We start from the raw sequence: 227,625 nt of genomic DNA on the forward strand, positions 1-227,625 counted from the left end.
TCGCAGGACGGCTTCGAGGGCGCGTTCCGCGCGAACTGGAGCGACGGCAGCCTGCAGTGGATGGAAGACTGCCACGGCGACAGCTATGACGTCGCGCCCGTCGGCGACGCGATCTACGTGGTCGGACACCCGCACTACTGCGGCAACGTGAACGGCTTCCCCGAGACGAACCCGCGCTCCTACAAGCACTCGCTCGCCTTCTCGAAGGCCGCGAGCGGAAAGCTGATCACCAACGACACGCAGGGCTACCGGAACTTCGCCGGCCAGCCCTCGGGCGATCTGCTGCAGTGGTACCCGGAGTACGTGCCAGGAACCTACACCGGCCAGTCCCAGGGACCGTGGCAGGTGAGCTCCTCCGGTGACTACCTGCTCGTGGGTGGCGAGTTCCTCAAGGTGAACGGCGCATCCCAGCAGGGCATCGTCCGCTTCGCCAAGAAGAACGTCGCACCGAACAAGCAGGGACCGCAGGTCCAGGGCGGCGCGTGGACGCTCAGCGCCACGTCGTTCCAGACCGGCGTGAACCGGCTCTCCTGGAACGCGAACTACGACCGCGACAACCAGAGCCTGCACTACCAGGTCTTCCGTCAGGACAAGGGCATGACGACGCCCCTGTACGAGACCGATCAGCTCTCGAACTTCTGGACCAGGCCCGCGATGTCGTACCGCGACTCCACGGCGGTTCCCGGAACCACGTACAACTACCGCGTCAAGGTCATCGACGCATACGGCAACAGCACGCAGGGCGACTGGACGCCGGTGACGACTGCCGCGGCAGGCGTGTCGACCGCGTACGACGAGGCCGTCCTCGCCAGTGGAGCCGTGGACTACTGGCCCCTGAACGAGTCCACGGGCACCGCCGCGTACGACTGGGCAGGCGGCAGCGACCTCGCAGTCGCCAACGGCACCCGTGGCGCGGCCGGTCCGGTGACGCCCGGCTCGGCGACCACCTTCAGCGGCAGCACCGGCTCGTCGGCCGGCACCACCACCGCGACGGCGGGCCCGCAGACCTTCACGGTCGAGGCCTGGTTCAAGACGAACAGCACCCGCGGCGGCAAGATCGTCGGCTTCGGCTCCAACGCGACCGGCAACTCCGGCAGCTACGACCGTCAGGTGTACCTCGACAACTCGGGGCGCGTCACCTTCGGCGTGTACCCCGGTGCGACCCGCACTGTCACGAGCGGCACCGGCTTCAACGACAACCAGTGGCACCACGTGGTGGCGTCGCTGAGCTCGAAGGGCCAGGTCCTCTGGGTCGACGGCGTCAAGATCGGTGAGCGCACCGACACGACCTCCGCACAGGACTACATGGGGTACTGGCGCATCGGCGGCGACAACCTCGGCTCCTGGCCGAACGCCGGCACGAGCTCCTACCTGAGCGGTTCGATCGCGAACGTCGCCCTCTACGACCGGGCGCTGACCCGCAACGAGATCGACGCGCACCGCATCGCCAGCGGCCGCACCAGCGCGCTGCCGCCGGCACCTGCCGACAACTACGGCAAGTCGGTCTTCGCCCTCGACCCGACGCTGTTCTGGCGTCTGAACGAGACCGGCACCGGCACGTCCGCTGCGGACTCCGGCATGAACAACTCCACCGGTACGTACACGGGCAGCACGAGCGTGCTGGTCAAGAACCAGACCGGTGCGATCTCCGGCGTCACCAACAAGGCGATCCGCTGGGCGCCGACCACGAGCTCGACCACCGTCCGGCTCGCCGGCACGAAGCAGTATGTGGCTCCGCAGGTCTTCTCGGTGGAGGCCTGGTTCAAGACCACCTCCACGGCAGGCGGCAAGATCGTCGGGTTCGGCGACAGCAACAGCGGACTGAGCAGCAGCAACGATCGTCACATCTACATGACGACCGACGGCAAGCTCAACTTCGGCGTCTGGAACAACGCGCAGTTCAACCTCACGACCACGGGTGCGGTGAACGACGGTCAGTGGCACCATGCCGTGGGTTCGCTCTCGGGTGACGGCATGGCGTTCTACGTCGACGGAGCACTGGTGGGGACGAACACCAACACCGTTGCGCAGGACTACAGCGGGTACTGGCGAGTCGGCAACGACAGCGGCTGGGCCGGTGCGACGACGTTCAGCGGCACGATCGACGAGGTCGCGGTCTACGGCGCAGCACTCTCTGCGACGCAGGTGAGCGAGCACTACCAGCTCGGCGCCTTCGGCTCGGTGAACCAGGTTCCGACCGCCGCATTCAGCAGCGTGCCGACCGATCTCGCCGTGGCCTTCGACGCCTCGACCTCGGTCGACACGGACGGAGCGATCGCCTCGTACAAGTGGACCTTCGGCGACGGAGCCACCTCGACCGACGGCCCGACGGCTGCGCACACCTACGCGACCGGCGGCACCTACGACGTGAAGCTCACGGTGACGGATGACCGCGGCGCGACCGCCACGATCACGCAGCCGATCACGGTGCAGGCGGCGAACGTGCTGCCGACCGCCGCATTCGACGCAGTGGCGACGCACATGAGCGTCGCGGTGGATGCCTCGGCATCCACCGACTCCGACGGCACGCTCGCGACCTACTCGTGGTCGTTCGGCGACGGGGCACTCGCCACCGGCAAGACCGCGACCCACGCGTACACGACGCCGGGCGAGTACACCGTGACGTTGACGGTGACCGACGACCGCGGTGGCAGCGCGACCACGACCCAGCAGGTGACTGCGGCGCTCGCGCCGAACGTCCTGCCGACCGCGGCGCTGACTGCGACGATCGCCAACCTGACGGCCTCGCTGGATGCCTCGGCATCCGCTGACTCCGACGGTCAGATCGTCTCCTACGCCTGGAACTTCGGCGACACCGTCACGACGACGACGACCACGCCCACCACGACCCATGACTACGCGGCGGGCGGTGCATACACCGTCACGGTGACCGTCACCGACAACCGCGGTGGCACGGCGACGGCGACGAAGCAGGTCACTGCGGTCGAGCCGCCGAAGTTCACGGTGCTCGCGAACGACAAGTTCCAGCGCACGGTGGCCTCCGGATGGGGCACCGCCGATCAGGGCGGAGCGTGGACCACGTCCGGAGGAGCCGCGAGCTTCTCGGCCAACGGGACGTCGGGCCAGATCGTCACCAACATCTACGACACCCGTGGTGCGATGCTGAACTCGGTCTCGTCGAAGAACACCGACACCGTGGCCAAGTTCACCGTCGACCGGACCGGTGCAGGGTACTCCTGGACGATGTTCGGCCGTCAGGTCGGCGCCGACAACTACTCGGCTCGGGTGCGGTTCGAGGCAGGCAACACGATGCGGGTCTACATCCTGCGTGGCGAGACCGCGATCGGTGCCTCGTACGTGCTGCCCGGCACCTACACCGCCGGTACCGAGCTCTCGGTCCGCCTGCAGGTCACCGGCACCTCGCCGACGACCATCCGGGCGAAGGTCTGGCGCTCCGCTGACGCGGAGCCGACTGCATGGCAGCTGTCGGGCACCGACACCACTGCCGCGCTGCAGGCCGCCGGTTCCGTCGGTCTGACCGCGTACCTCGGTGGCACCTCCGCCACGCCGACGGCGACGATGAACCTGCGTTCCTTCACCGTCGTGGATCCGACGGCACCGACGGCGGCCAACCAGCTTCCGACGGCGGCCTTCACGCCCACGGCTGCAGGTCTCAAGGTCTCGGTCGACGGATCGGCATCCACCGATCCCGACGGCACGATCCAGTCCTACGCGTGGACCTTCGGCGACGGGGGAACCGCGACCGGCGCGACGGCATCGCACACCTACGCGGCGGCGGGCACCTACTCGGTGAAGCTCACCGTGACGGATGACCGCGGCGGGGTGGCGACGAAGACGTCTTCGGTCACGGTCGCCCCGGCGCCGAACCAGGCACCGGTCGCGGCGTTCACGCCGACGGCCACCGGGCTCTCGGTGTCGGTCGACGGATCGGCATCCACCGATCCCGACGGCACGATCCAGTCCTACGCCTGGACCTTCGGCGACGGAGGCACTGCGACCGGCGCGACAGCGACGCACGCCTACACGGCGGCCGGCACGTTCGACGTCATCCTCACGGTGACCGACAACACCGGTGCGACCACGTCGCTCACGAAGCAGGTCACGGTCACGGCGCCTCCGGTCGCCACCGCGCTGGCAGCCGACGCGTTCGCGCGGACGGCAGCGGCCGGCAGCTGGGGCTCCGCCGACATCGGCGGTGCGTGGACGCTCCAGAACGGTGCGGCGGCGTACAGCGTGGCTGACGGCAAGGGCATCGCGACCCTCACACCCTCCGCCACCAGGATCGCGCGGTTGGGCGTGACGGCGACCGACGCACTCGTGCGGGTCTCCATCTCGACCGATGCCTCCGTGGCCGGTGGCGCCGCGACGGCGACCGTGATCGGTCGCCAGGTCGGCGCGTCGAACTACTCGACCCGCGTACGGTTCGAGGTCGGCGGCGGCGTGCGGCTCTACCTGCTGCGCGACGAGGTGGCACTGGGCTCGTACCTGATGCCAGGGTTCACCTACACGCCGGGAACCGTGCTGAACGTGGCGCTCTCGGTCACCGGTACGAACCCGACGACCCTCGGCGCCAAGGTCTGGGTGGCGACGGATGCCGAGCCGGCGAACTGGCAGGTCACCGCGACCGACACCACGGCGGCCATGCAGGCCACCGGAACAGTCGGCCTGATGAACACGGTGTCCTCTGCCTCGACGCTTCCCTCGACGGTCTTCCGCTGGGATGACCTGAACGTCACCAAGCCCTGAGGCTGATCGACCAGACACGGCAACGCCGGGAGTCCGCAGATGCGGGCTCCCGGCTTCGTCGTTCCCAGGACAGCCGTCGTCCCCGGCCCAACCCGCCGTTCGGGGATGCTCGGAGTCAGCGCGTCACCGGGTCAGCAGGTCAGCGTGCGAAGCTCACGAACTCCGGGTTGGAGATGGCGGAGGCATCCTTGCGGGTCCGCGGCACCATGGCGAGTGCGACTCCCAGCACGAGCGTCGAGATCGACGTGGAGAAGAACGGTGCGAACAGGGAATCCCAGAAGACCTGGATCGCGAGGAAGATCATCAGTCCGCTCGCCGCCCGCTTCGCGACCTGTCCTGCCGTGCCGAGCGTGATGATCACGAGCGCGACGATGAGCATCGCGGCCCCGAAGAGCCCGAAGCGGATCCACAGGTCGCCGAGCATCGAGTGCACTTCGAAGCCGTTGCCGAACATGTACTTCTCGACGTAGCCGTTGTTCGGGTCGTAGTTGAGGCGTGCCATGCCGGTCTTGGCGATGAGCAGATCGACGCCGTTCGCGAGTGTGCCGGAGCCGAGGCCGAACGGGTTCGCAGCGATGAGCTCGGTGGATGCGCCGAGCTCAGGACGACCGCCGAGCAGGAGCGAGCCGGACTGCGCGATCTGCGCCTCGGAGCGCACCGCTGCTGCCTTGCCGAACCACCCCTCGAGGATGAACGCCTGCAGTGCGGCGTAGCCGATCACGGCAGTGAACCCGAAGACGGCGAGCGTCCGCACGGTCGTCGAGCTCTTCGCCAGTCTCGAGCCGAGGGACTGCCAGACCACGAGCGCTGCCGCAACCAGGAGCATGGAGCCGGCTGAGCGGGAGTCGTTCAGTGCGGAGACCACGGCGAGGAGCAGCAGGGCGATCATCTCGACCCAGGGGCGGCGGCTCATCATGCACAGGGCGAGGACGATCACCGTCGCAGGAACCGACAGGTCGAACTTCCACACGTTGTCCATGTCGAGACCGTGGAAGACGACTCCCACCATCAGTCCGACGCCGTACCAGAGCGCGGTCGCGGCATTGCCGAGCAGACTGCGCACCCACACCACGACGCCGATTCCGCCGATCACGCTGATGAGCGAGAACGTGTTCTGCTGCATCATCGACTCGCTGGTCGGATGATCGCCGGCGAAGAAGTCCGTCAGCACGAGTCCGCTGACGATGGCGAGACCGCCGAGCGTCACGATCGCCGATCCGCCGCGGTGGCGCCAGAGCGTCACCACCCAGACCGGCAGCAACAGGATGCTGATCAGGATGCCGGCCGTCACGCCCTGGAGCAGCGTGATCCTGGCGGCCAGGATCACGCAGACGACTGCGGCGAGGACTCTCACGTCGCGCCGTCTTCAGGACCTGGCGACGCACCCATGAGGCGATCGCGGTGGCGCGCGATGTAGATCGCGAACGGCACGACCTGGAAGACGAGCACGGATGCCGCGTTCGCGAGCACCGGGCCTCCGGCGCCGAGCGACGGAGTGATCAGCAGCGCGAGCACGATCGTGGAGATCGTCATCAGGGCGACCGGGATCATCTGGAAGCGGATGCCGGCCTCATCCATCAGGAACATCCCGAGCGGATAGAGCGCGGCCTGGCAGACGACCATGAGTCCGAACGCGATCACGGTGGCGCTCGAGACCTCGAGCGAGTCGTTGGTGATGAACCCGAACAACCAGGGGGAGACCGCCCAGACGATGGCGCAGATCACTGCGGCGCCTGCGGCGAAGAGCGCGGCGATCGCGTACGGACCTCGGGTCAGCGTGCCGCGGGCGCGGGAACGGGTGAACAGCGGCCACAGGGCGAGTCCGCCGGCTGCGACGACGCCGTTGATCGCGAAGAACACCTGGCCGACCGCGCCGTACTCCGCGACCTCGTGCGTCGTGCCCGACTGGGCGAGGATGTACCGCAGCAGCGCGACCGAGAGCGGCGCCGAGATCAGCTGGACGAGCATCGGCCAGCCGATGTGCATGACCCGCACACCCGGCACGCTGCGCACCCTGGGGATGTCGCGCATCGCGCGGCGGAGCAGTGGCGAGAGTGCGCCGAGCGCGAAGCCGAATCCGGCGGCGGCGATCGCGAATCCGGACACCATCGACGACAGCGCGAGGAAGGTCCCCGCCGACGGCGGCGCGAACGACACGAGCAGCCAGACCAGCAGCAGGTTGAGCGGCCCCTGAGCCGCCTGGATGAGGATGATCCAGTGGTTCTTGTGCAGGCCGAGCAGCACTCGCTGCCAGATGCCCAGCGGGATGCCGAGGCAGAAGACGGTCAGCGAGACGAAGGCGGCGAGATCAGCACCGGGGATCGTGCCGGCATCGCCGAGGATCGCCCGCCACGCACCGGTGAGGTAGAGGATCGCGTTGAGGACCATGCCGGAGCCGGCGAAGCCGACCATGATGCGGCCGACGGTGGTGAGCTGCGCCCGGATCACACGGTCTTCACGAGGGGTGTCGCTCACCGCGATGCTGTTCACCAGCACCGCGCCCGACCCGAGGTCGGAGAAGGCGATGAGACCGGGCAGTGATGCGACCAGGGTGTACAGCGCGTAGTACTCGACGCCGGCGCCGCCGATGATGAGGCGGACGGTCAGGACGCCGCAGACGAGCGAGATGGCCATCGAGATGGCCCTCGCTGCGAGTGCGAGCAGGACGCTCATGCGCCGTGCGCGGCGTCGTCGCCCGGTTTTCCTTCAGCGCTCGCGTTCGCCTGCTTGGCCGCGCGAGACCACCGCCGCGGCGGTGCCTCCGGCACGTAGTACGGGCCGCGATCGTTGCGCTTGACCGCATTGAGCACGATGCCGATGACGTCCTTGTGCGTGGACTTGAGTGCTGAGAGCACTGCGCTGACCTGCTTGCGGCGCGTCTTGCCGGAGCGAGCGACGACGAGGACGCCGTCGGACAGGTCTGCGAGCCACAGCGCATCCGACACCACGAGGGCGGGAGCACTGTCGATGATCACGTACTCGTAGCGCTCGCGAGCGACTGCAACGAGCTCGCGCAGTCGGTGCGAGGTGATCAGCTGGCCAGGGTTCGGCGCCGGCGACCCGCCTGCGATGATGTCGATGTTCATCGACTGGGCGTGCTGCACTGCCTCGTCGAACGTCGCATCGCCGACGAGGATCGACGTGACGCCGACCGAGCCCTCGAGCTGCAGCTGCGTGGCGACGGAGGAGCGTCGCAGATCCGCATCGATGACCAGCACGTCGTGGTTCGATTCGGCGAGTGCGGCGGCCAGACCGATGCTGACCGAGGACTTCCCCTCGTGCGGTGCCGATGACGTCATCATGACGACCTGCAGCTCGCGGTCGACGGCGACGTACTTGAGATTCGCCGCGAGGGCGCGGAACGACTCGGCTGCGCGGCTGTCGCGACTGCGGAGCATGGTCGACAGGACCGTGTAGTTGCGGCGCCAGGCCACGATCTCGCCGATGACCGGAGCATCCGTCACCGAGGCGATGTCACCCCGCTCGGCGATCCTGGTGCCCAGTGCGCGTCGGATGAGCGCGTAGGCGACGCTGAGCGCGAGTCCGAGCGCCGCGCCGATGAGGGTGATGAGGCGGGTGTTGGGGCCGATCGGCGCCTGCGGCATGCGGGCGGGGGCGATCGTCTCCAGACGAACTGCCGGCTGGCCGTTCGCATCGCTCGGGGACACATCGGCGACGGCGGAGACGAGGGAGTCCGTGATGGCGGCGGTGATCTCCTGCGCCCGCTCCTTGTCGCTGTCGGTGACCGAGATCTCGACCACGACCGTATTGAGCGTGTTCACCACCGACACGCGCTTCGCGAGCTGGGTGGCCGTCTCGTCGAGCCCGAGGTCATCGATGACCGGGGTGAGGACCAGTGGAGAGGAAGCCAGCACGGCGTAGGTCTGCACCAGGCTCTGCACGTAGCTCGAGCCCTGCACGAGCTCGTTCGTGCTGTCGCCGCGCTGCGGGATCACCATGACGGCCGCGGTCGAGCTGTACTCAGGAGGCAGGGTCCTCGAATAGCCGAACGCCGCACCGGCGCCGATGATCGTGAGCGCGATGATGACGATCCACTGTCGACGCAGGGCGTCGAGGTAGTCCTGCAGTGACATGTTGTTCCTCCCCAGTGTTCGAGCGTCCGGCTTCAGAGTGCCGGGTGCTCGCCCACTGACTATTCTCCCCTGTGCACGGCCGTCAATCCGCCGTGAACTCCGAGTGTGTCACTCCGACGGAGCTCTCCACGGTTTTCGTCACGATCCGCCGATATCCTGCGACCGAATGGCGCTCGGCTGCGGCGGCTGCGGCGGCAGCCGTGTGCAGGACCACATCCGCCCAGGTGTCCATGAGCTCCTGGATCGCATCGGCCACAGCGACGGGGTCCCCGGGGGGAACGACCCGCGACGTCGGATACTCCGCCACCGCCTCGCGCAGCCCGGTGAGATCGCTGACGATCACGGGGCGTTCGGCGAGGATCGACTCGACCGCGGTGTTGCCGAACGACTCGTCTGTGCGGGACGGGACGATCATGACGTCGCAGGCAGCGACGTGCGGCCAGATGTCGGCGGCGTAGCCGTGCGAGGTCACCGTGTCGTTCAGCCCCTCGGCTGTGATCTGCGCCGCGAGCTCGGCGGCGTACCACTCGTACCCGCGGAAGACATCGCCGACGATCTCGAGCCGGGCATCCCGTCCGCGATCGCGGAGCACGGCGATCGCACTGATGACCACGTCGGGCGCCTTGCGCGGCGACAGGCGGCCCACATAGCCGATGCGGATGGGGTCGAGATGCTCGCGCGGCGGCGAGACCGACGGCGGACCGGGGACCGGGTTGAGCACGACCGTGATCTTCCTGCGGAGCCCCGGCAGAGTGCGACGCATGAGGTTCGCCGTGAAGCGGCTGTTGGCGATCACGGTGTGCGCCCAGAGCTGGGGGCTGTAGAGGAAGGCGCGCATCGCCCAGGGCGAGCCGGCCTCTGCCTCGTGCACGTGGGTGATGGTCCGGACGCGCCTCGCGCGCAGCAGCATCGGCCAGTGCGGGAGGACGACGGTGCTCACGTACGCGGCATCCGGACGGTATCGGGAGACCAGCCGCCAGGAGTCGACGAAGCCGCCGACGGCCGAGGCGAGCAGCTTCGGCCAGTTGCGCGGCCGCAGCAGCTGCTTGCGGAGCACGAACATCCGCTGCACCACGACGCGCACGCCGTGGGACTCGAGGGCTGCCACGAGCGGCCCGTGTTCAGGAAGTGCGGCGACCACATCGTGGCCGGCCGCGGCGAGACCGGCCGCGGACTCGAGCGTCACGCGGTCGGCACCGTACAGTTCAGCGCCGGGGTGGACGATGAGGACGAGCAAGAGGTTCCCCGTTCCGTTCGTGTCGAGGCCCCGCCGGAAGCCGATCGGCGGCAGATAGGATCATTCTTACCGTGTCGACGCGGCTGAGGGGAAACCCTCGAAGCCCGCGCCCGCACCGATCAGTGCGGGGGAGGGGAATCGGGATGACTGGACGGGTGCTCTTCGTCTGCGCGCAGAACATCTGCCGTTCGCCGCTCATGGCTGCCGCGTTCGAAGACGAGCTCGGCGCCGATGCGAGCCAGTGGGTCGTCGGGTCAGCCGGCACGGAGGCTTCGCCTGGACGGCGCGCCTGCCGGTACTCGGTGGAGGTCGTCGTCACGGCGCTCGGCCATCTCTCCACGCCGTTGACCATGGCGGACCTCGACGCGGCAGACCTGGTGATCGCGGCGTCTCTCGCGGAGCGATCGCTGATCGTGCGGAAGAGCCCGAACGCTCGCTCTCGCACCTTCACGCTCCGCGAAGCCCTGCTGCTCGGGGAGCAGGACGTCGCGGCCGCATCCCTCGCCGAGTATGCGGCCGTCCTGGACTCCCGTCGAGGCACGCTCGATCTCCCCACGCAGCGTTCGCTGCCGTGGCGACGTGAGACGGGGCACCCCCTCGACGTGGTCGACGTGCACCATCTCGGCATCCGCACGCACAGGAGGGGTCTCCAGAAGGCCGCCACCGACACGCGCACGCTCGCGCGCCGCCTGCAGCAGGGGATCGCTCCGCGGTCCTGACCCGAGGTCTGCGGGCGCTGATCACCATTCCTGGGTGCGCCGCGTGGCCCGCCGCGCGGTGCGGTGGACGCTGACACGCTTCGCGAGCGAGCGAGCGAGTCGTTCGTACTCGTCGGCGACGTCTTCCCAGCGGAATGCGGTGCGAGCGCGCTCCTGTCCTCGGACGCCCAGCTCCCGCGTACGGTCCGGATCAGCCTCCGACTGCTCGAAGGCGGCCGCGACGTCATCCGGCGTCGAGAAGAACCAGCCCTCATCGCCGAGGACCTCGCGATTGAACGCGACGTCGAACGCGATGACCGCCGTCGAGGCGCCCAGCGCACGCAGGAGCGAGGGGTTCGTGCCGCCGACGGAGTGACCGTGGTCATAGGTGAACGCGTGGAAGTAGAGGGCGTCCAGCAGATCCTGGTCGTACACCCCGCCGACGAGACGGATGCGCTCGTCCCCGGCGGCGGCCTGCTGGATCCGCTGCGTGTACTCGCTGCTGTAGGGGGCGGACCCGACGACGACGAGCGGCAGCGTCGCGGCGCTGCGGCGGTAGCCCTCGACGATCTCGAGCACATGGTTCTCCGGCTCGAACCGGGCGACCACGAGGTGATAGCCGGCCGGCGTCAGCCCGAGTTCTTCGATCCGGCCATCCGCGACGGACTCGAGGATCGGAGCTCCGTACCGGATCATCTCGGTCGGCACGTCGAACTGGTGGCGGTAGTAGTCGGCGATGCCCGGAGCATCCGCGATCAGCGCGTCGGCAGTCCGCACGCCGAACTCCTCCGCCCAGCGGTAGTACGCCTTGCCGCGGGGTCCCCATTTGGACCGACGCCATTCGAGTCCGTCCATGTGCAGGGCGACGGGCGCGCGACGGAGGCGGAGCAGCGGCAGGAAGGGGGAGTTCGCGGCGTTGAAGACGAAGGTCGCGTCCGGGCGACGACGGAACATGAGATGCAGGGTCGAGAGACCGGTGTGGCTCAGCGTCTCGATCTGCTTCACCGGGACTGCGGGAAGATGCACGACGCGCATCCCGAGGTACGTCTTCTCGCGGTGTGCGGACCCGCGCGTGTAGACGACGACGTCGTGACCGCGCTCAGCGAGACGGCGACCGACTTCCTCGATCGCCGTCTCGAAGCCGCCATAGGCAGCGGGCACTCCTCGTGTCCCCACCATCGCGATGGTGAGGGGCTGCGAATCGCTCATCCGATCAGTATGCCCCGCTGGGCTGCACCATGACCTTCGCAGTGCGCCACATGATCTGGAGATCGTTCATGACCGACCAGTTCTCGACGTACCGGAGGTCGAGGCGGACGCTCTCGTCCCACGAGAGGTCGCTGCGGCCGGAGACCTGCCACAGGCCGGTGATGCCGGGCTTGATGTAGAGGCGACGGAAGACGGTGCCGTCGTACGCGGTGACCTCGCTCGGCAGCGGCGGACGCGGACCGACGACGCTCATGTCGCCGATCAGGACGTTCCAGAACTGCGGCAGCTCGTCGAGCGACAGCTTGCGCAGAATGCGACCGACGCGGGTGACGCGAGGATCGTTCTTCATCTTGAACAGGAGGCCGGCTCCCTGGTTCTCCGCCTTCAGCGCCGCGAGCTGCTGCTCGGCGTCCGTCTTCATGGAGCGGAACTTCACCATCTTGAAGCGACGGCCATCGCGGCCGACCCGCTCCTGGAAGAAGAAGATGGGGCCGGGGGAATCGAGCTTGATGAACAGCGCGAGCAGCGGCGCGATCAGGCCGATCGGGATCAGCGCCAGCCCGGCGACCACGATGTCGAGAGCGCGCTTCAGCAGGTGCTGGCCGCCCTCGTAGGTCGGGATCTGCACCTGGATGAGGGGGAGACCCTCGACGGGAGCGAACGAGATGCGCGGACCCGCGACATCCGTGAGTCGGCTCGAGAGGACAAGCTCGGCGGCGGTGCCCTCGAGCTGCCAGCTCAGCTGCTTGACGAACTCGGGGTCGCCCTCCGGGCGGCTCGCGACGATGATCGTGTCGGCGCCGAGCTCGGCGGCGACCGTGGAGACGGTGTTGACGTTGCCGAGCACGGGGAAGGTGGCTGCGCCGATCTCGATCTCGCGGGCGTTGCCGTCGAGCAGGGTCGCGCCCACGACCTGGTACCCGGAGGCGCCGATCGGGTGCAGCTTGCTCACCACGTACTCCACGTCGTCCCTGTTGCCGACGACGAGCGTGCGCGATGCGAATCGGCCGTGGCCGCGCTGGGCCTGGAGCCAGTGGCGCCAGACCCAGCGGGTCACGAGGAGAGTGAGCACTCCGAGCGGCAGCCCCAGCAGCAGCGTCAGTTGCATCGACTCCCAGTTCAGGAGCACCGCGACGATCGCGATGATCCCGAACGCGAGACCGCTGGCGTGCACGACGCCGCGATACTCGGTTGCGCTCGCACGGAACAACGCGGCGTCCCGCGTGTGCAGCGCGCTGAGCATGAGGTACCACACGGCGGCGAGGGGGATGCCGCCGCGAAGGACCTCGGCCGGAGCGACGTCGATGATCAGCTGGACAGCGGCAGTCAGACCGACCGCGAACAGGATGACTGCAGCATCCGTGATTCGCAGGCGCATCCGATAGCGGCGTTCCCACTGACGGCGTCGTTCCAACGTTGCGGATGCGCGCGGCGTGACCACGGTGCGCGTCACCGACTTCGTAGCTCTCGGTGCGGCGACCGGCAAGAAACCGGCTCCGGTGCGAGCGATGCTCAGAGCATCCTCGACGGAGGTCATGCCCAGGCCCCGAAAGCCGTTGATGTACGCAGAATTCCCCAGTGCGACATGTGTTCCCCAGATGTTTCCCCAGACCGCGAACAAACGCTCGCGGCGTTCGTCTGCATTCCCGACCCCTCGGGTTTCCGCTGCACCTTCCGTGATCCCACACCACGGATTTGCGATCGCCGTCCCACACGGCTTGCTGACAGCGGACACTGCAGACATCCGACAGCATAGCGGAAGAGACTCGCGGAGGGAAGATAACTTCCGCGAATGGAGCAACGGGTCCTGCGCCGCCGATCCGAGGCCGCGGGACGAGGGCTATCCTGACCCCGTGAACGCCCTCCCAGCGCCCTCGCGCTTCCAGCTCAGCCGCATGCTGCCTCGCGATCCTGCGCAGCCGCACCGGACCGCCAGCACGCTCGAGCTCTTCTTCGACCTCGTGTTCGTGGTCGCGGTGAGCATCGTCTCGGCGCAACTGCATCATGCGCTGAGCCACGGGGACTTCGCGCACGGGATCACCTCGTACCTGATGGTGTTCTTCGCCATCTGGTGGGCGTGGATGAACTTCACGTGGTTCGCGACATCGTTCGACACCGACGACTGGCTCTACCGCATCACGACGATCGTGCAGATGGGCGGGGTGCTGGTCCTGGCGGCCGGCGTGCCGAACGCCTTCGAGCACGGCGACTTCACGGTGCCGGTCCTCGGATACGTGGTGATGCGGGTGGCGATGATCGCGCAGTGGCTGCGCGCATCACGCTCGGCGGGAGCGCTGCGGGCCGCGACACGGCGCTACGCCATCGGGATCGCCGGCGTGCAGGTGCTGTGGATCCTCTTCCTGGTGATTCCGTCCGGACCCGTGCAGCTCGTCGCCTTCGTGGCGTTCGCGCTCATCGAGATCAGCGTCCCGGTGTTCGCCGAGTACCGGCAGCAGACGCCATGGCATCCGCACCACATCACGGAGCGCTACGGCCTGTTCACCCTCATCGTGCTCGGCGAGAGCCTGCTCGCCTCGGCCAACGCGATCATCGACGCCCTCGGCGAGGTCGAGTCGCTCGGGCCGCTGATCGCGATCGCCGTGCTCACGTTGGTGGTGACGGCGTCGCTGTGGTGGATCTACTTCTGGCCGCCGCATCACCGCGCGATCACCAGCTTCGCCAGGTCGCTCCGCTACGGCTACAGCCACTACTTCGTCTTCGCCGCGGCCGCGGCGTTCTCCGCGGGCATCGAGGTCGAGATCGACGTGCTCACCGGCGAGAGCCACCTGTCGAACATCGCCGCATCGTTCACCGTCACCATCCCCATCGCGATCTTCCTGCTCGGCATCTGGTGGATCGCGATCAGGGAGAATGCCGACCGCGTCGTGAACACCGTGGTGCCGGCCGGAGCGCTGCTGGTGCTGCTCGACCCCATCCTGCCGATCCCCGTCACGCTCACCGCGGTGATCCTGGTGGTCGTCGTGGTCGTGCTCGTGCTGCGTCCTCCCGTGCCGCGCGACGCTCAGGCCATGCCGCGCGCTGCGGGTCAGGCTTCATAGGCCGCCCACAGGCGTCGCATACGCTCCTGCTCGATGGGTCGTGAAGAGTCGGGGGACACCCGACGAGAGGAGCCCCTCATGAAGATCCCGCAGCCGACCCCCACCCCGGACGGTCCGACGTATGAGGGGCGTCTGCTCGATCGAGCCGACGAAGAGATCGTCGATCAGGGCGCGGCGTTCGACATCCGCACCGTCATGAGTCGAAGGGGAGTGCTCGGCCTCGCCGGTCTCGGTCTCGGCGCCGTCGTCCTCGCGGCATGCACGCCCGCGGCGTCCGGCGGCGCTGCTGCGACCGTCACGCCGTCCGCCGCACCGTCTGCATCCGCGTCGCCTTCGGCGATCGGGAGCGTGAGCGGCGAGATCCCGGACGAGACCGCAGGCCCCTACCCCGGGGACGGCTCGAACGGGCCGGACGTGCTGACCGACTCCGGCATCGTGCGCTCCGACATCCGGTCGTCGATCGACGGCGGTGCCACGGCAGACGGTGTGCCCCTGTCGTTCGAGCTCCAGATCATCGACATCGCCGACGGCGGCATCCCCTTCGCCGGCGCCGCCGTCTACGCCTGGCACTGCACGGCGCAGGGGGAGTACTCGATGTACTCCCAGGGGCTGGAGGACGTCACGTATCTGCGCGGCGTGCAGGTGGCGGATGCCGAGGGGCGGGTCTCGTTCACCTCGATCTTCCCCGGCTGCTACTCCGGCCGCTGGCCGCACATCCACTTCGAGGTCTTCCCGGACGTCGCGTCGATCACCGATGCGAGCAACGCGATCTCGACGTCGCAGCTGGCGCTCCCCGAGGCGGTCTGCGCGATCGTGTACGCCGAGTCGGGCTACGACGGCTCCACGCGCAACCTGAGCAGCATCACGCTCGCCAGCGACACCGTGTTCGGAGACGACTCCGGTGAGCTCCAGCTCGCCACGGTCACCGGCGACGTCGCGAGCGGCTACACCGCCACGCTCATCGTCGGCGTCGACACCACGACAGTGCCGAGCGCCGGCGCCGCTCCGGGCGGCGGAGCCGGGCCCGACGGTGGCGGCCAGCCTCCCGAGAACTGACGACGGGACAGTTCCCAGGCTCGCCGTCCGAGGCGTCTGTTAGACTGATGCTGCAGCGTGAGTGTTTTGCCCCTCTCGGCCTTCACGTCGCCACTGATCAGGGCCATCACGGACCACGCACATCGATGCGCGCGGCATCCGCCTTCGATCTCACATCTTGCGGAGCGCAGACGCGTGCCCGCCACACAGCAATGAGCACCACCATGAATATCACCACCTTCCCTCCTTCCGATCCGCTGACCTGGAAACAGGCAGACACCGACGTGTACGTCGCCACCCGTGGCGGCGAGTTCGCCGGCTTCGTCGAGTTCGACGGAGCCACCCACCTCGTCCGCGACGAGCGCGGCACCGACCTCGGCTCCTTCGGCTCGCTCGACGACGCCCAGGGGGAGCTCGAGGTCGTCCAGCGCGCCCGTGCGCCCCGTCCGCGCGCGTCCGCGACACGCCGCAGCGCGCCCCGTCGTCACCGCCGTCCAGCCCGCGTCTGAGGGCGTGTCATAGACGCGGCATGAATACTGCTATGTATTCCGTTCCGCGCATGTGGTCAGGGTTACTCTGAATCAAGCGTTGGGCGGCTGCCTTGGGCTTACACAGGCTCAAGGGCTCCGATCGACGGGAGAGCATCATCTCTACTACCCAGCTCGACACGACCAGCGCGACACTCGGACCGGTGCGCCAGACGTACTCCGGCAACGCAGACTTCCCGCCGATGGCGCAGGCCTACAAGCAGGTGTCGCAGGTGGTCAAGGAGACCGGCCTGCTCCGCAGGGCGCAGTGGTTCTACGTCGCTGTCGCCGCCGGCATCGCGGTCGCCCTCGGCGGCCTCATCACCGGCTTCATCCTGCTCGGCGACAGCTGGTTCCAGCTGCTCATCGCTGCAGGACTCGGCATCGTCCTGACGCAGATCGCGTTCCTCGGACACGAGGCCGCGCACCGTCAGATCCTGACCACGGGACCTGCGAACTTCAAGCTCGCCCGCATCGTGATCGCCAGCATCGGCATGAGCTACTCGTGGTGGGACTCGAAGCACACCAAGCACCACGGCAACCCGAACCAGGTCGGCAAGGACCCCGACATCGAGGTCGACACGATCTCGTTCCTCGAAGAGGACGCCGCGAAGGCCAAGGGCCTCATCAAGCTGATCACCCGCAAGCAGGGCTGGCTCTTCTTTCCGCTGCTCACGCTCGAGGGTCTGAACCTCCACTTCCTCGGCCTGAAGTACCTCATGACGACGAAGAACGTCAAGGGACGCTGGATCGAGCTCAGCATCATCGCGCTGCGGTTCGCCCTCATCCTCGTGCCGGTGTTCATGATGCTTCCGCTCGGCATGGCGTTCGCCTTCATGGGCGTGCAGTTCGCCGTCTTCGGCGTCTACATGGGCGCGGCGTTCGCCCCGAACCACAAGGGCATGCCGATCATCGACCCGAGCGCCCGCCTCGACTTCTTCACCAAGCAGGTGCGCACCTCCCGCAACATCAGCGGTGGATGGTGGACGACCTGGCTGATGGGCGGCCTGAACTACCAGGTGGAGCACCACCTGTTCCCGAACATGCCGCGCCCGCACCTGGCAAAGGCGCGAGAGATCGTCCGCGACTACTGCGCGTCGAACAACGTGCCTTACACCGAGACCAGCCTCGGCCGGTCCTACCTGATCGTGATCGAGTACCTGAACCGCGTCGGACTCTCCGCCGGTGCCGATCCCTTCGACTGCCCCGCAGTCGCGCAGTTCGGTCGCGCGTAGTCCGCAGCATCGACGAGATCGCCCCGGTCCTCCATGAGAGGACCGGGGCGATTCGCGTAGCGGGGCTCAGCGCTTGGAGGACTTGCCCGTCTCGACCACGTCGATCGTGATCTTCTCGAGGGGGCTGTCGTCGTCGACGAGTTCGTCGTCGAGCACCTCGTCGCCGAGGAACTCCTCAGCGGGTGCCGCCTCGTCCGCCGGCGTGACAGCGTCGGCTGCTGCTGCGGACTCGGTCGACGTCTCGTGCGTGTAGACGCCGTCGGGGCGGATGAGCTCGCGCACCTCAGACATGAAGCTCGTGAGCTGCTGCTGCTGCCAGCGCAGCTGCCGCGTGCGGTCCTCCGCGTCGCGCACCACGGCCGCGGTGTGGTTGGTGACCGAGTCGACGATCTTCTGGGCCTTCACCCGCGCGCGCTCGAGCGTCTCCCTGGAGCGCACCTGCGCCTCGGCCTCGATCGCCTGGGACTGGCTGCGCATCAGGCGCTCGTAGTCCTCGGCCTTCGCCGAGATCCGCTGCGCATGCTCGAGCGACGCCGTGACCTGCTCGTTCGCGTCGGACGTGATGCGCTCGGCGTGTGCGACGGCCTGGTTGTGCAGCACGAGGAACTCCTGCTGTGCGTCGTCCTGTCGACGCGTGAGCGTCTCCTCGAACTCCAGCACCCTGGCGTTCATGTCGCGCACATCGCGCTCGGCGTCGGCGCGCAGCTGCGTGGTCTCCCTGGTGACGAGTGAGCGCAGCGCTGCCGCGCCCTTCTCGGCCTCGGTACGGATGGCGGATGCCTCCTGTGCGGCCTGGTTCACCTTCTCGGCTGCGTGGCTCGCCTCGCGCTCGAGGTGAGCCTCGTGCGCCGTGTACTCGGTGTCCATCTTGAGGCGCACCTGGTCGGCGTCGCGCTGCGCCTGCGAGGTGATGCGCTCGGCGTCGGCGTTCGCCTCGGCGCGCTGCGCCTCGACCTCTTCGCGGGCGGCGGCCATGAGGCGATCCGCCTGCACCGCCGCGTTCTGGATGAGGACGTTCGCCTGCTCCTCGGCGACTCGAAGGATCGCCTCGAACTGCTGGCGCGACGGCGTCTCCTTGCCGTCGGGTGTCGGTGCGTCGACGAGTTCGGACGTGAGCGTCGCGATCTGCTGCTCGGCGTCGGCGATCTGCGCCTTCGCCGCGACCAGCTCGCTCTCCAGCGCCTCGCGCGAGCTGCGCTCTTCGTCGCGGATGCTCTCGACCGAGCTCGTGTGCTGCTCATCGGCATCGGTGAGCTGGTCGGTGGCCTGCTGGAGTCGCGTCCGGAGCGCTGCGAGCGCGGCGTCGACCTCGGCCTTGTCGTAGCCGCGGAAGCCCACGGTGAATGTGGACGACTCCTGAGGCGTGGTCTCGATCAGCTGGTCGAAGAAATCGGGCGAACGCTGATCGTCGCGATCGGCGGTTCCGGAGGGTTCGCTCATGCTTCATGCCTTTCTGGCGTGGCCACGTCGCGAAGCAGCGGCTCCCTCGCATTGCGGGCGAGGATCACGTGGACCGAGGAGATGTCGTGAAGGGTGGCGCATCATGAGCGCGACCTGCCGGAAGCCTGGTCGCGCGTGATGCGGTCCCAGCCTAGTTGTCGAGCCTGAGAGATGCGCCCCCTGATTCTGCGGGCTCCGACCGGCGGAACGATCCGTCGGCGCAGGGGTCAGACGGGGCTGATCAGGTGGTCGAGCACCAACTCGCCGGAGGCGTTGAGCGCACGCATCATCTCGGCGATGAGCTTCGCATCGACGTGGGGCGGTTCTGCGGCGTCGTATCCGAACTGGAGGGGGATCGCGGGGTGGATCCAGACGGTGGCCCGACGGTCAGGTCCGTCGCCGACCGGGAGCCACGTCATCATGAAGCTCTCCTGGCGGCGCAGCTTCGTCGAGATCACGATCTTGAGATGGGCGAGCGTCCCATCCTCGATGAGGATCGGATCTGAAGTGCCGTCGTAGCGGAGCCTGCCCATGGTCAAAAATCTACACCCGAGCCGCGACCGCGCCCGCGCGTCTGCCCTTTTTCGCGGCGCGGCGCAATCCCCCTCCCTGAGCGAGGTTCCGGGGCTATCGTCGCCGGAACGAGCAGAGATCGACATCCGGGAGTAGCGGAGGAGAACGATGAGCGACGTGGAGGAAACCCAGACGATGGTGCGCACGCAAGTCGCGGTGGACGAGGTCGGCTTCCTTCTTGCGCAGGGGCAGTCCATCGAGGACTTCAAAGACCACGTGGAGCACGCGCTGCACGCAGGTGGAGGGTTCGTGGATTTCATCGCTGTCGGCGACCGCTCCATGAGTGTGCTGATCACTCCTGCGAGTCGAGTGGTCGTCTCCGTCGAGACCGTGCAGCTGGATCCTCGTGACGCAGGCGATGATGCCGCTCCGTACGGTGGCGTGTTCGACATGCTCTGAGCGGTATCGAGTCGGTTGGGCGCGCTGATACGGTGACAGCGGAAGGACGAGTGTCCCTGGGGCCGACCGAGTGAGAGCGAACTCGATACATGCAGCGAACGTCATTGTCTCGACGTGCCCGCTTCGGCGTCGTCGCTGCCGTGCTGGCGGTGCTCGTCGGTGCGCTCGCCCCGACCATGACGTCGGGCGCTCCGGCCGTCGCGGCGACCGACGGGCAGATGATCTACCCCGCGTCGGGCAACATCCAGTCCAAGGTCAATGACGGTTGTCGGGGGAACTTCCGAGCGCACGAGGGCATCGACATCACCGGCCCCGGCGGCACGCCGATCCTGGCCGCCTACGACGGCGTGATCAAGACGCGCACCGCGAACAGCGGCTACGGCAACTACACCGACATCGAGCATCCCGGCGGGTACGTCACGCGCTACGCGCACATGGCATCGACGGGCATCTATGCGCCAGGCACACGGGTCACGCGCGGGCAGCAGATCGGCGTGATCGGAATGACCGGAGCGACCTCCGCGAATCACCTGCATTTCGAGGTCCGTCGAAACGGAGCGGTGTACACCGCCATCAACAACGGCTTCACGTGCCTCGCCAATGTCGTGCGCGGGAACGTCATCCCGATGTCGTTCCCGGGGCTCGGAGCGCCCCGCAACGCCTCCGTGGTCTCCGCCGACTACGACGGCGACGGCAAGGCCGACCTGCTGGTGGTCGCCGAAGACAGCGACCTTCGTCATTACTCGGGAGCAGGAACCGGAAGCTTCTATCCGCCGTCCGTCGTCACATCAGCCTGGGGCCTGTACCGGCACCTCACCCACGCGGACCTCAACGGTGATGGTCTCGGAGACATGCTCGCGGTGCGCAGCGACGGAGCGCTCGAGTTCTACGGGAGCACCGCGAGCGGCGGGTTCGGGGTGCACGAGATCATCGCCTCCGACTGGTACGACAAGCTGCACGTGACATCCGGAGCGGATTACGACGGTGACGGCAAGCAGGACGTGGTGGCCGTCTCGCCGGACGGCGTCCTCACCGTCTTCCGCGGCAACGGAGCCGGAGGGCTCACGGTCCCGAACTCGGTTCGCGGCGGGGGATGGCAGAACATGCGATTCCTGGTCGGGGGCGACTTCAACAACGACGGGCTCGGCGACCTCATGGCCCTCGACAACGGCGGTGTCCTGTACTTCTACCCGGGGCAGGCCGGTGCGTTCGGTGCTCGCCAGGTCGTCGCCGGCGACTGGTCCGGCGTGACGGGGCTCACCGGCGGCGTGGACTACAACGGTGACGGCCTGCCGGATCTGCTCGTCCGGGTGGCCTCGGGCGATCTGTACTTCCATCCAGGAACCGGAGGCCCCGCGTTCAGATCGCGGGTGCTGATCGGAGCCGGCTGGGGGCCCTTCCCGCAGATCGAGTGACAGACTTCGTCACGACGGCGAATGCGGTGAGGGCGACGAGCGTCACTCGAGCCCATCGACACGTGAGTGGTCGTCCTCCCCTGCCTCGACGCGGGTCGCGCGAGCATCGAGCAGGTCTGCCAGCAGTCGGTTCAGCTCGGGTTCGACGCCTGACGCCGCAGTGCGGCGGAAGCCCTCGGCGGCGTCGCGGAGGGCATTGGCCTTCACCTCTCGCAGCTCATCTTCATTCATGCTCTGTACCCGTCCCCAGGTCTCGCCTCCTCGATCACCCACTCTTCGCCGAATGCCGAGGTCCCCACCCCTGATTCGTCCGGTTATCCGCAATCGAACGGTACATCCTGCGCAATTCTTTGCCTAGTGGTTGATGAGCGGTGTCCAGATATGCGACACGCGGACGCGCGGTCCACGACGCCGGAATGAAACCTCAGTGCCATAACGATCCTGAGGTTTCACGCGGGTTCTTCCTAGGCTCACAGCATGCGGATGCCACGGATCGCCCTACTGCTCCTCGCATCGGTCGTCGTGCTCAGCGGCTGCGTGCCGTTCGGCTTCGCCTGCACCACGATCGGGCACGGCAGCGTCATCCACGTGACGCTCGCTCAACCGCGGCCAGGGCTCGATGTCGAGCTCTGCGCCGGTGCAGGCTGCATCCCCGGTCCGCCGGACCAGGGGGTGCAACTCGGAGCGACCGAGGTCCCGGCGTCCACTGGCATCTTCGGCCTCTCCGGCAGCAGCGAGACCGGGTGGACGGCGTCGATCGGAGCCGAACCGAAGCCGTTGCGCTACACCGTGCTCGACGCGACCGGAGCAGTCGTCGCCTCGGGAGAGGCCGACGTCGCGATGATGCGGATCGACGGGACGGAGCAGTGCGGCGGCAACATGGAGGGCATGATCGAGCTGCCCGTCTGAGCCGGCTGGGACACCGACGGGGAATACCGCGCCGCCGATGCGGCTTGGCTCCCACTGTGAGCCTTTACGAATCCGCCGTCTTCGGCGCCCTCCAGCTGTCCAACCGCGTCGTCATGGCACCCCTCACTCGAACGAGGGCCGACGATGACGGCGTCCCGTCCGATGTGATGGTGGAGTACTACCGGCAGCGGTCGGGCCAGGGACTCATCATCAGCGAAGGCACGTGGCCGGCGACCGAGGGGAAGTCCTACCCGGGGCAGCCCGGAATCGTCACTGCTGCGCAGATCGAGGGATGGCGCAGTGTCACCGAGGCGGTGCATGCGAGCGGCGGCACGATCGTGATGCAGCTCATGCACGGCGGCCGGGTGTCGCATCCCGCGATCTCGGGAGAGCCGCGCGTGGTCGCACCGAGCGCGCTCGCCGCGCCCGGCCAGACTCGCACGCCGGAGGGCAAGGCCGATCTGCCGGTGGCGCATGCGCTGACTGCCGAAGAGATCCCCTTCGTGGTCGAGCAGTTCGTCCAGGCCGCGCGGAACGCGATCGAGGCGGGCTTCGACGGGGTCGAGGTGCACGGCGCGAACGGCTACCTCGTGCACGAGTTCCTCTCCCCGGTGTCGAACATCCGCGAGGACCGGTACGGCGGATCTCCCGAGAACCGTGCCCGCTTCGCGGTCGAGGTGACGAGCGCCGTCGCAGCCGCAGTCGGCGCGGAGCGCACCGGCATCCGCCTCTCGCCGCAGCACAACATCCAGGGTGTCCTCGAGGAGGACGACGCAGATGTCCATGCCACCTACACGGCGGTCGCCGAGGGGCTCGCCCCGCTCGGGCTCGCGTTCGTCGACGTGCTGAACGCGTCGCCGGCGGGCGAGCTCGTGCAGCACATCCGCCGCACGCTCGGCGCACCGCTGATCGTGAACTCCGGGTTCGCCACACCGACGAGCCGTGACGAGGCCGAGGCGCTCGTCGCCGACGGCTGGGCGGATGCCGTCGCCGCGGGCCGTCCGGTGATCGCGAACCCCGACCTCGTGGAGCGGTGGCAGTCGGGTGCTGAGCTCAACGAGCCCCGGCCGGAGCTGTTCTACGGTTCGACGGACGAGGGATACACCGACTACCCGTCGCTCGAGTCCGTTCGCGCCTGACCTCTCGCAGCGGCAGGCCGCGGCGGCTCGTCGACGTAGAGCCCGCCGACGTGCTTCGCGGCGAATCGGGTGAGCTGTTCGACCACGCCGCGGATGTCGTCGCGGGCGTAGTGCGTGCGCTCCCAGCCCGCATAGAGCGCGCACTGCATCGGTTCGCCTCGATGGTGCAACGGTCGCGACTCCAGGCCGAATCGTGGCGGCTCGACGACCACGCAGGGGCCGTGACCGGCAGCCGCCCGCGCCTGGATGATCGGCGCATCCGCTCCGAAGCTCGCCATCTCCATCGACCACGCCTCGCTCTCGGCGGCCTGCTGGATCTGCGCCCAGGCCGCCGAGCCCTTTCCCGAGGTCAGGAAGGGGCCGGCGAGGAGATCGGCGAGTTCGACTCTGTCACTCGCCGCGAGCGGGTGCGAGGCGGGCAGCTGGCACAGCAGCGGCAGGGGCAGGATGCGCACGCTGCTCAGTCTCGAGTCCGGAGGACTGGTCGTGACGGCGAGGTCCGCGCCGGTGCGCAGCCGGTCGTACGTCTCGGTGGGAGTCGCGACCACGACATCCGAGATCGGTCCGCCACCGGCGATGAACGGCGCGAGCACGAGCACGCTCGTCATCTCGGGGGCTGCGGCCACGAACGACCGCTCCTCCTGCACGATGCCGGTCATCACCTCACGTGCTCGTCTGCCGCGGCGGACCAGATCCCTGGCCATCGGCTCGAGGCGCTCGCCGGCGTAGGTCGTGACCATCCCGTGCGGCATCCGGCGGAACAGCGATGCGCCCACCTGGCGCTCGAGCGATGCGATCTGCCGCGACACCGAAGGCTGCGTCCTGATCAGCCGTTCTGCGGCCAGACTCACCGAGCCGCTGTCGATGACCGCGACGAACGCTTCCAGCTCCCGCTCCCCATACATACGCAAAGCGTATACCTCTACCCGCTTTTCTCATTGGACGAGTATGGGGTGACCCCGTCAGGATGGGCTGATCCCGAGTCACCTGACAGAGAGGGCCTCCCCGATGGCCGCTTTGCACACTGAGATCACCCCTGCCCGGCAACGTCGTTCGATGGTCGGTGCGTTCGTCGGCACCGCGATCGAGTGGTACGACTTCTACATCTTCGGCACGGCCGCGGCGCTCGTGTTCGGTCGCGTCTTCTACCCCGATGTGGCACCCGGCGCCGCGCTCCTCGCATCGTTCGCGACCTTCTGGGTCGGCTTCCTGATGCGTCCGGTCGGCGGACTCGTCTTCGGGCACTTCGGCGACAAGCTCGGACGCAAGAACGTCCTCGTCATCACGCTGATGATGATGGGCATCGCCACGACCCTCATCGGTCTCCTGCCCACCTACGCCCAGATCGGCATCCTCGCGCCCGTGCTCCTGGTGGTCCTTCGCGGACTGCAGGGCTTCGCGGTCGGTGGCGAATGGGGCGGCGCGGTGCTGCTGTCGACCGAGAACGCCACGGAGAAGAAGAAGGGGCTCGCCGGCGCCTGGGTGCAGCAGGGCTCGCCTGCGGGTTCCATCCTCGCGACCCTCATGTTCCTGCTCGTCGGCCTGCTGCCCGACGAGCAGTTCATCAGCTGGGGCTGGCGCATCCCGTTCCTGATGTCGGCCGTCCTGGTGATCATCGGCCTCGTGATCCGCGTGAAGGTCGAGGAGTCGCCGGACTTCGTCGCCGCGAAGGCGTCGAAGGAGGTCGTGAGCGCTCCGGTGCTCGTCGCATTGCGCACCGCGCCGGTCCTGATCGGTCTCGGCGTGCTCGCCTCGGTGATGGGCATCTCGAACGCCTACTTCTCGAACACCTTCCTGCTCGCCTGGACGACCGGTCCGCTCGGCATCGACCGGCAGCTGATGCTCAACATCCTGCTCGGCATGGCGGTGCTGCAGTTCATCTGGCAGCCGATCGCCGCGAAGATCGCCGAGCGACAGGGCATCGCCAGGGTGATGCTCGCCGGACTTCTGCTCAGCGTGATCCTCATCGTGCCCTACTTCCTGGCGATCCAGGCAGCCGATCCGTTCTGGATCACCGTCACCCTGTACGCCACGATCATCGGCAGCACGGCGTACTACGCCCTGCTCGCGACGCTGCTCGCCTCGGCGTTCCCTGCTCGCATCCGCTACTCGGGCGTCTCGCTCGCCTATCAGCTCTGCGCGACCGTCTTCGGCGGCTCGACGCCGCTGGTCGCGCAGTGGATCCTCAACTCCACCGGCGGCAGCGTGTGGGGAGTCGCGGCGTTCTATGCGGCGATGGTCCTGCTCACGATCGCCGGCGTCTGGGGGCTGCAGCGTCGGATGACGCGGGATCTGGCCGCCGCACGGACCGAAGTCGCAGTCTGACCGCGGCTCGAACGCAGGAGAGAGAACATGCGCGTCGACACGATCTTCACGAACGCCCGCATCCGTACGCTCGACGCCGCACGGCCGAGCGCGCACACCGTCGGAACGCTCAACGGCCGGATCGTCGGCTTCGACGACGACCTGCACGGTGTCGACGCTGATCAGGTCGTCGACCTCGGCGGCCAGCCGGTGCTGCCGGGGTTCCACGATGCCCATCACCACCTGTCGCTCACGGGCTTCCGGCTCGCGTCGCTGAACGTCCGGCCCGGGGCGGTGAACTCGCTCGCCGAGCTGTACGACGCAGTGCGGCAGCACTCGGAAGGACTGGCTCCGGATGCCTGGGTCCGCGGCTCAGGGTACGACCAGAACTTCCTCGAGGGCCATCCGACCGCCGAGGGCCTCGACCGGGTCGCCGGCGGCCGCCCGGTGATCCTCGAGCACGTCTCCGGGCACATGATGGTCGCGAACACCCGGGCCTTCGAGCAGGCGGGATACGCCGGACGTGTGGGCTTCCCGGAGATCGCGGGCGGCGGCATCCCCCGGGACGCTGCGGGGCGGCCGGAGGGCTTGCTGCAGGAGTCGGCGATGGGCCCGATCTTCGCCCTCGTCCGGCCGGTCGACCTCGACGAGGTGCGGCGCAATCTGCAGCTCGCGAGCGACCAGGCGCTCGGGTACGGTCTCACCTCGGTGACCGAGCCGGGGATCGGCGAGATCCGGATGGTCGGCAACAGCCCGCTCGACTATCACGCGTACCAGACCGCCGTCGAGCAGCGGCAGCTGCGGGTTCGCACGACGCTGATGCCGTACATCACCGTCCTGCATCCGTTCACCGATCTTCCGGAGAAGGACGTGCTCGGGCTTGACCTCGGCATCCGCACCGGCCTCGGCGACGACATGCTGCGCGTCGGGCCGGTCAAGATCGTCGCCGACGGCTCGTTCATCGGCCGATCGGCAGCCATGCACGCCTGCTTCCATGGCGAGGCCGACAACTTCGGCGTGCTCCTGCATGAGCCGGAGCAGCTGCACGACTACATCGTCGGCGCGCATCGGGCCGGGTGGACGGTGGCCACGCACGCGATCGGCGACCGGGCGATCACCCATGTGCTCGACGCGGTCGAGGAGGCGCAGCGCATCGCCCCGCGCCCCGACGTGCGGCACCGCATCGAGCACTTCGCCCTCGCGAGTGACGCCGACATCGCCCGAGCGGCGAAGCTCGGAGTCATCCCGGTGCCGCAGGGCGTGTTCGTCTCGGACTTCGGCGACGGCATGGCTGCGGCCGTGGCTGCCGACCGACGCGACGACATCTATCGAGTGAAGTCGCTGGCGGATGCCGGCATCGTGCTGAACGGATCGACGGACTCGCCGATCTCCGACGCGAACCCCCTGGTCTCACTGCGCGACATGGTGCTCCGGCGCACGAGCGGCGGCCACGTGCTGGGGGAGCGCGAGCGCGTGAGCGTCGACGAGGCCGTGCGTGCATACACCTCCGGTTCGGCGTATGCGGTGAGCCAGGAGCATGCCAAGGGCACGCTGCGGGTGGGCATGCTCGCTGACTTCATCGCGCTGAGCGACGACCTGTACCAGATCGAGCCGGAGCGGATCGCGGAGCAGCAGGTCACCGCGACCGTGGTCGGCGGGGAGCTGGTGTTCGGCGAGGGGGCCTGAACCCGCTCAGTCGGCGGTCGGGCCGAGTCGGAGCCGTCCTCGCAGGAACGGCAGCGCCGGTGCCCGGTATCCGAGCGTCGGCGGATGGCCCGGTTCGAGCGTGAACTCGGCCTGGCCGAAGCGCCACATCCGGTTGAAGAGGAACACGCCGATCTCGGTCGCCTCCGTGGACGAGACCTGCCAGGTGCCGAGTCCCCACTGCGCCGGCTGACCGCGTCCTTCGATCACGACGGTCGGACGGATACCGGCGTAGAGCGCGAACCACGGCTTGTGCAGGGTCAGCTCGATGCGTCGGGAAGCTGTGGCGTCGTCGGTCACCGGTGGGTCCTTCTGTGGGCGTGGACTGCCAGCGTATTGGACGGAGCCGGCAGGCTCGATGCCGGACCGTTGATAGCGGGATCCGGGGGAGTCGTCGGTCGACTCGATCCGGGGAGCAGCTTGGCGCCCACCCTTCACCAGGGCAGAGCAAAACCCCCGCCATGTAGAAGCTAGGCGAGGGTTTCTGGGATCACTGTAATGATGATCCGTGTGGCTCCGACGGGCGTCGATCCCGTGACCTCACGATTTTCAGTCGTGCGCTCTACCAACTGAGCTACAGAGCCGTGGTGCGACCGGCGAACCTGTCGCGTCCTAGACGAAGGGCCCTCTCCGAAGAAAGAGCCCGACGAACCGGAGCGACCCTGACGGGACTTGAACCCGCGACCTCCGCCGTGACAGGGCGGCACGCTAACCAACTGCGCTACAGGGCCATACTTGTTTTCAATTATATCGGAAGAGTGACCCCAACGGGATTCGAACCCGTGCTACCGCCGTGAAAGGGCGGCGTCCTAGGCCGCTAAACGATGGGGCCGGAGTCCGTCCCCTGGGGGACTTCCTTGCCGACGCTCAAGCATAAGGGATGTCTCGCGCAAATCGCGAATCGAGGGCGATGCACCGTTCCGCCGGGCGTGTTCCGGGCTGCTGCGGGCAGATGGCGACTGCATGTTCGTTGCAATCCACTCTGTTGCTGATGTGAACGTTGTTGTTAGTGTGGCATTTGTGAAACTGGCGGAAGGGGCCGTGTGAACGACCAGATCACGTCGGATGCAGCTGCAGCGGCATCCGCGGAATGCGGGTGTGCACCGACCCCGACAGAGAGCCGTGCGTTCCAGAAGAGCGGCATCACGCGTCGTGGAGCCCTCGGGCTCGGCGCGCTGAGCGTCGTCGCCCTGAGCGCATTCGGCGTCAGCTCCGGCGTCTCCGCCGCCTATGCGGCCTCGTACCCCAGCTGGGACGACGTGCAGCGGGCGAAGGGCAACGAAGCGGCCAAGGCCGCAGAGGTCACCCGCATCGAGGGCCTCATCCAGTCGCTGACCCAGAAGGTCGCCGAGACCCAGGCAGCGGCCGAGGTCGCCTCCAACGAGTTCTACGAAGCGCAGCAGACGTTCTTCGCAGCCATCGCGCGTGCCGACGACCTGCAGGCCAAGGCCGACGAGCAGGCCGGCCTCGCCACCGAGTCAGCCCGCAAGGCGGGCCAGGTCGCCGCGCAGCTCTATCGCAACGGCGGCGACGACACCTCGCTCGAACTGTTCTTCGCCGGTTCCGCGAACAACGCCGACGAGCTGCTCTCGCGCCTCGGCACGATGGACAAGCTCTTCGAGTACAACCAGTCGGTCTACGACGACGCGGTCGCAGCGCGCAACTCCGCGCAGTCGCTGAGCGATCAGGCCGTCGTCGCACGTGCCGAGCGCGACCGCCTGCAGCAGATCGCCGAGCAGAAGATGGTCGCAGCCCAGCAGGCAGCGGATGCCGCGCAGGCGGCGCTCGACGAGCAGTCGGCGAACCTCGCCACCATGCAGGCACAGCTCGCCGCCCTCAAGGACACCACCGCGACCACCGTCGCCGGCTACCAGGAGGGCGTCCGCGTCGCCGAAGAGGAGCGCAAGCGCCGGGAGGCAGCAGCCGCGGCTGAGGCAGCGCGAGCAGCCGCAGCGGCCGCAGCGGCCAACAACAACGGTGGTGGAGGCGGCGGCGGAGGCGGCGGAGGCGGCGGCGGCGGCTCTGCCGGATCCGACGGCTGGGTGCGCCCGCACGGCGGATCGCGCAGCTCCGGCTACGGCCCCCGCTCGCAGCAGTGCAACTCGAACGGATGCTCGTCGAGCTGGCACTACGGCATCGATCTCGCCAACGGCTGCGGCGCGGCGATCTACGCTGCGCACTCCGGCACGGTGGACGCAGCGTTCTACAACGGCGGCTACGGCAACTACGTCCGCATCCAGCACGGCGGCGGCATCGCAACCGGATACGCGCACATCAAGCAGGGCGGATTCGCCGTGCGCAGCGGCCAGTGGGTCAACGCCGGCCAGGTCATCGCATACGCGGGCAACACCGGCGGATCGTTCGGCTGCCACCTCCACTACGAGGTGTACATCAACGGCCGGTACACGAACCCGGCCGACTTCATGGCCGCGCGCGGCATCTCGATCTGAGCATCCGTCCCTGAGACGAAGAAGACCCCCGGGCCGCTGAGCGGCACCGGGGGTCTTTCGCTTCGACTGGCTCAGCGAGAGGTCAGTGACCCTGCTCGGCTGCGCGGACGATCGCCTCGTCGAGGATGCGCTGCGCCTCGGCGGCGTTGCCCCACTCGTCGACCTTGACCCACTTGTTGGGCTCGAGGTCCTTGTAGTGCTCGAAGAAGTGCGAGATCTCCTTCTTCGTGTACTCGGCGATGTCGTCGATGTCCTGGATGTGGGCCCAGCGCGGGTCCTTCGCCAGCACGGCGACGAGCTTGTCGTCTCCGCCGGCCTCGTCGCTCATCTTCAGCACTGCGACCGGGCGCACCTCGACGACGACGCCGGGGTAGATGGCCTGGTCGAGCAGCACGAGCACGTCGAGCGGGTCGCCGTCCTCGCCGAGCGTGTTGTCGAAGTACCCGTAGTCGGCCGGGTAGCCGAAGGTCGTGTAGAGCACGCGGTCGAGGTGCACTCGTCCGGTCTCGTGGTCGACCTCGTACTTCACGCGGCTGCCGCGCGGGATCTCGATGACGGCGTCGTGTGCGCCCATGCGTGTGCTCCTCAGGAAAAGTTCGGTTGGATGCCGCGGACTAGCCTACTCGGCGGTGCAGCACCCGATTCAGCAGGCGGCTGAGCGGGTCGCTCAGGAGCAGCAGGAACAGGGCCGTGTATCCGTGCGGCGATGCCAGGGCCGCGATCGCGAGTGCGATGAGGAACAGGACGATCGCTGCGAGGTCGCCGATGGCACCGGCGCGCATCGTCTCGGCCGAGGTGGTGGTGAGGTCCGGATGCCGGGACAGGTACAGCCATCCGGCGAGCGTCGTCACCTGCGTCATGATGAGCGTGCCGATGTAGACGACAGGCTGCAGCGCATCGGTGTCCATCTGCCCGATCATCGCCGTGGGCACCGGCAGCCAGACGATCGTCGCCATCCACGCGACGTTGATCCACAGCAGCCACGGGGTGATCCACTCCACGTCGCGGTACTGCCGGTGGTGGCCCATCCAGAAGGTCGCGATGAGCAGGAAGCTGAGCCCGAAGCTCAGCAGCTGGCCCGAGTGCTCGGACAGGAACTCGGCGGTGCTGACCTTGCCGGATGCCGCATCCGACACCGATTCCATCAACGGCAGGATGAGCAGCGTCATCGCGATCGCCACCACCGCGTCGACGAACGCCTTGAATCGTTCGGGTCTGAAGCGCTGGGGACTCATCGGATCTGCCACGGCGCAAGACTAAGGCGCATCGGCGCCCCTGCGCGAGCGGTGCGCGGGAACGCGGCGGGTGTTCTAGCGTGGGACCGTGCCATCGCTCTCACCGTCCATCGCCGAGATCCGCCTCGCCGTGCGCACTGCGCTCGCCGACCTGCCGGAGGGATCGACCGTCGTCGTCGCCCTGTCGGGGGGAGCGGACTCGCTTGCGCTCGCCGCAGCGACGGCGTTCGAGGCCGCCAAGCTGGGACTCGCAGCGGCGTCCCTGACGGTGGACCACGCCCTGCAGGAGGGATCGGATGAGGTTGCCGCGCGAGCTGCCCGTGCCGCGGCGGCGCTCGGTCTCGATGCGCTCGTGGTGCGAGTCGACGTCGACGGAGACGGTGGCCCGGAGGCCGCTGCCAGGGACGCCAGGTACCGGGTGCTCCGTGATGCGGCAGCGGGTGCCGGGGCATCCGCTGTGCTGCTCGGACACACGCTCGACGATCAGGCCGAGACCGTGCTGCTCGGCCTCGCCCGGGGCTCCGGGGCGGCGAGCCTGCAGGGCATGTCGCCGGTCCGCGAGGACGAGGACGGCACCCGCTGGCTGCGACCGCTGCTCGGCGTCCGTCGCGAGACCACGCGGGCGTTCTGCACGGCATCCGATCTCACGCCGTGGGAGGACCCGCACAACCAGGACGACCGCTTCGCACGGGTCCGGGTGCGGAGCACTGTGCTGCCGGTCCTGGAGTCCGAGCTCGGCCCCGGCATCGCCGAGGCGCTGGCGCGCACGGCGGAGCAGCTGCGCGAGGATGCCGAGGCGTTCGACGAGATGATCCACGAGACCATCGAGGACATCGTCGAGCACGCCGAGGCCGGCATCTCGGTCAGTGTCGCCGCGCTCGCAGCGAACCCGGCCGCGCTGCGCAACCGGATCATCCGACTGGTGGTCGACAGCGAGTTCGGAGTCAGCCTCACTCGCACGCAGACGGTGGAGGTCGCGCGCCTCGTCACGGACTGGTCCGGGCAGGGCCCGATCGATCTGCCGGGATGCTCCGCCGTCCGCCGCGGCGGACAGCTGGTGTTCGCGGCGCGCGACTGACCCCGGGCCGCGCGTTCTGCGGCCGAAAACGACTTCTGCGGCCCCTCGAGTGCAAGGAGGCCGCAGAAGTGGAACATGGCCGCCGTCGTGGCGGCCCAGGATGAGCGGTGGCTACTTCTTGCCGCCGAGGAGCCCGCCGAGCAGGCCGCCGAGGTCGATACCGCCGCCCTTGCTGCCGCCGCCGAGGATGCCGCCGAGCACGTCGCCGATCCCGCCACCGCCCGAGCCGCTGCTGTTCCCGCCGCCGAGGATGCCGCCGATCAGGTCGCCGATCCCGCCGGACTCCTGCTTGGCGCCGGCATCCGCCTGCTCGGTCTTGCCCTTGTTCGCGTTCGCGATCAGGCCCATGACGATGGGCGCGAGGATCGGGAGCAGCTTGCCGAAGTCGATGCCGGCCGTCGCCTTCGACTCCGTGAGCGTGGCGGTGACCTCCTTCTCCTTCGCGCCGAGGATGTGGGAGACGATCTTGCCGCCGTCTGCCTGATCGATGTCGTCGACCTTCGCCGCGCCGGCCTTGCCCTCGTGCTTCTTCAACGCGTTCTGGATGGCGGTGGAACCCGACTCGGTCTCCGCGTTCTTGGCGAGTCCGCCCAGCAGCACCGCACCGCCCTGCTCGACCGCAGCCTTGGCGACGTCATGCGAGACGCCGAGCTTCGCTGCGATGTCGTCGATCGGCACCTGCGTGAGGATGTCGTCAAGAGCCATGGTGATTCCTTCCGTCGGTGGGCGCGAGCCCGTGTCACCGCTCAGAGTAGTGCGGATGCCGTGCCGAGGGGAGTGTGCACCCACGCTGGACGCGACCTGGGACGAGGCATCCGATCGCGTCACCTAAAATCGGTCTATGCGCGCCTCGGAAATCCAGGATGACCTTGCCCAGATCCTCGTCACCGAGGAGGAGATCCTCGCCAAGCTCGATGAGCTGGCGACGCAGGTCGCCGCGGACTACGAGGGCAAGGACCTGCTCCTGGTCGGCGTGCTGAAGGGTGCGGTCATGGTGATGGCCGACTTCGCTCGCGCGTTGCCGTTCCACGCGCCGATGGACTGGATGGCGGTGTCGAGCTACGGCGCGAGCACGAAGTCCAGCGGTGTCGTGCAGATCCGCAAGGACCTCGACAGCGACCTGAACGGCAAGCACGTGCTGATCGTCGAGGACATCATCGATTCCGGTCTCACGCTCAGCTGGCTGCTGGAGAACTTCGGCACCCGCGGCGCCGAGTCCGTCGAGGTGCTGGCACTGCTGCGCAAGCCCGAGGCGGCCAAGGTCGAGATCGACTGCCGCTACGTCGGCTTCGACATCCCGACCGACTTCGTGGTCGGCTACGGCCTCGACTACAACGAGCGCTACCGCAACCTGCGCGACGTCGCGGTGCTCGCGCCGCACGTCTACTCCTGACGCGTCGACGGGCTCAGCGCCCCAGGAGCCTCGGACGGGCGCAGACCCAGGAGCGAGGGGTACGCCGTGGGTGAACGCACAGCGACCCCCTAGGGCGCGCGCGATACGCTGATCCGATCATGGATGTGAAGAAGATCACCAGGAACCCCCTGATCTACGTGGCGCTGATCGGACTGCTGCTGTTCGGCGGCTTCCTGCTGATCTCGAACCTCGGTGCCCCGAAGCAGATCACCACGCAAGAGGGTCTGAAGCTGCTCGCCGGCACCACGGTCACCGAGGTCGTCACGACCGACGGTGATCAGCGCGTCGACATGACGCTGTCGAAGGCGTTCGAGGGCTCGGAGAACGTCCAGTTCTACTACGTCGACGCCCGCGCCGACGAGGTCGTCACCGCGATCAACGACGCCGACCCGAAGGACGGTTTCAACGACGCGGTGCCGCGCGCGACCTGGTTCGACGGATTCATCTCGCTGCTGCTCCCGCTCGTGCTGCTCGGCCTCCTGTTCTGGTGGCTGCTGTCGTCGATGCAGGGCGGTGGCGGCAAGGTCATGCAGTTCGGCAAGTCCAAGGCCAAGCTCGTGAACAAGGAGACGCCGACCGTCACCTTCGCGGACGTGGCCGGTGCCGACGAGGCGATCGAGGAGCTCCACGAGATCAAGGAGTTCCTGCAGGACCCGGCGAAGTTCCAGGCCATCGGCGCCCGCATCCCGAAGGGCGTGCTGCTGTACGGCCCTCCGGGAACCGGCAAGACGCTGCTCGCCCGCGCGGTCGCCGGCGAGGCAGGCGCCCCCTTCTACTCGATCTCCGGTTCCGACTTCGTCGAGATGTTCGTCGGTGTCGGCGCGTCGCGTGTTCGCGACCTGTTCAACGTCGCCAAGGAGAACGCACCTGCCATCATCTTCATCGATGAGATCGACGCGGTCGGTCGTCATCGTGGTGCCGGCATGGGCGGCGGCAATGACGAGCGCGAGCAGACCCTGAACCAGATGCTCGTCGAGATGGACGGCTTCGACCCGAACGCGAACGTCATCGTGATCGCGGCCACGAACCGCCCTGACATCCTCGACCCCGCGCTGCTGCGCCCGGGTCGCTTCGACCGTCAGATCGGTGTGGACGCTCCCGACCTCAAGGGCCGCCAGAAGATCCTCGAGGTGCACAGCAAGGGCAAGCCCCTCGCGAAGAGCGTCGACCTCGAGGTCGTCGCTCGCAAGACACCCGGCTTCACGGGCGCCGATCTCGCGAACGTCCTCAACGAGGCTGCGCTGCTCACCGCTCGCTCGAACGCGCAGCTGGTCGACAACCGCGCGCTCGACGAGGCCATCGATCGTGTGATCGCCGGTCCGCAGCGCCGCACCCGCGTCATGAAGGACAAGGAGAAGCTCATCACGGCGTACCACGAGGGCGGACACGCACTCGCGGCAGCGGCGATGAACTACACCGACCCCGTCACGAAGATCACGATCCTGCCCCGCGGCAAGGCCCTCGGCTACACGATGGTGCTCCCGCTGGACGACAAGTACTCCATCACCCGCAACGAGCTGCAGGACCAGCTGACCTACGCGATGGGTGGCCGCGTCGCCGAGGAGATCATCTTCCACGACCCGACCACCGGCGCCTCGAACGACATCGAGAAGGCGACCTCGATCGCGCGCAAGATGGTCATCGAGTACGGCATGACCACGCAGGTCGGTCCGGTCAAGCTCGGCACCGAAGGCGGTGACATGTTCGTGGCCCGCGACATGGGCCGTGGCCGCGAGTACTCCGAGAAGGTCGCCGAACGGGTCGACGCCGAGGTGCGTGCCCTGATCGAGCAGGCCCACAACGAGGCCTACGAGGTGATCAGCGCGAACCGCGACATCCTCGACCGTCTCGCGCTGGCGCTGCTCGAAGAGGAGACCCTCGACCACAACCAGATCGCGGAGATCTTCACCGAGATCAAGAAGCTCCCCGAGCGTCCGCTGTGGCTGTCGAGCGAGGATCGCCCGGTCTCGGAGCGTCCTCCGATCGAGGTGCCGAAGAAGGACGTGTCGCTGGCTGCATCGGTCGAGGCTCCGGCAGCGACCGCGCGGACGCAGACCGGATCGGCGGGTGCCGGTCAGGCGCGACCTGCGACGGCCTGAGCGTGACCGTCGACAGAGCGCGCGTCGAGAGGCTCACGCGTGAGCTGCTCGAGGCGATCGGCGAGGATCCGGATCGGCCGGGGCTGAAGCAGACCCCGACACGGATGGGCGAGCTGTACGCCGAATTCTTCGCGGGAGTCGGGGCGGATGCTGCCGAGCCCCTCGCGCGCACGATCAGCGTGACCAGAGGACCCGCCCCCGACACGCTGCCGTCGGGTGCCGTGCTGCTTCGCGACATCCGTTTCCGTTCGGTGTGCGAGCACCACCTGCTGCCGTTCGCCGGCCGCGCGCACCTCGCGTATCTCCCCGGCGAGCAGGTGGTCGGTCTCGGTGCCCTCGTGAAGGTCGTGGAGATCCTCGCCGCTCGTCCGCAGGTGCAGGAGCGACTGGGGGAGCAGATCGCCGACACGATCGCCGAGCACCTCGACACCCGCGGCGTGCTGGTCGTGCTCGACGCCAGCCACGGCTGCGTCACGATGCGCGGCGGGCGTCAGCCCGAGGCATCCACCCTCACGATCGCCGCCCGTGGTGAGTACACGGATCCGGCGGCGCGCGCTGAGCTGATCACGCTGATCGGCGCTTCGACGGGCTCAGCGACCCAGGGTGCGGGCTCAGCGACCCAGGGTGCGGGCGCAGCGACCCAGGGTGCGGGCGCAGGAGTCCAGGGATGACCGGCATCTGGGGCATCGTCAACGTGACCCCGGACTCGTTCAGCGACGGTGGGCTGTATCTCGACGTCGACAGCGCGGTCGCACGCGGGCGGTGGATGCGCGAAGAGGGCGCGACGGTGATCGATGTCGGCGGCGAATCGACCAGGCCGGGTGCGGAGCGGGTGTCGGCGGCCGTCGAGCAGCAGCGCGTGATCCCCGTGATCGAGCAGCTGGTCGCGGCCGGAGCGCCCGTGAGCATCGACACCCTCAACGCCTCGACGGCGGCGGCAGCGGTTCGGGCTGGGGCGCGCATCGTGAACGACGTGTCCGGGGGGCTCGCGGATCCCGACATGCGCGCGGCTGTTGCGGAGTCCGGGGCGGACTACGTCATCGGACACTGGCGCGGATTCTCCGATGACATGTATGCGCACGCCGAATATCGTCGCGCCGCGCGTGAGGTCGCAGGCGAGTTGCAGGAGCGCCTGGGCGAGGCCGCGGCATCCGGCATCGCGCCATCACGGGTCATCCTCGATCCGGGCATCGGGTTCGCGAAGGCCGGTGCCCAGAACTGGGACGTGCTGCGCGGACTCGATGAGATCGTGGCCCTCGGCCCGCGCGTGCTGATCGGCACCTCTCGCAAGCGGTTCCTCGCGGAGGCGCTCCGGCCCGCACGTGGTTCAGACGGGGTGACGGTGGACCGTCGCGACCTCGCGACCGCGGTCACGAGCGCCCTCGCGCTCCGCGCCGGGGTCTGGGCCGTCCGCGTGCACGACGTCGCCACCACGCGCGACGCGTTGGCGATCGCGCACGCCTGGGACGGGCGCTGAGCGAACAGTCCGGCGCGGACAGGTCGTGCGCCGTACGCTAGGTGGCATGGACACCCTCGACGAGATCGCCCTGACCGGCCTCACCGTGTTCGGGCGCCATGGCGTCTACGACCACGAGCGCGAGAACGGACAGGAGTTCACGATCGATCTGCGGCTGTCGATGTCGCTGGAGCAGGCGGCGTGGTCGGACGACGTCGCCGACACGGTGCACTACGGCGAGCTGGCGGAGAAGGTCGCGGCCGTCGTCGCAGGGGAGCCCGTCGACCTGATCGAGACGCTCGCATCGCGCATCGCCGATGTGGCGCTCGAGGACCAGCGCGTGCAGTTCACCACGGTGACGGTGCACAAGCCGCATGCGCCGATTCCGCTGACCTTCGCCGACGTCGCGGTCACCGTGCGTCGATCGCGCCGCGCCGCCGAACTCGAGGACATCACCGCATGAGCCGCAATCTGGCCAACCCGCCGCACATCCCGCCGTCCCGTCCAGGACGGCCCGAAGCGCTCGCCGTCGTCGCGCTCGGCGCCAATCTCGGCGACCGCGAACAGACGATCCGTGCTGCTGCTGAACGCATCGCACGCCTCCCACTGGTCAGCGACGTGCGGCTCTCCGCACTGTTCGAGACGGTCGCCGTGCGAGTCGACGGTCCGGACCCGGCTGCCCCGGGCTACATGAACGCCGTCGCCCACGTCATCACCCGCCTCGCACCGGAGATCCTCCTCGGCATGCTGCACGCGATCGAGGACGAGAACGGCCGGGAGCGCCACGAGCGCTGGGGTGACCGCACCCTCGACCTCGACCTGATCTCCTACGGCGACGTCGTCTCCGACGATCCCAGGGTGCAGCTGCCGCACCCCCGTGCATCCGAGCGCCTGTTCGTGCTCGAGCCCTGGCTCGACCTCGACCCGGATGCCGAGCTGATCGGTCATGGACGCATCGATGCCCTCGCGGATGAGCTGCGTGCCCGAGGCGAGGCATGAGGCGCACGTCGCTGGGCGTCCTCGTCCTGCTCGTGCTGCTCGGGGCGGGGGTCGGGTATCTGCTCGACCACATGCTCACCGCGGGCGGACGCTCGACGTTCACGCCGTCACTGCTGCTCCCGGTGCTGCTGCTCCTGATCGCCGTCGCAGCACTCGGCGTCGCGTGGCCGGTGCGGCACAGCGTGCGCACCGGCACCAGGATCGACCCGTTCCGGGCTCTGCGGGCTGCGACCCTCGCCCGTGCATCCAGCCTGGTCGGCGCGATCATGGCCGGGTTCGGGGCAGGACTGCTCGTGTTCCTGCTGTCACGTCCGATCGATCCGCCGGTAGGGTCGACAGTGGCCATGCTGGCGTTGATCGCGAGCGCGGTCGTGCTGGTGATCGCCGCACTCATCGCGGAACAGTTCTGCACTCTGCCTAAGGATCCTGATGACTCAGAACCCCGAGACCTCACCCCTGAACCCGGCGGAGGGCACTGATCTCCCAGCCCTCGACCAGGGGACGTACACGGCGCTGCGCACGTCCAAGCGCGAGGGGCGACTGGAGCTCGACGGCGTCTGGCATCAGATCTCGCCGCGCTACGTCGTCTCGCAGTTCGTGCAGAACGCGATCTTCCTCGCCGTGGTCATCGCAGCCGCGGTCGTGCTGAACATCGTGCTCGGGCAGGACTGGGTCTGGATCCCCGCCGGCGTGATCATCCTCATCACGCTCATCACGCTCATCATCCTGCCGCGCCAGGCGAGGGCGCTCGGCTACATGCTCCGCGCCGACGACATCGTGTTCCGCAAGGGCATCCTGTGGCAGCGCATGATCGCCGTGCCGTACGGGCGCATGCAGCTCGTCGACATCACGCAGGGGCCGCTCGACCGGGCCTTCGGCGTCTCGCAGCTGAAGATGGTCACTGCTGCAGCGACGACCGGCGTGCAGATCCCGGGGCTCACGCAGCCCGCTGCCGAGGCACTGCGCGACACCCTCATCGAGGTCGCCGAGAACCGCCGGACCGGCCTGTGAGCGAGCAGCAGTTCCCCGCGACGCCGCATCCTCCCCAGGATCCGGCGCCGCGCGGACAGGACTCGGCATCGCTCGCCGACGGCGAGTGGCATCGGATGCACCCGCTGACGCCGCTCTTCAAGGGCGGCCTGGCGCTGATCGTCATCGCCGGCATCGTGATCGCCAACATGCGCGATCGGGTCATCGCCTGGATGGTCGACATCTTCAGTCCCGAGTCGCACTACGGCGACTACACCGGCGGAGACCCCGTCGACTGGGTGTTCCGGAACAATCTGATCCTCATCGTGCTCGGCGGCGTGCTCGCACTGGTCATCGTGCTGATCCTGATCTTCTGGTTCATCTGGCGATTCCAGCAGTTCCGCATCACCGGCGATCACGTCGAGGTGCGCAAAGGCATCATCTTCCGCTCGCACCGACGTGCACCGCTCGACCGTGTGCAGGGCGTGAACCTCACGCGCCCGTTCCCTGCTCGCATCATCGGACTCGCCAAGCTCGAGGTCGTCGGCGCCGGCAACGACGCGAACGTCGAGCTCGAATACCTCGCGACCGGTCGCGCCGAGTCGGTTCGGTCCTCGATCCTGCGCCTCGCCTCCGGCGCTCGCGCGGCGCGGCAGGGCACCGCGGATCCGGCATCCGCGAACCCGGCCGCTCCGGCATCCGTCCGTGCCCAGCTCGTGGGCTCGATGAACGACGGCGTCACCGGACTGATCGCCGGCGTCGACCTCGAGGACGTCGCTCCGGAGAGCGTCGTCAAGATCCCCGCCGGCCGCCTCGTGGGCTCGCAGGTGATCTCCGGACTCCTCTGGCTGGTGTTCTTCGGTGTGATCTTCGCGATCGCGATCGGCAGCGTGGCCATCGGCGTGCTCTCCGACGGCGATCCGGAGGGCGGCGTGGTCCTGCTCGGGATCGGCCTCGGCATGGGCATCCCGTTCGTGATCGCCGCCGTCGGTATCACCTGGGCGCAGATCTCGAAGTCGCTGCGGTACTCGATCGCGCCGACGCCCGACGGCGTTCGCATCACCTACGGCCTGTTCACGACGGTCACCGAGACGCTCCCGCCCGGACGCATCTTCGCTGTCGAGGTGTCGCAGTCGCTGCTGTGGCGTCCGTTCGGCTGGTGGACCATCAAGATCAACCGCATGAGCGGCAAGAGCATCTCGCAGCAGCAGTCGGGCAGCGCGCAGCAGTTCAACATCGTGCTGCCGGTCGGCAAGCGCGCTGACGTGGAGCGCGTGCTCGGACTGATCCTGCCGGATGTGCCCGCCGGCGAGATCCCCTTCATCTGGGAGCACGGCGTGCTCGGCCCGGTCGAAGGCGATCCGTATCGCACGATGCCGCGTCGCGCCTGGTGGCGCCGACCGCTCTCGTGGAAGCGCCACGGATTCATGCTCACCGACTTCGGGCTGCTGCTGCGTCGCGGCGTCGTGTGGCGCAAGCTCGCGGTGTTCCCGCTCGCGCGTCTGCAGGGCGTCTCGCTCAATCAGGGGCCGATCGATCGGATGCAGCGGGTCTCGGGTGCACAGGTCCACACGGCACCCGGTCCGATCACGGGGATGCTCTCCGGACTCGAGCGTGACGATGCGCTCGCGCTGCTCGACGGCCTCAGTCGTGCTGCTGCTGCCGCCGCGATGCGAGACACGACGCACCGCTGGAGCGAGCACGCTGCGGCTGCGCAGCCGACGGCCCAGCCTGCTCCGCCGACCGGATATCCGGCAGCACCGAACCAGGATGCCCCGGCGTGGCCGACGGCACCTCCCGCCGGTCAGCCCATCTGGCCTGCGCCGCCGGCACCGACCGGCCCGCCTGTGTGGGCTGCGCCGCCTGCGCCTCCCGTGACCCCACCGCCTGCTGCGCCTCCCGTGACCCCACCGCCTGCTGCACCGCCTGCTGCGCCTCCGGCGCCGCCGAGCGTTGCCCCTGCGCCGCCGGCTGCTCCGGTCGCTCCGCCGGCGCCTCCCGCGACGCGTCGATCCTCACGGCCTCCGGCGCCGCCGACCGAGGACTGACCCGGTGGTGCGCGACGGGCGCCTCGGCGTCGGCATCATCGGCGCGGGTCGCGTCGGTCCGGTGATCGGTGCTGCCCTCGGCGGCGCTGGGCATGCGGTCGTCGGGATCACCAGCGGGTCTGATGACGAGCGTGCCTCGGCGGTGCTCCCCGACGTCCCGGTGCTGGACGCGCTCGAGATCGTGCGCCGCGCCGAGCTCGTCGTGCTCGCCGTGCCGCACGCCGAACTGCCGTCGCTCGTGGCGGGGATCGCCGAGGTCGGCGGGTGGCAGGTCGGTCAGCTCGTGCTGCACACCGACCCCGCCTACGGCATCGAGGTGCTGCGACCGGCGGCCGAGCGCGGCGCGATCCCGCTGGCCGTGCACCCGGCGATCACGTTCACCGGAACCTCGATCGATCTCCGGCAGCTGCCGGCCAGCTTCGCCGCGGTGACGGCCCCGGCGGCCGTGCTGCCCATCGCGCAGGCGCTCGCGGTCGAGATGGGCTGCGAGCCGGTGGTCATCGCCGAGCAGGACCGCGCGGTCTATGCCGACGCGATCCAGGCCGCGGCGGACTTCTCCCGGTCGATCATCGGCCAGTCGACGGCGCGGCTCCGCGAGATCGGCGTGGAGAATCCCGGCGGCTACCTCTCGGCGCTGGTGCAGTCCACGGTCGAGCGCGCGCTGCGCGAAGCATCCGATCCGCCGCCCCTGCTCTGAGCCTCGCTCGCGACCTTCGCTCCCGACGCCGCTCGCTCCGCGGAGGTGTCGCACCCGGCCGCATCGCGCCGCCGGTAGCGGCACTGTGCGACACCTGCGAGCGCGATGCACCGAGCGATGCTCGGCGAATGCTGCGGCTCAGCGACCGCCCGAGAAGCCGCCGCCGCCACCGCCGCCGGAGAAGCCGCCGCCGAAGGATCCACCGGCGCTCGACGAGCTGCCGGCCGACGGCGCGGTGTACGTCGCCGCCGCGTGCGATGACACCGCGAAGACGGCGAGCTGCGTCCGCAGGAACGGCGATGTCGGGTCGCCGATCCACCCGGCGCCGCGCTGCTCGTGCGAGTAGACGAATTCGAGCACGCGGCCCCACTCGTCCTCCATGCCGAACAGCATCGCGTAGGGGAGGAGCCGCTCGTACAGCACGATGACGTTCGCGCTGCCGTCCTGGCGGCGCTCGGCGCCGCTGTACGACTGCAGCATCTGCAGCCGGTCGGCCTCGGCGACGCGGATGAACTCCTTCACGCCCAGCAGGTACTCGAGCTCGCGCGCACCTTCGACGGTCAGCACCGTGTGCTTCGAGAAGGTGTAGAAGCTCGAGATCATCACCAGCACAGCTCCGAAGGCAATGGCGACGAGGGCGGGGATCGCCGAGTCGCGTCCGCTGATCACGCCCCAGAACGCGAGCGCGAGGCCGACGACCGTGACACCGATGGCGCACCACTGCAGGATCATCGCGCCACGAGAGCGCGCGGTGGTGGTGAACCCTTGCGACGTCGCCGCCGCGACGCCGCTGCTCACGAGCCCGCCCATGCGGGCAGCGAACGACTCGCTCTCGGCCGGGAGGTCGATCACATCGTCCGAGTCAGCGCCGACGAACAGCGCATCGAGGGCCTGCACGTCGAGCTGGTCGGGGATGGGCGTGCCGGGCAACCGCCGGAGGCGTGGGCGCTCGGTGTCATCGCTCTCCTCGATGCGCAGCGTGCCCCGGACCGCGAGGTGCACGATCTCGGCTGGCACCGGATCCTTCGCACCGGGGATGAGGGCTGCGGCGAGCAGCGGCGGCATCCGGTCCGGCACGTCGTACTGAGCGACGATGATGCCGTCGGCGACCCTGCGACGTCGCGTGAACAGCGAGACCGCGACCCACCCCCCGGCCGAGAGGCCGGCTGCTCCGACCGCGCCGACGACGGGCACGACGTCGGCCAGCGGGTTCGGCTGGCGTGCCGGGGCCGGCGCCGCGGTGCCGGCTTCGAAGCCGATCGCGACCGTGACGCCGTCGCCGGCCGGGCGCTGGCCGGACTCCACACGGAACACCGCCGCGCCGTTCTCCATCTCGGGCCCCTGCAGATCGCACTCGTCGGTCGAACCGGAGGCCCCGGTGTAGCACCGCGCTGATCCGGTGAGCCGATCGCCCATCGCGGCGTCGACCGCGATCGATGCGCGGAAGCGTTCGATCGCCTGCGTGCTGTCGAGGGGGAGGAGGTCCCAATAGAACTCGTCGACGCCGGTGTCGGCTGCGAGCACGACATCGCGCATCGTGTACTCGATCACGTACGTCGTGAGGCCGTGCACGAAGTCGTCGTCGCCGGTCGACAGGTACAGCACGCCGTCGTCGGTCTCGGTCTCGTACGCGACCTCGGCGCCGTTCTCGTCGGTGACCGAGAGGACGGTGGTGTCGATGCGGGCGCCCTCGTAGCCGGTCGGGAGTCCGCGGACGATGCCCCGGTTCTGGTCGAGATCCGGGAAACGGGCGACGAGGGTCTCGGTCACGTGCAGCCGCGAGCGGCCATCGTCATCGAGGCTCAGCTCGTACTGCGCATCCCACGATGCGTACGAGAAGTCGTTCACATCGGCGGAGACAGAGGACTCCACGACCGGCGCCGATGCCGCGGTCGCGGCGGTCGGCATCACGAGTCCGGCGACGGTGAGAGCGACAACGGCGAGCAGGCGGATGATCCGTGTGGAGGCCATGCTTCGAGGCTACCCAGCGGGCGCTCGCTGGCGATCACCCCACCTCGGTAAACTGGGAACGACTTTTCAAGGAGCCCCGCACATGACTGACGCGTCCGCCGCGCCCGAGCAGAACCCGACCGACCCCGCAGCGGTCGGCGACGATGACATCCACGAGCAGAAGGCAGTGCGTCTCGCGAAGCGCGAGCGTCTGATCGAGAAGCGCGCGGATGCCGGTGGCGGCGCATTCCCGGTGAGCGTCCCCGTGACGCATGGGATCCCCGCGCTGCGCGCCGAGTACGGCGAGCTGGAGGCCGGCGCCGAGACCGGCGTGCAGGTCGGCGTCGCCGGTCGTGTGGTGTTCAGCCGCAACACCGGCAAGCTGTGCTTCGCCACGCTCCAGGCCGGCGACGGCTCGCGCATCCAGGCGATGATCTCGCTCGCGAACGTCGGCGAGGAGTCGCTGGCGGACTGGAAGGAATACGTCGACCTGGGCGACCACGTGTTCGTGCACGGCGAGGTGATCTCGAGCCGCCGCGGCGAGCTGTCGATCATGGCCGATGCCTGGGCGATCGCCGCGAAGGCGATCCTTCCGCTGCCGAACGCCTACGCCGAGCTCAGCGAAGAGGGTCGTGTGCGCAGCCGGTATCTCGACTTGATCGTGCGTGAGCAGGCCCGCACCACGGTGCGCGCCCGCGCCGCGGTCAACGCCAGCCTTCGTGCGACGTTCACCTCGCACGACTACCTCGAGGTCGAGACGCCCATGCTGCAGGTGCAGCACGGCGGCGCCTCGGCTCGCCCCTTCGTCACGCACTCGAACGCCTTCGACACCGAGCTCTACCTGCGCATCGCGCCCGAGCTGTACCTGAAGCGCGCCGTGGTCGGCGGCATCGAGCGCGTGTACGAGATCAACCGCAACTTCCGCAACGAGGGCGCCGACTCCACGCACAGCCCCGAGTTCGCGATGCTCGAGGCGTACCAGGCGTACGGCGACTACAACCAGATGGCGGGCCTGACCCAGGAGCTCGTGCAGCAGGCTGCGATCGCGGTCGCCGGCTCCACCACCGTCACCTGGGCCGACGGCACCGAGTACGACCTCGGCGGCGAGTGGGATCGCATCTCGATGTACGAGTCGCTGTCTGCGGCCTCCGGCCGCACCGTCACCCCGCAGGACTCCGTCGAGGATCTCATCGCCTTCGCCGAGGCGAACGGCGTCGATCTCCCTCCGCAGGCCACCCACGGCAAGCTCGTCGAGGAGCTGTGGGAGCACTTCGTGAAGGGCGACCTGGTCCGCCCCACGTTCGTGATGGACTTCCCCGTCGACACCTCGCCTCTTGTGCGCGAGCACCGTTCGATCTCAGGCGTCGTCGAGAAGTGGGACCTGTATATCCGCGGATTCGAGCTGGCGACGGGATACTCCGAGCTCGTCGACCCGGTCATCCAGCGAGAGCGCTTCGTCGAGCAGTCGAAGCTCGCCGCCCGAGGCGATGTCGAGGCCATGCCCGTCGATGAGGAGTTCCTGCGCGCCCTCGAGCACGGCATGCCGCCGTCCGGTGGCATGGGCATGGGCATCGACCGCCTGATCATGGCGATCACCGGGCTGGGCATCCGCGAGACGATCCTCTTCCCGCTGGTCAAGTAGCGGCACCGTCGACGAGCGGGGCGTTCCCTCGGCGGAACGCCCACTCCGGCAGCACCGCCGCGTCGACCATCGTCTGCAGCAGAGCGGCGAGCCCGTACTCCGGGTCGATCTCGCGCACCAGGTCGAGGTAGTGCGCTGCGTGGCTGGAGCGTCCGAGGGCCCACGACAACCATGCCGCCGCAGTGAGCGGACCCGGCCGCGCCGATCGAGGCGCGGCTGCGGCCGCATGACGGACCACCGTGAGCGCGAGCCGCAGCCGGTCCCGGTCTGGCACCGGCCCCATGCCGAGGAACACCGCGCCGAGATCGTCGGTGAGCGCTCGTCCGTAGTGCGCGAAGGCGAGCTGCGCTTCCAGGGTGCGCGCGCCTCCGTGCAGATCGGTGGCCCACTGCGCGATCGCGACGTCACGGAACACCGGTCGCTCCAGGCACCACAGCAGCGCCGCGATCGCGTACGTGGGGTTGGTGTCCGGATGCTCGAGCAGCGCCTCGAAGAAGGCGGGGATGTCGTCGAGCGACACCAGCGCCGCGAGCGCCTGCGGGTTCTCCCGCCCGGTCACCCCGCCACCTGCATCGTGGTCGATCACCTCGGCGATGTCGCGCAGCGCGCTGCCGACCCGCTCCTTGCACGCGAGATCGGCTCTTGGGAGTGCGAGCCCGGTCAGCTGATCGCCGGCGACGTCGCCGACCCCTGGCACCTCGGGCGTCGGGGGCAGCGAATCCAAGGCGCCCAGCTGCGGATCGTCGACCAGATAGCTCGACCAGCCGTCGGGAGTGACGCACAGCGCATCGACGACGCGCAGCCCGGTGTCCTCGGCGCATCCGAGCACCTCGTCGACGGCGACCGCGAAGGGCAGCACCAGACCATCGGGCGTGGCTTCGGGGCGCTCATCGGTGTACACGACCAGCGCCACGGCATCCGTTCCATCCAGGCGAGCGATCAGACCGATCGCGGCATCCGCGTACTGCGCGAGGTTCGTCTCGTCCGCCGGCAGGTCGAGTCGCATCGCACCGTGCGAGCGACTGCCGTGGAACGGGAGGAGGACGATGCTGCGGCGCGGAGTGAAGCCGGCCAGTGCGGGGACGATGCCGAGGAAGTCGGCGGAATCTGAGGCGTGGAGAACCGTGGTCATGCAGCGAGTGTCGTCGTGCCGTGGTGGTGCGGACGCCGAATCGAGTGGCTGTGGACGCGTTCCGCGTCGATCCCTGATTGGGGACGAGAAGTCGAGGGCACAGCGGGCGCGTACGATAGGAGGATGGAGAACTTCTGGCTCGCGGTCGCATGGTCGCTGCTGCCGACCGTCGGGGTCAGCATCGTCTTCTTCATGGTCGTCCGCGGCATCCTCCGCTTCGACCGCACCGAGCGCAAGGTGCACGCGCAGATCGAGGCCGAGGAGCGCGCAGCGCGAGGCCTCCCTCCCCGCTCCTGAGCGACGTCGCAGCCATCGGCTACTGTGTAGCCAACGCGCAGGCGAGGGCGCGGACCCGCGGTGATCGACGCCGCATCAGTGAGGGGACACCATGACGCCGGAGACCTGGGCATGGTGGATCACCGCGTTCCTCCTGGTGCTGGATCTCACCATCCGCATCACGGCCATCATCGTCATCCCCCGCAACCGGCGTCCGACCGCGGCCATGGCGTGGCTGCTCGCGGTCTTCTTCATCCCCTTCGTGGGCGTCTTCCTCTTCCTGTTGATCGGCAACCCGCGGCTCCCGCGGGCGCGTCGTCGCAAGCAGGATCAGATCAACGAGTACATCGCCGAGACCAGCGAGCATCTGCACTTCGGCACGCTGCGTCCGCACGCCCCCGACTGGTTCGGACCGATCGTGCAGATGAACCAGTCGCTGGGTGCGCTTCCGCTCTCGGGTGACAACGGTGCGCACCTCATCTCCGACTACCAGGAGTCGCTCGACGACATGGCTGACGCCATCCGCGCGGCCGAGGAGTACGTGCACGTCGAGTTCTACATCCTGCAGTCGGACCAGTCCACGGACAATTTCTTCCGTGCCCTCGAAGAGGTCTCAGCCAGAGGCGTCGAGGTGCGCGTGCTGCTCGACCACTGGGCGAACCGCTGGAAGCCGCGATACAAGGCGACGATCCGGCGGCTCAACGCCATGAAGGCCGACTGGCACCTGATGCTGCCGGTGCAGCCGCTGAGGGGACGGATGCAGCGTCCCGACCTGCGCAACCACCGCAAGCTCCTCGTGGTCGACGGCAAGATCGCGTACCTCGGCTCGCAGAACGTCACGGATTCGACCTACAACCTGCCGAAGAACATCAAGCGCGGCCTGCACTGGGTCGATCTGATGGTGCGACTCGACGGGCCGGTCGTGCTGAGCGTGAACGCCATCTTCGTGGCCGACTGGTACAGCGAGACCGACACCGTGCTGGAGGGCATCGACATCAGCCATGCCGACATCGGCTCCGGCGACCTCGACTGCCAGGTGGTGCCGTCTGGCCCGGGGTTCGAGGTCGAGAACAACCTGCGCCTGTTCCTCGCGCTGCTCTACTCCGCCAAGAAGCGGATCATGATCGTCAGTCCGTACTTCGTGCCGGACGAGGCACTGCTGCTCGCGGTCACCGCCGCGGTCGACCGTGGCGTGGAGGTCGAGCTCTTCGTGTCCGAGGAGGGCGACCAGGCGATGGTCTACCACGCCCAACGCAGCTACTACGAGGTGCTGCTCAAGTCGGGCGTGCGCATCTGGATGTATCGCAAGCCGTACATCCTGCACACCAAGAGCCTCACGATCGACGACGAGGTCGCAGTGATCGGGTCGAGCAACATGGACATGCGATCCTTCGGTCTGAACCTCGAGGTGTCGATGCTCGTGCGCGGTCAGGAGTTCGTCGCCGAGATGCGCGAGGTGGAGGACAAGTACCGCTCGCTCAGCCGGGAGCTGACGCTCGAGGAGTGGATGCAGCAGCCGTTGCGTTCCACGGTGCTCGACAACCTCGCTCGACTGACCTCGGCGCTGCAGTAGCTCGGAGGTCCGCCGAGTATCGGGATGAATCCGGAATATCGGACGAGTACCCTGTGACCATGGCCACACGCACGCGTCTCGCAGTCGTCTTCTCGTCCCTCGCCGCCGTCCTGCTGGTCGCTGCCGGCTGCACCGCGACCCCTGGTGCCGAGTCGCCGACGAGCTCGCCGGCGCCCAGCTCCGGAGCGAGCGGTGAGGACGTCAACGACGTCGAGGCGACGCTGTTGGACGACGGCCGCATGTTCGCAGTCGTCACCTGGGGCTCGTCGGGCTGCGTGCCGCAGGTCGATGAGGTCTCGGCGGACGGACAGACCGTCACGGTGACGCTGGTGGAGCTCGAGAGCGAGGACGGCGGAGAGAAGGCGTGCACCACCGACTTCGCGCCGCGAGCGAGCGTCGGCGCGCTGCCGGAAGGCGTCGATCCCACGCAGGACATCACACTGCAGGTGACCTATGGCGAGATCGCTGACGACGTCGACCTCGACGGCAGCGCCGACTTCACTGGCACGCCCGGTGGCTCGACCGAGTACCAGCCGACAGCAGGCTGGTTCGACGACGGCAGCCTGGTGCTCCTCACCTGGGGTTCCTCGTCCTGCGCTCCGGTGGTCGAGTCGGTCGAAGGATCCGGCAACGCGGGCACCGTGACCTTCGTCACGGACGAGGACAAGATGTGCACGATGGACATGGCGCCGCGGGCGACGATCATCGCATTCGGCGACGACGCTGTGGAGGACGACGGCTTCATGCTCACGCTCACCGGAGGCGGGCTCGAGGGCACCGTCTCGGTCCAGAACAGCTGACCGCGCTGACGGTGCGCGTCAGAGCGAGTCGACCGGGTGCCCGGCCGGCAGCGCGAGCAGCAGCGCAGACGGGTCGACGCGGCAGGTGATGCGGACTGCCTCGCCGAACTCGTCACCGTCGAGCTCGATCGGCGTCGGCCCGGGGGCTGCGGCTTCCGCGGCGAGACCGCGGAAGTAGTGCACAGAGGCATCCTTGCCCCGGCGTTCGAGCACGCGCCGGCCGGCGCGGGAGCGCCTGAGCACCGAGTTGTCCCACCAGATCTTGCGCCAGACCCCGAGCCAGCCGAGCACCCCGGTCGGCTGGATCACGGCGACGTCGAGCGTGGCATCCGTGACCGAGGCGTCGGGGATCAGCGCGATGCCTGCCGGCAGCGTGCCGCAGTTCGCGAACAGGATGCTGTACACCTTCGTCGAATGCAGGCGGCCCTCATCGACCTGGTGCACGGCCCTGAACGGCTTCGCCGTCGCGAGTGAGCGTGCGGCGCCGTCGACATAGGCGATCCAGCCGACCGACTTCTTGAGATCGGGTCGGGTGTTCGCGATCATGTCGGCATCGAGCCCGATCCCGGCGAGCACCACGAAGGCGTGCTCCGATTCCGTTGCGTCGGCGCGGGTGAGCTTGGCCCAGCCGATGTCGATCGGATGCCGGAAATCGCCGAGCGCGGCACGGATCATCTCGGCAGGGTCGCCCAGCGGAAGCCCGAGGTTGCGCGCGAGCAGGTTGCCGGTTCCGCTCGGAAGGATCGCGAGCGGAACGCCCGTGTTCGCGATCGCCTCCGACACGGCACGCACGGTGCCGTCGCCGCCGGCGACGAGCACGACGTCGACGCCGCGTTCGAGCGCCGCCGCCGTCGCGGCCTGCCCTGCATCCTCGATCGTGGTCGTGTAGAACGCCGGATGCTCCCACCCGGCCTCGCGACTCAGGTCCTTCACGGACGCCCGCAGCCGCTTCTCGTCGACCTTGATCGGGTTGTAGATGAGCGCTGCCTGGCGTCGAAGTGCAGGCGTCGTCATGGCGCTACTCTAAACCCGGCATCCGCCGGTCGAATCCCCCAGCGGAGGATCCACCAGTATGTCGGTGTGTGACCGCGAGGCTCGTGGGGCCCGGTGCTCCGCCGCTAACGTCAGGAGTCATGTCAGAGCAGAGCCACACCCCGAACGAGATCGACGCGCACTTCGCGCAGCAGAAGAAGCGCAGGCGGCTGTGGCTGATCGGCGGCGCAGTCGCTGCGGTCGTCGTGGCGGCCGCGATCGTCATCCCGATCGTGGTGCAGAACTCCGGTCCGGAAGCGGGAGGGGACGGTGATCTGATCCCGCTCACGATCGCCGACACGGCCCAGAGCGACTTCCAGGACGCGATCATCGAGGTCGGACGCGAGAACGGTCTCGACCTCACCTTCGTGAACTTCGACGACCCGTATCTGCCGAACACCGCGCTCGTGGAGGGCGAGGTCGACGGCAACTCGTTCCAGCACGTCGCCTGGCTCAGCCAGTTCAACAAGGAGAACGGCTCCGACATCACGCCGGTCTTCTCGACCGTCATCTCCGCGTGGGGCCTGTTCTCCGACGACCTCGACTCGGCCGACAGCATCCCCGACGGTGCCAAGGTCGCCGTGCCGGACGACCCGGCCAACTTCTCGCGTTCGCTGTTCATCCTGCAGACCGCAGGGGTCATCGAGGTCGACGAGGACGCAGGTGTGTTCCCCACCGAGGAGGACATCACGTCGAACCCCCGCGGGATCGAGCTCGTGCGCATCGCCCACGAGTCGGTGCAGACGAGTTACAGCGATCCGGCGATCTCGGCGGTCGTGATCGCGACCGACGACTTCGACCCTGCGCTCGAGATCACGAGTGACGACGCCCTCGTGCTCGAGGACTCGTCGGCCACGACGTCGAGCCCCTACGTGATCGTGGTCGCGACGACCGCCGACCGCGCCGATGACCCGGCCTGGGCGCTGCTCGAGAAGACGTACCGCGACACGCGCGTGGTCCAGGCCCTCGAAGAGGAGAAGCGCGGCGAGGCAACGATCGTCGAGCTGCCGGTCGACGATCTGCGGGCAGCGCTCGCCGAGCTCGTCGCGCAATAACTGCCGCAGTGCCGGCACGCCGCACGATCAGACCGAGGTTCGAATGACAGAGCGCATCCAGCTGTCCGGGGTGTCGAAGGACTATCCGGCGCGAGGCAAGGGTGAGCCCGTCCGTGTGCTCCGCGACATCGACATCTCGGTTCGGGCAGGCGAGGTCTACGGCCTGATCGGGCGCTCCGGGGCTGGCAAGTCGACGCTGCTGCGCATGATCAACGGGCTCGAGGCGCCGACGGAGGGTCGTGTGCTCGTCGACGGCGTGGACGTGCAGTCGCTTGCTCCCGCCGAGCTGCGCACGCTGCGGCACGGCATCGGCATGGTGTTCCAGCAGTTCAACCTGTGGAACTCGCGCACGGTCTTCAGCAACATCGCCACGCCGCTCACGCTCGCAGGGTGGAAGGACGAGCAGATCTCCCGCCGCGTGGGCGAGCTGCTCGACTTCGTCGGACTCGGCGGCAAGGCGTTTGCGCGTCCGCGGCAGCTCTCCGGCGGTCAGAAGCAGCGCGTCGGCATCGCGAGGGCGATCGCGGCGAAGCCCTCGGTGCTGCTGGCCGACGAGGCGACCAGCGCCCTCGACCCGCAGACCACGACGGAGATCGTCGACCTGCTGCGTTCGGTGAACCAGGAGTTCGGCATCACGATCGTGGTGGTGACGCACGAGATGGATGTGATGAGTCAGCTCGCCGACCGTGTCTCCATCCTCAGCGACGGTGATGTGGTGGAGTCCGGCGACATCCATCAGATCCTCGCCCGTCCACAGCATCCGGTGACGGCGAACCTCGTCGGCTCGTACACGCGGACCTTCCTGAGCGAACGGGATCGCGCCGAGCTCGCCTCGCAGTTCGCTGGCAGACGGATCTCGGTCGCGATGGACGGCGTGATCGCCGAGGGGCCGCTGCTGTCCTCGCTCGCCCGCGCGCACGCGGTCGATTTCTCCATCATCCAGGGCGGTGTCGCTCGCGTGAAGCATCTGCCGTACGGTCAGCTCAGCCTCGCCCTGCACGGAGACGGTGCCGCGATCGATCGGTTCCTCGCAGAGCTCGAGACCAGGACGACGGTGACGACATGGTGACGCTCGCGCTCCTCGACCTCGACGTCGTGATCCCCAAGGTCGCGCGCGCCCTCGGCGAGACGCTGTTCATGGTCACCGTGGCCTTCTTCCTGGCCTCCGTGATCGGACTGATCCTCGGGATCTTCCTGTACGCGACGCGACCCGGCCAGCTGCTGCACAGCCGCGTGGTCCACACGATCCTGAACATCGTCGTGAACACGCTGCGACCGATCCCGTTCATCATCCTGCTCATCGCGCTCACACCGCTCACCCGTGCGCTGATCGGCACGAGCATCGGCCCTGCTGCTGCGATCCTCCCGCTCACGATCGCGGCATCCGTCGGCATCGCACGTGTCGCCGAGTCGAATCTCGTGGCCGTCGATCCAGGCGTCGTGGAAGCGGCGAAGGCGTTCGGCGCCTCGCCGCTGCACATCCTGTTCGGCTTCGTCGTGCGTGAGGCCTTCGGCCCGCTGCTGCTCTCACTGACGTTCATCTTCGTGGCGCTGATCGACGCGACAGCTGTGGCCGGCGTGGTCGGCGGTGGTGGGCTCGGGAACCTGGCGCTCACCTACGGCTATCAGCGCTTCGACTATGCGGTCATGATCCTGATCATCATCGTGCTGATCGCCCTGGTGCAGCTGGTGCAGTTCATCGGCAACCGCATCGCGCGGCACTTCATCGACGGATGACCGGCGCAGGGAGTCCTCGCCGGATCGCCGTCGTCGGTGCCGGCGTCATCGGAGCGTCCATCGCCGCGCGCGTCGCGGGGCGCGGAACCGAGGTCGTGCTGCTGTCGGCCGAGACCGCAGGCAGCACGCCGGTGTCACGAGCGAGCTTCGCCTGGGTCAACTCCCACGCGAAGCGACCGGATGCGTATCGCCGTCTGAACGAGGAAGGCCGCCGCCTCCACGCCGAAGGCTCGGCCGCGCGCGAGACGCCGTGGTTCCACCGGGTCGGCGCCGAGATCGACGGCGTCGAGTATCCGGATGACGGCTACGTCGACACGAGTGCGTTCCTCGCCGCGCAGCTCGACGATCTCGCTGCGGCCGGGGGAGTGCTGCGCGACGACACGGCGGTCGACTCGCTGGAGCACGTGCGCGACCTGCTCGGACCCGTCGATCTGATCGCGGTCGCGGCCGGAGCCGGCACCGCCACCCTGCTCGGCGACAGGACGGAGCCGAGGCTGACGAGTTCGACCGGAGACGACGGCTTCCTCGCGAGGATCGACATGTCCGAGCATCCGATCGACCGCATCCGCTCGATCAGCGGACTGCAGGTGCGCCCCGACGGTCCTGGGCGCTTCGCGGCGCAGAGCCTCGACATCGAGGCCGAGCTGCGTCGCACCGGCGGGACCGCATCCGTCAGCACGGTCTGGCCCGCGCTGCGCGCCGAGCTCGAGCGTGCGCTCGACTGGCGCATCCCGGAAGACGCGGTGGTGCGCGTCGACCACGCGATCCGTCCCCACGCCGCCGACGGTCTGCCGCTCATCGGCCGCGTCGCCGAGGATGTGTATGTCGCGCTCACGCACAGCGGCGTCACGCTCGCCCCGCTGCTCGCCGAGCTGATCGCCCGCGATCTGCACGGTGACGCCGATCCACGACTCGATCCCTTCCGCCCCTGACCCGATCGGACACCCATGACGCACACCGCCCTGACCCCGAGCGCCCTGCTGGCCGGACTCCCCGCCCGCCAGGGCTTCGGCGATGCGACGCTCATCCGGCTCGCGCCCGGATCCGTCGACCTCGGCGGCGGCAACCCTGCCACCGATCTGCTTCCGCTCGACCTTTATCAAGACGCCTTCCGCGAGGTCACCGAGGGCGATGGATTCGGTCCGCTGCTGAAGTACACCCCCGCGCCCGGCCTGGCCTCGCTGCGCGCGGCGATCGCGGCGCGCGACGGCGTCGACGCCGAGCGGGTGCTCATCACGAACGGCGGTGCGCACGGACTCGCGCTCGCCGTCCTCAGCGTGCTCGACCCCGGCGACACGATCGTCGTGGACGACCCGGTGTACCCGCTCTTCCTGCGGGTGCTCGACCTGATCGGCGTGAACGTCGTCCCGGTGCGGGTCGGTGCAGACGGCATCGACACCGAGGAGCTCGAGCAGCGTCTGCGCGACGGCCTCCGCCCGAAGGCGCTGTTCACGGTACCGACGTTCCAGAACCCCTCGGGTGTGACGCTGAGCGCCGAGCGCGAGTCCGCCCTCGTCGCGCTCGCCGAACGGTACGGGTTCGTGGTCATCGCCGATGACCCGTACCGGGCCATCGCGTTCCCCGGAACCACGGTTCCGACGCGGACGGCGTTCCGCGACTCCGACCACGTCCTCGCCGTGAATACCTTCTCGAAGACGCTCGGCCCCGGCCTGCGCCTCGGATGGATCGTGGTGCCGACCGTGCTGACGGAGCGCGTCACCTGGCTGCGCAACCGCCTCGACGGTCAGACCAGCGGCATCCTGCAGGCGGTCGTCGAGCGGATGCTGGCCGACGACCGGCTCGACCCCTCCATCACCGCGGCCGGCGTCGGCTATGCCCGCAAGGCGGGCGTGCTGACCGCGGCGCTGCGCTCGGAGTTCGGCGATGCGGTCGAGGTCGCCGATCCGCAGGGCGGCTTCTTCGCCTGGGCGCGCCTCGATGGCGACATCGACTTCGCGCAGCTGTTCGAGCGCGCGCAGGACCTCGGCGTGACCTATCAGCGCGGGGAGTGGTTCGCGGCATCCGGCGACGCGTTCCGTGGTTTCGCCCGGCTGTCGTTCTCGGAGGTGAGCGAGCACGACCTGGCCGAGGGCGTCGCCCGTCTCGCGCAGGCATGGCGGGGGCTGACCGAGCGGGGATGAGGGTCGGGCGCGCGCTCTAGACTTGGGTCATGATCGACCTCGCACTGCTCCGCGAAGACCCGGAGATCGTCCGCCGTTCACAGGCTGCCCGTGGCAACGACCAGGCAACCGTCGACGTCGCACTCGAGGCCGATCGATCGCGCCGAGCCGCGCTCACCGCGTTCGAGGAGCTGCGGGCCGAGCAGAACGCCTTCGGCAAGCAGGTCGCGAAGGCGCCCAAGGAGGAGAAGGCCGCCCTCGTCGCGCAGGTGAAGGAGCTCGCGGAGCGGGTCAAGCAGGCGCAGCAGGCGGCCGGCGAGGCTTCGGATGCCGCGGCCGCCGCGCTCGCCCGCATCGAGAACGTCGTGATCGACGGCGTCCCCGCCGGTGGCGAGGCGGACTTCGTCGAGCTGCGCCGCGTCGGCGAGGTGCCCGCGTTCGACTTCGAGCCGCGCGATCACCTGGAGATCGGCGAGATCCTCGGCGCGATCGACATGGAGCGTGGAGCGAAGGTCTCCGGCGCACGCTTCTACTTCCTCCGTGGCATCGGCGCCCGCCTCGAGATCGCGTTGATGAACCTCGCGCTCGACAAGGCGCTGCAGAACGACTTCGTGCCGCTGATCACCCCGACGCTCGTGCGGCCCGAGATCATGCAGGGCACCGGCTTCCTCGGCGAGCACGCGGATGAGGTGTACCACCTCGACAAGGACGACGACCTCTACCTCGTCGGCACGAGCGAGGTCGCGCTCGCCGGATACCACAAGGACGAGATCGTCGATCTGTCGCGCGGCGCCCTTCGCTACGCCGGCTGGTCGACCTGCTACCGCCGCGAGGCCGGCTCGCACGGCAAGGACACCCGCGGCATCATCCGCGTGCACCAGTTCAACAAGCTGGAGATGTTCGTCTACACGAACCCCGAGGATGCCGAGGCCGAGCACCTGCGCCTGGTCGCCCTGCAGGAGGAGATGCTGACCTCGCTCGGGCTGTCCTACCGTGTGATCGATGTGGCCGCCGGCGATCTCGGATCGAGCGCCGCCCGCAAGTACGACATCGAGGCCTGGGTGCCGACGCAGGGCGCGTTCCGCGAGCTCACCTCGACCTCGAACTGCACCACCTACCAGGCGCGCCGACTCGATGTGCGGCACCGCCCGGCCGGCGACTCTTCGACAGGCGCAGGGACCCAGGAGAAGAAGACCCAGCACGTCGCGACCCTGAACGGCACGCTCGCCACCACCCGTTGGATCGTCGCGCTGCTCGAGACGCACCAACAGGCGGACGGGTCGGTGCGGGTGCCCGAGGTGCTGCGCCCGTATCTCGGAGGCCTCGAGGTGCTGCGGCCGGAGGGCTGGGTCGCAGAGCCCGCCGAGGAGCAGGAGCCGACCGCATGAGCGCGTGGCTCGTCGGACTCGACGTCGACGGCACGATCCTCCTGCAGGACGAGACCATGAGCCCCGGCGTGCCCGAGGCGGTCGAGCGCGTCCGCGATGCAGGGCACGTCGTGACGATCGCCACCGGCCGCAGTTGGATGGCCACGCGCCGCTACGTGGAGGAGCTCGGCATGACCGCCGAGTACGTCGTGTGCTCCAACGGTGCCGTGACGATGCGTCGCGTCGGCGATGAGTGGGAACGCTGGAACGTCGAGACATTCGACCCCCGCCCCGTGCTCGCGCTGCTGCAGGACCGTCTCCCCGACGCGCGGTACATGGTCGAACTCGCGTCAGGCCAGCGCCTGTACACCGAGCAGCTCGACGATTGGACGCTCGACGGTGGTCGCCGCGTGACCTTCGACGAGCTCGGCGCCGAGCCGGTGTCGCGTGTCGTGGTGGTCTCACCAGGGCATGATGAAGAGGACTTCCACCGACTGGTGGCCGATGCCGGTCTCAACGAGGTCTCCTACGCGATCGGGTGGACCGCCTGGCTCGACATCGCACCGCAGGGCGTCGACAAGGGCACGGCGCTCGAGCAGGTGCGCACGGAGCTCGGGCTCGCCGGCGAGCACGTGTTCGTCGCCGGCGACGGCCGCAACGACATCGGCATGTTCGGCTGGGCGAGCTCGCTCGGCGGACGCGCCGTCGCGATGGGACAGGCACCGGATGTCGTGAAGAATGCCGCGACCGAGGTGACGGCGGATGTCGTCGACGGCGGTCTCGCGCTGGCGCTGAACACGCTTCCAGCACCCGCCCAGGTGCACGCGGGAGAATAGAACTCGGCTAGACTCACGCGTTGTCGGCAGATTCGTCTGTCGGGAGGGTTGTCCGAGCGGCCGATGGAGCTGGTCTTGAAAACCAGTGGGCAGAGATGTCTCGTGGGTTCGAATCCCACACCCTCCGCAGTTTGAGCACGGTGGCCCCGCACCGGATGCTGAATCGAAAGGTCACCGAGTGAGCGAGAAGACCCGACGCCGCACCATCGCGCGCCACGGCCAGCTGCCCACCCCGAGTTCCGTCAGTCAACTGCTGAAGTTCATCGCGATCGGCCTCGCGGTCGTGCTGGTGAGCGGGTTCGGTGTCGCCTCCTACGTCCTGTACGACCTGTCGAGCACGGTCGCCGCCAACGCCGTCGAGCTCGAAGGCCAGGAAGCCGTGCCGCCGGACATCGGCGAGTACAAGGGCGGCTTCAACATGGTGCTCGCTGGCGTCGACACCTGCGAGGAGAAGTACGCCTCGCTGTTCGGCGACCGCTGCAGCGGCAGCGACGCCGAGGGCTCGCTCAACGACGTGAACCTGCTGGTCCACGTCTCCGAGGCACCCCGCCGTATCACCGTGGTCAGCTTCCCGCGCGACCTCATGGTGCCGATCCCTGAGTGCACCGACGAGGACGGCAACGTCCACTCCTCGATGAGCAAGCAGCCGCTCAACGTCGCATACTCCGACGCCGGGCTCAACTGCGTGGTGAAGACGATCTCGGCGATCAGCGGACAGGACATCCAGTTCGCGGCGTCCGTCACCTTCGGTGGCGTGATCGAGATCACGAACGCCATCGGCGGTGTCGACGTGTGCCTCGCGAACCCGATCAAGGACCGCTACACCGGCCTCGACATGGCCGCCGGCACGCACACCGTCGAGGGCCTGCAGGCGCTGCAGTTCCTCCGCACTCGACATGGAGTCGGCGACGGCAGCGACCTCGGCCGTATCGGCAACCAGCAGCAGTACATGTCGAGCCTCGCCCGCAAGCTCATCAGCGGCGAGGTCCTGGGCAACGTCCCGGTCATGCTCAAGCTCGCCAACACGGCGCTGAGCAATCTCGAGGCGAGCACCTCGCTCGCGAACAACCCGATGACGATCGTGCAGATCGCCCTCGCGGTCAAGGAGGTCCCGTTCGAGGACATCGTCTTCGTGCAGTACCCGACGGGCGCGGATTCGGCGAACCCCAACAAGGTGGTGCCGAACACCAGCGCTGCCGAGGCCCTGTGGGACGCGCTCGAGGCCAACGCCCAGCTGCAGATCACGCACGAGAACAACAGCAACGACGGCGTGATCGTCGAGGAGCCGGCTCCGGCCGACCCCGGTACGACCCCGACCGAGGAGGTCGTGCCGGATCCTTCGGCCACCCCCGACAACGTCGTGGCGCTGCCGGACACGATCAAGGGCAACTCCGCCGCCCAGCAGACCTGCTCGAACGGCAACGTCCGCTAGTCGGACGAGCGCTCGGGCGGGGCGGATGGCTGCAGGGCATCGATCAGCGCCTCCATGATGGCCGGCATGTCGACGCTCGGGTCGATCATCCACTGCAGCTGCAGCCCGTCGGATGCGGCCTGGATGATGCGGGCGAGCGTGTCCGGGTCGAGGGACACCGGTCCGAGGCGCCCGGCGCCGAAGCTCTCAGCGAAGGTCTCGCGCAGGCGCTCGCTGCGGTCGAGGAAGTAGCGGTGCGCCGGATGCTCCGGGTCGGCCGCGTCGACCGCGAGACGTGAGAAGAGCGCGACGAGTCCTGGAACCTCGGTGTTGTGGCGGATGACGTCGACGAAACCGGACTTCGCCTCTGCCGCATCGAGGAAGGCCGGGCCCATGCCGTCGTGCTCGTCGCGCTTGCGGAGCACCTCGGTGAACAGCTCCTCCTTCGATCCGAAGTAGTGCAGGAGTGCTGCGGGGGTCACGCCGACGACCTCGGCGATCTCCTTGAGCGAGGCGTTCTGATACCCCTTGCGGCCGATCACGTCGAGCGCGCTCTCGAGGATCTCCTCGCGTCGAGCGACGCCCTTCGCATACGAACCTCGTCGTGCCATGACTCGAGCCTAATCCTGAACAACGTTTGAAATCTAATATTGAAGGACGTATAGTTTTCGCAGGGACACTGCCGTCGCCCACGAAAGGAAGACCATGACCGACATCTCGGCATCCGATCTCACGCTCGAGGAGAAGGCGTCGCTCACCAGCGGCGCGGACTTCTGGACCACCAAGGCCATCGATCGAGCGGGCATCCCGGCGGTGATGATGACCGACGGTCCGCACGGGCTGCGCAAGCAGGCCGGTGGCACCGACCACCTCGGCCTCGCCAGCAGTGTTCCGGCGACCTGCTTCCCGCCGGCGGTCGGCATCGGCTCGTCGTGGGACCCCGAGATCATCGAGCGGGTGGGCGCCGCGATCGGCGTCGAGGCCGCGATCGAAGACGTCGCCGTCGTGCTCGGCCCTGGCATCAACATCAAGCGCTCGCCGCTGTGCGGACGCAACTTCGAGTACTTCTCCGAGGACCCGATCGTCTCGGGCATGCTCGGGATGGCATCGGTGCGCGGCGTGCAGTCGCAGGGCGTCGGCACCTCGCTCAAGCACTTCGCGGCCAACAACCAGGAGTTCGACCGCATGCGGGCGAGCTCCGACGTCGACCCGCGTCCACTGCGTGAGATCTACCTGCGCGGCTTCGAGCGCGTCGTGAAAGAAGCATCGCCGTGGACGGTCATGTGCTCGTACAACAAGCTGAACGGCGTCTGGACCTCTGAGGACCCGTGGCTGCTCACGAGCGTGCTGCGCGATGATTGGGGCTTCGACGGGCTCGTCGTCTCGGACTGGGGCGCGGTGAACGACCGTGTCGCCGGCGTCGCCGCCGGTCTCGATCTCGAGATGCCCGCCTCCGGTGGGCGGACGGATGCGCAGCTGGTCGCCGCAGTGCAGGCCGGCGAACTCGCCGAGAGCGTGCTCGACACCGCTGCATCTCGGGCGATCGACCTCGTGCGCAAGGCGGGGGAGCGCCCCGCAGCGAGCGGTCCGCTCGACGTGGACGCGCATCACGCTCTCGCCCGCGAGGCGGCGGGGCGCTCGATCGTGCTGCTGAAGAACGAGGCCCTTCGACAGGCTCAGGGACCCGATGGGGAGCGGAACGAGGGTGCGCTGCTGCCCCTCGCTGTGGAGCAGAAGGTCGCCGTGATCGGCGCCTTCGCGACCGAGCCGCGCTTCCAGGGTGCCGGTTCCTCGCTGATCAACCCGACGCGCGTCGATACCGCGCTCGACCAGCTGCGCGCGATCGGCGGCGACAACGTGTCGTACGCACCCGGCTTCGCCGTGCCCGGCGGTGCGGTGGCCGCATCCGGGCGTTCGGCTGACGACCTGCGGGCCGAGGCGGTCAAGGCTGCCGCCTCCGCCGATGTCGCCGTCGTGCTGCTCGGCCTTCCGGCCGCAGAGGAGTCCGAAGGCTTCGACCGCGACCACATCGACCTCCCCGCCGAGCAGCTCGCACTGCTCGACGCCGTCATCGAGGCGAACCCTCGCACGGTCGTGGTGCTCTCCAACGGCGGTGTCGTCGCCCTCCCCTTCGCCGACCGCGTGCCGGCGATCGTCGAGAGCTGGCTGCTCGGCCAGGCCGGCGGCGGTGCCGTCGCCGATGTGCTGTACGGGGTCGTGAACCCCTCGGGAAAGCTCACCGAGACGGTGCCGGTGCGCCTGGAGGACAACCCCTCGTTCGGCAACTTCCCCGGCGAGTTCGGGCACGTGCGCTATGGCGAGGGGCTGCTCGTCGGCTACCGCTGGTACGACGCGAAGGGACTCGAGGTCACGTACCCGTTCGGGCACGGGCTCTCGTACACGACCTTCGAGTACGGTACCGCGACGGCAGCGGTACGCGCGGACGGTGACATCGACGTGCAGGTGGAGCTCACGAACACGGGAGACCGCGACGGCCGCGAGATCGTGCAGGTCTACGTCGCCCCGGTGGCATCGAACGTGCAGCGTGCGCCGCGCGAGCTCAAGGCGTTCTCCTCGGTCGCCCTCGCCGCAGGGGAGACCCGCACGGTCGAGCTCGTCGTGCGCCGCGAAGACCTGGCGTACTGGGACGTGCGCGTCGACCGCTGGGTGGTCGAGGGCGGCGAGTACACGATCGACGTCGCAGCCTCCAGCCGCGACATCCGCTCGTCCGTCTCGGTCGGGGTCGCCGGCGACGACGTTCGGATCCCGCTGACCATGAACTCCTCGGTCGGCGATGTGCTCGCGCACCCGGTCGCCGGTCCCATCGTGATGGGTGCGCTCGGCGGCTTCATGGAGGAGCTGAGCGGCGCCGACTCGTCTGCGGCATCCATGGTCCCGAACGATGACGCGATGCAGAAGATGATGGCGTCGTTCCCGATCGGCCGCCTCGTCGGCTTCCCCGGGGTCGACGTGACGTACGACCAGGTCGAGCAGCTCATCGCCGCCGCGAACGCCGGCTGAGCCGCAGTCGCGAATCGTCGCCGTCCGGCCCGCTCATGAGAGCGGGTCGGACGGCTCATCCGGTCGTGGACTGCCGGATCACGAGCTCCGGCGGGAACACGGTCTGCCGCGGGATGCTGTCCGGGTCGGCAGCCTCCTCGAGCACGATGCGCAGTGCCGTGCGACCGATCATGCGGCTGGGCTGCCGGATCGACGACAGCGGCACGGCTGCGGCAGCCGCGAACGGGATGTCGTCGAAGCCGATCAGCGCGATCTCGTCGGGCACCAGCACACGCCCCCCGGACACGAGGGACTGGAGCAGCCCGAGGGCGAGCAGATCGTTCGCTGCGAACAGCGCATCCGGCCATTCCCGTCGTGGCCTGGTCAGGATCCTCGCGCCGGCGGTGGCGCCCTCCTCGACGGTCATCGCTGCAGTCGGCACCACCTCGAGATCGACGTGCACGCCCGCGTTCTCCGCGGCTGCGCGGGCGCCGGCCAGGCGATCGGTGACCTGGCGCATGTCGAACGGTCCTCCGACGAAGGCGATCCGCCGTCGCCCGCCCTGGATGAGGTGCTCCATCGCCAGGCGCCCACCCGCGACGCTGTCGACCGAGACGGAGGAGAAGCCGCTGTCTGCGCTGAACCGGTCGACGAGCACCGTCGCGATACCGCTCGAGCGGAACCGGCGCAGCTGGGTCATGACGTCGCCGTACGGGGCGATCAGCAGTCCTCGCACCTGCTGCTCGCGGAACAGGTCGAGGTAGACCTTCTCCCGTGACGGATCCTCGTCGGTGTTGCCGTACAGGATCGCGATGCCATGGCTCGACGCCTCGTCCTCCGCGCCGCGCACCACGTCGTTGTAGAACGGGTTCTGCCCGTCGAGCACGACGAAGCCGACGGTCGTGCTGATCCCGGCGCGCAGCTTCCTGGCGGCGTCGTTGCGCACGTATCCGAGCTCTTCGATCGCACGGCTGACCCGCTCGACCGATTCGGTCGAAACCTCTTCCGGCCGGTTCAGGACGTTGGAGACGGTACCCACCGAGACGCCGGCTCGAAGCGCCACATCGCGGATGCTGACCGGCATCTGCCGTTCCTCTCGTCGTCGGTCGGATCACGGTTCGACATCAGGGGTTGACCTGAGGTCGGTGTCACATACACTAGCCTGAAACGCACCTGAATCGATTCAGATCCGGTTCACCCCACATCATCCACCTCAACGGAGAGGAAACGCCAGTGGTCGACGCACCCTCTGCCCGAAGCGCTCCCCACGTCGCTCTCGAACTGCATCGAGTCGTGAAATCCTTCGGACCGGTTGTCGCACTCCGCTCCGGCAGCCTGACGCTGCGGCCGAATTCGATCCATGCGCTCATCGGTGAGAACGGCGCGGGCAAGTCCACGCTCGTCAAGATCATGGCCGGCCTGTACCGCCGGGACTCGGGCGATTTCCGGCTGCACGGCGAGGATGTCGACTTCACCAGCACCGCTCAGTCGAAGGCCGCCGGCATCGCGGTCATCTACCAGGAGCCGACGCTGTTCCCAGACCTCTCGGTGACCGAGAACATCTTCATGGGACGGCAACCCGCGAACCGCTTCGGACGCATCGATCGAAAGGCCATGCGCGTCGAGGTGGAGCAGATCTTCCGCCGATTGGGCGTCGCGCTCGACCCGGACCGCATCACGGACGGTCTCTCGATCGCCGACCAGCAGATCATCGAGATCGCCAAGGCCATCTCCCTCGACGCCAGCGTGCTCATCATGGACGAACCGACCGCCGCGCTCAGCGGGGTCGAGGTGGAGCGGCTCTTCGCGGTCGCCAGGAGCCTGCGCGACGAGGGGCGCGCGGTCCTGTTCATCTCGCATCGCTTCGACGAGGTGTTCTCGCTCTGCGACACCGTCACCGTGATGCGCGACGGGGCGTACATCGACACGACACGCATCACCGACACGACTACGGATGAGCTGGTGCGTCAGATGGTCGGCCGCGATGTCACCGAGCTCTTCCCCAAGCAGGAGGCCGCGATCGGCGAACCACTGCTCGAAGTCACGGGGCTCACCAATCCGGGTGTCTTCAACGACATCTCGTTCACCGTGCGCTCCGGCGAGATCGTCGCGCTCGCAGGCCTCGTCGGCGCCGGCCGCAGCGAAGTGGTCAGGGCCGTCTTCGGCGTGGATCCGTATCGCGAGGGGGAGGTGCGGATGCTCGGGGCTGTCGTCCCGCGGCGCAACCCCACCGCTGCGATGCGCGCCGGACTCGCGCTCGTGCCGGAGGACCGGCGGCGGCAGGGACTCGTGATCGACTCGGGGGTCGGCGGGAACATCACGCTCGCGATCCGGCGCCGGCTCTCGAAATGGGGGCTGCTCACGACCGGTATGGAGAATCGGGCTGCCAAGGAATGGGCCTCACGCCTCGAGGTGAAGACCCACGCGCTCGACACGGTCGCGTCGACCCTCTCTGGCGGCAACCAGCAGAAGGTCGTCCTGGCGAAATGGCTCGCCACCGACCCCAAGGTCATCATCGTCGACGAGCCGACGCGCGGCATCGACGTGGGCACGAAGTCCGAGGTGCACAGGCTGCTCTCCGAACTCGCGGGGCGCGGCGTCGGCATCCTCATGATCTCCTCCGAGCTGCCTGAAGTGCTCGGCATGGCCGATCGGGTCCTCGTGATGCGCGAGGGTCGCATCACCGCCGAGATCGGCCGCTCGGAAGCCACCAGCGAGAACGTGATGTTCGCCGCGACCCACGCATCGGAGCTGCACGCATGACCATCACCGCACCCCCGACCCCTGCGGCCGCGAAGAAGGCGTTCGGCGGCGTCGGCCGCGCCCGCGAGTTCGGCATCCTCGCGGCGCTCGTCGTCGTCGTGGTCGCCGCGACCGTGAAGAATCCGAACTTCCTGTTCAGCGTCGACGGCTGGCGCGACCTGCTGCTGACGCCGTCGATCCTGGTGCTGGTCGCGGTGGGTCAGGCGATCGTCATCATCACCAGGAACGTCGACCTGTCCGTCGGCTCGGTCATGGGACTGACCGCGTATCTGACCGGTCGACTGTTCATCGACATCCCCGGCATCCCGATCGTGCTCGTCGTGATCGCCGCCGTGCTCTTCGGCGGGCTGCTCGGTCTGGTGAACGGCGCCCTGGTCGCCTTCGCCAAGGTGCCTGCGATGGTGATCACGCTCGGCACCCTGTATGCCTATCGCGGCATCAACGTGCTGTGGACCGGAAGCGATCAGATCCACGCCTCCGACATGCCGAAGGAGTTCCTCGGCCTCGGTACGCAGCAGTTCGCCACGATCCCGGTGCTGTCGATCATCGCCGTCGCGGTGCTGGCCGTCGCCGCCTGGTACATGCGGAACACGCGGGGCGGCCGCGAGTACTACGCGATCGGATCCGACCCCGCCGCAGCAGAGCTGTACGGACTGCGGGTGACCCGTCGGGTGCTGAGCGCGTTCGTGCTGTCGGGGGCGCTTGCCGGCCTCGCTGGTGTGTTCTACGCGGCCCGCTACGGATCGGTGAGCTCGCAGGTCGGCGCTGGCTGGGAGCTGGATGCCGTCGGCGCAGCCGTCATCGGCGGTATCGCGATCACCGGTGGTGTCGGCTCGGTCTGGGGAGCGGCCATCGGCGCGATGCTCCTGATGACGATCAACCGCGCGCTGCCGATCCTCGGCATCCCCGACTTCTGGCAGCGTGCCGTCGTCGGCGTGCTCATCATCGGCGCGATCGTGCTCGACCGCGTGCTCGCGGTGCGCCAGAAACGCCAGCTCATCGAGGCGAGGGACGAATCATGACCACCGCGACAACGACGACGACGCGCGTCATCCGCGACCACGACCGCCCGCTCTGGCGCCGCGTGCTCGTCACTCGCGAGTTCGCCATCATCGGGCTGCTCGCGCTCGTGCTGATCGTCTCCACGGTGACGATCAGGGGCTTCGCGCAGCCCATCACCTACAACTACCTGCTGCTCGACGTCGCGCCGATCCTGCTCATCGCGCTGCCGATGGCGCTGGTGATGATCACCGGCGAGATCGACCTCTCCGTCGGCTCGATGGTCGGCCTCTCCAGCGTCGTCACGGGTGTGCTCGTGCAGTCCGGAGCACCGTTCGAGGTCGCAGCGATCGCTGCGCTGCTCGTCGGCGTGGTCGGCGGTGCGTTCAACGGCTTCCTGGTCACGATCGTCGGCCTGCCGTCGCTCGCGGTCACGATCGGCACGCTCGCCCTCTATCGCGGCCTCGCCGTCGGCTTGCTCGGCACCACAGCCGTCACCGACTTCCCCGACTTCTGGAAGGCGCTTGCGAAGGCCAAGATCGCCGGGACGCAGATCCCCTACATCGTCGTGCCGTTCCTCGTGCTGCTGGTGGTCTTCGTCGTCATCCTGCACTTCACCGCCTTCGGCCGAGGCATCTTCGCGATCGGGCTCTCGAAGGATGCCGCCCGTTTCTCGGGTGTGAACGTGGAGCGGACGAAGTTCATCCTCTTCGTGCTCTCCGGGGTCGTCGCCGCATTCGCTGGCATCTTCTACACGCTCCGATTCGGCAGCGCCCGAGGTGACAACGCCACCGGGCTCGAACTGCAGGTGATCGCCGCGGTCGTGCTCGGCGGAGTCTCGGTGTTCGGTGGGCGAGGGCAGCTGCACGGCGTCGTCGCCGCCGTGCTCCTCATCGGGGTGCTGTCCAGCGCGCTGCGTCTCGCCGGCGTGACCTCCGACGTCATCAACATCATCACGGGCGGTCTGCTCATCTTCTCCGTCATCGCTGCCAGCGTCCTCGCATGGGTCCAGCGAATCCGGGCGAAGGCGGGACCACCCCTCCGCGTCGCAGCCTCCTCCGCACCATGAGGCAGCCTCTCGCCGTCGGCATCCGTCAGCGGCGACCATCACGAAAGGAAGAACAATGAAGTTTGCACGCAAGCGCGTCACGGCCCTCGCGGCTGTGGCGGTGGCCGCGGCACTCGTGCTCACGGGCTGCGCCGACACCGGCGGGAGCACCGGCGGCGACGGCGGTTCCGAAGGCGGGTCCGACAACCTGACCATCACGTTCCTGCCGAAGAACCTCGGCAACCCGTACTTCGACACGTCCAGCGTCGGCGGCAAGGCCGCGGTCGATGCACTCGGCGGCACCTTCGCCGAGGTCGGACCCGCGGAGGCGACGCCCGAGGCGCAGGTCAGCTACATCAACACCGCCACCCAGCAGGGTGTCGGCGCGCTCGTGGTCTCGGCGAATGACCCGCAGGCGATCTGCGATGCGCTCAACGAGGCGCGCGATGCCGGCGTCAAGGTCGTCACCTTCGATTCCGACACGAACGCCGACTGCCGCGACCTGTTCATCAACCAGGCAGACGCGGAGGGCATCGCCAAGGTCCAGGTCGACCTGGTCGCCGACCAGATCGGCGGAGCCGGCGAGATCGCGGTGCTCTCGGCATCCGCCAACGCCACCAACCAGAACGCCTGGATCGACCTGATGAAGGAGTACCTCGCGAGCGACTACCCGGACATCACGCTGGTCGAGACGGTCTACGGCGATGACGACGACCAGACGTCCTTCGACAAGACGGCAGCGCTGCTGCAGACGCACCCGAACCTGAAGGGCATCATCTCGCCCACCACGGTCGGCATCGCCGCAGCGGCACGCTACCTCTCCACCTCGGACTACAAGGGCAAGGTCGCGCTGACCGGTCTCGGCACGCCGAACCAGCTGCGCGAGTACGTCGAGGACGGCACGATCACCGCGTTCGCGCTGTGGAACCCGGAAGACCTGGGTTCCCTCGCCGCGTACGCTGCAGCGGCGCTCATCCAGGGCGACATCACGGGCGAAGAAGGGGACACCTTCGAAGCCGGCGACCTCGGTGAGTTCACGGTCGGTGCCGACGGCGTCGTCCTGCTGGGCGACCCGTTCGAGTTCAACGCAGACAACATCGGCGACTTCGACTTCTGAGTCCCGACGCACAGCGCAGGTGCCCGGTCGCTCACGCGGCCGGGCACCTGCGCTGTGTCTGTGGCGGCTGCGGTCAGCGCGGGTCGAAGCGCACCGGTACGTGGCTCGCCGCGACGAGCGCGCGGAGGCCTTCGAGCGTCTCGGGCGCTGCGCCCAGCGCGCGGGCCTGCACCAGCACGTTGCCGAGCGCGGTGGCCTCCACGGGGCCGGCGAGCACCGGCAGCCCGGCGCGGTCGGCCGTGGCCTGGCACAGCAGCACGTTCTGGGAGCCGCCTCCGACGAGGTGGATGCTGTCGAGTTCGCGGCCGGACAGCGTCGCGGCCGTCTGCACGGCGTCCGCGAACGCCACCGCGATCGACTCGACGATGCTGCGGGCGAAGGCGGCGCGGTCGGTGGGAACCGCGGCGCCCTGCGCGCGGAGGACCTCGGCGATCCGGGCCGGCATGTCGCCAGGAGCGCTCAACGACGGATCGTTCGCATCGAACAGCGGGATGTCGTCATCGACGGCAGACGCCGCAGCCAGGAGCTCCGGCAGATCGATCGACGTGCCGTCCTCGGCCTCCCACGCGCGCACGGTCTCGCTCAGCAACCAGAGTCCGGTGACGTTGTGCAGGAATCGGTAGCGGCCGTCGACCCCGAGCTCGTGCGTGAAGTTCGCCTCACGCGCGGCATCCGTCAGCACCGGCTCGGTCAGCTCGACGCCGACGAGTCCCCAGGTGCCGCAGGAGATGTACGCGGCGTGCGGCGTCGTCATCGGCACGGCCACGACCGCGGAGGCGGTGTCGTGCGAGCCCACGGCGATCACCGGAAGGTGGGCGCCGATGCGGGCGGCGATCTCGGGGCGCAGACGACCGATCACGGTGCCTGGGTCGACGAGCGGCGGGAGCAGCGTGGCCGGGATGCCGAGGCGCTCAGCCAGCTTGGCGTCCCACTCGCCGTCGTGCACGCCGAGCAGCCCGGTCGTCGAGGCGTTCGTGCGCTCGGCGCCGCGGGCTCCCGTGAGCAGGAAGGCGAGCAGGTCAGGGATGAGCAGCGCGGTGTCGGCATCCGCCAGCCGCGTGTCGACGCGGTACTGGTAGAGCGTGTTGAACGGCAGGAACTGCAGGCCGTTGCGTGCGTACAGCTCGGCGAACGGCGCGAGCTCGTGCGCCTCGTCCACGCCGCGCGCGGTCCTGTCGTCGCGGTAGTGGAAGGGTTCGGCGAGCAGGTCGTCGCCCGCGATCAGGCCGTAGTCGACCGCCCACGAGTCGATCCCGATGCTCTCGATCGTCGGCTCGCGCCGCACGGCTTCCGCGAGCCCGTCGAGCACGTGCTCGACCAGCGCGGCGAAGTCCCAGTGCAGGCCGTCCTCGCGTTCGACGGGCCCGTTCGGGAACCGCGAGACGAGCTCCAGCTCGAGCGAACCGTCGCCGACCCGCCCGATCATCACCCGTCCGCTGGTCGCTCCGAGGTCGACGGCGGCGACCGCTCGCGCCGTCGCGCGCACGCTCACGGCATCCCTCCCTCGCCGACCGGCCCCTCTGTGTGCGAGCCACCCCTGTAGGTGCTGCCGGAATGGGGGCCGCTCGCACACAAAGGGGTGGCTCGGCGGAGGGGGATCATCGCAGGAACGCGGCGGCGACGCCGGAGTCGACCGGGATGTGCAGCCCGGTCGTGCGGGTGAGCTCGGGGCCCGTCAGCACATACACGGCATCCGCCACGTTCTCGGGCACGACCTCGCGCTTGAGGATCGTGCGGTTCGCGTAGTACTGACCGAGGTCCTCTTCCGCGACGCCGTAGGTCGCTGCGCGGTTCGCGCCCCAGCCCGAGGCGAAGATGCCGGAACCGCGCACGACGCCGTCGGGGTTGATGCCGTTGACGCGGATGCCGAACTCGCCGAGCTCGACGGCGAGCAGCCGCACCTGGTGCGCCTGGTCGGCCTTGGTCGCGGAGTAGGCGATGTTGTTCGGCCCTGCGAACACCGAGTTCTTCGACGAGATGTAGATGATGTCGCCGCCGAGCTTCTGGTCGATCAGCACTCGGGCCGCGGCCTTCGACACCAGGAACGACCCCTTGGCCATGACGTCGTGCTGCAGGTCCCAGTCCTTCTCCGTGGTCTCGAGCAGCGGCTTCGAGAGCGAGAGTCCGGCGTTGTTGACGACCAGGTCGACGCCGCCGAACGCGAGCACCGCCTCGTTCAGCGCAGCCTGGATCGCGTCGGCGTCAGCGACGTTCGCGGCCACGCCGATCGCGACGTCGGTACCGCCGAGTTCAGCGGCAGCGGCCTGCGCCTTCTCGAGGTCGAGGTCGGCGATCACGACGCACGCACCTTCGGCTGCGAGTCGCGTGGCGATGGCCTTTCCGATGCCGGATGCTGCACCGGTCACGAAGGCGATGCGGCCCTGGTGCGACTTCGGCTTGGGCATCCGCTGCAGTTTGGCCTCCTCCAGCGCCCAGTACTCGATGTCGAACTTCTCGGCGTCCGAGATGGGGGAGTAGGTCGACAACGACTCGGCGCCGCGCATCACATTGATCGCGTTCACGTAGAACTCGCCGGCCACTCGTGCGGTCTGCTTGTTCGCGCCGTAGGAGAACATGCCGACGCCAGGGATCAACACGATGAGCGGGTCGGCGCCGCGGATCGCAGGGGACTCGGCCGTCGCGTGCGCGTCGTAGTACGCCTGGTAGTCGGCGCGGTACTCGGCGTGCAGGCCGTGCAGACGCGCGACCTGCTCGTCGAGGGATGCCGTCGCCGGGAGGTCGAGGATCAGCGGCTTCACCTTGGTGCGCAGGAAATGGTCCGGGCAGCTCGTGCCGAGGGCCGCGAGCTCCGGCGCCTTCTCGGATGCCAGGAAGTCGAGCACCTCGGGAGCATCCGTGAAGTGTCCGACCATCGCGCGATCCTGCGATGCGATCCCGCGGATCGTGCCGGCCAGCTCGGCGGCGCGCGCGCGGCGCTCGGCTTCCGGCAGCGCCTCGAACCCTGCACGGACGCCGCCGAAGGGCTCTGCCGCACCGTGCTCGGCGATGTACGACGCTGCGGTGTCGATGATCCACAGCGAGTTCGCCTCGGCTTCCTCGGACGTGTCGCCCCACGCGGTGATGCCGTGCCCGCCGAGGATGCAGCCGATCGCTGCGGGGTTGGCCGCCTTGATCGCGGCGATGTCGAGTCCGAGCTGGAAGCCGGGGCGACGCCACGGCACCCACACGACCTTCTCGCCGAAGATCGTCGTGGTCAGCGCCTCGCCGTCGGCGGCCGTCGCGATCGCGATGCCGGAGTCCGGGTGCAGGTGGTCGACGTGCGCGGCGTCCACCAGCCCGTGCATGGCGGTGTCGATCGAGGGTGCGGCCCCGCCCTTGCCGTGCAGGCAGTAGTCGAAGGCGGCGACCATCTCGTCTTCGCGTTCGATGCCTGGGTAGACGTCGACGAGCGCACGCATGCGGTCGAGGCGCAGCACTGCGAGACCCTGCTCCTGCAGCGTGCCGAGGTCGCCGCCGGAGCCCTTGACCCACAGCAGCTCGACGGGCTGCCCCGTCACCGGATCGATCTCGGTCCCCTTCGCCGAGGTGTTGCCCCCGGCGTAGTTCGTGTTCTTCGGGTCGGCGCCCAGGCGGTTGCTCCGCGCGATCAGGTCGGCGGCAGTCGGGTTCGTCATCAGTCGTGTCCTTGGTTCGAGGGATCGAGGGGCGGCGCGCTCAGGCGCCCCAGCCGGCCTGCACGCCGCCGACGCGGTCTGCGGCGATCTGCTGCTGGTAGCCGGATGCCGCGTACGCGGCCATCGGGTCGCCGGCGAGGCCGCGCGACTCGCGCCACTCGGCCAGCGCCGGGCGCACATCGGTGTAGAAGGCGTCCATGAACACGGCGTTCGCGGCCAGCACGTCGCCGGACTGCTGTGCAGCGGTGAGTGCGTCGCGGTCGACGAGCAGTGCGCGAGCCGTCATCTCCTGCACGTTCAGCACGGAGCGGATCTGGCCGGGGATCTTGTCCTCGACGTTGTGGCACTGGTCGAGCATGAACGCCACGTCGGGGTTGTTCAAGCCGCCGCCGCGGATGACCTCGAACAGGATGCGGAAGAGCTGGAACGGGTCGGCCGCCCCGACGATCAGATCGTCGTCGGCGTAGAAGCGGGAGTTGAAGTCGAACGAGCCGAGCTTGCCGAGGCGCAGCAGCTGCATCACGATGAACTCGATGTTCGTGCCAGGGGCGTGGTGGCCGGTGTCGAGGCAGACCATCGCCTTCTCGCCGAGCGAGCTCACCTGGGCGTACGACGTGCCCCAGTCCGGAACGTCGGTGTGATAGAACGCCGGCTCGAAGAACTTGTACTCGAGCACCAGGCGCTGGTCGTCGCCGAGGCGTGCGTAGATCTGCTGCAACGACTCCTGCAGACGGTCCTGCCGACCTCGCAGATCGGCCTGGCCGGGGTAGTTCGAGCCCTCGGCGAGCCAGATCTTCAGGTCGCGGCTGCCCGTGGCATCCATCACGTCGATGCACGCCAGATGGTGGTCGATCGCCTTCCGACGGATGGCCGCGTCTTCATGCGTCAGTGCGCCGAACTTGTAGTCGTCGTCCTGGAACGTGTTCGAGTTGACGGTGCCGAGCTCCACGCCCAGATCCTCGGCGTGCTTGCGCAGGTCGGAGTAGGAGTCGACGACGTCCCAGGGGATGTGCAGCGCGACCTTCGGGGCGAGTGCGGTGTACGTGTGCACCTGCGCGGCATCCGCGATCTTCTCCCACGGGTCGCGCGGGGTGCCCGGCGTGCCGAACACCTTGAAGCGGGTGCCGGAGTTGCCGAACGCCCAGCTGGGGAGTTCGATGCCCTGCTGCTCCAGGGTGGCGAGGTGGTCGGTGGTCAGGATGCTCACGATGCACTGCTTTCTTCGTCGATGGCGGATGCTGCGCGCTCGCCGGCGGTGGCGAGCTGGTCTTCGAGGTGGAACACCTCGGTGAGTGGGGTGGCGGCCTGGTCGGGGCGACCGTCGAGTCCGAGGAAGAAGCGCCCCATCTCAGCCTCCCAGCGCGCGGCGACGGGCGAGGCGGCGAGGTATGCCTGCGCGGCCGCATCGTCGTCGGTCTCGTAGTAGCCGATCAGTCGACCGGCGTCGCCCAGGAAGAGCGAGTAGTTGCGGCGACCGGAGGCGGCGATCTCGGCGAGCATCTCGGGCCACACCGGCGCATGGCGCTCGAGGTACTCGTCGAGCAGCTCAGGGCGGACCTGCAGCTGGAAGCAGATACGGGGCATCGGTGGCTCGTTCTGTCGAGGACGGGAATATGAATCGTTTCATATTCTAGGTCGGAGGTGCGGATCCGTCAACCGACGAGGCGCCCGTTCCCGACCCGGATCGACTCGAAGAGGTCGTCGTCGCCGACCTGCCCGCCCTTGAGCAGCAGCTCGACCCCGTCGACCGCTGCATCGTCGCTGTGGGCGCGGAGCACGACGACGTTCGTACCGGGGTTCGCCGCGATCGAGACGCTGGCGATGCCCAGGGTCCGCACCACGCGGCTGGAGGTGTCCCCGCCGCAGATGATCAGCCGTGCCGTCGCACCGGCGGCGAGGGCTGCGCGCGCGACGGCGGTGGTCGCCGCCGCGATGTCGGCGAGCACATCGGTGGCTCCGGCGAACGCCGGAGCATCCGCGGAGGAGAGCGCGACGCTGCGCCCCTCGCGCAGGGAGCCGATGACCCGGGTGTGAAGTGCAGGGTCGGGCGACAGCGGCAGCACGGCCCAGCCGGCAGCCGCCGCAGCGTCGAGCTGCCGACGGGTCTGGGGCGAGCGGCTGCCTGAGATCGCCAGCACCGGACCCGGCGGTGCTGGTTCAGCGCTGAGCGGCACCGGCGCATGCCCGAGTGCCAGGGCCCTGCTGAGGCCGCCGGAGCCGATGGCGAACAGCGGATGCCGCTCGGTGGCGAGCTGCGTCATCGCTTCGCCGATCAGGGCGAGGTGGGCGTCGTCGAGCGCGTCGAGCACGACTGCGGTGTCCGTCGAGCTGTCGATGGCGGCCGCGAGATCATCCGCCGAGCCGTAGCCGGTGAGCGGGAGCCCGCCGACCGGCAGGCGTGTCTGCCGAGAGAGATGTGCGACGAGGTCGGAGTCGTCCATCGGGGTGGACGGATGCTGCGACATGGTCGGCTGCCGATCGAGACGGTGCACCACGCCGCCCTCGGCTGCGAAGTGATGCCCGAACACGGTGTACCGCCCGAAGTCCGGCTGCGCGAACAGCACCGGCACCGTGCGCTCGCCGAAGACATCGCGGGCGATCTCGATCACTCGCCCGAGGCTGCCGACGGACGGTGACGAGTCGGCGGTCGAGCAGGCCTTGTACTGCACGATGCCCGGCTGCAGATCATGGAGCGCCTCGAGTGCCGGACGCACCTCGGCATCCAGTGGATCCGGTGCGAGTGAGCGGGCGATCCCGGCGATGCCGATCACGGCAGACGTCTCCGACGCCTCCCGGAGCGCCGCCCGCGGCGGTGTGCCGATGAACAGGCGACCACGCACACCGTGCCGCGCGAACTGCAGCAGCACGTCGACGCTCCCGGTGACGTCGTCGCCGTAGTAGCCGACGCTCAGCCCGATCGACGCGACGGTCGCCGACTGCTCACTCACGCACGGCCCCGAACCGCTCGGCCGCTCGGCGCAGCTCCGGCGACGCGGCGAGGGCCTGTGCCGTGGTCTCGCCGCGCTCTGCGGATGCCCACGCGGCGCGCATGCTCTCGACACCGGCGGCGGCGCCGTCAGGGTGCCCGTGGATGCCGCCACCGGCGAGCACGAGCAGATCCGACGACCCGACAGCGCGATACGTGGCGTGGGCGAGGCCACCCCACTGGCCCGAAGACAGCACCGGCACCGTCTCGGCGATACCGCTGAGCGGCGTGCGGACCTCGGCGATCGAGGCGAGCACGTCGTCATCGGACTCGTAGAACTTGTTCGAGATGCCGTTGGTGTGCAGGTGATCGGCACCGCTCAGCCGCGCGAGCTGCTGCCAGGCGCTGAACGAGAACCCGACCTGCGGCGAGCGGCTGATCGCGCCGAACATCGCGCGGTGACCGTGGATCGGCACCTGCGTGAAGCGGCGGACATGCGCGAGTCCGGCGAGCCCGACCATGTTGATGCACACCATGACGCAGGTGCCGCCGGCGGCCACGACCAGGTCGTGGTTCTGTTCGAGCAGGTGGATGTCGTCGGTGATGTTGAAGGCGTACATGGGCATCCGGCCGGTGCGGTCGGCATGCCTCCGCAGCACCGGCATCACTGCCGCGACGCGTTCGGCGAGGGGCGCGGACGGACCGTTGCCCTGCAGCTCGTCGTCCTTGATGAAGTCGACGCCTGCCTCGGCGAGCTCGGCCACCACCTCGGCGAGCTCGGCGGGGGAGAGGCCGATGCTGGGCTTGACGATCGTGCCGATCATCGCGCCATCCGGCCGCCCCATCCGCTCGCGCGTGCCCGCGAGGCCGAACCGCGGGCCGCCGTAGCGCGCTGCGAATGCCGGTGGCAGCTCGAGGTCGGTGAGCTTGACCGCAGCGAGCTCCTTGATCTCGAAGAGGTTCCCAGCGACCGCGGCCTGCAGGTTCGGGATGGACGGCCCGAAGTTGTCGAGCGGGAACCGCAGGCGCATGCGCGCCCGCCGCCGCAATGCGGGGTCGCCGACGGTGCCCGGCAGCGCGCTGTCGCCGGTGAGCGGCAGCTCTTCGAGGTCGACGACCTGGGCGGCGAAGCGGGCACGGACGGCATCCGACTCCCGCTCGACGCGCACGAACGTGCCGGTGGACTGCTCGCCGGCGAGCGTCTCTGCGGCCTGCAGGAGGGGGAGGGACGTCTCGATGACGTAGGTGGCGGTGACGTGTTCGCTCATCGGATCACCAGACGATCGGCAGCCAGACCGACATCTCGCCGGGGCCGCGGTTGCCCCAGGCGAAGTACGGCACCAGCCGAACCGTGATCTCGCGCAACGGCTGCGCGTCGAGGTCGGCGTAGAGCGCGTCGTCGGTCGTGCCGGGGATCACGGCGAGGGCGGTGCTCAGCGCGATGAGCCGCTGTCCCTCGATCTCCGTCGGCTCGGTCTCGAATGAGGTGCCGCGGCGGAGCGCCGCCTGCTCGAGCAGCACGTCGTCCGGCAGATCGGCCTCCTCGACGCAGTACACGACGGGTCCGCGCTGCACCGCGACCTGGTTGGCCGCTTCCTCGGCGAGACGGTGGGCGCGCAGCATCCGCACCGGCATCGGCAGGTCGAGCACGATCACGTCGCCGACCGCGAATCGACGGTCGATCGTCGTGTACTCGCCCGATGCGGCGACCGGGACGCGCTCGCCGGCAACCGTCAGGGTGGCGCCGGACGACCAACCGGGGATGCGCAGATGCATGGGCATGCCGCCGGCCAGCGCCTCCGTGACGGTGAACTCGATGCGGCCGTCCCACGGGTAGTCGCTCTGCTCGCTGAGTCCGAGCACTCGGCCGTCATCGAGGGCACCGCGCAGCTCGCTGCCGCCGTAGAGATGCACGTACAGCCCGTCGGAGGAGACGGATGCCGCGCGCTCGTGCAGTCGTGACAGCGTCCGCGCCGTGTTCGGCGGGCAGCAGAAGCAGCTCAGGTATCGCTCGCGCAGCCGCTCGTCGGACTTCGGCGGCGTCGGCACCGGATGCAGCCCGGTGTCGCCGGCGCGACGCAGCGCGAACGGCAGCTCGCGCACCTGACGGAGCGGATTCGTGTAGAAGTACGCAGAGCCGTCGAGGCTGATGCCGGCGAGCAGCGCGTTGAAGGAGATCTGCTCGATCACATCGGCGAAGCGCGCCTCGCCGGTGAGCGCGAGCATCCGTTCCGCCCACAGGATCATGCCGATGTTCGCGCACGACTCGGCATGCGCGGTGGTGTGCGGCAGCTGGTACGCGCGCCCGTAGGCCTGGTGCACGCGGCTGATCTGCTCCTGCCACGGGTGGCCGTCGGGCGAGGCTCCGTCGTACAGCGCGCCGCATCCGCCGGTGATGTAGAGCTTGGTGTCGATGACGTCGTCCCACAGACGCGCGAGCACCTCGATGAGGTCGGCGTCGCCGGTCTCGAGCGCGAGGTCGGCGAGCCCGGCGTAGAGGTAGTTGGCGCGGACGGCGTGCCCGGCGACCACGTACTGCTCGCGCACCGGGAGACGGTCCTGATTGTCGTCGCCGCCCTCGAACTCGTCGCGCACCCGCAGGAACGCCTGCGCGAGCGCGAGCCAGCGGCGGTCGTCGGTCGTGCGATACAGCTCGATCACGGCCATGTAGTGCGACGGGCAGATCGCGCTGCGGGCGAGCTCGACCGGCTTGTGCTCGGCGAGACCTTCGAGGTAGCCGGCTGCGCGCACCGCGACGTCGAGCAGCAACGCCGAGCCGGTGACCTCGTGATGGCGTACGCACATCGTGATCAGGTGGCCGAGGTTGTACGTCTCGAAGTGGAAGCGGTCGGCGAGCTCGGTGGCTGCGGCTGGGCCGAGCGCCGCGATCAGGGTCGGTGTGTGCAGGTAGCCGTCGGCGCGCTGCACCGATGCGATGAGCTCGGCGAGCGTGTCGACGGTGTCGGCCAGCCACCGCTCGGGGTGGGTCTCGAGCTGCGCGATCGCCGCTTCCATCCACTTGTAGACGTCGCCGTCCATGAACGGCGGCCCGACGTGCTCGCCCGGCTCGAGTCCTGCCGCGATGCGGAAGTTGCGCAGGCCGTTGCTGACTGCGGGGTCGCTCAGCGACTGCCACATGCTCGGCACGGTCGTCGAGCGCGTGCGCTCCTGCACGCCGCCCCAGAATCCGCTGGTCCATCGAGCGGCGTCCGCGGTCAGCGGGGTCAGTGCGCGCTGTCGTGTGCCGGTGGTCATCGGACGCCTCCCTCGGTCGTCGTCGCGGCTCGTACGGCGATCAGCTCGCCCAGCCGAGCGATGCCCGGCTCGATGCTGGTCAGCACCGGGACGGCGACGTGGGCGCTCTCGGCAGCGGAGGCCATCGACGCCTGCGCCAGCACCACGACATCGGCATCGACCGCGAGGCGTTCGATGGCGGCGGTGACGAGTCGGTCGTGCAGCGCGCGGTCGCCACCGGAGACCGCGGCGAACGCGCCGTCGACGACCTCCTCGACGATCGCCGGCTCGACGCCGGCGAGTGCAGCCCGCTCGCGAAGGAGCGCGACGGTCGGGGTCAGTGTGGTGGGCAGCGTCGCGATCACGGCGATCCGCTGTCCGGTGCGCACGGCCTGATCGGTCATCGCCTCGTCGATGCGCAGCACGGGGATGCCGGCCCGTTCCGCGGTCGGTGCGGCATAGGCCGAGATCGACGAGCAGGTCAGCATCACGACATCGGCGCCGGCATCCCGAGCCGCCTCGGCGAGATGCACGAGACGATCGGCGACGGACGCTGCGCGCTCGGCGTCGCCCAGATCGGCGACGATGCGGTCGTCGAGGTAGTTCACGAAGGTCGCGTCCGGCAGCACTGCGCGTGCCCGCTCGATCACCGGTGGGATGACGACGGCGCCGGTGTGCAGGAAGGCGATGCGGGTCATGCCGTGACCTCCTCGGCGAGGGTGAGGGAACGGGTGTGGATGCCGTGCCCGACCGTCTCCTCCGGCTGTCCTGGCAGGGCGAGGATGCCGGTGGTGCCGACCGGGAGCTCGGCCGTCACGTGCAGCGCGCCGTCGCGGATCAGCCATGAGACCGAGGCCTCGCCGTACGGGGTGCGGTGCCTGGCCGAGGCCGAGGTGAGTCCGCCGCCGGGGCGCGGCGCGACGCGGATCCTGCGGTAGCCGGGTGCGTCAGGGGCGAGGCCTGCGACGACGCGATGCATCCAGTCGACCACCGCGCCGAGGGCGTAGTGGTTGAACGAGGTCATCGAGCCGGGGTTGACCGAGCCGTCGGGGCGCATCGAATCCCAGCGCTCCCAGACCGTCGTCGCTCCCATGCCGACCTGGTAGAGCCACGACGGGCACTCCTTCTCGAGCAGCAGGTCGTACGCGGCATCGAGCTGGCCGTTGGCGCTCAGCGCATCGGTCACCAGCGGGGTGCCGACGAAGCCGGTGCCGATGCGGTTGCCGCCCGCGTGCACGAGCTCGGCGAGCCGTGCGGCCGCGGGGGCGCGCAGGTCATCGGGCAGCAGGTCGAACTGCAGTGCCACCGCGTAGGCGGTCTGCGCATCCGAGGTCATCCGCCCGTCGGCGAGCACGTAGGCGCCGATGAACGCCGCCTTCGCCTCTTCCGCGATCGTGCCGTAGGTCTCGGCATCCGCGGTCCTGCCCAGGGTGGTCGCCATCTCGGCGACCAGTCGGGCGGAGTACGCGAAGTAGCCGGAGGCGACGAGGAATCGATCGGTCTTCGCGCGTGACGGATGCTGCGGGGGAGCATCGGGGTCGAGCCAGTCGCCGAGCTGGAACCCGGTGTCCCAGAGCCGCGACGGCCCTGCGATCTCGGCCTGGAGGTCGACCCAGGCGCGCGCGCTGTCGAACTGCGCTCGCAGCACGCCCTCGTCGCCGAAGCGCTGGTGCAGCGTCCACGGCACGATCGTCGCAGCGTCGCCCCAGGCTGCGCCAGGGCGCTGCGGGTTCCACATGGTGTCGGCGGGGATCACCGGCACGTACCAGGGCACCGTGCCGTCCGGCAGCTGCTCGGCGGCGAGGTCGCGGAGCCAGCCCGCGAGCATGCCGGAGGAGTCGTAGAGGAAGGATGCCGCCGGCGTGAACACCTGGATGTCACCGGTCCACCCGAGGCGCTCGTCGCGCTGCGGGCAGTCCGATGGGATGTCGACGAAGTTGCCTCGCATGCCCCACACCACGTTCTCGTGCAGGCGGTCGAGCTGCGGGTTCGATGAGGAGAACCAGCCGGTGCGCTCCATGTCGGTGTGCAGGACCCGCGCGATGAGGGCGCCCTGCGCGGCATCCGCATCGAGGTCGCCGGGCCAGCCGTCGACCTCGACGTAGCGGAACCCGTGATACGTGAACCGCGGCTCCCATTCCTCGCCGCCCTCGCGGCCGGCGAACGTGTAGACATCGGTCGAGACGGCGTCGCGCAGCGGCCGGGTGTAGAGCTCGTCGTCCTGCAGCACCTCGGCGGTGCGCAGCGTGACGGTGGTGCCGGTCGGGGCCGTGGCGCGCAGGCGCACGACGCCCACGAGGTTCTGGCCGAAGTCGAGCACACGCTTGCCTGCAGGGGTGCGCAGCACGGCGATCGGCTGCACCTCCTCGGTCACCCGCACGGGAGGTCCGGTGGGGGCGACGAGTGTCGCGCGATCGCGTCGACGCACCTGCACGCGGCTCCATGCACTGTCGTCGTAGCCGGCGCTGCTCCAGCCCGGGAGCTCTTCGCGGGCGTCGTGGACTTCGCCGTCGTAGAGGCCGGACTGGATGATCGGGCTCCGCGCCGCCTTCCAGCGGGTGTCGGTCGCGACGGTCTCGGTCGAGCCGTCGGCGTAGCGCAGCTCGAGCTGGCCGATGAACGAGAGGTCGTCGCCGAACACGTTGCGGAAGCCGCCGCGCCAGCCCAGACGCCCGCGGTACCAGCCGTCGCCGAGCCAGGCGCCGATCGCGTTGTCGCCCTCGGCGAGCATCGCGGTCACGTCGTACGTGGTGTAGCGCAGGCGCTCCCGATACACGGTCCAGCCGGGGGCGAGCACGTCGGAGCCGACCCGCTCGCCGTTGATCTCGGCCTGGAAGAGCCCGTGGGCCGAGGCGTAGAGCCGTGCACTGACGAGCCCCGGGCGCACGGCGAAGTCCCGGCGGACGAGCGAGGGTCGACGGTCGTCGCGCATCGGGTTCTCGTTCCAGATCGCGCCGATGGGGCCGGCGGACCAGTCCTCCGGACGCAGCAGACCGGTCTCGACCGTCGACCAGGGACCCGGCTCGCTCCAGACGCCGTCGTCGCCGCGCACCTGCACCCGCACGGACGCGATGGCGCGCGACGGGAGTGCGGACGCGGGCCACGGCACCAGTACCTGCTCGTCCGACTCGACCTCGTAGGACGAAGTCGATCCTGCAGCATCCACCTCGATGCGGTACCCCGTCTGCGACCAGCCGATCGGAGCGGTCTCGACGAACCACGAGAGGCGCGGCGCTGGCTCGCCGATGCCGATGGGCTCGCGGTGGTGCTCGAAGCGAGCGGCGGATACGGTGGCCGGCATTGGACACTCCCAAGATTTCGAAACGTTTCAGAGACGTCTTCAAAGCATCGCCAGGGCGAAGCAGGATAGAATTGTGACGTTTCAATACTAGGGCATGGAGATCGACTCGGTCGATGCTCGTGCCAGACTCGGACATGGAGGTCCACATGGTGATCGCTGTCACTGGAAGCAGCGGCACGCTCGGTCGCGCGACGGTCGAGCGGCTGCGTGCCACCGGCGCCGAGGTGCTCGGTCTCGATCTCGCCGGCACGCCGGGCGCAGGCTTCACGCGCGTCGATCTGTCGGACTACGGGCAGACCCTCGACGCGTTCCTCGGCGTGACCGCACGGCACGAGGGCATCGAAGCGCTCGTGCATCTCGCGGCGGTCCCGGTGAACGGGCTGATTCCCGATGCTGCGACCTTCGAGAACAACATGCTCGCGTCGTCGCACGTGCTGCTCGCAGCGCACCGTGCCGGCATCCGCACTGTCGTCCTGGCCTCGAGCATCACGGCCATGGGGTTCCCGTTCGACGTCGCACCTCCGGTGCTTCCCGTCGACGAGACGTACACCCGAGCGTTCAACACCTACGGTCTCGGCAAGGTGGTGGAGGAGGCGATGGCCGCGCAGCTGGCCGGCTGGCATCCGGACACCTCGATCACGGCGCTGCGGTTCACGAACGTCGTGGCCCCTGAGGCATACGGCACCTTCGAGTCCGCGGCAGAGCCCGACTATCGTCGTGACCTCATCGGATCCTGGGTCGACGCGAGAGATGGCGCGCGCGCCGTCGAACTCGCACTCGCCGCCGCGACGCCCGGCTTCCGCGTCTACAACGTCGCCGCGCCCGAGTCCGGCAACGCCGCCCCCAGTCGAGAGCTGGCTGCGCGGTGGTTCCCCGGCGTCCCGGTGGCCGACGACCTCGGCGAGTTCGAGTCGCTCATGTCGACCCGTCGCATCCGGGACGAACTCGGCTTCCGTGCCGAGCACGACTGGCGCTGAGACGGAGCACAGCACGCAGAAGGGGCGGGTGGATGCCGAAGCATCCGCCCGCCCCTTCGTCGTCGTCAGCCCTTGACCGCGCCGGCCGCGAGCCCCTTCATGATGCGCTGGTTCAGGAACAGGTACATGATCAGGATGCCGAACACCGTGACGCAGATCGCGGCGAACAGCGGGCCGTAGTTGATCGCCCCGTACTCGCCGGAGAAGTTCAACAGCCCCACCTGGATCGTGTTCAGGCTCTTCTTGCCGCCGAAGACCAGGGCGATGAGCAGGTCGTTCCAGATCAGGAAGAACTGCACGATCGCCACCGTGAAGATCGCGTTCTTCATCATCGGCAGACCGATCAGGAAGAACGAACGAAGCATCGAGGCGCCGTCGATGGTCGCGGCCTCGAAGATCTCGCGCGGGATCGCCCGGAAGTAGGTCGCGGTCATGAACACGGTCAGCGGGAGTCCGCCCGCGATGTAGATCAGGATCATCGGCAGGTACGAGCCGCTGATGCCCATCTTCGAGAAGGCGTTGAACAGCGGGAGGATGATCATCTGACCTGGGATCATGATGCCGGCGAGGAACAGCAGCAGCACCGAGGCGCGGCCCTTGAACACCATGATCTCGAGTGCGTAGCCGGCGGCCGTGCCGAGCAGCACGATGAACACCAGAGACGGCACCGTCACGATCAGCGAGTTCGAGATCGTCGCTCCGAGGTTGCCGGTCTCCCACGCCGTGGCGTAGTTGTCCCAGCGCCACGTCTCGGGGAGCGTGTACGAGGGGTTGTTGAGGAAATCGCTGTTGGACTTCAGTGAGTTGATGAACATCCAGAACAGCGGATACGCGGTCACCACGATCAGCAGCGTGATCGTGAGCCAGGTCGGGACCTTGCGGAGGATGCCGAGGGTCACGGCGCCTGCGCCGCGGCGGTGCGGCACGAACGCGTGCGGGCTCGGGACGGCCGTCGTGTCGAGTGTGGTGGTCATGGGTCAGCCCTCAGACGGTGTTGTCGCGGCGCGACGAGCGGAAGATGACGAGTGTGACGAGCAGGCACATGATGGTCAGCACGAGGGCGACCGTCGAGCCGTACCCGAAGTCGCTGAACTGGAAGGCGGTGCGGTACATGTACATCGTCAGCGGCGTGGTCGAGTTGCCGGGACCGCCGCCGGTGAGCGCGAAGACCGAGTCGAAGACCTTGATCGTGCCGTTGATGCTGAAGATCATCGACGCGAACAGGATCGGCAGCGACATGGGCAGGATGATGTAGCGGAAGAGGCTGAACGACTTCGCGCCGTCGAGGCGAGCGGACTCGACGATCTCGTCCGGGATGTCGAGGAGTCCGGAGAAGACGAGGATGCCGTAGAAGCCGGCGGAACGCCAGACGTCCATGATCACGATGACGATGAAGGCGGTCGCCCCGTCGCCGAGCCAGTCGATGTTGGAGAGGCCGACGTTCACGAGCAGCTCGTTCACGAGGCCGTCGTTCGGGGCCGACTGGAAGAGCTTCTGGTACAGGATGCCGATCGCGACCGTCGGGAGCACGACCGGGAAGAACACGAGCGTGCGGACGATCACCGACGACCGTCGCAGCACGAAATGGTAGAGCAGGGCGAGGCCGAAGCCGAGCACGACCTGGAACAGGGTGGTCAGCAGTGCGTAGCGGATCGTGAACCAGAACGCGTCGGCGACGTAGCTGTCGCTGAACAGACGCGTGAAGTTGGAGATGCCGGTGAATTCGAAGCCTTCGAGGATGCTGCCGGTGAAGAACGTGAGCCCGAATGACCAGAGCACGGGGACGATGGTGATGAGCGTGTAGATGACCAGGGCCGGCAGGAGCAGCAGCAGGATCGTCTTGCGGTCGCCGAGGACGGACTTCATGCGAGGCGGCCTTTCGGTAAGAGGGGAGTGACGAGAGAACCGGTCCCGTGCGCTCCTGGTGGAGCGCACGGGACCGGAGGTGGATCAGCCTGCGTCGAGGGCGTCCTGGACGAGTGCCATGAACTCCTCGGCGGAGAGGCCGCCGGTGACCAGCAGTGCCGCGTTGGTGGATGACACGCTGCTCGCCTTGGCGTTGAAGAGCGCCTCGAACCACAGCACGCTGTCGGTGCTGGTCGCGATCTCATCTGCGACGGTCTGCGAGATCGCCGGCAGCTCGACCGCGTCATCGGCGATGAAGCCGGTGATCTGGCCCTGCTTGAGCGCCTCGTTGCCGTAGTTCTCGGCGATGCAGCCGAGCCAGGCATCCGTGCCCTCGTCGGACGCCGCAGCGCTCATGGTCGCCGGCAGGCCGACGTTCGACGGGTACGCGTCTGGGGTGCCCTTGCCGCCCTCGACCGCGGGGAAGTTGAAGAACCCGACGTTGTCGGCGCCGATCTGGTTGCCGTCGCCGTTGATGTTGCCGAGGATCCAGCTGCCCATGTAGATCATCGCGGCCTTGCCCGTGAGGAACTCGTTGTACGAGCTGTCGATGTCGAGCGAGGTGACGTTGTTGTCGAAGTAGCCCGCGGCGCCGAGGTCGGCGATGGCCTGCGCGGCCTCGACGTACTCCGGATCGGTCAGCTTGGCGTCGCCGGATGCGACCTTCTCGAGCGCGTCGTCGCCGACGCTGCGGAAGAGGTAGGTGCTGATCAGGCGGGTGATGGGCCAGCCCTGCTCGCCGGATGCCGTGAACGGGGTGTAGCCGGCTGCCTTGGCCTCGCCGGCGATCGTGGTCAGGTCGTCCCAGGTCTCCGGGACCACCCAGCCCTGCTCCTCGAAGATCTGCTTGTTGTACCAGATGCCCTCGATGTTGTACTGGTACGGCAGGAAGTTGAACTCTCCGCCGTAGAGCTTCTTGATCGTGGAGACCGCGCCCTCGGCGATCTTGTCCCGGACGCCGAGCTCGGTGAGCTTGGCGTCGAAGTCGACGAGATAGCCGCCCTTGGCGAGCTTCGCGCCTTCCGAGGGGTTGCCGCCGGCGGAGAACATCTGCGGGAGCTCCTCCTGCGTGGCGAGGAGCTGCACCTGTGCGTCGAGGTCGGCCTGCGGCACCGAGTTGACCTCGAGCGGCATCGCCTTCTCCTCCGCGGCGCAGGCATCGGCGCCGAGTGCCTCGAGGACGGGTTGCGTCGTGGTGTTCTCGGAGTTCTTCAGGAACTCGAAGCTCGAAGCGCTGGATCCGCCGCCGTCGCTCGTGCACCCGGAAAGGACGAGAACCCCGGCGCTGGCCAGAGCGGCAACGCTGAGGAGCGGCTTGCGAAGGCGCCGCCGTTCTGCTGTGAACACATTTCCTCCTTGAAAGTGGCATCTCGTTATTGAGACGTTTCAAAATCGATGGTAGAGCGTGAGCGGTGGGGTGTCAAACGGATGCTGCCGAGAATCTCGGCGGACTGACGACGCGCGACCGTTCGTGATGCGTCAGGATGTTGGCATGGATATTGAAACGTCACAATCACACGCGGGCGTCAGTGACGACGTCGAGCGGCTGATCGCGGGGATGACGCTGCAGCAGAAGGCCGCCCAGCTCGTCGGACTCTGGGCCGGCGCACGACGCGACGACAATGCGGCGCCGATGCAGGAGCAGCTGATCGCCGACGGTCTGCACGTCGACGAGTCCGCTGCAGACGGCCTCGGCCAGTTCACCCGGCACTGGGGCACGACGCCCATCACGGTCGCGGCGGGCACCGCCGAACTCCGTCGTCGCCAGCAGTCCCTGGCCGAGCGGGGCGGCATCCGCGCCCTCGTGCACGAAGAATGCCTGACCGGCGTGCTCGCCTGGGGAGCGACGACATATCCCACACCGCTCGCCTGGGGCGCCGCTTTCGACCCCGACCTCACCGAGCGACTCGGGCGACGCATCGGCGAGGATCTGCGCGCGCTCGGCGCGCACCAGGGGCTCGGTCCGGTGCTCGACGTCGTGCGCGATGCGCGTTGGGGTCGGGTCGAGGAGTGCATCTCGGAAGACCCGTACACGGTCGGATCGATCGGCAGCGGCTACGTGCGAGGGCTCGAGTCGTCAGGCGTGGTCGCCACGCTCAAGCACTTCGCCGGGTACTCGGCATCTCGCGCCGGCCGCAACCACGCGCCGGTGTCCCTCGGCCAGCGCGAGCTCGCCGACGTGCACCTGCCGCCGTTCGAGCGCGCGATCCGCGCAGGTGCGCGTTCGGTCATGAACTCCTACACCGACATCGACGGGGTGCCGGCCGCGGCATCCGTCCCGCTGCTCACCGGCATCCTGCGGGAGCAGTGGGGCTTCGAGGGGACCGTGGTCGCCGACTACTTCGCCGTCCGGTTCCTCGAGACCATGCACGGCGTGGCCGCCGACGCGTCGGAGGCGGCGACGCTCGCACTGACAGCGGGGATCGACGTGGAGCTGCCGACCGGTGCGGACTATCGGGAACCGCTGATCGAGGCGGTGGAGAGCGGACGCATCGACGAGGCTCTGGTCGACCGCGCCCTGCGGCGCGTGCTGCGACAGAAACAGGAACTCGGGCTGATCGGGCCGGGAGAGGCGGAGGGTGATCCGTCGGTCGACCTCGACTCCGCCGAGAATCGTGCGCTGGCCCGTGAGATCGCCGATGCCTCGATCATCCTGCTCGACAACGACGGCACGCTGCCGCTCTCCGCCGCGCGCACACCGCGGCTGGCCGTGATCGGCCCGAACGCCGACCGCTTCGGCGCGATGTTCGGCTGCTACTCCTTCGTGAAGCACGTGCTGCCGCGGCATCCCGATGCTTCACCGCTGATCGAAGCGCCGACGGTGGCCGCGTCGCTGCGGGCGCGTTGGCAGGGTGAGGTCGTCGTCGCTGCGGGATGCGCGGTCACGGATGCCGATACGAGCGGGTTCGACGACGCCGTGCAGGCTGCGCTCGCCGCAGACGTCGTGGTGGCCGTGCTCGGCGACGACTCGGGCATGTTCGGCCGCGGCACCTCCGGTGAGGGATGCGATCGCGATGACCTCAGCCTGCCCGGCGTGCAGGAGCAGCTGTTGGAGGCGCTCGTGGAGACCGGTCGCCCCGTCGTGCTCGTGCTGTTGACGGGGCGGCCCTATGCGCTCGGCGACGCGGCCGACCGGTGCGTGGCTGTCGTGCAGACGTTCTTCCCCGGGCAGGAGGGCGGGCCGGCGATCGCAGACGCGCTGCTCGGCGTCACCTCGCCGTCGGGCAGACTGCCGGTGCAGATGCCGCGCCCCGGCACGCCGCAGCCCGGGACGTATCTGACGCCGAGACTCGGAGCCAGAACCGGTGTGAGCAGCGCCGACCCCACGCCGCGGCATCCGTTCGGACACGGCCTCGGCTACACGACCTTCGCGCACGAGGGATTCCTGGTTCAGCAGTGCGAGGTCGCGGTCGACGGCGTGATCGAGTGCGAGATCACGGTGCGCAACACCGGCGACCGCGCAGGCGTCGACGTGCTGCAGGTGTACGCGAGCGACCCGACGGCGCAGGTGGTGCGGCCGCTGCGAGAGCTCATCGCCTTCCGTCGCGTGGCGCTCGCCGCGGGGGAGCGGCAGAGGTGGTCGGTGCGCATTCCAGTCGGTGCGCTCGCGTTCACCGGGGTCGCAGGGAACCGCATCGTGGAACCGGGATCGATCGTGCTCCGACTCGCACCGGACGCGCACGCCGAGGGACTCGCAGCCGAGCTCGCACTGGTCGGCGAGGAGTCCGCCGTCGGTGCGATCGCGGATGAGCCGCACTGGGAGCGGCATGAATGACCGCGTGCGCCGATCGCGGCCAGTCGGAGCGGAGCAGGTAAAGTGACTGATCGTTCACAGAATCGAAGGAGTCCGCGCATGGCCCGTGTCGGAATCCGCGATGTGGCGGTGCTCTCCGGGGTCGCCGTCGGCACCGTCTCGAACTTCCTGAACCACCCCGACCGGGTCTCCGACGACAAGGCGCAGCGCATCAGCGCCGCCATCGACTCGCTCGGCTTCGTGCCAAGCAATGCGGGCCGCCAGCTGCGGCTCGGCGTGAGCAGCGCGATCGGCTACATCGCGCCCGACGTGAGCAACCCGTACTTCGCGGAGATCGCCGAGAGCGTCGAGCTGCGGGCGAGCGAGCTCGGCATCACGGTGTTCCTGGCGAACTCGCACCGCAGCCGCGAACGCGAGAACACCTACATCGAGCTGTTCGAGCAGTACCGCGTGCAGGGCCTGCTGATGTCGTCGCACGTGCCGGTCGAGGACCGCCTCGCCCAGGTGCGTCGCCGCGGCACTCCCTCGGTGCTGGTCGGCCAGCACGCCCAGTCCGATGAGCAGCCCTCGGTCTCGCTCGACGAGGTGTCCGGCGGTCGACAGGCCATGCGCCACCTGCTCGAGGTGGGGAGTCGGCGTCTGCTGTTCGTCGGTGGACCGCTCGACATCCCGCAGGTGTCCGCGCGTCTGGCCGGTGCCGGCGAGGTCATCCGCGAGTTCGGCGCCGCGACCCTCGAGGTGATCGACGAGCCGGATCGCACCGTGCGCGGTGGCCGACGGGTCGGTGCCGCACTGCTTTCGCGCCCGAAGGAGATGATGCCCGACGGTATCTTCGCCGCGAACGACCTGCTCGCCCTCGGCATCATGAACGCGCTCGTCGCCGGCGGCGTCGACGTGCCGGGCGCGACCTCCATCGTCGGCTACGACGACATCGAGTTCGCCGAGGCATCGCTGATCCCGCTCACCACGGTCAAAGGTCGCCACGAGGGCTTCGGCATCGCGGTCGTCGACCTGCTGTTCGACACGATCGGCGGTCGGGTCATCGACGAACCGCGCCGGGTCTTCGAACCAGAGCTCGTGGTGCGTGCCAGCACCAGGCGGAGCTGACCGTGGCGGCGAGCATCCGCGATGTCGCCGACCGCGCGGGAGTCTCGGTCGGCACGGTCTCGAACGTCCTGAACCACGTCGATCGGGTCAAGGAGGACTCGGTCCGACGCGTGCACGAGGCGATCGCCGAGCTCGGCTACGTGCGCAACGACGCGGCCAGGCAGCTGCGGGCAGGGCGCAGCCTCATGGTCGGGCTGGTCGTGCTCGACGTGCGCAACCCGTTCTTCACCGAACTCGCACGCGGGGCCGAGCGCGAGGCTGCCAGGCATGGACTCTCCGTCGTGCTCGCCAACAGCGACGAGGACATCGCGCAGGAGGCCCGGCACATCGACCTGTTCGAGCAGCAACGGGTGCGCGGCATCCTGCTCTCGCCGTACCAGGAGGTCGGCCCTCGGCTCCGGCAGATGAAGCAGCGCGGCATCCCCGCTGTGCTGGTCGACCGCCGGAGCGCCGACGAGCAGTTCAGCAGCGTCTCGGTCGACGACGAGCTCGGCGGGTATCTCGCGGCTCGGCACCTGCTCGACGCCGGTCGCCGGCGTCTGCTGTTCGTGGGCGGGCCGCTCGACATGCGCCAGGTCGACGACCGACGCAGCGGCGCACGCCGAGCGGTCGGCGAGGTCGCGGATGCCGAGCTGCAGACGCTGCCGTCCGCTGCATCCACGGTCGACGCGGGCCGGACCGCAGGCGATCAGGTCGCCGCGATGGCTGCGACCGATCGACCTGACGCGATGTTCTGCGCGAACGACCTGGTCGCACTCGGCGTGCTGCAGGGTCTGCTGACCCACGGCATCCGTGTGCCGCAGGATGTCGCACTGATCGGCTTCGACGACATCGACTTCGCGGCCGCTGCGGCCGTGCCGCTCTCGTCGGTGCGTCAGCCGAGCGGGCTCATGGGTGAGACGGCGCTGCGACTCCTGCTGGAGCACAGCGCCGACCCTGAGCGCGAGCCCGAGCACATCGTCTTCCAGCCGGAGCTGATCGCTCGAGACTCCACGCGCTGATCAGAACTCGGCGACCACCGGTCGGCCGTCGAGGAACGCGATCATGTTCAGCACGAGGAAGTTCCAGTTCTGGAAGTTCCGCGTCATGATCGCCTCGCCGGTGTCGGGATTGTAGAACTCGTGCAGGCAGCCGGTCGTGGCGAGGTCGCGACCGAACAGCTCGATCGTCTGCTCGGCGAGCTCGCGGGCGTCGTCGGCGAAGCCGTACTTCTGCAGACCGCGGAACACCAGGTAGTTGCTGATGCCCCACACCGGGCCGAGCCAGTTCGACGGGTTGTTCGAGGCCCGCAGGTTGTAGGGCTTCTCGAGTCGCGAAAGCGTGCGCACGCCGTAGTTGGCTCGGAAGGTGCGGGTCTCCTGCAGGCGCTCCCGCATCCGCCCGGCTTGCTCCTGCGAGGCGATCCCCGCCCACATCGGGAGGAAGCTCGACCAGTTGTCGACGCGCAGCAGCAGTGACGACCACGATCGCGGTGCGCCGCTGTGCAGCCAGTCGTCGCCGTCGATCGCTCGGAAGGCGAGGTCGGCGCTGTAGTACGTGCCGTCGCGCTCGTCCCAGAGGTGCTCGTTGACCGCATCCGCCAGATCCTGTGCCCGTCCGCGCCAGACGTTCGCCTCGGCGAGACGGTCGAGGTCTTCCAGCAGCGAGCCGAACGCCAGCAGCTCGCGGTACAGCAACGAGTTGAGATAGATCGAGGCGGTGCTGCGGTCGGGGCGGTAGTAGACGGACGGGTCGTTGTCGACGCCGACCGCGAAGTCGGTCTGCCAGTAGGCCAGGCCGGTCTCGGCATGGATGTGGCTCTCGAGGTAGCGCTCCAGGAACCGCTGGAGCACCGGGATGCCGTCACGGATCCACTCGGCGCTGCCGCGGCGACGGCTCAGGAGCGCGGCCTGCTGCACGATCACCGGCTTGTGCATGTTCTGCGAGAACCCGGCGGCGCGGCTCGGGTCGCCGTGCAGCAGCGGCCCCTCGGGCTTCAGCAGCAGCGGCATCACGCCGTCCTCGTCGGTGTGATCGAGGAAGTTGCGGATCGTGCCCTCCTCGTACGCGCCGAAGCGTCCGGTGTCGCCCGTCTCGAGCTCGACCTGGCCGAGCACGACGCTGATGAACCAGGAGTCCCAGTCCCACAGCGCGCTCGAGTAGTAGGGGGAGTCGGGCGAGCTGGGCACCGTGTACGGATGCGCGAGCACGCCGGAGGGCTCGCGGGTCATCTGCATCGCGTGCTCGATGACGTGCGCGCGGAGGTCGTTCTTCCAGGTGTCGATCATGGGGTCTGCTCCTCAGGCGGGGCGGTGATGCGGATGCGGGTGACGGAGTCGGCGGCGAGCGAGACGATGGTGCGCCCGGCCGGGGTGACGAGGGTCGCGGTGCGGGGCTGCTCGTCGATGTTCGCGAGCAGGATGTCGTCGTGCGACCCGGAGCGGGCACCGACCGCCCAGACGAGACCGTCGGGACTCGGGCCGCTGAGCAGCACCGCGTCGTCGATCTCGGCGAGCTCGGCGAGCTGTCGGAGCGCCTCGGCCACTGGAAGCGGGGTGCCATCGGCGTCGTGGATGCCACGGGGGCCCCACTCCTCGAACCACACGATCGAGGCGACTCCGGGCACGGCCAGCGCGGCCGCGCTCGCGACGGTCCAGGCTGCCAGCTCCGGCGCGGACTGCCGAACGTCGTCGATGCCGGTGAACTGCGGGCCGTAGCCGTCGCGGAGGTCTGCGTGCGGCGAGAGCGGCTGCGGGGCGGCCGCGACGTCGTTGAATCTCGGTCGAAGGGTGATCGGGCCGATGTGCACCGGCAGGCCCGCGGCGCGTGCGACGGTCTCCTCGGCGACGAGCCGCTGCATCGCGACCGACTCCACGATCTGCTCGGTGTCGGTGCTGTGGAACAGCGGGGTGACCGTGACCGCCAGACCGTCGAGGTCTTCGGGAAGCCGATGCAGCTCGCGGTTCAGCTCGGTGAAGTGCGAGCGGCTGCCGCCGATCACCGGCACCGAACGTCCGCGGTCCGCGATGGCTCGCCGCAGCAGACCGATCGACTCGGCGTCTGACACATGCCTGGCATCGCTGACCTGATGGAAGGCGCCGGCCCGGATGACCTCGACACCGTCGAGTGCGGCGACGGCCTCGGCGACCTTCTCAGGCGCATCGGGATCGAGCACGAGTCGCACATCGAGCGGCAGGCGGGCGGATGCCGCGCGTTCGAGTGCCGCCCGCCAGTCGATGCCGGCGAGGTCTGCCTCCACGAGCACGGTCGAGCCGAGCGGCTCGACGGCGGGTGCGGGGTCTGGTGCCGAGGATGCGGCGACGCCGATCGAGGGGAAGCGACCTGCGGGGCGCAGGGCGATCACGGTCTCGGTGGGAGCATCCTGGGCTGCATCCGCTTCGACCTCGACTGCGCTGATCCGCAGGGACTGCACGACGTGTTCGCCCGCCGCGACGGGGTACGGGAACGGCAGGGAGAGCGGACGGCTGTACGTCTTGAACGAGGCATCCGTCCAGTTGCGCTGGTCCTCCATCTCGAAGACGTCGCCGGCGAACCGCACATGCACCTGCACGCCGTCGTCGGTCCACCCCAGCGATGCGATGTCGAACACCGGCTGGTGTGCGCTGATCTCGGGCGCGAGTCGGGTCGTCTCGGTCGTCCCGTCCGGGCGCCCCACCGCCAGATCGTGCCCAGCGAGCTGCGGCGGGTGCAGCACGATCAGCCCGGTGCGGTTGGTGTCGACATCGCGCGCTGCGACGAGGTCCAGCGTGACGAGGAGGTCGTCGCCGTCGAGCGCGAGGCGCAGGGTGCCGGAGAACACCTCCGACCGCACCGCGACCTCGATCGCCGCTTCGCCGCCGGTCACCGCATCGACGACGAGCGGGATCGTGTTCCAGTCGCCGTCACGGATCACCGGACGGATGCTGCGCAGCACGCGCCGCCCACCGGACCGCAGGTCGGCGATCTCGTCATCGCGTCGCTCGAAGCTCCAGGTTCCGAGCGTCCGCCGGTCGCGCTCCTGGCGCCTCCAGGTCATTCCGGTTCCTCTCGGAGTCCTGCCACCTCAGCGCTCGATGTGCTCGAGGTGCAGCATCCTGGCGAGGTTCTTGTCGAGCTCGTCGTCCTGGAAGATCTTCTTCCAGTCGTCTTTGATGATGCTCTCACGGCCGTAGTCCATGGCGATCAGGCAGGCGTCGGAGAACGGGTTGTCGCCGCGGAGGCCGTTCGCGAGGGCGACCTGGGTGTGGCCGTAGAGGATGCTGCGAGCAGCCGCCTCCGGCACGCCCATCGTGGTCACGGTCTCCTGCAGCGCCTCGTTCAGCAGCGCGCCGATCATGCACGCGACCGTCTCGACGAGCGTGGGCTCGAGCTGCGCGAGCTGCTTGATCGTCACCCAGTGCACGTCGATGACCGGGGCGTAGATCGCGCGGACGGTCTCTTCGACGATCGCCTGCTTGGCCGGGTCGTCGCTCTCGATCGCGGCGATCGCGTCCTGCGGGGCGGCGATGCCGCCGAAGGTGTCCGCCCACTGCTCCGGCGTCTCGCGCTGCAGGAAGATCGACGGGTGGCAGGGGTGGGCCACGGCCTGGATGACGTCGTCGCGGGTCGCGAGCAGCCCGGCGTAGGCGGCGGCGGGGTCGAGGGTCAGCACGATCGCGCCAGGACGCAGCTGCGGCACGAGGTCGGCGGTCACCGGGCCGAGGGCGAGGTCGGGCACCGCCAGCACGACGATGTCGGCATCCGCGACGGCGACTGCGGCATCCGTCAGTTCGCGCCCGGCGTCGATCGTGCGCTGCTGCCCTGCGGGCGAGTTCTCGACGTACCAGACCGTGTGGTCGGTCTTCACGAGGTTGTTCGAGACGCGCATGCCCATCTTGCCGCCTGCGCCGATGACGGCGATCTTGTAGGTATCGCTCATGGTGTGCTCCTCAGATGTTCCAGGGTGGTGCGGGTCCATTCCCGCTCGGTTCGGATGGTGGTCTCGGCGTCGTCCTGCCAGGGCAGCCAGTGCTCGACGATCTCGTTCACGCCGCGCTCGCGCGGACGCACGGTCGCCAGCAGATGGTCGTAGTCGTGCAGCCCACTGCCCATCGCCGCGCCGGAGTAGGTGAAGCCGACCCAGCCGGGCTGGCGGGCGAAGGCGAAGTCCTTCACATGCACGTTCTTCGTGAGGGCTGCGGCCTGCTCGACGCACGTGCGCGGGTTCTCGAGGCGGGCGACGACGTTCGCCGGGTCGAGGCAGATGCCGAGGTTCGGACTGCCGACGCGCTCGATCACCCCGAGGAGGTCGGTCGTCGACACCTGCTCGTACGTCTCGAGAGCGACGGTGACACCGGCGGACTCGTACGCACGGATGCCGCTGCGCAACCAGCTCTCCGACTCGGCGAGCGACGGCCGGCTGTCCGGGCCGAACAGCATGCTCCGTACGAGTCGGGCATCGAACACCTCGGCGAGACGAAGGAAGCGGGTGAGGTGCTCCGGGACGATGCCCTTGGTGCCGAGCTCGATCGCGATGCCGAGGTCTCGGGCGGCGCTCGCCGCATCGCGCAGCTCCGCGTCGCTCATGGTCTCCAGCGGTGCGTAGTCGCAGATCTGGAACAGCTCGACGCCCTGCTCGCGGGTGTCCTCCAACGCGTCGATCAAGCTCATCGGGGCAGGCACCCGGTCGGAGTGCTGCCAGAAGTACGCGTAGGTGCCGAGCCCGATCATGCGCTGACCCCGCTGGGTCCCTGAGCGCCGTCCCCGCTGGGTCCCTGAGCCTGTCGAAGGGCCGACGCGGCCGCCTCGTCCAGCACGGTCACCAGGGCATCCGGGTCGTGCGCGAATCGTCCGAGGAACACGCCGTCGACGGCATCGCCCAGCGCCGTGATGAGCCCCGGCCCAGCCGCTCCGCCGTAGATCACGGAAGATCCGGCCCGGTCGGCGTCCGCATCGATCGCCGCACGCAGCGCCCTCGCGACGACCCGGATGTGATCGTGCCCGGCCGGCTCCGGTGCGCCGATCGCCCACACCGGCTCGTACGCCACGATGACGGCCCCAGACCCTGCGCCGTCGAGGGCGGAGCGCAGCTGCGATACCGCGACGGCCGCGGCATCCTGCGGGTCCTCCTGCTCGGTCTCGCCGATGCAGAGCAGCGGAGTGAGTCCGCTCGCCAGCGCCGTGCGGGTCTTGGCCGCGACCACCGCATCCGTCTCGGCGAAGATCCTGCGGCGCTCGGCGTGCCCGATCTCGGCGATCGATGCGCCGACCTCCGCGAGCTCTGCGGCCGACACCTCGCCGGTGAACGCGCCGGAGACCTCGGCAGCGGCATCCTGTCCGCCGATGCGAACCGGTGTGCCGACGAACGCCTGCAGCGCGGGGATGACCTGCAGGTAGGTCGGGGTGATGAACAGTTCGACCTGACCGGACATGACGGCGTCATGCGCGCGCACCCGGTCTGCGACCTCGGCGAACCACGCGAGGGCGCGCTCGTGCCCGAAGTACATCTTCAGGCTCACCCCGACGGTGACGGTCATGCGTGTGGTCCCGTCATCAGCACTGGCCGGTGGTCTCGTACTCGTCGATCACGGCGACCTTCTCGGCGCTCGCGCTCGACTCGTCGAAGCGGTAGCCGAGCCACTCGCGCACGAGGCGTCGAGCGAGCTCGATCCCGACCACGCGCTGGCCCATCGTGAGCACTTGGGCGTTGTTCGACAGCACCGCGCGCTCGACCGAGAACGAGTCGTGCGCCGTCACCGCGCGGATGCCGGCGACCTTGTTCGCGGCGATCGCGACGCCGAGACCGGTGCCGCAGAACAGCAACGCTCGGTCGGCCTCGCCACGGGCGACGAGCTCGGCTGCCGCGATCGCGACACGGGGGTAGGCGGTGTGCCCGTCGCCGTCCACGCCGACGTCGACGAGGCTCGCGACCGCGTCGCTTCCTTCGAGGTCCTTCTTCAGGACCTCCTTGTAGTCGAAGCCCGCGTCGTCGGATCCGATCACCAGACGGAGAGGTTCAGGCATGATGGCTCGCTTTCGGGGCGGTTGATGCGGACGTGAGCAGGTCGCCGACGGCGGTCACGATGAGGGAGAGGCTGACGGCGCCCGGGTCGGGGGTGCCCAGGCTGTGCTCGCCGTGCGTGCGGGCGCGGCCGAGACGCGGCAGCAGGTCGGAGGTGGCGGCAGCGGCACTGGTGGCCGCAACGGCGGCGCGGGTCCAGGCATCCGTGAATGCGCCTCCGGCGTCGATCGCGTCCGCGAGCTCAGTGGAGAAAGGCACGAGTGCGTCGACGAGGGTCTTGTCGCCGACCTCGGCCTTGCCGTACGCGTGCACGCCCTGTGCGGCAGCGGCGACACCGGCAGCGACGTCGTTCGCAGTCGGTCGCCCCGCGTCGCCGAGGTGCGTCGCGAGCTCGTTCAGGATCACACCCCAGAGCAGCCCAGAGGTTCCACCGGCCTTGTCGGCCCAGGCGTCAGCGGCATGCGCGAGCACGGTCTGCGCGCCGGCACCGGCGTCCGCGGCAGCCGCGCCGGCGACCAGCGCGGCGTGCGATCCGCGCTGCATCCCGATGCCGTGGTCGCCGTCACCCGCGATCGCGTCGATCCGGCCGAGCTCGTCGACGTTCGCATCGACCACGTCGACGATGACCTGCAGTGCGGAGCGGATCAGCGCAGCGACCTCGACGGATTCCTCGTCGCCCCGCTCGATCGCTTCTTCGGCGGCGGCGACGGAGGATGCTGCGACCTCGGCGCGTGCGGCGGTCGCGACCGACCCGCGGCGATACGCGGGGGTGTCGACCGGGGTCTCCCAGAGGGTCTCGAGCTCCTCGTCGAGCCAGAACAGCGTGAGCGAGGTGCCGGCCATGTCGAAGGACGTGCAGTATTCGCCGACATGCGGGTCGACGAGCACGAGCCCTGCGTCGGTCAGGCGCTCGGCGATGCGCCGGTAGACGACGAACATCTCCTCGTACTTGAGCGAACCGAGCCCGTTGAGGATCGGCACGACGCGCGCGCCGGCGATGTCGACGGCATCCGGGATCTCGGCGAGCAGCTTCTCGACGAGCAGGTCTGCGAGGTCATCGGCGGTCGGGATGTCGGTCTCCTCGATGCCCGGTTCGCCGTGGATGCCGAGGCCGATGGCCATGCGGCCGGCCGGCACCGTGAAGAGCGGCTGTGGGGCGCCGGGCAGCGTGCAGCCGGTGAAGGCGACGCCGAAGGATCGCGTCCGCTCGTTCGCCACCGACGCGATGCGCGTCACCCCGGCCAGGTCGTACCCGGCCTCTGCGGCTGCTGCAGCGATGCGGAAGACCGTGAGGTCGCCGGCGATGCCACGCCGTCGGTGCTTCTCGGACGGCGGTGCGCTGAAGATGTCGTCGGTCACGACGACCGTCTCGCAGGCGATGCCCTCGTCGCGGAGTCGCGCCTGCGCTGCGTCGAAGTTGAGCACGTCGCCCGCATAGTTGCCGTAGCTCAGGAAGACGCCGGCACCGCGGTCCACGGCCGCAGCGACCGAGTGGACCTGCTGCGTCGAGGGCGAGGCGAAGAGGTTGCCCATGGCTGCGCCGTGCGCCAGCCCCTGGCCGACCAGTCCGCCGAACGCGGGGTAGTGGCCCGAGCCGCCGCCGATCACCACGGCGACCTGCCCTTCGGGGACGACGGTGCTGCGGATCACGCCGCCTGGCACCCGGCGGACGGATCGCTCGTTCGCGGCGACGAATCCGTCGATCATCTCGTCCGCGAAATCCGCGGGATCGTTCCACAGTCGAGTCATCGGGCGTCCTCCGTGACGGTCGGCGCAGCGACGGGAGCCGACCGGGTGCGGTTGCTGCGCGCCAGCAGGATCGTCAGCACGGCGGAGAGCAGCATGAAACCGCCGACGATGAACATCGGGACTTCGTAGCCGCCGGTCCAGTCGTGGACGGCGCCGGTGATGTACGGGGCGCTGAATCCGGCGAGGTTGCCGATGGTGTTGATGAGCGCGACGCCCGCAGCGGCCGCGACGCCGGTGAGGAACTGGGTCGGCAGCGTCCAGAAGTTGGGCAGCGCGGCGAAGATCGCGGATGCGGTGATCGTGATGACCGCGATCGTCGCCACGGGGGATCCGGTGAACAGTGCCAGCGGGATCGACACGGCGCCGGCGATCGCGGGAATGGCGATGTGCCAGGTCTTCAAGCCGCGTCTGCTGGCGTCACGCGACCAGAAGTACATCACGATCGCAGCCGGCAGATACGGAATGGCCGTGATGAGCCCCTTCTGGAAGACGTCGAACGACGTGCCCGACTGCGTCTGGAAGCCCTCGATGATGGTCGGCAGGAAGAACGCCAGCGCGTAGAGGCCGTAGATGAAGCCGAAGTAGATGAACGACAGCATCCACACGCGACCGCTCGAGAAGGCGAAGCGTGCGGAGACGTGCTTCTCGCCGCCGGCCGTCGTGGCGCGCTCGGCTTCGAGGGCCGCCGTGAGCCAGGTCTGCTCTTCGGTCGTCAGCCACTTGGCGTCAGCCGGCTTGTCCTTGAGGTAGAACCAGGCGATGATGCCGACGACGATCGCCGGGATGGCGACGCCCATGAACATGAAGCGCCAGCCCTCGAGGCCGAAGAACACGCCGTGCTGCTGGATGAGGGCGCCGGCGAGCGGTGCGCCGATCACGGTCGTCAGCGGCTGTGCCAGGTAGAAGAGCATGAGGATGCGGCCGCGGTACTGGGCGGGAACCCAGAGGCTGAGGAAGAGGATCGCGCCGGGGAAGAACCCGGCCTCGGCGACGCCGAGCAGGAACCGCAGCGCGATGAGCTGCTCGAAGTTCTGGACCCAGGTGAACAGGAGCGCGACGATTCCCCAGCTGACCATGATGCGGGCGAGCCACCGTCGGGCGCCGAAGCGGTGCAGGGCGAGGTTCGACGGCACCTCCAACAGGATGTAGCCGATGAAGAAGACGCCGGAGGCGAAGCCGAACTGTGCTGCGCTGAGGGCAAGGTCGTCGTTCATCCCGTTGGGGGAGGCGAAGCCGATCGCGGTGCGGTCGAGGTAGTTGATGAAGAACATCAGCGCGACGAACGGGACGAGGCGGATGGCGACCTTGCGGATCGCTGATCGAGCGACGGGCGTTTCGGTGTGAGTGGTGTCCACGGTGACTCCTGGATCGACGGTGATCGTGCGTGTTCGAACTCGGTGCTGCATCCATACTGCACAACCGGTTGACCAATTTCAAGTCACCTCCGGTATTCCGCGACGGGTAAGTTGGCAGGCATGCCCGCCTTCCCCGGTGAACCGGTCGACGACATCGCCGCAGCCCTCTCGGTGATCCCATCGGGGTCTCCGGTATCGGAGGTCGCGCGCCGCCTGCTCGATCTCTTCACCGGTGGATCCATCGCCGCAGGCACGCGTCTTCCCCCGGAGCGACAGCTCTCCGCCTCGCTCGGCGTCGGCCGGTCTGCCGTGCGTGAAGCCCTCGCGGCGCTCGAGATCCTCGGGATCGTCGACGTCCGCCCAGGGTCGGGGACCTACTTGCGGGGTGCCGCGAGCGAGCTGCTGCCGCAGACGCTGCGGTGGGGTCTCCTGATCGGCGAGCGGAACACCGCGCAGCTGCTCGAACTGCGGGAGGGGCTGGAGATCTTCGTCGCCAGGCTGGCGGCGGCGCGCGCCGACGACGCGATCGTCGCCAGACTCGAGCGCAGCGTCGTGCGGATGCGCGACAGCATCGACGAGCTCGGAGCATTCGCCAAGGCAGACCTCGACTTCCACCACGCGCTCGCCGAGGCCGCCGGCAACGAGACGCTCACCGATCACGTGCACGTCGTGCGCTCCTTGCTGCAGGTGTACGCGGATCGCGCGGTGCACGACCCTGCGCACGCCGAACAGGCTGTCGCAGAGCACGACGCCGTGCTGGCGGCGGTCCGAGTGGGCGATGCGGATGCCGCGGCATCCGCCATGGCTGTGCATATGGCGACCGCCACCGCGCGCCTCCTCGACGCCTGAACCGGGTTCGAACGCCCAGTTCGTCTCTGCTCCCACGACCCGTTATGATGATCAGGTGCATCCGTGCTTTTCGGCTCGGATGCCTGGAGACGTCGCATAGTCCGGCCGAGTGCACCACCCTGCTAAGGTGGAGTCCCCTCACGGGGACCAGGGGTTCAAATCCCCTCGTCTCCGCACAGAAGTCCTGATCAGGACTGGTTCCTTCCCTCGCTTCCTCGCCGTCGCCAGCTCGCCCGCATAGGGTGGCGGACATGGCAGATCGCGCAGACGTTCCGACGTCCACTCCACTCGACGGCTGGTTGGCTGAACTCGGTCAGCCCACCGGTTCGCCCGGAGGCGGGTCGGCGTCGGGCGTGATGCTCGCGATCGCGGCGTCGCTCCTGCGCATGGTCGCCGAGTACACCGCGGATGACCCGCGTGCGACGGAGTGCGGCGACCGGCTTGCCGAGCTGCGGCTGGAGATCTTGCAGGCCTCGGAGTCTGACGGGGTCGTCTCGGCGGAATTCGGTGCCGCACTCGCGCTGCCGAAGGACGCGCCTGACCGCGACGACAGCGTGCGGTCGGCAGCGCTGGATGCCGCCGATTCGGCAGCACGGATCGGGTCGATCGGCGCGAAGCTGCTTCCCGAGGCTCGGCTGCTCATCGAGATCGGCAACCCGAGTCTCGTCGCCGATCTGGCCGTCGCCGTGGAAGCACTCGGTGCCGGGCTGTCCGGCACGGTCATCAATGTGCGTGCGAACCTGCAGACGGCTCGGAAGCACGATGCCTCGTCTTCGGACCTCGAGGCGCTCCAGGCCGAGGTCGAGCGCCTCGGCGGTGCTCGTCGCGCCGTCGCGGATATCGGCGAGGACCTCTCACCGCGCCTCGACGCCTGAGCCCTCCTCTGCCGGATCGTCCACGTGCCAATCCCGTGGAGGACGGACTGGCACGAGCATCCGTCGCCACGGATTGGTTTACTGGTGGCATCCGTCCCCCGATCTCCGAGGTGAAGCATGACCATCACTGACTCCTCCGCCGCGCCCACCACGGACTCGACGGTGCCCGTCGTCTCGCACTGGATCGACGGCGCAGAGCGTCCGTCGACCAGCGGCCGCACCGCACCGGTCTACAACCCGGCGACCGGCGCTGTGCAGGCGCACGTCGCACTCGCGGATCAGGCCGAGATCGATGCGGCGATCGCCTCGGCGGATGCCGGGTTCCGGGTCTGGTCGGGCTACTCGATCGCGAAGCGCCAGTCGGTGCTGTTCGCGTTCCGGGAGATCCTGAACGCCCGGAAAGGCGAGCTCGCCGAGCTCGTGACCTCGGAGCACGGCAAGGTCGTCTCCGACGCGATGGGCGAGATCCTGCGCGGTCAGGAGGTCGTCGAGCTCGCGACCGGCTTCCCGCACCTGATCAAGGGCGCGTTCAGCGAGAACGCCTCCTCGGGCGTCGATGTGTACTCGCTCAAGCAGCCGCTCGGCGTCGTCGGTGTGATCTCGCCGTTCAACTTCCCCGTGATGGTGCCGTTGTGGTTCGTGCCCATCGCGATCGCCGCCGGCAACGCCGTCATCCTCAAGCCCTCCGAGAAGGATCCGTCCGCCGCCCTCTGGCTGGCTCGCGCCTGGCAGGATGCCGGTCTGCCGGACGGCGTCTTCACGGTGCTGCAGGGCGACAAGCTCGCGGTCGACGGACTGCTCGAGTCGCCGGTCGTGCAGTCGATCTCGTTCGTGGGTTCGACCCCGATCGCGCAGTACATCTACGAGACCGCATCGAAGAACGGCAAGCGCGTGCAGGCGCTCGGCGGCGCGAAGAATCACATGCTGGTGCTGCCGGATGCCGACCTCGACCTCGTCGCCGATCAGGCCGTCAATGCCGGCTTCGGTGCGGCGGGCGAGCGGTGCATGGCGATCTCCGTCGTGCTGGCGGTCGAGCCTGTGGCTGATGACCTGATCTCGAAGATCACCGACCGCATCGCTGCCCTGAAGATCGGCAACGGTGCCGGCGTCGACGGTGCGGAGCCCGACATGGGCCCGCTGATCACCGACGTGCACCGCGACAAGGTCTCGGGGTACGTCGACATCGCCGAGGCTGACGGCGCGAAGATCGTCGTCGACGGCCGAGGCTTCACGGTCGAGGGCCACGAGGACGGCTTCTTCTTCGGCCCGACCCTGATCGACGGGCTGCCGACGACGTCACGCGCCTACACGGAGGAGATCTTCGGACCGGTGCTCTCGGTCGTCCGCGTCGAGTCGTACGACGAGGGCCTGGCGTTGATCAACTCCGGCGAGTTCGGCAACGGCACCGCGATCTTCACGAACGACGGGGGAGCGGCTCGCCGGTTCCAGAACGAGGTGCAGGTCGGCATGATCGGCATCAACGTCCCGATCCCGGTGCCCGTCGCGTACCACTCGTTCGGCGGCTGGAAGAAGTCGCTCTTCGGCGACGCGAAGGCGTACGGCGTGCACGGCTTCGACTTCTTCACCCGCGAGAAGGCAGTCACCGCCCGGTGGATCGACCCCGCGACGCGCAACGACTCCTCGCACGGCGGCATCAACCTCGGGTTCCCGCAGAACACCTGACCCCCCCGCCCCTGCTCCTCTCCTCTCCTCTCCTCTCCTCTCATCTCCTCGCCGACCCGGCCCCTTGCGGACGAACCGGCCCCTTGCGAACGTGCACAAGGGGCCGGGTCGTCCGTAAGGGGGTGGCTCGACGGGGGACGGGGGACGGGGGTGGCGTCGGGTGGGATGAGAGGGAGGCAGGCGCTCAGGCGCGCGTGAGCTGCAGCGCCGACCACACCTCGGCACGAGCCGCGAAGGTGTCGAGGTTCAGGTCGAGCAGGGCGCTCGCGGCATCCACGCGCGCGCGCAGGGTGTGACGGTGGATGCCGAGGGCCTTCGCCGCCGGATCCCACGCGCCGTTGTGCTCCAGCCACACCTCGAGCGTGCGCCGCAGATCGACCGGCGCGGAGGCCTCGTGCAGCGGCAGCAGCATCCGCCTCGCGATGTCGTGGGCCCGCGTGCGTTCCAGGTGCCCGAGCAGACCCGCGTGGGCGAGCTCGTCGAAGTCGTTCACCGGCTGCGCCGGCGTCGACCTCGCGAGCGTCGTCTGCGCCTCGGACATCGCCTCGGTGAAGTGCTCCCACGTGGTGGCCGCCGAGAAGCCGGCGAGGGCGCGATGTCGCGAGAGCAGGCCGAGGAGGTCGTCGCGGTCGTCGGCAGGGGTCACCGTCACGATCCGGTGCGCGTGCTCCGCGAAGAACAGTGCGCCCTGCCGCTCTCCGGCGACGAGCTCCAGCGCGGAATGCAGGGAGTGCGCGCCGCCTTCGTCATCCTCGGGCGGCGCGATGAACCCGATGCGGATCGGGTCGGCCGGCAGCGGTCCCCAGAGATGCTCGACCGTTCGTTGGGCGACCCCGGTGACGCCGGCGATCAGCAGCTCCAGCACGCCCGATCGCAGCCGCCGCCGGGCATCGTCGAGCGTGCGGCTCTGCTCGAGCGCGATGCTCGCCAGCGCGATGACGGCCTCGACCAGATCGGCGCGGGCGCGGTCGAGCGCGCCGGTCCCGGTGCCGACCGCGAGGATGCCGCGCAGGTCATTCTGCTGCCCGAGGGTCTGCAGCGTGACCTCGCCGGCGCTCTCGTCCGCTGCCGCGGCGAGACTGATCCGCTCCGCCGCAGTGCGCCCGCGGGCCAGCATCCGCGCGACCGCGGCGTCGACCTCGGGTGCCAGCGCATCCGGGATCTCGCGTCTCGTGGGCACCCGCACGCGTGCGCCCGAGGCGTCGAACAGCGCCACCCAGCACTCCAGGTTCCGCTCGAGCTCGCGGAGGATCTCCGAGAGCCCATCGGGCCGGAGCGCCGCCCGCGCCACCGACCGCTGCGCCCGCAGCGAGGTCTCCAGCATCTGCCGGTCGTCGGCGGCGACCGCGTCGGAGACGAAGCGGATGATGCCCATGAACGGAGTGCGCCGCGGCACCTCGAACAACGGGAGACCGTGCTGCGCCGCAGCATCCGACAGCTCTGCCGGGATGCGCTCGTGCACGATGCCGGTCGCGAAGCCGAGCGCGATCACACCGTGCTCGACCAGCCGTCGCACGTAGGCGGCCGCGGGCGTCGGGTCGGCCCCGCCGAACTGCACACCGTCGGTGAGCAGCAGCCCGTCGGCGCCGATCCACGGCGTCGGGTCCGGCAGGTCCGACGAATGCGCCCAGAGCAGCGGATGCACGAGTACGGCCTCGTCGACATCGCTGACCGGGCGCAGATCGAACCGGTCGTCGTCGATCAGGGCGCGAAGGGTGGCAGGCATCTCCGCATCCTCGCCGACTGCCGTTCTGTCCGTCAAACCGACGGCCGCTGTACGAACTGTCTCTTGGTCGCGACCTCGGGTGCTGAGAGGATCGGCATACGCCGCAGACCCGAAGGACCCTCATGACGACCACCACGCCCTCCGCTGCCTCCACACTCACCAACGCTGAGGTGTCGAACGCCGATCGCTCGCGCGTCTTCCACTCGTGGTCGGCGCAGGGCTCGCTCGCGCCGCTGCCGCTCGCCGGCGGATCTGGCACGACGGTCTGGGATGCCGAGGGCAACCGCTACCTCGACTTCTCGAGCCAGCTCGTCAACGTGAACATCGGGCACCAGCATCCGAAGGTCGTCGCCGCCATCCAGGCGCAGGCCGAGATCCTGACCACCGTGGCCCCTGCGCACGCCAACGCCGTGCGCGCCGAGGCCGCCCAGCTCATCGTCGACATCGCGCCGGAGGGCTTCGAGAAGGTGTTCTTCACCAACGGCGGCGCTGACGCGAACGAGAACGCGATCCGCATGGCACGCCTGTTCACGGGGCGCGACAAGGTGCTGTCGACCTACCGCTCCTACCACGGCAACACGGGCGCGGCCGTCGTCGCGACCGGTGACTGGCGCCGCGTGCCCAACGAGTACTCGCGCGGACACGTGCACTTCTTCGGCCCGTACCTGTACCGCTCCGAGTTCTGGGCGACCAGCCCGGAGGAGGAGTCCGCCCGCGCGCTGCACCACCTCGAGCGCGTGGTGCAGGCCGAGGGGGCAGACAGCATCGCGGCGATCCTGCTCGAGACGATCCCCGGCACCGCAGGCATCCTCACCCCGCCGCCCGGCTACCTGGCCGGCGTGCGTGCGATCGCCGACCGCTACGGCATCCTGCTCATCCTCGACGAGGTGATGGCCGGCTTCGGGCGCACCGGGCAGTGGCTCGCCCTCGACGCGTTCGATGTGCGCCCCGACCTCATCACCTTCGCGAAGGGCGTGAACTCCGGCTACGTTCCGATCGGCGGCGTGATCATCTCGTCGGAGATCGCGCACCACTTCGACGAGCGCGTCTTCCCCGGCGGTCTCACCTACTCGGGCCACCCGCTCGCCGCGGCCAGCGTCGTCGCGACGATCGACGCCATGCGCGAGGAGGGCATCGTCGACAACGCCAAGCGCATCGGTGCCGAGGTCATCGGCCCGCGCCTCGAGCAGCTCGCCGCACGGCATGAGCTGATCGGCGAGGTGCGAGGCAGCGGCGTGTTCTGGGCCGTCGAACTCGTCGAGGATCGTGACTCCAGGACGCCGCTCGCCGCAGCGTCGATCGGTGCGCTCAAGAGCGACCTGCTCTCGCGGGGACTGCTGCCGTTCTTCGCAGACAACCGCATCCACGTCGTGCCGCCGTGCGTGATCACCGCCGAGGACGCGACCCGTGGGCTCGACATCATCGACGAGGCGCTCGGCGCCTTCCAGCGCTGAGCCGGCGACGCCGGAAGGTCAGAGCGCGTCGACCCGCACCGAGCGGGCGACGCCGACGACATCGCAGTCCGTGTTCTCATCGGCGATCCCGAAGCGGATGAGCTGGCGGGAGTCGGCGCGGTAGTCCGGCGGAGCGGCGTCGAGCATGCCGGCGTCGAGCAGGACGAACTCCGCCGAGGTGCCGACGACGCGGAGCATGCCGGTGGGCAGGCACTGAGCGGTCAGCTGGAACTCGGTCGGAGCGCTGTGCACCGTCGCGCCCGAGATCGACCAGGCCGTGAACTCGTTCGCCACCGTGGTGCAGATCCAGTTCTGCTGCGCGACACCGGTCACTCGGATCAGGCCGGTGTTCGCCCGAAGGTGCGGCGTCTGGCGCAGTTCGAGCAGGATGCCGACCGTCCCCGCCAGCACGTCGACGACGATGCGCGTGATCTGCGCGTCGTTCAGCAGGCTCGGGTCGAGGAACGGATCCTCGATATCGGCGAGCGCCGGCGCATGCAACGGCGCACCTGCAATCACATCATTGACCTTCATGATTCGCCCTCCCCAGAAGCGGTCCCAGTCTTCGAGACTAAGTCGCCGTTGTTCACATACCTGGGATCGCGCTGTGATCAGGTGCCGACCCGATCGCATCGGGTCAGAATGATCGGGTGATGGCGGCCGCCGGCGCGGACGATGGAGGGGTAAGGAGGACCACATGATCGGCACGCTCAATGCTCTGGTCGACCTCGTCGAGCGCGACGCGTCAGTGGAGATCGACGTCGTCGCATTCGCCGGGGAGCACGGCACGACCGAGTATCACCTGCGTCGGATGTTCTCGTCGCTCGCTGGAATGCCGCTGTCGGAGTACGTGCGTCGTCGTCGGATGACGCTCGCCGCGGCCGAGCTCGTCGGGGGAGCCCCGAACCTGCTCGACGTGGCTGTGCGCCACGCGTACGGCTCGGTCGAGGCGTTCGGACGAGCGTTCCGTTCGGTGCACGGGATCAGCCCTGCCGACGCACGTCGAGACGGTGGTCCTCTCCGCACACAACCCACGCTCCGGTTCCGCCTGAGCGTCGAAGGGAGCATCCCGATGGACGTCACCATCACCCACCGACCCGAGCTGGTGCTGGCCGGTCACGCCGCTCGCGTTCCGCTCATCCATGTGGGCGTCAACCCGCACATCCAGCAGCACATCGCCGCGATCGCCCCGGAGGAGCACGCGCGGCTCAAGGCGCTCAACGACACCGAGCCGCGCGGCATCCTCGCCATCACCGACGACATCGATCCGGATGCGCCAGAGGGCACCGAGCTGACCTATCTGCACGGCGTCGCGCTGCAGCCGAGCACACCGGTGCCCGGCGACCTCGACAGCATCCGACTCGACGCTGGCTCGTGGGCGGTGTTCTCGTCGACCGGCCCGTTCCCCGACACCCTGCAGACACTGTGGGCGTCGACAGCGACCGAGTGGTTCCCATCGAACCCGTGGCGCCTGCGTCCTGGTCCGTCGATCGTCCGATACCTGGCGTTCACCGGCACGCACGCCACGTGCGAGCTGTGGCTGCCGGTCGAGGCGGCCTAGCGGATGCTGTCGGTGCCGTCTGGCACACTGAGGCGCACGACCCGAGGAGGCGCCGCATGGCCATCGATCTGAAGAAGACGCTGGATGCCTATCGGGCGAAGCGCGGCGAGTTCCGCGTCGTCGAGGTGCCGCCGATGCAGTACCTGATGGTCGACGGCGCAGGCGACCCGAACACCGCTGTGGCCTTCGCGGATGCCGTGACGGCGCTGTATCCCGTGGCGTACGGCCTGAAGTTCGCCGCCCGCAAGGAACTGGGCATCGACACCGTCGTGATGCCGCTGGAGGGCCTGTGGCACGCACCCGACATGGACGTCTTCACCGCGCGGCGAGACAAGAGCGCGTGGCACTGGACGCTCATGATCATGGTGCCCGATCACATCACCCGCGAGATGTTCGAGCGTGCGCTCGCCGGAGCCGCCGCGAAGAAGGATGCCTCACCGAGCCTCGGCGCGGTGCGCCTGGAGACGCTCGATGAGGGGCTCTGCGTGCAGACGCTGCATCTCGGCGCGTTCGACGACGAGGGGCCGACGCTCGATGAGCTGCACCACCGGTTCATCCCCGAGCACGGGCTCGCCATGCGCGGCATCCACCATGAGGTCTACTTCAGCGACTTCCGTCGGGTGGAACCGGCGAAGCGACGCACGATCCTGCGTCAGCCGGTGACTCGCCTGGCGTGAGGTGCAGGGCGGTCAGGCAGCGGCGGGCTTCTCGTTCCACAGCAGCAGGAAGGCGCCGAGGCCGATCATCATGCCGCCGCCGGTCGCCGACATCGCCGAGAGGCGGCGGGGCGAGCGTCCGAACCAGCTCCGGGCAGCACTCGCGAGCAGTACCCACACCGCGTCACAGGTGACGCCGATCACGACGACGATCGCGCCGAGCACGAACAACTGCATCGGCACGGAGCCCGCGTGCAGGTCGACGAACTGGGGGAGGATCGCGAGGAAGAACGCGATCGACTTCGGGTTGGTGACACCTACGACGAAGCCTTCGAGCAGCAGCCGCCATCCGGGGCGCGCCTGGCCGGCCTGCGCGATCGTCGCGGCAGCATCCTTGCGATGACGGATCGCCTGGATGCCGAGGAAGATCAGGTACCCGGCTCCGAGCACCTTCACCACTGTGAACAGGATCACCGACTGGGCGATGACCGTGCCGACGCCGAGGGCGACGCCGAGCACGAGCACGATGGATCCGACCGCGGTGCCGATGATGCTGAGGAACCCGCCGAGGCGTCCGAGGGCGATCGAGCGTCCGATCGTGAACAGCACGGTCGGACCGGGGATGACGACCATGATGAACGCCGCGGCGATGAACGCGAGCAGCGTGGACGAGGCGATCATGGTGCGAGTGTAGAGGCAGGCGGCGTCGCGGCGTCAGGGGTGCGGGCGAACGAGTCATCCGCACCCCTGATCGTCAGCGCTCGCCCCAGAACCGGTCCTCGGCATCCTGGTCCTCGCTGATGAGCCACACCTCTGCGATGCGGCCATCTGCGACACGGAACACGTCGATGCCGTGCTGGTCGAGGTCGGCGCGGTCCTCGCGCTGAGCTGAGAACCGCACGGTGGTCGAGACGAGGTCGCCGGCCTCGTTCGCCGATTCGGTCTCGAGGGCGAAGGTGCCCCCGCTCACCTGCATGAAGCGGCCGAGGTGCGCGATGATCGCGTCCGGTCCGACGTGGTCGCCCGAGAGCGGGTTCGTGCCGGGCTGGTGCCACACGGCATCCGTGCTGAAGGTCGCCGCGAGCGCCTCCATGTCGCCGGCGGCCATGGCCGCTCCGTACTGTCCAACGACGTCGATTGCCGACATGCTGTTCCTCCTCGATGACTCGATACTCTGAGCTTCCAGGTTCGCCAGCGGGGGCTGGTCACTTCAACGTCACCGAGAGGGCAGCGCATGTCGACCGAGTGGACCGTGTTCTCGGCCAAGTGCCCGTCGCGTGCCTCGCTCGCGCGGATCGCGAACAAGTGGACCGCCATGATCGTGGTGCTGCTGCACGAGCACCCGATGCGCTTCGGAGAGTTGCACGGCCGCGTCGAGGGCATCACGAAGAAGGTGCTGGTCGACACGCTTCGCGCCCTGGAACGGGACGGGATGCTGCAGCGCGCGACCGGCGATGACGGCCATGCCCGCTATGCGCTGACCCCGCTCGGACGTACGCTGCACGAGCCGTTGCAGGCGCTGCAGGTCTGGGCCGAGTCGCACGTGGATGACGTGCGGGACGCGCAGGAACGGTATGACGATGCGGTGGACGAGCGGGTGCTCGGCGGGCGGTAGATCTCGCCTGATGCAAGCGCCGAGATCGCCGGAAACTGAGGCATATCGGTATATCGATGGACGTTATGAATCCGTGACGAAATGTGCCTATGAGAGTTGCCTGAGTATCCAATATGAATGACCTGTGCGGCTGTGGCGCCGCGGTTCTTCGGAAGGATCACGCGCGTGCGTCGACTCTCTACAGCTGTGCTCGCGTCTGTCCTCGTGGCGGTTCTTGCAGGGCTCACGCCCGACACTGCCGCCGTCAGTGACGTGCTGGTCTCGACTGCTTCCGTGAGGGCTGCGGTGCCGGCTCAGGCTCGCGATATCCCGGACAACGGCGACCTCGGCGCCGACGATGTGGAGCGCCTCGGCGGAACGCCCACTGTCGCATCAGAGCCCGTGCCCGAACTGCCGACCGGCGACTTCGCTCCGTTGCTCGATGAGGAGAAGATCGCGCCGATCGCACCCACCCGGCAGGCGGATCTCGGGTTGCGCCCGAGCACCGATGACCCGCAGGAGATTCTGGCCGATGCCGCAGAGGGGTTGCCCGTCGTCGAGCAGGACACATACTCGAGCACGTATGAGCGTCCGGACGGCACCCGCATCCTTCGTCAGTCCACCGTCCCGATCAACGTCGAGACCGACGACGGGTGGGAGGAGATCTCGACCGAACTGAGCCCGGTCTCCGGGGGCGGCTGGGAAGTGGAGACCCACCCGCTCGCCCCGGTGTTCGCCGAAGCCGCGGACGACACGAACGCGCTGACCGTCACCGGTGACGGTCACGAAGTTGGATTCACGTTGAAGGGTGCCGCTGGGGGAAACCCGGAAGTGCAGTCGAGCGCGAGTGAAACCCCGAACGACACCCTGATGTTCGACCACGTCAAGCCGAACACCGACCTCCAATACATCGTCGAGAACGGAGGTGTGAAAGAAGCGCTCATCCTCAACGAAGCGCCGATGACGTCGTCCTGGTCGTGGCTCGTCGATACTGAGTCGCTGACACCGCAAGCCGCTGAGGGAGGGCGTGTCGACTTCGTCGATGAGGCCGGCGAGGTCATCATGCACATCCCGGCTCCGGTCGCTTGGGATTCGTCCGGTGTGGAGGACGAGTCGTCGGACGTGCTCATGAATCCGACGATGAGCCTCACGCAGGTCGACGGATCGACGTGGCGTTACACGATCGCAGTCGACCGTAAGTGGCTGACGGCTGAGGAACGGGTATACCCGGTCTACATCGACCCCACGATCCAGCGTGGTCCGAACTACGCGTACTCGATCAAGTCGGACGGCAGCGTCTTCAATGGGCAGCTGCACGTGGGAAACACCCGACAGAACAACCAGAACTACTTCTGGAGAGCCTTCGCGCGCTACGACTACAGCGGCATCCCAGGCAACTTCATCGGCGACGCGCAGATCGGGCTCGCGTACGGCGGCCAGGGCACGACGACGCACCAATCCGGTGAGATCAGTCACGCGAACTGCATCGGCTACAACTGCACGGGTATCGGTGTCACTTCATACGGGCTCAGTAATGGCTCCACATGGACCGAGGGAGATGGCGTCCGGACTCGTCTCGCGACGGCCTTCGCTCAGGGGGACACAGGCGTCACGTTCATGCTGCGCGGCGCCGAGAACGGCTCGTATACGCATAAGACGCTCGGAACAGAATTCTTCGCCGCATACTGGCCGTACCCGACGGTGGCGCAGGCGTCGCCTGCCAACAATTCGACAGGGACCTCGCTCACCCCGACTCTCACCCTCACGGGCCAGGGATACGCCCCGAACTCGACTCCGAGCTATTGGTTCAAGGTCTCGCCGAACCCTGATATGTCAGGCCATGTCTGGGAGACGGGATGGATCGCGGCCAAGCAGGCGACCGTGCCCGAAGGGGTGCTGCAGCCCGGTACGAAGTATTACTGGCAGGTGCGCACGGCGGACGGCTACAACGGGCAAGGCGGACAGTCGACGGACCGATGGAGTGCCGGCGTCTGGAATCTCACGACGCAGATGGTGCCTCCCACACCGCCGGATGCGACGGCGACACCCGGGAACAGCAGCGGTCAGCCGCAGACGCTCACGACGCTCACGCCCACACTGCAGGTCGATGCGGTCACCGACCCTGACAACATCCCTGCCGGGGCGCAGGTCAAGTACGAATTCAAGATCGCAACCGGTGCCGACGGCAAGTCAGGTGCCGTGTTCACGTCGGGTCTCATCGCAGCGGACCCTGACGGCAAGGTCAGGTGGACTGTGCCGGAGGGGACGCTGCGTGACGGCAACATCTACTCGTGGATCGTGCAACCGACGGATGGACTCGGCAAGAACACGACGCCCACATGGGTGAAGAAGATCAAGATCGACATGCGGCTCGGATCGTCTGGCCCGTCGCCGTTCGACTCGACCGGACCGGTGACCGTGAACCTCGCGAACGGCAACGCGAACCTTTCGTTCTCCTCACCGCTCGTGAGCACGCTCGGCGGGCCGATGGGCATGTCGTTCAGCTATAACTCGAACACGGCCGGCGTCTCGAACCGCGGCCTGACCGGCTCGTACTACGACGGGCGCGACGCGGCCGGGAACATCCCGACCTCCCCGGCTGGGTTCACCTTCGCCGGGAAGACGCCGGTGATGGTGCGAACCGACGCAGCGCTCTCGTTCGATTGGGCGTTGGGTTCGCCGGGCCCTGCCTTGGCAAACGACTACTTCATGGCGCAGTGGGGCGGGTTCGTACGCGTTCCGCACGCCTCGTCGCAGTGGCGGTTCGGCGTGCGTCATGACGACGGAGTTCGCCTGCGCATCAACAACTCGACGGTGCTGGACCGCTGGGGTGATGGCGCGACCGGTGTGGAGTGGACAGGGAACCTCAATCTGGCGACGGCTGAGGTGCCGATCGGTCTCGACTACTACGAGTCCCACGCCGGATCGTACGTCGAGCTCTGGGCGGACGACCTCGCTGACAGCGAAGGCCCTGTCATGGTGCCTGCATCGTGGTTCACCACGTACCGCACGACGATGCGCGAGGGGTGGTCCGCCTCGACGCCGATCGCTGGCGACACGACGGCCTGGGCGAGGGCGACGATCGAGCCGCAGGCGGTCATCCTCACCGACATCACTGGCACAGCGCACACCTATACCCGCACGTCGACCGGTGGATACACGCCACCGGCTGGCGAGTACGGGGTCGTCTCGATCGACGGCGCAGGCCGCGCCGTCTTCACGGATGAGGGTGGCACCGTCTATCAGTTCGCGGCGAGCGGGGATGTGGAGTCCGCGACATCTCCGGCGGACGGCCAGAAGCCCGCGGCGCCCGTGACCATCTACAACCCTGATGGAACGACGAAGGAGATCGTCGATCCGCTGTCGAAGGACGGATCCACGTACCACCGCAAGATCGGGTTCGTGTATCAGAACGCGGCGCAGAACGTCTGCCCGACGTTACCGCCGAACTACTATCCAGCGCGTGCCGGCTCGCTGTGCCAGATCACGTATCCGGCTCTCGGCTCGGGCGAGATCCCGGTGACGAACCTGTACTACTCCGGCGGCCAGTTGTGGATCATCGAGGACCCCGGGTACGAACGGACGATCTTCAGATATGACAGTCAGAACGTCCTGACGAGCATCACCGACTCGGCCGCCAACGACTATCTGCTGGCTTCGCCGACACCACCGCTGGGACCGCTGCCTGAGACAGAGATCACATACACCGGGGGTCGGGTGAGCTCTGTGAGGCTGCCGTCGACAGATGAGGGCGCGACGCCGAGCATGAGGAAGTCGTACGCGTACGACATTCCGAATCGGCGCAGCACGGTCACCGTCGACGGCGTTGCGAACTCGACGAGCGCTGTCACCTATGACTCGGTCTGGCGGCAGACGACGGCCACGAGCCCGATGGGCGTGTCGACGAGTCAGGAATGGCACCCCACCAAAGATCTGGTGCTTTCAGCGACGGACTCGCTCGGACTGAAGTCCACCACCGTCTACGATCCGTCGACGGATCGGGCGACCGATTCCTACGGCTCCGCGCCCGCGGCGTGCTTCCAGCCGAATGGCCGACCGGTCGCTGCACCCGTCGCCACAACTGGATGCGGCATCCTCCCGTCGCACACGTCGACGACCTATGACGGCGGGATGCAGGGGCTCCAGGCGACCTACTACGCGAACGCGTCGCTGAGCGGCAAGCCGTCGCTCATCGGATTCGGTATCGGCGGCGCTGCTGGTGCGGTCGACCGGGACTGGGCAACCGCATCGCCGGGAACCGGCATCCCAGCTGACAACTGGTCGCTGCGGCTCACTGGTCTGGTGACCTTCCCGTCCGCGGGGCAGTACACCTTCGTCACGAACAGTGACGACGGCGCACGAGTGTGGATCGGCGACACCCTTCTCGTCGACAAGTGGGCTGGCGGGCCGGCCGAGCGCATCGGCGCGCCGATCACGGTCGCAGCGGGCGAGACCCGCAGGATCCGCGTCGAATACCGCGACGATACGTCGACCGCCACGCTGCAGCTCAAGTGGCGCACTCCGTCATCGGGGACCACGGCATCGATCGTGCCCGGCACAGCTCTGCGGCCCGACTACGGTCTGGTCACGCGCACGACGACGGATGACTCGACCACGGCGTCAGGCGCGGTCGCGCCGTCGATCACCGCGGCGATGACCTACCAGCATCCGTGGCTCGGTCAGGCGACGGCCGGCACGGTCGATCCCGACGGGCTCGCGCTCACGACGGCGACGACGTTCGAGCAGCCTGGCGGTTCCGGGTGGTTGCGGCGCATGACGCGCACGCTGCCAGCAGGCGGGGCATCGGGAGCGCCTGCGACGGCGAAGACCACGAGCGCGTACTACGGCGATCTCGAGGTCGCGCCCGCGGTGTGCGGCATCCCGGCGGGAACGCGGCAGTTCGGGATGACGAAGTCGGTCACGGGTCCCACGCCCGCGAGCGGTGGCGCGATCACGACCGAGTACGCCTACGACGCGTGGGGCCGCACGGTCGGCACGAAGACGACAGGAGATGCGGCGTGGTCATGCACGACCTATGACGCCAGGGGCGCGGTGACATCGACGAGTGTGGCCGGCCCCGCTGGCACCCCGGCGGTGACGAGTTCGACGACGAAGACGGAGCGCATCGCTAACGGCGGGTACATCTCCACGACGACCGGTGCCACGATCGCCGGGTCGCCGAACAATTCGACGATCACGACGGTGACCGACCTGCTCGGACGCACGGTCAGCTACGCCGACGTGTGGGGCACGGTGACGACGCCGACGTATGACCCGGCATCGGGGCGAGTGACGCAGGTCTCGACGACGCCCGCGGGCGGTGCCGCGTCGGTCACGGCGTACACGTATGACGCCGACGGCAAGGTGAAGACCGTCACGGTCGATGGGCAGCAGCTGGCGAGTGTGACATATGACGCGTTGCAGCGGTTGCAGAAGGTGGTGTATCCGGATGGGTCGGCGTTGAACAGCGTCGGCCGTGATCAGGCGCAGCGGGTGGTCGGGCAGCAGTGGCTGGTCGCGGGGCAGGCTGTGTCCGACACCGTGGTGCGGTCGCAGTCGGGTCGGGTGGTTGCGCAGAGCACCTCGACCGGATCGACCTGGTACCAGTCGACGTATGGGTATGACTCGGCGGGGAGGTTGGTGTCCGCGGCGATTCCGGGGCATCAGTTGTCGTATGCGTTCGCGGGGTCGGGTGGGTGTGGTCCGAATACTGCGGCTGGGTTGTCGGGGAATCGGACGGGGTCGACGGATGTGTGGACGGCGCCTGGTGCGGCTGCGGTGACGACGTCGACGGTGTCGTGTTTCGATTGGGCGGATCGGTTGCTGTCGACTGCGGTGACGGGTGCGGTTCCGGGTGCGACGAGCGTGGCGGATGGTCTTGCAGCGGCGGAGATCACGTATGACGTGCGTGGGAACACGAAGCGTCTGGGGGATATGCAGTTCTCCTATGACGCGGCGAACCGGCATGTGGGAACGACGTATGACGATGGCACGACCGTGGTGATCGTGCGGGATGCGACGTCGCGGATCGTTGCCCGGACGGTGGATCCGGCGGGGGCCGCGCCGGCGGTGACGACGCGGTATCTGTATGGTGCGGGTGGTGATGCGGCGTGGGGGCAGAAGGTCGGGTCTGATCTGACGGTGAGTGTCGGGTTGCCGGGTGGGGTGTCGTGGACGAAGCAGGCGGGGACGGTGACGTGGTCGTTCCCCGGTTTGGGTGGGCATGGGTTGATCACGCGCACGGGGACGACGACGAGCGGGTTGTTGTTGTGGGATCCGTTCGGGCAGCCCGTGGACACGACGACCTTCGCGATCGGAACGGCCGCGTCGGATGACACGGGCCAGGTCGCGGGCAACACGTTGTGGCATCAGGGGGCGTTGAAGCCCGCCGAGTCTGCGGGGTCGGCGTTGGTGGTCGAGATGGGGGCACGGCTGTATGTCCCAGCTCTCGGGAGGTTCCTGCAGGTCGACCCGATCGAAGGCGGCGGGTACAACAACTATGTGTGGCCACCGGACCCGATCAATCAGCACGACCTGAGCGGCAACATCATTCAAGTGCTTCCCGTTCTCATCATTGGGCTGGCACTCGCGGCCGTCTTGTTCGTGGTGGCCTACTACATGCGGACCACGGTGAGCATGCCGCGGCTACCTACCATCAACATCTCGATGCCGCAGTTCAAGCAACCAACGCCCAAGAGCGCACAGGCGGCGCCTTTTGCTCGGCCGATTCCGCGACCGGTGATAACAAACTATCGCGACGACAGCAGATACAAGGTGTACGAGATATTTCGGAATGGGACGGGCGAGACCTGGAAGTACGGCATTACAAGTGGTGCGCCATACGAAATGCGACCGCAGTCTCAATTGGGCGCCTGCGCGGCATATTTTGGAAGTTGCAGTTTCGAGTGGAAGACCAAAACGCCGGTAACGGGATATTACACTGCACGTGTTATTGAGTATGGATATATAATGGACTACTACCAGGAGAACGGGCATTGCCCGCCGGGGCAGCTCCTAAGCTGCAAGTGATGAACTAGCTAGAACAAATCATGATTGAACCGAATGAAGTGTAGGATATGTCGTGACTTATGAAACCGAGGCAGGTTTCCCTCCCGTTCAAGGGTATGCCTTGAGAGTCCTGTTTCGACGGGGGCGTCGATTCGACGACTACGTGCTCTTTCAGCCGAATAGCGAAAGCCGAGACGGCGTTGAGGATCCTCCTGGCGGCGAGCACCGGATATTATCCCATTCGCCGATTCGGACACATCCAGGATTCGGTCCGGTGCTAGTAGTCGACCGTGTTCTTGAAAATCTTTTCGACGACGCTGCCAGATGGGTCGAGTTCGCCACCACTGATCTCATAGCAGGGACACGCACAGATGATCCGAGTCGAGACCCCATGTCTGAGGAAGATTTTTGGCAATTGATCAGCTTGTTGGATGGAGAGATCGAGCACGAAGGAATTGCTAAGCTGATCGAAAGTCTGAGCGCGCTTCCACCGCTACGCCTTGAGGCATTCCGTGACTCACTCTGGATCAAGCTTCACGAGCTCGACCACCCTGGTAACACGATACGATTTGGCAGCACTAATGACGGAATGTTGAGCGCAGACGCGTCCCTGTATTATCGGTGCGAGATCGTTGCGAGGGGTAGACGAGCCTTCGTTTCTGCTGTGGAGAGTCCAAAGCCTGGTACAGGGCTGGACGGGTCCACGGGCGAACGGCTCTTGTCGGTCGTTGATAGTTCGTCCCGCCATAAGCTTGTGGATGCCGACGTCAACATTGAGACTGGGACGAATCGCGCGCACTGGCCTGAGGCCTCGAATGCCGACAGCTTCTGGATGAATCGACCTAGCCTGAGCCCCTTTTCTCCTCGCATTAAAGATGTGGCATACGCGCGACGGGACGAAATCGCGTTGCGGCTTAATTTCACTTCTTTTGTGGGGTATGCCCGCGGAGGTGACGGACACGTCCGTGAGCTCATGGGAAGCGTAATGGCCGAGACATTTGCGAACGCACGCAGCGAAGTCACCGAATTTCTTAGGTCGCGCCTAGATCCAGGCGAGATACTTGATGAGCACCTGATTGTCTGGCAAAGCGGGCTCGTAGCTGTATCTGATGGTGCCAGCATGACCGGACTCAGTCGTCGGCGATCCTTATCGATTGATGACTACATCGACCGGTATTACATCGGTTCTGAGTCCGGCCTCCACGATCGCTAGGAGCGCGTGTGGACAGCTATCGATATTGCCGAGTGTGCGGCTGGAATCGTTGCGAGTGCTGTCGGAGGAAGAACACTGTTTCGGACTCTCCAAGGTGCGGCGGCGGGCGCGGTGGCGAATCGTACAATTCACGTAGGAGTTGTTGCTGCAAGACCGCACCGTCGAACGATCTGTGCAGTAACTGCGCAAGTATCAACGAACAATCGTTGGCTGAGCACGGCGGTCGCTTATGTTGGGTCTCCGCCACCAACAGTTTTATGAAACCGCTTGCATACAATTTCCGTATACGTTGGAGCAAGGTGCAAAGGAAGATTGAACGGCTTTGACTAGGGTAGTAGGTTCCGCTATGGGCGCACAGGTTGGGTGTTTTTTGTGGAGCGCTGTCTCAACGGGCGTCGTTCTTGTATCGAGTTGGGGAACGAGCTTCGGATGGCTTGGCCTGCTGGTATTGATCTATTGTCTCGCGGCAATAGTACGCTCGATGTTTCTTGGTGTGTGGGTCGCTGAGGGAGAAGCCGTCGTGTCAACCTGGTTCAGCCGGCGACGCTTCGTCGCCGGCGATATCGAGGTGATCGAACTCGAGCTATACATGGGAACAGGTGGGTTCGCCGTGGGCTGGATCCCAATTGTCGGCAACGTTCGGATGATCGCGGTGCGTCTTGTTTCCGGACGGCTAGTTTATCTCCCGTCCACGATCGGCCGATTCAATCGTGTTCTACGCGTTGCGCGAGAAGTGAGGGATGCGGTCGGGTTAAGTTAACGCTATATGGGGGAATCGGACGGGGTCGACGGATGTGTGGACGGCGCCCGGTGCGGCTGCGGTGACGACGTCGACGGTGTCGTGTTTCGATTGGGCGGATCGGTTGCTGTCGACTGCGGTGACGGGTGCGGTTCCGGGTGCGACGAGCGTGGCGGATGGTCTTGCAGCGGCGGAGATCACGTATGACGTGCGTGGGAACACGAAGCGTCTGGGGGATATGCAGTTCTCCTATGACGCGGCGAACCGGCATGTGGGAACGACGTATGACGATGGCACGACCGTGGTGATCGTGCGGGATGCGACGTCGCGGATCGTTGCCCGGACGGTGGATCCGGCGGGGGCCGCGCCGGCGGTGACGACGCGGTATCTGTATGGTGCGGGTGGTGATGCGGCGTGGGGGCAGAAGGTCGGGTCTGATCTGACGGTGAGTGTCGGGTTGCCGGGTGGGGTGTCGTGGACGAAGCAGGCGGGGACGGTGACGTGGTCGTTCCCCGGTTTGGGTGGGCATGGGTTGATCACGCGCACGGGGACGACGACGAGCGGGTTGTTGTTGTGGGATCCGTTCGGGCAGCCCGTGGACACGACGACCTTCGCGATCGGAACGGCCGCGTCGGATGACACGGGCCAGGTCGCGGGCAACACGTTGTGGCATCAGGGGGCGTTGAAGCCCGCCGAGTCTGCGGGGTCGGCGTTGGTAGTCGAGATGGGGGCACGGCTGTATGTCCCAGCCCTCGGGAGGTTCCTCCAGATCGACCCCATCGAAGGCGGCGGAACGAACGACTACGTGTGGCCACCGGACCCGATCAACAAGAATGATCTAACGGGTGAGCGCGTCGTCGATGACTTGCGTCGGTACGAAGCCCCGAGAACGAAACTCGCGAAGCGAGGACCGTCTTGGATGGCATCGAGTCCTGTCAAGCGACCCTCCTCGACCACTGCTTCTCTGAGCCAGGTGGTCCAGGCGAACAAGTACACTCAAGCTCAGCCACAACGAGCCAAGCAGAACTGGGGCGGGCCGGGGATCGAGTGGTTGCCAGGCAATAAGGGAACTATCGATTTCGGAGTTTCAGTATGCGCTGGAGGTTGCGTCAATGTCTCTGTCGGACACGATCTCTCTGGACGCGTTGGTGTGGGGTGGGGCCCCAAGGCGGGCATCTCCGGTTCGCTTGGGGTATCAAGTGAGTCTTCTGGTGGTTTCTACATGGGAGGAAGTTGTGTTGGAACACTTGGGCCAATCGGCGGATACGTTGAGGCGGGAATGCAGGAGAACGGCCCGGCGGGCTATAAAGGTGCAGGACTCGCATTCGGTGCGAGCGCGGGGTGCAGTTACGACGTCGGAGTGGGCAGGAACGGACTCGGAGGCTAACGTTGCCTGAAATAACTTCAAACGTGATTTTGCCGAACCTGATACTGGGTCCCCTCTTGGTCGTTGCGGCGATCCTTCTCGTGCGATACCGGGTACGCCTGAACGCGTGGGTGTATGGCTCTCAGAAGTCGATCCTTGGACAGAAGGTCGCCGACGCTTCAGCGGGCCGGCAGAAGCCTGTCATGATCGGTGTCGTTGGTTGTTTTGCTGGTCTTATGGGGCTGACCATGACATTCTTTGCCGTAGTCGGGATCTTTCAGAATTGGTTGTGACGGCCACGGGAGTGTATGCAAGGGGCTGGCAAGTCATTAATGACGAGAAGTTAGGTATGCGAAGTTCGCTGGAAGGTGTGGAAACACGCCCATCAAAACTGCCCCAACAGTCTCGACGAATAGTCACGGAGTATGCTCTCAGCTACGGAGTCTCGGTCCCGATTATTCCCATAGGTGCCGGTCTCGCATAGACCGGGGCTGGCTCTGCTGGGACCATTCATTTTCAATGCACTCCGGTGGCGAGGGCTCCTCAGACGCGCGGCGCGAGCGGCGCAGGCAGCGGGTGCATCCGACGGGTTCGCCTTCATGCTGGCGGAACTTGGGCGAACCGAGGGGCATGAGAGCGAGTATCTGCGTTGCGGATGGGTTCTTGTCGCTTCCGACCGCCTGCTGATCTCCGGCCGGCAGGGAGCGCTTGGTGTCGGTGCCGGTTCCCAAACGCGGGAGTTGTGGGTGGCCGACATCGTCGAGGTCTACCGAAGCGAACCCACGAGCATGTCGTACGCCGCTCTCGTTGTGGAACTGGCTTCCGCCGAAGCGAACCTCTTCACGGTGACGCCGGCGAGCGGGTCGGGTCTGCGTGGTCCGACGGACGACGAGGTCGACGCCGCAGTGGCGAGCATCCGATCACGCATGGAGCAGCCGCCTGAACGGGGACCTTCTCGATGAACATTCTCATTCGTGAGAACTCCAGCGCTGGCATCGATGCCGCACGCGCCTGGCCCGCCGCGAAAGCCGATCGATAGTAGCCGTTGGATGTCGATTCTGGCAACGGCATTCCCATCTTGCGTGCGGACGCATACCGTGAGGGGCATCAACAGAAAAAGGAGTCCGCATGTCTGCGAAAGCCCCCACCGCTCCTGAATTCGAATCTGCAGGCACTGACGCCACTCCCGAGGAGAAGAGCGCTCCTGCCGAGGCTCTGTACGAGCGTGTCGACCTCGACCGCTATGCCGTGCTGAGCGACGGGCCCATCGGTTACGTCGAATGGGTGTCGCCGGTGTTCGTCTGCTACTTCGGGAGCCCGTATCTGAACTCGGAGGAGATCGCGCAAACGCACGATTTCCATGAGGCCGTGCAGGTCGTGCTCGACCGCGCCGCCGCTGTGCGTCTCCGGAAGCGCGCCCTGTGAGCCACGACGTCTGGCCCGGTTCGCCGTACCCCCTCGGGGCGACCTTCGACGGACAGGGCACGAACTTCGCGCTGTTCAGTGAAGGCGCCGACCGCGTCGAGCTCTGTCTCTTCGATGAGGACGGCTCCGAGGAACGAGTGCCGCTGACGGAGTTCGACGCGTTCGTCTGGCACGGCTTCCTCCCGTCGGTGCAGCCCGGCCAGCTCTACGGCTATCGGGTCTACGGCCCTGACAAGCCGGCAGAGGGCAAGCGCTACAACCCACACAAGCTGCTGCTCGACCCGTACGCCAAAGCCGTGTCGGGTCAGATCGAGTGGGGCCAGTCGCTGTTCGGCTACGACTTCGGCGACCCGGATTCCCGCAACGAGGAGGACTCTGCCGCGGCGATGGTGAAGGGCGTGGTGATCAACCCGTTCTTCGAGTGGGCCGGCGACCGTCTGCCGAAGACCCCGTATGCGCAGACCGTGATCTACGAGTCGCACGTGAAGGGCCTCACCTTCCGGCATCCGGACATCCCCGACGATCTGCGCGGCACCTACGCCGGCATCGCGCACCCCGCCATCATCGAGCACCTCCTGCACCTGGGGATCACCGCGATCGAACTCATGCCGGTGCATCAGTTCGTGAACGACTCGACGCTCCAAGACAAGGGGCTCTCGAACTACTGGGGCTACAACACCCTCGCCTTCTTCGCCCCGCACAGCGAGTACTCGTCGAGCGGCAAGCTCGGCCAGCAGGTGCAGGAGTTCAAGGCCATGGTGCGCGCCCTGCACGCGGCCGGCATCGAGGTCATCCTCGACGTCGTGTACAACCACACGGCAGAGGGCAACCACCTCGGCCCGACCCTGTCGATGCGCGGCATCGACAACGAGGCCTACTACCGCCTCGAAGAAGACCGCCGCTACTACACGGACTACACCGGCACCGGCAACAGCCTGAACGCCGGCAGCCCGCACGCGCTGCAGCTCATCATGGATTCGCTGCGGTACTGGGTGACCGAGATGCACGTGGACGGTTTCCGCTTCGACCTGGCGTCGACCCTCGCCCGCGAGTTCTACGACGTCGACAAGCTGTCGACGTTCTTCGAGCTCGTGCAGCAGGATCCAGTGGTCTCGCAGGTCAAGCTGATCGCCGAGCCGTGGGACGTCGGACCCGGCGGATACCAGGTCGGCAACTTCCCGCCGCAGTGGACCGAGTGGAACGGCAAGTACCGCGACACCGTGCGCGACTTCTGGCGCGGCGAGCCGCAGGCACTCGGGGAGTTCGCCTCGCGCCTCACCGGCTCCGCCGACCTGTACGAGCACTCCGGTCGCCGGCCGGTCGCCTCGATCAACTTCGTCACCGCGCACGACGGCTTCACGCTGCGCGACCTCGTGTCGTACAACGAGAAGCACAACGACGCCAACGGCGAAGACAACAACGACGGCGAATCGCACAACCGCTCCTCCAACATGGGGGTCGAGGGTCCGACCGACGACGAGGCCATCAACCGGGCGAGGGCTCGACAGCAGCGCAACTTCCTCGCAACGCTGCTGCTCTCGCAGGGTGTGCCGATGATCGCGCATGGCGACGAGCTCGGCCGCACCCAGGGTGGCAACAACAACGGCTACGCACAGGACAACGAGATCACCTGGGTCGACTGGGATGCCGCCGACCACCCGCTGATCGAGTTCACGGCGGCGGTCACCCGGCTGCGTCGTACGCACCCGACCTTCCGACGCAGTCGTTTCTTCGACGGTCGTCCGGTGCGCGCCGAAGACGGCGAACGGATCCCCGACGTGGTCTGGCTGCGGCCGGATGCGGTGCCGATGGCGCCGGAGGACTGGGACTCGGGCTTCGGGCTCGCCGTCGGCATGTTCCTGAACGGGCACGGCATCCGCGAGAAGGATCTGCGGGGCCGGCCGGTCACGGATCAGAACTTCCTCGTGTACTTCAACAGCGGTGACGAGCCGGTCGAGCTGACCCTGCCGGACGACCGCCACGGTGCGAGCTGGCAGGTCATGATCGACACGGCAGGTGAGCGCGGCAACGAGTCGGCGGTCGCTGCGGGCGGCGACATCGAGCTGCACGCGAAGTCGCTGCTGGTGCTGTGCGAGGTCGACGCCGAAGAGGTCGACGTCGACGACTCCGTCAACGCGTCGCTGCGGGTGCAGAACGAGCAGTCGGCGATCTCGTCGCCTGCCCCGACCGCGGAGCACCGCGCATGACCCGGCGCCCGATCTCGACCTACCGCCTGCAGATCCGCGCCGCGTTCACGCTCGACGATGCGGCCGCCGTCACGCCGTATCTGCGCGAGCTCGGGGCATCGTGGGCGTACCTCTCGCCGTTGCTGGCTGCGACACCGGGATCGGATCACGGGTATGACGTGGTCGACCACTCGCGCATCGACGAGAGCCGCGGCGGGGAGGCCGGACTGCGGCACTTCGCCGAGGCCGCGCGAGCCGAGGACCTCGGCATCCTGATCGATACGGTGCCCAATCACGTGGGTGTGTCGGTGCCGCGCGAGAACCCGTGGTGGTGGGATGTGCTGCGCCTCGGCCGCGGGTCTCGGCACGCCGTCGCGTTCGACATCGACTGGCGGCTCGGCGCGGGGAAGGTGCGACTGCCGATCCTCGGGTCGGTCCCGACCGCCGCGATCGACAACGGCGAGATCGTGATCGACACGACGCCGGCCGAGGATGCTCCAGACGGCATCCTGACGTACTTCGAGCACGTGCTGCCGCTCGCACCGGGCACCGGCGAGCTGAACGGCGACCTGCCGGCGCTGCTCGCCGCGCAGAACTACGAGCTTCGGTTCTGGCAGGACCAGAACGCCGAGCTCAACTACCGCCGCTTCTTCGCGGTGTCAGAGCTCGCCGGCATCCGCGTCGAGCTGCCAGACGTCTTCGCCGAGTCGCACCACGAGATCGTGCGGTGGCTCACCGAAGGGCTCGCCGACGGCCTGCGCGTCGATCACCCGGACGGCCTGGCCGACCCAGGGGCGTACCTCGAGCAGCTCGCCGACGTCACCGCCGGCGCGTACACGCTGGTCGAGAAGATCCTCGAGCCCGGCGAGACGCTGCCCTCGTGGTGGCGCACCGACGGCACCACGGGCTACGACGCGCTCGCCGAGATCGACCGGCTCTTCGTCGATGCGGACGGTGTCGAGGCGCTCACGCAGCTGGACGCTCGGCTTCGTGCCGACACCGGGCTCGACGAGGCGCTGGCGTGGCCCGACCTGATCCGCTCGACCAAGCGCATGATCGCCGACACGCTGCTGCAATCCGAGGTTCGCCGTCTCGTGCGAACCCTGCCGCACGGCGTGGTCGCCGCCGAGGATGCGCTCGCCGAGCTGGCCGCCTGCTTCCCCGTCTACCGCTCGTATCTGCCGGCGGGGCGCGAGCACCTGGATCACGCGTTCGCCGAGGCCCGGCGCCGTCGTCCCGACCTCGCATCCACGTTCGACGAGCTCGAACCGCTGCTCGCCGATCCGGACACCGAGGTCTCGGAGCGCTTCGAGCAGACCAGCGGCGCCGTGATGGCGAAGGGGGTCGAGGACACCGCGTTCTACCGCTTCACGCACCTGGGTACGTTGACCGAGGTCGGCGCCGACCCCTCGATCGCTGCGCTCTCGGTGGAGGAGTTCCACGCGGCGCAGGAGCAGCGCCTGGCATCGTGGCCGCACTCGATGACGACGCTCTCGACGCACGACACGAAGCGCTCGGAAGACGTTCGCGCCCGGCTGAGCGTGCTGTCGGAGATCCCGGAGCGGTGGGCCGAGGTGCTCGGAGAGCTGCGCGCGATCGCGACGACCGGCCACGGCCCGCTCGACGCCCTGCTCTGGCAGGCAGCGGTCGGCGCTTGGCCGATCGACTCCGACCGGCTGCTCGCCTACGGGCTCAAGGCAGCGAGGGAGGCCGCGGAGTCGACGACCTGGCAGCACCCGGATGCCGACTTCGAAGCCGGCATCGAGGCGATCGCCGAGGCGTCGAACGGCGCCGCCCGGGAGGTGCTCGACGGCTTCGTCACCGAGATCGTCGACGCCGGACGCTCGAACTCGCTCTCGGCGAAGCTGCTGCAGATCGCCGGCCCCGGCGTGCCCGATGTCTATCAGGGCACCGAGCTGTGGGACCACTCGCTCGTCGACCCCGACAACCGCCGAGCCGTCGACTTCGCCGAGCGTGCACACATGCTGCGCGTGCTCGACCGCAATGCGGACCGCGGCGAGCTGCCGCCGATCGACGACTCCGGCCTCGCCAAGATGCTGGTGACCTCGCGCGCGCTGCGGCTGCGGCGCGACAACCCCGAGCTGTTCCAGGTGTACCGGCCCGCTGCGGCGATCGGTGCAGCATCCGATCACGTCGTCGCCGTCGACCGTGGTGGCGTGACCGCCGTGGCCACCCGTCTTCCCGTCGGGCTCGCCCGCCGGGGCGGCTGGGGCGAGACGCAGCTGGTCCGGCCCGACGTCGCCGCGATCGACGTGCTGACCGGCCGTCGCATCGAGCCCGGCCCTGTGCTGCTGGCCGAGCTGCTCGACAGGTACCCGGTCGCGCTGCTGGTGGAGGTCCGATGATCGAGGTCTGGGCGCCACGCGCCGAACGTGTGCGGATTCGACGGCTGTCGGATGCCGGGGCGACCGTCGAGGACCGCGAGCTCACCCGCTCGCCGGCGCACCCCGACGGCGACGGCTGGTGGCACGCCGAGATCGACCTCGCCGACGGCGAGCGGTACGGCTTCCTGCTGGACGACAGCGACGACGTGCGCCCCGATCCCCGGTCGACGCGTCAGCCCGACGGCGTGCACGGAGCATCCGCCGCCTTCGACGCGTCCGCCCATGACTGGAGCGACACCGCCTGGACCGGCCGCCCGCTCGCGGGGGCTGTGATCTACGAGCTGCACATCGGCACCTACACGCCCCGCGGCACGCTCGACTCGGCGATCGAGCGACTCGACCACCTGGTCGATCTGGGGGTCACGCACGTCGAGCTGCTGCCGGTCAACGCCTTCAACGGCGAGTGGAACTGGGGCTACGACGGCGTGCTCTGGTACGCCGTGCAGGAGTCCTACGGCGGCCCGAGCGCCTATCAGCGCTTCGTCGATGCGGCGCACGCCCGCGGCCTCGCCGTGATCCAGGACGTCGTCTACAACCACCTCGGCCCGAGCGGCAACTACCTGCCCGAATTCGGACCGTACCTGCGCGACGGTGACCGCAACACCTGGGGCGACTCGATCAACCTCGACGAGCCCGCCGTGCGCGAGTACATCATCGAGAACGCGCTGCGATGGATGCGCGACTTCCACGTCGACGGCCTGCGCCTCGACGCCGTGCACGCGCTGCGCGACGAGCAGCCGACGCACATCCTGCGCGAGCTGGCGCAGCGCTCCGACGCGTTGTCGGCGCAGCTGAACCGTCCGCTCAGCCTGATCGCCGAGTCCGATCTGAACGATCCGACGCTGATCCTGCCGCGTGAAGCCGGCGGGTTCGGCCTGACGGCGCAGTGGTCGGACGACTGGCACCACTCCGCCCACGTCGCACTGACCGGTGAGGTCGAGGGGTACTACGCGGACTTCGCGGCGGAGGATGCCGTCGTCAAGGTGTCGGAGCGCGGGTTCTTCCACGATGGCTCGTACTCCTCCTTCCGCGGACGTCGTCACGGCGGCCCGATCCCGGCCACTGTGCCCGGCTGGCGGCTGGTGACGTTTGCGCAGGACCACGACCAGATCGGCAACCGGGCAGCGGGCGACCGCCTGTCGGCCACGCTGTCGCCCGAGCGGCTCGCCGTCACGGCCGTGCTCACGATGACCGCACCGGGCACACCGATGCTGTTCATGGGGGAGGAGTGGGGCGCGTCGACGCCCTGGCAGTTCTTCACCTCACACCCGGAGCCCGAGCTCGGTCGCGCCACCGCCGAGGGCCGCATCGCCGAGTTCGCCAGGATGGGCTGGGACCCGGCGACGGTGCCCGACCCGCAGGACCCCGACACCTTCGCGCGCTCGCACCTCGACTGGGCGGAGCTCGACGATCCAGCGCATGCCGAGCTGCTGGCGCTGTACCGGTCGCTGACCGCACTGCGGCGCGAGCGACCTGAGCTCACCGATCCCGACATGACCCGCACGGTCGTCACGGTGACCCCGGCCGGCGCGGCGCCGGATGCCAGGGCCTACCGGATCGATCGCGGCACGTGCTCGGTGCTCGTGAACCTGACGGCCGAACCGGTCGAGTTCGACCCGAGCTCCGACGCGGTCGTGCTGCTCTCGACCGCCGACGTGCGGCACGAGGGGAGTCGGCTCACGGTACCCGCTGACGCGGCCGTCGTGGTCGGGCCGCCGCCCGCCTGAACAGGGTCGCCGTGGTCGACATGGCGACCCGCGCACCGACGCCAGATGAGAAGCTAGAAGGATGAGCGTTTCCCCTGCCGTCGACGTGCTCGCCCCGCTGAGTGAGGACGAGGTGCGGCGCCTCCGTGCAGACTTCCCGATCCTGCAGACCGAGGTGAACGGGCATCCGCTCGTCTACCTCGACTCCGGAGCCACCTCGCAGCGTCCCCTCGCCGTGCTCGACGCCGAACGCGAGTTCGCGACCACCATGAACTCCGCCGTGCATCGCGGAGCCCACACGCTCGCGGCCGAAGCCACCGAGCTCTTCGAAGACGCTCGGGCCACCGTCGCGCGCTTCGTCGGCGCGGATGACGACGAGATCGTCTGGACCTCGAACGCCACCGAGGCCATCAACCTCGTCGCCTACTCGCTCTCGAACGCCTCGGTCGGGCGAGGGGGAGCAGCAGCCGAGCGCCTCCGGCTGCGCGAGGGCGACGAGATCGTCACGACCGAGATGGAGCACCACGCCAACCTCATCCCGTGGCAGGAGCTCGCCGCACGCACCGGTGCGACCCTGCGGGTGATCCCGCTCGACGACCGCGGCGCCCTCCGGCTCGACGAAGCCGCGCAGCTCATCACCGAGCGCACCAAGCTCGTCGCGGTCACCCACGTCTCCAACGTGCTCGGTGTGATCAACCCGGTCGAGCAGATCGTCGCCCTGGCGCGGGCCGCCGGCGCCCTCGTGCTGCTCGACGCCTGTCAGTCGGCCCCGCACCTGCCGCTCGACGTTGGGGCGCTCGATGTCGACTTCGCCGTGCTCTCCGGCCACAAGATGCTCGGCCCGACCGGCATCGGCGCGCTCTACGGGCGCCGCGAGCTGCTCGAGGCCATGCCCCCGTTCCTCACCGGTGGCTCGATGATCACGACCGTCACCACCACGCAGGCCGAGTACCTGCCGCCGCCGCAGCGCTTCGAGGCCGGCACCCAGCGGGTCTCGCAGGCGATCGCGCTCGCCGCGGCCATCGACTATCTGGCGGCCGTCGGGATGCCGCGCATCGCGGCGCACGAGGCCGCCTTCGGGCAGCGTCTGGTGGACGGGCTCGGCGCGATCGACGGGGTCCAGGTGCTCGGCGCCGGCATCGACCTGCCGCGCGTCGGACTCGCGAGCTTCGACATCGAGGGCATCCACTCGCACGATGTCGGCCAGTTCCTCGACGACCGCGGCATCGCGGTGCGCGTCGGCCACCACTGCGCCCAGCCGCTGCACCGGCGGCTCGGCATCACCTCGTCCACGCGGGCGAGCACCTACCTCTACACGACTGAGGCCGAGGTGGACGCCGTGATCGACGGCGTCGCCGCGGCCATCGACTTCTTCGGAGTGCGAGCATGAGTTCCGGCGACCTGCAGAACCTGTACCAGGAGCTCATCCTCGACCACTCGCGGACGCCGCACGGCTTCGGCCTGCGCGACGAGATCGCGGCGCAGTCGCATCAGGTGAACCCCACCTGCGGCGACGAGGTCACCCTGCAGGTGCACCGCGCTGCCGACGGCACCGTCGAGGCGATCGCCTGGGAGGGGCACGGTTGTGCGATCTCGCAGGCATCGGCCTCGCTGCTCGCCGAGCTGGCCGAGGGGCTCACGGTCCCGGAGCTCGAGGTGCGGATCGACGCGTTCCGCGAGGCCATGCGCTCACGCGGGAAGATCGAACCGGACGAGGAGCTGCTCGGTGACGCCGCGGCGCTCGGCGGGGTCTCGCGGTACGTCGCCCGCGTGAAGTGCGCGATGCTCGCGTGGGTCGCGGCCGAAGACGCCCTGCGCAAGTCGGCCTGAGTTTCGCATCGATCGGCCGCAGAGCACAGGATGGATGACATGACTGTGCAGCTGCTGCCGTTGCCCGCCGAGCACTTCGACGACTGGCGTGCCAGCACGAAGGAGCGGCTGATCCGCCTCCGGCAGGACTCCGGTCTGCTGCCGGGCCAGGACGCGGTCGAGGATGCCGAGCGGAACTTCACGGAGCTGCTGCCGGAGGGCGTCGACACCCGCACCTCGCGGATCCTCCGCATCGTCGACGACGAGGGCCAGGAGCGCGGCACGGTCTGGTTCGCCTTCAAGGACGGGCGGATGTTCCTGATCGATGCCGCGTTCGACGAGCCGATGACCGACGAGCAGCTCGACGAGCTGTGGGAGCTGGTGCTCGGCATCGCCGCCGAGGAGCTGGTGACGCAGATCAGCGCCCGGCTGTTCGTGCAGGATGCCGAGGCGCGCCGCTTCCTCGACGGGCACGGCTTCTCGACCTCGTCGATCCAGATGCTCCTCCAGCCGATCCCCGACCGCGACGTGTCGGCGGTCGACGTGTCGCCGATGACCGCAGAGCGGTATCCGAGTTTCGCTGCGGCATCCGAAGCCGGCTTCGCCTCCGAGCTCGCAGCGTCCGGCCGGCTGACGCCGGACGAAGCGGCCGCCGAGTCGCACCGGCAGTTCGAGCACGAGCTGCCTGATGGTCTGGACACCCCTGGGCAGAAGCTCTTCACCGCCTCGGTCGACGGCGCAGAGGTCGGCATCCTCTGGCTGGCGATCCGTGAACGCGACGACCACCCGCACGCGTTCATCCTCGACATCGAGGTGGCCGCGGGCCAGCGGCGTCGCGGGTACGGCCGCGCCCTCATGCACGCAGCCGAGCGCGAGGCGCGCCGCTCCGGTGCGGACTCGATCGGACTGCACGTGTTCGGCTTCAACCAGGGCGCCGTCGACCTGTACGAGCAGCTGGGATACCGACGGCTGGCCGAGCTGCTGGTGCTCGACGTCTGAGCTGTCGCGGTCGCGCGATTGCGTCTCGGTTCGTGTCGGATCGGGGAATACTCGCGACCATGCGGCGTTGGCCCCAGACATGACTACTCTCGGAATCATCGGTGCAGGACACATCGGCTCGCAGGTCGCTCGCGCGGCCATCGCACAGGGCTACGACGTCGTGATCGCGAACTCGCGCGGGCCGGAGACGCTCGCAGCTCTCGTCGAAGAACTCGGCGAGAAGGCGACGGCGGCCACCGCGGCAGAGGCAGGTGCGGCCGGCGACGTGGTCGTGGTGACCGTGCCGCTGCGCGCACTCGACCAGGTCCCGGTCGAGCCGCTCGCGGGCAAGATCGTGCTCGACACCAACAACTACTACTTCGAGCGCGATGGGCACATCGAGGCGCTCGACAAGGGTGAGACCACCACGTCCGAACTGCTGCAGCAGCACCTGCCGACGTCGAAGATCGCCAAGGCGTTCAACCACATCAAGTCCGGCGACATCACGACCGACGGCACCCCGGCCGGCACCGAGAACCGCCGCGCGCTGGCGACGGCCGGCGATGACGCCGAGGCTGTCGCGTTCGTCACGCGGCTGTACGACGAGATCGGGTTCGACACCGTCAACATCGGACCGCTGAGCGAGTCCTGGCGCGTCGAGCGCGACCGCCCGGCCTACGTGGTGCGGCAGAACGCGGCCGAGCTCGAGGCCAACCTCGCGATCGCGAACCGCCTGCCCTGATCTGCGGCGATATCTCGAGGGGGAGGGTGCTCCGGCATCCTCCCCCTCGTCATGTCACGATCGGACGATCAAAATGGCATACCAAATTGGCGAACGTTCACGGCGAGTGCAAGAATGCGAGCATGGCTGAGGTGGGGTTGGCCGGCGAACTCGAGTCGGTCAGGGTGACGCGTATTCTGCGCGACGACATCATCTTCGGCAGACGTGCGCCCGGCTCCCGGCTGATCGAGCGCGACCTCGCCGCCGAGCTCAACGTGTCGCGACTTCCCGTGCGCGAGGCGATCAGGGCACTCGTCGCCGAGGGGGTGGTCGTCGCGCGACCCCGCACCTGGGCCGTCGTCCGACAGTTCACCCACCGCGACATCCAGGATTTCGCCGAGGTGCGCGAGGCGATCGAGACGCTCATGTTCGTGTTCGCTGCTGAGCGCCATGACGATGCCGGGATCGCGAAGCTGCGCGCGGCGTATCTGGCGGAGCTGGCTGGGGCGACCGCCGGTGACGGCGACGCCGCCAGGGCCGCCGCGGCGGACTTCCATGCCATCGCCGGCGAACTCGCCGACAACGACATGCTGAGCGAGCTGCTCGGGGTGTTCTTCACGCGCCTCCGCTGGCTGTTCGGGCAGCACGACGATCTGATCTCGATGGCGGAGGAGCACCGCGTCATCCTCGAGGCGATGGAGAACCGAGATGTCGAACGCGTCCGCACGCTGATTCCGCGGCACCTCGCGATGGGGCAGGCCGTCGCCGCCCGTCGCCTGATCAGCAGCGATTACCAGATCTGACGCCATGCCCGGCGGGCAGGAGTAGCGGTCGAGGGAGTGCCCGGTATATATATTGGGCGTATCGGAATCGTTCCGGGGTCTGTCGCGATGTGCTGGGGAGCGAGATGCGAGGTCTTGCTGTCGCCGTGGGAAGCCTGCTGCTGATCGGTGGGGTGGTGCTCGTCGTGGTCGCCGACCAGGAGCGGCTGGCCGCGATCGAAGCGGTCCGGGCTCAGGTCACGCAGGTCGAGCAACGCCTCGACGTCGCGCGTGCGCAGAACCTCGATCTCGCGGGCTCCCTCACGGCGCTCCGCTCGAAGATCGCGCAGCAGGATGCCGAGATCGCCGACTCGACGGGATTCCTGCAGTGATGCGGCGGGTGATGGCGATCACCGTGACGGCAGCGGTGCTGCTCTCGGCCGCCGTGGTCGCACGGGCCGACGGCCTGGAGAGCGATCGCGTGTCCGCGGTCGCCGAGCTCACGGCGCTCGCCGACACCACACGAACGGCGCAGCAGCGCACCGACTACCTGCGCGGAGCGCTCGAGCGCGCAGAGGACGACACCGCGGATCGTGCTGCGGTGCTGGCGGCGCGTCCGGCATTCCTCGTCGAGATCGAGGCGCTCCGCACCGCCCTCACCACGGCCACCGGCAAGGTCGACACCGCCGCTCACCTCGCCGCGGCGCTCTCGGCGCAGCAGACCGTGCTGGCCGAGCACGCAGACCCGCAGGTCGTGACCAATGCGACCGCCACCGTGCACGCGCTCACCGACAAGGTGAACGACGAGGTGACGACGTGGCAGGCCGCGCAGATCGTGCGCAGCGCCGGGCCCGGCGGCCCCGCGTACACGACGAGCGGCCCCGACGGCTACGCCAGGGTCCGTGCCGCGCTCGACCTGGTGGGCGGCGGTGGGATCGGACTCTACGAGTCGCCGTCCTGCGCCGGCGGCAACGCGGCGGCGTGCGCCAACAGCAACGGCTACATCAAATACCGCGCCGACATCGCCGGCTGGAGCTCAGACCGGCTGAACTGGGCGATGGCCCACGAGCTCGCGCACATCTACCAGTTCCGGGTCTGGGGTGCGCTGACCTCGTCCGGCACGTACTCGTCGATGTTCGGCGGCGACCCCGAGTTCCTCGCGAACTGCATGGCCGTGGTGCGCGGCTATCCCGGCAACCAGGGGTGCAACGGCGACCAGCAGGCCTGGGCATCCGGCATCTGGGTCGGCGCCGTCCGCTGATCCGGCATGCGTGTCAGCGGACCGGTGTGGTCGTGTCGACCGCATCGCGGAGGGGGCCGCGCATCACCCGCCAGTAGGCGACGGGAGCGAGCCGCACGAGCGTGTCGACGAGACGCGCCTCTCGGCCCACCATGGTTCTGGCGCTGCGGCGCTTCGTCGCACGGACGATGCGCGCCGCGGCATCCGCCGGCTCCGTGTGGTACATCGCTGCCTGCGCCGAGGCCGCTCGAGCAGCGACGGCAGGGTCGATCGCCGCAGCGTAGCGACCGTGCAGGATGATGCCGGTGCGCACGCCTGCCGGGTAGATCGTGCCGACCGTGACCGATGTGCCCTCGAGTTCGTGCCGCAGCGCCTCGGAGAACGCGCGCACCGCGAACTTGGTCATGGCATAGGGGATGCGTCCTGCGGGAGCCGCAAGCGCGTAGACGCTCGCCAGGTGCGTGATGTGCGCCGTCGGCGCCTGACGCAGGGCGGGCAGCAGTGCCTTCGTGATCGAGACCGTGCCCCACACGTTGACGTCGGTCAGCCAGCGCATCTCCTCCATCGTGAGCTGGTCGAGGCTGCCCAGCATGGATGATCCGGCGCACGTGATGAGTGCGTTGATGCGGGGGTGCGCGGCGACGATCTCGGTCGAGGTCGCGAACACCGCCTCGTCATTGCGGAGATCCACGACGTGCGCCGTCACCGTCGTTCGTGCTCGGAGCTCCGCGGCGACGGATGCGAGTGCCGTCGTGTCATGGTCGACGAGCGCGAGATGCACCCCCTCGCCGGCGAGTTGGCGGGCGATGGCCGCGCCCATGCCGCTCGCGGCTCCCGTGATCACGGTCGTGCTCCCGGTGAGGTCGAGGCGCATCGTTCCTCCTCCTGGCGCGCGTCGTCGCGCACCGTCTCCACGTTGTCGGGCCGGGTGCAGAGATCCCGGTTTCTCCACCATTGTGACCCACGCCGGACGCGATTGATACCGGTACGCTCTCAGAGAGGGAGGTTTCGGTGGGACGGACTGCGGATGCCATCGCTGAGGGCGTTGCGATCGCGACCGCTGCCGCGCGCCTGGCCGTCAAGAACCACATCCTGATCGGCACCATCGCCGAGAACGGGGTGTTCGACACCGATAAGTACATCGACGACGCGCGTGAGGCGCTGCGGGCGATGGCCGAGGAGTCGGAAGCCGCCGCGGAGAACGTGACCGCCCTCCGCAAGCGTGCCAGAGGCCGCCACTCCGACCCGTCGGGCACGCACGACTACCGCGACCGCGATGTGCGCAACCTCCGTCGCCGGGCCAAGCAGTCCGCCGGCGTCGCCGCCCGACTGCGCGACGTGATGCAGGACCCGGAGCAGCTCGGCGTGATCGTCGAAGAGGCGCGTGAGGCCGCGTGGGCGGATGTGCGGCACAACCTCGATCGTCGACTGCGCGTCGAGGGAATGCGTCCGGACCAGGACCCCGATTACGACCGCATGCGCGAGGCGCGGATGCAGGCGCTGCGGCTCGTCGATCTGCAGGCGCTGTCGTCGCAGCAGCGCGCGAAAGCCAAGCGGACCAAGAAGCAGAAGGCCGCAGACAAGGCCGACTGAGGCCTCGTTTCGCTTTCGCGTCGCGTCTGTTGTAGGCTGTTCTACGGCCCGCTGAGCGGTCCAGGAGCGCCCGTAGCTCAATGGATAGAGCATCTGACTACGGATCAGAAGGTTAGGGGTTCGAGTCCCTTCGGGCGCACATCGTGTTGAGACAGTGAGAGGCCTGGCAGGAAGAAATTCCTGCCAGGCCTTCTTTCTTGCCCTTCGGTAGCTCTGTTAGAGCTGGGCATTCCAGGGGCATCCCACGCTTGAAAGTCGTCGTCTCGGATCTCCATCGACACGGCTCTGCATCGAGCTGAACTCACCCCCCGAATGTCCTGGTGGGTCTGGTGGGCATTCCAGGTGTTCGAGTGTCTTGCGCTGAGGCTCGCTGTCGCGGCGGTGGCGCGTATCGCCGCATCAATCGTTCGGATGCGGCCATATGGGACCCCGCGGTTCGCGGAGATGGCGCATATGGCCGCGTCGTTCCTCGAGAAGCGGCCGTATGCGACCCCGCCATAGCTCCGGTCGGTGCGTGCCTAGCCGAGCAGGCTCGTGATCGCGGGGTCGCGGCGGGCGACTTCCGCGGCGGTGGCGAGGATCACGTCGCGCATCGCTGCGACCGCGACGGTCGGCGTCACGTCGGATCGATGGGCGAGGCTCACGGTGCGGGTCATCATCGGATGCGTCAGCCGAACCGAGCGCAGCGCCGGCTGGTCGAGCAGGACCATCGCGGGAACGACGGCCACACCGACTCCGCGCTCGACGAACCGCAGCACCGCATCCATCTCGGCGCCCTCGAGCACATGCTTCGGCGTGAGCCCGACGGAGCGGAATGCGGCATCGGTGGTGGCTCTGAGCTCGTAGGTCTCATCGAGCGCGATGAGGGGCAGGGTGGAGAGGTGCTCGAGACCGATCGCGGGCGTCACAGCGACCGGGGGGCGGGATGCTGCGGAGACGACGACGAGTTCCTCGGTGAGCAGCGGCGTGCGGGTGAGGCTGAACCCTGAGGGTGGCGGCCCGTCGGACTCCGTGATGAGCGCGATATCGACGGCTCCGACGGCGAGCTGTTCGACGAGCAGACGTGACCCGCTCTCGATGAGGTGCAGGTCGACGCCGGGGTGCGAGGCATGGAAGACGCTGATCGCCTCTGCGACGAGGCTGATGCACAGCGTCGGAGGCGCTCCGAGGCGGATGCGTCCGCGGCGGAGACCACGCAGTTCATCCATCTCCTCGCGGATGGCCTCGGCCTCCGCCAGCATCCGCTGCGCGCGGGGGAGCAGCGTCTCGCCTGCGGCGGTCAGGGCGATGTGGCCGCGGGCGCGATGGAACAGCTCGGCGCCGAGCTCGCGCTCCAGCGTCGAGATCTGACGGCTCAGCGAGGGCTGCGCGAGGTGCAGGTGCTCGGAGGCGCGGGTGAAGTGGCCGAGGCGGGCGACCTCGACGAACCCGCGGAGCTGCTCGAGGTTCATGGCCATAGCCTAACCGCATGGTTCGAACTCGAACTATGCATTGGAGTTATTAGGGTGGCCTAACTAGCGTTGATCGCATGAGTACACGCGAACGTCAGATCTCCACCACGGTCCTCGTCATCGGCACCGGCGGATCCGGGCTGCGCGCGGCGATCGAGGTCGCCGAACACGGCATCGACGTCCTCGCCGTCGGCAAACGCCCCCGACAGGATGCCCACACCTCCCTCGCCGCCGGCGGCATCAACGCCGCCCTCGGCACCATGGACGCCGACGACAGCTGGCAGCAGCACGCCGCCGACACCATCAAGGAGAGCTACCTGCTCGCCAACCCGCACACGGTCGAGATCGTGACCCAGGGTGCCGAGCGCGGCATCCGCGATCTCGAACGATGGGGCATGGACTTCGCCCGCGAGGACGACGGCCGTATCTCGCAGCGCTTCTTCGGCGCGCACACCTTCCGCCGCACCGCCTTCTCGGGCGACTACACCGGACTCGAGATCCAGCGCACGCTCGTGCGTCGCGCCGAGCAGCTCGAGGTGCCGATCCTCGACCACGTCTACATCACCCGCCTGCTCGTGCGCGACAACGTGATCTTCGGCGCCTACGGGTTCGACCAGGCCGATGGCACCCGGTACCTGATCCACGCCGACTCCGTGATCCTCGCGGCCGGTGGGCACAACCGCATCTGGCGCCGCACCTCGTCCCGTCGCGACGAGAACACCGGCGACTCGTTCCGCCTCGCGGTCGACGCGGGTGCCCGTCTGCGCGACCCCGAGCTCGTGCAGTTCCACCCCTCCGGCATCATCGAGCCGGAGAATGCGGCGGGCACGCTGATCTCCGAGGCAGCACGAGGTGAGGGCGGCGTGCTGCGCAATGCCCTCGGCGAGCGGTTCATGCCGAAGTACGACCCGGAGCGTCAGGAGCTGTCGACCCGCGACCGCGTCGCGCTCGCGGCGTACACCGAGATCAAGGAAGGACGCGGTACCGAGAACGGCGGCGTCTGGCTCGACGTCTCGCACCTGCCGCGCGAGACGATCATGACCCGTCTGCCCCGCGTCTACCAGACGATGATGGAGCTGCAGATGCTCGACATCACCACCGATCCGATCGAGATCGCGCCGACCGCGCACTACTCGATGGGCGGCGTGTGGGTGCGACCGGATGACCACCAGACCGACGTCGAGGGGCTCTACGCGATCGGCGAGGCCTCGAGCGGCCTGCACGGCGCGAACCGGCTCGGCGGCAACTCGCTCATCGAGCTGCTCGTCTACGGACGCATCGTCGGCCAGGCCGCCATGGATCATGCTGCCGGTCTGGAAGCACAGCACCGGTCGGCGGAAGCCGTGGCGGTGGCGCGAGCCGAGATCGCCGACCTGCTCGCCGCGGACGGACGCGAGAACGTCCGCGCCCTGCAGCGTGCGATCCGCAACACGATGACCGAGCACGCGGGCGTCGTGCGTGATGAAGCAGGGCTTCGCGCCGGCCTCGCCGAACTGGACATGATCGAGGGGCGGATGGAGGACATCGGCATCCACCCGGACATCGCCGGGTTCCAGGATCTCGCCCATGCCTTCGACCTCAAGGCGTCGGCGCTCGCCGCCAGGGCGACGCTCGAAGCGGCGCTCGAACGTCGCGAGACCCGCGGGTGCCACAACCGCAGCGACTACCCCGACACCGACCCCACGCTGCAGGTGAACCTGGTCTGGTCGCCGACCGCCGGCATCACGCACGAGGCGATCCCCGAGATCCCCGCCGAGATCGCGGAACTCATGCGGGAGGTCGACACCGCGGGGAAGCTCGTCGAGTAGCAGCACCCGACGCTTCGACAGGCTCAGCGACCCAGCGTGGTGGCTCTGCGAGTTCGCCCACCGGGTCGCTGGGCCGCCACGCTGGGTCCCTGAGTCACCCACTGGGTCCCTGCGTCGCCCACTGGGTCCCTGAGCCTGTCGAAGGGTCCGACGCCACATGGGTCCCTGAGCCTGTCGAAGGGCCCGACGAAGCTTGTCAGTCGTCCTGCGGTTCCTCGGTGTCGACGACGCCGATGCCGACAGCCTCATGGTCGGGCTCGGGCTCGTCGCGCTTCGGGGCTTGGGGCTCCTCGCCCGGATCCTTCTCGGTGCTCGGCTCCTGGAGCTCTTCCGTGCTCGGGATCTCCTCGGGATCGGCCTGCTCCGGCGACTCGGCCTGCTCCGGGGTCTCCGCCGTCAGGTGTCCTGCCTCCTCTGCAGCAGGAGGCGAGGTGGGCGTCGGCGTCTGGGCTTCCGCGTCGTCCTGTGCTGGCGTGCTGTCCTCGTCAGGCGTGCTGTTCGTCATGATCATCCTTTCGAGATGTCGTCACGATCAGGATGCCGTCGCCCGCCGCACGGATGAAGGGGCTTGACGCGCGATCAGAAGTGCATCTGCGTGAGGGGGCCGTACGCGATCAGGAGCTCTTCGACCGCGGAACCGTCCGACTACTCGAATCGGACGGTCCTGCCGCCGCCGGCCAGCACGATGTCGGATCAGCGCACCTGCGCCGAGGAACCGCAGGATTCCGGTGCATCGCTCACGGGATCAGCGTGGTGGTGGATCAAGTTCATACGTGTGCACTGGACCGGTGAACGCGGCGTAGCCTGGAGTCGTGACAGCGTACGTCTCGGCATTCGACCTCTTCTCCATCGGCGTGGGGCCTTCGAGCTCCCATACGGTGGGGCCCATGCGAGCCGCGCTCGACTTCGTGCACCGGCTGAGCGCCGAGGGGTCGCTCGACGCTGTCGCCCGCGTCGGCAGCACGCTCTTCGGCTCGCTCGGCGCGACCGGGATCGGACACGGAACCCCGGATGCCGTCGTCGCAGGGCTCCGCGGACTCTCCCCTGAGACGTGCGACCCCGCCGAGGTCCGGTCGGCCTGGACCGAGTTCCCCGAGGGCGGGATGCTCGCGCTCGACGGACGCCACGAGGTGCCGTTCGCCAAGGCCGACATCGTCTTCACGCCTCGCACGCGCCTCCCGGGGCACCCCAATGCGATGACGATCACCGCGTGGTCGGCGGACGATGCCGTGGTCGCGGAAGAGACCTACTACTCGGTGGGTGGCGGGTTCATCCGGCGCGAGGGCGAAGGGGCTGCGATCGCCTCGGCCGGGTATCCCTACTCCTATGCGGATGCCGCCTCACTGATCGCCCTCTGCGACGAGCACGGACTCTCGATCGCCGAGATCGCGCGCCTCAACGAGTCGTCGGTGCGCAGCGAGGAAGAGGTCGCCGCCGGGCTCGACGCGATCTGGGACGCGATGTCGGGATGCGTCGACGCAGGCCTGCACGCGGACGGTGTGCTGCCCGGCTTCCTGCAGGTGAAGCGGCGCGCCGGCGTGATCCGCGGGCAGCTCGAAGAAGCCGAGTCCGATGGGCACCGCGAGCTCCCCGGTGAATGGCTCGGTGCGTTCGCGCTCGCCGTCAACGAGGAGAACGCCGCCGGCGGACGCGTCGTCACCGCGCCGACGAACGGTGCCGCGGGCATCCTCCCGGCCGTGGCCATGTACTGGTGGCGTTTCCTGGCCGACTCGGGCCTCGGCGCCGGCAATGCCGTCACCCCGTACGGCGAGCTGGTCGGCAGCGCGCTGCTCGGTTTCGGACCGGATGCCGGTGCGCCCGCGATCTCGGTCGGCGACGCCCTCGATGCGCAGCAGACCGCTGAGGCGAACCGTCGTCGCGGCATCCGTCGGTTCCTGCTGACCGCCACAGCGCTCGGATCGCTGTTCAAGGCCAACGCCTCGATCTCTGGCGCCGAGGGCGGCTGCCAGGCCGAGGTCGGATCCGCGTGCGCGATGGCAGCGGGCGGACTCACCGCCGTGATGGGCGGCACGAACAGGCAGATCGAGAACGCCGCCGAGATCGCGATGGAGCACCACCTCGGACTCACCTGCGACCCGATCGGCGGGCTCGTGCAGATCCCCTGCATCGAGCGGAACGCGATCGCGGCATCCACCGCGGTGACGGCGGCGCGGCTCGCGCTGCGTGGCGACGGCAGCCACTACGTCTCGCTCGACGCGGTGGTCGAGACGATGCGTCAGACCGGCGCCGACATGTCGACGAAGTACAAGGAGACGAGCGAGGGCGGTCTCGCGGTGAACGTCATCGAGTGCTGACTCCCTCACTCTCCCGCACCCTCGTCCTGCCGACCCCACCCTTCTTCCTGCCGACCGGCCCCTTTGTGTGCGAGCCACCCCCTTGTGAGCGTCCGCAAGGGGGCCGCTCGCACAGAAGGGGGTGGCTCGGCAGTGTCGGTGATCGCGAGTAGCCTCCTCGGAGACCGACCGAGGGGAGCGTGATGGATCCGTTCTGGGACCCGCGCAGCAAGCGCCGGCGCCAGCAGCCGGTCGTGGCCGTGCGACCGAACGACGATGCGCCGACACCTGGCACGCTGTGGCCGACGAGCATCCCGGCGGTCGCCCAGGTGCTGCGCGAGGGCATCGACCTCTCCCCGGGTGTCACGTTCCTCGTCGGCGAGAACGGCAGCGGCAAATCGACCATCGTCGAGGGCGTCGCGATCGCGTACGGCCTGTCGCCCGAGGGCGGCTCGCGGCAGTCGAAGCACAGCACGCGTCCGACGGAGTCCCCGCTGTCCGAGTGGCTGCAGCTGCAGCGCGGCGTCGGTGCGAACCGGTGGGGCTTCTTCCTCCGTGCCGAGACGATGCACTCGTTCTACACCTACCTCGAAGAGAACCCGTCGATGAGCGGGCCGGACGTCCCGTTCCACGAGATGAGCCACGGCGAGTCCTTCCTCGCGCTGCTCGACAGCAGGTTCGACGAGCCCGGGTTCTACTGCCTCGACGAGCCGGAGGCCGCACTGTCATTCTCCTCGACGCTCGCGCTCATCGCTGTGCTGCAGCGCATCGTCGGCGAGGGCGGCCAGGTGCTGTGCGCCACGCACTCGCCGGTACTCGCGGCGCTTCCCGGCGCCAGCATCCTCGAGGTGGGCGACTGGGGCATCCGCCAGGCAGCGTGGAACGACCTCGAACTCGTGAACCACTGGCGGTCCTTCCTCGACTCACCGCCGCGCTATCTCCGCCATCTGCTCGACTGACGTCGACCCCGTCCGCTGCGGAAGTCGTAGGCTGGCGCCACTCGCAGGCGCATAATTCATCGCATGACGAATACTCTCGCCGTCGAGATCTCGCACCTGCACGTACGGCGCGGGAAGACCTCGGTGTTCGATGGGGTCGACCTCGCGATTCCGCGGGGGCAGATCACCGGACTGCTGGGTCCGTCGGGCTGCGGCAAGACCACACTCATGCGCTCGATCGTCGGCGTGCAGCGGATCGCGTCCGGACAGGTCACCGTGCTGGGCGAGCCGGGCGGTTCGCGGCAGCTGCGGCATCGGGTGGCATACGGCACGCAGGGCGCCGCGGTCTACGGCGACCTGAGCGTGCGCCAGAACCTGTCGTACTTCGCTGCCCTGCTGAAGGCGCCGAAGGGCGACGTCGACCGTGTCATCGCCGAGGTCGGACTCGGACCGCAGGCCGGTCAGCTGGTCGACTCGCTCAGTGGCGGACAGTCGACGCGGGTCTCGCTCGCAATGGCACTGATCGGATCGCCTGAACTCGTGGTGCTGGACGAGCCGACGGTCGGCCTCGACCCGGTGCTGCGCTCCGAGCTCTGGGAGCTCTTCCGCGGCCTTGCCGATCGCGGTGTCACGCTCATCGTCTCGAGCCATGTGCTGGACGAAGCGCTCCGCTGCGACCGCCTCCTGCTCATGCGGGACGGTCGGGTCATCGCCGACACCACTCCGCGAGCGCTGCTGGCCGACACCGGAACCACGGACCCGGAGGCCGCGTTCCTGGCGCTGATCGAGCGCGATCGCGCAGCGTCCGGTGGCACGAGGCGGTCGCGACGAGACGCACGGACCGACGGCGGCGGGGTGGAGTCGTGAACGGCGTGCGCATGTTCGCGACGGCCGGTCGCGTGCTCGCCCAGCTGCGCCACGATCCGCGGTCGATCGCGCTCATGCTCATCGCGCCCAGCCTTCTTGTCGGTCTCTTCGCGTGGCTGTTCAGCGATCAGGACGGGGTGTTCGACCGCTTCGGCGGCGCGATCCTGGCGCTCTTCCCGTTCATCGTGATGTTCCTGATCACCTCGATCACGACGCTGCGCGAGCGGCGCTCCGGCACGCTCGAGCGGCTCATGACCACGCCGCTGGGTAAGGCGGACTTCATCCTCGGCTACGCGCTCGCGTTCGGTCTGATGGCCGTGCTGCAGGCCGTGATCACCGTCTCGTTCGCGGTCGGGGTCTGCGGGCTCGACGTCGACGGTCCGCTCTGGCAGCTCGGTCTCGTCGCGGTCGTCGACGCGCTGCTCGGCACAGCGCTCGGGCTGCTGGCCAGCGCGTTCGCGCAGACGGAGTTCCAGGCCGTGCAGTTCATGCCGCTGCTGGTCTTCCCGCAGATCATCCTCGGCGGACTCTTCATGCCCCGCGACCAGATGCCCGATGTGCTGCACGCCATCTCGGACTGGCTGCCGTTGAGCTACGCGATCGACACGATCAACGCCGTGACTGCCGGCGATGAGGGGTGGGACGTGTTCGGTCCGCTGCTCGTCGTGCTCGGGTTCGCGGTGGCCGCGTTGGTGCTGGCCTCGTTGACGCTGCGTCGTCGGACGCGCTGAGGGCGGCCGCTCAGCGCGCGGCCCGGTTCTTGGTGTGCCTGGTGGGTGCGGTGGCCCAGGGGTCCTCCGGCCACGGATGCTTCGGATAGCGTCCGCGCATCTCGGCGCGCACCTGGGCATACGGGCCGGACCAGAACGAGGTGAGGTCATCGGTGACGGCGAGCGGGCGCCCTGCGGGGGAGAGCAGGTGGAAGAGCACCGGCACGCGTCCATCGACCAGCCGCGGGGTCTCGGCCCAGCCGAAGCACTCCTGCAGCTTCACCGCGACGACCGGTCGGGCGTCCGGGTCATCGGGGGCCGGGTATGCGATGCGGATGCGCGAGCCGCTCGGTACTTCGAGTCGCTCGGGCACGAGCTCTTCGAGACGCGTCGCCTCGGGCCACGGCAGCAGCCGGCGCAGCGCGGTCGTCAGATCCAGCCGTGCGAGTGGGGTGCCGCCGGCCAGCGCGTCGAGCTCCGGTGCGAGCCACGCGTCGAGGGCGGCGAGAAGTCCGGCATCCGACACATCCGGCCAGGGCGATCCCAGTTCGCGGTGCAGCAGCGCCAGGCGGGATCGCAGCTCCACGGCCGTGCCGGACCAGGTGAACATGCTCAGGCCGTCACGCCGGAGCGCTCTGCGCACGGCATCGCGCCCCTCGTCGGCCGATGCACGCACCGGGGCGGAGGAACGCAGGATCGCGCCGACGCGGCGCTCGCGGCGAGCCTGGACTCGACCGTCGGCGAACTCCGCCTCGACACGGTCGGTGATCAGATGACTCGCGGCCTGTGCCATCTGCTCCTCGGTGAGCACGGCTGCCGAGCGGATGATCGCGCCGGAACCGGCGGCCGCTCGGCCTGACGCACGCGCGACGTCGGCGACGGCCAGCCACTCGACCGCTGCGAGCGGACCGCTCACCCCTGCACGGGTTCCCGACGCCAGCAGGTACGTCGCTCCGACGGCAGTGCGGTCCACGCGGCGGGCGACCCGCTCGGGGAACGCCAGCGCGATCACGAGGCCGACCCCGTCGAGATCGGAGCGCACGCCAGGCGTCGACGTGGTCATTCGTTCGAGACGATCCGCATCGCTTCGCCACCGGCGTGCATCGGGCGTCCGCCCGCCTCGGAGCGCGATGAGTGCCTGCGCGACATCCGAATCCGCGATGCGCACGTCGCCACCCAGCAGCGCGACGACCTCCGCGGCGAGTCGAGCGCCGACCACCGGGCTGCCGTCACGCAGCGCGCGGGCGAGCCGCGGATCCGTCGGGATGCGGGCCAATGCACGCCCCTCGGAGGTGGCGCGACCGTCGTCGTCGATCGCACCGAGACCGCGGAGCACGGTGACGGCGTCCGCCAGGCTGTCGGCGGGCGGCGGATCGATCAGCCGCAGGCCGGCCCCGCCGGGCGCACCCCAGCAGGCGAACAGCAGGGCGGCATCCGCGAGGTCGCTCGAGGCGATCTCGGGAGTGGGGCGGGCGGGGGCGGTGGCGTAGGTGCGCTCGTCGACGCAGCGGACCACGATCCCCGGTCCCTGGCGGGTGGCGCGGCCGGCGCGCTGCACGCACGACGAGCGGGAGGCTGCGGTGGTCACGAGTCCCGTCATCCCACGTGAGGCGTCGCGCTGCGGGGCGCGGGCCAGGCAGGTGTCGACCACCACCCGGACGCCCGGCACGGTGAGGGAGGACTCCGCGAGCGAGGTCGTGACGATGATGCGGGCCTGCTCGCCAGGGCGGCGGCCGCGGATCACCGCATCCTGCTCGGCTGCCGGCATCCGGCCGTGCAGCTCCCGCACGTCGAAGGCTCCGGTCGCGTCGCGGATGCGGCGGGCGATCTCCGACACCTCGCGGGCGCCCGGGGCGAAGACCAGCACGTCGGCCGCAGGATCGTGGCGGGTCAGATCCAGGGCGGCGGATGCCGTGGTCTGGGCGACGTGGTCCAGGAACGCCCAGGTGACGCCGCGTTCGTCGAGGCGCGGCGCCGGGCTCGGGGCCCAGCGCTCGGTGAGCGGGTAGGCCGGGACCACGTGGTCGACGACCGGCACCGGCTGGTCCGCCGTGCCGATGACGTCGGCGATCCGCGCGGCGTCGAGCGTCGCCGACATGGCGATGAGCACGAGGTCGTCTCGCAGCTCGCGCACTTCCGAGAGCAGGCCGATCAGCAGGTCGGTCTCGAGCGCGCGCTCGTGCACCTCGTCGATGATCACGGCATCCACACCCGCGAGGCCAGGGTCATCCAGCAGGCGACGCAGCAGCACGCCCGCCGTGACGAATTCGACTCGCGTCTCCCGCGAGACCAGGCGCTCGCCGCGGACGGTGAACCCGACGCGAGTGCCGAGCGGCGATCCGTCGAGCTGTGCCAGCCTGCGTGCGGCCGCCCTGGCGGCGACGCGGCGCGGCTGGGTGACGATCACACGGCCGGAGGAACGCGATGCGAGCAGCGGCGGCACGAGCGTGGTCTTCCCAGTGCCCGGGGGTGCGCTCACCACCGCTGACGTGCTCGCGTCGAGCGTCGCCGAGAGCTCGTCGACCGCTGCCGCGAACGACAGACCGGCACCGATCGTGGCGAGGTCGAAGGCGGCGGACGTCATGCTCTCAGTCTGCCCGGATCTCCGGAGTCGTGGAGCGCTGCCAGAGTTCGCGGCCCGGAGACAGCGGATGCCGCGACCGATTCGGCCGCGGCATCCGCTGTGTTCCCTGGACTACTCGTCGCTGGGCGACGGAGCCGCGGGCGGCGGCGGGGGAGTGGTCGGCTTCGACACCCGGGTCTTCGCGGGTGCGGGCGCAGTGGCCGCAGCCACGCCCTCGCCGATGCCGCGGCCGACGGCCTGGCCCTGGATGATGCCGGCCAGGTCGAGCCCGGTCGCGGAGTGCACGCTGTCGAACACCGACCGCATCGCGATCGCGCTGTCGGCGCCGACGACCTGCGACGCGCCGTCTTCGCCGGAGCCGCCGATGATCGAGACGTTGCCGATCGCCGCGTAGCCCTTCGAGAACTCCGCCATGATCGACGGCAGCACCTCGAGCACGCGCTGCGACAGGAAGGCGTCCTGGTTCGACGCGATGGCCTTCGCCTCCGCCTCGAGGGCGGCCGCTCGGGCGTCACCCTCGGCGCGGATGGCGTCTGCCTCGGCGTTGGCGCGCAGTCGGCGTGCCTCGGACTCGGCTTCCGCCTGCGAGCGCAGCGCGTCTGCCTCACCCTGTGCCTTCGCGACCGCGGCTGCGGCCTCACCATCGGCACGAGCCTTGTCGGCCTGCGCCTGCTGTTCGGCGATGCGGGTGCGGGCCTCTGCCTGCTTGACCTGCTCGATCGCGGCGGCTTCGGCCGCACGCTCACGCGTGTACAGCTCGGCCTGGGCGCGGGTCTCCGCCTCGTACCGCTGCGCGTCGGCGACGCGCTTCACGTCGGCATCCAGCTGGGCCTGACGGTTCTCGGCCTGCTGCTGCAGCACCGCCTGCTGCGCCTGCTCGCGGGCGAGGTTCTCGGCCTGCTCCGCCTCGGCGCGTGCCCGGCCGATGCCGGCGTTGGAGTTCGCCGTGTTGGTGTCGAGCGCGGTCTGCTCGATCAGGTTGGCTTCCTGGTTCGCGATGTTCTTCTGGTTGATCGCACGGTCGGCGTTCGTCTGCGAGATCTCCGCGGACTGGCGCTTTGCCTGGATCTCGGGAGCACCGAGCGACTGGATGTAGCCGACCTTGTCGGTGATGCCCTTGATCTGGAACGAGTCGAGGATCAGACCCTGCTCGGCGAGCTCCTGCGAGACGTCGGCGGCGATCTGGTCGGAGAACTTCTTGCGCTCGCGCATGAGCTCGACGACCGACAGCGTGGCCACGATGCCGCGGAGCGCGCCTTCCAGCTGCTCGGTCGTGAACTGCTCGATGGCCTTGTCCTGCGAGGCGAAACGCTCAGCTGCGCGGCGCACGAGGATGGGGTCGGAGCCGATCTTGACGATCGCGACGCCGTCGACGTTCAGCGTGACGCTGTCGAGCGACTGCGCCTCGGCGTTGAGGGAGACCTGGCGCGAGCGCAGCGAGATGATCTCGTGGCGCTGCGTGATCGGGTTGACGAGCGACTTGCCGTTCACGATGACCGTGACGGGCGACTCGGACATCTCGTCGCGGCTCGAACCGTCTGCAGCGAGGACGGCGCGTTGCACCTTCTGCTTGCGTCCCGAGATGACGAGGGCCTCGTCGGCTCGGGCCACCTTGATCCAACTGCGTGCGAACAGCAACAGGATCAGCAGGATGACGATTGCGGCGACGACAGCGACACCGACGATGACGAGGATGCCGACAGCTCCGGCGATCTCCATGGATGACCTCCCTGGTTCCCCCCGAGGGGGCGGTCTCGGACGCGCCGTGATGCGCGCCTTCACGACCCACCCTGCCAGATCGGAGAGGTGCGCGGTGCGGGCGGAGGTGCTCAGCCCTTGCGGAGCTTCTCCGCGAGGTCGCGCAGCTGGCGCAGTTCGCCGTCGTCGAGGCTGGACATCCGCTCGGCGATCGACCGTCCGTGCACGGTGGCGAGTGCCCGGAACGTCCTGGCGCCGGCTTCCGTCGCCCTGATCAGCGAGCCGCGGCCGTCCTCGGGGTCGGCGCATTTCGAGATGAGTCCTCGGGAGACCATCCGATCGACCAGGCGGGAGACGCTCGGCTGGCTGATCAGCATGTTCGCGGTCACGTCACGCAGACGAGCGACCATGTCGGGGGAGCGCGTCACCGTGAGCAGCACGTCGTACTCGGCCTGCGCGAGGTCGGAGTCCTCGAAGTCCGCCATCATCTCGGTGAACAGTTCGTGCTGTGCGCGGAACAGGCTCTCCCATGCTTGCAGGGCGAGCTTGCGATCGGTCATCCTCACAGAATAGTGCGAACAGTAAGGGCCGATCGGAGAGGCTTCCGACCGGCCCTTGTCCCTTGCACCAAGAGTGTCCTGCAATCACATGCGGTGAGTGCCACAGCAAACATTCACCGTGTGATCACTGTATAACGGCGAGATAACGAATGCAACGGTTTGGTCACGGAATTTTGAAAGCGTTGTCGGCCAAGAGGTGTCCGATGCCGCCTGGACGGGGACGAGGTCAGCTGGCCACACGGCGCTGATATCGTTTCGCCATGACTTCGCCCGACGATCGCGCCCTGTCTCGTCGCACCGTGATCGGCGCCGTCTGGGCCGCCCCGGTCGTCGCCGTGGCCGTGGCGACGCCCCTGGCCGCCGCGAGCGTGGCCGACGCGGTCGCCGTGACCGCCGACACGAGCAGTGCCACGCAGTTCCCGGTCTTCCTCACGACCACCCAGGCACTGCCCGCCGGCGTCACCGTCGACGTGAACATCGACGGGACCGCGAACCAGTGGGCGATCACCACGTCCGGTTCCATTCCGCCATCCTGGTCACAGAGCCGACTGGGCTCACGTGGCGCACGCCTCGTCTCCGGCGCAATCACCGAGCCCGCAACAGTCATCTTCGTGCTGGGTGTCGCGGGCATCGGCTCCTACCCCGGGACGGTCTTGACCGTCACAGATGCTGGCGGCGAGCTGCTGGCGGCCCGCACCATCTCTGGCTGATCGACGATCCTCCCGTCACCGTCGCACTCGAGAGACTGATCACCCGATACCAACAGCGCATCGGAAGGCATGTACGGGGGACGCGTGAGAACCGGCGGCGGGGCGAGACCTAGTTGATGATCTCGCCGCGCTCGGCGTTGATGGTCGCGATCCGCTCCCGCCACGTCGCCAGCGCTTCGGGCGTGAGCCGCGTCCAGTCGAGGACTTCGCCGATCACGCGGATCGGCTCGGTGCTGCGATACGACCGCGTCTTCCAACTCGTGCCGGTGAGCCTGTCGAAGCGAATTGCCGGATATCGACGAGCGCCGGTCGACGATCGGAGTTCATGTCTTTACGAGACACGTGACGATGTCTGCCGTCGTCTCGTGGTCGTTGGCCTCACGGGCATGCCGTCGCTCTGGGCTCTCCTTTCGGCTCGCGCACTGTCGGGGATGAAGAGGCAGCCTTCTTGCTGGCGGCTCGACCTTTGCGAGCGTTCCCGCCGGGCGGGGTGCTTGCCGCAGCAGCCCGCACAGTTGCTCTCCGAGATGAGCATTTGTGGCTCGTCGCCGGCCAGATGCCCCCCCGGAATGGGGATAGTGTGTGGCGCCGTGTAGGACTACGGTCGCATCACGACGTCGGGAGCAGGTTGACGTCGGTGGAGGCGGAAGGTCTACATCAGGCATCTCATCGTAGAGGCCGCCAAGTCCTGCACTTCCGTGCGCGGTGTTCGACCGGCCGACCTGTGTGCGCACACAACTCGCCAATGGAGGCGAAATGAGACGCAGTAATCCCAGACGAACTGGCGGACGTATCGCAGGAATAGTCGGTGCCGTAGCGCTCATCTGCGTTGCTGTGCTGGGAGTTCCGCAGGCCGCTTCGGCTAACGTACCGAACTCACCCAGTTGTTCCGACACGTTCCGAGGAACATGGGGTGATGACGAGTGTTGGCTCGGAGCAACATGGATGAACTACGGCTCGAACGTTGGCGGATTCCAGTTCATCTTGGCAGCAAAAGGGTTCAATCCAGGCCGTGTTGATTGCGGGTTTGGCTTGAACACTCGCGGCGCGACTATCCGAATGCAGCAGCAGAATGGGTTGAGTGCGGATGGAGTAGCAGGGCCGAACACCCTGACGAGGGCCCAGTCCTACGTGGTGTGGAGTGGGATCACGAATCAGAATGGTTCCTACTACAACGTCGGACTCGACGGTTTGCGATTTCAGCTGTGGAGTAACACTTGGCTAGTGAAGTCGAACACTCAAAATCAATACATCACAATGAGGTCGTACATGAGTGCATGGGCATGTGGTCTGTCATGAACACGAAGAGACTACGAATCGGATGGATCGCAGCGGCGACAGCCGCGGTAGCGCTCGTTGTGGGCGGCGCAGTAGCTTCACAGGCGGCCATCGCTTCCGTTCAACCGCCGACATCCATTCAGTCGAAAACAGCAGCGCCCGCACCCGCGCCGACGGCGACTGAGCAACCGCCGGATCATGCGGAGAAGGAGGTCCCAATGCCTGAACAGAGTGCCGAGGGTGATCTGCTGACGGTGCTTGTCGGTATCGCCGCGGAGGTGCTGCCCGTTGGTGCTGAACAGAGCAGCGCGCAGGAGTACCCGGAGCTGCACGCGGCTATGGCCATGTATGTCAGCGGGAACGATGCATACACACTCAGCATTCAACGACCGGAGCACCCCGCATCCGTCGAGGAAATGAGCGCTGGCGGAACCGCAAGTTCGACGATCCTAGCGAGCGGCTCGGAACGACTGAGCATCATTGGACCCGATTTCGAGCAGGCTGTTATCGTGCGTGAGAGCGGCTTGACAATCACCATCTCGCGAACGGGAACGTCGTCAGTCGCAGCGAAGGCAGACGCTCAGGCTCGATCCACCGTTGATTCGCTCGCGGAATCCTTGACAGCAGCGGTGGATTCAGACGAGATCGAAGCGAATATACCGTAGCCAACTTTGATGCTTCACTCGGTAGACGTCCTGGCAGCTGATCGTCCCCGCGGTCAGACAGCGTACGAACGGGCCTGCGCCGATCAGACTGCGGGCCCACGTGTTGTTGTGGGTCTCGGTGTGCCGGTGACGGGTCAGGAGTCCTCGGTACCACTCGGCGCGGTCGACGGGGAGCCGTGATCCGCGGCGCGGGGCGGGGGAGATTCCGACCATGCGTGCGACGTCGGCGCGGGGGTGGTGCAAGGACTACCAGAAGGTCCGCTGATCCGTCGCGTTGTCCATAGCTACCTACTCTTGGTGATCCGATAGACCGTGGCAATACTGACGCCGAAAACCTTCGCGATGTCAGGCACGCTCTCTCCACCATCGCGGAGCTTCTGTGCCTGACGCGCCGGTGTGCCGCCGATAGCCTCGGGGCGTCCAGCAACGCGACCTTGTGCCTTCGCCGCCTGTAAGCCAGTCAGAGCAGTCAGGTCGGTCGGTGGTGACGTCAGTTGATGATCTCGCCGCGCTCGGCGTTGATGGTCGCGATCCGCTCCCGCCACGTCGCCAGCGCTTCGGGCGTGAGCCGCGTCCAGTCGAGGACTTCGCCGATCACGCGGATCGGCTCGGTGCTGCGATACGACCGCGTCGGATTGCCGGGGAACTTCTTGTCGGTCACGTTCGGATCGTTCTCGAACGCGCCGGTCGGCTCGACCTCGTACACGCGCGGGGCGGCGTCGCCCGCCGCGAGCTCGGCAGCGAGTCCGGCGCCGTCGCGTTGCGCGGTGAAGTAGATGTGGTTCATGACGATCTCGGGTCGGTAGTTCGACCGGAAACCGGCAGTCAGCAGCTCACCCGCCGCGAGATCTGCCTTCGTGCCGTGGAAGAACGGTCCATCGTCCAGCGCTTCGCTCATCACGACAGCGTAGGACGGACGCCGACCGGGCGGAAGAATCGGAGGGGCGCGAACAGAGGTCACACGTCCGCGGCGCGATTCAGAGGATGACGTCTTCGGCCGAACCGAGCGAGCGCCACCCACCCGACTGCAGGTTCTGGTCCTGCAGGACATCCGACGCCGGCAGTGGGCCGAGGTCGACTCCGGTGATCCCGGCGATGTCGGCCACGGGTACCTGGAACGTCCGGAAGGCGCCGAGCGGCGGGTGGGCGAGCAGCCCGTCGCGGGTGTCGACGAGCTCGGTCTGGTCGAGCACGAAGCCCGCAGCGCGAAGACCGGTCGGTCCATGCCAGGCAGCGATCTTCCAGAACCGGAGCGGGATGCGGATGCCGCGGTACTCGGGATCGTCGTCGTCGAGCACCGGAGCGGTGAACACGCTCAACCGCTGGTCCGTCGTCTCGGCGTAGGCGAGCACGTGGTCTTCCAGCCCGAGCCAGAGCTCCTTCGACTGGTTGAAGCCGGCCGCCTGCGGTGCAGCGTTCGGATAGAAGAAGGTCGCCTCCATCGCCTCCTGCGCGTCCGCAGTCTCTCCCCACCCTGGATCGCGCCGGCGAACCAGGTGACCGCGGTCGAGGTCGTTCCGGGAGTACACCTCGGGTCCGGTCTGCTCCTCGGCCGGGATCCTCGGATCGAGCCGCCAGTCGCCCACCCGAGGGAGGTCGCGGAGCAGCGCGCCGTCGATGTTCACCCCGGTGACGGCTGCGAGCCGACGTGCCGGGTCGAGGAGGACCGAGAACCGCGGGTAGGCGAGATCTCGGACCTCCCCGGCCGGTCCGGGGATCGGCACAGCTGTCGCGAGGAACGCGGAATCGTAGCCGTCGGTCATGCGTCCCATGGTGCCGCAGGCCTGTGACATCCCGGGAGGCGGACCGGCTCAGCGCCGGCCGTACTCCGCATCCGTCACATGCTCCAGCCACGTCGTGGTCTCGGTCGGGTCGTCGGCGCCCTCGAGCAATGCGAGGTGCTGCATGAAGCAGTCTTCGGTGGCGCCGTGCCAGTGCTCCTCGCCGGGAGGCGTGTAGACGGTCTGCCCGGGCAGCGCCTCGACGACGGTGCCGTCGCGGGTGCCGATGAGCGCGGTGCCCTCGGTCACCCGAAGGTACTGCCCACGAGCGTGCGAGTGCCAGGCAGTGCGGGCGCCGGGCGCGAAGCGGACGAGTCCGCCCGACATCCGCTGGTCCGCATCGTGCGGTGCGAAGATCGGGTCGAACCAGACGTCACCGGTGAACTGCTCCGGAGGGTTCTTCACGGTCGGGACGCGAGGTTCGACGTTCACGCGCGCTGCTCCTCGGCCGATCCGAGAGTCAGCAGCACCTTGGTGGCGCGGCGCTCGTCCATCGCCTTGTAGCCCTCTGCGGCATCCTCGAGCGGCAGTGTGAGGTCGAACACCACGCCAGGGTCGATCTCGCGATCCCAGATGAGCTGGATGAGCTTCGGCAGGAACCGTCGCACGGGCGCCGGACCACCGTGCAGATGCACGCCGGAGAAGAACAGCTCGTTCCCCGGCAGCTCCACGTCGTGCGAGACGCCGACGTAGCCGATGTGCCCGCCAGGGCGAGTCGAGCGGATCGCCTGCATCATCGACTCCTGCGTGCCGACTGCCTCGATCACGGAGTGCGCGCCGAGCCCGTTCGTCAGCTCCTTGATCTTGGCGACGCCGGCATCGCCTCGCTCCTCGACGATGTCGGTCGCGCCGAAGCTGCGGGCGAGCTCCTGGCGGTCGGCATGCCGGCTCATCGCGATGATCCGTTCGGCGCCGAGCTCCTTCGCGGCGAGGATGCCGAGCAGCCCGACCGCGCCATCGCCGACCACGGCGACGGTCTTGCCGGGCCCGACCTCGGCGGCGACGGCGGCGAACCACCCGGTGCCGAGCACGTCGGACGCCGCCAGCAGGGCCGGGACCAGGTCGGCATCAGGCTGCCCAGGCGTCGCGACCAGCGTTCCGTCGGCGTGCGGGATCAGCGCGTACTCGGCCTGGGTGCCGATGCTGCCCATCGAGACGACGTGCATGCAGCGGGACTGATAGCCGGCCTGGCAGATCTCGCAGGTGTTGTCGGATGCCATGAACGACCCGACGACGAAGTCGCCGACCTTGATGTGCTCGACGGCGTCACCGATCTCCTCGACGACGCCGACGTACTCGTGGCCCATCGGGGTGGCGTCGACGCCGTCTGCGCCGCGGTACGGCCAGAGGTCGGATCCGCAGATGCAGGTCGCCGCGAGCTTGATGACGGCATCCGTCGGGCGGGTGATGGTCGGCTTCGGCCGGTCCTCGACCCGGACGTCGCCGGGTCCGTGCATGATGACTCCACGCATGTGGTGATGCTCCTTCTGGTGAGTCGACGTCGTCGGATTCGAGTGCGCCGGACGGGTCATGCCTCCGGGATCTCCCGGCTGAAGGTCTCGAGCGTGACGTCGTCGGGCTCGGGACCGCGGCGCACGTCGGTGTCGAGTGCGTCGATCGATGCGAGCTGATCGGCGGTGAGTTCGAAGTCGAACACGTCGAAGTTCTCGGCGATGCGCGCAGGGCGCACCGACTTCGGCAGCGCCGAGCGGCCCTGCTGCAGGTGCCAGTGCAGCATCACCTGGGCGGGAGACTTGCCGTGCTCGGCGCCGATCGCCTTGAGGGTCTCGTCGTCGAACGCTGATGCACCGTTCGGACGGTACGACGTGATCCCGCCGATCGGCGACCATGCCTGCGTGACGGTGCCGGCCGCGGCATCCGCGTCCTGCACATCGCGCTGCTGGAAGTAGGGGTGCAGCTCGATCTGGTTCAGGGCCGGGACGATCGAGGTCTCGTCGGCCAGGCGTGCGAGGTGCTCCCGCATGAAGTTGCTGACACCGATCGAGCGCACGCGGCCGTCGGCGAGCAGCGTCTCGAGCGCCGTGTACGCGCCCACTGTCAGGTCGAAGCGCGAGGGCAGCGCCTGGTGCAGGATCAGCAGATCGAGCTGATCGACGCCGAGTTTGCCGGTCGACTTCTCGAACGCGTGCAGCGTCTCGTCGTAGCCGAAGTCGTTGATCCAGACCTTCGTCTCGATGAAGACCTCGTCGCGGGGGATGCCGACCCGGCGGATGGCCTGGCCGACCTCGCGCTCGTTGCCGTAGGCCGCGGCGGTGTCGATGAGACGGTAGCCGGTCTCGAGGGCCGACTCCACGGCTGCGACGGTCTCCTCGGGAGCCGCCTGGAACACGCCGAAGCCGAGTGCCGGCATGGTGACGCCGTTGTTCAGGGTGAGATTCATGGTCATACCTCCAGTGTGGGAACGGATGCGGGGGAGTGGGAGGGGCTGGCGTTACCACCCTGCATCGTGGCAGTGCGGCGGTGGGGAGCAACGAGGGTGAGCGCCAGCACGAGGGCGATGCCGAGCAGCACGGTCGCGCCGGTGAGCGCTGCGGAGACCTCGGCGGTGAGGGTGACCGACGGCGCGGTGCCTGGCACATCGGATGCCGCGGCCACCGCCGCGAGGATGCCGAGGCCGAGCGACATCCCCACCTGGTGGAACGTGTTGACGACGCCGGATGCGGCACCTGCGTCGGCGGTGGATGCGCCGGAGAGGCCGAACGTGGTCATCGGTGCGAACGCGAGACCCTGGCCTGTGCCGATCAGGAGCATCGGGAGTGCGACGGCGGTCAGGTAGGCGCTCTCGGGCGTGAGGCGGCTGAGCCAGAGCATGCCGGCCAGCGTCAGCGCGACGCCGACGAGGAGCGGCCAGGTGTTGCCGGCACGGCCGACCAGGCGTGGGATCGCGAGCGCGACCGCGAAGTTCACGAGCGTCATCGGAAGGAAGGCGAGACCCGCCTGCAATGCCGTGAAACCGAGCACACCCTGCAGGAACTGGGTCGTGAAGAAGAAGAACCCGATCATCGCCCCGAGATACGTGAGGCGGACGAGGTAGGCGCCGGTTCGGATGCGGCTGCCGAAGAGACGCAGCGGCATGATGGGCTGCGCGGCGCGCGCCTCGGCGAGGACGAATGCGACCAACATCGCCATGGCTGCGGCGAAGGACGCGAGCGTGATCGGGTCGCCCCACCCGGCCTCGGCACCGTGCAGCAGTCCGAACACGAGTGCGCCGATGCCGAGCGTCGAGGTGAGGGCGCCGGTGATGTCGAAACGGCCGCGCGCGGCATCCGTCTCGGGCAGGAATCGGGGAGCGAGCACGATCATCGCGATGCCGATCGGCACGTTGATCCAGAAGCCGGCGCGCCAGCTCAGCAGGGTGGCGGCGGCGCCGCCCACGAGCATCCCGAGGCTCGCGCCGATGCCGGCGGTCGCGGCGTACCAGGCGACGGCGCGGTCCCGTTCCGGTCCCTCGAAGCTCGCGGTGAGCAGCGAGAGGGCGGACGGGGCGACGATCGCCGCGCCGACGCCCTGGACGGCACGCGCGGCGATGATCCACCAGGCTGCCGGGGCGACGGCGATCAGCAGCGACGCGATCGAGAACACGACGAGGCCGAACACGAACACCCGACGGCGTCCGAGCAGGTCACCGGCTCGCGCGCCGAGCAGCAGCAGGCCGCCGAACACCAGCGTGTAGGCGTCCTGCACCCAGGCGAGGTCGGACGACGACAGGCCCAGGTCCGCCTGCAGGCTCGGCAGTGCGGTGAAGATCACCGAGTTGTCGAGCAGGATCATGAAATAGCTGACGAGGATGATCGTCAGGATCGCTGTCGTGTTCCGCTTCGAGGTCATGCATCCAGTGCACTCCTGCTGCGGCATCCGGGGCAGTGACGGCTCTCCCCGGTACTGCCAGTACCTCCCTGCGCGGACCTACAGGGCGTAGCGTCGGAGTATGGACACCCGCAGCGACGTGCGCGAGTTCCTCTCCACGAGGCGCGCCCGCATCACCCCCGACCAGGCAGGACTCCCGGCATTCGGTGGCAACCGCCGCGTGCCCGGTCTGCGCCGCGAAGAGGTGTCGTTGCTCGCCGGCGTGAGCGTCGACTACTACACGCGCCTCGAGCGTGGCGACCTCTCCGGCGTCTCCGACAGCGTGCTCGACTCGCTCGCCAGAGCCCTGCAGCTCGACGACGCCGAGACCGCGCATCTGTTCGACCTCGCCCGCACTGCCAACGCATCCCCGGTGGCGCGCAAGCCGCGCAAGAAGGCCGAGACGATCCGGCCGAGCATCCAGCGACTGCTCGACGCCATGACCGGGGCGCCCGCCCTCGTCAGCAACAACTACTTCGACTACCTCGGTGCGAACGAGCTCGGTCGAGCGCTCTACGCACCGCTCTGGGCCGAGGCCGAGCCGAACAGTGCGCGCTTCGCCTTCCTGAACCCGGCGGCACAGGACTTCTACGTCGACTGGGAGCGCAACACGCAGGACCTCGTGGCAGCGCTCCGCGGCGAGGCAGGGCGCAACCCCTACGACCGCAAGCTCAGCGATCTCGTCGGTGAGCTCTCCACCCGCAGCGAACGCTTCCGCACGCTGTGGGCGGCCCACAACGTGCGCTATCACCGCAGCGGCGTGAAGCGGTTGAACCATCCGATCGTCGGCGAGATCGAGCTCGTCTACGAGGCCTTCGAGCTGCCGGCCGATCCGGGCCTGCGCATGGCGACGTACACCGCAGAACCGAGCACTCCCTCCGAGGACAAGCTCAAGATGCTCGCCAGCTGGGTCGCGACGGAATCCGCTGACGTGCCGGGGAAGACCGCGACCGAGGCATAGCGTCCGATCCCTTCGAATCGTGTGTGCCCCACTTCGCCGAGGTGCCGGTTCCCCCGCGCTGGACGCTCCATCGCTCGTGCTGGTGGTGGTGCTGACGGTGCGGCTTGCTGCGCCGATCGCGATGATCGCCGTGCACAACGCGCGCGTCTCGCGTCTCGGCGTCTGACAGCGTGGGAGTCGCTCGCTGGGAGACGTCGGCGATGCGCTGCGACGCCCACGTGCTCGCGGCCTGAGCGAGACATCCGATATCCCGGGTTGCGCGCGCGCCGTCTGCGGGGTTATATTACGGCGTAAAGTAATTATCCCGAGAGGGCAGACATGACGCTCAGCGTTGAGCACGACATCCCGGCCGCCACCGCGGTCGAGACCCCGACACGACAGCCGCGCCGCTCGCGATTCCGGCGCAGTCTGCGCCGCTACTGGCAGCTGTACCTGCTGCTGCTCCTGCCCATCATCTGGTTCATCGTGTTCCGATACGTCCCGATGGCGAACGCGGTCATCGCCTTCAAGAACTACAACCCGATCGACGGCGTCTGGGGCAGCCCCTGGGTGGGCTTCGACAACTTCGCGAACCTGTTCCGCAACCCGGTCTTCCCGCGGCTCGTCGGCAACACGTTCCTGTTGGCCGCGTACACGCTGATCGCGAGCTTCCCGCTGCCGATCATCCTCGCGCTCGCCCTGAACGAGGTGCGGCTGCGGTTCTTCAAGCGCACCGTGCAGCTCGTCACCTACGCGCCGTACTTCATCTCCACCGTCGTGGTGGTGTCGATGACGATCCTGCTGCTGTCGCCTCGTGTCGGTCTGCTCGGCCGCGCGTTCAGCTTCTTCGGCGCCGGTCAGGTCGACCTGCTCGCGAACGCCGACTTCTTCCGCCACATCTACGTGGCCACCGACATCTGGACCACGACCGGCTACTCGGCGGTGATCTACCTCGCCGCCCTCGCCTCCGTCGACACCTCGCTCTACGAGGCGGCGAAGATCGACGGCGCGACCCGCCTGCAGAAGATCTGGAACGTCGACATCCCGGCGCTGATGCCGACTGCGACGATCATCCTGATCCTCGGTGTCGGCAACATCATGGCGATCGGCTTCGAGAAGGCGTTCCTCCTGCAGAACGCCCTGAACCTCTCCACCTCGGAGATCATCCCGACGTACGTGTACAAGACCGGCATCCTCAACGCGAACTTCAGTCTGGGCGCGACGATCGGGCTCTTCAACGCCGTGATCAGCCTCGTGCTCCTGCTCGTGGTGAACGGTGTCTCCAAGCGAGTGACGGGGAACGGACTGTGGTGACCACGATCAACACCGAGGCGCTCCTCACCGAGGAGATCGTCGTCGCGACGGGCACGAAGCGGGGGCGTCGCCGCGATCCGCTGACACGCGGCGTGAAGGTCAAGGAGACTCGCGCAGACCGCACGTTCGTGATCGCCGCCTACATCCTGCTCAGCGTGTTCCTGCTGGTGGTGGCGCTGCCGCTGCTGAACATCCTCGCGAGCTCGCTCTCGAGTCCGCAGGCCGTGTCTTCCGGACGGGTGCTGTTCTGGCCGGTGGAGTTCACCTTCCGCGGCTACGAGGAGGCGCTCGGCAACCCGGCGATCCTCCGCGGATTCGGCAACTCGATCTTCTACACCGTCGTCGGCACGCTGATCAGCATCCTCGGCACGGTCGCGATCGCCTACCCGCTGTCGCGGACGCAGCTCTTCGGGCGCAAGGTCATCACCGGCGGCGTCGTGTTCACGATGCTGTTCAGCGGCGGTGTCATCCCGATGTACCTCGTGGTGCAGTCGCTCGGCATGCTCGACACCCGCTGGTCGATGCTGCTGCCGAACGCGATCGGCGTGTGGCAGGTCATCATCGCGATCGTGTACTTCCGAAGTGCGGTGCCGGACGAGGTGTACGAGGCAGCGCAGCTCGACGGCGCGAGCGAGCTGCGGATCCTCTGGACCATCGTGGTGCCGTTGGCGAAGCCGCTGCTCGCCGTGATCGCCCTGATGTACGCGATCATGCAGTGGAACTCCTACTTCGACGCACTGCTCTACCTGCGCGATGCCGATCTGCAGCCGCTGCAGCTCGTGCTTCGCGGCCTGCTCATCCTGAACGACACCGGCGGCGGCGGCGATGTCGCCGAGCAGCTGCGCCGACGCGAACTGGCGGACCTGCTCCGCTACTCGACCGTCGTGATCGCGACGATCCCGATGCTCGTCGCGTATCCGTTCGTCGCGAAGTACTTCAGCAAGGGGATCATGGTCGGCGCCGTCAAGGGCTGATCGATCCCCCACCCAGACCCACCACGCACACCCGAACCGGTCAAAGGAGATTCCGGAAATGAGACACAGCATCATCAGAGGGGCCGCCGCCGTCAGCGTCATCGCCATGGCGACGCTCACGATGGCCGCCTGCACATCACCCAGCGACGACAACGGGCAGCTCGTGGCCTTCGGGCCGCAGGGCGACAACGGCTCACTCAAGGACAACGCCTTCACACTGGCGCTGGAGAAGCAGTTCGACATCGACTTCGACTGGCAGACGACGACCTACGACGGCAGCGTCGCCGGTGAGAAGCGTCAGGTGTCGCTCGCGAGCGGCGACTATCCCGACGCGTACTTCCTGGTGCCGTGGGTCGACGCGTTCTCGCGCAACGAGATCCTCAAGTACGGGCAGCAGGGTGTGCTCGTGCCGCTCGAAGACCTGATCGACGAGTATGCGCCGAACCTCAAGGAGCGCTTCGACGAGAAGCCCGACTGGAAGGAATCGGTCACTGCGCCGGACGGCCACATCTACGCGATCACGCAGTGGACCGAGTGCTACCACTGCAGCTATCCGTCGAAGCTCTGGATGAACACGACCTGGCTGGACAACCTCGGCCTCTCCCAGCCGACGACGACGGAGGAGCTGCGCACCGTGCTGCGCGCCTTCAAGAACGACGACCCCAACGGCAACGGGCAGGCCGACGAGGTGGCGCTGAGCGCCTCGGCATCCGAACCGGTCATCAACTACTTCATGAACTCCTTCGCGTACGCGCCGTACGGCAGCCCGTCGAGCCCGCCGCCGATGGTGATGGACGGCGACACGGTCACGATCTCCGCGACGTCCGACGGCTGGCGCGCCGGCCTGGAGTACATCGCATCGCTCGCCGACGAGGGACTCATCGACACGGCGTCGTTCACCCAGAACGGCAACGCGCTGCGGGCACTGGGCGACAACGCGGATGCCGAGATCCTCGGCTCCGCTGCAGTGCTGCACCCGTACGAGATCGTGACGGCGGAGTCGCCGGACGGCCGCGACACGCACTACGACGCGGTGCCTCCGGTCAAGGGCCCTGACGGTACGCAGTTCGCCACGTACCGCTCGCCGGTCAGTCCGCTCGGCATGTTCGCTCTCACGAACAAGTCGACGGAGGAGGAGCGCATCAAGGCCATCAAGGTGATCGACTACCTGGTGACCGAGGAGGGCGACAAGCTGGGCGCCATGGGCCCGGAGGGCGAGGCGTGGGTGCCGGCCGTCGAGGGCGACGTCGCGCTCGATCCCGAACTCGAGCCCAGCTTCAAGCCGCTCACGTACGACGAGACGTCGAATGCCTCGTGGCGCTCGATGGGGCAGTACTGGGACTCGCTCGAGTACCGCAACTCGCAGGTCGTGCCGGAAGACGTCTACTCCCCGGACGGCTACGAGCGTCGACTCCTCAATGCCACGAAGGAGTACGAGCCCTTCGCGCCGGATGAGAGCATCCTGTTCCCGGCGGAGAAGCTGTGGCCGAACCCCGACACCTCGGCCGAGCTCGCCGAGCTGCAGACGAACATCGCGACCTACATCACGCAGGCGCAGGCGGAGTTCGTCACCGGTCAGCGCGACATCAACGACGACGCGGCGTGGCAGGCGTACATCGACGATCTGAACGGTCTGGGCGTCGAGCGCTACCTGGAGCTGCAACAGGAGCTGTACGACGCACTGTGAGCGACAGGACTGCCCGGCGGGATCCGTTCCCGCCGGGCAGTCCTGTGTGTGCGGTCGGGTCCCTGAGCCGGATTGTCGTCGGGTCCCTGAGCCTGTCGAAGGGCCGGCTCACGTTGGGTCCCCGAGCTTGTCGAAGGGCCCTGAGGGGCGCTTCGACAAGCTCAGCGACCCAGGTCGGCTCAGCGACCCAGGTCGGCTCAGCGACCCAGGTGGGCTCAGCGACCCAGGTCGGCTCACCGACCCAGGCTCGGGTCAGCGATGCATCCGCACGTCAGCGCACGAGCGACTGGATCGCTGCAGCAGCGGCGCCCCTGGCCCAGTCCTCGAAGGTGTGCGGGCGTGCGACGATCGGGCAGCGCGCTGCGGCACCGAAGGCATGAGCCTCGAACGCGCTGCGCAGGGTGGCGTCGAACAGATCGAAGTTCGAGACGCCCTCACCGCCGATGATGACGAGCTGCGGCCCGGTGAGGTTCACGAGCGTGGCGATCGCGGTGCCGATCAGCGTGGCAGCCTCGTCGAAGGCCGCCATGGCCGCAGGGTCGCCGTCGTGCGCGAGCCGGACAGCCTCGTCGATCCCGATCTCCCGCCCGTGGGATGCCGATACGGTCGCCTCGATCGCGCCCGTGGAGGCGACGGCCTCCACGCATCCGCGACGTCCGCAGGGGCAGATCCGCGTCGGATCGGCGAGTGGCAGATGACCGATCTCGCCGGCGACGCCGTAGGCGCCGGTGACGACCTGACCGTTCAGATGCAGGCCGCTGCCGATGCCGCGACCGATCGTCACGATCGCGAATGAATCGGTGCCGAGGCCGACGCCGAACCAGTGCTCGCCGACCGTGAGGGCGTGCACGTCGTTCTCGAGGGTGACGGGGCGGCCAAGGCGATCCTGCAGCCGGCCCGCGAAGGGCTCGTCGTGCCATCCCATGAGCGCGGATTCGCGGACGACGCCGGTGTCGGTGTCGACATCGCCGGAGATCGAGACGCCGAGGCCGGCGATCGCCGCCGACCGGCCGCCGAGTTCGAGCTCGAGGGTCGCGACGACGTCGACGATCGCATCGAGCACCGATTCGGGGTCGTGCGCGTCGAGTCGTCGGTGGTCCGCGGCGAGCACGGCGGTCGTGAGATCGGTGGCGACGGCGATGACCTCGTCGACGTTCACCTTCACGCCGAGCATGATCATCGCTCCGGGGATGATCGACACCGGAGCCACCGGGCGCCCTGGGTTGCCGTCCCGGTGCGCAGCAGGGGGCGCGTCGACCAGCCCGGCCGCGACGAGCGGCGAGACGGCCTTGGTGACCGCCGCCTGCGAGAGCCCGGTGTGTCGCGCGATGTCGATGCGGCTGATCGGACTGCGGGTGAGGATCGTCGCGAACACCTTCGACCCGGCATCCGATGCGGAGCGGATGAGGGTCGTGCGTGTTGCGGTGTCGTGGTCCATCGAATTCCTCTTGTCAACGGCAACGGTAGCGAATCAGCGGCCCGGTCGGCGGATCACGCGGCGCCAGGGCCGAGGTGCGCCGCCGCGAACTCGATCGCATTCTCCTCGTCGAGGTCGCCGCCGGCCTCATGCCCGTTGTAGGGCCAGAGCACGATCTGCTTCTCGCCTGCGTACGCTGCGAAGGTCGGCAGGACGGATGCCGGCGGCGTGATGCCGTCGCGCAGACCGGTGCTGAGCAGTGCGGGGGCGGTCGCCCGCTTCGCGTGATTGACGCCATCGAAGTAGCGGAGCGTGTCGAGCGCGGTCGGGGTGTCGAGCCGGCGATCCGCGAAGTGCTGGGTGAGCTGCGAGTACGGGTGCTCGACGCTCAGCTCCGCGACCCGGTTCAGTTCGCACAGGAACGGCGCCTGGATGATCGCGACGGAGAGATCAGGGACGAGGCCGGCCATCGCGAGGGCGATCCCGCCGCCCTGACTCGCACCGACCACGCCGACACGCGCCGGGTCGACCAGGGAACTGGACCGGAGGGCCTCGACGGCCCGGACGGCGTCGGCGTACACCCGGCGGTAGTAGTACTCGCGCGGCGAGCGGAGGCCACGGACCAGGAATCCGCCGGCCGACGGGCCGCCGTCCGGGTGGTCGTCATCCGTGTCGCCGTGACCCTGCCCGCGCGCGTCGACGACCAGATGGGCGTAGCCGGCGGCAGCCCAGCGCAGGTCGCGCAGCGCATGGCCACGGCCGTTGCCGTAGCCGAAGAACTGCACGAGCCCGGGGAGCGGCGACGCGAGTCCTCGCGGCACTCGGAGCCAGGCATGGATGCGGGAGCCGCCGAAGCCACGGAACGTCACGTCGAACACGTCGATCACCGCGAGGCGGGACGGACGGGGGTCGATCGTGACGTCGAGCGGGTGCTGCCGCGTCTCGGCGAGGGTCTCCGCCCAGAATGCGTCGAAGTCGATCGGTTCGGTCTGCGTGGTGATCGCATCGACCACCGCTGTCTCACCGTGCACTGGAGTCGCCTCCTGCGAGTGCGGCATCGGCGAGCTCGGGCACCGGGAGATCGACGTATGCCCCCGCGGGCACGCGCACCGAGAGGCGCCGACCGGCGCTCTCGACGGTCACATCGCGGTCTTCCGCGAGCCGGTTCCGCAACCGTGCCTCGACGAGCCGACCATCGCGCCAGGCGATGTCCGCGACCAGACCGGTGCGGACGCCGATGCCCTGCGCGTCGCCGACGGTCCAGGTCGAGGGCAGCGCCGGCAGCAGGCGGACGACGCCGCCGTGGCTCTGCACGAGCAGTTCGGCGATCGCGGCGGGGAAGCCCAGGTTCGCGTCGATCTGGAACGGCGGATGCGTGCTGAAGAGGTTGGGCAGCAGTCCGCCCCACTCCGAGCCGTCGACGGGCCCGTGCCTGGTGGCGTCGCCGTCGAATGCGGTGAGCGCTTCGTCGAGCAGGGATGCCGCGGTGTCACCGTCGCCGATGCGGGCGCGCAGCGCGATCTTCCACGCCCACGACCAGCCCATGGCACCAGGTCCTCTGGCGTCGAGCAGACGGACCGCGGCGTCGAAGAGCTCGGGTGTGCGCTCGCGCGTGGTCACGTCGAGCGGGTAGACCCCGACCATCGGGGTCATGTGTCGGTGCAGCGGTTCGACCTCGACCACGTTGGCCGACCATTCGCTGATCCGTCCGTCGGCGCGGATGCCGAGCGGGGCGAGCAGGCGCAGGGCGCGCTCGATCTCGTCGGCGAGCGCCTGCTCCTCGAGCTCCAGGACGTCGATCGCGGTCTGCGCCCGCTCGAGCAGGCTCTGGATGAGCAGCAGATCGGATGCCGAGGTGAGCCCGAGCGCGGTGCCGTCGCCGTCCGGCGCGAAGAAGGAGTTCTCCGGCGAGGTCGACGGGGAGGTGCGCAGTCGTCCGCCGGCATCGAGCACGAGCCAGTCGAGGGTGAACTCGACGGCGCCGCGCAGGACCGGCCAGATGCGGTCGCGCAGCAGCTCGCCGTCGCCGCCGAATTCGTAGGCATCCCAGAGGTTGTGCGTGAGCCACACGCCACCCAGCATCCAGATCGCCCAGCTCGGTGCGCCGTGCCCGCCGCCGACCGGGAGGCTCCAGCCCCACAGGTCGGAGTTGTGGTGCGCGACCCAGCCCCGAGCGCCGTACAGCTCACGGGCGACATCCGTCCCGGTGTCGGCGAGCTTCTCGACGAGGGCGAGCAGCGGCTCGAAGGAGTCGTCCATGCCCAGGAGGGGTGCCGCCCAGTAGTTCATCTCGGTGTTGATGTTGATCGTGTAGTTCGACGACCATGCGGGGCGCAGCTGATCGTTCCAGATGCCCTGCAGGTTCGCCGCCGGACTGCCGGAGCGCGAGCACGATGCCAGCAGATATGCGCCGAACTCGGCGATCACGGTGGTCTTCAGGGCAAGGTCGTCGCCGTGCAGGATGTCGCGGTCGACATCCCAGACGCCCTCTCGTCGGCCGCCGATCGCGAACCGTGCCCGAGACACACGCCGTCGGTCGGCGATGTGATCGTCGAACAGGTCGGAGGCGCCGCGATGGGCCGCGGCGTCCGCCTGCTCGATGGCACGGTCCCGGATCTCCTCGCGTGAGGCGATCCGCCACTCCTCGTCAGCGCCGGCCCACCACGACGCGGCGCGGGACGATGTGGAGAGGGCGATCAGCAGTCGTCGTGCGCCGTGCACGGTCGCGCCCGTCGACGTGACCTCTGCACGTCCGTCGGTGCGCCACGAGATCGCGACGCCGGCGAAGGCATCGAATCCTGCGGTGTCGTCGTCGGCGTAGCGCAGCGGCTCGGCGACGGATTCCTCGTGCAGCGGTGCGCCGTCGATCGGCGCCACGATATCGAGTGTCATGCCGCCGTCGCGGTGCGTGACGACGCCGCGGAGCGGGGTGGTGAGCATGAGCGACGCCGTGAACTCGGCATCCGCGTCGATCTCGATGATGAGGGCCTGCGCCGGTGCCGACACCCAGGAGCGCCGACGGAGCCGGCCGCCCGGAATCCGCAGGGTCTCCAGCAGTGCCGCTTCGTCGAGGTCGAGCACGCGAGCGGGGTGCTCGGCGACGGCATCCGCGATCCGCACCTCGAGATCGGCCAGCGGTAGGAACTCCTGCGAGTACGGGCCCTCGAACGCCATCAGGAGCTGTTCGGCGCCGCGCACGTCTCCGGCATCGAGCGCTGCCCGCACGTCGGCGAGTCGCTCAGGGCCGGCGCCGGCGGCGATGACGTCCCGGAGTGCGGCGGCCGGTCCGTCCGGCGTTCCGGACCACAGCGTCGAGTCGTTGAGCGCGTAGCGGCCGGTCGATCCGCCGAAGGCCATCGCGCCGATCCGGCCATTGCCGAGGGGCGCTGCCTCTTCCCACGTCGCTGCGGGCGTCGACCACGAGAGCCCGAGCGTGTGGGCCGAGCGGGAGGGCGTTTCGGGCGTTGAAGGCGACATCGATCTTCCGGTGAGGTCAGGTGGCGTCCGATGGTCATGGTCGGCCCTGTCGGCGATGACAGACCTCGGATGTTTGCTTGCGAAGCCAGCGTAAAGGTGATTAATTACCGGTGTCAAGTAATTGGTCGGGGGAGCGGCGGCTCTGGAGGAGCCGCTCACGTCCTGACTCTTCTGGGGCCGCGCGACGACGCGCGGGAGGTATCACCGTCGATTCCACCACGAGAGGAAATCATGAGCAGAACGAAACAGACCGGCAGGTCGCGATGGCTGGCTGCGCTCGCCGCCGGAGCCCTCCTGCTGGGGTCCGGCACGGCGACGACCGCCATGGCCGACGCAGTACCGGCATCCGCCGCGGCATCGCATCCGTCTCAGTCCGGCACCGTGGTCGGCGCGACATCGACTCCCGAGGAAGAGCCGCTCGGCGCCCGCCCGTACATGGGCTGGAGCAGTTACAGCATGCAGGTCTATGCCGGGAACGGGCAGAGCTGGATCACCGCCGACCAGCTGATCTCCCAGTCCGACGCCATGCACGAGAAGCTGCAGGAGTTCGGCTACGAGTACATCAACATCGACGCGGGCTGGAACGGCGGCGTCGACGACCATGGGCGCCCCGTCCCGAGCTCGACCCTGTATCCGAACGGGCTGCAGGCCGTCATCGACCACATCCACGGCAACGGTCAGAAGGTCGGGCTGTACTTCATCCCCGGCATCTCCGCCGAGGTGTCCGAGGCCGAGCTGCCGATCTTCGGCGCACCGGAGTGCACGACCGGCGACGTCGTGAAGCGACCGCTCCAACAGGCCGACTACTGGGGCATCGGACACCGCATCGACTTCTCGACGCCCTGCGGACAGGCCTACATCGATTCGATCGCCGACCTCATCGGCGAGTGGGGCATCGACTTCGTGAAGTTCGACAGCGTCACGCCCGGATCCGGGGTCGGCGACCTCTCGCTCGACGCACGTGATGACGTCGCCGCGTGGTCGCAGGCGCTGGAGCGCAACGGCATCTGGTTCGAGCTCTCCTGGGCACTCGACATCCGGTACGCCGACTACTGGAAGGAGCACGCGAACGGCTGGCGCATCGACTGGGATGTCGAGTGCTATTGCCAGAACGAGGCGCTCACCACGTGGGACAACATCGCGCGACTGTTCCCGAAGGCATCCGAATGGTGGCGGCACGCAGGGCCGGAGGGCTGGAACGACTTCGACTCGCTGAACGTCGGCAACGGCAGGATGGACGGTCTGACCAAGGACGAGCGCCGCACGGCTGCGACGTTCTGGGCCGTCTCGGCCGTGCCGATGTACATCGGCAACGACATGACGAAGCTCGACGACTACGGGATCGAGCTGCTCACCAACACCGAGGTGATCGGTGTGAACCAGGCGGGTCGTCCAGCGCATCCGGTCTCCACGGCCACGACGCGACAGACCTGGTACTCCACGAACCCCGACGGTTCGGTGACGGTCGCGGTGTTCAACCTCGGTCGCACCGACGCCGACATCACCGTGTCGCTCGCCGACCTCGGCATCCAGGGTTCGGTGAAGGTGCGGGACCTCTGGCGCAAGAAGAACCTCGGCAGCGTGACGGGGGAGTTCGTCGCGACGGATGTCCCGGTGCACGGCACCAGGCTCTTCACCTTCACGCCGGCGAAGAAGAGCACCATCACGCTCAACGATGATGACGCCCGCCTCACCTACGACGGCGCGTGGACCCGGAACGGAGGGGCCGAGGTGCCGGCGAGGTCGCAGACGCTGACCGTGTCGTCGTTCGACTCCTCGCAGGGCGGACAGGCCCCTGAGCCCGGACCGTCGAACGTGCGCACGATCAACGACGACGACCCCGGCATCGTCTACAGCGGCACCTGGAGTCAGAGCGGTGGTCGCGGCATGGGCGACTACCAGGATGACGTGCACTACAGCGAGGCCGACGGATCGGCGTTCGAGTATTCGTTCGTCGGCACCGGCATCGACTGGTTCACCGAGACGCACTCCTCGCAGGGCGACGTCGAGATCTTCCTGGACGGCGTGCTCGTCGACACGGTCGACACCTTCCGGGCCGACGGACGCGGCGTGCAGCAGAAGGTGTACGGCGTGCGCGATCTGGCGAACGGCTCGCACACCCTGCGCGTCGTGAAGAAGTCGGGGCAGTTCATGCTGAGCGACCGCATCGACATCGTGCAGGAGGGTGTGATCGACATCGATCGGGTGTCCTTCGACCGTGCGGAGCCCGCGGATGCCACGGTGACGCTGCTGCGCGACCCTGGCGAGCTGCTCGGGGTGTACCGCGAGGGCACCGCGCTGGTCGGCGGCGTCGACTACACGATCGACGGATCGACCGTGACCTTCGGGTCCGGCTACCTGGCATCGCTGCCGGACGGCGACTCGGGGCTGGAGTTCCGCTTCCGCGGAGACTTCCGCGACGACGTGCACTCGACCACCGTGGACGGTGCCTCCGTCTCGCTCACGTTCAGCGGCTCGAAGGTCACGGTCACCGGTGCGATCGGACCCGATCAGGGCACGGCGGAGATCCGGGTCGACGGCACGGTCGTCGACACGGTCGATCTGCACGGCGACGTGCGGCTCACGCAGCAGGAGCTGTTCACGCTCGACGGCCTGAAGAAGGGCGAGCACACGATCACGGTCGTGAAGGCATCGGGTGAGGTGCTGCGCCTCGACGCGCTGTCGTACGTGACGCGGTGAGACACGGGGTGCGGGCGGTGATGCATGCGCGTCGCCGCCCGCACCATCTGGTCATCCGTGCGCGCGCGTCATCCGTGCGCGAGCACCTGCAGCCCGATCACGGCCAGGCCGAGTGCGGCTTCGGCGCCGAGTGCGATCAGGCGCTGGGGCCAGGTGAGCGGGATGCGTCGGACTGCCACCCAGCCGATGACGACGAGGGAGGCGACCAGTGCGATCGCACTCGCCCGCAGCGCGGTGTCGGTGTGCCAGACATCGAGCGCCGCGACGCCGAGGAAGATGAACGGCAGCGCGACGGTGCTGAGCGCACCGAAGCTCGAGTTCACCGCGTGCCGCAGCTCAGGACGTGTGAAGAGTCGTCCGTGCACGACGAGGTGCGACACGAGGTCGGCGGTGAACACGGCGAGCAAGGTGCCGAGCACCGTGACGATCAGTGTCTTCGCTGCGTCGCCGGCACTGACATGCCCGTGCGCCGACAGCGTGATCACGACCGCGAGTGCCGCGAACGTCAAGTAGATGCGCTCCTTGAGGTGTGCGGCACGTGCGGCGCGTTCTGCCTCGTCGATCTCCCCGGTCATGCTGTCGTCGACCATCCGGCAGTGCTGTTCATCCTCTCAGCCTACGAGCGGGCGGTGGCGTCATGGCGTGGGAAGGCGACGCCGGTCAGCTCCTCCGAGAGCTGCCAGACGCGAGCGGCTTCCTCCTGGCTGCGAAGTCGGGAGTACATCGGCTGCTCGGCCGGGGCGCCACCGAGGTGCCCGATGCCGCGTGGTCCGTAGAGCCGAGCTCGTCGCGCCTCCGGAGACGTCGCGGCATGGAGTGCGGGCAGCGCGGCGGTCTCCGGGGTGCCGACGATGATTCCTCGGGCGGATCCCCAGCGGATCATGCGCACGCCGACGGTGTCGCGCGATCGGCCGAGCTCAGGGCGAGCGGCCAGCAGGCTCGTGGGTGCGATGCCCGGGTGCGAGAGGTTGCTCGTGATGCCCCACCCTGCTGCCTCGCTGCGACGATCGAGCTCGAGTCCGAACAGGCCGAACGCGATCTTGGACTGGCTGTAGGCGGTCATCCCGTTGTAGGTCTGCTCCCAGTTGGGATCCGCCCAGTTGATGGACCGTTCGTTCGCGGCGACGCTGACCTGCGACGTCACACGTGCATCTCCTGCGCGGAGCAGGGGGAGCAGGTGCGCGACGAGCGCGAAATGACCGAGATGGTTGGTCCCGAACTGCAGTTCGAACCCGTCAGCGGTGACCTGACGGTTCGGCGGAGTCATGACCCCGGCGTTGTTGATCAGCAGGTGGATCGGGCGGCCGTTCTCGCGCAGCGTCTCGCCGAGCGTCGCGACGGAGTCGAGCGACGACAGGTCGAGGGGGAGCACGGTCACGGTCGCCGTCGGCACCGCCGAGCGGATGCCGGATGCCGCCCGCTCGCCCTTCTCCTGGTTTCGCACCGGGAGCACGAGTTCGGCGCCGGCGGCAGCGAGGCGGGTCGCGATACGCAGCCCGATCCCGTCGCTCCCGCCGGTCACCAGCGCACGTCGGCCGTCCAGGGACGGAACGGTGATATCGATCGATCTCGGTGCCATGTCGCACTCCTTCTCTCGCTGATCACCTTCCCCGAGATCGGGTCGGGTATCCAGGGAGCGCTGGTCCGTGGAGCGAGAACCCCTCGTTGCGGGGGTCAGGCGGCGCCTTCGGGCGAGATCACCAGGCTCGTGCCCCACGGGTCGGCCAGACGCAGTGCGCGCCCGTCGTCGGCACCGGCGATGCCGTGGGAGCGGATGCGGTCGGCGATGCTCTCGACGTCGTCGCGGGTCGGGACGACGATGCGCACATCACCGAGTCCGAGCGCGGCCGCACGCGGACCCGCGCCCGCACTCTGCCAGGTGTTCATGCCGATGTGGTGGTGGTATCCGCCGGCCGAGACGAAGAGCGCCGACCCCAGGTCGGCCGTGACGTCGAACCCCAGCACGTCGACGTAGAACCGCCTCGCGGTCGGGATGTCGCCGACCTGCAGGTGCACGTGGCCGATCGCCGCAGTGTCTCCGACGTCAGCGGCATCCTCGTCGAGCCAGTCCCGCAGGAACCCGTTCGGGTCCAGCGGAAGCGAACCCATCTGCACGCCTCCGCCAGGCAGCAGCTGCCACTGATCGCGAGGGCGATCGTGGTAGAGCTCGACGCCGTTGCCCTCTGGGTCGGTGAAGTAGAACGCCTCGCTGACCAGGTGATCGGCCGAGCCCGTGTACGTCTGCGGCACGTGCTGCGCCATCGAGGCGAGCGATGCCGCGAGGTGCCTCTGATCCTGGAAGAGGATCGCCGTGTGGTACAGCCCGGCGCTGCGCGGAGCGGCGGTCGGCAGCTCTCGCTCCTGGCGCAGCGTCATGATCCGCTGGGTGCCTCGGCCGAGCACGGCGGTGGCTCCGGACTGATCGAGCACATCGAGCGTGACCGCCCGCTGGTAGTACGCGGTCATCGCATCGAGGTCCCGCACGAGCAGCTCGACCGTGTCCATCTGCGTGCCGTCCGGGGCGGCGCCGGCCGTGGCGGCGGGAGCGCCGCGCCAGGCGGCTGCCGTCACGCCCATGTCGCGAACCCGAGCCAGGCGGCCGCGACCGCGAGAAGCAGCAGCACGATGTTGACGACCAGCGTCTTCACCTCGCCGCGCACGATGTGCGTGATGATCGCGCCGACCTGCACGAGCACGAGGCCGAGGGCGGCGAGCGGGGCCAGGATCGTGGCGACGCCGGTGAGCGGAGGGAGGATCAGGCCGACCGCGCCGAGCACCTCGAGCAGGCCGATCGCGGTGACGGTCCAAGCGGGGAAGTCCGGTGCCCAGGTGAGACCGGACTCCGCGAGCTTCGCCGGCGGACGAACGACTTTCAGCCCGCCGGCGGCCAGGGAGGCGAGAGCGAGGATCCCGGCGACGATCCAGTACGCGATCTGCATGTGACGTCCTTCTGCGAGGGTTCTGCCCGTCGGGGCAGATTGATTGACTTTTCAAACAACCGTCGCCGGGTCCTCTGCATTCCGCTCGTCTCAGCCGATGGTCGAGGACTGTGCTCCGCATCCCGTAGAATGGGTGTACCAAGGGGAGTACTCCGACACGGTGGGTTCGTCATTACGGATGCAATCGCATCCCGGTTCACCGGTTCCTGATCTCAGGAATGGAGAAGACTTTGGCGCTGCTTTTGCATACGCCGACTCTGGAGCATCTCTTGGACATCACCCCCCTCATCTGGATCATCACGATCGCCGTCACGATCGCGTTCTTCGTGTACGAGTTCTTCGCGCACGTCCGCACGCCGCATGAGCCGACGATCGGCGAATCCGCGCGCTGGTCGATCTTCTACATCAGCCTGGCGCTGCTGTTCGGCGTCGGCATCGGCATCTTCTCCGGCTGGACCTTCGGCGGTGAGTACTTCGCCGGCTACCTGACCGAGAAGGCACTGTCGATCGACAACCTGTTCGTCTTCCTGATCGTGATGACCGGATTCGCGGTACCGAAGAAGTACCAGCAGAAGGTGCTGATGATCGGCATCGTGATCGCGCTGATCCTGCGAGGCATCTTCATCGCGGTCGGCGCCACGCTCATCGAGAACTTCTCCTGGATCTTCTACCTGTTCGGCGCGCTGCTCCTCGTGCTCGCCTACCGCCAGGCATTCAGCAACCACGAGAGCAACCCGGCCAACGGCCGCTTCATGACCTTCGTCCGTCGTCACCTGCCGGTGAGCGACGAGTACAACGGCGACAAGCTCACGGTCGTCAAGAACGGCAAGCGCTTCGTCACGCCGATGCTGCTCACGATCATCGCGATCGGCTTCATCGACCTGGTCTTCGCGGTCGATTCGATCCCCGCCATCTACGGTCTCACCGACCAGGCGTACATCGTGTTCACCGCCAACGCCTTCGCGCTCATGGGTCTGCGTCAGCTGTACTTCCTGATCGGCGGCCTGCTCGAGCGTCTCGTCTACCTGGCGCAGGGCCTCGCGGTCATCCTCGCCTTCATCGGTGTGAAGCTCGTGCTCCACGCTCTGCACGTCAACGAGCTGCCGTTCATCAACGGAGGCCAGGGCGTCGAGTGGGCACCCGAGATCCCGATCTGGTTCTCGCTGCTGTTCATCGGTGCGACCATCGCCGTCGCCACCGTCGCGAGCCTCGTCAAGACGCGTCGCTCGCCCGAATCCGTCACCTCCGCAACCGAACACACCGAATCCACCGACAACTAAGGAGCCCTCCTTGAACGCCCACTGTTCTGACTCTTCGGACTCTGACAGTACGAGCGCCCGGTTCACCCCGGGCGCGCACCTCACCACGACGCAGGCCGCCCGCTGATGGGCGATCTCGTCTGGAACATCGCCCTCGTCTTCGCGTTCGTCCTGATCGGTGGTGTGTTCGCCGCGACCGAGATGGCCCTCGTCACACTCCGTGAGAGCCAGATCAACGCGATCTCGCTCCGCGGCCGCCGCGGGGCCAAGGTCGCAGCGCTGGCGCGCAACCCCAACACGTTCCTCTCGGCAGTGCAGATCGGCGTCACGGTCGCCGGGTTCGCGTCGGCCGCGTACGGTGCGACATCGATCGCGCCGTCGCTGGCTCCGCTGCTCGAATCGTGGGGGCTGGCTCCCGCGCTGTCGCTGACGATCGCGACGCTCGTGCTGACGCTGATCATCGCCTACCTCTCGCTCGTGCTGGGCGAGCTGGTGCCCAAGCGGCTGGCGATCCAGCGCAACGCGCAGTTCGCTTATGCGATCGCCCCGGCCCTCAACGGCTTCGCTGTCGTCATGCGGCCGGTGATCTGGCTGCTGTCGATCTCGACCAACGCCCTCGTGCGCCTGCTCGGCGGCGATCCGGACAAGACCTCGGATGAGCTCACCGACGAGGAGGTGCGCGACATCGTGGCGTCGCATCAGGGACTTCCTGACGATGAACGGCGGATCCTCGACGACGTGCTCTCGTTGCGCGGTCGCCAGATCAGCGAGGTCATGCGGCCGCGGCCGGAGGTGGTCGCGCTCGACGAGACCGCGACCGTCGCCGAGGCCATGGCGCAGGTGCGCGAACTGCCGTTCTCGCGATACCCGGTCTCCGACAAGTCGATCGACGACATCACGGGCTTCGTGCACGTGCGCGACCTGTTCGAGGCCTTCGCCGTCGATCCGGCGCGTCCGCTCGACGCACTCGTGCGTCCGATCCCGTACATCCCCTCGACGGCCCGCGTGCTGCCGACCCTGACGCGACTGCGCGCCGATGGTCACCACATCGCGGTGGTCGTCGACGAGTACGGCGGCACGGACGGGCTCGTCACGCTCGAGGACCTGGTCGAGGAAGTCGTCGGCGAGATCTTCGACGAGTACGACACCGCAGTGCTGGAGTCGCCGGGCGGGGATCTCGACGGTCGACTCAACCTGCAGGACTTCGAGGAGGCGACGGGGATCGAGCTGCCGCGCGGTTCGTCCGACACGGTCGCCGGCTTCGTGACGGAGCAGCTCGGGCGCCTGGCGGTCGTCGGCGACACGGTCGAGGTGGCCGGCGCGACCATCCAGGTCGCAGAGCTCGATCGCCGCCGCATCGCGAGGGTGCGGGTGTCGCCTCACGCCGAGGAATGACCCGAGGCGGCAGGACGGGGCGCGATACGCTGGCCGGACGATCCGATCAGGGGAACCATTCCATGCGCACGTCTCGTCCCGTCCTGCTCGCCGCCGCCGTGATCACGATCGCGGCCGCGCTCAGCGGCTGCACGGCCAGCATCACCGCAACGGTGTCACCCGACAAGATCGCCGACCTCGCGGAGGACGCGCTGGAGGCCGAGATCGGCACACGCCCCGACATCGACTGCGGATCGGATGACATCGAGCTGAAGCAGGGAACGACCGTGCCGTGCCTGCTGACCGACCCGGCGACCGGCTCGGAGTTCGACGCTGACGTCACGCTGTCCAAGGTCGAGGGCACGAACGTCACGGTGTCGGTGCAGGTCGCCGATGCACCGAACGGCGCTCCGGAGGATCCTCCGTCACCGGACCCGACGATCGCCACCGGCACACTCGTGCTGAGCGCCACCGAGATCGCAGCGACCGCGGAGAAGGCGTTGAAGGATGCCGGTGTGCTGACGAACCCGGGGGTCGTCTGCCCCGGTGGGGACCACGAGGTCTCGAATGGATTCACGCTCGACTGCACCGCGATCGACGGCGGCACCCAGTACGCGGCATCCGTCACGATCTCCGACGTCGAGGGGTCGTCCTACTCGGTCAATGTGATCATCCCGGAGCTCGTCGGCTGACGTCAGGCACCGGTCAGGCAGCGGTCAGGCCGGTCAGGCCGGGAACGTCACCCCGGTGAGCTGTTCCGCGACCGCCCAGAGCTCGCGACCGACGCTCGCGGATCGCACCTGGTCGCTCGCGGTCACCCTGGCGGGTCGACCGCGGAACTCCGCGAGTCCGCCCGGCCCCCAGTAGTCGCCGCTCACGACGTCGGCCGCGGTCGCCGCATGCACGATCGGCAGCGCACCGTCGTCCTTGCCCTGCACCAGGACGCGCGTCACGGCGGCCAGCGCGCGGATCGGCGCCGCCACCTCGCTGACGCCAGGCCGCTGAGCCGTGAGCGGATCGACCGCATAGCCCGGGTGCGCGCACACCGCTGATCGCTCAGAGCCGGACCACCGTCGATCGAGCTCGAACGCGAACGCCATCAGCGCCGCTTTCGACCTGCCGTACTGGCGCAGCGATGTGCCGTGCCACGGCTGATCCAGGGTGACCGGGTCGATCGTCGCGAACCGGTGGGCGAGCGATCCGACCGCGACGATTCGTGCGTCCGCTGCCAGCGCGGCGTCGAGCTGGGCGATCAGCGCGAAGTGTCCGAGGAAGTTCGTGCCCACCATGAGGTCGAGCCCGTCGCTCGTGCGGGCGGCGCGATCGGCCGCCTTCACCCCGGCGTTGCAGATGACGGCATCGAGGCGTTCGTCGATGCCGGATGCCGCCGCGGCGACGCTCTCGAGGGAGCCGAGGTCGAGGCCGACGACACGGAGATCGGCATCCGGCACCTGCGAGCGGACCGCGTCGACCGCGCGGCCCGCGCGTTGCGGAGAGCGGCAGCCGAGCAGCACGCGCGCACCGCGAGCCGCGAGCTGCTCGACGCACCAGTAGCCGATGCCGGCGTTGGCCCCCGTGACGAGGATCGTGCGGCCGGTGAGGTCGGAAGCATCCATCCCCTCAACCTACGCGCACCTCCTCGTTTCGCCGCTCGCAGCTCGCCGACCCGGCCCCTTGTGTGCGACCCACCCCCTTGCAGACGGCCACAACGGGGTGGCTCGCACGCAAAGGGGTGGGTCGGCAGGTGGAGGGGGGACGTCAGACGCGACGACTGCGAGCCATGAGTCCCAGCAGCACGTCGAGCACGACGAAGCCCAGGAGCGTCCACCCGACGAGTGGCAGCCACAACCCGATCAGCACTGCGCCGACGGCGACGGCGCCGACACCCCACCAGGGGGCGTCACCCACAGCGCCGCGACGCGGGGGAGTGCCCACGAGGCGCCGCGGATCCCGTGCGGGACGGCGCTTCCACCACATGAGATAGCCGAGCACGACCATCCCGGCGATCGCACCCGCGATCAGGAACAGCACGAGCTGATTCGCGAGACCGAACATCGCGCCCATGTGCAGGTCGATGCCCCAGCGCGCGAGCTTCGCCGGCAGCGAGTACTCCGCGAAGTCCACCCGGTCGACCACCTGCATCGTCGTGCCGTCGATCGAGACCGTGTCGACCTCGGTCGGGAACGACGCCTTGATCTCGCGCACCACCCAGGCGGCACCCGGTTCGACCGGCGGCTTGATCTCGACCTGCCCCGTGTTGACGTTCGTGCGCTGCGCGATCGCGAGCACCGCGTCGAAGGTGGCGGGGTTCGCCGCGCCGGTCGGTGCGGACTCGGCGCCGTGATGGTGCGCGTGCTCGTCGACCGGAGCATCCGCTTGATCGCCCAGGGTGGTGACGAGCGCGGGCGTTCCCCAGTCGAGCGCGGCCCGCAGATTCGAGACGTTCGTGCCGGCGTACTGCGACCAGGTGATGCCGGTCGCCGAGAGGAACAGCGCGCCGAGCACCACCCAGATCCCGACCGAGGCATGCCAGCCGAACACCCGCCGGTACCCCGTGTGCGCGCGATTCGGACGCACGAGGTCCCGCTTCGCCCGCGCTTTCCGGACGCGGATGATCCACAGCGCGAGTCCGGCGAGAGCCACGATCCCGAGCCAGGATGCCGCGAGCTCGCTGTAGCCTCGGCCGAACTCCCCGAGGTGCAGGTTGCGATGCAGGTTGTCGATCCAGGTGCGCAACGGCAGCGCGCCGCTGGTGCCGTAGACCGTGAGGTCCCCGCGGATCTCGCCGGTGCCTGGGTCGATGAACACGGCACGGGATTCGCTCGCGCCCAGCCCATCCTGCGCGAACAGGATGCGAGTGGTATCGCCGGGCTCCGGCGCAGGTCGCACGGCCGACAGGGTCGCTTCATCGCCGATGTATCCTTCGGCGACCGTGATCTGCTCGGCCAGCGAGAGGCGTGACTCGGTCGTCGGCGCATGCAGCTCGTGCGCGTAGACGGCCTGCTCGAGCTGCGGTGTGAGCGCATACAGCGCCCCGCTCACGGCGGCGATCAGGATGAACGGACCGATGAGGATGCCGGCGAAGAAGTGCAGTCGCAGCAGCATGGCGCCGAACCACCCTCCGCGGCGCCGGCGGAGCGGACCCGGTTCCGCACTGGGGGTCTGGGCGGTGAGCGTCATGCCGCACCCCCACCCGCGAGCAGCGTCTCGCCGATGAATCCGCCCTCGGCGCATCCCGGCGGGATCGCGAACACCGCGGAGCCGATCGGCGTCGTCCATTCGTTCAGCAGGTCGAGGTCGGCGAGGCGCTGCTGCATCGGGGTGAACTGGCGGTCGACGTCGGCCTGGAACGACACGAAGAGCAGACCGGACTCCGAGACGCTCGCACCCGACGGACGCTCGTCGTAGTTGTAGCCGCGACGGAAGATGCGCTCGCCGTCGTCGCCGCGCGCGCGACGGATGTGCGCGAACTGCGGGATGACCGGGAAGCCGACTGTCGTCGTCGCGTCGAAGTCCGGTTCGTCGAACTCCTTCGCTCCGGTCAGCGGGGCGCCGTTCGACATGGTCCGTCCGACCGATGCCTCCCGCCCGCTTCGATCAAGGCGATCCCACTTGTCGAGATCCATGCGGATGCGGCGGATGACCGCTCCGGTACCGCCGGCCAGCCAGCCCTCGCCCGCCCACACCACGGCGTCGAAGTCCTTCGTGCCCGGCTCGGGATTCGTGGTGCCGTCGACCTGGCCGAACAGGTTGCGCATGGTGGTGCCGGGGCGTTCGGTGCCGTAGGCGCGGCGGAACCCGGTCTGGCTCCACCGCAGTGATGCGAAGCTGCGCGCGTCCTTCAGCAGCATCCGCGCCGCGTGCGCGACCGTCAGCGGATCGTCGCCGGCGACCTGGATGAGCAGATCGCCGTCGCTGAACTCCGGCTGCAGCCGATCGATCGAGAATGCAGGGAGCGGGGTGAGCCAGGCCGGTGCAGCGCCGCCGGCTCGTGTCACGAAGCCCGGGCCGAACCCGAAGGTCACTGTGAGGCGTGCCGGCGACATCGCGAGCTCAGGCTCCGAGTCGGCGAGTGCCGCCATCCCCTGGGTGAGCCGGGCGGCGTCGTCGCTGAGGATGCGCATCAGGCGGGTCAGCCCGTCGCGATCCGTGCCGTCGAGCAGGTCGAGGCCGAGGAACTGGCCGTGCGCCTGCGCGGCGGTGTCGATCCCGGCCTGGTGCACGCCGAAGAACGGCACTGTCTCCTCGCCGTTCATCGGCGCCGCAGCGGCCGGTGCGGGTGGTCTGTTGAGCGCGAAGTCCACGCCGATCGCCGCGGCAGCGCCGACTCCGGCGACAGCCCCTCCGAGGAGGAACTGCCGCCGGGTCGACCCGGTGCGATCGGTGCGCGCGCCCTCGACGGGCGCGGGCATCAGTGATCCATGCCTTCGTGCTCGTCGCCGTCGTCGTAGTTCTCGTTGGCGCCGGAGTAGTCCTTCACCGGTGCCTCGAACTCGTACGTGGAGTCGTCAGAGAACGTGAGCGTGACCGAGACCGTGTCTCCGGCCTTGAGGGGCGCGGTGAGGTCCATGAACATGAGGTGATCGGCGCCCGGTTCGAGCGCGATCGAGCCACCGGCCGGGATCACGAAACCGCCCTCGATCTCGCGCATGACCATCTCGCCGGCCTCGTTCTCGACGGTCTCGTGGAGCTCGAGCATCGTGGCGGCGGAGGACTCGGCCGAGACCACCGTCACCTCCTGGTCGCTGTCGTTCACGAGGGTGCCGAATGCTGCGGACATCCCCTCGTCCGCGGACTTCACCCAGCCGTCCTCGATCGTGACCGAGTCGCCGGCGGGAGCCGACTCGGTGGGCGCGTCGTTCGCCGGCGCCGCGCACCCGGTGAGGGCGAGCAGCGAGATCGCGACGAGCGAGACGAAGCGGGGCAGGGCGGTGGTGCGTGTCGTGGTGTTCACGAGTGGGCCTTTCAGAGCTGTTCTTCCGCAGCTTCGCCGGATTCGGACGCTGCGGATGCCGTGCGAGGACGGCGAAGGATTCGATACAGGGCGAAGGCGGCAGCGGCGAGCACCGCGCCTCCTGCGCCGATGAGCAGCACCCGAGGGATGCCGTCGGCGTCTGTCGTGGTCTGATCCGATGCGCTGCCGGCATCCGCATCCGCATCCGCATCCGTGTCGGACTCCGATGGTTCGGATGCCGAGTCGTTCGCATTCGTGGAGGGCATGGGCTCCGCGTCGCCGATCGTGAACGGCACGATGCCCGAGATCGGGTGCCCGTCCTCCGACACGACCTGCCAGCGCACCTGGTAGCCGGCATCCGGCATCCCGGGGTCGACCGGTGTCGTGACGGTGTTGCCACTGACCTCGACGGCTCCGGACACCCAGTCGCGACCGTTCTCGTCGACGACGATGACGACCGCGCCGAGTGTGGAGTCACCGAGCACGAGCAGCTCTCCGGAGAACGTCAAGACGATGTTCTCCGGAGCCGCATCGAGGCGCTCGTCGGCTCCGGGCGTGCTGTTGACGAGGGAATCATGGGCGGAAGCGGGCGCTGCGATCGCGAGGACCGCGACAGCCGCCACCGCCAGACCGACGGCGATTCTGCGGACAGGGGACATGGTGGACAGACCTCTCGACGGGCGTCGACGACCGACGCCGTGCGTGCGTGCGGATCTCCCGACGCCGGTGATCGGCGCACGGGAGCAGATCGCCACCCGGCGCTGTGCCGGGGGAGATGGGATCAGACCGTCGCGAGCCGCGGCGGGGCACGCCCGCGCAGAGTGGAGAGCAGGAAGGCGCTGCGCAGCACCGCGATCTCCACCCGGAGGGCGGGGCGGGGCGCAGGGCGGAGGAACTGAGGTGCGAGGACGGCGTCGACCCGGCGCTGCAGCCACCGCACGCTCTGCTGCGCGAGGTCGCGTAGGGCGAGGAGCAGACGCTCACCGCGGTGGAGGGCGACGATCGTCGCGAGGGCGGCGATCGCGTGGCCGAACCACATCATGCCGCCGGCAGCCACGGTCTCGGCGATGCCGCCGGTCTCGGGAAGCACGAGCGGTGCGCCGTGGACGTGCCCTCCGGTGGCGCCGGCCGGGGTGATCGAGCCGAGCACGAAGAGCACGTGGAAGAGGAACTGGCTCACGCCCACCGAGATGGCGAGGCGGACCGCGTTGAGTCTGCGTCCTGCGAGCAGCACGCAGACCATGAACGAGAGCATCCACGGCACGAGGATGCCGAGCGCGCCGGGCATGGAGCCGCCGGCGGTGACGTGTCCGGCGAGCGCTGCGAAGATCGCCACCGAGGATGCGGCGAATCCGCGAAGGACCGCTGGCTTCCTGGACTCGTGCACGCACCCATTCTGTCAGGTGCGCGGACGGCGCCGACGCTCAGGCGCGGTCGTGGTGGTGATCAGCCTCGTGGTCGTGGTCGTGGTCGTGGTCGTGGCCGTGCTCGTCGTGGTCGTCCTCGAGGATCATGCCGACCGAGGTGGCGCACGCGTCGCCCTTCCACGCCTCGACGCCCTCGCGGATCGCGAAGGCCGCGATCACGAGACCGGCGACGGCATCCGCCCACCACCAGCCGAACAGCGAGTTGACGACGAGCCCGATGAGCACGGCCGCCGACAGGTACGTGCAGATGAGCGTCTGCTTCGAGTCGGCCACTGCGGTCGCCGATCCGATCTCGCGGCCCGCGCGCCGCTCGATGAACGACAGGAAGGGCATGATCGCGACGCTGATCGCCGTCAGCACGATGCCCACCGTGCTGTGCTCCGGACGTTCCCCGGAGACGAGCGAGAACGCGGACGACGCCGTGACGTAGACGGCGAGCGCGAAGAAGGCCACCGCGATCACGCGCAGTGTCGGCTTCTCCCAGCGTTCAGGGTCGCGGCGGGTGAACTGCCAGGCGACCGCCGCGGCGGACAGCACCTCGATCGTCGAGTCCAACCCGAATCCGATGAGTGCGACGGAGGAGGCGATCGATCCAGCGGTGATCGCGATGACCGCTTCGATCAGGTTGTAGCCGATCGTGATCGCGACGATCAGTCGGATGCGGCGGTGCAGTGTCTCGCGTCTGGCCGGCGACACGGTCGTCGGGGCGCTCATCGCGCGTCCACCGGCTCGCAGCATCCTGCGACGCTGCAGGACGGGTCGAGGCACGGCACGCTCTCGTCGACGGCGAGCGTGACGTCGACCAGGGCCAGCAGCGCTGCCGTGATGTGCGGGTCGGCGACCTCGTAGCGGGTCTGGCGGCCCTCCGTCTCGGCGACGATGATGCCGCAGCCGCGCAGGCACGCGAGATGGTTCGACACATTCGTCCGGGTGAGGTCGAGGTCCTCCGCCAGGCGCGCGGGATAGCCGGGCGCTTCGAGCAGGGCGAGGAGAATACGCGACCTGGTCGGATCGGCCATGGCGCGGCCCAGTCGGTGCATGACGTCGAGACGCGAAGAAATGGTCAGCATGCACTGACTATACAGTGCATGCTGACCATTTGACCAGCGAGCGAGCGATCAGCGGATCGCGTAGATCGCGCTCGAGACGATGACCGTGACGACCGTCGTCCAGCCGATGATGGCGAGGGCCTGCCAGAACAGGACGCGAGCCTTGCTGATGCCGGCGGCCGCGAGCATCGTGGCCGTGAAGTGCGTCGGCAGCAGCAGCGGGCCGAGCAGGCTGACACCGGGGACGCCGTACCGGGTGAATGCGCGCTGGAACTTCTCGCGGCGTGCGGCCTTCCGCGCGGAGTCAGCCGAGACGACGCTCTCGTCGATGATCGTGCCGTCGGATGCGACGCTCTGGCGAACCCGCGAGCGGTTCACGATCGCCTGTCGGGCGCCGGAGCTCGCGAGCACCAGGACCGCCACGCAGACGAAGTTGCCGACGATGGCGGCGATCGCTGCGACGACGGGGTTGATGCCGCCGATGATGCCGATGCCGGCCGCGCCCTCTCCCTCGATGAAGGGGATCGCGCCGGCGAGCGCGACGATGAGTGGCTGCACGAGCTCAGGCACCTGTGCGACGAGGTTCTGGAAGGTCTCGATCAGGTTCATGATGATGCTCCTGGAAGGTCGATGCCGACGGGATGTCCGTCGTGATGCATCCAGTTCATCGCTTCCGGCGCGCCCCGGTAAGTGCCGGGGTGTCACCGACTCGCGGACATATCGCACGTCGACTGCGTGACAAGTGTCACGCCCGTATCGTGGGGGCGTGAACAGTGGGATCGAACGCATCGCCGTGGAGCCGACGCCTGGCGCGCGTCAGCTGTCGCGCGGAGTCACCGCGACCTGGTGGTACACCGCTTCTGCGGTGCTCATCTTCGAACTCGCGATGACACTGTCGTGGACGTTGCTGGCCCTCGGGAGCACGCGCCACGATGTCGCGGCACTCGTGATCGCGGCAGGCGGCCTGGTCTGGACCTCGTCCACCGTGATCCTGCTCATCGACTATCGCCATCGCCTCGATGCAGAGCCGGGAGTCGCCTGGCGGCGTCTCGCGCTGCCGATGCTCATCGCCGTCGCCTACGGTGCCGCCGCGGGACCGCTGCTCGGCAGCTGGGAGCTCGCGCTGATGCCCGTGCTCCAATCGCTGATCCTGTTGAACTGGCCACGCGGCGTGCGTCTTCGCGTCGTCATCGCGGCGACGCTCGTGCTCGTGGCACTCAGCATCGTCGACGTCTCGCGCGGGACGTTCGGGGCCGGCGTCGGCTGGTGGGTGCCGGTGGGATACGGTGCGCTGCTCCCGATCATGACCGTCAGTTCGCTGTGGTGGTGGGACGTCCTGGTCACGCTCGACCGTGCCCGCGCCTCCGAGGCGAAGCTCGCAGCCACGCAGGAGCGGCTGCGCGTCGCCACCGATGTGCACGACCTGCAGGGCCACCATCTCCAGGTGATCGCGCTGCAGCTCGAGCTCGCCGAGCGGCTCATGAACCGCGACCCCGCGGCCTCGCTCGAGCAGCTCCAGCTCGCGAGGGCGAGCGTCGACGACGCCCGCCAGGGCACGCGCGACCTCGCGACGCGCTTCCGCTCGGTGCCGCTGGGCGACGAGCTCGCGAACGCGCGTGATCTGCTGACGGCTGCGGGACTCGCGGTGGAGTCCGACATCGCAGCGGATGCCGATGCGGCACCGGCAGGCGATCTGGGACCTGTGATCCGGGAGACCACGACCAACGTGCTCCGGCACGGCGGCGGCCACCGCGCCCGTCTCGAACTCCGGCGCGACGGCGACGGGTGGCGGTACATGATCGCGAACGATGTGCACGGCGAAGCCGAGGTGCGGGCAGACGGTTCGGGCCTGGACGGCATCCGTCGCCGGATCGCCGAAGCCGGGGGCACGATCGATGTCGTCCGCGGCCAGGACGAGTTCGCGGTCGCCGTCACGGTACCGGCAGCGGATGGAGTGACGCGATGATCCGAGTGCTGCTCGCCGATGACGAGGGGATGATCCGCTCCGCCCTCGCAGCGCTGCTGCGTCTGGAGGATGACATCGAGGTCGTAGCCGAATGCGCTGACGGGGAGCAGGCCGTCGCGGAGGCGCTGCGTCTGCTGCCGGATGTCTGCCTGCTCGACCTCGAGATGCCTGGCCTCGACGGCGTGCAGGTCGCCGAGAAGCTCAACCGCACGATCGCGACGCGCTGCGTGGTCGTCACCCGGCACGCCCGCCCAGGGGTGCTGCGTCGGGCGCTGGCCTCGGGCGTCGCAGGATTCCTGCCCAAGTCGCGCGGCGCAGACGAAGTCGCCGCGGTGATCCGTCGGGTCGCCGCCGGTGCCCGTTACGTCGATCCGGAGATCGCAGCGGACGCCTTGAGCGACGAGCGCTCACCGCTCACCGACCGAGAGCTCGACGTGCTGCGCGCAGGGCGCCGCGGCGAGACGACGGGGCAGATCGCCCGCGCGCTCTCGCTGGCTCCCGGCACGGTCCGCAACCACATCTCCACGATCCTCGGCAAGCTCGCGGTCGCCACCCGTCAGCAGGCGGTGCTCATGGCGGAGGAGCGCGGCTGGATCTGAGCGGATGCCCGCAGTGCGGTAGGGGTATGTCGGCCGTCGGGGGTACCCTCTCCGCATGCCCGCCTTCGCCACGCTGCCGACGCCCGTCGGAACGATCGGCGTCGTCAGCGACGGCACGGCGATCACCCGGGTGACCTGGCGATCCGAGCCTCCGGCCGACACGATGTCCGGAGGCGACGCGCTGCTCGACGAAGCGCTCGCGCAGCTGCGCGCGTACTTCGACGACCGGCTGCGCGTCTTCGATCTCCCGATCGACCTCGGCGAGCAGACCCAGGCGACCAGGGCGGTGCTCCTCGCATTGTTCGAGACGGTCGAGCACGGCGAGATCGTCACCTACGGCGGGCTCGCGGCGCGCAGCGGCACGACGGTCCCCGCCCGCGGGATCGGCTCGATCATGGGTGCGAATCCGGTGCCGCTCATCGTGCCGTGCCATCGGGTCGTGGCCGGCGATGGTCTCGGCGGGTATTCAGGCGGCGCGCCAGGTGAGGGTCTCGCGACCAAGCGCTGGCTGCTGGAGCACGAGGGCGTGCTGCCTCGCTCGCTGTTCTGAGCGCTCAGCGGCATCCGTCATCGGGTCATCGGGGCTCACCGCGGCCTGAGAGAATGGACACGCCGAGTCCCGATCCGAGGAGCCAACGTGCAGTTCATCTCCACCCGCGGTGGCATGCAGCCGCAGCCGTTCAGCGAGACGCTGTTGGAGGGCCTCGCGCCCGACGGGGGTCTCGCGATCCCCGAGACGATGCCGACGGTGAACGCCGAGACGCTCGAACGCTGGCGCGCACTGACGTATCCGCAGCTCGCCGCCGAGGTGCTGGGACTGTTCGCGACCGACATCCCGCGCGAAGACCTCGCGCGCATGACGGAGGCCGCGTACGCGGACTTCCCCGAGAGCGTCGTTCCCCTCCGCTCGATCGGCGACGGCATCACGCTGGTCGGCCTGTCCGAGGGGCCGACTCTCGCGTTCAAGGACATGGCCATGCAGTTCCTCGGCCAGGTGCTCGAGTACACGCTCGAGCGCAAGGACTCGGTCCTCAACATCCTCGGCGCGACCTCCGGAGACACCGGCTCAGCGGCCGAGCACGCGCTGCGGGGCAAGGAGCGAGTGTCGGTCTTCATGCTGTCGCCGCAGGGGCGCATGAGCACGTTCCAGCGCGCACAGATGTTCTCGCTCGCCGATGACAACGTGCACAACATCGCGATCGAGGGCGTCTTCGACGACTGCCAGAACCTCGTCAAGCACCTCGCCGGCGATCTGGAGTTCAAGCGCTCGCAGCATCTCGGCGCCGTGAACTCGATCAACCTGGCGCGCATCACCGCGCAGACCGTCTACTACTTCTGGGCCTGGCTCCGGGCGACGGATGCCGGCGGATCCACTGCGGTGTCGTTCACGGTGCCGTCCGGGAACTTCGGCAACATCCTGTCCGGATTCTTCGCGAAGCAGATGGGGCTGCCGATCCGGCGGCTCGTGCTCGCCGCGAACGAGAACAACGTGCTCGACGAGTTCTTCCGCACCGGCGTCTATCGCCCCCGGAGCGCCGCCCAGACGCTCGCGACCTCGAGCCCGTCGATGGACATCTCGAAGGCCTCGAACCTCGAGCGCTTCATCTTCGAGCTCGTCGGGCGCGACCCGCAGCGGGTCGTGACGGCGTGGCGCGAGCTCGACGAGCAGGGCTTCGTCGACTTCACCGACGAGCAGCCCCGGTTCGCGGAGGAGTTCGGCATCGTCAGCGGCACCAGCACGCATGCAGATCGTCTCGCGACGATCCGCTCGGTGTACGAGACGGTCGGTGAGACGATCGACCCGCACACGGCGGACGGCGTGAAGGTCGCTCGCGAGCACATCGAGGACGGCGTGCCGATGCTCGTGCTCGAGACCGCCAAGCCGCAGAAGTTCGCCGAGACGATCCGCGAGGCGATCGATGTCGAGCTCGACTACTCGCCCGAGCTCCAGCAGATGCTCGATGCGCCGCAGCACGTGACAGAGATGGACGACGACGAGCACGTGCTCCGTTCGTTCATCGCGGCGCACGCCCTGCGCTGAGCGGCACCAGGCTCACTCCGGATCGCCGTGCAGCATCCACGGGATGCCGAACCGGTCGATCAGCATGCCGAACGTCCCGCCCCAGGGCGGGACGTCGAGCGGCATCGTGACGGTCCCGCCGGCGGACAGCTGATCCCAGACCTCCTGCGTCCTCGCTTGGGAGTTGCCGCTCAGTGACACCGAGAAGCCCTGCGGCTTCTCGTAGGGCATCCCGTCCGGGGTGTCCGATGCCATGAGCACGAGTCCCTCCGGCGTGGTCACCTGACCGTGCATCACGAGATCCTTCTGGCTCGGGTCCTGCACCATGTCGGGGAACTCTCCGAACACGTTGATCGCGAGCTCACCGCCCAGAACCCCGTGGTAGAACTCCAGCGCCTCCCTCGCTTCGGTGCGGAACGAGAGGTATGGATTGAGATTCGCCATGATGACTCCCCAGAGGTAGGGCGGATCCGCCCGGTCGGGCCGGATGCACGCTCATTCTGCGCCGGGCCGGTTGCCTCCGCAAGGGGATGTGGTGGCCGTCCCTTCGGTCAGTTCGGGAGCGCCTTGACCGCTGCCGTCAGCACCTGCGGGACGGTCGGGACGCCCTCCGCACGGAACACCTGGGCGCCGCTGTCATCGCGGATGATGACGGTCGGCGTGAAGCGGATGTCGAGGGCCTCGGCGGCATCCGGTTCGCGCGCCACGTCGATCTCCGTGATGGTGGCGTCGGGCAGGAAGCGCACCGCATCAGCGAGCACAGCGCGGGTGCGCGAGCACGCGCCGCAGAACGCCGACGTCACCAGCGTGAGTTCCATGTTCGTCTCCCCCGACGCCGTCTGCCGCTCCGCAGGGTGCAACCACTCGTCACGGCGCGGTGTTCCCGCAGGCCTCCCGACCGGCGCCGGAGTCACGCGTCGCGGGCAGCGGCCCGCGGGTGCAGCACTCCAGAGGCTGCGCCGAGCACCGCACCCACGAGCGTGTCGACGATCCGCTCGCCGGCGACGTCGAGCGAACCGATGCTTCCCGTCGCCGCCCCGGTCAGCAGCAGGACGAGCGGTGTGATGAAGACGAGGGCGAGCGCGTAGTGGCGGACGACCACGAGCTCGATCGAGAACTGCAGAGCGCCGAGCAGGAGCGCCAGCCAGATCCCGGCCGGGTGCAGCAGGGCGAGCAGGATGTAGACGCCCGCGCCGACGACGGTGCCGAGCATCCGGTGCAGTCCACGCTGGAATGCGGCTCGCCGCGCGGCCGCGACGCCGATCACGGCGACGGCCGAGCCGACGATCCAGTACGTGCGCTCCGGATCGACCACGAGTCCCAGCAGTACGCCGACGATCGAGACGATCACGACCCTGAGCAGCAGCATCCGGGAATCGGAGGTCAGCGCGGGCCCCGGGAGCAGCTCCCGCAGCGGGCGGGCGGGGATGCGGCGGATGCGTCCGAGCGCGAGCGGGGTGAGCGCGATGAGATACGAGAACAGGCAGCCGCCGGCGAGGGCAGCCAGGTAGACGAGCGGGTCGATCGCCCCGGTGCCGACGACATGCGCTGACAACCCGTAGACGAGTACGAAGAAGAGCGGCCCTGGCGGGCCGAGGCGGAACGCGAAGGCCAGGGTCGCACTCACGGTCGCGACCACGACGACCCCGATGCTGACCACCAGCGCGTTGCCGGCGACCAGGATGCCGAGTGCGGCGCTGACCACGAGTGCGAGCCCGACCAGTGGCAGGATGCGCGCCCGGTCGACGACCGCGGCAGAGCCCGCATAGAGCACGGTGAACGCCCCTGAGGCGGCGACGTACCCGAGCGGAGCCTGTCCGAGCAGCGTCATCACCGCGATCGGCAGCGCGATGCCGATCGCCGCCTGGGTTGCAAGGGGCCACCGGGGTCCTCGGGACGGGGCGAAGGCGAACAGGCTCACCCATCCATTGTCCTCCCGTCGCACGCTCGGTCTCGCGCGCGCACCTCGATACGATGACGAACGTGACCTCACCCACCGTGCGCCCCGGCATCGATGAGCGACTCGCCCGCATGATCCAGCTGCCGACCGTCTCGGCAGAGCTCGAGCAGCGGGGCGCAGAGCCGTTCGAGGCGTTCGTGGCGCTGCTCGCCGAGCTGTATCCGCTCGTGCATGCGAACCTCGAGCTCGAGCGGCACACCGATCTCGGTCTCCTGTTCCACTGGAAGGGACGTGCGGCGGCGGATGGTCCGCTCGTGCTGATGGCGCACTTCGACGTGGTGCCGGTCGACGAGAGCGATGCCTGGACGCATCCGCCGTTCGCCGGGGTGATCGCCGACGGCGTCGTCCACGGACGCGGCGCCCTCGACGACAAGGGGCCGCTGATCGTGGTGATGGAGGCCGTCGAGAACCTGCTGGCCGACGGCTTCGTTCCGGCGCGCGACGTGTATCTCTCCTTCGGTGGCAACGAGGAGACCTACGGTCACGCCGCCCAGGAGATCGCGGCCGCTCTGCGCGGACGCGGCATCGTGCCGTGGCTCGTCGTCGACGAGGGCGGAGCGGTCGTCGACGCACCGCTGCCGTTCGTGCCGGGCCGCGCCGCCATGATCGGCGTGGGCGAGAAGGGTGTCATGACCGTGCGGCTCTCCGCGCGCGGTGACGGCGGGCATGCGTCGGCGCCGCCGTCGCTCACCGCCGTCCGGCGCATCGCCCGAGCCGTCGATCGACTCGGCCCCACCACGTTCCGGCCACGTGCATCGACAGCGGTGCTGCGGATGCTGACACGCCTCGCCGACGAGACCCCTGGGCCCGCTCGGCATCTGCTTCGGCTGCTCGGCTCGGCACCGCTGGTGACCGCACGACTGTTCGCAGCACTCGGCGGTGAGCCGGCTGCGCTGGTCCGCACGACGGTCGCGCCGACCATGCAGTCCGGCGGCACCGCCGCCAACGTGCTCCCGTCGCAGGCGTCGGCGACCGTGAACCTGCGCATCGCCCTCGGCGAGACGACGCAGCGCACCGTGCTGCGGGTGCGCCGGCGCATCCGGGATCCACTCGTGTCCGTCGAGGTCGTCGAGGCGAGCGAGCCGTCCCCCGAATCCTCGACCGAGAACGCGCAGTTCGCGCTGCTCGCCGATGCGCTCGCCGTGTCGCACCCCGGCATCCCGGCGGTGCCGTACGTGATGATGGCGGCAACCGACGCACGGCATTTCCATCGGTTCTCGCCCGCCGTCTACCGCTTCGCGCCCCTCGAGATGTCGAACGCGCAACGCGCCTCCATCCACGGCGTCGATGAGCACGTCGAGGTCGCTGCGCTGGAACGGGGGGAGCGGTTCCATCGCGCCCTCCTCGAACGGCTATAGGGTGATCTCACCCGCCCCTCGACTCGCTCCGGGGCCGACACAGGAGCAGGAGATGCGATGACGCGCACCCGCACGCTGGGAACACTCGCCGCGGTCGTCGGCTACCTGGCCTTCGTCGAGTTCACCAGCGGTGTGCTGCAGGGGTACTACACGCCCATGCTCTCTGACATCGCCAGGCATCTCGGCATCCACGACGCCGATGTGAACTGGCTCGAGGGCACACAGCTCATGCTGTCAGCGCTCGTGGTGCCGGCGTTCGCGAAGCTCGGCGACATGATCGGCCACAAGCGGATGCTGCTCATCTCGACCGCCCTCACCGCGGCCGCTGCGCTGGTGCTGCCGTTCACGGATTCGTTCGAGGTGTTCCTCGTCGCGTGGGCGCTGATGGGGTTCTACGTCGTGTGGCTGCCGCTCGAGATCGCGCTCATCTGGTCGCGCTCGCGGCGGATGGAAGGTCGCTCGACGATCACCGCCAAGGCCGCGGGACTGCTGGTCGCCGCGCTCGAGGGCGGCGCGATCATCGGTGCACTCGTCGGCGGCGCATTGATCGACGCGCTGCCGCTGACCGTCGTGCTCCTGGTGCCGGCTGTACTGATCGTGATCTGCTTCTTCGTGATCCTGTTCGGCGTCAAGGAGTCGCCGGAGCCGACCGGCGGTGTGTTCGACACCGTCGGCCTCATCCTCATCTCGCTCGCGCTCGTGTGCTTCACCGGTGGGCTCAGCCTGCTCCGCCTCGAGGGCGGACTGGCGAACCCGTGGTCGTGGGCTGTCGTCGCACTCGGTCTGCTGCTCGTGGTGCCGTTCGTCCTGTGGGAGCTTCGTCACGATGACCCGCTGATCGATGTGCGCATGTTCCGCTCGCCCGCCCTCGGCCCGGTGTTCCTCACTGCAGGGCTCTTCGGCGTGAGTGTGCTCGGCGCCCAGGCGCCGCTGTCGACCTTCGCCCGCACCGACCCCTCGGTCTACGGCTACGGCCTCGGGACCACCGGCTTCGCCACCTCGCTCATCATCGGCGTCTACCTGGTCGCGATGATCGTGGGCGCGCTGTCGTTCCCGCTGTTCGCGCGTCGGCTGTCGCCACGGCTGACGCTGATGGGGGCATCGATCCTCGTCGGTCTCGGCTTCCTGCTGTTCCTGCCGAACCATGACACCTACGGCCAGGTCATCGCGAACATGGTCATCGTCGGCCTCGGCTCGGGCGCACTGGTCGCCGCGCTGCCTGCTGCCGCAGCCTCTGCGGCACCGGCGACGCAGACCGGCGTGGCCACCGGCTTGACGAACTCGGTCAAGACCGTCGGCGGCGCGATCGCCTCGTGCGTGTTCGGGATCGCGTTGCTCAACGGCGTCGTGTCGACCGCCGGAGGCGGCGAGGGCACGGCGGGTTCACTCGCCGGCTACTTCACGGTCTGGATCGTGTGCGGCGTGACCGCGCTGATCGCGGCCGTGGCTCTGCTGTTCGTGCCGAAGACCGCGTTCACCGACCGGACGGTCGAGGTCGACGTCGCGCCGATCGTCTGACCGTGCGGTGACGTCTGCGCTCAGTCGCGATCGAAGCCGAAGGTGTGCTTCACGAGCGCGTGCACCTCGGTATCCAGTCCCTTGAGTTTCGCATCCATGGTGTCGAAGCGGGCGTTCATCTCGCTGCGGAGCCCGGTGATCTCGCCTCGGAGCTCTCCGCGCAGCGCACCGATCTCTGCACGGAGCTCGCCGCGGAACTCGCTGCGGAGCCCGCCGATCTCGCCGAGGACCTCGTGGCGGAGCCCGCCGATCTCGCCGAGGACCTCGTGGCGGAGCCCGCCGATCTCGGCACGGACCACGCGGATGAACAGCGTGGACACCACCGTGAGCATGCCGAACATCAGTGCCGTGAGGGAACCGATCATCGTCCAGATCTGCGCGTCGTTCATGAAGCCCACCTTCGTATGGTCGCACCGGTGCATGCACTGTGCCACTGCCCGAACCAGGGGTTCTCGTGCGGGCGCGGGATCAGTGACGAAGTACAGGAATCGACGCTCTGTGCAGGATGAGTGCGCCACCGGACGGGTGGTGGACGAGCATCCACCACCCGCCCAGTGCGAGCTCAGTCCCCCTTCACGTTGACGAGCTGCCGCAGCGTGTGTCGGATCGACACGAGGCTCGCGGCATCCGCCATCACCTGGTCGATCGGCTTGTACGCCTGCGGGATCTCATCGATGAAGGCGCTCGTGTCGCGGAACTCGATCCCGGTCATCGCCTCCCGCAGCTGCTCGTGCGTGAACGTCTTCCTGGCCGCCGACCTGGAGTACTCCCGGCCGGCGCCGTGCGGCGAGGAGTGCAGCGACTGCGGGTCGCCGAGTCCTTCGACCACGTACGAGGCCGTCCCCATCGAACCGGGGATGAGCCCGGGCCGACCCGCATCCGCCTGGATCGCGCCCTTCCGGGAGACCCACACCTGCTTGCCGCCGTGCTTCTCCGATTCGGTGAAGTTGTGGTGGCAGTTGATGCGCTCCTGCTCGTCGACCGCCGTGCCGAGGAACTCCGACATCTGCCGTACGACCCGGTCCATCATCTCCTCCCGGTTCAACAGGGCGAAGTGCTGTGCCCACCGCAGCTCTCGGATGTATCGGCTGAACTCCGGCGTGCCCTCGATCAGGTACGCCAGGTCGGGGTCGGGGAGGTCGATCCACCACTGCTTCGCCAGGCGCTGTGCGACGGCGATGTGGTGTCCGGCGATCTTGTTGCCGACGCCTCGCGAGCCCGAGTGCAGGAACAGCCAGACCCGGTCGAGCTCATCGACCGACACCTCGATGAAGTGGTTGCCGGACCCGAGCGTGCCCAGCTGCAGCCGCCAGTTCCCGGCGTACTGCGCGGGGTCGAACCCGTTCTTCTCGGCGAGCGCTTCGAGCTCGGCGATCCGGGGCGCGGCGGTCGCGACGACCTTGTTGTTGTACCGGCCGGCCGAGAGCGGGATGGCGCGCTCGATCTGCTCCCGGAGTCCGGCGAGTTCGCGACCGTCGAGGTCGCTCTTCGTGAACCGGGTGCGGACGGCGATCATGCCGCAGCCGATGTCGACACCGACGGCGGCGGGGATGATCGCCCCGAGTGTCGGGATGACCGACCCGACGGTCGCGCCCTTGCCGAGGTGCGCATCCGGCATCAGTGCCAGGTGCGGGTGGATGAACGGCATGCGTGCCGTGGTGTGCGCCTGCGCGAGTGTCTTCTCGTCGATCAGCGACGCCCACGACAGCAGCCGTGCGGAGAGCCTCTCCATGATTCCTTTCCTTCTGTGGGTGCCAGGCACAGGTCGGGGATGCAAAAGAAAACGCCCCGGACCTGACGGTACGAGGCGTACGAGCAGCGGATGCTGTCAGACGGCGCGCGCCGGAGGGTACGACTCGTAGCGGTCGTTGCGCTTCGGCTGAAGCGCCTCGACCGCGGCGAAGGGAAGGTTCCGCAAGGCGGTCATCCGTCGTCTCCTCGGCTGGCGTGCTGCGCCGGTCGGCACAGCTTTCCGAGAATAGGGGGCGACACGCCCGGGCGTCAAGCCTGCGCTCGTGGCGGGTTGTACATGAACTCGATGCGGATGCCGTCGGCGTCCTCGACGAACGATGCGTAGTAGCGCTCGCTGTACCGCGGGTACTCCTTCGGTTCGCGCACGGCGGTCCAGCCGGCATCCAGCGCGACCGCGTGGAGTCGATCGACCTCATCGCGAGAATCCATGGCCCACGCCAGATGCTGCCAGCCGACGCGGCCGTGCCGGTGCGGAGCGGTGTCCTCGTCCCACACGTAGAGGATCATCTCGGTCTCATCGCCGTTGTTCCACGAGATCGAGTGGTCGTCCTCCCCACCGCGCTGATAGCCGAGCGCCGTGAGGACCGGATGGAACTGTGCGCGTCCCCGCTCGAGGTCGGCGACGGTGATGCCCAGGTGATCGAGAAGTGCCATGCGCCCAGTCTTCCAGCGGGGCGGATGCCGCACTAGTGCGGCGCGTGGTACTCGGCTTCGCCGCGCTTCCAGTAGCCCTTCACGACGGCCTTCGCCGCATCGACACCCCAGCGCTCCAGCAGCGCGCGGCCGGGCTTGACGATCGACTGCTCTGCGGCGATGAAGACGAACGGGTCGTCACCGACGCGGTCGTCTCCGCTCAGGCCACCGAGGAACTCGATCAGCGCGGATCCGGATGGCGCGGCTCCACGGTGCAGCCACTCGACGCCGACCGGCGCATCGATGTCGATCTCTCGCCCGGCGGACACCGTCTCGATCACGATGCGTGCGTCCGCATCAGACGGCATGAGCGCGGCGAACCGGCGGATGGCGGGGATCGCCGTCTCGTCGCCGACCAGGAACCACGAGCCAGGCGTGCCGGACAGGACGGCGGATCCGCGGGGACCGCCGACGCCGATCGAGGAGCCGAAGGGGGCGGCGGCAGCCCAGGGCGCGGCGACGCCGGCATCCCCGTGCACCGCGAACTCGACGTCGAGCCAGTCCTCGCCCCAGGCGAGCGGCGTGTACTCGCGGCTCGGCGCCGCGCGCAGCTCCTCGACGGATTCGACTGGGCCGTTCGGGAAGAACAGGCGCATGTGGTCATCGGCGCCGGGGGAGTCGAAGCCGGCGAGCTCCACGCCCGAGAGCCGTACACGGACGAAGTCGGGTGCGAGCCATTCGCGAGCCGTCAGGGTGACCGTGCGGAAGCGCAGATCCAGGCCGCGACGTTCGATGGAGAATCCGATTTGCGTCTCGCTCATAAGGTAAGGCTAACCTATATCTCGGGCGTTGGTCATGAACCTCTCGCTCACACAGCCGGCGCTCGTCGAGCGCGACACCCCCGCAGAACAGGAGTCTCTCCATGTCCATGCCCAGAACTCTCACCGCACCGAGCATCGGTCTCGTCGGCCTCCTCGCACTCGCCGGATGTGCATCCGGCAGTGCTGGTGACGCGACCGAGACCGCCGCAGCGGTCGACTCGGTCACGATCGAGGACAACACCGGCGAGCACGAGATCGCCACCCCGCCGGCATCCGTCGTCGCCCTCGACAACCGCACGTTCCAGACGCTGTCCGACTGGGACGTCGAGCTCGCCGGTGGCGCGGTCGCGCTCATGCCCGAGACCGTCTCGTACGTGACGGACGACGCGATCGTCGACATCGGTCTGCACAGCGAGCCGAACCTCGAGGCGATCGTCGCGGTCGAGCCGGACCTGATCATCAGCGGACAGCGGTTCACCCAGCACAACGAGGCCATCGCCGATCTGGTGCCCGACGCCACGATCATCGACCTCGAGCCGCGTGAGGGCGAGGCCTTCGACGCCGAGCTCATCCGTCAGACCACAGTGCTCGGCGAGATCTTCGGCAAGCAGGATGAGGCCGAGAAGCTCGTCGACGACTTCGAGGCGGCCGTGGAGCGTGCCAAGGCGGCGTATGACGATGCCGACACCGTGATGGCCGTCAACACCTCTGGCGGTGCCATCGGCTACCTCGCTCCGACCGTCGGCCGCTCGCTCGGCCCGGTGTACGACATCCTCGGCCTGACCCCGGCCCTCGAGGTCGACGATGCCAGCGACGACCACCAGGGTGACGAGATCTCGGTCGAGGCCATCGCGGCATCCGACCCCGACTGGATCCTCGTGCTCGACCGGGACGCCGTGTTCGCGGCAGAGACCCCTGACTACGTGCAGGCCGCCGAGATCATCGAGAACTCCGAGGCGCTCACCGCCGTGACGGCTGTGGCCGACGACCAGATCGTCTACATGCCGACGGACACGTACCTGAACGAAGGCATCCAGACGTACACGACGTTCTTCAACGATCTGGCTGACGCCCTCGAGAAGAGCGCCTGAGCCGAAGCGACAGCGGCGGCATCCGACGGCATCGGATGCCGCCGCATCCCCTCATGACCTCCACCACCGTTCCTCGCACGCCGTCCCGTTCGCCGGGCCGGTTGTTCGACGCGAAGCTGCTCATCGGGCTGCTCGTTGTCATCGCACTGCTCGTGGTCTCGCTCTTCACCGGGGTCTACGACATCGCCGGTGCCGCCGACGGCGCCGAGATGTTCCAGATCACCCGCGTCCCCCGCACGATCGCGCTCGTGCTGGCCGGCGCCGCGATGGCGATGTCGGGCCTCGTGATGCAGCTGCTCACCCAGAACCGCTTCGTCGAACCCACCACGACCGGCACCACCGAGTGGGCCGGCCTCGGCCTGCTCACCGTGATGGTGCTCGTGCCGCAGCCGTCGATCCCGCTGCGCATGGCCGGCGCCGTGATCGCGGCCTTCATCGGCACCATGGTGTTCTTCGCGTTCCTGCGTCGCGTCTCGCTGAGATCCTCGCTGATCGTGCCGATCGTCGGCATCATGCTCGGCGCGGTCGTCGGCGCCGTGTCGACGTACTTCGCCCTCGTCACCGACTCGCTGCAGAACCTCGGCGTGTGGTTCGCGGGCAGCTTCACCTCGGTGCTCCGCGGGCAGTACGAGATGCTGTGGATCGTCGCGGCGGTCGGCGTCGTCGTGTTCCTGGTCGCCGATCGCCTGACCATCGCCGGACTCGGCGAGGAGATCGCGACCAACGTCGGCGTGGACTACAACCGCATCATCCTGCTCGGCACGATCCTGATCGCGATCTCGACCGGCGTCGTCACCGTGGTCGTCGGCAATCTCCCGTTCCTCGGGCTGATCGTGCCGAACATCGTCGCGATGGTGCGCGGTGACGACCTGCGCAGCAACCTGCCGTGGGTGTGCCTGCTGGGGGTTGCGATCGTCACTGTCTGCGACATCATCGGCCGGACGATCATCATGCCGTTCGAGGTGCCGGTGTCGCTCATCCTCGGCATCGTCGGCGCCGTCGTGTTCATCCTGCTCCTCCTGCGGCAGCGTCGTCGTGGCTAGGGCCGTGCAGCAGGAGCTCTCTGATCGCACCGCCGGTGCGTTCGTGAACGCGCGAGCGCGGCGGCGCTACATCCTCGTGCTCGCGGCCCTGGTGGTGGCCTCGATCGTGTTCGGGGCCGGTGTGCTGGCCTGGGACAACCCGATGCCGTTCGGCTCGGAGGGCTTCTGGCGCATCGCGAAGCACCGCACGACCAACGTCACGGTGATGGCGATCGTCGCGGTCGCCCAGGCCGTCGCGACTGTGGCGTTCCAGACCATCGCGAACAACCGCATCATCACCCCGTCGATCATGGGCTTCGAGTCGCTGTACCGCGTCGTGCAGACCACCACCGTGTACCTGTTCGGCGTCGCCGGTCTGGTGGCCATCCAGGGGCTGTGGCAGTTCGGGCTGCAGATCGTGATCATGGTGGGCCTCGCCATGGCGCTGTACGGGTGGCTGCTCTCCGGGCGGTACGGCAACCTGCAGATCATGCTGCTGATCGGCATCATCATCGGGGGCGGGCTCGCCGCGATCTCGACGTTCATGCAGCGACTGCTCACGCCGAGCGAGTTCGACGTGCTCGCCGCTCGGCTGTTCGGGAACGTCTCGAACGCCGACGCCTCGTATCTGCCGCTCGCCATCCCGCTGTGCGTCGCGGCCGCCGCGCTGCTGTGGATGCGCTCGCGTCGCCTGAACCTGATGTCGCTCGGACCGGACGCCGCGCGGTCTCTCGGACTCGACCATCGGAGGGAGCAGCTGTCGGTGCTGTTCCTGGTGGCGGTGCTGATGGCGACGTCGACCGCACTCGTCGGGCCGATGACCTTCCTCGGCTTCCTCGTGGCGACGCTGGCCTACCAGTTCGCCGACACCCATGACCATCGACTGATCTTCCCGGTGGCGGTGCTCACGGCGTTCACGATCCTCGCCGGTGCCTACTTCGTGATGAAGAACGTGTTCTACGCGCAGGGCATGGTGTCGATCCTCATCGAGCTCGTCGGCGGTGCGGTCTTCCTCATCGTCATCCTCAGAAAGGGGCGACTGTGATCGCACTCGACGGCGTGCGCCGTGACTACAGCAGCGAGGTCGCGATCGGTCCGGTCGATCTGCAGATCCCGACGGGCGGCATCACCGCGCTGATCGGCCCCAACGGAGCCGGCAAGTCGACGCTCTTGACGATGATCGGGCGGCTGAACGGGATGGACGCGGGGTCGATCGAGATCGGCGGCTACGACGTCGCCTCCACGCGTTCGGCCGATCTGGCGAAGATCGTGTCGATCCTGCGTCAGGAGAACCACTTCGTCACCCGTCTCACCGTGCGGCAGCTGGTCGGCTTCGGGCGGTTCCCGCATTCGAAGGGACGGTTGACGCGGGCGGATGAGGCCGTGATCAGCCAGGCCATCGACTTCCTCGACCTCGGCGACCTCGAGAGGCGCTACCTCGACGAACTCTCCGGCGGACAGCGGCAGCGCGCCTACGTCGCGATGGTGCTGGCGCAGGACACCGAGTTCGTGCTGCTCGACGAGCCGTTGAACAACCTCGACATGCGTCACGCCGTGCAGATGATGCAGCATCTGCGGCGGGCTGCCGAAGAACTCGGACGGACGATCGTGATCGTGCTGCACGACATCAACTTCGCGGGGCACTACGCGGATCACATCTGTGCGATGAAGGACGGCGCGGTGGTGGAGTTCGGTCCGCCGGCGCAGATCATGACCGATGAGGTGCTCACCCGGGTCTTCGAGACGCCGGTGCAGGTGGTGGACGGGCCGACGGGTCCGCTCGCGGTCTACTACTGAGGGCCCTGGCCCGGCTCAGAGCTCGATGCCGTGGTCCTCGTCGTTGACACCGGCGTTGTGCCCGCGGCGCGACTCGTAGCCGAGGAACCATCCGATCCAGACGATCGCGGCGAGCAGCAGCCCAAGCCAGACGTTCTGGAAGATCAGACCGATGACGACGCCGAGCACGAGCAGCCCGATCGTGACGAGCAGGCGGAGACCGAGACGACGGCGTGCGTTCATGCCCTCAGCCTAGGCCGTGTCCTGATCGACGACGGCTCAGCGGTCGCGGTGGTCTTCGGGGGCGAGGCGCGGACCGCGACGCGGCTCCATCACGCCGCTCGCGTGGATCAGCCGCACCACCCGCTGCCGGTGGCCGGCCCAGGGGGCGAGGAGCTCGAGCATCCCGTCGTCGTCGGTGCGGGTGCCGGTGAGCACGTAGCCGACCTGGTGGGCGAGGTGGTAGTCGCCGACACTCACCGCATCGGGATCGCCGAGCGCACGGATGCGGGTCTCGGCCGATGTCCACACGCCGACGCCGGGAAGGCTGGTGAGCACCCGGTCGCGGTCGGGGCCTGTCGAGGCGGATCGCATCGCGCGTTCGATGCTGTCGCCGCGCTGCGCCGCGCGGACGATGGTCTTGGACTGCGGAGGCTCGACGCCGGCGCGCTGCCACGTCCACGACGGGATGAGGCGCCAGGCAGAAGGAGGGGGAGCGGCGAACATCGGACGCGGGGTCGGACCGGGTGCTCGCTCGCCGACCCGGGAGACAAGGAAGCGCCAGGCGCCGAACGCCTGCATACCGGTCACCTTCTGCTCGATGATCGCGCAGGCGAGCGCGTCGAAGACCTCGTCGGTTCGCGTGAGGCGAAGGCCAGGGTTGCGGCGAGCGGTGTCGGCGATGAGCGGGTGCCCCGAGGGGTCGAACCCGGTGGCATCGTCATCCGCACCGCAGAGCCTCGGGACGCGGTCGAGTGCGTCTGCGGCTCCAGCGCCCCAAGCGGTGGCACGGACCTCGTCGCCGACCGATCGAAGCGCGAGGGTGGCGACGCCGGACGGAGTACGCAGCGCACGCCAGATCACACCGCCCTCGATCACGGTCGTCGGGTCGGTCCTCCCTCGGCGGAGCATGCCGACCGTGCGGACGAGATCGAGCGGATGCCGCGGTCGATAGACGGTCTCCTGCGGCGTGCCATGGGTCGCGGCGCCGGCCGCTCCGGCATCCGCTGTCATCGTCATGCGCCCACCCTACGTCGGGCGTCTGACAGTGACGGGCGGTGCGATCAGAAGCGGTCGGGCGAGGGCGTGCCGTGGCCGTAGCGGATCACGACGTCGGCGTGCCGGTCGAACCGGTAACCGATACCGCGCACCGTGCGCACGATGTCCTCGTAGCGGCCGAGCTTGGCCCGCAGCCGACGCACGTGCACGTCGATCGTGCGCTCGCCGGGGGTCTCGTCGTCCTGTGCCTGCCAGAGGGCCGAGACGAGCTCGGAGCGCTCGATCGTTCGTCCTTCGCGGAGCACGAGGTACTGGAGCAGCTCGAACTCCTTGTAGGTGAACGCGGCGGATTCGCCGTCGATCAGCACGCGCTTGCGGGAGATGTCGACCACGACGCCGCCTTCGACGTCGGCGGTCTCCTCCTCGGCTGCCGCCTTGGTGCGGGCGATCGCGCCCGGCTCCTGCAGGGCGAGGCGAACGACGTCGAGGTCGCGGCCGCCGGAGCCGTGCGGCGCGAGGGCGACGGTGGCGTGGGTCTCGGCGCCGGGGGCGAGCTCGGCGAGCGTTCGGCGCAGTGCGTCGACGAGGAGCGGGAGGCTGACGCCGGCTTCCGCCGCCTTGATCTCGTCGAGACCGACGTAGAGGGCGAAGCCACGGGGGGAGCGGACGGCAGGGAGATCTGCGGCGGCTGTCGACAGCGGAGCGGAGGGCTCAGGCTGCGAGTTGGTGGTGTTGATCACGGCGGGGGCGGTGGGACGCTCGAGAATTGCGGTGTTCGACATGATGATGAAGTCCTCAGGACGAGTGAGCCGATTCGGCTCTGATGCGTTGCATGAATGACCGGGCGGGGCCGGGAAGCGAGCAGAGGGTGGATGCTCGGGGACTCGGAGTTCGCAGATCGCGATTCACCGGGTCGTGCGGGGTGGCTGATCGTTCAGCTACACATTCGGCAACACATGCCAACGCGACCGGGCATCATCATCCCGGCAGTCCTGTTCGCCTCCTGGGCGGACAAAGGGCTTGCGTTGGTGGTCATGGGGGGATTATGTCCGATCGTGTCGGCCCGTGTCAAAACGACGACATCCTCGATGGGCGGGCGTACCGTGGAACGATGAGCACTTCGACGCTTGCCGCCGGCTTCATCCTCACCGACGAGAAGGATGCCTCGCGCTACACGCTGACCCGGGACGGGCAGCTGGTCAGCGTGTTGGACTATCGCGACGACGGGCACACGGTGGCCCTCACGAGAGCCTTCACGATCCCGACTTTCCGGGGCCACGGCTACGCAGGGACGGTCACGGAGGGCGCTGTCGCCGACCTGCTGGAACGCGGCGACCGCAAGGTCGACGCCGTGTGCTGGTACGTGGCCGACTGGTTCAGCGCGCACCCCGAGCACGCGCATCTGCTGCGCGCTCGCTGACCCGCAAGGCGTGTGACGCTGTGTTACACGCGCTCCTCCTGTCAGGATGAGGGCATGAAACTCGCAGAGGCACTCACCGCCCGAGCCGATCTGCAGCGTCGTATCGAGCAGCTGCGCGCTCGCATCACGTCCAACGCCCGGTACCAGGAAGGCGAGGAGCCGGCAGAGGATGCCGCGGCCCTGCTCGTCGAAGCAGACGCCGACCTGGCGCAGCTGCGCGACCTGATCCGCCGGATCAACGCCACGAACGCGCGGCTCGACCTCGGTGCGGACGGCACCATGACCGATGCACTCGCGGCGCGCGATGTGTTGCGTCTGCAGCACTCGCTGCTGGCGGATGCCGCGGCGGCGGCCTCCGGATCGAACGACACCTTCCAGCGTCAGATGCGATCGGAGCTGCGGAAGATCTCCGCGCTGCCGGTGGCAGAGCTGCGCGCCAGGGCAGACGCGGTCGCACAGGAGCTGCGGGAACTCGACAACCGGATCCAGCAGGCGAACTGGCTCCACGACCTGGAGGGCTGACGCAGGAGAGCGGAAGTCGGTAGTCACGACGAAGCGGGCACACCCCCAGCCGGAGGGGCAATTCCGGCTCCTGTCGGGCGGAGGGCAGCCCAGATCTCGCATCGCGCAGCCCAGCACGCCGCACAGGTGACAGCGCACAGCGCACCATGTATCACCACGTGTCGATCGTCATGACGAGGGTGGGTCAGGGGACCTTCCGCTCACGGACCTGCTGGACGCAGGCATAGGATGGACGTCTGCTCGGTCACGTCGACCGAGGTGGTCAGGCGCCATCGGCGCGCTGGTCCGAGGCTCGAAACCTCCGGCATCCGTCACCAGACACCGGAGGTTTTTCCATGTCTTCTTCCCTGCGCTCCCGCCCTCAGACCCGATGGTGGGGGCTCATCGTCCTCTCGTTGACGCAGCTCGTCGTCGTCCTCGACGGCACCATCGTCAACATCGCACTGCCACGCGCCCAGGCCGCGCTCGATCTCACGGACGGGCAACGTCAGTGGGTCGTCACCGCGTACGCGCTCGCCTTCGGCGCGCTGCTCCTGCTCGGCGGTCGGATCGCCGACTACGTGGGCCGCAAGCGCATCTTCATGGTCGGCATGCTCGGCTTCGGCGCGGCATCCCTCTACGGCGGTCTCGCCCAGCAGGGGTGGGAGCTCATCCTCGCCCGCGGTCTGCAGGGGGCGTTCGCGGCACTGCTGGCTCCTGCAGCGCTCGCCCTGCTGACGGTGACCTTCCCATCTGGTCGTGAGCGCAACACGGCGTTCGCGGTGTTCGGGACCGTCGCAGGCACCGGGGCCGCTGTGGGGATGCTGCTCGGTGGCGTCCTCACCGAGTTCACCGACTGGCGCTGGTGCCTGCTCGTCAACCTCTTCTTCGTCGTGATCGGCGTCGTCGGCGGCGCGATCGTGCTCACCGAGAGCAGGGCCGAGGGCGACAACCGCTACGACGTGTGGGGCGCGGTCACCGTGACCCTCGGTCTCGGAGTGCTCGTCTACGGATTCACGCTCGCCGAGAACGGGTGGGCGAATCCGCTGACCATCGCGTTCCTGGTGATCGGCGCCGCGCTGCTCGGTCTCTTCGTCTGGGTGGAGAGCAGGGTCTCCCAGCCACTGCTGCCGCTGCGGGTCGTCGCCGATCGGGTGCGCGGTGGCGCGTTCCTGATCCAGGGCATCGCGGGCGCGATCATGATCGGCGCCACCGTCTACCTCACGTTCCACCTGCAGTTCGTGCTCGGGATGGGCGCGTTCCAGGCGGGGCTGGCGAGCCTGCCGCTGCCGATCGCGACGATGGTGATCGCCCCGATCGCGACCAAGCTGCTTCCGGTGATCGGGCCGCGGCCGATGCTGATCGTCGGACCGCTGATCGCGGCGGTCGGCCTGTTCACGCTCTCCGGCATCACGCCGGACGGCGCATATCTCGTGCAGATCGCACCGGCGCTGGCGCTGCTCGGCATCGGCATGGGCTTCGTCTTCATCCCACTGCAGAACCTCGCGCTGTCCGGTGTCGCCCCGCACGACGCCGGCGTGGCATCGGCGGTCGCGAACTCCGCGATGCAGATCGGCGGATCGATCGGACTCTCGGTGTTCACTGCCGTCTACGCGGCCTCGGTCGGCGGGCACTCGCAGGCCGATGTCTCTCCCCAGGGACTGACCGATGCCTACGGCTGGACGTTCATCGCGGCGTCGATCCTGATGGTCGTCGCGTCCGTCATCGCAGCACTCATGGTGCGCGGGACGAAGGACCAGCTCCTTCCGACGCAGGGAGATGCGGTGCCGGCCGCGCACTGATCCGGTGCCGCGGCATCCGCAGACCGGCGATTCCCATCGGATCCGGCGGTCGGGAACGGATGCCGCGGCACGCCTCGGACCGAATGTCGGTGGTGCTTCGTACCGTGTGAGTATGCGAATCCTGCACACCTCCGATTGGCACATCGGCCGCACCTTCCATGGTTCATCGACCATGGATGCGCTGGCCGAGGTGCTCGGAGCGCTCACCGAGCAGGTTCGCGAGCATGCGGTCGACGTCGTGATCGTCGCCGGCGACGTCTTCGACTCGGCGACGCCGTCCGCGGCCGCGTACACACTGCTCGGCGATGCGCTCGTCGGGCTGCACGGCACCGGTGCGACCGTGATCGTCACGAGCGGCAACCACGACTCGGCTGCGCGGCTCGGCTTCCAGGCCAGGCTCCTGCGAGACGGCATCCATGTGCTCACCGATCCGCTCGCGATCGGCACCCCGGTGACGGTCGACGATGTCGACGGTCCCGTGCACTTCTTCGGCATCCCGTACCTCGAGCCGGCGATCGTTCGTCAGCACTGGCCGGAGGGGGACTCCGATGGGCGGCAGCTGCGCACGCAGGCGCAGACCATGGCGCACGCGATGCAGCTCGTCCGCGCCGGCATGACCGAGCACCCGGGGCGTTCGGTCGCGATCGCGCACTGCTTCGCGGCGGGTGTCGACGCCACGGCAGGACTCGAGCGAGAGGTCCGTCAGGGCGGTCTCGACGTCGTGCCGGTCAGCGTGTTCGACGGCCCCGACTATGTGGCGCTCGGACACATCCACGGGCGCCAGCAGCTCAGCGAGCGCGTCCGGTATGCCGGTGCCCCGCTGCACTACAGCTTCGGCGAGCAGCACAAGCCGCGCGGCTCGTGGCTCATCGACCTCGATGCCTCCGGCTTCGCCTCGGCAGCGTGGCTCGATCTGCCGGTGCCACGACGGCTCGTGACACTCACCGGCACGCTCGACGAGATCCTCTCCGCCGACAACGTCGCGGTGCATGCCGACGACTGGATCTGCGCGGTCTACACCGATGCACAGCCCCAGACCGAGCCGATGCGCCGGCTCCGTGAGCGCTTCCCGTTCTGCGCCATGGTGCAGCACCAGCCGGTGGCGACCGCCGAGAAGGACGAGCGCTCCTATTCGCAGCGGCTGCGAACCGCCGTCACCGACGTCGATCGGGTCGAGGCGTTCCTCGAGCACGTCCGGGCAGGACACGGAGCGACCGAGACCGAGCGCGCACTGATCCGCGAGGTGCTCGACGAGCGCGTGCGCGCAGACGCGCTGGTCTGATGCGACTGCGCCGCCTGGAGGTCGAGGGCTTCGGCCCGTTCCGGTCGCGCCAGATCGTCGACTTCGATGCGTTCGCGGACGACGGGATCTTCCTGATCGCAGGGCGGACGGGCGCCGGCAAGTCGAGCATCCTCGACGCAGTGTGCTTCGGACTCTATGGTGGCGTGCCGCGCTACGACGGCGGCGAGAAGCGGCTTCGCAGCGACCATTCCGGCCCGGATGACGTGTCCGAGGTCGTGGTCGAGTTCAGCACGCCGACGGGTCGCTTCCGCGTCACGCGATCGCCGGAGTATCTGCGGCCTGCCAAGCGCGGCGGAGGACTGACCAAGCAGGCCGCCGGCGTCGGCCTCGACGAGTGGACGGATGCCGGCTGGATCGGCCGCTCCGCCCGCGCCGTCGACGTCGCCAACGATCTCGACGAGATCCTGCAGCTCAGCAGGGAGCAGTTCCTGCAGGTGATCCTGCTGGCGCAGAACCGATTCTCCGAGTTCCTGCTGGCGAACAGCAAGGACCGCCAGACACTGCTGCGCCGACTGTTCGGCACGCAGCGGTTCGAGGACGTGCAGGCACGATTCGATGAGCGCCGACGCGCCGCCGAGCAGTCGCTCGGGGCCAGGACGGCGACCGTCATGGCGCGACTCGAGGAGGCCGAACGCCTCGTCGCCGGCGCTGACCTTGCCGGCGATGCCGGCGAGTCCGGCGATGCCACCGAGTCGACCGCTGACGAGCAGGCATCGGATGCCGCGGCGCCCACGCGCACGCGCACGCTGACGACAGAGGAGCGTCTCGACGAGCTTCGTCGGGCCAAGGCGCGAGCGGACTATCGAGCGGAGCGCCGCGCGTCTGAGCGCGACGAGGAGGAGAAGCGGTCGGCCGCGGCAGACGCAGCACTCGCTGCAGCGCGCGAGGAGCGCCGCGACCAGGTGGAGCGCGATCGCGCCCGCACCGCGCTGGAGCTGCTCGATGCCGAAGAGTCGCAGCTGTCCGAAGCCCGTGAGGAACTGGCGAACGCGCGCTCGGCGGAGATCCTCCGGGCGCCGATCCAGGCCGCGACGAGGGCAGCAGCAGCACTCGCCGACGCGGCTGAGGGAGCGCGAAGCGCCCGATCCGCGTGGGACCTGTTCGGCATCGTGACCGACGATCTCGACGGCTGGGGCGCGCAGCGCACTGCCGAGATCGGTGCGTGGCAACGCGCACGCATCCTGGAGGAGGAGTCGCCGACGCTCCGTGCCGAGCTGCAGCGTGCCGAGGCCGATATCGTCGCGGTCGGCGCGCGCATGGATGCCGCCGAGGTCGAACGGGGGGCGGCGCCGGCCATGCTCGCGCGACTCACCGATGAGCGGGACGAGGCTCGACGGGCTGCCGACCGTGCGCCAGATCTGTTCGCCGCGACGGCCGCGGCCGAAGCACGCTGGGCGGCGAGCCAGGAGGCCGCACGGCTCGATGACGCGCATCGGATCGCGGAGCGCGCCCTCGCCGAGACCACCGCAGCGCACGCCGACGCGCAGAGCGCACTCGCACGGCTCCGTGCGCGACGACTCGACGGATTCGCCGGAGAACTCGCCGCAGGGCTCGCCGATGGCGACGCCTGCCCGGTGTGCGGTTCGCTCGAGCATCCGTCACCGGCACCGCACACCGACCCGGTCTCGGCCGCTGACATCGAGGAAGCCGAGCGGCTCCGCGATGAGGCGGCGCAGCGAGAGCGGGATGCAGCCGCAGCATCGTCGACGCTGCGGGCGGAGCTCGCCGCGGCCGTCGCCCGCGCGGATGGACGAACCGCCGAGCAGGCGGCAGCCGAGCGCGACGCCGCCACGGCGGCGCACGCCGAGAGCATCGCTGCCGCCGAACTGCAGCGGGTGCTCGATGCGAGGCTGCAGGAGCTCGCCGCGCGGACGCAGCAGCTCGAGGCAGCGCACGCCGCAGACTCCGCCGAACTTGCTTCGGCCCGCGAGACGCGTGCGCTGCTGCTCCAGCGCGCCACCGAGTCGGAATCGACGATCGCAGAGGCGCGGGGCGATGCGCCGAGCGTCGCGGAGCGGATCGCGGCATCGACGGCACAGGTGGCCGCCGCGAGCGCCCTCGCCGACGCGATCGCCGAGCACGCGCGCCGTGAAGCCGCAGCGCGCGACGCCGTGGAGGAGCAGCGGCAGGCACTGGCGGCGTCCGCCTTCGCCGACGCCGCGGCGGCCGAGGCCGCGCTCCGTTCCGCAGCCGCGCAGGCAGCGCTCGACGCACGCATCACCGAGCATGCCGTGCGCCGCGAGAAGGAGCGCGCGATCCTGCTGGAGCTGGAACTGCGCATGCTCCCCGACGAGCTCATCGACCTCGCACCGGTCGAGCTCGCCGCGGCCGCCGCCCGATCGGCATGGACGAGCGCGGTCGACGAGGCCGCGCGCGCGGCCGGCACTGCCGAGCGACTCGACGGTCTGATCGAGTCAGCGGCATCCGAGCACGCTCGTACCGCAGACGAGGCCGCAGCCTTCGAGACGATCCGCGGCCTGGCCGACACGATCGCCGGTCGCGGGGCGAACACGCGCAAGATGACCCTGGAGACCTTCGTCCTCGCTGCCGAGCTCGAGGAGATCGTCGAGGCCGCGAACCGCCGACTCGGCGACATGTCGACCGGCCGCTACCAGCTGCAGCACTCGGATGCCCTTGCGGCACGTGGGGCGGCGTCAGGCCTCGGGATCGTCGTCTTCGACGCCTTCACCGGCCAGAGCAGGCCGGCGCAGTCGCTCTCCGGCGGTGAGACCTTCCTGAGCTCGCTCGCCCTCGCGCTCGGACTCGCCGAGGTCGTCACGGCGCGAGCCGGCGGCATCCGACTCGACACGCTCTTCATCGATGAGGGCTTCGGCTCGCTCGACGGCGACACGCTCGACGTCGCGATGCGCACGCTCGACGAGCTGCGGCAGGGTGGCCGCACGGTCGGCGTGATCAGTCACGTCGAGGCCATGCAGGAGCAGATCCCGGCGCAGCTGCGCGTGCGGGCGACCCCCGAGGGGCCGAGCATCATCGAGGCTCGCTGACGCGCAGCTGCCCAGGGCAGGTCAGACGCCGTACTCGTGGCGGATGACCTCGCGCAGCTGCACGCTGCAGCGGGCGATCGCGGCGCGGAAGTCGACGAGCGCGCCGTCCTCGGCCCGGTCCGAGATGGCTCGGAAGGCGCGGATCGGCACCCCGAACTTCTCGGCGACCCAGATGTACGCATAGGTCTCCATGTCGACCAGTCCGGCGCCAGAGGGGCGGATGACGGCCGTGATCCCGGCGTCGCCGACGAAGCTGTCACCGGTGGCGATCAGCACGCCATCGCGTCCGGTCGACACACGTGCGGGCAGTGAGACGTGCTGCCCGGCGATGCCGTCGAGATCGAACACGTCATGCTGCAGCGCGCTCCCGATCTCGTGCACGACCGCGTCGAGGTTCGGGTCGATGCCACCGGCCGTGCCGACGACCACGACCTCGGTGTACTCCTTGGCGTCGAGCGCGCGGGTGAGGGCGTAGGTGGCCTGCATCTTGCCCTCGCCGGTGACGAGCTGATCGAATCCCTCGAGCTCCTCCGGGAATGCTTCGAGTTCGGAGGCCATGGCTGCGACGAGAAGTTTCACCCCGCCATCCTGCCAGGTCGATCGGGTCGTGCGAAGCCGGGAGCGTGCGAGCGGTGTCATCCCGATGTAACACTGGGGGAGGATACTGACGTCGAGAAGACCGGAGGATCACGTGTCCCTGCAGAAGCAGATCTCTGAAGCGCTCGGCGTCTCGGCCGAGATCGACCCAGCCGCCGAGGTGGAGCGCCGTGTGCAGTTCCTGGCCGACTACCTGCGTGCCACCGGTGCCAAGGGCTTCGTGCTCGGCATCTCGGGCGGACAGGACTCGACGCTGGCCGGACGCCTCGCGCAGCTCGCGGTGGAACGCGTGCGCGCCGAAGGCGGCGCGGCGACGTTCCTCGCCGTGCGACTGCCGTATCGCGTGCAGCACGACGCGGACGACGCCAAGGCGGCGCTCGAGTTCATCGCGGCCGACGAGTCCGTCGAGGTGAACATCCAGAACGGCGTCGACGGCGTCGAGGAGGACATCGAGTTCGCGGTCACCAGCGACATCAGCGACTTCAACCGCGGCAACATCAAGGCGCGGGTCCGCATGGTGACCCAGTACGCCCTGGCCGGTCACGCCGGTCAGCTCGTCATCGGCACCGACCATGCGGCAGAGGCGGTGACCGGCTTCTACACGAAGTTCGGTGACGGAGCGGCCGACATCCTGCCCCTGTCCGGGCTCAGCAAGCGTCAGGGGCGCTCGTTGCTCCAGGAGCTCGGAGCGCCTGACCGTCTCGCGTTCAAGGTGCCGACCGCCGACCTGCTCGACGGCCAGCCCGGCCGTGCCGACGAGGACGAGCTCGGTCTGACCTACGAGCAGATCGATGACTTCCTCGAGGGCCGCGAGGTCGACCCGGAGGTCGCCGGACGCATCGAGGCCAAGTACCTCGCGACGCAGCACAAGCGCAATCTCCCGGTGACGCCGGACGACACCTGGTGGCGCTGACCGATCGGCGGGCCTGTCCAGGTCTCTGAGTCGCTCGACTGACGCGCTCGGGGCACTGCTTCCGTGCGCCTGGCCGCCTCGAGTGTCGGATGCCGCGGCTAGGGTCGAAGCATCCGATCGATGGGAGCACAGTGCGGATCGACACTCAGGCGCAGCGCGTGATCTGGAGCGCGAGCGACCTCAAGGCGGCCGCCGAGTGCGAGTTCGCGTGGTGCCGCGCGATCGACGCGAAGCTGGGCAGGGTGCCGGCTGTCGAGGAGCCGGAGGACGCGACGCTCGCACGGGCAGCCCTGCTCGGCGACGTGCACGAGCGCAACGTCCTGGCCCGGTACGTCGATGACCTCGGCGACGATCGCGTGCACCAGGTCGAGAAGGTGTCGTCGATCGATGCCGAGGCGCTCGCTGCCGCGATCGACGAGACGATCGACGCCCTGGGCTCCGATGCGCTGGTGGTCTTCCAGGCCGCGTTCGCGACCGAGGAGTTCGTCGGCTTCGCGGACTTCCTCCGCCGCGACGACGATGGCCGATGGCGGGTGCAGGACTCCAAGCTCGCCCGCAAGGCGCGCGTCACCGCGCTCATGCAGCTCGCGGCATATGTCGATCAGCTCGACCGCCTCGGGATCCCGCGATCCGACGAGGTCGACCTCATCCTGGGCGACAGCACGCTCAGCACGCACTCGGTCGACGATCTGCTGCCGCTCTTCCACGTCCGCCGAGCGCGATTGCGCGCGCTCATCGCCGATCGTGGCATCGAACTGGGTGTGAGCGGGGCACCGCTGGCGTGGGGCGACGGACGCGGAGACCTCGACGTCGTCGCATGCGGACGCTGCGCCACCTGCGAGGAGCAGGTGATCGCGCACCGGGACCTGCTGATGGTCGCGCGCATGCGGCCGGTGCAGCGCGCTCGGCTCCGTGCCGGCGGCATCGAGACCATCGACGCACTCGCGGCTGCGACCGATGCGCCGGAGGGTATGAACGCGGACACCTTCGCGACGCTCCGAGCGCAGGCGAGGGTGCAGCTGCGGGCGGATGCCGAGGGCGTGCCGACCTACGACGTGCACTACGCCGCCGCGATCCACACCCTGCCGGTGCCGAGCCTCGGCGACATCTTCTTCGACTTCGAAGGCGATCCGCTGTACACCGAGCCTGCGCCCGACGGCGAGGCGCACTGGGGCATCGACTACCTGTTCGGCTGGGTCGACAACGACGACCGGTACTCCGCGCTGTGGGCGCACACCTTCGCCGATGAGAAGCGCGCCCTCGAGGATTTCCTCGACTTCGTGAAGCTGCGCAGGTCGGCGCATCCCGGCATGCACATCTACCACTACGCCCCCTACGAGACCTCGCACCTGGTCGCGATGGCCGCCCGCCACGGGGTCCGTGAGGGAGAGGTCGACCGGCTGCTCCGGGAGGGCGTGTTCGTCGATCTCTACCCGCTGGTGCTGCGCACGGTGCGGGTCGGCTCGCGCTCGTACTCGATCAAGAAGCTCGAGCCGCTCTACATGGGCGCCGATGTGCGCACGAGCGACGTGCAGAAGGGCGACGACTCGATCGTGCAGTACGTCGCGGCGCGCGAGTTCGCGGCCGCGGGGGAGCAGGCGGAAGCAGACGCCGTGCTCGCCGATCTCGCCGACTACAACCGGTACGACTGCGTGTCGACCAGGCGCCTGCGCAACTGGCTGATCGAGATCGCGCGTCGAGAGGGCGTGAACCCCGCGCCGCCGGATGCTGCGGACGAGCTGGTCTACGAGCCATCGCCGCGGTCGGTCGCGCTGCTCGCGGATGCCGAGGCTGCGGTCGACGCCGGAGACGACGGCCAGGTGCACCGCATCGCCGCGGCAGCGATCGACTACTTCCCGCGCGAGGCCAAGAGCTTCTGGGTCTCGCACTTCCAGCGGCTGCGCGAGCCGGTCACGATGTGGGACGGCACGCGCGACGTGGTGCGCGTCGATCGCCCGTCCTCGGTCGTGAGCCGGGACTGGAGTGTCGCCGAAGGGCGCCGCGTGATGTCGCGCGACATCGAGGTCCGTGGCGAGGTGTCGCCGGGAACGACGCTCGGCGTCGGCGCGCAGCCGTTCGCGCTCTACGAGGTGCCGGCCCCGTTCGACCTCGAGGTGCCGTCTCGTGCCGTGCATGTGCCGCACACGGTCACGGTGACCGAGGTGCTCGACGACGGCTACCTGGTGACCGAGACCGCGATCCAGGGGCAGACCTGGGATCAGATCCCGCTCGCGCTGACACCGGCCGCACCGCCCAGGGTCGTCTCGCTGCAGGGCGCGATCGACGAGTGGGCGGATTCCGTGCACGCGGCCGCTCCGTCATTCCCCGAGGATGCTGCGACCGACATCCTGCGCCGCATCCCACCGCGCACCCTCTCGGGAGCGGCGATCCCGGCTGCCGACGACGACGTGATCGACGCGATCGTGCGCGCGGTTCTCGACCTCGACCGCAGCTACCTCGCGGTGCAGGGCCCTCCCGGCACCGGCAAGACGTACACGGGATCGCGCGTGATCGCCCGTCTCGTCACCGAGCACGGGTTCAAGGTCGGCGTCGTGGCGCAGTCGCACGCGATCATCGAGACGCTCCTCGAGCGCATCGTCGCCGACGGGGTGCCGCCGGCGCAGGTCGGCAAGGCCCCGAAGGATCCGACTGCCGACCCCTCGTACACGGTGATCCCGAAGAGCGGCATGGCGCCCTTCCTCGCCGAGCATCGTGACGAGGGCGCCGTGGTCGGCGGCACGGCCTGGGACTTCAGCAACACCGCACGTGTCGATCGGGGCGGGCTCGATCTGCTCGTGATCGACGAGGCCGGGCAGTTCTCGCTCGCCTCGACCATCGCGGTCGCGGCCGGGGCCAAGCGACTGCTGCTGCTGGGCGATCCGCAGCAGCTGCCGCAGGTCAGCCAGGGCGCGCATCCCGAGCCGGTCGACACCTCGGCACTCGGCTGGGTCATGGATGGCGATGCCGTGGTGCGCCCCGAGTACGGGTACTTCCTCGCGCGTTCATGGCGGATGCATCCAGCGGTCGCGGCACCGGTGTCGCGGCTCTCCTATGCGGGAAAGCTCGCTTCGGCGCCGGGCACCGAACGTCGCGAGGTGCACGGCATCGACTCCGGTCTGCACGTCGTGCCGCTGCGCCATCGAGGCAACTCGACCCAGTCGCCAGAGGAGGCCGCCGAGGTCGTTCGGCTGGTCGGCGAGCTCGTGGGCCGCTCGTTCACCGACAACGACGCGTCGATGACCACCCGTGAACTCGCGCAGAGCGACATCATCGTCGTCACCCCGTACAACGCGCAGCGCCAGCTGGTGCTCGATGCCCTCTCAGCCGCGGGATTCCCCGATGTGCCGGTCGGCACGGTCGACAACTTCCAGGGCAAGGAGGCGGTCGTCTCGATCACCTCGCTCGCCGCCTCGAGTGGTCGGGATGCGCCGCGCGGGCCCGAGTTCCTGCTGCTGCAGAACCGCCTCAACGTGGCGATCTCGCGTGCGCAGTGCGTGGCCTATCTGATCCACTCGCCGGCGTTGCTCGATGATCTGCCCTACACGCCGGAGGGTGTGGCGCGGCTGAGCGCCTTCGCACGCCTCGTCGGTGTCGTGGACTGAGTCTCGGCATGCACTCCACCGACGAGATCCTTCGAGCCGCCGCTGCGTGGTTCTGGGTGCCTCGCGACGGCGAGCACGAGAACGTCGAACTGCAGCTCGTACGGTATCCCGCCCGTTTCGGCGGCGGCGTGCGCGGCTCGCAGGTCAGATCCGACCGCACTGCCGCCGAGGTCCTCGACCACGCAGTCGCCCGCACCCGCGCCTGGGGCGAGTCCGAGCTCACGTTCTGGACGAATCCCTCAGACGGCCCCGACCTCGAGGACGCGCTGCGTCACCGCGGGGCCGAGCACATCGATACGGTCGCGGTGTTCGCGCTCGCTATCGATCAGGTGAGCATCGAAGTGCCGCCGGCGGCCTCCGCCGAGGTCGTCCGGACCATCGAGCAGGTGCGCGAGGTCGACGTGATCAACGTGCCGGTCTGGCAGCAGGCGCCCCTGGATGCAGACGGGCTGCGCGACGAACTCGCCGAGATCGAGGCTGGTCTCACGACTGGCGAAGGCTTCCGTGTGCTCGGACGCCTTGGTGGAGACGCCGTGAGCACGGGTGGGTGCACCGTCGTCGAGGGCTTCGCGCGTCTGTGGGGTGCGGCCACGCTCGAGCACGCGCGCGGCAGCGGCGCCTACCGCGCGGTGCTCGCAGAACGGCTGCGGGTGAGCGCCGAATGGGGAGCATCCACGGCTCTCGTGAAGGGCCGTGTCGCGACCTCGGCGCCGATCCTCGCCCGTGCAGGGTTCACGCAGTACGGCGCTGAACGCGCGTACCGGCTCAGGCTCGACTGAGCCCGTGGATCAGACCGTGCCGTAGAGGCGGTCGCCGGCATCGCCGAGACCGGGAACGATGTAGCCCTTCTCGTTCAGACGCTCATCGAGGGCACCAAGCACGAGGGTGACGTCGCGGTCGCCGGCCATGGCCTCGATCGCGGCGACGCCCTCGGGGGTGCCGAGCAGGCAGATCGCGGTGACATCCTTCGCTCCACGGTCGAAGAGGAACTGGATGGCCGCGGCGAGCGAGCCGCCGGTCGCGAGCATCGGGTCGATGGCGAAGCACTGGCGGTCGCTGAGGTCGTCGGGCAGACGCTCGGCATAGGTCTTCGGCTCGAAGGTCTCCTCGTCCCGGACCATGCCGAGGAAGCCGACCTCGGCGGTCGGAAGCAGCGTGACCAGGCCCTCGAGCATGCCGAGTCCGGCGCGCAGGATCGGCACGACGATCGGCCGCGGCTCGGAGATCTTCACTCCCATCGTGGTGGTGACGGGGGTCGTGATCTCGATCGGGGTGACCTTGACGTTGCGCGTCGCCTCGTACGCGAGCAGGGTGACCAGCTCTTCGGTCAGCTGCCGGAAGACCGGCGACGGGGTGCGCACATCGCGCAGCACCGAGAGCTTGTGAGTGATGAGAGGGTGGTCGGCGACGTGAACACGCATGGATACAGGCTAATGCGCCGCGGGGGTCGACACGACATCGGATGCTCCGGCCCGCCGCTGCCCGAGGCCGAGGTCTCTGCGTTCCCGCTGTCGTAGGCTCGACGCATGACCGCCGCCGACGATCTCGCGATGCAGCGAGCGCTGACGCTCGCTGCCGAAGCGGCGTCGGCGAACGAGATCCCGGTCGGCGCCGTCGTGCTCGATGCAGAGGGCCGGATCATCGCCGAGGGCCGCAACCACCGCGAAGCCTCGCACGATCCGACCGGTCACGCCGAGGTCGACGCACTGCGGCGCGCAGCGGCATCCGTCGGCTCCTGGAACCTCGAGGGGCACACGCTCGTCGTCACCCTGGAGCCGTGCATCATGTGCGCCGGCGCGATCCTGCAGGCGCGCATCGACCGCGTGGTCTTCGGGGCCTGGGACGACAAGGCGGGAGCGGCAGGCTCGATGTACGACGTGCTGCGCGATCGACGGCTGCCGTATCGCGCCGAGGTCGTGGGCGGGGTCGAGGCCGATGCCGCGACGGCCCTCCTTCGCGCGTTCTTCGAGCAGCGCCGCTGAGCTCAGTCCGAGGACTTGAGCACGAAGACGTCGGTCGAGGGCTCAGGATCGATCGCAGGGCGATAGACGTCCGGCTCGATGTAGACGACGCGGGCGACCGGCACCGCCTCGCGGATGCGGGCCTCGATCGCGTTGATGTCGTCAGCCGCCTCGCGCAGCGGCTTGTCGGCGTTGAGCGCGATCTTCGCGGCGACCATCAGCTCGTCGGGTCCGAGGTAGAGCGTCTTCATGTGGATGATCTTCTCGATCTCGTCACCCGCATTGATCGCGTCGACGATCCGGTCGTGATCTCCCTGCGTCGCGCCCTCGCCGACGAGGAGGCTCTTGGTCTCGACGCCGAGCACGATCGCGATCAGCACCAGCAGCACACCGATCATGACGGTACCGAGTGCGTCGAACACCGGGTTGCCGGTGATCAGGGTGAGCCCGACGCCGAGCAGCGCGAAGGTGAGACCGGTGAGTGCGCCGACGTCCTCCAGCAGCACGACGGGGAGTTCTGGGGCCTTCGAGCGACGAACGAACGACACCCACGACTGTCCCTGCTCGCGCACGAGGTTGCTCTCGCGCACTGCGGTGCGCAGCGAGAACGACTCCAGACCGATCGCGATCACCAGCACGACCAGCGGCAGCCACCACCAGGTGCGGTCGAGCTCGTGCGGGTTCGTGAGCTTGTCGACGCCCTCGTAGATCGCGAACAGGCCACCGACGGAGAACAGGATGATCGACACGACGAAGGCGTACACGTAGCGCTCACGGCCGTAGCCGAACGGGTGCGAGCGGTCGGCTTCGCGTCGTGCCTTGCGGCCGCCGAGCATCAGCAGCAGCTGGTTGCCCGAGTCGGCGACGGAGTGGATCGCCTCGGCGAGCATCGACGCAGAGCCGGAGAGCGCCCACGCGATGAACTTCGCGAGCGCGATGCCCAGATTCGCCAGAAACGCTGCGACGATGGCCTTGTTGCCTCCGGATGCACTCATGCTCCGAGTCTAGGACTGCGCGTCGCAGGAATCAGGGTATGCCCGCCGTAGGATGACGACATGGCTGACTCCCTTCCCGCCCTCGCGTTCCTCGGTGCCGGTTCGATGGGAGGGGCGATCCTCCGCGGCGTCGTCGCCTCCGGCATCACGATCGACGGCGGCATCATCGCGACCAACCGCACGCAGGAGAAGGCCGACGCCTTCGCCGACCTCGACGGCGTCACCAGCATCGCTCTGGAGTCCCAGCCGTCCGGCAGTGCGGATGCCGCGGCATCCGCACGTATCGTGCTGGTCGGCGTGAAGCCGGCGATGGTCCCCGATCTGCTGCGCGAGATCGCCCCGCGCCTCGCCCCGGACACGATCGTGGTGAGCCTTGCGGCCGGGGTCACGCTGCAGACCTTCGCCGAGATCCTCGGTGCCGACGCGCGCGTCATCCGGTCGATGCCGAACACCCCGTCCACGATCCGCAAGGGCGTCACGGGTCTCGCGGCCGGCCCGGCCGCGAGCGATGAAGACCTCGCGCTCGTCCACCGCCTGTTCGAGACGGTCGGCGCGGTGGTCGAGGTGCCCGAGTCGAAGATCGACGCGCTCTCCACGATCTCCGGGTCCGGCCCCGCCTACGTCTTCCTGCTGATCGAGGAGTTCACCAAGGCCGCGGTCGGGATGGGATTCGCGGATGCCGACGCGCGCCTCATGGTCGAGCAGACATTCATCGGTGCGACCGCCCTGCTCGATGCATCCGACGTCGACCCGGCGGAGCTGCGTCGCCGTGTGACGAGCCCGAAGGGCACCACCGAGCGGGCGATCGCCGTGCTGCAGGACGCGCACCTCGACCGGACGTTCGCGGATGCCGCTGCGGCAGCCCTCGTTCGGGCCAAGGAACTCGCCGCAGGAGCCTGACCATGCGGCTGCGGATCACCGGAGAGATCTGGTACTGGCGCGGACCCGCGCCGTACCACTTCGTCACGGTGCCGCCGCCGGAGAGCGAGATGATCCACGAGATCGCCTCGATCGTCACCTACGGCTGGGGGATGATTCCGGCATCGGTCACGATCGGCGGCACCACGGTGACGACGGCGCTGTGGCCCAAGGACGGCGGCTACATCGTGCCGATCAAGAAGGCGCTGCAAGACCGTGCAGGCGTCGCGGTCGATGACGTCGTCGCCCTCACGCTCGACATCGACGCCTGAGCTGCCGGAGCGGGAGCGGGCTCAGCGGTCGAGCGCCGCGAACCGCTCGATGTCGCTGTTGGTGCCCGACACGATGATCAGGTCGTGGTTCGTGACGATCGTGTTCGCCTCGGCGTAGCGGAACGGCTTGCCGGGGCTCTTCACGCCGACGACCGTGACCTTGTACTTCGTCCGGACGCCGGACTCGTTCAGGCCGACGCCGCGGATGAACTTCGGCGGGTACATCTTCGCGAGCACGAAGTCGTCGTCGAAGCGGATGAAGTCGAGCATCCGGCCGCTCACGAGGTGGGCGACGCGCTCGCCGGCCTCGCGCTCCGGGTAGATGACATGGTTCGCGCCGACACGGGCGAGGATCTTGCCGTGCGACTGCGAGACCGCCTTGGCCCAGATCTGGGGGACCTTGAGGTCGACGAGGTTCGCCGTGATCAGCACGGATGCCTCGATCGATGAGCCGACCGCGACGACGGCGACCTGGAAGTCCTGCGCGCCGATCTGGCGCAGCGCGTCGATGTTCTTCGCGTCGGCCTGCACGGTGTGCGTGACGCGGTCGGACCACTTCTGCACGAGCTCGAGGTTGCCGTCGATCGCGAGCACTTCGCGGTCGAGGCGGTCGAGTTCGCCGGCGCAGGCGGCGCCGAAGCGGCCGAGGCCGATGACGAGTACGGGAGCGTCGCCCCTGAGCACTTCAACCAACGATCGGCCTTTCCACTGGAAGCGAGTAATACTGCGATCGCGAGGTCGCGGCGACTGCCGCGGCGAGTGTCACTGTACCAATGCGCCCCATGAAGATGGTGACGGCGAGCACGTACGATCCGGCGTCCGGAAGCTGCGCCGTGAGCCCGGTCGACAGGCCGACGGTGGCGAACGCCGAGATTACGTCGAACAGCACATGACTGATGTCGGCCTTCGTGATCTGGGCGATGATGATGGTCGACAATGCCACGATCGTGGCACCCCACGCGACGACGCTGAGGGCCACGCGCTGCACGTCGCTGGGGATGCGGCGGCCGAACACCTCGACCGACTGGCGTCCTTTGGCCTCGGACCAGACGGCGATCGCGAGCACCGCGAGCGTCGTGACCTTGATGCCGCCGGCGGTCGACGCAGAGCCTCCGCCGACGAACATCAGCATGCTCGCTGCCACGAGCGACGAGCCGTTGAGGTCGGACATGTCGATCACGTTGAAGCCGCCGGACCGGGTCATCGCAGACAGGAAGAAGGCCTGGAACGTCGTGTCAGCGGCATCCATCGAACCGAAGGTCTTGGGGTTGCTGTACTCGAGGATGAGGAACACCACGGCGCCGAGCACGAACAGCAGCACGGTCGTCACGAGCGTGAGCTTGGTGTGCAGCGACCACCGCTTCACATGCCACACGTGCTTGGCGAGCGAGTAGATCACCGGGAAGCCGATGCTGCCGAGGAAGACGCCCACCATCAGCAGCGACAGCACGAGGTAGTCGTCGGCGAACACCGCGACGCCGCCGTCGTTCGGCGCGAAGCCGGTGTTCGTGAACGCCATCGCCGCGAAGTACGGGGCCTCCCAGAGCGCGGCGATCGGGTCGACCTTCGCCATCACCAGGGACGGGTAGAGGAAGACCGCCAGCGCCGCCTCGATGATCAGCGAGGACAGGGCGACGGTGCGCAGCAGCTGACCGACCTCGCCGAGGCGGACGGTCTGGCTCTCGTTCACGACGCCGCCGTGTGCGCGCATCGGGTTCGTGTCGCCGGCTGCCATGAGCTTGGCGCGGAGGCCGAGGCGTTTCGAGATGACCATGCCCATCAGCGAGGCGAGCGTGAGCACGCCGAGTCCGCCGATGTTGACGCCGATGAAGATCAGCACATGGCCGAAGGGCGACCAGTGGTTCGCCATGTCGACCGTCGCGAGGCCGGTGACGCAGATCGTGGACACCGCGGTGAACAGGGCGTCGCTCAACGGGGTGACGGTTCTCGACGCCGAGGCGATCGGCAGCGACAGCAGCGCGGTGAAGATCAGGATCAGCAGCGCGAAGATGACGATCGCGAACCGTGAGGGCGAGGAGGTGATGATGTGCTTGCCGCGCGAACCCAGATCACGAAGGACGCGCTGCGGGGAGGACGCCGACACGATGCCCGACATCGCATCCCCCTTCAAGCTCCTCCGACCGCGTCCGGCGGTCACGCGGCACCGTTCGCCGAGCCTTCGTCATGGTACTCCGTGCCGGGGACGACTAGCCTGAACTCATGACGGACATCTTCGACGTGATTGCAGACGGTACGAGGCGGGACATCCTCCAGCTCCTGCTGCGACGCACCACCGAAGGAGACGCGGGCACGAGCGTCAGCCATATCGTCGCCGAACTCGGCATCAGCCAGCCCACCGTGTCGAAGCACCTCAAGGTGCTGCGCGACGCAGAACTCGTCTCCGTCCGCGAAGACGGGCAGCGCCGGTTCTACAGCCTCGCCGTCGAGCCGCTCGAGGCCGTCGACGACTGGCTGGTGCCCTTCCTGATGGATGCCTACGGCGACGATGCGCCGGACATCGAATACCCGATGGTGCCGTTGCCGGACGGTGCGACGCATGCGGCCGAGGTCGTCGGCCGTGCCGCGGCATCCGCGAAGCACGTCGTCGCGACTGCGCTCAAGCGCCTCGGAGCCTGAGTCCGGAACAGACATCGCCCCTGACGACAGGGGGCGTGTCATCAGGGGCGACGGGCGGGTCCCATCCCGCATCGATCCGGCGGTGCCTGCCGGGATCGTCCGCACAGCCTGACAGCGCAGTCTGGGGGATTCTCGGGCGCACGCTATGCCTTCGCTGAAACCTTGCCAAGATGTGGACATGACGGACGAACACCGCGCCCACTTCGACTTCTCGATCGCCTTCGCCAACGGCGGAGGCCTGACCGGGGAGGGGTTCCGGTTGGACCTGCCCCGACCGGAACTCACGCCGGAGCAGATCGGCGAGCTCCTCGTGGCCCATCTCGGCCTGGCGCTCGTGAGTGAGGTCGAGCTGCGCGAGCTCCGCATCGTGCAGGAGCAGCATCGGGGGAGTCGGGGCGTCGCAGCATCCGTCCCTGCGGCTGACGAGCGCGGGAGCAAGGAGCGCGTGATCGATCTCAGCCACCCCATCGAGGCAGGCCTGATCACCTACCCCGGCTTGCCGGCGCCGAGCATCGTGCCGCACCTGACCAGGGAGGACTCCAAGGCGAAGTACGCCCCCGGAACGGAGTTCGCGATGGACGTGATCACGATGATCGGCAACACCGGCACCTACCTGGATGCGCCGTATCACCGGTACGAGGACGGCGGCGATCTGGCGTCACTCGACCTCCAGACGCTCGTCGGCCTTCGCGCAGAGGTGTTCCACCTCCGCGACGCGTGGGACGCGGAGCGGCGGGGGATCGAGGCGGTGACACTGGCCGATCGTGATCTCCGGGATGCCGCGGTCCTGCTCGACACCGGATGGAGCGCGCACTTCGGAACGCCGGAGTACGCGCACGGTGCGCCGTACCTCACGGAGGGTGGAGCGCGCTTCCTGGTCGATGCGGGGGCGCGCCTCGTCGGCATCGACTCGCTCAACATCGACGACACCGAGGGCGGCGGAGCGCGCCCTGCGCACACGATCCTGCTCGCTGCCGGCGTGCACGTCGTCGAGCATCTGACCGCCCTCGCCGAGGTGCCTGCCCAGGGTGCCCGCTTCACCGCGGCCCCGCCGGCGGTGCGCGGATTCGGCACCTTCCCGGTGCGCGCGTTCGCGACGGTTCCCGGGAGCTCCTGATCACACAGGCCACATGGGTTTACACGCGTCCCAGCTACCCCATAGAGTGTCCACATTGAGAAAGGGGTACGTGGGATGCCCGAAGTTCCTGATGTCCGGTTTTTGACGGTGGCCGAGGTCGCCGACATCATGCGAGTGTCGAAGATGACCGTCTATCGACTCGTTCACGCCGGCGAATTGCCCGCCATCCGATTCGGCCGCAGCTACCGCGTGCCAGAGTCGGCCGTCGCGGACGCACTCCAGCGTCCGATCGCCGACGTCGGCTGAGGTCTGCGATCCGCTGCACGTCGACGGTGTCAGTCGACGTGCTGGGGTTTGCTAGACTGATCCGAGGCATTTTTCCGTGCCCGTACCCGGGTGTCCGACATCGCGACACCCAGCCACTGACTTAGTGAGGTTTCCGTGGGTTCTGTCATCAAGAAGCGCCGCAAGCGCATGGCGAAGAAGAAGCACCGCAAGCTGCTTCGTAAGACTCGCCACCAGCGCCGCAACAAGAAGTAAGCGGCCAGACACGAGCGCCTGTCTTCGGACGGGCGCTTTGTGTCTCCGGGCGCATCGAGTACCAGCCACATCGTGAGGACGCCATGAAGTCGATCACCGTCACAGAACTCGCCGAACGCTCCGCCACGCCGCTCATCGACGTGCGCGAGACCGATGAGTTCGCGGCCGGGCATGTCCCGGGCGCGGTCAACATCCCGATGTCCGAGATCGGCAACCGTCTCGAAGAGCTGCCCAGCGAGTCCTTCGACGTGATCTGCCAGGCCGGCGGCCGCTCCGCGCGCGTCGTCGAGGCACTGGAGGCTCGCGGCTACGACGCCACGAACGTCGAGGGCGGCACCGGCGAGTGGATCGCCCAGGGTCGTGCCGTCGAGGTGCCATCGGCGTGACCACGCTCACCCTGATCGGCAAGCCCGACTGCCACCTCTGCGATGTCGCCTCCGAGGTGATCGACGCGGTCGTCGCAGACCTCACGGATGCCGCGGCGGAGCAGATCGAGATCGTCGAGGCATCCATCCAGGACGATCCGGCACTGTACGACCTGTGGTGGGAGAAGATCCCGGTCGTCCTGATCGACGGGCAGCTCCACTCGCACTGGCGTGTCTCGCCCGACCGTCTGCGCCACGCGCTCGAGGAATCCGTCAGCAGCGTCGCGCTCAGCGACCAGAAGGGGTCGAGATGACCATCCGCCACGTCGTCACCTGGAAGCTCGCCGCTGAAGATGCGGCAACGCGTCACGAGCATGCGACCGAGGTCGCACGCCGTCTGAACGGACTGCAGGGCGAGGTGCCCCAGATCCTCTCGATCACGGCCGGCGCGAACATCGCCTACCCGGAGGCGAACTGGGACGTGACGCTGGTCGCCGACTTCGAGAGCATCGCCGCGCTCGAGGAGTATCAGGTGCACCCGGCGCACGTCGAGGTCTCGACCTTCGTCCGCTCGGTCGTCGCGTCGCGCGCCTCGGTCGACTTCGAGATCTGACCTGCCGGGTCGTCCGTTGCGGTCTCGAATCTGTCGAGACTGAGTCTGCATCAGCTCGATCCCGGGTTCCTACGTGCGTCTCCGGGCACTTGCAACACAAATGTAATGCGTTCGACGCCGTAGACGTTGGTGGCGGCGACAGACCGCATGTTTAGATGAACTCCTACCCGTCCGTGGGCATCGTCCCTCGTCTCATAGGAGCTGTCATGCAGCGTCGCACCATCCTCGCCGGGCTCGCGCTCGCGGCGACCGCCACCCTCGCCCTCGCAGGCTGCGCCTCGAACGCTGGCGGATCCGACAGCGGCGAACCGGCAGCCGGCGACGAGTACGGTCTGGTCGAGGCCGGAACGCTCACGGTCTGCTCCGACATCCCCTACGCACCCTTCGAATTCGAGGGCGGCGACAACGGAACCGGCTACACCGGCTTCGACATCGACCTGCTCGACGCAGTCGCGAAGAAGCTCGACCTCAAGCTCTCGGTGCAGGACGTCGGCTTCGACGCACTGCAGTCCGGCACGACGCTCGCCGCAGGCACCTGCGACGTCGGCGCATCGGCCATGACGATCACCGAGGAGCGCAAGGCGAACATCGACTTCTCCGACCCGTACTACGACTCGCTGCAGTCGCTGCTGGTCCGCACCGACTCGGGCATCGAGTCGATCGACGACCTCTCCGGCAAGAACGTCGGCGTGCAGCAGGGCACCACCGGCGAGTCCTACGCCACGGCGAACGCCGAGGGCGCCGAGCTCGTGCAGTACCCGTCGGACGGCGAGCTGTGGCCGGCGATGCAGGCCGGTCAGATCGACGCGATCCTGCAGGACCAGCCGGTGAACCTCGAGCACGAGAAGGCCGACTCCGCCTACAAGATCGTCGAGACCTACAACACCGACGAGTCCTACGGCTTCGCCTTCGCGAAGGGTGAGAAGGATGCACTGCGCGAGGCGGTCAACGGTGCGCTGCAGGAGCTGCGTGACAGCGGCGACTACCAGACGATCTACGACAACTACTTCACCGCGAAGTAGTCGGCGGATATAGGTCGGGAGGACCTTGACAATGGCGTTGAGGCGCACCACCAAGAGCAAGCTGTATCGGTACATCGTCTATGCGGTGCTGATCGCCATCGTCGTCTGGGCGGCGGTCAGCACCGACTGGGCGAAGATCGGCCCGCTGTTCTTCAATCCCGAGATCGCGATCAAGATGTTCCCGGGGATCATCACGACCGCGCTCGTGAACACCCTGTGGTTCACTGCGGTCGCGTTCATCGCCGGTCTGCTGCTCGGCATCGTGCTCGCACTGCTGAAGCTGTCGAGCATCGGGCCGTTCCGCTGGATCGCCACGGCCTGGATCGAGCTGTTCCGCGGGCTCCCCGCGATTCTCACGATCTTCGGCGTCGCGTTCATCCTGCCGATCGCGCTCGGCATCTCGGGCCGCGACCTGGGCGGGCCGGTCGTGCTCGGCCTGGTCGGTCTCATCCTCGTGGCCTCGGCGTACATGGCCGAGACGATCCGTGCCGGTATCCAGGCGGTTCCGAAGGGGCAGACGGAAGCGGCTCGCTCGCTCGGGATGTCTCCCATGAAGACCACGTTCTGGATCATCGTGCCGCAGGGATTCCGCATCATCATCCCGCCGCTGACCAACGAGTTCGTGCTGCTGCTGAAGGACACCTCGCTGCTCTTCGTCGCAGGCACGTTCATCTGGTCGAAGGAGCTCACGAACTTCGCCCGTGACGCGGCGACGCAGAACACGAACGCGACACCGCTGATCATGGCGGCGATCCTGTACCTGATCGTGACGATCCCCCTCACGCGCTTCAGTGCGTACCTGGAACGACGGATGGCGAAGCAGCGATGATCACCGACCTGATTGATGTCCACGCCCCGGCGATCGACCTGCAGGGACTCGTGAAGTCGTTCGGCGACAACGAGGTGCTCAAGGGCATCGACCTCACCGTCACCGCCGGCGAGGTCGTGTGCGTGATCGGCCCGTCCGGGTCCGGCAAGTCGACGCTGCTGCGCTCGGTGAACCTGCTCGAGGAGCCGACCGGCGGCAAGGTGCTGATCGAGGGGATCGACATCACCGACCCCGACGTCGACATCGACCGCGTGCGCACGCGCATCGGCATGGTGTTCCAGAGCTTCAACCTGTTCCCGCACCTCGACGTGATGGGCAACCTCATGATCGCGCAGCAGCGCGTGAAGAAGCGCTCCAAGGCCGAGGCCGAGCGGGTCGCGAAGGAGATGCTCGCCCGCGTCGGGCTCGCGGAGAAGGCTGACGCGTTCCCCGGTCACCTCTCCGGCGGCCAGCAGCAGCGCGTGGCCATCGCCCGCGCACTCTGCATGAACCCCGACATGATGCTGTTCGACGAGCCGACCTCGGCGCTCGACCCCGAACTCGTGGGCGAGGTGCTGCAGGTCATGCGACAGCTGGCCGACGAGGGCATGACCATGCTCGTCGTCACGCACGAGATGGGCTTCGCACGCGAGGTCGGATCCCGCCTGATCTTCATGGACGGCGGCCACATCGTCGAAGAGGGCGACCCGCGCGAGGTCATCGGCAATCCGCAGCATCCGCGTACGAAGGACTTCCTGTCCCGCGTGCTCTGAGCGCTTCGTTCACGTGAGAGACCCCCTGGTGCGTCGTCTGCGCCAGGGGGTCTCTGCAATACCTGGGGGCTCGGGTCAGGACTCGACGACCCCGGCGTCTGGCGCGTTGCGCCGGACGGACTCGATCCCGCTGAGTGCGCCGGACTTCGAGGAGTACCCCTCGCTGATCGCGATCACCTCGCCGTTGCTCGCCTTCAGACGGAATCGGTACTCGCCGGCCTTGTCGGTGTACAGCTCGAACGTGCCTGCCATGAGGCGTCCTTTCTCTGACGGATCGAGGAGTCTCGCCCCTCGGGACTCACGCTAGCCCGACCCCCATATCTGGGGGAAGAGCGACCTCGGTCCGAGGGCACAGCCGCGCGGGTGCACGCCCTGTTCGGCGTTCCGGTCGCAGTCGATGCCGCACAACGCATGGCCGGGCGGCAGGAACTGCGACCGGAAGTGGACGAGGCGGCAGGAACTGCGACCGGAAGTGGACGAGGCGGCAGGCCCTCAGCCGCGCGGGTGCACGGCCACCGGCTCCGGAGCGATCGCGATGCGCACGCGGTCGCCGAAGGCGGGGTGGATGCCGGGGGCGTGCTGCACCCTGACGAGGTCGCCGGACTCGGTGCGCACGAGCGTGCGGCGCATGCTGCCGAGGAACGTGCTCTCCTCGACGAGCGCGTCGGTCGCGGCGTCCGCCTCCGAGGCGAAGAACACGTTCTCCGGGCGAAGGTAGACGTCGACCGGTCCGGTCTCCGGAGTCTGCAACGGCAGCCGCTGCCCCCAGACCATGACGTGGTCGCCGTCGGCGACACCCGACACCACGCTGGACAACCCGACGAACGCCGCGACACCAGCCGTCGAGGGGGTCGTGTACAGCTCCTCCGGCGAGCCGATCTGCTCGATGCGACCCGAGTTCATGACCGCGATCCGGTCGGAGACGGCGAGGGCCTCCTCCTGGTCGTGCGTCACGAAGACGGTCGTGATGCCGAGTCGCAACTGGATGCGCCGGATCTCGTCACGCAGCTGCACCCGTACCTTCGCGTCGAGTGCCGAGAGCGGCTCGTCGAGCAGCAGCACCTTGGGCTCGGTGACGAGTGCGCGCGCGAGTGCCACGCGCTGCTGCTGGCCGCCGGAGAGCTGGTGCGGGAAGCGATCGGCGAAGTCGGTGAGTCCGACGAGCGCGAGCGCGTCGAGCGCACGCTTGGCCGCCTCCGCTCGACCGACGCCGCGTCGGCGCAGCCCGAACGTGGTGTTCTCGGCGACCCGCAGGTGCGGGAACAGCGAGTACGACTGGAACACCATGCCGATGTCGCGCTTGTTGGTCGGCACGCGAGACACGTCGCCACCGCCGAGCAGCACCGCGCCCTCGTCAGCGCCCTCGAGGCCGGCGAGCACCCGGAGCAGCGTCGTCTTGCCGCAGCCCGAGGGCCCGAGGAGTGAGACGAACTCGCCCGGAGCGATGTCGAGGTCGACGCCGTGCAGCACGCGGGTGCCCGAGTAGCTCTTGACGATGCCCTGCAGCTCGACGCGGGTGCCCTCGCCGGCCTCGGCGAGCAGCAGGTTGTCCTTCGTTCGGGGAAGTGCGTGGTCGAGGGTCATGAGCGGGCCTTTCCGGTGCCGCGGGCGGCGCGGCCGATGACGAGGAGCAGGATGAAGCAGAACAGCAGCGCCAGCAGAGTGAAGATCGCCGGGGCATAGGGGTCCTGCTTCTGGACGACGACCATGGCCGTCTGGAACACCTGGCGGTTCAGGAGCGAGGCGATCGTGAACTCGCCGAGGACCACCGCGATCGAGATGAGCGATGCGGCCAGCAGGCCCTGGCGCAGGTTCGGTGCGAGCACCTTGAGCACCACGGTCGGCCAGCTCGCACCGAGCGAGCGCGCGGCCTCGGAGAGCGTGCGGAGGTCGGCGGCGTCGATCGATGCCTGGATGGAGCGGAACGCGAAGGGCAGCACCGTGATGCCGTAGGCGAAGGCGAGCGTCCAGGTGCCGGTGCCCAGCGAGCGGCCGATCTGCAGGTAGATCGGCGCGAGCCCGACGACCAGCACGATCGCGGGGATCGAGATCGGCAGGAGCGCGGCGAACTCGAACATCGCCTTGAGCTTCGGGAACCGCAGGTTCACCAGGATCATGGTCGGCGCGAGCAGCAGGAGCACGATCGCGACCGTGACGAGCGCCAGGACGAGGGAGTTGCCGAGGCCGGTCCAGATCGGCTTGATCGCGGCGGATGCTGCGGGGTCGAACAGTGCCGTCCAGTGCTCGAGCGACAGGCCTTCCTTCCCGCGGAGCGTGAACAGGAACGTGGAGACCAGCGGGATCGCGAAGAAGGCACCGACCAGGATGCCGATGACCCAGCGGGTGGTGAGCGACGGGGCGAGGCGGTTCACGACTGCCACCGCGCTGTCCGGCGCTGGATGAGCGAGTACAGGGCCATGACCACTCCCACGATGACGATCATGCCGAGCGCGAGTGCGCCGGCGAGGTTCTCGCGTCCGAGCACGGTTTCGCTGGTGAGCGCGGCACGGATCTGCAGCGGCACGATCTGGGCACCCTGGCTCGCGAGTGCCGCGGCCGTGGCGTACGAGGAGAAGGCGTTCGCGAACAGCAGCAGCAGGCTGGCGAGGAACGACGGGGCGAGCACCGGGAGTCCGATGCGGAGCCAGAAGCTGGTGCGTGTGCCGCCGAGCGTGAGGTTCGCCTCGGCCCACTGCGGCTTCAGCGCAGCGAGCGCCGGCATGAACGTGATCACCATGAGCGGGACCTGGAAGTAGATGTAGGGGAGCACGAGGCCGGGGAGCTCATACAGCCAGGTGCCGTTCGCGTAGATGTTGATACCGAAGCTGTCTTCCAGGAACACCTTGAGGACACCCTGGATGCCGATCGTCGCGATGAAGGCGAAGGCGAGCATCACGCCGCCGAACTGGGCGAGGACGCCGGCTGCGGCATCCACGGCCGAGCGCACTGCGCCCTCCGGGTTCATGCCGAGCAGGGCGTAGCAGACGAGGGCGCCGACGACCGCGCCGATCAGGGCGGTGAGGAGCGAGAGCCCGGCCGAGTTGGCGAAGGTGGTGAGCACGACGGGGTCGGCGAGGGCCGAGACGTTCGACCAGGTGAAGGAGCCGTCCTTGGTGAAGAAGCCGGAGCCGATCGCGAGCACGGTCGGTACGGCGAGGAACAGGACGACGTAGGCGGCGAAGGGGACCAGCCCCAGCCAGGCCCAGGACGGCTCGGACCGCCGGGCCCTCGCAGTGTGCGAGGACCCGGTGCCCGATTCCCGGATGGGAGAGACGGGGGCGGATGCCGCGGCATCCGCCCCCGGTGCGGTGATGGTGGTCACTGGACCGCCGCTGCCCACTTCTCGCCGAGCAGCGTGCCGGCCTTGGTGCTCTGCTCCTCGGTCGGGACGACCGTGTCCTCGGGGACCTCCGGCAGTGCCGAAGCCAGGTCGGCGTCGATCGTGCCCGCGTCCGTCATGGCCTCCATGCGAGCCGGACGTGCGCCGCCCTTGAGCCACAGGTTCTGCACGTCGTCGCTGTAGAGGAACTCCTGCCACAGGCGGGCAGCCGCCGGGTGCGGGGCGT

Annotated in this window: 208 protein-coding genes and 6 tRNA genes (1 of these 214 only partly in view); 119 read left to right on the top strand and 95 right to left on the bottom strand. The window is 68.5% G+C overall.

Features of this window, described 5'->3' with window-relative positions; genetic code table 11:
- Nucleotides 1-4,728 (top strand): PKD domain-containing protein (locus V7Z82_RS04295; protein ID WP_334148358.1); only part of this gene is annotated, 4,728 nt, incomplete at its 5' end.
- Nucleotides 4,729-4,867: 139 nt separating this feature from the next.
- Here the strand turns inward: V7Z82_RS04295 and V7Z82_RS04300 are convergent.
- The 4 genes from V7Z82_RS04300 to V7Z82_RS04315 form a co-directional block, all read right to left on the bottom strand.
- Entirely contained in the window at nucleotides 4,868-6,082 is a 1,215-nt protein-coding gene (locus tag V7Z82_RS04300; protein WP_334148360.1) for a hypothetical protein, read from the bottom strand.
- A complete protein-coding gene (locus V7Z82_RS04305; protein WP_334148362.1) occupies nucleotides 6,079-7,401 on the bottom strand; it encodes a hypothetical protein in 1,323 nt (440 codons plus the stop codon). The genes V7Z82_RS04300 and V7Z82_RS04305 overlap by 4 nt, the downstream gene beginning before the upstream one ends.
- Nucleotides 7,398-8,822 (bottom strand): polysaccharide biosynthesis tyrosine autokinase, encoded by a 1,425-nt coding sequence (locus V7Z82_RS04310; RefSeq protein ID WP_334148364.1) that lies wholly within the window; start codon nucleotides 8,820-8,822, stop codon nucleotides 7,398-7,400. Before V7Z82_RS04310 ends, V7Z82_RS04305 begins: the two co-directional genes overlap by 4 nt.
- 82 nt (nucleotides 8,823-8,904) lie before the next feature.
- Complete coding sequence (locus V7Z82_RS04315; protein WP_334148366.1) at nucleotides 8,905-10,059, bottom strand: glycosyltransferase; 1,155 nt, start codon at nucleotides 10,057-10,059, stop codon at nucleotides 8,905-8,907.
- A 143-nt stretch (nucleotides 10,060-10,202) separates the two neighbouring features.
- Between V7Z82_RS04315 and V7Z82_RS04320 the strand changes: the two genes are divergently transcribed.
- On the top strand, nucleotides 10,203-10,778 hold the full coding sequence (locus V7Z82_RS04320) for an arsenate reductase/protein-tyrosine-phosphatase family protein (protein ID WP_334148368.1): 576 nt from the start codon (nucleotides 10,203-10,205) through the stop codon (nucleotides 10,776-10,778).
- Between the two features lie 21 nt (nucleotides 10,779-10,799).
- Here V7Z82_RS04320 and V7Z82_RS04325 read toward each other — a convergent pair whose 3' ends face one another.
- Both V7Z82_RS04325 and V7Z82_RS04330 read right to left on the bottom strand, forming a co-directional pair.
- Nucleotides 10,800-11,966 carry a glycosyltransferase gene (locus V7Z82_RS04325; protein WP_334148370.1) on the bottom strand — a complete coding sequence of 389 codons (1,167 nt, stop codon included), beginning with the start codon at nucleotides 11,964-11,966 and terminating at the stop codon, nucleotides 10,800-10,802.
- A gap of 4 nt (nucleotides 11,967-11,970) precedes the next feature.
- On the bottom strand, nucleotides 11,971-13,503 hold the full coding sequence (locus tag V7Z82_RS04330; RefSeq protein ID WP_334148372.1) for a sugar transferase: 1,533 nt from the start codon (nucleotides 13,501-13,503) through the stop codon (nucleotides 11,971-11,973).
- Between the two features lie 358 nt (nucleotides 13,504-13,861).
- Here V7Z82_RS04330 and V7Z82_RS04335 point away from each other — a divergent pair, with 358 nt between their 5' ends.
- From V7Z82_RS04335 to V7Z82_RS04350, 4 genes are all read left to right on the top strand, one after another.
- Nucleotides 13,862-15,025: a low temperature requirement protein A gene (locus tag V7Z82_RS04335; protein WP_334149148.1), complete on the top strand. Its 1,164-nt coding sequence runs from the start codon at nucleotides 13,862-13,864 to the stop codon at nucleotides 15,023-15,025.
- A 78-nt stretch (nucleotides 15,026-15,103) separates the two neighbouring features.
- The gene (locus V7Z82_RS04340; protein ID WP_334148374.1) at nucleotides 15,104-16,081 is read left to right on the top strand and encodes an intradiol ring-cleavage dioxygenase; all 978 of its coding nucleotides are present in this window, start codon (nucleotides 15,104-15,106) and stop codon (nucleotides 16,079-16,081) included.
- 203 nt (nucleotides 16,082-16,284) lie between these two features.
- A complete protein-coding gene (locus V7Z82_RS04345; protein ID WP_334148376.1) occupies nucleotides 16,285-16,569 on the top strand; it encodes a hypothetical protein in 285 nt (94 codons plus the stop codon).
- 134 nt (nucleotides 16,570-16,703) lie between these two features.
- Entirely contained in the window at nucleotides 16,704-17,822 is a 1,119-nt protein-coding gene (locus V7Z82_RS04350; protein ID WP_442927591.1) for a fatty acid desaturase family protein, read from the top strand.
- Between the two features lie 66 nt (nucleotides 17,823-17,888).
- Here the strand turns inward: V7Z82_RS04350 and V7Z82_RS04355 are convergent, their stop codons facing one another.
- Together V7Z82_RS04355 and V7Z82_RS04360 are read right to left on the bottom strand one after the other, a co-directional pair.
- Entirely contained in the window at nucleotides 17,889-19,262 is a 1,374-nt protein-coding gene (locus V7Z82_RS04355) for a DivIVA domain-containing protein (RefSeq protein WP_334148380.1), read from the bottom strand.
- A 227-nt stretch (nucleotides 19,263-19,489) separates the two neighbouring features.
- Nucleotides 19,490-19,795 carry a DUF7882 family protein gene (locus V7Z82_RS04360; RefSeq protein ID WP_334148382.1) on the bottom strand — a complete coding sequence of 102 codons (306 nt, stop codon included), beginning with the start codon at nucleotides 19,793-19,795 and terminating at the stop codon, nucleotides 19,490-19,492.
- Nucleotides 19,796-19,943: 148 nt separating this feature from the next.
- On the opposite strand from V7Z82_RS04360, the gene V7Z82_RS04365 reads away from it, so the two are divergent.
- On the top strand, nucleotides 19,944-20,234 hold the full coding sequence (locus V7Z82_RS04365) for a hypothetical protein (protein ID WP_334148386.1): 291 nt from the start codon (nucleotides 19,944-19,946) through the stop codon (nucleotides 20,232-20,234).
- 104 nt (nucleotides 20,235-20,338) lie between these two features.
- Entirely contained in the window at nucleotides 20,339-21,649 is a 1,311-nt protein-coding gene (locus V7Z82_RS04370) for a VCBS repeat domain-containing M23 family metallopeptidase (protein WP_334148387.1), read from the top strand.
- Between the two features lie 42 nt (nucleotides 21,650-21,691).
- Here the strand turns inward: V7Z82_RS04370 and V7Z82_RS04375 are convergent, their stop codons facing one another.
- On the bottom strand, nucleotides 21,692-21,880 hold the full coding sequence (locus tag V7Z82_RS04375) for a hypothetical protein (protein WP_334148389.1): 189 nt from the start codon (nucleotides 21,878-21,880) through the stop codon (nucleotides 21,692-21,694).
- Between the two features lie 246 nt (nucleotides 21,881-22,126).
- Between V7Z82_RS04375 and V7Z82_RS04380 the strand changes: the two genes are divergently transcribed.
- Together V7Z82_RS04380 and V7Z82_RS04385 are read left to right on the top strand one after the other, a co-directional pair.
- On the top strand, nucleotides 22,127-22,558 hold the full coding sequence (locus V7Z82_RS04380; protein WP_334148390.1) for a hypothetical protein: 432 nt from the start codon (nucleotides 22,127-22,129) through the stop codon (nucleotides 22,556-22,558).
- 56 nt (nucleotides 22,559-22,614) lie between these two features.
- Nucleotides 22,615-23,697, top strand: a complete 1,083-nt coding sequence (locus V7Z82_RS04385; RefSeq protein WP_334148391.1) for an alkene reductase — start codon at nucleotides 22,615-22,617, stop codon at nucleotides 23,695-23,697.
- On the opposite strand, the gene V7Z82_RS04390 is transcribed toward V7Z82_RS04385, so the two are convergent.
- Nucleotides 23,667-24,602, bottom strand: coding sequence for a LysR family transcriptional regulator (locus V7Z82_RS04390; RefSeq protein ID WP_334148392.1), 936 nt, complete (start codon nucleotides 24,600-24,602; stop codon nucleotides 23,667-23,669). The genes V7Z82_RS04385 and V7Z82_RS04390 overlap by 31 nt on opposite strands.
- A 151-nt stretch (nucleotides 24,603-24,753) precedes the next feature.
- On the opposite strand from V7Z82_RS04390, the gene V7Z82_RS04395 reads away from it, so the two are divergent.
- Nucleotides 24,754-26,022, top strand: coding sequence for an MFS transporter (locus V7Z82_RS04395; protein WP_334148394.1), 1,269 nt, complete (start codon nucleotides 24,754-24,756; stop codon nucleotides 26,020-26,022).
- A gap of 27 nt (nucleotides 26,023-26,049) precedes the next feature.
- Nucleotides 26,050-27,687, top strand: a complete 1,638-nt coding sequence (locus V7Z82_RS04400) for an amidohydrolase (RefSeq protein WP_334148396.1) — start codon at nucleotides 26,050-26,052, stop codon at nucleotides 27,685-27,687.
- Between the two features lie 6 nt (nucleotides 27,688-27,693).
- Here the strand turns inward: V7Z82_RS04400 and V7Z82_RS04405 are convergent, their stop codons facing one another.
- The 4 genes from V7Z82_RS04405 to V7Z82_RS04420 form a co-directional block, all read right to left on the bottom strand.
- Nucleotides 27,694-28,005 (bottom strand): hypothetical protein, encoded by a 312-nt coding sequence (locus V7Z82_RS04405; RefSeq protein WP_334148398.1) that lies wholly within the window; start codon nucleotides 28,003-28,005, stop codon nucleotides 27,694-27,696.
- Between the two features lie 211 nt (nucleotides 28,006-28,216).
- Nucleotides 28,217-28,289 (bottom strand) — tRNA-Phe (locus V7Z82_RS04410).
- 73 nt (nucleotides 28,290-28,362) lie between these two features.
- Nucleotides 28,363-28,436: transfer RNA gene (locus V7Z82_RS04415), tRNA-Asp, on the bottom strand.
- 28 nt (nucleotides 28,437-28,464) lie between these two features.
- A tRNA-Glu gene (locus V7Z82_RS04420) sits at nucleotides 28,465-28,537 on the bottom strand.
- 211 nt (nucleotides 28,538-28,748) lie between these two features.
- Between V7Z82_RS04420 and V7Z82_RS04425 the strand changes: the two genes are divergently transcribed.
- Nucleotides 28,749-30,155: a M23 family metallopeptidase gene (locus V7Z82_RS04425; protein ID WP_334148400.1), complete on the top strand. Its 1,407-nt coding sequence runs from the start codon at nucleotides 28,749-28,751 to the stop codon at nucleotides 30,153-30,155.
- Between the two features lie 82 nt (nucleotides 30,156-30,237).
- On the opposite strand, the gene ppa is transcribed toward V7Z82_RS04425, so the two are convergent.
- Entirely contained in the window at nucleotides 30,238-30,729 is a 492-nt protein-coding gene (gene ppa, locus V7Z82_RS04430; RefSeq protein WP_334148403.1) for an inorganic diphosphatase, read from the bottom strand.
- A gap of 40 nt (nucleotides 30,730-30,769) precedes the next feature.
- The gene (locus V7Z82_RS04435) at nucleotides 30,770-31,402 is read right to left on the bottom strand and encodes a TMEM175 family protein (protein WP_334148405.1); all 633 of its coding nucleotides are present in this window, start codon (nucleotides 31,400-31,402) and stop codon (nucleotides 30,770-30,772) included.
- A 76-nt stretch (nucleotides 31,403-31,478) separates the two neighbouring features.
- Between V7Z82_RS04435 and tilS the strand changes: the two genes are divergently transcribed.
- Entirely contained in the window at nucleotides 31,479-32,468 is a 990-nt protein-coding gene (gene tilS / locus V7Z82_RS04440; RefSeq protein ID WP_334148407.1) for a tRNA lysidine(34) synthetase TilS, read from the top strand.
- Nucleotides 32,469-32,579: 111 nt separating this feature from the next.
- On the opposite strand, the gene V7Z82_RS04445 is transcribed toward tilS, so the two are convergent.
- Complete coding sequence (locus tag V7Z82_RS04445; RefSeq protein ID WP_334148409.1) at nucleotides 32,580-33,173, bottom strand: DUF937 domain-containing protein; 594 nt, start codon at nucleotides 33,171-33,173, stop codon at nucleotides 32,580-32,582.
- A gap of 136 nt (nucleotides 33,174-33,309) precedes the next feature.
- Between V7Z82_RS04445 and hpt the strand changes: the two genes are divergently transcribed.
- The 10 genes from hpt to V7Z82_RS04495 all read left to right on the top strand — a co-directional run bounded on the left by hpt (nucleotide 33,310) and on the right by V7Z82_RS04495 (nucleotide 42,150).
- Nucleotides 33,310-33,861, top strand: a complete 552-nt coding sequence (gene hpt, locus V7Z82_RS04450) for a hypoxanthine phosphoribosyltransferase (RefSeq protein WP_045278994.1) — start codon at nucleotides 33,310-33,312, stop codon at nucleotides 33,859-33,861.
- Between the two features lie 119 nt (nucleotides 33,862-33,980).
- The gene (ftsH, locus tag V7Z82_RS04455; RefSeq protein WP_334148413.1) at nucleotides 33,981-35,981 is read left to right on the top strand and encodes an ATP-dependent zinc metalloprotease FtsH; all 2,001 of its coding nucleotides are present in this window, start codon (nucleotides 33,981-33,983) and stop codon (nucleotides 35,979-35,981) included.
- Between the two features lie 2 nt (nucleotides 35,982-35,983).
- Nucleotides 35,984-36,652: a GTP cyclohydrolase I gene (gene folE / locus V7Z82_RS04460; protein ID WP_334148415.1), complete on the top strand. Its 669-nt coding sequence runs from the start codon at nucleotides 35,984-35,986 to the stop codon at nucleotides 36,650-36,652.
- Complete coding sequence (folP, locus tag V7Z82_RS04465) at nucleotides 36,649-37,458, top strand: dihydropteroate synthase (protein ID WP_334148417.1); 810 nt, start codon at nucleotides 36,649-36,651, stop codon at nucleotides 37,456-37,458. Before folE ends, folP begins: the two co-directional genes overlap by 4 nt.
- 46 nt (nucleotides 37,459-37,504) lie before the next feature.
- Nucleotides 37,505-37,900 (top strand): dihydroneopterin aldolase, encoded by a 396-nt coding sequence (gene folB / locus V7Z82_RS04470; protein WP_334148419.1) that lies wholly within the window; start codon nucleotides 37,505-37,507, stop codon nucleotides 37,898-37,900.
- Nucleotides 37,897-38,436, top strand: coding sequence for a 2-amino-4-hydroxy-6-hydroxymethyldihydropteridine diphosphokinase (gene folK, locus V7Z82_RS04475; RefSeq protein ID WP_334148421.1), 540 nt, complete (start codon nucleotides 37,897-37,899; stop codon nucleotides 38,434-38,436). The genes folB and folK overlap by 4 nt, the downstream gene beginning before the upstream one ends.
- Nucleotides 38,433-38,915 carry a DUF3180 domain-containing protein gene (locus V7Z82_RS04480; RefSeq protein ID WP_334148423.1) on the top strand — a complete coding sequence of 161 codons (483 nt, stop codon included), beginning with the start codon at nucleotides 38,433-38,435 and terminating at the stop codon, nucleotides 38,913-38,915. Before folK ends, V7Z82_RS04480 begins: the two co-directional genes overlap by 4 nt.
- Nucleotides 38,866-39,447: a PH domain-containing protein gene (locus V7Z82_RS04485; protein ID WP_334148425.1), complete on the top strand. Its 582-nt coding sequence runs from the start codon at nucleotides 38,866-38,868 to the stop codon at nucleotides 39,445-39,447. The genes V7Z82_RS04480 and V7Z82_RS04485 overlap by 50 nt, the downstream gene beginning before the upstream one ends.
- On the top strand, nucleotides 39,444-41,453 hold the full coding sequence (locus tag V7Z82_RS04490; RefSeq protein ID WP_334148427.1) for a PH domain-containing protein: 2,010 nt from the start codon (nucleotides 39,444-39,446) through the stop codon (nucleotides 41,451-41,453). The genes V7Z82_RS04485 and V7Z82_RS04490 overlap by 4 nt, the downstream gene beginning before the upstream one ends.
- 4 nt (nucleotides 41,454-41,457) lie before the next feature.
- Nucleotides 41,458-42,150: a DUF2520 domain-containing protein gene (locus tag V7Z82_RS04495; protein ID WP_334148429.1), complete on the top strand. Its 693-nt coding sequence runs from the start codon at nucleotides 41,458-41,460 to the stop codon at nucleotides 42,148-42,150.
- Between the two features lie 138 nt (nucleotides 42,151-42,288).
- Here V7Z82_RS04495 and V7Z82_RS04500 read toward each other — a convergent pair whose 3' ends face one another.
- Nucleotides 42,289-44,121 (bottom strand): DUF2207 domain-containing protein, encoded by a 1,833-nt coding sequence (locus V7Z82_RS04500; RefSeq protein WP_334148431.1) that lies wholly within the window; start codon nucleotides 44,119-44,121, stop codon nucleotides 42,289-42,291.
- 82 nt (nucleotides 44,122-44,203) lie between these two features.
- Between V7Z82_RS04500 and lysS the strand changes: the two genes are divergently transcribed.
- Nucleotides 44,204-45,742, top strand: coding sequence for a lysine--tRNA ligase (lysS, locus tag V7Z82_RS04505; RefSeq protein ID WP_334148433.1), 1,539 nt, complete (start codon nucleotides 44,204-44,206; stop codon nucleotides 45,740-45,742).
- Here the strand turns inward: lysS and V7Z82_RS04510 are convergent.
- Nucleotides 45,735-46,874, bottom strand: coding sequence for a DUF4192 family protein (locus V7Z82_RS04510; protein WP_334148435.1), 1,140 nt, complete (start codon nucleotides 46,872-46,874; stop codon nucleotides 45,735-45,737). The genes lysS and V7Z82_RS04510 overlap by 8 nt on opposite strands.
- A 123-nt stretch (nucleotides 46,875-46,997) precedes the next feature.
- Here V7Z82_RS04510 and V7Z82_RS04515 point away from each other — a divergent pair, with 123 nt between their 5' ends.
- The 3 genes from V7Z82_RS04515 (at nucleotide 46,998) to V7Z82_RS04525 (ending at nucleotide 49,523) form a co-directional block, all read left to right on the top strand.
- Nucleotides 46,998-47,171, top strand: a complete 174-nt coding sequence (locus tag V7Z82_RS04515; protein WP_170198223.1) for a hypothetical protein — start codon at nucleotides 46,998-47,000, stop codon at nucleotides 47,169-47,171.
- Nucleotides 47,172-47,262: 91 nt separating this feature from the next.
- Nucleotides 47,263-48,723: a cardiolipin synthase gene (gene cls, locus V7Z82_RS04520; protein WP_334148440.1), complete on the top strand. Its 1,461-nt coding sequence runs from the start codon at nucleotides 47,263-47,265 to the stop codon at nucleotides 48,721-48,723.
- A gap of 59 nt (nucleotides 48,724-48,782) precedes the next feature.
- Nucleotides 48,783-49,523 (top strand): hypothetical protein, encoded by a 741-nt coding sequence (locus tag V7Z82_RS04525; protein ID WP_334148444.1) that lies wholly within the window; start codon nucleotides 48,783-48,785, stop codon nucleotides 49,521-49,523.
- An 18-nt stretch (nucleotides 49,524-49,541) separates the two neighbouring features.
- On the opposite strand, the gene V7Z82_RS04530 is transcribed toward V7Z82_RS04525, so the two are convergent.
- Nucleotides 49,542-50,537 carry a diacylglycerol/lipid kinase family protein gene (locus V7Z82_RS04530; protein ID WP_334148445.1) on the bottom strand — a complete coding sequence of 332 codons (996 nt, stop codon included), beginning with the start codon at nucleotides 50,535-50,537 and terminating at the stop codon, nucleotides 49,542-49,544.
- 119 nt (nucleotides 50,538-50,656) lie between these two features.
- Here V7Z82_RS04530 and V7Z82_RS04535 point away from each other — a divergent pair, with 119 nt between their 5' ends.
- The 9 genes from V7Z82_RS04535 (at nucleotide 50,657) to V7Z82_RS04575 (ending at nucleotide 59,102) form a co-directional block, all read left to right on the top strand.
- Entirely contained in the window at nucleotides 50,657-51,610 is a 954-nt protein-coding gene (locus V7Z82_RS04535; protein ID WP_334148447.1) for a MetQ/NlpA family ABC transporter substrate-binding protein, read from the top strand.
- A gap of 43 nt (nucleotides 51,611-51,653) precedes the next feature.
- On the top strand, nucleotides 51,654-52,679 hold the full coding sequence (locus V7Z82_RS04540) for a methionine ABC transporter ATP-binding protein (protein WP_334148449.1): 1,026 nt from the start codon (nucleotides 51,654-51,656) through the stop codon (nucleotides 52,677-52,679).
- The gene (locus tag V7Z82_RS04545) at nucleotides 52,673-53,347 is read left to right on the top strand and encodes a methionine ABC transporter permease (protein ID WP_334148451.1); all 675 of its coding nucleotides are present in this window, start codon (nucleotides 52,673-52,675) and stop codon (nucleotides 53,345-53,347) included. Before V7Z82_RS04540 ends, V7Z82_RS04545 begins: the two co-directional genes overlap by 7 nt.
- Nucleotides 53,344-54,279 (top strand): NAD(P)/FAD-dependent oxidoreductase, encoded by a 936-nt coding sequence (locus V7Z82_RS04550; RefSeq protein WP_334148453.1) that lies wholly within the window; start codon nucleotides 53,344-53,346, stop codon nucleotides 54,277-54,279. Before V7Z82_RS04545 ends, V7Z82_RS04550 begins: the two co-directional genes overlap by 4 nt.
- Nucleotides 54,280-54,294: 15 nt before the next feature.
- Entirely contained in the window at nucleotides 54,295-55,488 is a 1,194-nt protein-coding gene (locus V7Z82_RS04555; protein ID WP_334148455.1) for an aminotransferase-like domain-containing protein, read from the top strand.
- 29 nt (nucleotides 55,489-55,517) lie between these two features.
- Nucleotides 55,518-56,855 carry a serine--tRNA ligase gene (gene serS / locus V7Z82_RS04560; RefSeq protein ID WP_334148457.1) on the top strand — a complete coding sequence of 446 codons (1,338 nt, stop codon included), beginning with the start codon at nucleotides 55,518-55,520 and terminating at the stop codon, nucleotides 56,853-56,855.
- Complete coding sequence (locus V7Z82_RS04565) at nucleotides 56,852-57,670, top strand: HAD family hydrolase (protein WP_334148460.1); 819 nt, start codon at nucleotides 56,852-56,854, stop codon at nucleotides 57,668-57,670. The genes serS and V7Z82_RS04565 overlap by 4 nt, the downstream gene beginning before the upstream one ends.
- A gap of 42 nt (nucleotides 57,671-57,712) precedes the next feature.
- Nucleotides 57,713-57,797 (top strand) — tRNA-Ser (locus V7Z82_RS04570).
- A gap of 51 nt (nucleotides 57,798-57,848) precedes the next feature.
- Complete coding sequence (locus V7Z82_RS04575; RefSeq protein WP_334148462.1) at nucleotides 57,849-59,102, top strand: LCP family protein; 1,254 nt, start codon at nucleotides 57,849-57,851, stop codon at nucleotides 59,100-59,102.
- On the opposite strand, the gene V7Z82_RS04580 is transcribed toward V7Z82_RS04575, so the two are convergent.
- Nucleotides 59,099-59,692 (bottom strand): TetR/AcrR family transcriptional regulator, encoded by a 594-nt coding sequence (locus V7Z82_RS04580; protein WP_334148464.1) that lies wholly within the window; start codon nucleotides 59,690-59,692, stop codon nucleotides 59,099-59,101. The genes V7Z82_RS04575 and V7Z82_RS04580 overlap by 4 nt on opposite strands.
- Before the next feature lie 94 nt (nucleotides 59,693-59,786).
- On the opposite strand from V7Z82_RS04580, the gene V7Z82_RS04585 reads away from it, so the two are divergent.
- A complete protein-coding gene (locus V7Z82_RS04585; protein ID WP_334148466.1) occupies nucleotides 59,787-62,102 on the top strand; it encodes a glycoside hydrolase family 3 C-terminal domain-containing protein in 2,316 nt (771 codons plus the stop codon).
- Between the two features lie 55 nt (nucleotides 62,103-62,157).
- On the opposite strand, the gene V7Z82_RS04590 is transcribed toward V7Z82_RS04585, so the two are convergent.
- Complete coding sequence (locus V7Z82_RS04590) at nucleotides 62,158-63,165, bottom strand: LacI family DNA-binding transcriptional regulator (RefSeq protein ID WP_334148468.1); 1,008 nt, start codon at nucleotides 63,163-63,165, stop codon at nucleotides 62,158-62,160.
- Nucleotides 63,166-63,314: 149 nt separating this feature from the next.
- Here V7Z82_RS04590 and V7Z82_RS04595 point away from each other — a divergent pair, with 149 nt between their 5' ends.
- The 4 genes from V7Z82_RS04595 to rhaS are packed head-to-tail and all read left to right on the top strand — an operon-like array spanning nucleotide 63,315 to nucleotide 68,008.
- Entirely contained in the window at nucleotides 63,315-64,844 is a 1,530-nt protein-coding gene (locus V7Z82_RS04595) for a sugar ABC transporter ATP-binding protein (protein WP_442927584.1), read from the top strand.
- Nucleotides 64,841-65,866: an ABC transporter permease gene (locus V7Z82_RS04600; protein ID WP_334148472.1), complete on the top strand. Its 1,026-nt coding sequence runs from the start codon at nucleotides 64,841-64,843 to the stop codon at nucleotides 65,864-65,866. The genes V7Z82_RS04595 and V7Z82_RS04600 overlap by 4 nt, the downstream gene beginning before the upstream one ends.
- On the top strand, nucleotides 65,863-66,912 hold the full coding sequence (locus V7Z82_RS04605; protein ID WP_334148474.1) for an ABC transporter permease: 1,050 nt from the start codon (nucleotides 65,863-65,865) through the stop codon (nucleotides 66,910-66,912). Before V7Z82_RS04600 ends, V7Z82_RS04605 begins: the two co-directional genes overlap by 4 nt.
- Nucleotides 66,913-66,967: 55 nt before the next feature.
- Nucleotides 66,968-68,008: a rhamnose ABC transporter substrate-binding protein gene (gene rhaS / locus V7Z82_RS04610; protein WP_334148476.1), complete on the top strand. Its 1,041-nt coding sequence runs from the start codon at nucleotides 66,968-66,970 to the stop codon at nucleotides 68,006-68,008.
- A gap of 73 nt (nucleotides 68,009-68,081) precedes the next feature.
- Here the strand turns inward: rhaS and V7Z82_RS04615 are convergent, their stop codons facing one another.
- The 9 genes from V7Z82_RS04615 to V7Z82_RS04655 all read right to left on the bottom strand — a co-directional run bounded on the left by V7Z82_RS04615 (nucleotide 68,082) and on the right by V7Z82_RS04655 (nucleotide 81,104).
- Nucleotides 68,082-69,494, bottom strand: coding sequence for a rhamnulokinase (locus V7Z82_RS04615; RefSeq protein ID WP_334149150.1), 1,413 nt, complete (start codon nucleotides 69,492-69,494; stop codon nucleotides 68,082-68,084).
- A 112-nt stretch (nucleotides 69,495-69,606) separates the two neighbouring features.
- Entirely contained in the window at nucleotides 69,607-71,643 is a 2,037-nt protein-coding gene (locus V7Z82_RS04620; protein ID WP_334148480.1) for a bifunctional aldolase/short-chain dehydrogenase, read from the bottom strand.
- 40 nt (nucleotides 71,644-71,683) lie between these two features.
- Nucleotides 71,684-72,850, bottom strand: coding sequence for an L-rhamnose isomerase (rhaI, locus tag V7Z82_RS04625; RefSeq protein ID WP_334148482.1), 1,167 nt, complete (start codon nucleotides 72,848-72,850; stop codon nucleotides 71,684-71,686).
- Nucleotides 72,847-73,227: an L-rhamnose mutarotase gene (locus V7Z82_RS04630; RefSeq protein ID WP_334148484.1), complete on the bottom strand. Its 381-nt coding sequence runs from the start codon at nucleotides 73,225-73,227 to the stop codon at nucleotides 72,847-72,849. The genes rhaI and V7Z82_RS04630 overlap by 4 nt, the downstream gene beginning before the upstream one ends.
- Nucleotides 73,228-73,295: 68 nt before the next feature.
- Nucleotides 73,296-74,591 (bottom strand): four-carbon acid sugar kinase family protein, encoded by a 1,296-nt coding sequence (locus V7Z82_RS04635; protein WP_334148486.1) that lies wholly within the window; start codon nucleotides 74,589-74,591, stop codon nucleotides 73,296-73,298.
- Nucleotides 74,584-75,837: a RuBisCO large subunit C-terminal-like domain-containing protein gene (locus V7Z82_RS04640; protein ID WP_334148488.1), complete on the bottom strand. Its 1,254-nt coding sequence runs from the start codon at nucleotides 75,835-75,837 to the stop codon at nucleotides 74,584-74,586. The genes V7Z82_RS04635 and V7Z82_RS04640 overlap by 8 nt, the downstream gene beginning before the upstream one ends.
- 4 nt (nucleotides 75,838-75,841) lie before the next feature.
- Nucleotides 75,842-77,824, bottom strand: a complete 1,983-nt coding sequence (locus tag V7Z82_RS04645; protein ID WP_334148490.1) for a glycoside hydrolase family 127 protein — start codon at nucleotides 77,822-77,824, stop codon at nucleotides 75,842-75,844.
- A complete protein-coding gene (locus V7Z82_RS04650) occupies nucleotides 77,821-78,501 on the bottom strand; it encodes an aspartate/glutamate racemase family protein (protein ID WP_334148492.1) in 681 nt (226 codons plus the stop codon). The genes V7Z82_RS04645 and V7Z82_RS04650 overlap by 4 nt, the downstream gene beginning before the upstream one ends.
- On the bottom strand, nucleotides 78,498-81,104 hold the full coding sequence (locus V7Z82_RS04655) for a glycoside hydrolase family 78 protein (protein WP_334148494.1): 2,607 nt from the start codon (nucleotides 81,102-81,104) through the stop codon (nucleotides 78,498-78,500). Before V7Z82_RS04655 ends, V7Z82_RS04650 begins: the two co-directional genes overlap by 4 nt.
- Before the next feature lie 146 nt (nucleotides 81,105-81,250).
- On the opposite strand from V7Z82_RS04655, the gene V7Z82_RS04660 reads away from it, so the two are divergent.
- Complete coding sequence (locus V7Z82_RS04660; RefSeq protein WP_334148496.1) at nucleotides 81,251-82,081, top strand: NAD-dependent epimerase/dehydratase family protein; 831 nt, start codon at nucleotides 81,251-81,253, stop codon at nucleotides 82,079-82,081.
- 65 nt (nucleotides 82,082-82,146) lie between these two features.
- On the opposite strand, the gene V7Z82_RS04665 is transcribed toward V7Z82_RS04660, so the two are convergent.
- From V7Z82_RS04665 to V7Z82_RS04675, 3 genes are all read right to left on the bottom strand, one after another.
- Nucleotides 82,147-83,055 carry a carbohydrate ABC transporter permease gene (locus V7Z82_RS04665; protein WP_334148498.1) on the bottom strand — a complete coding sequence of 303 codons (909 nt, stop codon included), beginning with the start codon at nucleotides 83,053-83,055 and terminating at the stop codon, nucleotides 82,147-82,149.
- Nucleotides 83,056-83,065: 10 nt separating this feature from the next.
- Entirely contained in the window at nucleotides 83,066-83,947 is an 882-nt protein-coding gene (locus V7Z82_RS04670; RefSeq protein WP_334148500.1) for a carbohydrate ABC transporter permease, read from the bottom strand.
- An 84-nt stretch (nucleotides 83,948-84,031) separates the two neighbouring features.
- On the bottom strand, nucleotides 84,032-85,333 hold the full coding sequence (locus tag V7Z82_RS04675; RefSeq protein WP_334148502.1) for an ABC transporter substrate-binding protein: 1,302 nt from the start codon (nucleotides 85,331-85,333) through the stop codon (nucleotides 84,032-84,034).
- A 145-nt stretch (nucleotides 85,334-85,478) separates the two neighbouring features.
- Here V7Z82_RS04675 and V7Z82_RS04680 point away from each other — a divergent pair, with 145 nt between their 5' ends.
- The 3 genes from V7Z82_RS04680 to V7Z82_RS04690 all read left to right on the top strand — a co-directional run bounded on the left by V7Z82_RS04680 (nucleotide 85,479) and on the right by V7Z82_RS04690 (nucleotide 89,848).
- Entirely contained in the window at nucleotides 85,479-87,761 is a 2,283-nt protein-coding gene (locus V7Z82_RS04680; RefSeq protein ID WP_334148504.1) for a beta-glucosidase, read from the top strand.
- Between the two features lie 78 nt (nucleotides 87,762-87,839).
- Nucleotides 87,840-88,847: a LacI family DNA-binding transcriptional regulator gene (locus V7Z82_RS04685; RefSeq protein ID WP_334148506.1), complete on the top strand. Its 1,008-nt coding sequence runs from the start codon at nucleotides 87,840-87,842 to the stop codon at nucleotides 88,845-88,847.
- Complete coding sequence (locus tag V7Z82_RS04690; protein WP_442927592.1) at nucleotides 88,844-89,848, top strand: LacI family DNA-binding transcriptional regulator; 1,005 nt, start codon at nucleotides 88,844-88,846, stop codon at nucleotides 89,846-89,848. The genes V7Z82_RS04685 and V7Z82_RS04690 overlap by 4 nt, the downstream gene beginning before the upstream one ends.
- On the opposite strand, the gene V7Z82_RS04695 is transcribed toward V7Z82_RS04690, so the two are convergent.
- From V7Z82_RS04695 to V7Z82_RS04730, 8 genes are read right to left on the bottom strand one after another with little or no spacing between them, the layout of a single operon-like run.
- A complete protein-coding gene (locus V7Z82_RS04695; RefSeq protein ID WP_334148510.1) occupies nucleotides 89,849-91,114 on the bottom strand; it encodes an MGH1-like glycoside hydrolase domain-containing protein in 1,266 nt (421 codons plus the stop codon).
- Complete coding sequence (locus V7Z82_RS04700) at nucleotides 91,111-92,862, bottom strand: hypothetical protein (RefSeq protein WP_334148512.1); 1,752 nt, start codon at nucleotides 92,860-92,862, stop codon at nucleotides 91,111-91,113. Before V7Z82_RS04700 ends, V7Z82_RS04695 begins: the two co-directional genes overlap by 4 nt.
- 27 nt (nucleotides 92,863-92,889) lie before the next feature.
- Nucleotides 92,890-93,744 (bottom strand): phosphogluconate dehydrogenase C-terminal domain-containing protein, encoded by an 855-nt coding sequence (locus V7Z82_RS04705; RefSeq protein WP_334148514.1) that lies wholly within the window; start codon nucleotides 93,742-93,744, stop codon nucleotides 92,890-92,892.
- A complete protein-coding gene (locus V7Z82_RS04710) occupies nucleotides 93,741-94,535 on the bottom strand; it encodes a sugar phosphate isomerase/epimerase family protein (RefSeq protein ID WP_334148516.1) in 795 nt (264 codons plus the stop codon). Before V7Z82_RS04710 ends, V7Z82_RS04705 begins: the two co-directional genes overlap by 4 nt.
- Nucleotides 94,532-95,341 carry a triose-phosphate isomerase family protein gene (locus V7Z82_RS04715; RefSeq protein WP_334148518.1) on the bottom strand — a complete coding sequence of 270 codons (810 nt, stop codon included), beginning with the start codon at nucleotides 95,339-95,341 and terminating at the stop codon, nucleotides 94,532-94,534. The genes V7Z82_RS04710 and V7Z82_RS04715 overlap by 4 nt, the downstream gene beginning before the upstream one ends.
- Before the next feature lie 16 nt (nucleotides 95,342-95,357).
- Nucleotides 95,358-95,828 carry a ribose-5-phosphate isomerase gene (locus V7Z82_RS04720; protein ID WP_334148520.1) on the bottom strand — a complete coding sequence of 157 codons (471 nt, stop codon included), beginning with the start codon at nucleotides 95,826-95,828 and terminating at the stop codon, nucleotides 95,358-95,360.
- Nucleotides 95,821-97,575 (bottom strand): dihydroxyacetone kinase family protein, encoded by a 1,755-nt coding sequence (locus tag V7Z82_RS04725; protein ID WP_334148522.1) that lies wholly within the window; start codon nucleotides 97,573-97,575, stop codon nucleotides 95,821-95,823. The genes V7Z82_RS04720 and V7Z82_RS04725 overlap by 8 nt, the downstream gene beginning before the upstream one ends.
- Nucleotides 97,572-98,930 (bottom strand): MFS transporter, encoded by a 1,359-nt coding sequence (locus V7Z82_RS04730; RefSeq protein WP_334148524.1) that lies wholly within the window; start codon nucleotides 98,928-98,930, stop codon nucleotides 97,572-97,574. The genes V7Z82_RS04725 and V7Z82_RS04730 overlap by 4 nt, the downstream gene beginning before the upstream one ends.
- 120 nt (nucleotides 98,931-99,050) lie before the next feature.
- Here V7Z82_RS04730 and V7Z82_RS04735 point away from each other — a divergent pair, with 120 nt between their 5' ends.
- From V7Z82_RS04735 to V7Z82_RS04750, 4 genes are all read left to right on the top strand, one after another.
- Entirely contained in the window at nucleotides 99,051-99,779 is a 729-nt protein-coding gene (locus V7Z82_RS04735) for a FadR/GntR family transcriptional regulator (protein ID WP_334148526.1), read from the top strand.
- Between the two features lie 85 nt (nucleotides 99,780-99,864).
- Nucleotides 99,865-99,953 (top strand) — tRNA-Ser (locus tag V7Z82_RS04740).
- 77 nt (nucleotides 99,954-100,030) lie between these two features.
- On the top strand, nucleotides 100,031-100,654 hold the full coding sequence (locus tag V7Z82_RS04745) for a cyclodeaminase/cyclohydrolase family protein (protein WP_334148528.1): 624 nt from the start codon (nucleotides 100,031-100,033) through the stop codon (nucleotides 100,652-100,654).
- Nucleotides 100,655-100,771: 117 nt separating this feature from the next.
- Nucleotides 100,772-102,337, top strand: coding sequence for a CoA-acylating methylmalonate-semialdehyde dehydrogenase (locus tag V7Z82_RS04750; RefSeq protein ID WP_334148530.1), 1,566 nt, complete (start codon nucleotides 100,772-100,774; stop codon nucleotides 102,335-102,337).
- A 184-nt stretch (nucleotides 102,338-102,521) separates the two neighbouring features.
- Here the strand turns inward: V7Z82_RS04750 and V7Z82_RS04755 are convergent, their stop codons facing one another.
- Nucleotides 102,522-104,063 (bottom strand): PucR family transcriptional regulator, encoded by a 1,542-nt coding sequence (locus V7Z82_RS04755; protein WP_334148532.1) that lies wholly within the window; start codon nucleotides 104,061-104,063, stop codon nucleotides 102,522-102,524.
- Between the two features lie 122 nt (nucleotides 104,064-104,185).
- Here V7Z82_RS04755 and V7Z82_RS04760 point away from each other — a divergent pair, with 122 nt between their 5' ends.
- A complete protein-coding gene (locus tag V7Z82_RS04760) occupies nucleotides 104,186-105,517 on the top strand; it encodes an aspartate aminotransferase family protein (RefSeq protein ID WP_334148534.1) in 1,332 nt (443 codons plus the stop codon).
- 18 nt (nucleotides 105,518-105,535) lie between these two features.
- On the opposite strand, the gene V7Z82_RS04765 is transcribed toward V7Z82_RS04760, so the two are convergent.
- Nucleotides 105,536-106,051, bottom strand: a complete 516-nt coding sequence (locus V7Z82_RS04765) for a hypothetical protein (protein WP_334148535.1) — start codon at nucleotides 106,049-106,051, stop codon at nucleotides 105,536-105,538.
- A gap of 163 nt (nucleotides 106,052-106,214) precedes the next feature.
- On the opposite strand from V7Z82_RS04765, the gene V7Z82_RS04770 reads away from it, so the two are divergent.
- On the top strand, nucleotides 106,215-107,078 hold the full coding sequence (locus V7Z82_RS04770; protein ID WP_334148537.1) for an AraC family transcriptional regulator: 864 nt from the start codon (nucleotides 106,215-106,217) through the stop codon (nucleotides 107,076-107,078).
- Between the two features lie 56 nt (nucleotides 107,079-107,134).
- A complete protein-coding gene (locus V7Z82_RS04775) occupies nucleotides 107,135-107,755 on the top strand; it encodes a GyrI-like domain-containing protein (protein ID WP_334148539.1) in 621 nt (206 codons plus the stop codon).
- A 12-nt stretch (nucleotides 107,756-107,767) separates the two neighbouring features.
- Here the strand turns inward: V7Z82_RS04775 and V7Z82_RS04780 are convergent, their stop codons facing one another.
- Nucleotides 107,768-108,415 carry a LysE family translocator gene (locus tag V7Z82_RS04780; RefSeq protein ID WP_334148543.1) on the bottom strand — a complete coding sequence of 216 codons (648 nt, stop codon included), beginning with the start codon at nucleotides 108,413-108,415 and terminating at the stop codon, nucleotides 107,768-107,770.
- 73 nt (nucleotides 108,416-108,488) lie between these two features.
- On the bottom strand, nucleotides 108,489-108,881 hold the full coding sequence (locus V7Z82_RS04785) for a nuclear transport factor 2 family protein (RefSeq protein ID WP_334148545.1): 393 nt from the start codon (nucleotides 108,879-108,881) through the stop codon (nucleotides 108,489-108,491).
- 87 nt (nucleotides 108,882-108,968) lie between these two features.
- Between V7Z82_RS04785 and V7Z82_RS04790 the strand changes: the two genes are divergently transcribed.
- From V7Z82_RS04790 to V7Z82_RS04865, 16 genes are all read left to right on the top strand, one after another.
- A complete protein-coding gene (locus V7Z82_RS04790) occupies nucleotides 108,969-109,349 on the top strand; it encodes a winged helix-turn-helix transcriptional regulator (protein WP_334148547.1) in 381 nt (126 codons plus the stop codon).
- Between the two features lie 204 nt (nucleotides 109,350-109,553).
- On the top strand, nucleotides 109,554-116,357 hold the full coding sequence (locus V7Z82_RS04795; RefSeq protein ID WP_334148550.1) for a PA14 domain-containing protein: 6,804 nt from the start codon (nucleotides 109,554-109,556) through the stop codon (nucleotides 116,355-116,357).
- A 52-nt stretch (nucleotides 116,358-116,409) separates the two neighbouring features.
- Nucleotides 116,410-117,549 carry a DUF4240 domain-containing protein gene (locus tag V7Z82_RS04800; protein ID WP_334148552.1) on the top strand — a complete coding sequence of 380 codons (1,140 nt, stop codon included), beginning with the start codon at nucleotides 116,410-116,412 and terminating at the stop codon, nucleotides 117,547-117,549.
- A gap of 821 nt (nucleotides 117,550-118,370) precedes the next feature.
- Nucleotides 118,371-119,675 (top strand): RHS repeat-associated core domain-containing protein, encoded by a 1,305-nt coding sequence (locus tag V7Z82_RS04805; protein WP_334148554.1) that lies wholly within the window; start codon nucleotides 118,371-118,373, stop codon nucleotides 119,673-119,675.
- Between the two features lie 578 nt (nucleotides 119,676-120,253).
- A complete protein-coding gene (locus V7Z82_RS04810; protein ID WP_334148556.1) occupies nucleotides 120,254-120,616 on the top strand; it encodes a hypothetical protein in 363 nt (120 codons plus the stop codon).
- Nucleotides 120,617-120,782: 166 nt separating this feature from the next.
- Entirely contained in the window at nucleotides 120,783-121,079 is a 297-nt protein-coding gene (locus V7Z82_RS04815) for a hypothetical protein (RefSeq protein WP_334148558.1), read from the top strand.
- Nucleotides 121,076-123,286 (top strand): glycogen debranching protein GlgX, encoded by a 2,211-nt coding sequence (glgX, locus tag V7Z82_RS04820; protein ID WP_334148560.1) that lies wholly within the window; start codon nucleotides 121,076-121,078, stop codon nucleotides 123,284-123,286. Before V7Z82_RS04815 ends, glgX begins: the two co-directional genes overlap by 4 nt.
- A complete protein-coding gene (gene treY, locus V7Z82_RS04825; protein ID WP_334148562.1) occupies nucleotides 123,283-125,631 on the top strand; it encodes a malto-oligosyltrehalose synthase in 2,349 nt (782 codons plus the stop codon). Before glgX ends, treY begins: the two co-directional genes overlap by 4 nt.
- Complete coding sequence (treZ, locus tag V7Z82_RS04830) at nucleotides 125,628-127,397, top strand: malto-oligosyltrehalose trehalohydrolase (protein ID WP_334148564.1); 1,770 nt, start codon at nucleotides 125,628-125,630, stop codon at nucleotides 127,395-127,397. Before treY ends, treZ begins: the two co-directional genes overlap by 4 nt.
- A gap of 61 nt (nucleotides 127,398-127,458) precedes the next feature.
- Nucleotides 127,459-128,766 (top strand): aminotransferase class V-fold PLP-dependent enzyme, encoded by a 1,308-nt coding sequence (locus V7Z82_RS04835; protein ID WP_334148566.1) that lies wholly within the window; start codon nucleotides 127,459-127,461, stop codon nucleotides 128,764-128,766.
- Entirely contained in the window at nucleotides 128,763-129,206 is a 444-nt protein-coding gene (gene sufU, locus V7Z82_RS04840; RefSeq protein WP_334148568.1) for a Fe-S cluster assembly sulfur transfer protein SufU, read from the top strand. Before V7Z82_RS04835 ends, sufU begins: the two co-directional genes overlap by 4 nt.
- A gap of 39 nt (nucleotides 129,207-129,245) precedes the next feature.
- Nucleotides 129,246-130,184, top strand: a complete 939-nt coding sequence (locus V7Z82_RS04845) for a GNAT family N-acetyltransferase (protein WP_334148570.1) — start codon at nucleotides 129,246-129,248, stop codon at nucleotides 130,182-130,184.
- A gap of 67 nt (nucleotides 130,185-130,251) precedes the next feature.
- Nucleotides 130,252-130,905, top strand: a complete 654-nt coding sequence (locus tag V7Z82_RS04850) for an NADPH-dependent F420 reductase (protein ID WP_442927585.1) — start codon at nucleotides 130,252-130,254, stop codon at nucleotides 130,903-130,905.
- A 122-nt stretch (nucleotides 130,906-131,027) separates the two neighbouring features.
- Nucleotides 131,028-131,687, top strand: a complete 660-nt coding sequence (locus tag V7Z82_RS04855) for a GntR family transcriptional regulator (protein WP_334148576.1) — start codon at nucleotides 131,028-131,030, stop codon at nucleotides 131,685-131,687.
- A gap of 104 nt (nucleotides 131,688-131,791) precedes the next feature.
- Nucleotides 131,792-132,037, top strand: a complete 246-nt coding sequence (locus V7Z82_RS04860) for a hypothetical protein (protein ID WP_045279052.1) — start codon at nucleotides 131,792-131,794, stop codon at nucleotides 132,035-132,037.
- 11 nt (nucleotides 132,038-132,048) lie between these two features.
- On the top strand, nucleotides 132,049-132,906 hold the full coding sequence (locus tag V7Z82_RS04865) for a hypothetical protein (protein WP_334148580.1): 858 nt from the start codon (nucleotides 132,049-132,051) through the stop codon (nucleotides 132,904-132,906).
- A gap of 13 nt (nucleotides 132,907-132,919) precedes the next feature.
- Here V7Z82_RS04865 and V7Z82_RS04870 read toward each other — a convergent pair whose 3' ends face one another.
- Complete coding sequence (locus V7Z82_RS04870; protein ID WP_334148582.1) at nucleotides 132,920-133,759, bottom strand: SDR family NAD(P)-dependent oxidoreductase; 840 nt, start codon at nucleotides 133,757-133,759, stop codon at nucleotides 132,920-132,922.
- 137 nt (nucleotides 133,760-133,896) lie between these two features.
- Between V7Z82_RS04870 and V7Z82_RS04875 the strand changes: the two genes are divergently transcribed.
- Both V7Z82_RS04875 and V7Z82_RS04880 read left to right on the top strand, forming a co-directional pair.
- On the top strand, nucleotides 133,897-134,478 hold the full coding sequence (locus tag V7Z82_RS04875) for an asparagine synthase (RefSeq protein ID WP_334148584.1): 582 nt from the start codon (nucleotides 133,897-133,899) through the stop codon (nucleotides 134,476-134,478).
- Nucleotides 134,479-134,544: 66 nt separating this feature from the next.
- Nucleotides 134,545-134,617 (top strand) — tRNA-Arg (locus V7Z82_RS04880).
- A gap of 379 nt (nucleotides 134,618-134,996) precedes the next feature.
- On the opposite strand, the gene V7Z82_RS04885 is transcribed toward V7Z82_RS04880, so the two are convergent.
- The gene (locus V7Z82_RS04885) at nucleotides 134,997-135,929 is read right to left on the bottom strand and encodes a LysR family transcriptional regulator (RefSeq protein WP_334148586.1); all 933 of its coding nucleotides are present in this window, start codon (nucleotides 135,927-135,929) and stop codon (nucleotides 134,997-134,999) included.
- Nucleotides 135,930-136,006: 77 nt separating this feature from the next.
- Here V7Z82_RS04885 and V7Z82_RS04890 point away from each other — a divergent pair, with 77 nt between their 5' ends.
- Nucleotides 136,007-137,737, top strand: a complete 1,731-nt coding sequence (locus V7Z82_RS04890) for an L-aspartate oxidase (protein WP_334148589.1) — start codon at nucleotides 136,007-136,009, stop codon at nucleotides 137,735-137,737.
- Between the two features lie 196 nt (nucleotides 137,738-137,933).
- Here the strand turns inward: V7Z82_RS04890 and V7Z82_RS04895 are convergent, their stop codons facing one another.
- A complete protein-coding gene (locus V7Z82_RS04895; protein WP_334148591.1) occupies nucleotides 137,934-138,242 on the bottom strand; it encodes a hypothetical protein in 309 nt (102 codons plus the stop codon).
- Between the two features lie 307 nt (nucleotides 138,243-138,549).
- On the opposite strand from V7Z82_RS04895, the gene V7Z82_RS04900 reads away from it, so the two are divergent.
- The 4 genes from V7Z82_RS04900 (at nucleotide 138,550) to V7Z82_RS04915 (ending at nucleotide 142,567) form a co-directional block, all read left to right on the top strand.
- Nucleotides 138,550-140,052 (top strand): L-serine ammonia-lyase, iron-sulfur-dependent, subunit alpha, encoded by a 1,503-nt coding sequence (locus tag V7Z82_RS04900; RefSeq protein ID WP_334148593.1) that lies wholly within the window; start codon nucleotides 138,550-138,552, stop codon nucleotides 140,050-140,052.
- A 182-nt stretch (nucleotides 140,053-140,234) separates the two neighbouring features.
- The gene (locus tag V7Z82_RS04905) at nucleotides 140,235-140,990 is read left to right on the top strand and encodes an AAA family ATPase (RefSeq protein ID WP_334148595.1); all 756 of its coding nucleotides are present in this window, start codon (nucleotides 140,235-140,237) and stop codon (nucleotides 140,988-140,990) included.
- A 63-nt stretch (nucleotides 140,991-141,053) separates the two neighbouring features.
- Complete coding sequence (locus V7Z82_RS04910; protein WP_334148596.1) at nucleotides 141,054-141,836, top strand: ABC transporter ATP-binding protein; 783 nt, start codon at nucleotides 141,054-141,056, stop codon at nucleotides 141,834-141,836.
- Entirely contained in the window at nucleotides 141,833-142,567 is a 735-nt protein-coding gene (locus tag V7Z82_RS04915) for an ABC transporter permease (protein WP_334148598.1), read from the top strand. Before V7Z82_RS04910 ends, V7Z82_RS04915 begins: the two co-directional genes overlap by 4 nt.
- Before the next feature lie 10 nt (nucleotides 142,568-142,577).
- Here the strand turns inward: V7Z82_RS04915 and hrpB are convergent, their stop codons facing one another.
- The 3 genes from hrpB to V7Z82_RS04930 all read right to left on the bottom strand — a co-directional run bounded on the left by hrpB (nucleotide 142,578) and on the right by V7Z82_RS04930 (nucleotide 147,388).
- Nucleotides 142,578-145,130 carry an ATP-dependent helicase HrpB gene (hrpB, locus tag V7Z82_RS04920; protein ID WP_334148600.1) on the bottom strand — a complete coding sequence of 851 codons (2,553 nt, stop codon included), beginning with the start codon at nucleotides 145,128-145,130 and terminating at the stop codon, nucleotides 142,578-142,580.
- 111 nt (nucleotides 145,131-145,241) lie between these two features.
- Entirely contained in the window at nucleotides 145,242-146,849 is a 1,608-nt protein-coding gene (locus V7Z82_RS04925; protein WP_334148602.1) for an SPFH domain-containing protein, read from the bottom strand.
- A 110-nt stretch (nucleotides 146,850-146,959) separates the two neighbouring features.
- Nucleotides 146,960-147,388 (bottom strand): MarR family winged helix-turn-helix transcriptional regulator, encoded by a 429-nt coding sequence (locus V7Z82_RS04930; RefSeq protein WP_334148604.1) that lies wholly within the window; start codon nucleotides 147,386-147,388, stop codon nucleotides 146,960-146,962.
- A 260-nt stretch (nucleotides 147,389-147,648) separates the two neighbouring features.
- Here V7Z82_RS04930 and V7Z82_RS04935 point away from each other — a divergent pair, with 260 nt between their 5' ends.
- The 3 genes from V7Z82_RS04935 (at nucleotide 147,649) to V7Z82_RS04945 (ending at nucleotide 150,041) form a co-directional block, all read left to right on the top strand.
- Nucleotides 147,649-148,098, top strand: a complete 450-nt coding sequence (locus V7Z82_RS04935) for a hypothetical protein (RefSeq protein WP_334148606.1) — start codon at nucleotides 147,649-147,651, stop codon at nucleotides 148,096-148,098.
- 945 nt (nucleotides 148,099-149,043) lie between these two features.
- Entirely contained in the window at nucleotides 149,044-149,397 is a 354-nt protein-coding gene (locus V7Z82_RS18110; protein ID WP_442927586.1) for a peptidoglycan-binding domain-containing protein, read from the top strand.
- A 197-nt stretch (nucleotides 149,398-149,594) separates the two neighbouring features.
- Nucleotides 149,595-150,041: a hypothetical protein gene (locus V7Z82_RS04945; RefSeq protein WP_334148608.1), complete on the top strand. Its 447-nt coding sequence runs from the start codon at nucleotides 149,595-149,597 to the stop codon at nucleotides 150,039-150,041.
- Between the two features lie 284 nt (nucleotides 150,042-150,325).
- On the opposite strand, the gene V7Z82_RS18115 is transcribed toward V7Z82_RS04945, so the two are convergent.
- From V7Z82_RS18115 to V7Z82_RS04975, 7 genes are all read right to left on the bottom strand, one after another.
- Entirely contained in the window at nucleotides 150,326-150,586 is a 261-nt protein-coding gene (locus tag V7Z82_RS18115; protein ID WP_442927587.1) for a helix-turn-helix domain-containing protein, read from the bottom strand.
- Nucleotides 150,532-150,939 carry an NAD(+)--rifampin ADP-ribosyltransferase gene (gene arr, locus V7Z82_RS04950; protein ID WP_334148610.1) on the bottom strand — a complete coding sequence of 136 codons (408 nt, stop codon included), beginning with the start codon at nucleotides 150,937-150,939 and terminating at the stop codon, nucleotides 150,532-150,534. Before arr ends, V7Z82_RS18115 begins: the two co-directional genes overlap by 55 nt.
- A gap of 79 nt (nucleotides 150,940-151,018) precedes the next feature.
- Nucleotides 151,019-151,804: a DNA/RNA non-specific endonuclease gene (locus V7Z82_RS04955; RefSeq protein ID WP_334148612.1), complete on the bottom strand. Its 786-nt coding sequence runs from the start codon at nucleotides 151,802-151,804 to the stop codon at nucleotides 151,019-151,021.
- 48 nt (nucleotides 151,805-151,852) lie between these two features.
- Nucleotides 151,853-152,254, bottom strand: coding sequence for a (R)-mandelonitrile lyase (locus tag V7Z82_RS04960; RefSeq protein WP_334148614.1), 402 nt, complete (start codon nucleotides 152,252-152,254; stop codon nucleotides 151,853-151,855).
- Nucleotides 152,251-153,294, bottom strand: coding sequence for a zinc-dependent alcohol dehydrogenase family protein (locus V7Z82_RS04965; protein ID WP_334148616.1), 1,044 nt, complete (start codon nucleotides 153,292-153,294; stop codon nucleotides 152,251-152,253). The genes V7Z82_RS04960 and V7Z82_RS04965 overlap by 4 nt, the downstream gene beginning before the upstream one ends.
- A gap of 56 nt (nucleotides 153,295-153,350) precedes the next feature.
- Nucleotides 153,351-154,223, bottom strand: a complete 873-nt coding sequence (locus tag V7Z82_RS04970) for an aldo/keto reductase (RefSeq protein ID WP_334149152.1) — start codon at nucleotides 154,221-154,223, stop codon at nucleotides 153,351-153,353.
- Nucleotides 154,224-154,225: 2 nt separating this feature from the next.
- Nucleotides 154,226-155,671, bottom strand: a complete 1,446-nt coding sequence (locus tag V7Z82_RS04975; RefSeq protein ID WP_334148618.1) for an MFS transporter — start codon at nucleotides 155,669-155,671, stop codon at nucleotides 154,226-154,228.
- A 100-nt stretch (nucleotides 155,672-155,771) separates the two neighbouring features.
- Between V7Z82_RS04975 and V7Z82_RS04980 the strand changes: the two genes are divergently transcribed.
- The 5 genes from V7Z82_RS04980 (at nucleotide 155,772) to V7Z82_RS05000 (ending at nucleotide 160,604) form a co-directional block, all read left to right on the top strand.
- Nucleotides 155,772-156,650: a helix-turn-helix transcriptional regulator gene (locus tag V7Z82_RS04980; RefSeq protein WP_334148620.1), complete on the top strand. Its 879-nt coding sequence runs from the start codon at nucleotides 155,772-155,774 to the stop codon at nucleotides 156,648-156,650.
- Nucleotides 156,651-156,669: 19 nt separating this feature from the next.
- A complete protein-coding gene (locus tag V7Z82_RS04985; RefSeq protein WP_334148622.1) occupies nucleotides 156,670-156,816 on the top strand; it encodes a hypothetical protein in 147 nt (48 codons plus the stop codon).
- Nucleotides 156,817-156,968: 152 nt separating this feature from the next.
- Nucleotides 156,969-157,943, top strand: a complete 975-nt coding sequence (locus tag V7Z82_RS04990) for an ABC transporter permease (protein ID WP_334148623.1) — start codon at nucleotides 156,969-156,971, stop codon at nucleotides 157,941-157,943.
- On the top strand, nucleotides 157,937-158,917 hold the full coding sequence (locus V7Z82_RS04995; protein ID WP_334148625.1) for a carbohydrate ABC transporter permease: 981 nt from the start codon (nucleotides 157,937-157,939) through the stop codon (nucleotides 158,915-158,917). The genes V7Z82_RS04990 and V7Z82_RS04995 overlap by 7 nt, the downstream gene beginning before the upstream one ends.
- Nucleotides 158,918-158,975: 58 nt before the next feature.
- Nucleotides 158,976-160,604, top strand: a complete 1,629-nt coding sequence (locus V7Z82_RS05000) for an extracellular solute-binding protein (protein ID WP_334148627.1) — start codon at nucleotides 158,976-158,978, stop codon at nucleotides 160,602-160,604.
- A gap of 271 nt (nucleotides 160,605-160,875) precedes the next feature.
- Here V7Z82_RS05000 and V7Z82_RS05005 read toward each other — a convergent pair whose 3' ends face one another.
- From V7Z82_RS05005 to V7Z82_RS05015, 3 genes are read right to left on the bottom strand one after another with little or no spacing between them, the layout of a single operon-like run.
- Nucleotides 160,876-162,042, bottom strand: a complete 1,167-nt coding sequence (locus tag V7Z82_RS05005; protein ID WP_334148629.1) for an ROK family transcriptional regulator — start codon at nucleotides 162,040-162,042, stop codon at nucleotides 160,876-160,878.
- 53 nt (nucleotides 162,043-162,095) lie between these two features.
- On the bottom strand, nucleotides 162,096-163,052 hold the full coding sequence (locus tag V7Z82_RS05010; RefSeq protein WP_334148630.1) for an acetylxylan esterase: 957 nt from the start codon (nucleotides 163,050-163,052) through the stop codon (nucleotides 162,096-162,098).
- Entirely contained in the window at nucleotides 163,042-165,498 is a 2,457-nt protein-coding gene (locus V7Z82_RS05015) for a glycosyl hydrolase family 95 catalytic domain-containing protein (protein WP_334148633.1), read from the bottom strand. Before V7Z82_RS05015 ends, V7Z82_RS05010 begins: the two co-directional genes overlap by 11 nt.
- A 231-nt stretch (nucleotides 165,499-165,729) precedes the next feature.
- Here V7Z82_RS05015 and V7Z82_RS05020 point away from each other — a divergent pair, with 231 nt between their 5' ends.
- Nucleotides 165,730-168,198, top strand: coding sequence for a X2-like carbohydrate binding domain-containing protein (locus tag V7Z82_RS05020; protein WP_334148639.1), 2,469 nt, complete (start codon nucleotides 165,730-165,732; stop codon nucleotides 168,196-168,198).
- 68 nt (nucleotides 168,199-168,266) lie between these two features.
- Here the strand turns inward: V7Z82_RS05020 and V7Z82_RS05025 are convergent, their stop codons facing one another.
- From V7Z82_RS05025 to V7Z82_RS05040, 4 genes are all read right to left on the bottom strand, one after another.
- Nucleotides 168,267-168,788 carry a hypothetical protein gene (locus V7Z82_RS05025; protein ID WP_334148641.1) on the bottom strand — a complete coding sequence of 174 codons (522 nt, stop codon included), beginning with the start codon at nucleotides 168,786-168,788 and terminating at the stop codon, nucleotides 168,267-168,269.
- Nucleotides 168,789-168,814: 26 nt separating this feature from the next.
- Nucleotides 168,815-169,777, bottom strand: a complete 963-nt coding sequence (locus V7Z82_RS05030) for an SDR family oxidoreductase (protein ID WP_334148643.1) — start codon at nucleotides 169,775-169,777, stop codon at nucleotides 168,815-168,817.
- A gap of 95 nt (nucleotides 169,778-169,872) precedes the next feature.
- On the bottom strand, nucleotides 169,873-170,775 hold the full coding sequence (locus V7Z82_RS05035; RefSeq protein ID WP_334148645.1) for a VOC family protein: 903 nt from the start codon (nucleotides 170,773-170,775) through the stop codon (nucleotides 169,873-169,875).
- On the bottom strand, nucleotides 170,766-171,137 hold the full coding sequence (locus V7Z82_RS05040; protein WP_334148647.1) for a DoxX family protein: 372 nt from the start codon (nucleotides 171,135-171,137) through the stop codon (nucleotides 170,766-170,768). Before V7Z82_RS05040 ends, V7Z82_RS05035 begins: the two co-directional genes overlap by 10 nt.
- A 269-nt stretch (nucleotides 171,138-171,406) precedes the next feature.
- On the opposite strand from V7Z82_RS05040, the gene V7Z82_RS05045 reads away from it, so the two are divergent.
- From V7Z82_RS05045 to V7Z82_RS05055, 3 genes are all read left to right on the top strand, one after another.
- Nucleotides 171,407-172,417 carry a TerC family protein gene (locus V7Z82_RS05045; RefSeq protein ID WP_334148649.1) on the top strand — a complete coding sequence of 337 codons (1,011 nt, stop codon included), beginning with the start codon at nucleotides 171,407-171,409 and terminating at the stop codon, nucleotides 172,415-172,417.
- A 105-nt stretch (nucleotides 172,418-172,522) separates the two neighbouring features.
- Nucleotides 172,523-173,791, top strand: a complete 1,269-nt coding sequence (locus V7Z82_RS05050; protein ID WP_334148651.1) for a hemolysin family protein — start codon at nucleotides 172,523-172,525, stop codon at nucleotides 173,789-173,791.
- A 62-nt stretch (nucleotides 173,792-173,853) separates the two neighbouring features.
- Nucleotides 173,854-174,462, top strand: coding sequence for a DUF4333 domain-containing protein (locus V7Z82_RS05055; RefSeq protein WP_334148653.1), 609 nt, complete (start codon nucleotides 173,854-173,856; stop codon nucleotides 174,460-174,462).
- A gap of 33 nt (nucleotides 174,463-174,495) precedes the next feature.
- On the opposite strand, the gene V7Z82_RS05060 is transcribed toward V7Z82_RS05055, so the two are convergent.
- From V7Z82_RS05060 to V7Z82_RS05100, 9 genes are all read right to left on the bottom strand, one after another.
- Nucleotides 174,496-175,386, bottom strand: a complete 891-nt coding sequence (locus tag V7Z82_RS05060) for an SDR family NAD(P)-dependent oxidoreductase (RefSeq protein WP_334148655.1) — start codon at nucleotides 175,384-175,386, stop codon at nucleotides 174,496-174,498.
- A 142-nt stretch (nucleotides 175,387-175,528) separates the two neighbouring features.
- Nucleotides 175,529-176,950: a PepSY-associated TM helix domain-containing protein gene (locus V7Z82_RS05065; RefSeq protein ID WP_334148657.1), complete on the bottom strand. Its 1,422-nt coding sequence runs from the start codon at nucleotides 176,948-176,950 to the stop codon at nucleotides 175,529-175,531.
- Nucleotides 176,947-178,182 (bottom strand): Dyp-type peroxidase, encoded by a 1,236-nt coding sequence (locus tag V7Z82_RS05070; RefSeq protein ID WP_334148659.1) that lies wholly within the window; start codon nucleotides 178,180-178,182, stop codon nucleotides 176,947-176,949. The genes V7Z82_RS05065 and V7Z82_RS05070 overlap by 4 nt, the downstream gene beginning before the upstream one ends.
- Nucleotides 178,182-178,724: a copper chaperone PCu(A)C gene (locus V7Z82_RS05075; RefSeq protein WP_334148661.1), complete on the bottom strand. Its 543-nt coding sequence runs from the start codon at nucleotides 178,722-178,724 to the stop codon at nucleotides 178,182-178,184. Before V7Z82_RS05075 ends, V7Z82_RS05070 begins: the two co-directional genes overlap by 1 nt.
- Before the next feature lie 11 nt (nucleotides 178,725-178,735).
- A complete protein-coding gene (locus V7Z82_RS05080) occupies nucleotides 178,736-179,383 on the bottom strand; it encodes a copper resistance CopC family protein (protein WP_334148663.1) in 648 nt (215 codons plus the stop codon).
- Between the two features lie 122 nt (nucleotides 179,384-179,505).
- Complete coding sequence (locus tag V7Z82_RS05085) at nucleotides 179,506-180,111, bottom strand: hypothetical protein (RefSeq protein WP_334148665.1); 606 nt, start codon at nucleotides 180,109-180,111, stop codon at nucleotides 179,506-179,508.
- 37 nt (nucleotides 180,112-180,148) lie between these two features.
- Nucleotides 180,149-180,865 carry a cation diffusion facilitator family transporter gene (locus tag V7Z82_RS05090; protein ID WP_334148667.1) on the bottom strand — a complete coding sequence of 239 codons (717 nt, stop codon included), beginning with the start codon at nucleotides 180,863-180,865 and terminating at the stop codon, nucleotides 180,149-180,151.
- The gene (gene cmtR, locus V7Z82_RS05095) at nucleotides 180,862-181,221 is read right to left on the bottom strand and encodes a Cd(II)/Pb(II)-sensing metalloregulatory transcriptional regulator CmtR (protein ID WP_334148671.1); all 360 of its coding nucleotides are present in this window, start codon (nucleotides 181,219-181,221) and stop codon (nucleotides 180,862-180,864) included. Before cmtR ends, V7Z82_RS05090 begins: the two co-directional genes overlap by 4 nt.
- A gap of 48 nt (nucleotides 181,222-181,269) precedes the next feature.
- On the bottom strand, nucleotides 181,270-181,809 hold the full coding sequence (locus tag V7Z82_RS05100; RefSeq protein WP_334148673.1) for a small multidrug efflux protein: 540 nt from the start codon (nucleotides 181,807-181,809) through the stop codon (nucleotides 181,270-181,272).
- A 157-nt stretch (nucleotides 181,810-181,966) separates the two neighbouring features.
- Between V7Z82_RS05100 and V7Z82_RS05105 the strand changes: the two genes are divergently transcribed.
- The 4 genes from V7Z82_RS05105 (at nucleotide 181,967) to thrC (ending at nucleotide 185,806) form a co-directional block, all read left to right on the top strand.
- Nucleotides 181,967-183,166, top strand: a complete 1,200-nt coding sequence (locus V7Z82_RS05105; RefSeq protein WP_334148676.1) for a sensor histidine kinase — start codon at nucleotides 181,967-181,969, stop codon at nucleotides 183,164-183,166.
- A complete protein-coding gene (locus V7Z82_RS05110; protein WP_334148678.1) occupies nucleotides 183,163-183,765 on the top strand; it encodes a response regulator transcription factor in 603 nt (200 codons plus the stop codon). The genes V7Z82_RS05105 and V7Z82_RS05110 overlap by 4 nt, the downstream gene beginning before the upstream one ends.
- Nucleotides 183,766-183,820: 55 nt before the next feature.
- On the top strand, nucleotides 183,821-184,315 hold the full coding sequence (locus V7Z82_RS05115; RefSeq protein WP_334148680.1) for a methylated-DNA--[protein]-cysteine S-methyltransferase: 495 nt from the start codon (nucleotides 183,821-183,823) through the stop codon (nucleotides 184,313-184,315).
- Between the two features lie 87 nt (nucleotides 184,316-184,402).
- The gene (gene thrC, locus V7Z82_RS05120) at nucleotides 184,403-185,806 is read left to right on the top strand and encodes a threonine synthase (protein ID WP_334148682.1); all 1,404 of its coding nucleotides are present in this window, start codon (nucleotides 184,403-184,405) and stop codon (nucleotides 185,804-185,806) included.
- A gap of 12 nt (nucleotides 185,807-185,818) precedes the next feature.
- On the opposite strand, the gene V7Z82_RS05125 is transcribed toward thrC, so the two are convergent.
- From V7Z82_RS05125 to V7Z82_RS05135, 3 genes are all read right to left on the bottom strand, one after another.
- Complete coding sequence (locus tag V7Z82_RS05125) at nucleotides 185,819-186,229, bottom strand: VOC family protein (protein WP_334148684.1); 411 nt, start codon at nucleotides 186,227-186,229, stop codon at nucleotides 185,819-185,821.
- Nucleotides 186,230-186,336: 107 nt separating this feature from the next.
- Nucleotides 186,337-186,603, bottom strand: a complete 267-nt coding sequence (locus V7Z82_RS05130) for a glutaredoxin family protein (protein ID WP_334148686.1) — start codon at nucleotides 186,601-186,603, stop codon at nucleotides 186,337-186,339.
- A gap of 92 nt (nucleotides 186,604-186,695) precedes the next feature.
- Complete coding sequence (locus V7Z82_RS05135) at nucleotides 186,696-187,706, bottom strand: FUSC family protein (protein ID WP_334148688.1); 1,011 nt, start codon at nucleotides 187,704-187,706, stop codon at nucleotides 186,696-186,698.
- 62 nt (nucleotides 187,707-187,768) lie between these two features.
- On the opposite strand from V7Z82_RS05135, the gene V7Z82_RS05140 reads away from it, so the two are divergent.
- Nucleotides 187,769-189,103 carry a M20/M25/M40 family metallo-hydrolase gene (locus V7Z82_RS05140; RefSeq protein WP_442927588.1) on the top strand — a complete coding sequence of 445 codons (1,335 nt, stop codon included), beginning with the start codon at nucleotides 187,769-187,771 and terminating at the stop codon, nucleotides 189,101-189,103.
- 57 nt (nucleotides 189,104-189,160) lie between these two features.
- Nucleotides 189,161-190,621, top strand: coding sequence for an MFS transporter (locus V7Z82_RS05145; protein ID WP_334148692.1), 1,461 nt, complete (start codon nucleotides 189,161-189,163; stop codon nucleotides 190,619-190,621).
- Nucleotides 190,622-190,641: 20 nt separating this feature from the next.
- Here the strand turns inward: V7Z82_RS05145 and V7Z82_RS05150 are convergent, their stop codons facing one another.
- The 4 genes from V7Z82_RS05150 to V7Z82_RS05165 form a co-directional block, all read right to left on the bottom strand.
- Complete coding sequence (locus V7Z82_RS05150; RefSeq protein ID WP_334148694.1) at nucleotides 190,642-191,010, bottom strand: hypothetical protein; 369 nt, start codon at nucleotides 191,008-191,010, stop codon at nucleotides 190,642-190,644.
- A 173-nt stretch (nucleotides 191,011-191,183) separates the two neighbouring features.
- Nucleotides 191,184-192,353: an RtcB family protein gene (locus V7Z82_RS05155; protein ID WP_334148696.1), complete on the bottom strand. Its 1,170-nt coding sequence runs from the start codon at nucleotides 192,351-192,353 to the stop codon at nucleotides 191,184-191,186.
- Nucleotides 192,354-192,622: 269 nt separating this feature from the next.
- On the bottom strand, nucleotides 192,623-193,027 hold the full coding sequence (locus tag V7Z82_RS05160; protein WP_334148698.1) for a VOC family protein: 405 nt from the start codon (nucleotides 193,025-193,027) through the stop codon (nucleotides 192,623-192,625).
- 32 nt (nucleotides 193,028-193,059) lie between these two features.
- Nucleotides 193,060-193,827 (bottom strand): siderophore-interacting protein, encoded by a 768-nt coding sequence (locus V7Z82_RS05165; protein WP_334148700.1) that lies wholly within the window; start codon nucleotides 193,825-193,827, stop codon nucleotides 193,060-193,062.
- Nucleotides 193,828-193,928: 101 nt separating this feature from the next.
- Between V7Z82_RS05165 and V7Z82_RS05170 the strand changes: the two genes are divergently transcribed.
- From V7Z82_RS05170 to V7Z82_RS05185, 4 genes are read left to right on the top strand one after another with little or no spacing between them, the layout of a single operon-like run.
- A complete protein-coding gene (locus V7Z82_RS05170) occupies nucleotides 193,929-194,918 on the top strand; it encodes a siderophore ABC transporter substrate-binding protein (protein ID WP_334148702.1) in 990 nt (329 codons plus the stop codon).
- A gap of 53 nt (nucleotides 194,919-194,971) precedes the next feature.
- The gene (locus V7Z82_RS05175) at nucleotides 194,972-195,961 is read left to right on the top strand and encodes an ABC transporter permease (protein WP_334148704.1); all 990 of its coding nucleotides are present in this window, start codon (nucleotides 194,972-194,974) and stop codon (nucleotides 195,959-195,961) included.
- 4 nt (nucleotides 195,962-195,965) lie between these two features.
- Nucleotides 195,966-196,985: an iron chelate uptake ABC transporter family permease subunit gene (locus V7Z82_RS05180; protein WP_334148705.1), complete on the top strand. Its 1,020-nt coding sequence runs from the start codon at nucleotides 195,966-195,968 to the stop codon at nucleotides 196,983-196,985.
- Nucleotides 196,982-197,737 (top strand): iron ABC transporter ATP-binding protein, encoded by a 756-nt coding sequence (locus V7Z82_RS05185; protein ID WP_334148707.1) that lies wholly within the window; start codon nucleotides 196,982-196,984, stop codon nucleotides 197,735-197,737. Before V7Z82_RS05180 ends, V7Z82_RS05185 begins: the two co-directional genes overlap by 4 nt.
- A gap of 15 nt (nucleotides 197,738-197,752) precedes the next feature.
- Here the strand turns inward: V7Z82_RS05185 and V7Z82_RS05190 are convergent, their stop codons facing one another.
- From V7Z82_RS05190 to V7Z82_RS05200, 3 genes are read right to left on the bottom strand one after another with little or no spacing between them, the layout of a single operon-like run.
- Entirely contained in the window at nucleotides 197,753-197,959 is a 207-nt protein-coding gene (locus V7Z82_RS05190; protein WP_045279151.1) for a hypothetical protein, read from the bottom strand.
- A gap of 36 nt (nucleotides 197,960-197,995) precedes the next feature.
- The gene (locus V7Z82_RS05195; protein WP_334148712.1) at nucleotides 197,996-198,955 is read right to left on the bottom strand and encodes a DNA-3-methyladenine glycosylase family protein; all 960 of its coding nucleotides are present in this window, start codon (nucleotides 198,953-198,955) and stop codon (nucleotides 197,996-197,998) included.
- Between the two features lie 44 nt (nucleotides 198,956-198,999).
- Entirely contained in the window at nucleotides 199,000-199,716 is a 717-nt protein-coding gene (locus V7Z82_RS05200; RefSeq protein WP_334148714.1) for a winged helix-turn-helix domain-containing protein, read from the bottom strand.
- Between the two features lie 329 nt (nucleotides 199,717-200,045).
- Between V7Z82_RS05200 and V7Z82_RS05205 the strand changes: the two genes are divergently transcribed.
- The 5 genes from V7Z82_RS05205 to V7Z82_RS05225 all read left to right on the top strand — a co-directional run bounded on the left by V7Z82_RS05205 (nucleotide 200,046) and on the right by V7Z82_RS05225 (nucleotide 206,965).
- Nucleotides 200,046-200,354, top strand: a complete 309-nt coding sequence (locus V7Z82_RS05205; RefSeq protein WP_334148716.1) for a GNAT family N-acetyltransferase — start codon at nucleotides 200,046-200,048, stop codon at nucleotides 200,352-200,354.
- A gap of 54 nt (nucleotides 200,355-200,408) precedes the next feature.
- Complete coding sequence (locus V7Z82_RS05210; protein WP_334148718.1) at nucleotides 200,409-200,876, top strand: DIP1984 family protein; 468 nt, start codon at nucleotides 200,409-200,411, stop codon at nucleotides 200,874-200,876.
- A gap of 335 nt (nucleotides 200,877-201,211) precedes the next feature.
- Complete coding sequence (locus V7Z82_RS05215; RefSeq protein ID WP_334148720.1) at nucleotides 201,212-202,657, top strand: MFS transporter; 1,446 nt, start codon at nucleotides 201,212-201,214, stop codon at nucleotides 202,655-202,657.
- 112 nt (nucleotides 202,658-202,769) lie between these two features.
- The gene (locus V7Z82_RS05220; protein ID WP_334148722.1) at nucleotides 202,770-203,939 is read left to right on the top strand and encodes an exonuclease SbcCD subunit D; all 1,170 of its coding nucleotides are present in this window, start codon (nucleotides 202,770-202,772) and stop codon (nucleotides 203,937-203,939) included.
- Entirely contained in the window at nucleotides 203,939-206,965 is a 3,027-nt protein-coding gene (locus tag V7Z82_RS05225) for an SMC family ATPase (protein WP_334148724.1), read from the top strand. The genes V7Z82_RS05220 and V7Z82_RS05225 overlap by 1 nt, the downstream gene beginning before the upstream one ends.
- A gap of 21 nt (nucleotides 206,966-206,986) precedes the next feature.
- Here V7Z82_RS05225 and V7Z82_RS05230 read toward each other — a convergent pair whose 3' ends face one another.
- A complete protein-coding gene (locus tag V7Z82_RS05230) occupies nucleotides 206,987-207,544 on the bottom strand; it encodes a phosphorylase family protein (protein WP_334148726.1) in 558 nt (185 codons plus the stop codon).
- Between the two features lie 112 nt (nucleotides 207,545-207,656).
- Between V7Z82_RS05230 and nadE the strand changes: the two genes are divergently transcribed.
- The 3 genes from nadE to V7Z82_RS05245 all read left to right on the top strand — a co-directional run bounded on the left by nadE (nucleotide 207,657) and on the right by V7Z82_RS05245 (nucleotide 212,856).
- Nucleotides 207,657-208,475: an ammonia-dependent NAD(+) synthetase gene (nadE, locus tag V7Z82_RS05235; RefSeq protein WP_334148728.1), complete on the top strand. Its 819-nt coding sequence runs from the start codon at nucleotides 207,657-207,659 to the stop codon at nucleotides 208,473-208,475.
- A gap of 131 nt (nucleotides 208,476-208,606) precedes the next feature.
- Nucleotides 208,607-212,077 (top strand): TM0106 family RecB-like putative nuclease, encoded by a 3,471-nt coding sequence (locus V7Z82_RS05240; RefSeq protein WP_334148730.1) that lies wholly within the window; start codon nucleotides 208,607-208,609, stop codon nucleotides 212,075-212,077.
- An 8-nt stretch (nucleotides 212,078-212,085) separates the two neighbouring features.
- Nucleotides 212,086-212,856 carry a hypothetical protein gene (locus V7Z82_RS05245; RefSeq protein WP_334148732.1) on the top strand — a complete coding sequence of 257 codons (771 nt, stop codon included), beginning with the start codon at nucleotides 212,086-212,088 and terminating at the stop codon, nucleotides 212,854-212,856.
- Between the two features lie 9 nt (nucleotides 212,857-212,865).
- Here V7Z82_RS05245 and upp read toward each other — a convergent pair whose 3' ends face one another.
- Complete coding sequence (gene upp, locus V7Z82_RS05250) at nucleotides 212,866-213,498, bottom strand: uracil phosphoribosyltransferase (RefSeq protein ID WP_334148734.1); 633 nt, start codon at nucleotides 213,496-213,498, stop codon at nucleotides 212,866-212,868.
- 105 nt (nucleotides 213,499-213,603) lie between these two features.
- Between upp and tadA the strand changes: the two genes are divergently transcribed.
- Nucleotides 213,604-214,059 (top strand): tRNA adenosine(34) deaminase TadA, encoded by a 456-nt coding sequence (gene tadA, locus V7Z82_RS05255; RefSeq protein WP_334148738.1) that lies wholly within the window; start codon nucleotides 213,604-213,606, stop codon nucleotides 214,057-214,059.
- 2 nt (nucleotides 214,060-214,061) lie between these two features.
- Here tadA and V7Z82_RS05260 read toward each other — a convergent pair whose 3' ends face one another.
- A complete protein-coding gene (locus tag V7Z82_RS05260; protein WP_334148740.1) occupies nucleotides 214,062-215,033 on the bottom strand; it encodes a cation diffusion facilitator family transporter in 972 nt (323 codons plus the stop codon).
- 60 nt (nucleotides 215,034-215,093) lie between these two features.
- Between V7Z82_RS05260 and proC the strand changes: the two genes are divergently transcribed.
- Nucleotides 215,094-215,933, top strand: coding sequence for a pyrroline-5-carboxylate reductase (gene proC, locus V7Z82_RS05265; RefSeq protein ID WP_334148742.1), 840 nt, complete (start codon nucleotides 215,094-215,096; stop codon nucleotides 215,931-215,933).
- 2 nt (nucleotides 215,934-215,935) lie between these two features.
- On the top strand, nucleotides 215,936-216,223 hold the full coding sequence (locus V7Z82_RS05270) for a DUF1905 domain-containing protein (RefSeq protein WP_334148744.1): 288 nt from the start codon (nucleotides 215,936-215,938) through the stop codon (nucleotides 216,221-216,223).
- 21 nt (nucleotides 216,224-216,244) lie between these two features.
- Here V7Z82_RS05270 and V7Z82_RS05275 read toward each other — a convergent pair whose 3' ends face one another.
- Together V7Z82_RS05275 and V7Z82_RS05280 are read right to left on the bottom strand one after the other, a co-directional pair.
- A complete protein-coding gene (locus V7Z82_RS05275) occupies nucleotides 216,245-216,916 on the bottom strand; it encodes a potassium channel family protein (RefSeq protein WP_045279166.1) in 672 nt (223 codons plus the stop codon).
- Nucleotides 216,909-218,339: a TrkH family potassium uptake protein gene (locus V7Z82_RS05280; protein ID WP_334148747.1), complete on the bottom strand. Its 1,431-nt coding sequence runs from the start codon at nucleotides 218,337-218,339 to the stop codon at nucleotides 216,909-216,911. The genes V7Z82_RS05275 and V7Z82_RS05280 overlap by 8 nt, the downstream gene beginning before the upstream one ends.
- A 104-nt stretch (nucleotides 218,340-218,443) precedes the next feature.
- Between V7Z82_RS05280 and V7Z82_RS05285 the strand changes: the two genes are divergently transcribed.
- The 10 genes from V7Z82_RS05285 (at nucleotide 218,444) to V7Z82_RS05330 (ending at nucleotide 224,059) form a co-directional block, all read left to right on the top strand.
- Nucleotides 218,444-218,860: an ArsR/SmtB family transcription factor gene (locus V7Z82_RS05285; RefSeq protein ID WP_045279168.1), complete on the top strand. Its 417-nt coding sequence runs from the start codon at nucleotides 218,444-218,446 to the stop codon at nucleotides 218,858-218,860.
- 178 nt (nucleotides 218,861-219,038) lie between these two features.
- Nucleotides 219,039-219,977: a cyclase family protein gene (locus V7Z82_RS05290; RefSeq protein ID WP_334148750.1), complete on the top strand. Its 939-nt coding sequence runs from the start codon at nucleotides 219,039-219,041 to the stop codon at nucleotides 219,975-219,977.
- A gap of 75 nt (nucleotides 219,978-220,052) precedes the next feature.
- Complete coding sequence (locus V7Z82_RS05295) at nucleotides 220,053-220,244, top strand: helix-turn-helix domain-containing protein (RefSeq protein ID WP_045279170.1); 192 nt, start codon at nucleotides 220,053-220,055, stop codon at nucleotides 220,242-220,244.
- Nucleotides 220,245-220,379: 135 nt separating this feature from the next.
- Nucleotides 220,380-220,478 (top strand): 30S ribosomal protein bS22, encoded by a 99-nt coding sequence (locus V7Z82_RS05300; RefSeq protein ID WP_003792170.1) that lies wholly within the window; start codon nucleotides 220,380-220,382, stop codon nucleotides 220,476-220,478.
- Nucleotides 220,479-220,561: 83 nt separating this feature from the next.
- A complete protein-coding gene (locus tag V7Z82_RS05305) occupies nucleotides 220,562-220,864 on the top strand; it encodes a rhodanese-like domain-containing protein (RefSeq protein WP_045279171.1) in 303 nt (100 codons plus the stop codon).
- Nucleotides 220,861-221,157 carry a glutaredoxin family protein gene (locus tag V7Z82_RS05310; RefSeq protein ID WP_334148754.1) on the top strand — a complete coding sequence of 99 codons (297 nt, stop codon included), beginning with the start codon at nucleotides 220,861-220,863 and terminating at the stop codon, nucleotides 221,155-221,157. Before V7Z82_RS05305 ends, V7Z82_RS05310 begins: the two co-directional genes overlap by 4 nt.
- Nucleotides 221,154-221,456, top strand: coding sequence for a Dabb family protein (locus V7Z82_RS05315; RefSeq protein ID WP_334148756.1), 303 nt, complete (start codon nucleotides 221,154-221,156; stop codon nucleotides 221,454-221,456). The genes V7Z82_RS05310 and V7Z82_RS05315 overlap by 4 nt, the downstream gene beginning before the upstream one ends.
- A 206-nt stretch (nucleotides 221,457-221,662) precedes the next feature.
- Nucleotides 221,663-222,478 (top strand): transporter substrate-binding domain-containing protein, encoded by an 816-nt coding sequence (locus tag V7Z82_RS05320; RefSeq protein WP_334148758.1) that lies wholly within the window; start codon nucleotides 221,663-221,665, stop codon nucleotides 222,476-222,478.
- Nucleotides 222,479-222,509: 31 nt separating this feature from the next.
- Complete coding sequence (locus tag V7Z82_RS05325; protein WP_334148762.1) at nucleotides 222,510-223,307, top strand: amino acid ABC transporter permease; 798 nt, start codon at nucleotides 222,510-222,512, stop codon at nucleotides 223,305-223,307.
- Nucleotides 223,304-224,059, top strand: coding sequence for an amino acid ABC transporter ATP-binding protein (locus V7Z82_RS05330; RefSeq protein WP_334148764.1), 756 nt, complete (start codon nucleotides 223,304-223,306; stop codon nucleotides 224,057-224,059). The genes V7Z82_RS05325 and V7Z82_RS05330 overlap by 4 nt, the downstream gene beginning before the upstream one ends.
- 75 nt (nucleotides 224,060-224,134) lie before the next feature.
- Here the strand turns inward: V7Z82_RS05330 and V7Z82_RS05335 are convergent, their stop codons facing one another.
- From V7Z82_RS05335 to V7Z82_RS05355, 5 genes are all read right to left on the bottom strand, one after another.
- The gene (locus V7Z82_RS05335; RefSeq protein ID WP_334148766.1) at nucleotides 224,135-224,311 is read right to left on the bottom strand and encodes a YegP family protein; all 177 of its coding nucleotides are present in this window, start codon (nucleotides 224,309-224,311) and stop codon (nucleotides 224,135-224,137) included.
- A gap of 240 nt (nucleotides 224,312-224,551) precedes the next feature.
- Nucleotides 224,552-225,643 carry an ABC transporter ATP-binding protein gene (locus V7Z82_RS05340; RefSeq protein WP_334148768.1) on the bottom strand — a complete coding sequence of 364 codons (1,092 nt, stop codon included), beginning with the start codon at nucleotides 225,641-225,643 and terminating at the stop codon, nucleotides 224,552-224,554.
- Nucleotides 225,640-226,431, bottom strand: a complete 792-nt coding sequence (locus V7Z82_RS05345; protein ID WP_442927593.1) for an ABC transporter permease — start codon at nucleotides 226,429-226,431, stop codon at nucleotides 225,640-225,642. The genes V7Z82_RS05340 and V7Z82_RS05345 overlap by 4 nt, the downstream gene beginning before the upstream one ends.
- Nucleotides 226,428-227,399: an ABC transporter permease gene (locus V7Z82_RS05350; protein ID WP_442927589.1), complete on the bottom strand. Its 972-nt coding sequence runs from the start codon at nucleotides 227,397-227,399 to the stop codon at nucleotides 226,428-226,430. The genes V7Z82_RS05345 and V7Z82_RS05350 overlap by 4 nt, the downstream gene beginning before the upstream one ends.
- Nucleotides 227,378-227,625, bottom strand: the final stretch of a protein-coding gene (locus V7Z82_RS05355; RefSeq protein ID WP_334148774.1) for an ABC transporter substrate-binding protein. The gene runs 895 nt beyond the window's last position; 248 of the gene's 1,143 nt are visible here — the last part of the coding sequence; the start codon falls outside the window, past its right edge — the gene reads right to left on this strand; it ends in the stop codon at nucleotides 227,378-227,380. The genes V7Z82_RS05350 and V7Z82_RS05355 overlap by 22 nt, the downstream gene beginning before the upstream one ends.

It is taken from the genome of Microbacterium sp. (assembly GCF_036823965.1).
Taxonomy (GTDB): Bacteria; Actinomycetota; Actinomycetes; order Actinomycetales; family Microbacteriaceae; genus Microbacterium.

Coding starts and splice junctions, on each gene's coding strand:
- V7Z82_RS04305 (WP_334148362.1), bottom strand. CDS start 7,401: ATGAGCGTCCTGCTCGCACTCGCAGCGAGGGCCATCTCGATGGCCATC.
- V7Z82_RS04310 (WP_334148364.1), bottom strand. CDS start 8,822: ATGTCACTGCAGGACTACCTCGACGCCCTGCGTCGACAGTGGATCGTC.
- V7Z82_RS04320 (WP_334148368.1), top strand. CDS start 10,203: ATGACTGGACGGGTGCTCTTCGTCTGCGCGCAGAACATCTGCCGTTCG.
- V7Z82_RS04325 (WP_334148370.1), bottom strand. CDS start 11,966: ATGAGCGATTCGCAGCCCCTCACCATCGCGATGGTGGGGACACGAGGA.
- V7Z82_RS04330 (WP_334148372.1), bottom strand. CDS start 13,503: ATGACCTCCGTCGAGGATGCTCTGAGCATCGCTCGCACCGGAGCCGGT.
- V7Z82_RS04335 (WP_334149148.1), top strand. CDS start 13,862: ATGCTGCCTCGCGATCCTGCGCAGCCGCACCGGACCGCCAGCACGCTC.
- V7Z82_RS04340 (WP_334148374.1), top strand. CDS start 15,104: ATGAAGATCCCGCAGCCGACCCCCACCCCGGACGGTCCGACGTATGAG.
- V7Z82_RS04345 (WP_334148376.1), top strand. CDS start 16,285: ATGAATATCACCACCTTCCCTCCTTCCGATCCGCTGACCTGGAAACAG.
- V7Z82_RS04355 (WP_334148380.1), bottom strand. CDS start 19,262: ATGAGCGAACCCTCCGGAACCGCCGATCGCGACGATCAGCGTTCGCCC.
- V7Z82_RS04360 (WP_334148382.1), bottom strand. CDS start 19,795: ATGGGCAGGCTCCGCTACGACGGCACTTCAGATCCGATCCTCATCGAG.
- V7Z82_RS04365 (WP_334148386.1), top strand. CDS start 19,944: ATGAGCGACGTGGAGGAAACCCAGACGATGGTGCGCACGCAAGTCGCG.
- V7Z82_RS04375 (WP_334148389.1), bottom strand. CDS start 21,880: ATGAATGAAGATGAGCTGCGAGAGGTGAAGGCCAATGCCCTCCGCGAC.
- V7Z82_RS04380 (WP_334148390.1), top strand. CDS start 22,127: ATGCGGATGCCACGGATCGCCCTACTGCTCCTCGCATCGGTCGTCGTG.
- V7Z82_RS04390 (WP_334148392.1), bottom strand. CDS start 24,602: ATGTATGGGGAGCGGGAGCTGGAAGCGTTCGTCGCGGTCATCGACAGC.
- V7Z82_RS04395 (WP_334148394.1), top strand. CDS start 24,754: ATGGTCGGTGCGTTCGTCGGCACCGCGATCGAGTGGTACGACTTCTAC.
- V7Z82_RS04400 (WP_334148396.1), top strand. CDS start 26,050: ATGCGCGTCGACACGATCTTCACGAACGCCCGCATCCGTACGCTCGAC.
- ppa (WP_334148403.1), bottom strand. CDS start 30,729: ATGGGCGCACACGACGCCGTCATCGAGATCCCGCGCGGCAGCCGCGTG.
- V7Z82_RS04445 (WP_334148409.1), bottom strand. CDS start 33,173: ATGGCTCTTGACGACATCCTCACGCAGGTGCCGATCGACGACATCGCA.
- hpt (WP_045278994.1), top strand. CDS start 33,310: ATGCGCGCCTCGGAAATCCAGGATGACCTTGCCCAGATCCTCGTCACC.
- ftsH (WP_334148413.1), top strand. CDS start 33,981: ATGGATGTGAAGAAGATCACCAGGAACCCCCTGATCTACGTGGCGCTG.
- folP (WP_334148417.1), top strand. CDS start 36,649: ATGACCGGCATCTGGGGCATCGTCAACGTGACCCCGGACTCGTTCAGC.
- folB (WP_334148419.1), top strand. CDS start 37,505: ATGGACACCCTCGACGAGATCGCCCTGACCGGCCTCACCGTGTTCGGG.
- folK (WP_334148421.1), top strand. CDS start 37,897: ATGAGCCGCAATCTGGCCAACCCGCCGCACATCCCGCCGTCCCGTCCA.
- V7Z82_RS04480 (WP_334148423.1), top strand. CDS start 38,433: ATGAGGCGCACGTCGCTGGGCGTCCTCGTCCTGCTCGTGCTGCTCGGG.
- V7Z82_RS04485 (WP_334148425.1), top strand. CDS start 38,866: ATGACTCAGAACCCCGAGACCTCACCCCTGAACCCGGCGGAGGGCACT.
- V7Z82_RS04500 (WP_334148431.1), bottom strand. CDS start 44,121: ATGGCCTCCACACGGATCATCCGCCTGCTCGCCGTTGTCGCTCTCACC.
- lysS (WP_334148433.1), top strand. CDS start 44,204: ATGACTGACGCGTCCGCCGCGCCCGAGCAGAACCCGACCGACCCCGCA.
- V7Z82_RS04510 (WP_334148435.1), bottom strand. CDS start 46,874: ATGACCACGGTTCTCCACGCCTCAGATTCCGCCGACTTCCTCGGCATC.
- V7Z82_RS04515 (WP_170198223.1), top strand. CDS start 46,998: ATGGAGAACTTCTGGCTCGCGGTCGCATGGTCGCTGCTGCCGACCGTC.
- cls (WP_334148440.1), top strand. CDS start 47,263: ATGACGCCGGAGACCTGGGCATGGTGGATCACCGCGTTCCTCCTGGTG.
- V7Z82_RS04525 (WP_334148444.1), top strand. CDS start 48,783: ATGGCCACACGCACGCGTCTCGCAGTCGTCTTCTCGTCCCTCGCCGCC.
- V7Z82_RS04530 (WP_334148445.1), bottom strand. CDS start 50,537: ATGACGACGCCTGCACTTCGACGCCAGGCAGCGCTCATCTACAACCCG.
- V7Z82_RS04535 (WP_334148447.1), top strand. CDS start 50,657: ATGTCAGAGCAGAGCCACACCCCGAACGAGATCGACGCGCACTTCGCG.
- V7Z82_RS04540 (WP_334148449.1), top strand. CDS start 51,654: ATGACAGAGCGCATCCAGCTGTCCGGGGTGTCGAAGGACTATCCGGCG.
- V7Z82_RS04545 (WP_334148451.1), top strand. CDS start 52,673: ATGGTGACGCTCGCGCTCCTCGACCTCGACGTCGTGATCCCCAAGGTC.
- V7Z82_RS04550 (WP_334148453.1), top strand. CDS start 53,344: ATGACCGGCGCAGGGAGTCCTCGCCGGATCGCCGTCGTCGGTGCCGGC.
- V7Z82_RS04555 (WP_334148455.1), top strand. CDS start 54,295: ATGACGCACACCGCCCTGACCCCGAGCGCCCTGCTGGCCGGACTCCCC.
- serS (WP_334148457.1), top strand. CDS start 55,518: ATGATCGACCTCGCACTGCTCCGCGAAGACCCGGAGATCGTCCGCCGT.
- V7Z82_RS04565 (WP_334148460.1), top strand. CDS start 56,852: ATGAGCGCGTGGCTCGTCGGACTCGACGTCGACGGCACGATCCTCCTG.
- V7Z82_RS04580 (WP_334148464.1), bottom strand. CDS start 59,692: ATGGCACGACGAGGTTCGTATGCGAAGGGCGTCGCTCGACGCGAGGAG.
- V7Z82_RS04585 (WP_334148466.1), top strand. CDS start 59,787: ATGACCGACATCTCGGCATCCGATCTCACGCTCGAGGAGAAGGCGTCG.
- V7Z82_RS04590 (WP_334148468.1), bottom strand. CDS start 63,165: ATGCCGGTCAGCATCCGCGATGTGGCGCTTCGAGCCGGCGTCTCGGTG.
- V7Z82_RS04600 (WP_334148472.1), top strand. CDS start 64,841: ATGACCATCACCGCACCCCCGACCCCTGCGGCCGCGAAGAAGGCGTTC.
- V7Z82_RS04605 (WP_334148474.1), top strand. CDS start 65,863: ATGACCACCGCGACAACGACGACGACGCGCGTCATCCGCGACCACGAC.
- rhaS (WP_334148476.1), top strand. CDS start 66,968: ATGAAGTTTGCACGCAAGCGCGTCACGGCCCTCGCGGCTGTGGCGGTG.
- V7Z82_RS04620 (WP_334148480.1), bottom strand. CDS start 71,643: ATGACGAACCCGACTGCCGCCGACCTGATCGCGCGGAGCAACCGCCTG.
- V7Z82_RS04630 (WP_334148484.1), bottom strand. CDS start 73,227: ATGCCCCGTATCTGCTTCCAGCTGCAGGTCCGCCCTGAGCTGCTCGAC.
- V7Z82_RS04640 (WP_334148488.1), bottom strand. CDS start 75,837: ATGAGCGAACACGTCACCGCCACCTACGTCATCGAGACGTCCCTCCCC.
- V7Z82_RS04645 (WP_334148490.1), bottom strand. CDS start 77,824: ATGACCACCGGCACACGACAGCGCGCACTGACCCCGCTGACCGCGGAC.
- V7Z82_RS04650 (WP_334148492.1), bottom strand. CDS start 78,501: ATGACCCGCATCGCCTTCCTGCACACCGGCGCCGTCGTCATCCCACCG.
- V7Z82_RS04655 (WP_334148494.1), bottom strand. CDS start 81,104: ATGCCGGCCACCGTATCCGCCGCTCGCTTCGAGCACCACCGCGAGCCC.
- V7Z82_RS04660 (WP_334148496.1), top strand. CDS start 81,251: ATGGTGATCGCTGTCACTGGAAGCAGCGGCACGCTCGGTCGCGCGACG.
- V7Z82_RS04665 (WP_334148498.1), bottom strand. CDS start 83,055: ATGACCACCACACTCGACACGACGGCCGTCCCGAGCCCGCACGCGTTC.
- V7Z82_RS04670 (WP_334148500.1), bottom strand. CDS start 83,947: ATGAAGTCCGTCCTCGGCGACCGCAAGACGATCCTGCTGCTGCTCCTG.
- V7Z82_RS04680 (WP_334148504.1), top strand. CDS start 85,479: ATGGATATTGAAACGTCACAATCACACGCGGGCGTCAGTGACGACGTC.
- V7Z82_RS04685 (WP_334148506.1), top strand. CDS start 87,840: ATGGCCCGTGTCGGAATCCGCGATGTGGCGGTGCTCTCCGGGGTCGCC.
- V7Z82_RS04695 (WP_334148510.1), bottom strand. CDS start 91,114: ATGATCGACACCTGGAAGAACGACCTCCGCGCGCACGTCATCGAGCAC.
- V7Z82_RS04700 (WP_334148512.1), bottom strand. CDS start 92,862: ATGACCTGGAGGCGCCAGGAGCGCGACCGGCGGACGCTCGGAACCTGG.
- V7Z82_RS04705 (WP_334148514.1), bottom strand. CDS start 93,744: ATGAGCGATACCTACAAGATCGCCGTCATCGGCGCAGGCGGCAAGATG.
- V7Z82_RS04710 (WP_334148516.1), bottom strand. CDS start 94,535: ATGATCGGGCTCGGCACCTACGCGTACTTCTGGCAGCACTCCGACCGG.
- V7Z82_RS04715 (WP_334148518.1), bottom strand. CDS start 95,341: ATGACCGTCACCGTCGGGGTGAGCCTGAAGATGTACTTCGGGCACGAG.
- V7Z82_RS04720 (WP_334148520.1), bottom strand. CDS start 95,828: ATGCCTGAACCTCTCCGTCTGGTGATCGGATCCGACGACGCGGGCTTC.
- V7Z82_RS04725 (WP_334148522.1), bottom strand. CDS start 97,575: ATGACTCGACTGTGGAACGATCCCGCGGATTTCGCGGACGAGATGATC.
- V7Z82_RS04735 (WP_334148526.1), top strand. CDS start 99,051: ATGCCCGCCTTCCCCGGTGAACCGGTCGACGACATCGCCGCAGCCCTC.
- V7Z82_RS04745 (WP_334148528.1), top strand. CDS start 100,031: ATGGCAGATCGCGCAGACGTTCCGACGTCCACTCCACTCGACGGCTGG.
- V7Z82_RS04750 (WP_334148530.1), top strand. CDS start 100,772: ATGACCATCACTGACTCCTCCGCCGCGCCCACCACGGACTCGACGGTG.
- V7Z82_RS04755 (WP_334148532.1), bottom strand. CDS start 104,063: ATGCCTGCCACCCTTCGCGCCCTGATCGACGACGACCGGTTCGATCTG.
- V7Z82_RS04760 (WP_334148534.1), top strand. CDS start 104,186: ATGACGACCACCACGCCCTCCGCTGCCTCCACACTCACCAACGCTGAG.
- V7Z82_RS04765 (WP_334148535.1), bottom strand. CDS start 106,051: ATGAAGGTCAATGATGTGATTGCAGGTGCGCCGTTGCATGCGCCGGCG.
- V7Z82_RS04770 (WP_334148537.1), top strand. CDS start 106,215: ATGATCGGCACGCTCAATGCTCTGGTCGACCTCGTCGAGCGCGACGCG.
- V7Z82_RS04775 (WP_334148539.1), top strand. CDS start 107,135: ATGGCCATCGATCTGAAGAAGACGCTGGATGCCTATCGGGCGAAGCGC.
- V7Z82_RS04780 (WP_334148543.1), bottom strand. CDS start 108,415: ATGATCGCCTCGTCCACGCTGCTCGCGTTCATCGCCGCGGCGTTCATC.
- V7Z82_RS04785 (WP_334148545.1), bottom strand. CDS start 108,881: ATGTCGGCAATCGACGTCGTTGGACAGTACGGAGCGGCCATGGCCGCC.
- V7Z82_RS04790 (WP_334148547.1), top strand. CDS start 108,969: ATGTCGACCGAGTGGACCGTGTTCTCGGCCAAGTGCCCGTCGCGTGCC.
- V7Z82_RS04810 (WP_334148556.1), top strand. CDS start 120,254: ATGCTGGCGGAACTTGGGCGAACCGAGGGGCATGAGAGCGAGTATCTG.
- V7Z82_RS04815 (WP_334148558.1), top strand. CDS start 120,783: ATGTCTGCGAAAGCCCCCACCGCTCCTGAATTCGAATCTGCAGGCACT.
- treY (WP_334148562.1), top strand. CDS start 123,283: ATGACCCGGCGCCCGATCTCGACCTACCGCCTGCAGATCCGCGCCGCG.
- treZ (WP_334148564.1), top strand. CDS start 125,628: ATGATCGAGGTCTGGGCGCCACGCGCCGAACGTGTGCGGATTCGACGG.
- V7Z82_RS04835 (WP_334148566.1), top strand. CDS start 127,459: ATGAGCGTTTCCCCTGCCGTCGACGTGCTCGCCCCGCTGAGTGAGGAC.
- sufU (WP_334148568.1), top strand. CDS start 128,763: ATGAGTTCCGGCGACCTGCAGAACCTGTACCAGGAGCTCATCCTCGAC.
- V7Z82_RS04845 (WP_334148570.1), top strand. CDS start 129,246: ATGACTGTGCAGCTGCTGCCGTTGCCCGCCGAGCACTTCGACGACTGG.
- V7Z82_RS04855 (WP_334148576.1), top strand. CDS start 131,028: ATGGCTGAGGTGGGGTTGGCCGGCGAACTCGAGTCGGTCAGGGTGACG.
- V7Z82_RS04860 (WP_045279052.1), top strand. CDS start 131,792: ATGCGAGGTCTTGCTGTCGCCGTGGGAAGCCTGCTGCTGATCGGTGGG.
- V7Z82_RS04865 (WP_334148580.1), top strand. CDS start 132,049: ATGGCGATCACCGTGACGGCAGCGGTGCTGCTCTCGGCCGCCGTGGTC.
- V7Z82_RS04870 (WP_334148582.1), bottom strand. CDS start 133,759: ATGCGCCTCGACCTCACCGGGAGCACGACCGTGATCACGGGAGCCGCG.
- V7Z82_RS04885 (WP_334148586.1), bottom strand. CDS start 135,929: ATGAACCTCGAGCAGCTCCGCGGGTTCGTCGAGGTCGCCCGCCTCGGC.
- V7Z82_RS04890 (WP_334148589.1), top strand. CDS start 136,007: ATGAGTACACGCGAACGTCAGATCTCCACCACGGTCCTCGTCATCGGC.
- V7Z82_RS04895 (WP_334148591.1), bottom strand. CDS start 138,242: ATGACGAACAGCACGCCTGACGAGGACAGCACGCCAGCACAGGACGAC.
- V7Z82_RS04905 (WP_334148595.1), top strand. CDS start 140,235: ATGGATCCGTTCTGGGACCCGCGCAGCAAGCGCCGGCGCCAGCAGCCG.
- V7Z82_RS04910 (WP_334148596.1), top strand. CDS start 141,054: ATGACGAATACTCTCGCCGTCGAGATCTCGCACCTGCACGTACGGCGC.
- hrpB (WP_334148600.1), bottom strand. CDS start 145,130: ATGACGTCCGCCGCCTTCGACCTCGCCACGATCGGTGCCGGTCTGTCG.
- V7Z82_RS04925 (WP_334148602.1), bottom strand. CDS start 146,849: ATGGAGATCGCCGGAGCTGTCGGCATCCTCGTCATCGTCGGTGTCGCT.
- V7Z82_RS04930 (WP_334148604.1), bottom strand. CDS start 147,388: ATGACCGATCGCAAGCTCGCCCTGCAAGCATGGGAGAGCCTGTTCCGC.
- V7Z82_RS04935 (WP_334148606.1), top strand. CDS start 147,649: ATGACTTCGCCCGACGATCGCGCCCTGTCTCGTCGCACCGTGATCGGC.
- V7Z82_RS18110 (WP_442927586.1), top strand. CDS start 149,044: ATGAACTACGGCTCGAACGTTGGCGGATTCCAGTTCATCTTGGCAGCA.
- V7Z82_RS04945 (WP_334148608.1), top strand. CDS start 149,595: ATGCCTGAACAGAGTGCCGAGGGTGATCTGCTGACGGTGCTTGTCGGT.
- arr (WP_334148610.1), bottom strand. CDS start 150,939: ATGAGCGAAGCGCTGGACGATGGACCGTTCTTCCACGGCACGAAGGCA.
- V7Z82_RS04955 (WP_334148612.1), bottom strand. CDS start 151,804: ATGACCGACGGCTACGATTCCGCGTTCCTCGCGACAGCTGTGCCGATC.
- V7Z82_RS04965 (WP_334148616.1), bottom strand. CDS start 153,294: ATGCGTGGAGTCATCATGCACGGACCCGGCGACGTCCGGGTCGAGGAC.
- V7Z82_RS04970 (WP_334149152.1), bottom strand. CDS start 154,223: ATGAATCTCACCCTGAACAACGGCGTCACCATGCCGGCACTCGGCTTC.
- V7Z82_RS04975 (WP_334148618.1), bottom strand. CDS start 155,671: ATGACCTCGAAGCGGAACACGACAGCGATCCTGACGATCATCCTCGTC.
- V7Z82_RS04980 (WP_334148620.1), top strand. CDS start 155,772: ATGGACACCCGCAGCGACGTGCGCGAGTTCCTCTCCACGAGGCGCGCC.
- V7Z82_RS04990 (WP_334148623.1), top strand. CDS start 156,969: ATGACGCTCAGCGTTGAGCACGACATCCCGGCCGCCACCGCGGTCGAG.
- V7Z82_RS05000 (WP_334148627.1), top strand. CDS start 158,976: ATGAGACACAGCATCATCAGAGGGGCCGCCGCCGTCAGCGTCATCGCC.
- V7Z82_RS05005 (WP_334148629.1), bottom strand. CDS start 162,042: ATGGACCACGACACCGCAACACGCACGACCCTCATCCGCTCCGCATCG.
- V7Z82_RS05015 (WP_334148633.1), bottom strand. CDS start 165,498: ATGTCGCCTTCAACGCCCGAAACGCCCTCCCGCTCGGCCCACACGCTC.
- V7Z82_RS05020 (WP_334148639.1), top strand. CDS start 165,730: ATGAGCAGAACGAAACAGACCGGCAGGTCGCGATGGCTGGCTGCGCTC.
- V7Z82_RS05025 (WP_334148641.1), bottom strand. CDS start 168,788: ATGGTCGACGACAGCATGACCGGGGAGATCGACGAGGCAGAACGCGCC.
- V7Z82_RS05030 (WP_334148643.1), bottom strand. CDS start 169,777: ATGGCACCGAGATCGATCGATATCACCGTTCCGTCCCTGGACGGCCGA.
- V7Z82_RS05035 (WP_334148645.1), bottom strand. CDS start 170,775: ATGGGCGTGACGGCAGCCGCCTGGCGCGGCGCTCCCGCCGCCACGGCC.
- V7Z82_RS05040 (WP_334148647.1), bottom strand. CDS start 171,137: ATGCAGATCGCGTACTGGATCGTCGCCGGGATCCTCGCTCTCGCCTCC.
- V7Z82_RS05050 (WP_334148651.1), top strand. CDS start 172,523: ATGGGCGATCTCGTCTGGAACATCGCCCTCGTCTTCGCGTTCGTCCTG.
- V7Z82_RS05055 (WP_334148653.1), top strand. CDS start 173,854: ATGCGCACGTCTCGTCCCGTCCTGCTCGCCGCCGCCGTGATCACGATC.
- V7Z82_RS05060 (WP_334148655.1), bottom strand. CDS start 175,386: ATGGATGCTTCCGACCTCACCGGCCGCACGATCCTCGTCACGGGGGCC.
- V7Z82_RS05065 (WP_334148657.1), bottom strand. CDS start 176,950: ATGACGCTCACCGCCCAGACCCCCAGTGCGGAACCGGGTCCGCTCCGC.
- V7Z82_RS05070 (WP_334148659.1), bottom strand. CDS start 178,182: ATGCCCGCGCCCGTCGAGGGCGCGCGCACCGATCGCACCGGGTCGACC.
- V7Z82_RS05080 (WP_334148663.1), bottom strand. CDS start 179,383: ATGTCCCCTGTCCGCAGAATCGCCGTCGGTCTGGCGGTGGCGGCTGTC.
- V7Z82_RS05090 (WP_334148667.1), bottom strand. CDS start 180,865: ATGAGCGCCCCGACGACCGTGTCGCCGGCCAGACGCGAGACACTGCAC.
- cmtR (WP_334148671.1), bottom strand. CDS start 181,221: ATGCTGACCATTTCTTCGCGTCTCGACGTCATGCACCGACTGGGCCGC.
- V7Z82_RS05100 (WP_334148673.1), bottom strand. CDS start 181,809: ATGAACCTGATCGAGACCTTCCAGAACCTCGTCGCACAGGTGCCTGAG.
- V7Z82_RS05110 (WP_334148678.1), top strand. CDS start 183,163: ATGATCCGAGTGCTGCTCGCCGATGACGAGGGGATGATCCGCTCCGCC.
- V7Z82_RS05115 (WP_334148680.1), top strand. CDS start 183,821: ATGCCCGCCTTCGCCACGCTGCCGACGCCCGTCGGAACGATCGGCGTC.
- V7Z82_RS05125 (WP_334148684.1), bottom strand. CDS start 186,229: ATGGCGAATCTCAATCCATACCTCTCGTTCCGCACCGAAGCGAGGGAG.
- V7Z82_RS05130 (WP_334148686.1), bottom strand. CDS start 186,603: ATGGAACTCACGCTGGTGACGTCGGCGTTCTGCGGCGCGTGCTCGCGC.
- V7Z82_RS05145 (WP_334148692.1), top strand. CDS start 189,161: ATGACGCGCACCCGCACGCTGGGAACACTCGCCGCGGTCGTCGGCTAC.
- V7Z82_RS05150 (WP_334148694.1), bottom strand. CDS start 191,010: ATGAACGACGCGCAGATCTGGACGATGATCGGTTCCCTCACGGCACTG.
- V7Z82_RS05155 (WP_334148696.1), bottom strand. CDS start 192,353: ATGGAGAGGCTCTCCGCACGGCTGCTGTCGTGGGCGTCGCTGATCGAC.
- V7Z82_RS05160 (WP_334148698.1), bottom strand. CDS start 193,027: ATGGCACTTCTCGATCACCTGGGCATCACCGTCGCCGACCTCGAGCGG.
- V7Z82_RS05165 (WP_334148700.1), bottom strand. CDS start 193,827: ATGAGCGAGACGCAAATCGGATTCTCCATCGAACGTCGCGGCCTGGAT.
- V7Z82_RS05170 (WP_334148702.1), top strand. CDS start 193,929: ATGTCCATGCCCAGAACTCTCACCGCACCGAGCATCGGTCTCGTCGGC.
- V7Z82_RS05175 (WP_334148704.1), top strand. CDS start 194,972: ATGACCTCCACCACCGTTCCTCGCACGCCGTCCCGTTCGCCGGGCCGG.
- V7Z82_RS05190 (WP_045279151.1), bottom strand. CDS start 197,959: ATGAACGCACGCCGTCGTCTCGGTCTCCGCCTGCTCGTCACGATCGGG.
- V7Z82_RS05195 (WP_334148712.1), bottom strand. CDS start 198,955: ATGACGATGACAGCGGATGCCGGAGCGGCCGGCGCCGCGACCCATGGC.
- V7Z82_RS05200 (WP_334148714.1), bottom strand. CDS start 199,716: ATGTCGAACACCGCAATTCTCGAGCGTCCCACCGCCCCCGCCGTGATC.
- V7Z82_RS05205 (WP_334148716.1), top strand. CDS start 200,046: ATGAGCACTTCGACGCTTGCCGCCGGCTTCATCCTCACCGACGAGAAG.
- V7Z82_RS05210 (WP_334148718.1), top strand. CDS start 200,409: ATGAAACTCGCAGAGGCACTCACCGCCCGAGCCGATCTGCAGCGTCGT.
- V7Z82_RS05215 (WP_334148720.1), top strand. CDS start 201,212: ATGTCTTCTTCCCTGCGCTCCCGCCCTCAGACCCGATGGTGGGGGCTC.
- V7Z82_RS05220 (WP_334148722.1), top strand. CDS start 202,770: ATGCGAATCCTGCACACCTCCGATTGGCACATCGGCCGCACCTTCCAT.
- V7Z82_RS05225 (WP_334148724.1), top strand. CDS start 203,939: ATGCGACTGCGCCGCCTGGAGGTCGAGGGCTTCGGCCCGTTCCGGTCG.
- V7Z82_RS05245 (WP_334148732.1), top strand. CDS start 212,086: ATGCACTCCACCGACGAGATCCTTCGAGCCGCCGCTGCGTGGTTCTGG.
- upp (WP_334148734.1), bottom strand. CDS start 213,498: ATGCGTGTTCACGTCGCCGACCACCCTCTCATCACTCACAAGCTCTCG.
- tadA (WP_334148738.1), top strand. CDS start 213,604: ATGACCGCCGCCGACGATCTCGCGATGCAGCGAGCGCTGACGCTCGCT.
- V7Z82_RS05260 (WP_334148740.1), bottom strand. CDS start 215,033: ATGAGTGCATCCGGAGGCAACAAGGCCATCGTCGCAGCGTTTCTGGCG.
- proC (WP_334148742.1), top strand. CDS start 215,094: ATGGCTGACTCCCTTCCCGCCCTCGCGTTCCTCGGTGCCGGTTCGATG.
- V7Z82_RS05270 (WP_334148744.1), top strand. CDS start 215,936: ATGCGGCTGCGGATCACCGGAGAGATCTGGTACTGGCGCGGACCCGCG.
- V7Z82_RS05280 (WP_334148747.1), bottom strand. CDS start 218,339: ATGTCGGGCATCGTGTCGGCGTCCTCCCCGCAGCGCGTCCTTCGTGAT.
- V7Z82_RS05285 (WP_045279168.1), top strand. CDS start 218,444: ATGACGGACATCTTCGACGTGATTGCAGACGGTACGAGGCGGGACATC.
- V7Z82_RS05290 (WP_334148750.1), top strand. CDS start 219,039: ATGACGGACGAACACCGCGCCCACTTCGACTTCTCGATCGCCTTCGCC.
- V7Z82_RS05295 (WP_045279170.1), top strand. CDS start 220,053: ATGCCCGAAGTTCCTGATGTCCGGTTTTTGACGGTGGCCGAGGTCGCC.
- V7Z82_RS05305 (WP_045279171.1), top strand. CDS start 220,562: ATGAAGTCGATCACCGTCACAGAACTCGCCGAACGCTCCGCCACGCCG.
- V7Z82_RS05315 (WP_334148756.1), top strand. CDS start 221,154: ATGACCATCCGCCACGTCGTCACCTGGAAGCTCGCCGCTGAAGATGCG.
- V7Z82_RS05320 (WP_334148758.1), top strand. CDS start 221,663: ATGCAGCGTCGCACCATCCTCGCCGGGCTCGCGCTCGCGGCGACCGCC.
- V7Z82_RS05325 (WP_334148762.1), top strand. CDS start 222,510: ATGGCGTTGAGGCGCACCACCAAGAGCAAGCTGTATCGGTACATCGTC.
- V7Z82_RS05330 (WP_334148764.1), top strand. CDS start 223,304: ATGATCACCGACCTGATTGATGTCCACGCCCCGGCGATCGACCTGCAG.
- V7Z82_RS05335 (WP_334148766.1), bottom strand. CDS start 224,311: ATGGCAGGCACGTTCGAGCTGTACACCGACAAGGCCGGCGAGTACCGA.
- V7Z82_RS05340 (WP_334148768.1), bottom strand. CDS start 225,643: ATGACCCTCGACCACGCACTTCCCCGAACGAAGGACAACCTGCTGCTC.